Below are 230,686 nucleotides of genomic sequence, written 5' to 3' on the forward strand. Positions count from 1 at the left end.
TTCAGTTTTGGGAACGAAATAAGACTTAGTAAATTAACATTATTTTCTTTTCCCTTTGAACGAACCTTATTAAAAAAAGTACCTAAAAATTCTTCCCAAATCTTACCGATTGATTTTTTTGAACTTGGATTTTCTTTTAGTGAATCTATCGTTAAACTAAGGGCAGCATCTAAATGAGAGATTGCTTGCCGTAAATGACTTATCACATTTTCATTTTGTTCCATTACTTTCCCCCTCTTATTGAAAAATTCTTTCTGATACTTCCGCTTCTGAATCTACATATTCAATAGACATATCTTTATCTAATTGCTTCTTCATCCGTTCAAACTTGACTTCTGCTACCATATCTTCAAGTCCTTCCTTTGCTGAAACAATAAAATACTTCATTTGCCTCGATAAATCTCCCATAACTGGGCGAAGTGTTTTTCTTGCAATTGGTATAATCGCTGTTGATGCTATTAATAGTGCCGAACCAACAATCACTCTTTGAACGTTTCTTTGAATCATCATAAACCTCCTGATTGCTTTATTTTTAATTTAAATCAATATTGGAATTTTTATACTATGCAGCTATTAATCCTTGATTTTGGAACGTTAATGATCTTGGTTTTACAGTTTGAATCTTAACGATATATTTTGCAATAATAGCAGAGCAACTTGCGACTCCTATTATCGGTAACCAACTTAATAAAGGTAAGGTAGTTGTTCTAAAAATTCCTCCTAAACCTGGAATGTAAATAGTCGCCATTAAAGTTAACCAAGAAGTTCCTAATGCGCCAACGAGAAATTTATCCTTTGACCAATCCTTAACGTTTTGAGAAGTTCCCTGTTGTCTCCAAGAAAAAGTTTGAATTAATTGACCTGCAACTAATGTAGCAAACGCAGTTGTTTGAGCTACCGCTAACGATGCTCCTGATGCTAAACTTGTTGCAAATAAGCCTAAAGCGCCTATTCCAAGAATAAACCCACGAGTAATAACTTGTTTATACAAAGATTTATCTGCAATTTCTTGACGTTCAGTTTGGTTGGATTTATTACCTGGATTAATCGCTAACACCATTGCAGGTAATGCGTCTGTTAACAAATTCATTAATAGGATTTGAATTGGAATCACCGGTAATGGTAAACCTGCAATTACCGCAGAGCTTGTAACAATAATTTCAGCAAGGTTCCCGCTTAATAAACACCCTAAAGCTTTCCTGATGTTACTGATAATTGTCCTACCCTCTTTAACCCCTTCAACAATCGAGCCAAAATGATCTTCCTTCAAAACGATATCTGCAATTTCTTTTGTGACCTGAGTACCAGTTTGTCCCATTGCTATTCCTATTTGGGCTTTTTTAATTGCAGGTGAATCATTAACACCATCACCTGTCATCGCGACAATATGCCCTTTATTTTGTAAAATTGTCACAATCCTTAATTTATGCTCCGGTGTTACCCTTGCAAAAACAGCAACATCATCAATCATACGACCAAGGTCTTCATCATTCATATTTTCCAAATCGTGACCTGTAATAACTTTTTTACTTCCATCACAGATGCCCACCTTTTTAGCAATGGCTAATGCAGTTATTGGATGATCACCAGTAATCATAATTGGCTTAATACCAAGTTTTTGTGCTTCAAGAATACTATTCTTAACATCCACTTTAGGAGGATCAATCATACCAACCATTCCTACATAAATAAGTTGGTCTTCAATATCCTCCATACAATGATCAGGTTTAATAGGTCGATATGCAAAAGCGATTACACGAAGAGATTGGTTTGCAAACTCTTCATTTTGATTCAAAATTAAACCTTTTATTTCTTGAGTTAAAGGATATCTTCTTCCATTTTTTTGATAATGAGTACAATGCACTAAAATCTTTTCAACTGAACCTTTTGACATAACAAAACATTGCTTATCTGAATTTTCATTTTTACATACTACAGTCATTTTCCCACTAGAGGAATCAAACGGAATTTCATGTAAACGCTTCCAATCATCGTGGTTTTCTTTTTTAATTCCCCTCTTAGCTGCTAGAGTAACGATTGCTCCTTCAGTAGGATCTCCCTTTATACTCCATTGATTGTCTATGTTTTCAAGCGTTGTATTACTACATAACAATCCAATTTTTAATAATTTTTCTAAATCTTTTGATTCACTTTCAGCACCTTGTAGATTAACTATTGTTCCTTCTGGTTTGTATCCATCTCCTGTAACTTTAAATTGCTCTACAATGGTAGCAACTCTCTTAACTGTCATTTCATTTTTGGTTAACGTTCCAGTTTTATCAGAACAAATAACTGTTGCTCTTCCTAATGTTTCTAAAGCAGATAATTTTCTTATCAAGGAATTTTTTTTAGCCATACGGAAAATTCCAGCTGTTAACGCAATTGTGATTGTAACTGGAAGCCCCTCAGGAATTGCAGATGCGGTTAAAGCCAATGAGGTTGTAACCATTTGTGTCATCGGAACACCTCTTAACAAGCCTGCAATAAACACAATTCCCCCTGCCATTAAGGCACCTTTCATGAATTTTTTACTAATTGAGGTAACTTGTTTTTGTAAAGGGGTTTCTTTATCTTCTTCTTCAGATAATAGCGTCATTATATGACCCATTTCAGTGGCATTTCCTGTATGTACAACAATTCCTCTTACTTTTCCTCTTGTTACATGTGTTCCCATATACAACATATTTAAACGATCAGATAGTGGCTGCTCTTTAGCAACTACAATATCTTTTTTCTCAACAGGTAATGACTCCCCTGTTAGTGATGACTCATTAGCCTGCAAGTTCCAAGCTTGAATAATTCTCAAGTCAGCAGGAACTAGTTCACCTGCTTCTAAGTCAACGATATCCCCAGGAACTAACTCTTGTGCAGGGATTTCCTTTTTATTTCCATCTCTGATGACATTACAATTAGGTGGAACAAACTTTGTTAATGTTTCGACAGCCTGCTCAGCCTTTCGTTCCTGCATTGTACCGATTCCAGCATTTAGTAATAAAATTGTAGACATCGCCAAACCATCGAACAAATGACCTGTGAAAATACTAATCAAAGCTGTTGAACCTAAAATAATCGTTGTAAATTCTTTAAATTGTCCTAAATAGCTTTTTATCCAATGTGGCTTAGCTTTTGGTTTTAGTTGATTTTCACCATATATTTTGTAGGAATCTTTGACTTGTTCTGTATTTAAACCCGTCTTAGTACTACTTTTTAATTGATTTATAATTTCAAAAGTACTCAATGCATGCCACGGCGTTTGCTTTTTTTGATCCATTGAAGTTGATGATGGACTATCGTTTTCATTATGAAACAATTTTTCTGATACACGTTTTGACTTCGTTAAAAAGCTTAAAGTAAGTGCGTCTCCTATTAGACTGATTAAAGGTGCACTAATCATTAATGGCACTGCAATGATTGAACCAATAAAATTCCATAAAGAAGTTAATCGCAGATTTCGATGTACCAAGTGATTTATTGCTTTAGCCTGTTGATATGTTTTATCTAATTTAGTTAGATTTGAAAGGGATACAGTTGGATAATAAGATACAATCCTACTATCAAGACTTCCTGTATCAGATGTTACAAATAAAACCTCTTCTTTTTGCATTGAAATGGTATTTAAATCTTCAAGTAATATAATTTGATACTTTTCATCTAATAGTTGAGATAAATGCTGTACATCAATATGATGTTTGTTAAATAAAAACGCCACTTTTGAATCCTTATTTAATCCAGAAAGGAATTGATGATTTTCTATTCGAATACCGTTTTCATTTAAAAGAAGGGATACATCTTCATAAACAACTGTATTTAAGTGTGACAATTGATAAATTGAACCATTTTTAGGTATAAAATTTTTATTTTCCTTCGCAAGCATTTCTGCTTGTTTCCACGTATATTCCGTAGAAGTTAAAACTGGTCTTGGATTTGCAGCTAAGAGAATGGCTAATGATGAAATAGGATTTCGGGTTAATGCATAATTAATTCCAGCTGTAGCAAACCCAAATCTACTCATCCTTCGACTATATGTCTGTATTTTAGGAGGTACATATGGTTGATCGAGTATTTCATTATTAAAGCAATTCTTACGTTTCCAATTTAAATATTGTAAAATGCTCAAACCAGCTAGAACAATAAGGTTTTCTCTAGCTAATGCTAAGGCAAAGGAACTAACCCCCAAAATTAGGTCCGTATTGATTTTTTTGTGACTACCTAATGACTGAATACCTCTCCTCAGAAAGGGATAACCTGTCCCAATAGCCAGTGCTCCACTTAAATAAAATGGAAATGGATGCCTCGCTAGAGCAGACCTTCCAAAAAATAATTGTTTTATGCCTAATACGCCAAGTCCAGTTATACCTAATGTTAATGAGAGTGGTGGCTTTTCTAACTTACCATTAGTTAGTTTTATTTGTGGGATGGTATTTAAATAAGATTCACTTGAAGCCAAAGGTGATTCAATAGTAACAGCGACTTCTTTTTGAGCTATCTCAGATTGATCGTCATTATCCTTTATTTCATCAAATTCTGTTTTTAAATATTTCTTTTTAAATACTGCTTCTTCAAACCTTTTTATATATAATTCTAAAACGGTTCTAGAGAGCTTTTCTTCATCAAAGATTAGAAGGACTTTACCAGTATTAACATTTGCATGGACGATTGAAATGCCATCAATTGAGGAAAAAATCTTCTCAAATTTATAAGAAACTTCCATATCATTTAGTAGTCCAAATAGTTCAATCCTTAATCTACCAGGAATCCCCCGTGAAAACCGATGTTTAAATGATATCTCTCCCATTTACCGATTTTCTCCTTTACATTAAATTTACATTTACCTATTGTTAACAAAATTCAATTCTTTATTCACATTAGGTTTTTATATTGGAAGATTAAAAAATATAAAATATGGATAAAATTTTAAAATTAAACTTAAGTATAAGGAGAATAAATATGTTAAAAAAACTATTTTCATTTAGTAACCCAGTGGGACTTATTCTTACAACTGCAACTATTATCCTTACTCTTTCACCTGAAGCTAGAAGAGGTACAAGAAAATTGCTAGTAAAAGGAGCTGGGGCTGCTTTAGCTTTAGGAGATCAAATGAAAGGGTTAACAACACAAGCACGTCTGCAATTAGACTCAGTTATGAATGAAGCTAAAGAGGAAAAAGAAGCAATGGTGCTTCCTGATTTTGTTGGTATGGCTAAAAATACAGGTAGTAAAATTAAGAACAGTTTTAGTGCAGGAACTGAAATTAGTAAAGATGGAATTGAAAAAGCTGGTGAAAGCATAGAAAAAGCAAATGACTCTTACGAAAAAACTCAAGGTTTATTTGATGATATCGAACCAGCTAAAACAAATGAACAATTCGCATATAACGTTTTAAATGACAATGTAATTATTGACAAATTAAATGAAATAGACCAACAATTCCAATAAAAAGAGCCAAACGGGCTCTTTTTATTGTGGTTGATTCTTTAATAAAAATGGATCATTATACTCTAGTTGTCTAATGTCGTTTTTATTTGGAAATAGTATATTACTTGCACCGTTTCCGACTGTTTGTCCGACACGTGAACCAACTACATAACCTACAAAGCCTCCCACTATGGTTCCTACACCTGGAAGCAAAGAAGTTCCTAACATTGCACCGTATTCAATCCCAGCTACAGCACCAACTGTTTCTGTTACATTTCTCGTAGTATGCACACCTAATTCTCGATTATTGATTTTACCATTTTTTAACAAGATAAGATCTTGGATTAAAGTTAATCCTCCCGAAAAGGCTGCTGACCAAACGATAAATCCTTTATGCATAATCATATTCCTCCTAAACAAATAATAAATAATGTTCCCAAGTTAGAAAAAAATAAACTTATCTTTTAGATAACTAATTTAAAATCAGTTCTTTGTTTACATCTTATTTATCTATTTTTTGATTAGGTAAACATTGAAGGATTTCTTAAAAAAATAAAAGGCTGTTTTCATATACTTTGTTGCTAACAAGGAGATTAGTGTTCCACTCCAGGATGCTCGCTTTCCGTGGGGCGAGCGGTGAGCCTCCTCGGCGCTATCGCTGAGGCCACTGAAAAAGTATCTTTTGAACAAAAAATTCAATTTCCAGAAAAATCGTTTCCCAAAACACCTCGACTTTTTCTAGCTATAGTGGGGACGAAAGTTAATTTCCAAGTCAGTTTAGCATCAAAAGTGGGGGTGGTAATTTTTAGGGATTTTGTTTTTTTAAAATGATGGACTTTTTCAGTTCCCTCGCTATCGCGCCTGCGGGGTCTCACCTGTCCCACTGCTACAGCAGTCTCGCAACTTCCGCTCAAATCAACTTCTTTATCAACAGTTTCCTCATCAAAATCTTTTTAAAACAACAATGTTTTAGAAAAGAACCAAATAAAAACTAGTTATGAGGAGTGAAATGTTCCCTATAAAGTGGACTCTTTAAATAAGAGACCCGCACATTATGCACATAGAATTTGGCTCCAGTATTGAACCGGAGTCATTTTATTTAATGTCCATTGTGGACGGTAGTAATTATATTCTTCGATATAATTATAGATACACTCTTTTAATTCAACGAGTGTTTGACAACTTCTATAATCAACTTCATCTTTCATATGACCAAAGAATGATTCAATAGGTGCATTATCCCAACAATTTCCTTTTCTCGACATTGACTGAATAAAGCCCATTTCCTTTATTCTTCTTTGATATTCTGGATTGGTATAATGAAAGCCTTGATCGGAATGTAGTATTGCTCCTGGATAGATAGAGTCATCAAGTATTTAACTTAATTTATCTAGAGTTGAATAGACTAAGTCCATTGTTAGAGACGATGATACATGGGCTGCTAGAATTTCTCTAGTAGCACAGTCTTTCACACAAGATAAATACGCTTTTTGTCCTTTACCGTAGTAAAGATATGTAATATCGGTTAATAAAGCTTTTTGTGGTATATCTTGTTTAAACTCACGATTTAGAATGTTTTTACACGTTTTATGTTCCTGAGTAGCTTTCGCTATTTTTTTATATGGATTAGCCCTTCGAATTTTTGTATATAGGGAATATTTTTTCATAATACGATAAATACGTTTTAGGTTCATTGTTACCCCGAACCCTGCCAGACTCAACTTTATTTGACGAATACCTTTCTTTTGTTTTGATTTATCGAAGATATTCTTTATTAGTTGGTAGTCTATTTCATCTTGTTCTTCACGTTCATGTCGTGTTTTTTCTGCTTTTAAAAATGCGTAATAGCCACTTCTACTGACGCCTGCAAGCACGCATAAATAAGAAACCGAATGTAGGATATTATGGTTTCTTATCGTTTGTTCAATCAATTCAAACTTCTCTGTTTTAGTTAACGTTTCTTTTTCAGCGACGCCTACATTTCTAGTTCGTCGAGCTTTTTTAGAAACGCTACTTCTGCCTCTAGAAACGCTATTCTAGCTTCTGCTTTTTTAAGTTTCTGCTCAGATGTTAAATTCCTTGAAGAAGGTCTTCCAGTATTGCCTTTCCCACGTCTTTCATTATAAAATCCTTCTTCTCCATAGATTTTATATATATTACGCCAACGGTCTAAACAATGTTTAGGCTTATCTTTACCAATGATTTCTAAGTCAAATCCATTTTCAATAAAGATTTGAATAGGACTTTTTCCATTCTTATTATCTAACACAGCTTTTAATTTGAATTCTGGTTTATAGCTGATCGAACGATCTGATACTTTTTGAACATTACTATTTTTTTCAAGTTGTTTCATCTGAAAACTATTAAAGATTATTTTACTCATTTCCCCGACCTCATATATATATCTTATTTTTATTATAAACGGGATATAAATGTCGTGGACATAAAAATCCCCGAATAATAGACCTCTTTTAAAGTGTCTATTATTCGGGGAACATTTCAGGAGATGGTGGTAGTTTTTATCAAGGATTCAGCAATTCTCACCTGCTTCTCAATAATCCTAACTTCACTAACCTTTCGAATAATGACTATTTCATATAAAAACACTCCTATATTATTAAATGTACATCATTTTATAAACACAAAAACCACCTATCTCTAGGTGGCTAAAATTACGGTGGTACTTTCGTACTGAAATGTAAATAAACTATGAAATATACTATCAATTAATATGCACTGTTTTAGGTTTTGTACTATTAATACCTTCTATTCTGTGGAGAATTTAGTGGGGTACATTATTTTCACCTTCAAAAAAACTACCAGTTGGCATTACTTTCTCTAATCATGAACTGCTTCCCAGCCTTTGTTCTCTCAAAGATCTTCAATCAGTAACTTAAACGAGCGTATGATTTAGTTCATTAAGTAATTGGATATATTCCGTTTCTCAGTATTTTTTATTTAGGATCTTAACTTTAATTTGTGTTCTTTGAATCATCCTTTTTTTTAGAACCTTTGCTTACATAAGGTTTCGCATTCTTAGCTTTTTTGGCTTTTGCTTGCCAACGATTCCAGCCCTTTTTATCTGTTCCTCTACCTGTTCCGCCTTTACCCTTAGCTTTACTCATATTATCCTACCTTTATAATTCTATTTCGAGCTACCTGCCCTTGGTTAGCTTTTCCATTTCACTTGTTTTTTAGATATGCTTTAAGTAATAAACAATATCATAACAGTCTGATATTGTATAGAAATTATAAGCAAATACTAAGATGCTCTTTTATTCAATTAAATTGATTACTTTCGAAAACTTGATTATCTTTACGTTTACTGTTAAAGTGATACTATTAGTGAGTGTGTAAACCACTCTAGGAGGTAATAATAATGGAACAAGGTAAAGTTAAATGGTTTAATGCAGAAAAAGGTTTTGGATTCATCGAACGTGACAATGGCGAGGATGTATTCGTTCACTTTTCAGCTATTCAAAGTGAAGGATTCAAATCTTTAGATGAAGGCCAAGCAGTTACATTTGAAGTTGAACAAGGCCAACGTGGTCCACAAGCGACTAATGTTCGTAAAGCATAATTGATTAAAAATAGACTCTATATCAGAGTCTATTTTTATTTTTATTAAATACAATCCCCCGCTATTCACAGAAGAATATAGGATATAATTAAGTAAAGAAAATGGTTTAAAGTAATATAACATACAGCATTAGTATGCAAAAGGAAAATCATGAAAAGCATTTTATTAACACCAAAGCAATAATCTCCACGGATAAACCTCCAATTAATAAATTAATCCATATTAACTTCTACTCTGTCACCATTCTTACCTACTTCAATCCAACTCCCCTTTCTTACTTTTCCAAACAAAAACCACCTATCCAGGTAGCTTTCAAAGAAATATGAATTAACAAACAATATCTTACTTAGATAACATCTTAAAATTCTACAAATACTTAATAAACTATATTGCTATTCCAACTTTCTTTATCGTAAAAATGAGAAAACGCTAATTCTTTTACTTTTTTGTTTTTTTATCAATGAAACATACTCCTTTACAAGGAGTATTAACTATTATAGCGAATATATATCACTTTAAAGATATCAAACGGAGGAAAACAATGAAGATTAATACCTACCTTATTCAATTCGCTCTAACACTTATTATTATATTCGGTGGTACACTGCTGCTAAAGTATATCAAAACAAGCGAGATTTACATTGATCAATTAATTGGGACTATTATCGGTATTATCATTTTAATTTCATCGACCTTGTGGAGGATACGTGCGAAACATTCATGAAAAAGTAATGAAAGATAAAAACTTACTAATCTTTTGGAACTGGAGAATTAATATGAATAAAAATAACGATGAAAAAAAGCCACTCACGGAGACAGAAGTTTTAGATGGTTGCTCAGGTTGTTTGTTAGTTGGTTGTTTACCATTTACAATACTTATTTCCATCGTTTTAGGTACAGTTTTTTTCTACAAAGATCCCCTTCAAAATTTATTGTATATGGTTTATGACTTTATCTTCTAACCAAAATATTTCAGTTGGACATTCCCTATCATCAAGACTAACTATTTCTTGTGATTAGCTTTCAAACAATTACTCCTGAATAATTGGTCTACCATCTTTATCAAAATACATATATTCAAAACTATAGCTATTGTCTTTCGATTTAGGAATATTGATCATTGAAACATATTTTTGACCTATACTGATTTCTTTTACTATTTTTTGGCTATTAACCTTTATAATGATTTTGGCAATATTATTTTCTTGATTAGTAATGAGTAATATTCTATATTTAGAATCTATATGATTTTCTAATAAAATATGGAATAGTCCTAATGATTCACCTGAGCCATTTTCAGCATTTGTCCATCTATAATTACCTTGTTCGTTTTTTACAAATTGAATATAAGCAGGTCTATTATTATATAGAAAAGCAACAAATCTATCATTCTTTATATCTACAATTTTTAATACTTCGATTAACTCTTTATTTTTATATGAATCAATTGATTGAATCACTTTTATAATGGACTTCTTATCATTTCCATATATTTGTGAATTTGATCTGTAATAAAAATAACAAATGAATATTATTAATATAATCGTGATAACAGTTCCTTTTTTGTTCATTATCATTCCAAAACCTCCTTATAGTAATTCATCAGTGAATGCTTTAAAAGTCTTCAGAGGCTATTTATGCTAGATCAAGTTAAAATATAAATTCATTTTATTTTGTTAAAAGTAAATAATAGTATTTTGCTGAATTTATTGATGAATCCAAGTCAACAAAAGTCACAATACTTTTAAAGAAAGCAAATCCTCCTAGTAAAATAATAAATATTAAAGCTCCCTTTGGAATTCTTACTTTCTTTTTCTTTAAGAATAGGAAACTGCCGACAATGATAAGTAAATAAAGAAGACTTGAAATTAGTTTGACTTTTTGCAAGCTTATCTGATTAACATCTCTTCTAAATCTGTCTAAACTCGTACCATTATTATTATTTTCTTTAAAATATGCAACTGAATCATTATGTCCAATTTTCCATTTAAATGGTTGTTGCTCTACATTTACTGAATAGTAATATCCTCCTGCGGTCCTCTCAAAATTCTTTCCTGAACTCCTATTAGCCAAACCACTAATTATTATGACAATTAAAATCACAAAAATAATTAATACACTCAAAAGAAACTTTTCTAACGTTTTTATATTTTTTTCTTCTTTGCTAAGAATTGTGTTCATCATTTTTCTACTCCAATCCGTTTAATAAAAAAGAGCAACTCGGCCTTTCCACTTTAAATACTATTTTATCGGCATTAGACTCTCCCATAAAAAGTCTTCTCGAATCACTATACAAACTTTCAACTTTTAAAATATTTTCCATATAACACCAGCTCCATGTACTATTCCAAAATAACATTTAACTCTACTTTGAATGCAAATCCTCTATCTAGATATTCTATTCATAATTCAAAGAGTCCTTTACTTTTTGAAACAAAAAAGTTCAGTGATTTTATATTTTCTCACAAGGACTCCTTTTAAAATTCAATCTAGATATTCCTCAGTTAATACTGGATTTAAATACCTTGCCATTCCTGTTTTAGTTTTTTTTAATCCAAATTTTCGGTAAAATTCTTCATTTCCTGTTGTAGAAATTAGATGAATGCATGAAACATTTTTCAGTTTCTCTAGTAAATATTCCATTATTCTTTTTCCGATTCCTTGCTTTTGATAATCATTGTGAACAACAACATCATAAATAGCAGCGTTAAAAACACCATCTGACATTGCTCGACCAATACCGACTACCCGATCATCAACTGTTACAATTGCAATGACATTACTTGATTCGAAAATTTGTTTAATAATCTCATTTGTATGCTTAGTCCAGCCAACAGAATGATAGACTTCCTTAATGTCATTCAGATTTAGATTTGAAACATTATTGTGTATTTGAAATTTCATATTTCCTCTACAATTTCCCCGTTGTATTTACTAATCTTTTCTACACTATATTATTTAATCCTTTGAAAATGATTTAGAGGTTCAAAAAAAATAGGACCGTTGAAACGGCCCCATTTTCCTATTAACCTTTTTTATATTTGCTTCTTTTCTTAAAGATTATTGCTTTGAGATTATTAATTTTAAAGACAGAAGTTGATTACAATGGAAGGTTCGAGACTCCTGTGGGAATAGCGGGAAGGCTGAGACCCCGCAGGAGCGTATGCGACGAGGAGGCTCAGCTCACGCCCCACGGAAAGCGCGCATCATGGAGTTGTAATCAACTAACGTATTCTAAAATAGCTACAATGGATTCGAAAGCAGCCTTATATTTTTAGAAAATATCAATGCTTTAAATAATATCCCCAAAGTAATAAAGGGGTGATAAGAAACGTATAAAGCACTATCTGAACAACAATTATAGGTTTTAGTTCTTTATAATCTTCTGACCAATACCGTGAAAAAAATGCGTAAATAACGATTTCAAATACAGGTCCAAACATGATTAACCATTTCATCTTAAAATCTCATTCTCCCCTTTGTATTTCTTAGCTGTCTAATTTCTTTCAATACTAATAGTTTAATAATTTATTATAGCATAACTTTTCCAACTAATCTGCATCCTCTTAAATAAGCCTTTAAACAAAAAATAAAAACTAAAATAAACTCCCTAAATTATTATTCAAAAATAATTCCCCAACGTTAATACATCAATTTTCAACATAGTTCAAACACACTTTTACAAAAATTAAAAAATTTTAACAAAATTCTAAATATTGTTACACCAAAATAAATTATGTTATAATTTTTCTAATTTTTAACCATTTTTTAAGGAGATGACCATCATCATGGACAAAGAATCACATTTAAAGAAAAATATTGGCTTTTTCGTTTCAACTTCTTTGGTTATCGGAACTGTTATTGGTTCTGGGATTTTTATGAAACCTGGTATAGTGCTATCATCAACAGCTAATTCTACTATGGCTCTCCTAGCCTGGTTTATCGGTGGAATTATTACGCTAGCAAGTGGTTTAACCATTGCTGAAGTAAGCGTAAAAATTCCAAAAACAGGCGGACTTTATGTTTATTTAGAAGAAGTTTACGGTAAAATATGGGGATTCATATGCGGTTGGGTTCAAACACTTGTTTATGGACCAGCTATCATGGGGGCACTTAGTTTATATTTTGGGTCATTAGTGTCCAATTTTTTTGGTTTTCCTCAAAGCAGTAAACTGATGATTGGGGTAATCACTATTATCCTACTTGGAATTTTGAATTTACTAGGAACACAATTCGGAGGATTCATTCAAACTATAACAACAATTGGAAAACTGATTCCTATTATTCTCATCGCAGTTTTTGGTATCTTTAAAGGTGATGTCTCAGTTTTTAATGCAGCGAGCGGAAGTTCACAAGCTACATTAAGCATGGGGGCTGCAGTTTTAGCAACGCTCTTTGCTTACGATGGCTGGATGAATGTAGGTTTTATGGCAGGAGAAATGAAAAATCCTTCAAAAACTCTTCCAAGAGCCATCATTTCTGGAATTGTAATTGTTATGATCGCTTATTTATCTGTCAATATTGCAATGTTTCATGTATTGCCTGCAAAAGAAATTGTTAAATTGGGTCCTAATGCAGCAGCTACAGCAGCTTCTTCACTATTTGGTGCATTTGGTGGGAAAATTCTTGCAATCGGAATATTAATTTCAATCTTTGGATGCTTAAATGGAAAGCTTCTTACTTTCCCAAGAGTTACTTTTGCTATGGCTGAAAGAGGTTTTCTACCTGGTGCAAAGATTCTATCTAGTATTCACCCAAAATTTAAGACACCTGTAGCATCTACTATTCTTCAAATCTTACTTGCCATAATAATGATGATCTTTTGGAATCCTGACCGCCTTTCTGACATTGCAATGGTTGCTGTATTTTTATTTTATGGATTAGCTTTTAATGCAGTATTCTTGCTTCGAAGAAAAGAAAAGGGTCAAAGCTCTTTATATAAAGTACCGTTATATCCACTAACTCCTATTATTGCTATAATCGGTACAATCTACATTATTGGAAGCACATTAATTAATGCTCCCGTTGATGCTCTAATTTCAGTAGGTATTGCATTAATTGGTCTACCTATATATTGGAAACTTAAGGGGAAAATTAAAAGTGACCAAGAGGTTAAAGCTAGCTAATTCTTGTAGATATTAATCCTATTATTCTGTTACTTTCCAACCATAGTCTTTTCGGGCGTGGAATAGATTTATTATTCGACATTATCCTTCCTGCATTTACACAGTAAAATAGTAATACTGTCTATCTCAGGAAGGATTTTTTGTATCTAACTATGCTATTTTTCATAGTATTCATCTAGTTTTTTACTAATATTATGAAATATTTACCTTTTTAAAAAAAATGTCGAAAATTATTTGAATAATTCTAAAACGTGTGATAACATAAAACCACTTAATCAATAACGATTAACGCAATTAATTGTCAGAATTTTCACTTTTTTATACAAAAACATGAAATTATCTACAATGAGAATATTTCAGAGGTGGTATTTATGAATTTATTTCGAAAAAAATCAGTCACTGGGGGTTCAACCAGTTCGCTTAATAAAGTTTTAGGTGCATTTGACCTAACAATGTTAGGAATTGGAGCAATTATTGGTACGGGGATTTTCGTTCTTACCGGTGTTGCTGCAGCAGATTACGCTGGTCCGGCACTTGTTTTATCGTTTATTATTGCGGGATTAGCTTGTACATTCGCTGCATTATGTTACTCAGAATTCGCTTCAATGATCCCAGAAGCTGGTAGTGCATACACTTATAGCTATGTTGCTTTTGGAGAAATCATTGCTTGGATATTAGGTTGGGATATGGTACTAGAATATGGACTAGCTTCTTCCGCAGTAGCGAGTGGATGGTCTGGTTACTTCCAAAGTTTATTAGCAGGATTTGGGATACATTTTCCAACTGCATTAACTAGTGCATTTGATCCTTCAAAAGGTACATTTATCGATTTACCAGCCGTATTAATTGTTTTAGTCGTTACATTCATCCTAACTAGAGGTGTAAAAGAATCAGCAAAGCTAAACACAGTAATGGTAATTGTTAAACTAGCTGTTGTACTTCTTTTCATCGCAATTGGCGTTGGATATGTTAAGCCATCAAACTGGACACCATTTATGCCAATGGGATTCTCAGGTGTAGCATCTGGAGCTGCAGTTGTAGTATTTGCTTACTTTGGTTTTGATGCTGTATCAACTGCTGCTGAGGAAGTAAAAAATCCTCAACGAAATTTACCAATCGGTCTGATTTCAGCATTAACAATTTGTACAATCCTATATATTGTCGTTTCACTAATTCTGACTGGGATCGTACCATTCAACAAACTTGGTGTTAAAGACCCTGTTGCATTTGCTTTAAGTTTTATCCACCAAGATTGGGCAGCTGGATTTATCTCACTTGGGGCAATCATTGGTATTACAACTGTATTAATCGTAATGATGTTTGGACAAACTCGCTTATTCTACTCGATTAGTCGAGATGGACTTCTTCCAAAAAAACTATCTAAGGTTAATGCAAAAACTCAAGTTCCAACTTTCAGTACATGGGTAACAGGTGGACTAGTTGCAGTATTTGCTGGATTAATTCCATTAAATAAATTAGCTGAATTAACAAATATCGGTACATTATTTGCTTTCTCATCTGTATCACTAGGTATTTTAGTATTAAGAAAAACTCGCCCAGATATTAAACGAGGTTTCAAAACTCCTTGGGTTCCAGTTATTCCAGTATTAGCGGTAATATTTTGTGTATATTTAATGCTTCAACTTTCAGCGTTTACTTGGGAAGGATTCCTTGTTTGGTTAGTAATCGGTTTAGTGGTTTACTTTACTTACGGTTATAAACACAGCCGATTAAATCAAAGTAGCAGTCCGGAAAACAAAACAAATAAACCTGCATAAATAAGGCAGATTAACTTCACACCGCTGTTCAAGTTAATTTGAGTAGATTTCTAACTTATAAGTTTAAGCCCTTGGTTTTGCTAAACAGCTATGCCAAGGGTTTTCTGTAAATTCAGATTATGAACCATTAAAGATTGATCTCAATCATCGAACTAATCATACTAGCACTTTTTTTGCAAAAAAAAATCAAATAAAAAGTTATAAAAAATGGGGGGATTAACTTGGAGACACAAGTACTTATTTCAATCTCAATTTATTTTATTTTTATGTTAGCTATCGGTGTATACGCTTATAAAAAGTCTACTGATAGTTTATCTGATTACATGCTTGGAGACCGTGGACTTGGTCCAGCTGTTACTGCACTTTCTGCTGGTGCAGCAGATATGAGTGGATGGATGCTGATGGGCTTACCTGGAGCGATGTATTCGACAGGGGTCTCTTCTGTCTGGCTTGCAGTTGGGCTCTCGATTGGGGCGTATTTAAACTACTTACTTTTAGCACCTAGGCTTCGTGTTTTTACAGAAGTTGCAGACAACTCAATTACAATTCCAAATTTCTTTGAAAAAAGATTCCAAGATACATCTAGAATTTTAAGGATCGTTTCAGCCATTGTTATTATTATTTTCTTTACGTTATATTGCTCTGCAGGTATGGTATCTGGAGGAACATTATTCAAATCTGCATTCGGAGTAGATTATAAAATTGGACTATTTGTTACAGCAGGAGTTGTTATTGCTTATACATTATTTGGTGGCTTCTTGGCTGTTAGTTTAACAGACTTTGTTCAAGGATTAATTATGTTTATTGCTCTAATTTTAGTTCCACTCGTTGCCTTTACAAATATTGGAGGTATTACACCTGCATTTAACGAAATTCATCATATTAATCCTAAGCTATTAAATGTCTTCACTGGAACTTCCGTTATTGGAATTATTTCTTTACTTGCTTGGGGATTAGGTTATTTTGGACAACCTCATATCATTGTTCGCTTTATGGCGATTTCAAGTGTAAAAGAATTAAAACCTGCTCGCCGCATTGGAATGAGTTGGATGATTTTCTCTATTGTTGGTGCAATGCTTACAGGACTAACAGGTATTGCCTACATTTCAGTACACCATTTAACGTTAAAGGATCCTGAAACCATCTTTATCTACTTCTCTAAGGTGTTATTTAACCCTTTAATTACAGGCTTCTTGTTATCTGCAATTTTAGCAGCTATTATGAGTACAATTTCTTCTCAACTTTTAGTAACATCAAGTGCATTAACTGAAGATTTATATCGTGTTTTTGGCAAACGAAATGCAACAGAGAAAGAGCTTGTCCGAGTTGGTCGATTAGCAGTCTTTATTGTTGCGATCATTGCACTTCTATTATCATTAACACCTAGTGACACGATTCTAAACCTTGTTGGAAACGCTTGGGCAGGATTCGGATCAGCATTCGGACCAGCCATTCTATTAAGCTTGTTCTGGAAACGCATGACTCGTTGGGGTGCGCTTGCGGGGATGATTGTTGGAGCCCTAACCGTTATCCTTTGGATCAATGTCGATATTATTAAGCAAACCATTAATCTATACGAAATGGTACCAGGCTTCTTTTTTAGCTTAATTGCTATTATCGTAGTTAGTCTACTAACTTCAAATCAAAGTCAAAAAATAGAAGAAATGTTTGACGAAATGGAAAAAATACTTTCAGAGGAACAGTTTGAAGAAACTGAAAAACAACTAGCATAAACGGAATATGTAAATAAAAAATCGGGGTTACTTAGTACACCCCGATTTTTTATATTCTAAAATGTCTTTATAGAATGCAGATTTAAGAGTGGACTCTGATCTATCTTTTCATATATTTCATCTATACTTTAAAACCACCTAAATGTTTTAAAGCTATTTTGACCAAAATTTTAATTAATATTAGCAGCATTTTTTAAGAAACACTTTGATTTTACTTCAAACAAAAACCTTCTCTCCATAACTGATGAAGATGACTTCTTAACCATCTTTTAGTTTTCATAAGATACTTCTTTTAATTCAAGGCTATTTTGTGTGTTTAAAGGAAAATATATTTTGTCTGTCGAATGATAAAGAAAATAGGGGGGATTCAAATGAATTATAAAAATGAAAACCATATAAATAACCATAATGAATCATTCGATACAAAAATGATTCTAGATCAATTAACAGCTACCTTTTTTGATGCGTTTACCAATCAAAATGGAATTAAACCTAAAGTACGTGTATTGTACGAATTATTTGTTCCAGAAGCTGTGATCATTAAAAATACAGATTCCTCTCCTGCCATTTACGATCTTCAGCAGTTTATCGATCCTCGTGAAAAGCTATTGGGAGAAGGAAATTTGATTGACTTTAAGGAAGAAGAAACGTACGAGATCACAGAGATTTTCGGCAATATCGCTCATCGATTCAGTCTATATCGAAAATCTGGAGTGTTATCTGGCGAGGCTTTTGTTACATTGGGCATGAAAACCATACAATTTATTCACACCCCTAATGGTTGGAAAATTAGTTCAGTGGCTTGGGATGATGAAAGAAGTGGCTTAACTATTCCAGAGAAATATCGAAAATAACCACTCATACAGAAGACTCTCCGTTTGGGAGAGCCTTCTTCTTTCGATTTGCTGTTAACTTTGTATCAAAGGTGCTTTCATCAAGAAAATGAATGTATCCTTAACCCAAATGAAGATCATTATCTTCCTTTAAATGAAGATTTCGTCTTTTTTACGAATTATCTTGAAATTTTTAAAAAACCACCACAATGAAATATTGGATGAAACTCGCATTTAGATTTGACTTATTCTATAGATGGAAAAACGTTAGAGGAATTAAAAAAATAGAGATTAATAAAGGGGTAACATTTACTTTATAGAAAAAATCCTGATTACAAAATGGATAGATACATTTTGTAATCAGGATTTTTCGATTCTTACTATATTCAATAAGAATTAATCATTTTTAGAAAATAACTTCATTAAAATCTGTGAAGTTTTTAGACAAGTGATTTCTGAAGGCGATTAACTTCTGCAATGACTTTTTCTTCATCAATCGTTAAGCATTTTCTGTCTTTCACAATTGTCTTTCCATCAATAAATACATCACATACATCACTTCCGCGTGCAGCATACAATAAATGTGAATATGCGGCACTTACTGGTTGTAGATGCTCTTTATCGTAAGGATAAATTGTAATAAAATCTGCTTTTTTGTTTGCTTCAAGAGAACCAGTATGTCCCATTCCAATTGCTTCAGCCCCAACTCGTGTTGCTAAAGCTAACGCTGTTTGTGCAGGTAATTTAGTAGCGTCTTTATACATTCCTTTTTGTAGTAATGCCGCAGTTCTTACCTCTTCGAACATATCAAGGTTGTTATTAGAAGCTGTACTATCAGTTGCAATCCCTACTATAATTCCAGCATCTAATAGACTAACGACATCCGCAACACCTGAACCAAGCTTTAGATTACTAATTGGATTGTGGGCAACTCGTACATCATATTGTTTTAAAATTGCTCTCTCTTCATCGTTAAGAACAACACCATGTGCCATTACCGTTGGTTGATCAAATACTCCTAATTTACGAAGATGTTCAACAGGTCGATTTCCATAACGTGTTAGGATATCTTGGATTTCATAATCTGTTTCTGAAACATGGATGTGCATCATTAAATCATTTTCCTTTGCAATTCGAACACATTCCATTAGTGCTTCTGGTGTACATGCATAAGGACTATGAGGTGCTACCATAGTTGTTAGACGGCCATCTGCAAACATTTTGTATTTTTTAGAGAACTCCTCAGCACCTTTTATATTCGCTTTCTGCTGTTCTTCTGTTCCGAAGCTAAAAATCGAGTATGAAAATGCTCCACGAATTCCTGTTTCTCCAATCGTCTCCATCACAACATTCGAATCAATTCCATTTGGATTAAACATATCTGAGAATGTAGTTGTTCCCGATTTTACCATCTCTAAAATGCCAAGTTGTGCACTTACAGAAGCAATTTCCGTAGTATATTGACTCTCAATTGGCCAGATTTTCGTTTCAAGCCAAGGTTTTAGCAGCATATCATCACCGATGCCACGTAAAAGAGTCATTAATATGTGAGAATGTGTATTTACAAGACCAGGCATAACCCATTTTCCAGCAAGATCCACTACTTGATCTGCACCCACCATTAGCTCATCAGATCGTTCACCAATATAAGAAATTAGTTGATCTTCTACAACCATCATACCGTTTTCAAAGATATGATTCTCTTTATCCATAGTAAAAAAAGTAGCGTTAACATAAATTGTTTTCATCATTATTCCCTCCACAATCATTTCACAAAAATAGAAAAACTTATCTATATAAATCATTTTAGATACAATAATGTTTTATTGATAAAATTTACTGTCTGAATAAAACGAAATACAAATTCCTCTCCTCATTTTCTTCTCCTTACTCATTAATCATTCATAAATCTCTTGGAAACTGATCACTCGAAAAGAATCTGAATTGTTAAAATAAGTCGATTTTTGAAAATAAAAAAAAATCCTGATTACAAAGAAAAATGTAATAAATACATCTTTTTCTTCGTAATCAGGATTTTACGGTTCCTGGTAGAGACCCTCATACCATATTAATGAGGTTATACTGTACTGTTATTTAATTTATTTATACTATAAATCATTAATTAGTAAAGTTCAACATTTCCCATAATTTGTCATTCTTATAAAATTACTCTGTTGATTCATAAATTTCTTAAAGAATGAATCCATTTTATTATTTCTTATCTTCATTGTAAATACCTAAATTTTCAACACTGGACATTTACAAAAACCAAAAATATTAACAAAATTCTAAATATCTTTACAATAAAATTATTATGGTATAATTTTCTTAACTTCTTAACCAATATTTATACAAGGGGAGATGGGGAAATATGGACAAAGAAGTACAGTTAAAGAAAAATATTGGTTTTTTTGTATCAACATCTTTGGTAATAGGTACTGTTATTGGTTCTGGGATCTTTATGAAACCTGGAATCGTGTTGTCTTCATCTGGTAATTCTACAATGGCTCTTTTAGCTTGGATTATTGGTGGAATTATTACACTAGCAAGTGGATTAACCATTGCTGAAGTAAGTGTAAAAATTCCAAAAACAGGTGGACTATATGCTTATTTAGAAGAAGTTTACGGAAAAATGTGGGGATTCTTATGCGGTTGGGTCCAAACATTGATCTATGGACCAGCTGTTATGGGGGCACTTGGTTTATATTTTGGATCATTACTGGCAAACTTTTTTGGTTTCTCTGAAAATAGTAAAATTATAATTGGGATTTCAACTATTATTCTACTTGGAACTTTGAATTTACTAGGAACACAATTTGGCGGATTAATACAAGCCATATCAACAATTGGAAAACTGATTCCTATTATTCTCATCGCAGTATTTGGTATCTTTCAAGGCAAAGAAGCAATTTTTAATGCAGCGAGTGGAAGTTCCCACGCTACTGTAAGTATGGGTGCAGCTGTTTTAGCAACTCTATGGGCTTACGACGGCTGGATGAATGTAGGTTATATGGCGGGAGAAATGAAGAATCCTTCAAAAACTCTTCCGAGGGCAATTATTTCTGGAATTGTAATCGTTATCATAGCTTATTTATCTGTAAATATTGCAATGTTTCATGTATTACCTGCCGAACAAGTCGTTAAACTAGGACCTAATGCAGCAGCTACAGCAGCTACTTCATTATTTGGTGGAATTGGTGGAAAAATTCTTGCAATCGGCATTTTAATTTCAATCTTTGGATGCCTGAATGGAAAAATTCTTACTTTCCCAAGAATTACTCTTGCAATGGCGGAAAGAGGATTTCTTCCTGGAGCAAAAACTCTATCAAGTATTCACCCTAAATTTAAAACACCTGTAGCAGCTACTATTCTTGAACTTGTTATTGCAGTAGCAATGATGATTTTTGGAAATCCTGACCGTCTTACTGATATTGCAGTTTTCGCAGTATTTCTCTGTTATGGTTTGGCTTTCTTTGCAGTTTTCAAACTTCGAAAAAGAGATATTGGTGATAAATCTTTATATAAAGTACCTTTATATCCAATAACTCCTATTATTGCAATTATCGGTACAATCTACATTATTGTTAGTACTTTAATGAACTCTCCAATGGATGCAGTAATTTCTATCGGTATCGCTCTAATTGGTTTACCAGTATATTGGAAACTTAAAGAAAACATGAAAGATGAAGAAGATGTTAAAGCAAGCTAATTTTGTAGTAAAAGCAAAAGACTACTTTTCATTTTGAATTTGATCTAATCCTTCCTGGCAAAGACAGTAAAGTTGTTAAACTGTCTTTGATAAGAAGGATTTTCTTTATCTAAATTTGTAAATCCTTTCTAATCATATCTCTCCATTTACTGATGTTATTTATTGCATTTTTCTCTCCGTTAATATAAATGTCCTCAATTGTCATTGACCATTTTCTATATATACGTTTTCTTTTATGGTTTGGCAGTGGATTGGTTATTTTACCGATTTTTAAAACGAGTTCCCTATTTTTCCTAAGAATGTAATCAGTACCCCACTTATTATCATAAGCATGAGTGAATAATTTTATCAAAAGATTATATCCGTCCTCGGTATAGTTTGAAGGGTGTTGAATCATATAACATGAAACAAGCCAAAAATGTAAATCATATAATTTTGGGTCGTTATGCTCCCAAACAAGTGGGAATTGAAACATTTCGTAGCAGGAAAGTCCATCTATTCCCTTTGCCCCACATTCAATACAAATACCAGATTCCATTATTGTATTATTATCAACCATTGTAGATTCCTCCACATAATAATAACTATTTTTATTTATTTTACTCTTTAACGTAACGTAAAAGTCTAGTTCAAAACCGCAAACTCTTATACTTTTCTGAAGGCAGACACTGAAAAATTTGAATGAAGATTTTAAATTCGTGAAAACTAACATCAGAAAAGAACATTTACCACTTTCTTTCCAACAAAAAATGGAGGTCACTTTAATGAAAAAAGATAAAAACCTCATTAGCAAAGAACAAATGACGATTACTGCGAACTTAAACAACTTAGAGCCAGGTGATTCTGTGGACAAACATCGAGCAATCGAAGCTGGAAATATTATTTTAGCAGCTGAAGAAATAAAACAACAAAATAACAATCTTTAAACAAGAAGCCTCCAACGGAAAGTTTGGGGGATTCTTTCATTTTTCACATTATAAAAATACAGAAATTAAAAATTGGTTAAGTATAACAATTAACTTAAGAATGGACTGCCTAAAAGCAGTTCTTTTTCTTATTATGTTTGTGCTTCCCCATCACCATCAAGTTAAGAAATTTATTGTTCCCCAAAACGAAAAAAACGAGCTGAATTTACATAAATAACTGTAGAGAGAAAAAATTTCGTTTGGGAGGTACTTCAAAAAATTAGCTTGATGGACATGTATGGTGACTCCTATTACTTATTACTGTTTTGGAAGCAGTTATTATGGATTCAGTTGATTTTAGTAGGGGTGCTCGCTGTATATAGCTTTGTATTAGTTTAAATTTTAATAATTGACAAAGATTTATCACTTCGATACAATGATTTCAATAGGAAACACCGTTTCTGTAATTGCATGTAAGATTTATTTTTTAAATTTTTTTAAGGAAGTGCATTGAATTATGTCTAAGTTATCGCATTCCTATAAAAGCTATTCAGAAGTGAAGCTTGAGCAACAACAATTGCTTCGTAAAAATGTCATTGATGCCGCATGTCTCCTTCTTTTAGAGGAAGGCCCTGAGTCAGTGACAGTACGACGAGTCGCTCAGAAATTAAATTGTTCAACAAAAATTATTTACAGTCTTTTTGGTAATAAAGATGGTCTTGTTAATGAAATGTACATGGATGGATGTCGGCTATTAGCTGAAACTTTTCAACAAGTACCGGTCACAGAAAAAGTCCTTGATGATTTGGTTGCTATAAGCTGGGCTTATTGGCAATTTGCACAACATCATTCTGGTTATTACAAAATGATGTTTGGCGGAGAGTTATCTGATTTTAAGCCGGATGAACAAAGTCTTGAAGGCACAATTACTGCATTATCCCGAATCCAGCAAACCATAATACGTGCTATTGAACAAGGCGAATTTGAAGATAATGATCCGCTACTGGTTGTCAGAATGCTTTGGTCTGCTTTACATGGAGTCATACATCTTCAGTTTGCTGGTCATTTTTCTAATTTAAGCATGGCTCAAGAGGTCTATGAATTCACATTAAACAAGACGCTTTCTTCATTTAAGACATCCTCATTTCAATCATAGAATATTGAGCATACTGAAGTCCTTGTAACAAGGGACTTCAGTTGATTATTGCTCATCGGTAACAGTGTTACCAAATTAAAATATTGTTTCTAAGGAGGTTAATTATTATGTTTATTTATTCAAACAAAACGGCTCTCATCACAGGTGCATCATCTGGTATTGGTGAAGCGTTTGCCTATTCACTAGCAGCAAAAAAATGCAATCTCATTTTGGTTGCACGTAATGAAGCGAAATTGAAGACGTTAGCTACAGAGCTTTCAGTTACACACAAAGTTAAGGTAATAGTAATTGCACAGGATCTTTCCGTACCAGGTGCGTCACAAGCTTTACTGCATGAGGTTCAAAAACAGCATTTGAAGGTTGATCTTTTAATTAACAATGCAGGCTTTGCTACCTATGGGTACTTTGAGCAAGTCTCAGGAAAACGGCAGCATGAGGAAGTGATGCTTAATATAGCTGCTTTAGTGGATATCACACATGCATTCATGCCTGATTTATTACGTAATCGGGATGGCGGGATAATTAATGTTTCTTCCACCGCCGCCTTTCAGCCCGATCCTTATATGGCTGTTTATGGAGCAACAAAAGCGTTCGTGCTCTCCTTTAGTGAAGCGCTTTGGGCTGAAAACCGTAAACGGGGGCTTAAAGTCCTTGCGCTCTGTCCAGGTGCAACAGAAACCTCATTTTTTGATGTTGTTGGCTCGAGCGAAGCCTCCGTTGGCTCTAGACAATCCCCAAACACTGTTGTAAATAACGCTCTACGAGCACTTGAGAAAGGGCGTAGCCATATTATATCTGGTTGCCAAAATTATTTAGTGGCCCAAGTCTCAAGATTTTTCTCTCGTCGCTTTATACTAGGAATTGTTGAACGTACTCTCCGACCACGTAATTAAATGTAATTTACAAATTATGGTTTTGCAACACTACTCTTTTATCCAGATCTAGTGCAGTAAATTTATATTTTTGATGCTACCTTATGTAGAAAACAATACCCTAAACATATGAAAATATCATTATCATATGAGAGCTTTTCTGTTGTAATTAATTTACCTAGATAGAATCACAATTTTCTATTTTTGATACGATGAGCCCATCGCTATCAAACTAAGGTTTTACACTACCCATAAAGCAAAAAAGACGTTATCCTTTCTGTAGAATTATAAGAAAGGATGGCGTTTCTTTATGAATCTTTCGATACTTGATGAACTTCAACCGATTGCTGAAGAATTACAACGACACATGTCTATGAAGGATTACAAAAGGACATCCATGAATTATTAAAAATTTTTTTACGTTTGTTTTATCTTTTAGAGAAAAACGGACGAAAATCCCACCGTTACGAAAAGAAAACAGTCTTTGACATCTTAGACGTTGTATATGATTATACTTTGTCACAGAGTTTCAAAGTTGCATAATATTTTTTAAAACACCTATTTAATAGGTTTATTTGTTATGCACATCTTTAATGTAGTCGTAGAAATTTTTTTAAAAAAACTCACATATACCTTCTTGGCACCCTTAGGTTGATCGTGATGTTGTGCTACCCCCATATGGAAATTTAGTTGAATTAGGAATGTGTTAAGTAATAATTCCAATGAGTAAAATATACTATCGAGAACTGTCTGTTAATTTAAGATAGAAACAAAATTATTGATTTCCAATTAAAGTTTTTGTAATATAGTTGATACATCAATAATTGATATATCAACTATTTTGTTTTAAAAGACTAAAAGGAGGGATAAATTGACCTATTCATGTTCAAAGGAAGCGATTATTTTATATAAACTACATTTCCTCAATAAAGACATCAGTTCGAAATTTGAAGGTTGTACGGGGATCAGTCAGTCTAGACTTGAACTTTTACATCAACTTTATCAAGTAGATGAAATAAGTCAAAAAGAACTTCAAAAAGAAGTCAACATCGACAATGCAGCAATTACTCGGCATTTAAAGCAACTTGAAGTTAACGAAATGATAACAAGGCGTAAAAGTCCGAATGATAATCGGGTAACTCTTGTTAGTTTAACAGATGCTGGTCGGAATAAAATTCATACCTTTCAAGAGGAAAAAGAGAGCTTTGCCGCTTCTGTGTTAAAGGATTTTAATGAAGGAGAACGGGATGAACTTCTAAATATGTTAAATCGCATTCAAAAAAATATAAAAGAATTCTAGATGACAGAAAGAAGGAGTTTTCAACTATGATTAACACACAAAAAACAAATGATTTTACAGAAATTATAACAGGTCGTCGTTCTATTCGAGCTTACGATCCTACTGTAAAAATTAGTAAAGAAGAAATGACAGAGATCCTTACAGAAGCAACTCTTGCACCATCTTCTGTAAATATGCAACCATGGCGCTTCTTAGTAATTGATAGTGCTGAAGGAAAAGCAAAGCTTGCACCACTTGCTAAATTTAATCAACGTCAAGTAGAAACGTCAGCAGCAATGATTGCTGTTTTTGGTGATTTGAATAATTTTGAAAATGGTGAAGAAATTTACGGTAAAGCAGTTGAACTAGGATATATGCCTTTAGACGTAAAAGAAAGTCAAATGGAGAAACTTACAGCTTATTTTTCAACAGTTACTCGAGAAGAAATGAAAGACGTAGTTTTAATTGATGGAGGACTTGCAGCGATGCAACTTATGCTTTCAGCTCGGGCTCACGGATACGATACATGTCCAATCGGTGGATATGAAAAAGACAAAATTGCAGAGGCATTTGGTTTAGATAAGGATCGCTATGTACCAGTTATGTTAATTTCAATTGGAAAAGCAGCTTACAGTAGCCACCAATCAGTTCGCCTTCCAATTGATAAAATCGCTCAGTGGAAGTAATTATAAAAAAAAATCACAGGGTTTCATGATTTTGTTTGATTAACTTTTCATTGATATAAATAGAAGTGATAGGAGACCGTACCATGATTATTATCCATGCTAGATTTCATGTAGATTCAACAAAACAACAAACATTTTTAAATGAGATTCAGCCGCTAATTAGTGGTTCAAGAAAAGAAAATGGAAATATATCTTATGATTTGTATAAGGATATCGAAAAAGAAAATGTCTATACAATGGTAGAGGTGTGGGAAAATGCAGAATCAGTTGCTAACCACAATACGAGTGAGCATTTCACGTCTTTCGTTGCCAAAGCAAAACAATTTTTAACTGCACCACTAGATATAAAAGCTTTTGATGGACAACCATTAAAAGGGTAATAAAAAATTAGAGATCCTAATTTTTCCACCTAGAAAACTTTGATGACTCTAGTAGGAGCCATCGAGGTTTTTGGATAGATAGAGATTCAAACATAAAATTCGCAATATCACATTTATAAGGGATTGATATTGCGAATTTTATAATTTTACGTGTTAAATTACAGTTCTGGTGAAAGTTTACAAGTTACATTCCCTTCTCCATCTAAAAATTCCATTCGCGGCACATCATTTTCATCAACTACCATTCGTATTCGGGGATTACCTTTGCTATCAGATAGTTGAATCGTAACTTCTCCTTTTGGATTTTTCCCCATAAAGGCACGTTGAGTATTTCTTTCCCATACTTTTTCTAACTCTCTACCCTTCTCTTCTTCGGAGAGTTCGGAATTTATAATTTTATGATGTTTATCCAATAATTCTGGTAACGGTGTATTTGGTTTATCATAAACTGAAAATCCGTAATTCATTTGACTATTTTCATCTGTATAATGCATTTGTACAACTTGGTCTTGTTTATATTGGTCCAATGTTATACTTCCACCTGATTCATAATTTCCATTTTCATCTTTTTTGCTTCCCAAAATAAGCCCTCCACACTCATCGCCTTCTCCGTTGTAAAACATTAACCCAGCGATCGGATCGTCCTGCCTATGGCCTGGAAGAATGTCTTTCCCATCCATAATATCTGGCATTCTAGTTCCCCCTATTTTTCAATATTATAGGGTTTCTATAATCACTTGCGATTTTCCTTTTTAAATTTCAATATTTCATGTCAAATCCTATTTAATACAGTTCTAGATTTTGTGCTACCTTACAGTTCAGTTGAATAAAAATAAATGATTAGATAATGCAGAATAAGTCTATTCTTCTTGTCATTCATGACTATAATAATGCTGAAACAAAAAGGAGTGAAGTTGTTGAACTTTAGAACAATAGAACAAATCTTAACTGAACAACCGTCGATTGATCGAAAGATAAAGTACAGAGGAAAAATCTTCAAGCTTACAAAAACAGCCCATGATATTTCACATGGGGGCTATTCGGATCTCACTCGTTACACATATCAAAATGAAGAAGAGCACCAAAACCTCTTATTCTTTTGCTATAAAGGAAAGATCGTCTTCGTTGAAACAGAATTGGGTTGATGTAAATCACGATATCCCTACTCTCCCTTTAGAACTAACTTTTATATTACTCAAACTTAATTGCAAATAAAAAATAATAATTTTATGAACGAACTAATTATCGATATAATTTAGTCGGATTATTCATAATAGTTAATTATTTTTCGTTTAAAATGTTAACCATCCGCGAATAGTCAAATATAATTCGGAAGAGGGGATATTAATGAGCAATACAAAAGCAGTATCAGCATTTGAAGCAAATCATGTAAGTACAGAAGATTTACCTTGGTTTCCTTACTTTGGAGAGGCAAAATTGAAATTAATTAAAGCCAACCCTGTAACAGGACAATTTATTACTTTGTTAAAAGTCCCAGCTAATATGCAACTCCCTTCACATTTTCATCCTGGACCAGTTACCGTTTATACGATTCAAGGAACTTGGAGATATATTGAGAATGATTGGGTTTCTAAAGCCGGTGATGTAGTTTGTGAACCTGCTGGATCCAAACATACACCTGAAGGTTTAGGGGATGAAGATGTTATTACGTTTAATATCGTTGACGGAACATTAGACTATTTAGGTGAGAATGACGAAATTATTGCAAGAGATAATTGGGAATCGGTACTGAATAAATATCATGCCTATTGTGAGGCTGAAGGAATAGAAGCTGTAGATTTAACAAAATATTAAAAGTACATAAAAAGAGAAGCTTATCTTTTATAACAACTAAGAGATGCTTCTCTTTTTTCTTTTTAACAAGTAATAGTTTCGGATTTTAAATAATCAATATACTTTTTAGCAAGAGTCGATAAATTTTTATCCTCTGGTAGCACTAATCCAATAGAAAAATTTACAGGTTCATGATTTACTAAATCAATTGGAAGAATATCACCTTTTATAATAGGTTGATAATTTTTCATAATGAAATCTGGAGAAAATGTAATAGCCGAATTTTCAATAATAGCTTGGAGAACTCCCTCAATATTATTTGATGTAAATAGAATTCTTAAAGGCTTGTACTTGTTAAAGAATTCTTTAATAAAATACTGCATAAATTCACCTTTGTACGTAACAAGAGTTTGATTTAGAAGTTCCTGCGGCGTTACGGAACTAAGATTGGCTAATGGAGAATGTTTAGAAACATATACCTTCTGTTTCCCTTCAAATAGTACTTCAAAAGATACTCCTTCCAAGTTTATGTTCCAATCAGATGAATAAGTAATGAGTCCAATATCAGTCTTATGCTGGCGAACATCTTCAAGGACAGCTGAAACATTTTTTTCGGCATACTCCATATGTACATCTTGAAACTCATGGTTAAAAGTAGACACTGCTTTTACTAGAAATGTCGTCAATCCAGGAGATGAAGATATTTTTAGTTCCTCAGCTTCTGTTGAAAGAAACGAGTTAGCTGTCTCTTTTATTTCTTCAACCTTCCTAATCACTTCGTAGGCTTGTTTCAGAATAATTTTACCTTCATCGGTCGGAACAGCACCTTGTCCACGAGATCGATAGAAAATTTTAAGTCCTAATTCTTTTTCTAAGTTGGTAATAGCTTGGCTAATACCGGATTGGGTTACATGGAGATTCTGTGCTGCAACAGATAAAGACCTATGCTTTGCAACTTCAACAATATATAAAATTTGTTCAAAGGTCATGCCTTTTCCCCTATTAATTATTCTTAGTTTAAGTATCTATATTCTTTCTTAAACTGAATAATCCTTTATTATCTATCTTCACTTCACTAAAATGCTCTGTTTTTACTAAATCTATCATTCTTTTCTCTCCGCATACAAAAACCACATATATTAGGTGGCTTAAATATCCTTTGGTATCCCAAAGCCTTATTAAATCCACTTTGCAAACCAAGCAACATAATATGCAGCTGGAATAAATAGTAACTGAGACAAAATTGTACCCAAAAATTTCGAACTAATCATCGTCAAAGAGTAACTCTTTAAGTAAATATAATCACATTGTTTTTTCATTACTCTATCAGCTAACACAGATGCCTTAGGATCAATAAATAAAGTTAATAAGATTGTAGAAATACCATTAATAATTCCTGATGACATTAATGCAGCCTGAGAAAGATCTTTAGGAACTAACATTGATGCATAGATCGCCGAAAATATCGCAATCGTATACACAGAAGAAATAATAACATTCACAACAAAGAGACGTTTTGGGATTGTTTTAATCAAGCTTAATTTTTGAAAACTCCCTATAACGAAAATTTTACCTTTTCACAATTATTTATGAGAGTTCGGCTCATTTTTTTCGTTTTGAGTGTACTTATATATCTAGATTTTATCTTTTTGCACATCTCTCTAATCATTAGTAAGATGTACTAATAGCAGTAGCATCCATCCTTTATTATTTGATAATATTGACGAAAGGAGTGATTTTTTATGAAGTATTCAGAACAATATTTTATTGAAAAATTGAATTTAGCAGAGCATCCCGAAGGAGGTTATTATATTTCCTCGTTTAGAGCATCTGAGGATATGGCTGTAAGGGATGTGCAAAGACCGATTTATACGAGTATTTATTTCTTACTACGTTCCCAGGATATATCGCATTTGCATCGTTTGAAATCGGACGAGCTTTGGTATTATCATGCTGGTAGTCCGTTAACAGTCCATATGATTTTCCCGGATGGTACATATGAGGCGAAGAAACTTGGATTAAATGTAGAGGCAGGAGAAGTACCTCAAATAGCAGTACCTAAAAACACTATATTTGGCTCGTCCGTAGAGGATGCAAATACATTTAGTTTAGTAGGCTGTATGGTTGCACCAGGCTTTGATTTTGAGGACTTTGAATTATTTACACAAGATGAGCTGATAGCTGATTATCCACAGCACGAGACAGTTATTCGAAAAATGGCTTACAAGACAATTTAAGAAAAGTGAGGCTGGGACATAAGTATATTTTCAAAGCAAAATTGAAAAATTTCACATCAGAAAAACGCGAGAAATCAACGTTTCTAAAATTGATTTCTCACGCTTTTAACCAACAGTGGCTATACTGATCTCACCCGTTACACATATCACAACGATCAGAGTCTCATATTCTTTTGCTATAAAGGAAAGATTGTTTTCGTTGAATCAGAATCGGAATCGAAATAAATCCAGTTATCTAATTGCATTCCTTCTATCACTATTACCAGCACAAAAACCACCTAACTATAGTAGGTGGCTATGAAATTTATATCTATTAAAAACTGAAAGATTCTACCCTTTCATTTCCTGATACCATGTCCTTCACTTTATACTGATTATTTCTTACTTCATCTTCACCAATGATTACAACGTAACGAACATTCTCTTTATTTGCCCGTTCCAATGCTTTACTTAATTTTTTATTCCCCATTTCAAATTCGACATTATTACCTGCTTGTCTCAAATAGCTTGCAACTAATAGACTTTCTCTTTGCGTATTAATTGGTACAACATAATAATCAATTTCGCTTTCAACTAAATTTCCCTTTCCTATTAAATTCATAGCAGTATAAATGACATCTAAACCAAAAGAAATACCAACTGTTGAAAAAACTTGATTCGTTCCAATTAATCCTCCAATCGCATTATCATATCGTCCACCACTACCAATACTAGATTTAACACTTTGATTTGTAAGGAAAATCTCATAGATTGTGCCTGTATAAATTTCTAATCCTCTTGCTAAAAACGGATTAAAAATACAGTTATTTTCTAAATTTAAGTACTTTATATAAGACATTAATTCTTTCAATTCTTCAATTCCTTGTATAAGGGTTTCATTATCCTTCGCATACTGTTCAAAATATTGTAAGTCCTTGTTTTGAGAATCTACTATTAACTCTTTTATCATCGTTACTGTTTTGATTGATAAATCTTTTTCCAACAGTTCCGCCTCTACACCTTCAACTCCAATTTTCTCAAGTTTGTCTAAAGTTAAAACAACTTCATTTATTTTTTCACTTGGAGTATTCAGTAGTTCTAACATCCCCATAAGTAATTTTCGATTATTAAAATGGATCATGACATCTAATTCAAGTTTTTTAAATACTTCCACTGCCATTTCCATTAATTCTGCTTCAGCAATTTGAGATTCAACTCCTACAATATCTACATCACATTGTGTAAACTCTCTAAATCTACCTGTTTTAATAGGGCCATCACGAAATACTTTTCCAATTTCATACCTTTTAAAAGGCATTCTTAAGTTTGGATTCATTGCTACTACCTTTGCGAAAGGTATCGTCAGATCATAACGTAATGCTAATTCTCTTTCACCTCTATCAGATAAACAATACATTTCTTCTAGAATCTCGGCTCCTCCACCATATTTTGAAGATAGTAGTTCCGAATAATTTAAAATAGGTGTTTCTAAAGGTTTACATCCATATTGAATAAAAACATCTTCTAACGTTCTCCTTACTTTTCTTCTAATTACTTCTGCTTCAGGTAAATAATCCTGTGTACCTTTTACATTTTGATAATCCATTTTTTTCATAAACAAAACCTCCATTTTTTATAAAATAAAAAAACCGCTATAGACTAAGTTTTATACTCAATCAATGCGGTTTTAATGATGAATAGCCTTCCTATATACGATTTTTAAAATCGAAATAGCAAGACTAGTTTTTATGATGATGAAGTTGATTTACAGTAAGTTTTTTAATAAAAAACATAATGATCACCTCTTATTTTTAAACACTTTATCATTCTTTATCTGAACATTCAATGTTTTTTAAGGTAAATTTCTATATAGTTAGTTAATTACTAATTGTGGTCCCCAAGGTGCTGGAGCAATAGAAGGATCATTTACTTTTTGTCTCTTTAAACCTAATTCCTTAGCATAATAATCGAGTATTTCAAAAACCGTAAAACGATGAAAATCTCCGTTACTAAATAGTGGTTCATTTCTTCTATTCGGATCTATCTTCCAAAGAGACATAGATACTCTTCCTTTTTTATCGAAATATTCATTAATAGGAACACTAAAGTTTATATATTCATTGTACCCTTCTGCAACAGAAATAACGGTTACTTCCCCCATATTTTTCATCGGAAACCTATTATCTCTAAGAACAGTAACAGGAATATTCACTTCTCCCTTAGAATCAGTTAAAGATGTGGCAATGATTTTTCCTAATGAATTGATGACAATAACTCGACTATTTTTGATTGGAAAAGTTTTTTCCTCTAATTCATTAACGATAGTTGTCACTTGAACAGTTAATATACCAGATACAGTTTTTTCGATGGCTGTTGCTAAAACTGATTTTATAGGAATAAAATTGAGGAGGATAAGGAGCAAAACAATTTTTTTGACCAAGATATCACGGCTTTCTAATTAACTTTATCCTTAGTATTTTTTGATTACTTATATTTATACAAAGTTCCTGTTCGTCGATTCGTAATGTAAAAAAGGAACCCCAAATTAATTGAAGTTCCTTAAGAATAATTTTTATAGTTTTTCTCCATTTGAAGCAATTACGTCTTTATACCAGAAGAATGACATTTTCTTTTTACGCTCTAAAGTTCCGCTGCCATCATCCTGTTTATCCACATAAATAAAACCATAACGTTTAGAAAACTCTCCAGATGAGGCACTAACTAAATCAATGCAGCCCCAACTTGTATACCCCATTAAATCAACGCCATCTTCTATTGATTCACTCATTGCTTTAATATGTTCACGAAGATAATTAATTCGATAATCATCAGCGATTGAACCATCTTCTTCTACTTTGTCATATGCCCCTAAGCCATTTTCTACAACAAATAATGGAACTTGGTAACGATCATATAATTGGTTTAAGCTAATTCGTAAACCTTCCGGGTCGATTTCCCAACCCCAATCACTTGCTTTTAAGAAAGGATTTTTTACGCCGCCAATGAGATTACCTTGTGAATTTTCTAAATCAGATTTATCTTTTTTCTCTGTTCGAGACATATAATAACTAAATCCAATATAATCTACAGTTCCTTCTTTAATTAAATCTAAGTCCCCATCCTGCATTTGGATTTCAATATTATGTTCTTTAAAGAAACGTTTAATAAATGCAGGATATTCACCTCTAACCTGAACATCTGCACAAAAGTAATTAAAAAAGCGTTCTTCTTGCAGTGCATACATGACATTTTTAGGATTGGAATCATAAGAGTAAACTGGTGCATACAAAATCATACAACCAATCTTTGCATCTGGTATGATGTCATGGCAGGCCTTTACTGCAATGCTACTCGCAACAAATTGATGATGGAAAGCTTGGTATGTCGGTTGGTATTTGTCTTCTTCTTTTTGAATTGCAAAGCCAAGACCCATTATTGGCATAATTAACCCACTATTAATTTCATTAAATGTCATCCAATATTTTACTTTATTTTTATATCGATTGAAGAGCGCATTAACGTATCTTTCAAAGAACGTAACAACTTCTCTATTTCTCCAACCACCATATTGTTTTACAAGATTTAGTGGCATTTCATAGTGAGAAATTGTCACCACAGGTTCGATTCCATACTTGTGTAACTCATCGAATACACGGTCATAGAAAACCAGACCTTCTTCATTTGCTTCTAACTCATTACCATTCGGAAAAATTCTTGTCCAAGCAATAGACATACGGAAAACTTTAAAACCCATTTCTGCAAATAGCGCAATATCTTCCTTGAAACGATGATAGAAATCGATTGCCTCATGGTTTGGATAACTGTATTTCTCTCGATCGATTTCAAAATTAAAGCCAGGAGATTGTAAAATGCTAAGTCTTTCTTTCCCTCCAGGAAGGACATCAGCAATATTTAATCCTTTATTCCCTTCATAAAAACCGCCCTCTATTTGATTCGCAGCTGTAGCACCACCCCATAAAAAACCTTCTGGGAATCTATACTGTTTCATTACATTACCTCCCCATTTTTTCATAGTATTAACGAATTGTTTTCATTCAATTTAAAGCTGAGTTATTAGTCTACAAGGGAATAATAACGACAATTAGAAAGATAGTAAATAAACGAAGAGAATCTAGTTTTTTATTACAACGGAAAACACTTGTTACGCAAATGTAACACTATGTTTCATATAGTGAAATGGTAAAATAAATGGTATAAATCACTTTATTTAGTATAGAAGGAGAAACATACAGTAATGTTTTCAAACGATATAATTGCTTCTTTCAATGAATTAGAAACTTCTTTATACAATTATATTTCTCAAAACATGGAAAAAGTCTCTTATATGCGAATTCGAGAACTAGCAGATGAAACACATGTGTCAACGGCAACGATATTACGTTTTTGTAGAAAACTAAATTGTGAGGGTTTTTCCGAATTTAAAGTAAAACTTAAAATGGATATGGAAAAGAATAAACGGACGATTATAAAAAGCTCCCAACATTCGATTGTTGAGTTTTTTGAAAGGACACTAAAAGGTGATCTCGAAGAAAAAATCAAAGAGGCTGCTATTCAAATAAATAATGCTGAAAATGTTATTTTTATTGGAATAGGAAGCTCAGGCATTCTTGCTGAATATGGAGCGAGGTATTTCTCAAGCTTAGGCAAACTTTCACTATACATCAAAGACCCTCATTTTCCGATTCATTCCAAACTCCGGAATAATAGTGTAACGATAGCTTTATCAGTCTCAGGAGAAAATAATTTCACTGTTAATCATCTTAATTTACTAAAACAAGAAGGCAGTAAAATTATTAGTATTACGAACAACAAGCTATCAACAATTGCAAAAATTTCTGATATAAATATTCCGTATTATGTGACAGAGGAATACATTGAAGAAGCTAATATTACAACTCAAGTTCCAGTAGTTTATATTCTTGAGTCTTTAGCTCGTGAAATATATAAGCTTAATCAATAGATTGTTTATTCTATTCATATTATGACATCATAAAGAATCACATTAAAATATACTCTCTTGTTCATACTAATCTAGGGAGGTTTACTAATTTATGATACATACATGGATTGCTGGACTTTTATTATTAGCCCAACCAATTGATCTTCCTGACAGCTTAACGGTTACTCAGCAAGGGCAAACAATTGCAATTGTTAACCGGATGAACTTTACATTACCTATTCCTGGAACTCCAATGATGGACGATAAAAAATACGATCAATTTATCGAAAAACTTGATCAGCAAATATACCGTGAGCCCATTAACGCCAAAATTAACGAGCAAGGAAAAATCCTATCAGGACAGGTTGGTTATAGACTTTATCGAAAAGAATTTAAAGATCGATTTTATGCCTATTTTTTTGGAAATGGTCCTTCCAAGATAGAAGTACCGGAGCTAGACATTTATCCGAAAGTTGACAGTGAGTTACTTGCTCACATACGAACTCAACAGATTGGTCATTACGTGACTTTTTTTAATTCTAGTAATCAAAGTCGATCACACAATATCTCACTAGCTGCAAAAGCAATTGACAATCATGTTGTTTTCCCTAATGAGATTTTCTCATTTAACAAAGTTGTAGGAATGAGAAGTGAAGAAAAAGGGTATAAACGTGCTCCCATTATTGTTAGAGGGGAATTGTCTGAAGGAGTTGGCGGAGGAATTTGCCAAGTTTCATCAACATTGTTTAATGCTGTCGATCGTGCAGGGCTACAAATCATCGAACGCTATTCCCATAGTAGACATGTATCTTATGTTCCATCTGGACGAGATGCTACTGTGAGCTGGTACGGACCTGACTTTCGTTTTCAAAATAAATATAACCAACCAATTTTGATTCGGGCTAAACAATATGGAGGAAGTATGGTTATTACGATTTATTCTTCTGATATGATTAATTACTCGGCAAGAAAAGTTCCTAATGCTCCACCAGGGTTGCCTAAAGAAATCAATAAGGAGCCAGAAATAAATATTTCTAGTCCATCTAGAAAAGGTAAATCATTGTTCCCATAATGGATGGATATTACCGTTTACTAAAAAAGTTCGGCAAATGTCGAACTTTTTTTATAAAAGAGTGATTCAATTATTCTTCACGTACCCCACACTCATAAACAAGTTCAGTTTGTCATCTTCATCACGAAAAAGTCTTCCAATCTTTTTGGGAGGTAAAAATTAGTGTCCCTGTAGGTGGTTCTGGATGTGTTGCATGAACTATAACCCCTTGAAAATAGATTTCATATGATATTTCACTCTTAAAGGATGATTTTTTACGGCCACTTGAGTAGAACAAGCTGACATCACCAAACCTAGTAATAGTAGTAACATCAAAAATTTAATTTTGTTTTTCATTTTTCATCTCCTTAAGTTTCATAGTCAATTTATTTCTATTTCCACTCATTAACCATTTCATGAAATTAAATACTATCCTATTAATTCATCTACCTTACTTGCTATTTCTAAATACTTCTCACTCCAACCATGATTTTTTAAAATCAGTTAAACGACATGGACAATCGAAAGTGATGAAGGAGAATCCATCAATATTGAAAGCAAAGTAACAGTTTTAAATTGAAATACAATAGTACATTTTTTGAAACTTTCATATTGAATAAAGGAGCTTTCATTGAGTCTATAATAGAGAGGTTAAGCAGTAAAATTAATTCCATTTTATTAAAGGCATAAAAAGTCTAAACCACACAAAGATAAGGATTTCTTTATTCATACAGAGATACTTTACTTAAATACTCTTTTGACGCCTGTTTTTATGAAGACTTAAACATTTTTATAAAAGGAAATATTCACTAAATTATTGAATAGGTATTTATATAGACCTAAAGGAGGCGTTAAAGATGAAACAACGTCATGAAATTTTCTTTAATCAGTTAGAAAAGATTAGAGGCTATCTACTAAAAGTGGCTGATGTAGCGAAGGAAGAAGCTGAGGTTATTCCTAAAGGCTTTAAAAATAACATTCGGTGGAATCTAGGTCATGTTTACTTAGAACAATATATGTGGATTAAGAATGTAACTAGAGAAGAAGTTGATGTACCTAATGAATATGACAAATGGTTTGGATGGGGCAGTTCTCCAGAAAACTTTACAGCTGAAACTCCTTCACTTGAAGAGTTAAAGATTTTATTGAAAGACCAACTTCCTAAAATTAAAGAAACATATGGTGATAAATTAGAAGAAGAATTCGAACCAACTGAAATGTGGGGAATGACTACGATTGAGCAAGTTCTTATTTGGACGAATTTTCACGAGGGTATGCATCTCCAAGCAATTTTAGATATTAAAAAATGTATGAATGCTTAAAATAAAAAGTGAAAACTATTGAGGGGTATATTTTATATCCCTTTTTTACACCCAATATAAAAACCACCTATCTCTAGGTGGTTCAAAGATACTTCTAAATTAAGACATATTTCTTAACAGTTGCACTTCATTATTCAATTCAAAATCAAATACTTTTTCCACATGTACTTGATGCCATAACATAAACATAAGAATTGTCCATATTTTTCTACTATTGTCTCGCTCACCTTTACAATGTGCATCCAATAATTTTAAAATTTCATCCTTATTAAATATATGATCTGTTTGACTTGTTGTTATTAATGTTACCGCCCAATCATGTAACTCATTCTTTAACCAATGACGAATTGGTACTGGAAATCCTAATTTTTTTCGATTTAGTACATGATCAGGAACAATTCCCTTAACTGCTTGTCTCAAAGCAAATTTAGTTGTACCTTCTCTAGTTTTTAATGAAGGTTCTAATGTAGATGCAACTCGAAATACTTCTTTATCTAAAAATGGTACACGTAACTCTAATGAATTTGCCATTGTCATCTTATCTGCTTTAAGTAAAATATCCCCTCTTAACCAGGTATGAATATCAATAAATTGCATTTTATTAATTTCAGGATAAGACGATGTTTTTTCATATAATGGATTTGTTATATTTGTATATTCATTCCCACTTATAAAACCTTTGAGAATTTGTTTCTTCTCTATCTCTTCAAACATCTTTGCATTCCCTATATATCTTTCCTCTAAAGGTGTACAACCTCTTATTAAGAAATTCTTACCTCTTATTACTTCAGGTAGATTCATTGCAAAATGTTTTATCATTTTTTTGATAGTCGATGGAATATGATTAAATACATTTAAAGAAAGAGGCTCTCGATAAATATTATATCCCCCAAATAATTCATCTGCTCCTTCACCTGATAAAACAACAGTAACATGTTTTCTTGCCTCGCGAGCAACAAAATATAAAGCTATTGCAGCAGGGTCTGCAAGTGGATCATCTAAATGCCATACAATTTTAGGTAATTCTTTCATAAATTCATCAGGAGTAATAATATGACTAATATTTTCCAATCCTAAGGCATCTGCAGTCTCTTTCGCAACATCTATCTCACTAAATCCTTCACGCTCAAATCCTACAGAAAAAGTTTTTAAACTTGGATGAAACTCTTTAGCTATTGAAACAATTACTGAAGAATCAATTCCACCTGACAAGAAAGATCCTACAGGAACATCGCTTCGCATATGCATTTGTACGGAATCATACAATACATTTCTAATATTACTGTAAACATCTTCTTCAGACTGTACTTTAACTGGTAGACTACTTGTCCAGTATTTTGTAATTTTTAAGTCTTTATTCATCTCTTTTATAAAATAATGGCCAGGCTCGATCTTTTGAATAGAATCAAACATCGTTGCTGGTTCAGGTACATATTGGAAAGATAAATAGTGTTGTAATGACTCTTGACTAATATTACCTATATTTTCTGAGCCTAGCATATTTAAAATGATTTTTTCTTCAGAAGCAAACATAGTCATTTCTTTATTTTCATAAAAATATAATGGCTTTATACCAAAATGATCTCTTGCTCCGAATAAGCGTTTTTTCTGTGTATCCCATATTGTAAATGCAAACATACCTCTTAATTTTGATAAGATACCTTCGCTCCAAGCACTATATCCAGCAAGAATGACTTCTGTATCAGTATGCGTTTTAAACTCATAACCAATATCTGTTAACTCTTTTCTTAATTCCAAATAGTTATAAATTTCACCATTAAATATAATCCAGTAACGTCCATCTTCATAAGATAAAGGTTGATGACCAGCTTCAACATCTATAATGCTAAGTCTTTTAAAAAATAATGATACATATTCATCATCATAAAACCCTTCATCATCAGGACCACGATGCGTAATTAAATTATTTATTTGTTTTAGTTTATCTAACTCTAATTTTGTATTTTTCTTTGGTGTATTCCTTACTATTCCATAAAATCCACACATGTTGTATTCCACCTTCTTTTAAAACTTAAAAACTCATAGTAGCAAAGAAAAGTGAAAAACAAATGAAGAAATGTAGGTATTTTATCATTCTTCTTTTAAAACCTACTACCTTTTTCTCATTTCTCTTTTGTTTCACCTTTAATTGCAATTTTTTAAACACATACGTTATTTCAAACTGTTTATTTTTCTTACTAATACATAACTTAGAGTACCTGCAATATTCATACAATAAGTATAAAAATCACTATTCAAACACTTCTCATCTGTTAGATTTAAAAGTTTGAACGAAAGTCTTCTCTAATTGCAACTTAATATGGAAATGGATGCTCAATTTGCTTTAATTTTAGTTATTATTTGCAAATGATATTTATCACTTCACCCTTTTCCAGAAAACAACGTTTCTATTTTACCATGAAGTCTCTCCATATTAATCAGTAAATTTACTAAATTAATAAGTTTTAATAAGTTTTTTATACCTTGCTTATTATTTCACTGGATAATACTGGGCATATATGTTGAGTAGACCTAGATTAAATGCTAATCTTACATAACAGTATTTATTAAAGGAGCTTATGCCATGTCTAAGATTTCTCTTGCTGAAGCTGTCAAACTAAAAAGCTTATTATCTAAAAGAATACATGAATTAGAAGAAGAAATGGATCGCGTAGCTTTTATTGAGATCGAAAAAGGAAGTAAAGTTCCAAAACAGGTTCGTACAATTTTGGATGTTGAACAGGAATTAGAAGAGGTCCGAAAAGATTTTCGTTTACTTGACAAACTTATGTATCAAGCAAATATCGAAAATGAAATTACTTTTAATGATGAATCTTTGACAATTGTTGAAGCAATTGAACTTGCTACACAATTACGAGCAAAAGCTCGAAAATTTAAGGAGTATGGTTCAGCGCAAAAAGAAGAGTATTCATACTCTTATGGTGAGGGTGTATCTCTTATTAAAGTAGCAATGTTCGAGCCAGAAACATACCGATTAAAAGGTTTAGAAATTGAACGTCAAGCAAATAGACTGTCTAATTTAATCAATGCAAAAAACTACGCAATAGAGTTAGATTTTGATAGTGAAAAATATTTCTAAACCTTGAAGAGGTGAGACTCCACTTCAAGGCATAGAAGGAGAAACATTTGAGTACACTAGTATCCTAGTAATGGCAAACGATAAAACCAATCATCCAATGACCAGTTACAATTTTACCTGTTACCAATAACCAACTATAGCAATAGAGGTCGATGACCAAGCATTCGTTTATATTTTTCACTCCTTCTATGAATCCCCCGCCTATAAAGGATGGGGGATTTTTTTATTTTAATACTTATTCTCTTTATGACATATCGGCATGAAGACGGTGTTGTTTACAACAATTACACTGAAACAATTAACCTTGAAAATGTCCATCTTTAACTAGCGTATTTTTAAATTCTTCATTTGATAGCTGATATTCTTTACAAATTCTACTATATCATCACTTAATTCGTTTTCTAGATGCTTTATCTCTTCCCATCCAACATACTCAATAATTGAACAGAAATCTCCACAATGACTATGCCAATATTCTTGTTGCTATCCTGTAAACCCTGGAGTTTTATAAATTAATTCAACTAAAAATTCTTCTTTATCAACGTCATCACAAGAATATGCATCTTGAAATTCACCATCATATTTTTTTGCTGCTGAACCATCTGCTATACACCAAGGACAAATCCCTTCAACCTCATCTTCTGAAAAAAATGGTCCTTCATAGACATAATTTTGTTCCTTCTCACAAACAGGACATTTTGTTTCTTCTTCAAATATTACTCCTAATTTAATTGGATCTGGATTGTATTTAAAAGCTGGTAGTTTCATTATTTTTCCCACCTATTCTATGTAGTTTTGAAAAATAGTTTATTATTGCTTCTTTTTGAACTGTCACCTATGTGTTAGACACAACCAACTTTCATTTCTAGGTGGTTCCAAGTATCGTATGAGTTTAATAAGTGAAAACATTAATTAAATCAGCATCATTTCAAAAATAACGACTTTTCCAGCGTTTCTATTTTGCCTACATGGTAGAGCATTTGAATAAAAATAATCTAATTTGGATAACGTAAAATAAGACTACTTTCATCAGGACCAAATTAATGATGGAACAAAAAGGAGCGAACTTGATGGATTTTATATCGATAGAAGAAATTTTGACAGGACAACCGCCAATCTATCGAAAGATAAAGTACCAAGGAAATATTTTCAAAATGATTAATACAACCCACAACATCATACATGGTGACATTAAGGACCTTACTTGTTATACATACCGAAACGAAGCAAAGAACAAGAATCTCTTAATTTTTTGCCAAAAAGGAAAAATAGTCTTCGTTGAAACAAATTTGGAATAGACATAAATTAGAATATGTGCCCTAAGCTTAGTCTTTTACGACTTTTTATGCTTCCACTATAAGAACCTTCCATGCCTTTATTTAAATGTATTTTGGATTCATTAGCATGTTCATTCTTTCATAAACCTCGTTTGATATTAATTGTCCCTTTGTTAACGATAGCATGAGAAAATCAATAAAAAATTCATTATCTTTTACATCAGATTAATCCACACTTAAAAAACTGTTTATATAATTAAATTGCATTGAGGCATTACTCATACTAGGAGGAACTATGTTGCTTATAAATCTTTTAACCGAATTCAAAAACTGGTGGTTTGGTGAGTTTAAAGTAGAATTTGAAGAAATTGAACGCCTTGAATCCAAACATACTAGAGTTCGTTTTGATTTTGACGTTCATGAACTAATCCGTATCCATTAGCAACAGCAGCCTTCCTAATTACAGGAGGCTTTTTACTTTAAAGCTTGTCATTTGTTACTATTTGTACCAAAAAAGACATAACCATAAAAATTGATAAAATAATTTATTTATGCTATAATTTACATTTATATACTTCGATTATATAATAGGATTCTCCTGGCCAGGGGAATCCTATTTTTTTGTTCTAAAATGAAGGAGTGTGTTTGAATGAAAAAAGATGAGTTCAGTTTAACTTCATTAGTATCAGCTTTTGGCAGAGCATATCATAGCCAATTCGATACACCTAAAATCTTTAATGACTATTTAGCCAAGGATTTAATTTCACAAAAAGAATTAAATGACATCAAAGAGAATATTGTTCAAGGTATCCATTTCTTCAACAAAGACATAGCGCAAAAATTTAAGGAAGATACAGATGAAATATTAAAGTGGATTACACAGATTCAACTTTCTCCAACACCCTTGGCTCGTGCTGCGTTTTGCGAACAAGTATTACTTCATGAAGTTATGCTAGGATTAAAACAATATGTCATACTCGGAGCTGGGTTAGATACTTTTTGTTTCCGACATCCAGAATTAAACAACTCCCTAGAAATATTTGAAATTGATTACCCTGCTACACAAGAATTTAAGAAGAAAATGCTGGAAATAGCTGATTTTAAGATCCCTAGTAATCTTCATTTTGTTTCTATGGACTTCGCTAAAAAGTTTTCCTATCAAAATCTACTAGATGAAAGGTTTGATAACAAAAAAACTTTTTTTAGTCTTCTAGGTGTTTCTTATTATCTAACAAAAGAGGAAATTTCAAGCTTGATTGATCATTTGTTTGCAATAGTACCTCCTGGAAGTTCCATCGTTTTTGACTATGCCGACGAAAACCTATTTAAAGAAAAAGGGGTCTCTAATAGAGTTGAAAACATGGTAAAAATGGCTTCAGCTAGCGGAGAACCAATGAAATCATGTTTTTCTTATGTTGAAATTGAGAAAATGTTAGAAAAATTAGGTTTACTAATTTATGAACATTTAACACCGGCTAATATTAATGAACTTTATTTTAAAAATAGAAATGATTACCTATCAGCTTTTGAAACCATTCATTATGTTCATGCTGTAAAAAATTAAAACACATTATAAATAAAACGAAATAAAGCAAAATGACCGAACAATCTCTTGCTAGAGTTTGATCGGTCATTATTTATTAAAGCCAAATCACTTAACTAATTTGTACATAAGGATATCATCCATATATTCATTATCATTAAATTTAAATTCATTAATTTTACGACCTTCTTCTAAAAAACCCATCTTCTTATATAACGATATTGCCCTATGATTAGTTGAGAAAACTCCTAAACTAACTTTTTCAATGTAAGGATTCTCCTCTGCCCAGCCTAACAATGCTTCCAAAAGCATTGTTCCAATTCCCAAACCTCTGTAATTTTTACGAATCAACATTGTTATAGAACCAGTATGTAATAATCTCTTTTTATTATTTGAGCGAAAAACAATCCACCCAACAACTACACCATTCATTTCGGCAACAATTAAAGTTTCTCTTTCATTTTCTAGATTACTTTGTACCCAGTCTCTTTGCTTTTGTATTGGTGTTTGTTCTAACTCGTCGGACTCTGCAATGAAATATTCCCCTTCAGATATAACATCATTCTCTATATCTAAAATTGCTTCTGCGTCTTCAACCGTTCCAGTCCGAATTTTATATGTAACATTATTTTTGGATTCTAACATTTAAATCCACCTCCCGAATGTTACTTTTTATTAAAATTCTATCTCTTCAAAAATTCCCCTTCTCAAACCACACATAAACCCACCTATTTCTAGGAAGACAAATATAATCTTAATTTTGAATAAAGATGTACTCATAAAAGGTAAGTTGTTTATCGTACTAAACAAAGGTGGAATAAATTATGTAAATAATTTGGTATTTTCTGTAGAATATACACTATAGTCATCATTTAAGATAGGAGATTCTTTATGGATAAAAGGCAGCTGCATTTATTTGCAGGTATCATGTTTTACATAAGTTCATTATGTTTTTTATTAAGTGGAATGTTTGGACATAGGTTTCCCGGTTCCGGATTGTTTTTAGGATTTTTTTCACTCGGAACACTCAACATAATCCTTTATAAAAAGAATAAAGATTCATTCGATAAAAATTAAATTTACTCATCTTTTTAAAGACCTAGTTCAATATAATGCAACTTTTGGGTGGTTTTCTTCGAACATTTATAATGCCAACGAACAAAAAAAGAGCCTGTATTCAATTACAAATTATTGTCGATATAGGCTTTTAATGATATTTAAATAGTCTTATCATTATTCATTTTCTCTTCATACTTTATATTGTGCTTAGTATCATCTATCAGGATATCTTGCTTAATTTCAATCTTACTCCCAATCGTAATTTCATCATATGGTGTATATCTATTGGGTGGTACTGATTTCTTATTAATCAAACGATAACAAATTAGCCCAATAATTAATAAAACTAGGAAAGTATAAATATATGCCATTTCTTATATCACTTCTTAAAAAGAAAATATAAGTAACTTCTATTTTTCTCTTACACTTTTTTTGAGCTCTGACATATGCGCATTCAAAAGATTACGTAACTCACGCACTTCCTTTTTTGTTGTAATCACTATATAAAAAAGCCATATCCAAACTAAGAGAATAATAATTGTATAAACAAAAGATTCACCAAACATCCTAATCCCTCCCTTTATATATAATTCTTCTATGATATTTCTATTACCTTCATAAACTAAAGTGCCAAATTTGAGCTGATCAACATTCAGCTTATAATCCTTGTTCAACGAATACTTGCGTAACCTATACTTTATTTCATCACTTATCTATAATAGAAAATTCCCTATTTATTCATAAACTTTTCTATACAAGATTTACAAATACAAACCTTTCCCATCTTATCCTCAGGAACTAGCTCTAATAAATGTCTTGAAACTTTTACTGTTTCACACCAGCATCCCCCCTGACCATGTTGACAATTATTATCCTGACCACAATTTGGACAAATTCTCTGTAATCCTTCTACGCTCATATATTTCACTTCTTTCCTTTAATGAGTATTTCCTTATATCCTTCTGTTCTACTTGCTCGAATCCTATGTTACTTCCTTTATAAAAGCTTTGTAACTTATGATAAGTTTCACAGAAGCGTACTCACATAAGACGACTTTCTAAACATCATCATTTGTTATTTCAGCTCATATGAATGTCTGTTCCATACTGAACTAATTGTAGTTTCCTTGCCACAGATTGGGATGCGAAATTGTCCATAGAAGTGCTATATAGAGCAATTCGTCCTTGTTTTTGCACCTCTGCCGCCCAGGCATTTGCAACTTCTATACCATACGCTCTTCCACGGTATTCTTCATGTGTAAATACACTTGCTTCATCTGCTTTTGAGGTCTGCCTTGCACTACAACAAATTGAAACAGGTATGTTATCTTCAACTATTACATAACAAGGTTGCTTATACTCAAAATCCTCATATGTATATGGGAAATGAGACTTTAAAATTTCTTTATTTTTATGAGTTACTTTAATTGCTTTTGTATAAGTCCTGTCCCTAACGTCAGGAAACACATACGCTGGTCCAATCCATAAATTATTTACTAGTCGGTCTAAACTTAAAACCTTTATTACTTCACCAAGATGAGCACTAGGATTTGTCCATATAACCTTTTCTAACTTTTCTACAATGCTCCCATCTAGCGAATTTGAAAACCTTACTATACTACCCACTCTAGTGACACCCATGAAAATTCTTGGTGCCACATCGTAAGGTGATTCATTCACGACTGTCATTCTTTTTTCAGTATCGTGTCTAAATAACACATTAATATGAAGTTCCATCAATTCTATATGTGATAACATTCGTATACCTCCGAAATAACTTCTTCACTCCAATATCCAAGATACTTCTGGTATTTCCCTGCTTAATAAACCGCTGTTTCCTTCAAATAAAAAAACGAGTTGCTGCGTGACAACTCGTGATCTTCCTCATTTTCCGTTCAATTAACAAAATAGAGAATGATTGCTCACCCTCTAAATAATCTTCATTTTAACCCATAAGTTAGTTCAATTTGGCTTTATTGTTTAACCTTTAACCCGATCAACGTTGCAAAGCCAATTGCTTGTTCAGATGAAACTTCACAGCCATTTAAACTTTCCAAAGTCACATTAAGTCTATCAAATGTACATGTGCTAATATCGATTCCTTTTAGTAAAGTATGAGTAAAATCAACATCATTAATATCACTTTGATAAAATTTCACTTTACTAAGTTTACAATCGAAATAGTTAGCACTCTGTAACGATGAACTATCGAATATCACTTGTTTTAATCGAGCGTCTGAAAAACTACTTAAATTTGCAATACAATTTTCAAAAGAAACATTCCCCAGACTACCTTCTGAAAAATCTACGCCCAATAATTTACAGTCTTTAAAAGTGGCTCTATGTATCATACCTTCACTTAATCTGGCATTGGACAGGTCACAGTTTTCAAAAATCACATCAGTCATATCAATCTTCTTAAAAGAAACATTTATAAATGATACATTTTTAAAAATAACTTTTGAGAAAACTGCCTTATTAATATCTTCGTCATCAATTATTGCGTTTGTAATCATACAATTTGATAAATATGGTTCTTCTTCATAAAAAATATCTTGAAAATTTGCTCTTTCTAGATTTGACGGGATTTTTGGAAGTTCAATTTTGAATCCTTTTATCATATATACACCTTCTATTGAGTTACTTAATTAATAAAAATATTACATAAAATTACTCTACATAAAAAAACTTAAATTTATAAGTCTTTAATTATTCACGTAATTATGTCCAAATCAAATGTATCAAACCAAAGAATTTATACCACATCATATAATTGATAAAAATCCTTTTTACGGTCAAGTAAATCATTCATAAATCTTCAACTAACACATTCTTTAGTTGAACAATTCCTAATCCACTATTACATATATGGTTAGTCTTTGGCAATTGTGGATTTTCAACGATAATGGATTCCAAATAAAAAAGCCTAGCTTCTTATGGCAAAACAAGAAATTAGGCTTTATTTTTTAATTTTAATATCCTTATCATACATAAAACTCTTCGAACAGTACCTATTTCATTCAAAAAGAGGAACAAAAAGGCCTTGTGAACAATTATATTAAGTTAACTATTTATCTCATCCACTATACTATTAATTAGTGCAACAAGAGATTGCTTTGTGTTCTCATCGGATACTTTAGCATCATTAGTAAATTTGGTTCCGACAGTTGGGACTAGTAACGAACCATTTTTAACAATAGTAACATCCAACATACCGAGCGTAAGCAGTAAAGATTCATGCGCTTTGTCTCCACCAGCAATCGATGGTGAAGCCGTTATAACAGCCACTGGTTTTTTATAAAGTTCAGCAGATGAGACAAGCCAATCTAACGCATTTTTTAAGACTCCTGGTACACCTTTTGCATACTCTGGTGTACAGATAATAAGCGCATGCGATTCATCTAACGTCTTTCGAAAATCCTCAACAACAGCTGGCGGCTTCATTCGATCTATATCTGGGTTGAAATGAGGAAGATCTTGTATTCCATTATAAATAATATAATCAATACCCTCGGGAATAAAAGCTGATAAAGCTTTTAATATATTTGTGTTGGATGAACCTTCTCGGATGCTTCCTGAAATAGCTACTATCTTCTTTTGTTTGGTCATATTATCACCTCTACAAATAGGATACTTCATCGACTACAGAAGAATCAAAAATATTGAACTATTAAAAAAAATCCAATGATTTTCCCTCAAGTTAAGTTAAGTAATCTATGTACCTCACAAAATATCTACCCCTGATACTTCTTATAATTTAGTTTTAATAGACTTTTAAAGTCTAGTTCAGCAATAAGTACACTTAATAATAAGAGTAAAGCCCCTAAATAACCTCTAGAGGTAAGAGTTTCACCAGTGAAAAAGAAAGCAAAAACAGATGAAAAAACAGGTTCTAATGAAAAAATAAGACCTGTGTGGGTTGAGCTTGTATGTTGCTGGGCAATGATTTGAACAATGAAAGTGATTCCCGTACAAAATATACTTAACACAAGGACTGCAATCCATGATTCATAATTGTTAGGAAGCTTTGGTTTTTCCATAAAAATAGAGAAAATAATACTAAACAATCCAACAAAGCCAAGTTGTAAAACTCCAAGGGAAATGGGATTAACATGCTTAGCCACTGCTCCTGTAACCATTACATGAACGGCATAGAATAAAGCGCTAAGAATACAAAATAGATCGCCAAAACCTATCTTTAATTGGTTATGTAAGGTTAATAGACCTATTCCCACCATCGATAAAACAATTCCGAAAACAACTTTCTTTTCAGGCTTCTGTTTTAAAAATATCGATGATAATACTGGAATAAATATGACCGTCAGACTAAATAAGAACCCCGCATTAGAGACGGATGTATACTTAGTTCCGAAAGTCGCAAACACATAAACAATAAACAAAATAAATGCTAATATAAAAGCATATTTTACTGTTTTAAAATCTGTCTTAATTAAGTTCTTGTAAAATACAATCCCCGATAAAAGAAATGCAATACTGAAACGTAATGTGATTAAATTATATTCTTGCAGATAGACGAGACCAATTTTGGTAAGTAAAATCGATCCACCCCAAAAAAATGTAATCATTAGTAGCATTAAATCAGCTCTAAGTTGTGATTTCATCTGTTTTCCCCTCGTTATATATCTTGAGCTAAATGTCTGATTTGGTTCAAACCGATTTCTCAAAATTGAATTATTTTAGATATATTCTATATTATTTTTCAATTAACCTGCAACCTTACTTCAATAAGAAAAACAGCATCTGTTGATGAGATGCATGCGATAGTTTTATATAATTTTAATTATTAACTACTTCAGTCCATTCCTGTTCCAAAATACTATATAAAAGTGAATCACGCCAACCTTCTTTTAATAACAAATCTTCACGCAATCTACCTTCTTTAGTCATACAGATTTTTTCTAATACTTTTGATGAAGCAATGTTCCTAGGGTCACAGGTAGCATAGATACGATGGAGATTAAAGTGTTGAAAACCAAATGCAAGTATAAGGTTCGCTGCTTCTGTTGCGAATCCTTTCCCCCAATAGTCTGGATTTACAATGTATCCAATTTCTCCAGTTCTATTTCTAACATCTCGTATATTAAACTCTACTGAACCAATCATTATTTCATTTTTCTTTTCAATAATGGCAAAAACAAATCGAGTTCTCGGTTCCTTTTCAGCATCTTCAATAGCTTCTTTTACAAATGTTTTAGATTCAATCTCGGTGTTTGGTCCCCACGGTTGGAATTGGCATACAATTTCATTTGAAGCATACTTATGCACATCTACCCAATCTTTTTCTTTAATTTCTCGTAAAACCACTCTTTTGCTTACTAGATTTCTAGTCATTCAGACATCTCCCAGCCTTGTTTCTCTTAAAAGGTCTTAGTTAGGTACTCTTCAATTTAATCAAACCAATTAAATAAGATTCTATGATATGTTCTTTATATAAAAATCATAAATACTTTTATCAATATTGAAACCATTTCGGTGCTGAACCATACAGTTGTTCAATATCATTTACTAAACTATTCTCTAAATATCTAATCACTACACTAAAGTTTTCAACTACTTTCTCAAGGGTATCAAGATCTGATATTGGAAAAAAGTCACCACGAGAATTTTTAGTACACGGCAATTCAATTATCCTATGTTCCCAACCAGGTCCTTGAATAGTAATGTTACAACGCAAATTATAAAATGTAGAGCCAGAATCAAGTTCGATTATTATTCTATTATTTTTCTCAGTTAACTTTCCAAAAACAATAATACCTGAGCTTCCTTCAACCGTAAGGAAACATAACTTTGTTTGAAATTGCCACCATGTTTTTTATATAATTATTCTCTATTATCTTTCTTCCTTTTTTATTCAGTTCTTCTAGAATACTTTGTTCCTCTAAACTAAAAGAAAATTGAAGAGAATTCTTCTTAATTTTACCAAGGCTACTCAAAGATTTCTTTACTTGTTCAGATAGTGATTTCACCCCTGCCCCCTCCACAACAGGAATTAAACTTGAAACTTCCGCCCTTAAAAATCTAGCTCTTTTAGGCATCCACCAATCATTAATCAACATTATGGAATCACTATCTAATGAAAATTCATTATAAGTATTATCTGCCCAACCAATTTCACCAAATAAGAACAAGGCTTTATGACAAGGATAAGACCTTGGTATTCCTTCAGCTATTTTGTTCAATACATCAAAGCTTACATTTTCAAATACGTTTCACATAGTATAATCACCATAATTTAACGGTAAATTAGAAAGTGCTTTATACTTTAACTTTTCATCTCCAATTTGCTCTTCTATTTCTATTTCAAACTTCGATAATTCAGGAAATTTCTTAACTATGCGTTGAACAGCAGATACCCGCCCTTCCGTTCTATAATCTGAGAAATAAAAATAATTAGGTGCATCCTGTTTTCTATATTCAGTTAATATTTTTTCTATTCTCTCAAAGATAACTTTCATAGTGTCTTTTTTTTCCAAAGTATAATCAAACCTGTGAAACAGTCTCAACGAAAATCACTCCTTATCATTATTGGTTTATATGCAGAGTTTCTAGTAACTGTATTCTTTTAAAATCATAATAATCCTTTATGATGTATTTAGACTTTTCAATATTGATCTGCATTCACTTAGTTTTATTCTACATTTTCTGTTCCCACACAAAAAACCACATATCTCTAGGTGGCTTCAAGAATTGTTTAATTTTAAACTACTAAATTTATCAGATGTTATATGTTAACTTTTTTTAAAAATTTAGTTGATATATAATTTAAAGATTCACTATTATGATAGTTATTAGTACATATTGAATATTAGGAGAGTAAATAATGAAAGTAATAGGTTCGATCGATAACCATACACGCTGTAAACATTACCATACAGATATTGATATTATTACCATCAAATTTAAATGTTGTGATTCCTATTATGGATGTTATTTTTGCCATGAGGAAGAAGCTGACCATCAACCAATAGTCTGGAGTAAAGAGGAATGGGGAACAAAAGCAATTCTTTGCGGTAACTGTCATAAGGAATTAACAATTCGAGAATATCAAGATTGCAACTACAAATGCCCAAATTGCCAGTCACACTTTAATCCTAGGTGTAAAAATCACTATCACTTGTATTTTGAGTGAGTATGAGCTATTGAAGCTAAAATACAGCCTTCCAAAAGTTGATTTCTTTCCCATCTATAGGGCTTGACCTTCTCAACATACTTAATATCAAGCTTCATCGACACATAATAATGCTTCAAATAAAGCTCTCCATTTTTTAAATAACCTCTGCCTTTAACAATAATATACGAAAATTCTCCATTTTCCCTGCTAACAATCAACTGATCAAGTAAAAAACCGGCAACGTCATTTCGATCACGTTACCGGTTTTTAAGATTAGGTTATTACTAGTGAATCTAATCTTAGATTTTAGTGCTATTATTCATTACTTCATTCCCGCATCGTTAAGAACATAATCTAATGGCTCAAATATTCTTCCCATCATAACTAAACAGCTTTTGTTTCAATCTGTGTCTGAATACCAACGCACGTGTTAGTTGAAAATACAATATTTCACAATCTCCCTAATTTAACCGTGTAGCAAAGGAATGATCCCATCAATTAATATCCATAAGCCTAATAATCCAAGGACAATACCCGCCAATTTCTCAGCCCATTCGCCGAGAAATGGTTTTAATTTCGAACCAAAAGTAAGACCTAAAAATGTAAAAATAAAAGCCTGTAACGCAATTAAACTAATTGTTAATACGATAGGAACACCGATAAGACCAATAGAAAAGCCAACAGCCATTTCATCTAAACTAATGCCCAGTGCCGTAAGTATTAATGTCCATCCGACAAGATTTCTTTCCAGTTTTTCTTCCTGATCGTCTTCATCTTCAAAGAAAATGAGCCATACAGCGACAGATAATAATGCAAGCCCACCAATTAAAGAAGCCCAACTCCCAATAAGATGACCAGCACCTTTTCCAATGAATAAACCAATTAAGGGCATTAATGCTTCTGCTGTGGCAAATGTTAGAGCAATCTTTACTTTCCCTTTAGTCTTAATAAACCCAAGTGATATGGATAACATTAATGTATCTATACCGAGTGATAGAATTAGTGCGATCATTTTTAATAAAATCAAATCTTCTCCCCCCAATTACTTATTAAATGTTTAATCCTTTATCTAATAATTGAAATGACTCCATTAAGAAATCTTTCTTTTACTAAACCATTATGAAAAGAGCTACTCCAACAACTCACTATTTGATACAATCACCTGTTAGTTCAAGTAGATATTTTCATTAAAGATTCCCCAAATCTCTAATAACTTTTTTCTTTTTTCGATACCATGCAAATAACCCTGCACGGAAAGCGTTATCAGCAGCAATTGAAATCCATACAGCAGGTAAACCAAACCCAAGCTTCCATGCAAATAGATAAACTCCAAAAGTTCGGATAACCCATATACCAATCATCGTGACTATCATCGAAAATTTACTATTTCCGCCTGCTTGTACTACGGAAGTATCGATTGTAACAGAAGCTAAGAACGGCTGGGAGATCGTATCAATAAATAAAATTATCATTAATAAGTGAAGTACCTTTTCATCATGTGTAAACAAGATACCTATCCATGGACTAGTGAATGCTAATATACCCGTTATTGAAGTCATAGCTATTGCTGATAGAATATAACTCCATCTACGATATTCTTTAAACCACCCATCCACAGGCGGCTTAAATATACTTCCTATGAATATTCTTTACCTTAATGACTTTCAGCAATGTGAACAATTTTTTGAACAACTGAATTAACCTCTTCACTATCTTTTATTACAAATAAATGGTCCGCTTCACCTTCTATTGGGTTAACTACATCTTCCTTAAATGATTCACCCTGTTGCCTAACAAGCACTTCCTCAAAATTTGATGCACTTCTAAATATTTTCGTACTTCTTTGACTTTGTGCAACTCGTTCTTGAAGAACATCATCAGGAATATCAAAATGAACCAATATACGGACAAACTGATCAGTATTAAACAACTCTTCAAGCAAATACAATCGTCCTTTTCGACTTCTATTTGAGTTACAAATAATAAAGTGAAAATCAGTGTTTTCTTTGGCATAATCGACAATTAGCTTTGAGAGAGAATGTTTAAGTGTATTAGGTCCTTGTTTTGGTTGTAAGATCTTATAATAAGTACTAATAAATTCAGCGTGGTTATCTTGGTCCATAACAAAAGAGTTATTTAACTGTTTTTCTAAAGCATTTGCAAATGTAGTTTTTCCAGAATGGGTTTTACCTACTGTAATAATTACTAACCTTTTCATACTTCAACTCCTTCTAGAAAAAGTTCTAGAAATAACCAAAATATCCTTTTATTTGCGTTCTTGTTAAACTAATCTGCATTTTTTCCAATAAAAAAGAGCCACAAAGTGACTCGAAATCTTCAACTAATGCAGGTTAGTTGCATTTGATATTTGATGTATAATTGTGTTTAATGATTTTTTTCTTCCCAAGTTTTCATTAAACTTTTGTGTAATTCTGTTGGCTTTTCAATTAATAACCAATCGATAGAATGAGCAGTTGTTGGCATCCATTTCTTACGACGGATTCTAATCTTTTCATGATTTGTATAATGAGGATAAATCACAGTAGACTTCATACCTTTTACATTCGAATATTTAATACTTTCAATTTCATTCCAATAAACTTTATTCCCATTTCGAGCAAAAAAGAAAGAGCTTGTTTTGAAAAAAAATTGTTCAAAACAAGCTCTTAATTTATTTAATTGAATCATTCTTTTATAAAAAAGTCTGATTATTTATGTACTCCTTTTTTCATTAAAGCACCCTTTAATGAAAAAACTGTAGCAATATGCCTCATTCTTAAAATCACTTTATCCTTCTCAACTAACACATCCGTTACGTTACTTCAATAAAATTTTGGACAGATGTCTTAATAAACACGTGCTATATATTTCTTTACTTCTGCTGGAAGTGGAGAAACATACTCCTCACCGTCACGACGTTCAACTAGCTCTGCTTTTGCTTTCTCAATAATATCTGGACAATTAATCGCTTCTATCGCTGTAGCTGCCATCACTTTCCCTGCATGAAGCATTCCTTTATGAGCAATAGAAGTTGTTCCAGTTGCAACGATCTGCCAAGTATGAAGTGGTGTTCCAAGTGGTTCACATGCAGTCATACATTGCGCTGTCGGTACTACCCAGCTTACATCCCCAACATCTGTAGAACCTGGCAGAACTTCATTTGCAGGAGAAAATGGCTCGATAAGGTCTGATAGCACTTTCCCTGCCAATTCTTTATTTATTTTTACTTCTAAGTTTTTATCAGCATCCGAGAGTGTTTCACGAATATTTTTTGCAAATTGTAATTCATCTTCATTATGCATTGGTACACCCAATGAAATGAAGTTATCATGTATAATTTTTTCTAGCGTTGTATTCGGTATTACATTAGAAAGACCTGATGCGAAGTCAATTTCTACTTCAGTTCCTGTCATTAATGCGGCCCCTCTTGCAATGTCACAAACACGCTGGTAAATTTCTTCTGTTTGTGACACACGAGGTGCTCTTATAAAATATAACGTTTCTGCATTTGCTTGTACCACATTTGGTGAAAAGCCACCTGAATTCGTCACTGCATAGTGAACCCTTGCCTCTGGAATAATATGTTCACGTAAATAGTTCACTCCAACATTCATGAGTTCAACAGCATCCAATGCACTTCTTCCTAAATGAGGAGTAGCAGCTGCATGTGAACTTTTCCCTGTAAATTTAAAGTATACTTCGTAACATGCAAGTGAAGCCATAGACATTACACCATTACGTGTTCCCGGATGCCATGTTAATGCCAGATCCACATCATCAAACAATCCTTCCCTTACCATAAACGTCTTTCCACCGCCAATTTCTTCTCCAGGGCAACCATAATAACGAACTGTTCCTTCTATATTGTTTTCCTCCATGTAGTAACGAAGCGCAATTGCTGCTGCAAGCGAACCTGTTCCGAGTAAATTATGCCCGCAACCATGACCATTTCCACCCATTTCCACTGGATTATAATGCGATTCTCCACCTGATTGACTTAACCCTGAAAGAGCGTCAAACTCTCCTAAAAACGCTATAATAGGGTTTCCGCTTCCAAAACTACCTATAAACGCAGTATCAATGTTTCCAACACCTTCTTGAACGATAAATCCTTCATCCTCTAATGTTTTACATAACAATTGTGCAGATTTATCCTCTTGAAACCCAAGTTCTGCATAACCCCAAATTTTATCACTCACTTGAATAAGCTTTTGACGCTTTGCTTCTATTATTTCTGATAGTCGATCGCGAAAATCCATATCTCTCACCTCTGTATAATTTGTAATAATATTCACAGTATCTTTGATAAAGCGTAATAAATGAATGTAGCTTACGCATCCTTAGATGAAGCTCTTTCAAAAATACCATTATTATTTTTCTCAATTTTTAACATTAAAGAACAAACACTCGTTATAACTAATGCTACCTCATTTGTACTTTTTCCATGGGTGTCTCCCTTAATAAGCATCTTTTAAAGAACATTCATGTACCCTATAAAAGATTTGCTCTCCTTTAATTTGATTTTAGGTCTATTTTAGGTTATGTCATTAATCATAGCACATATTTTGCATTTTAATAATTTATTATGAATAAATATTCATTTTCTTTTTCAAGGTTCTAATACTCAATTTCTTTTAAACTATATAAGGGAAGGAGCGAAGAACATTGAGTATATTAATTACTAGGTTTACTTGGACCAAGTGATTCCATTGAAGTATTACAAGAATATTTGAAGAAATACAACGACATAACTTGTATTCCAATAGAGTGCTTAACCGAAGAGGAATTAGATAAACGTGTTTTTACCGCATAAAAATGATATAACAATGCGGACCATGGTATATGACCTCAACACAAAAAAACCACCTATCCCTAGGTGGCTCAAATATACTTCCGATGAATATTCTTCCCATCATAAGTAAACAAAACAGCTTTACTCTCAATCTGCGTCTCAAGATGTACCCCTCTACCCCACAGCTGATGGATATACGGCATAACCTTCTCCACATACTTAACATCAAGCTCCATTGTTTCATAGGAATGCTTCAAATATAGCTCTCCGTTTTTCAAATAATCTCCGTCCTGTACGACAATGTATGGAAATCCTCCGTTAACTCGACTAACAATCAACTGATCACGAACTGCTTCCCAACCTTTATCAATGACCTTATATTCCTTACCTTGGCGTTGGAAAAGATACATATCTTCTCGCATCACAAGCTCTTTTGTCAGGTAGTTTCGTAGGAATGAGCTATCAGACTCTAACTCTCGTACTTCAAACATTTTTTCTCTTCCCGAACCTGGTTTGACACCGATTTTCTTCATATCTTCAGTCGGATTGTTGTAGCGTTCTTCGATGTCTTCAAAAATACGGACTCCAAGGTAGTATGGGTTGATGCTTGTTTTGGATGGTTGGACGACTCCTGCGTTTAGTTTGGCGTATTCGATTGCTTCGCTTGAGCTTAAATTTAGTTCTCGCATGATGCGCATATGCCAGTAACTTGCCCAGCCTTCGTTCATAATTTTCGTTTCAAGTTGTGGCCAGAAATATAGCATTTCTTCGCGAAGCATGGTCAGTATGTCTCGTTGCCATTCTTCTAATTCTCTTGAATATTCTTCGATAAATAATAAAATATCTTTTTCTGGTTGTGGTGGGAATTGTCTTTTTTTGATTGGGATTACATTGTTTTCTTTAGTAGATTGTTTATTTTGGTCAATGTTCCAGAGATCATCATATGGGGATGTTGGTTTTCGTGTCTTAGAACGTGTTTCGTTTTCAATGTCATATGCTAATTTTGGACGTACTAACGATGGATCGATGTGTTCTTGTATCGAGAGTACTGCGTCTAAAAATGTTTCTACTTCTTGTTTTCCGTAAATATGTTCATATTCTTTTATTCGTTCAGCTGTTGCTGCCATACTTTCAACCATATCTCGCTTTGTGTTTGAGAATCTTACGTTATTTTTAAAGAAATCACAGTGTGCAAGTACATGAGCCACAATTAACTTATTTTGTACGAGTGAATTTGTATCAAGTAAAAATGCATAGCAAGGGTTTGAGTTAATCACTAGTTCGTAAATTTTACTCAGGCCTAAATCATAATGAATTTTCATTTTATAAAATTGCTTTCCAAAGCTCCAATGTGAGAAACGTGTAGGCATGCCGTAAGCTCCAAATGTATAAATGATATCGGCTGGACAAATTTCATACCTCATTGGGTAGTAATCTAATCCAAACCCCTTAGCAATCTCCGTAATTTCTTCAATTGCATATTCCAGTTCTATATGTTCACTAGCTCTCATAAATCTCCCTCCCCTATCCTCTAGTATATTAGTTTATGAAAAGGTTGTTAAAATAATGAAGAGAGAAATATATCAATTTCTTTTGACACATATGAATGATTGTGCATATAATAATAGCAACAAATATATGAATACTTGTTCATACGTTCTTATAAGAAAGGATGCAGACGATGATTAAAGATAAAAAACAACTAAATGAAGTGTGTGATGAACAATGCACACAAACTGTTATACATGAACATGTCATAAAGCACGTGAAACAGCAAATGCCTGATGAAGAAGTACTTGCTAGTGTAGCTGATCTTTTTAAAATTTTAGGTGATAAAACGAGAACACGAATCCTTCAAGCATTAGTTCAATCTGAAATGTGCGTATGTGATCTAGCTTATTTACTTGGAATGACACAGTCTTCTATTTCTCACCAGCTACGTGTCTTAAAACAAGCAAAATTGGTCAAAAATCGTAAAGATGGAAAAGTTGTTTATTACTCGATTGCAGATGATCATGTCATGCAGATCTTTAACCAAGCATTTGAGCATGTAATTGAATAATGGTTTGAATGGGGGAAGAGTTATGGGAGCTCAATCACAAAGCCAAGTAAAACGTGAATTTTTACTTGAAGGATTAGATTGCTCAAATTGCGCAATGAAAATAGAAAACAGAGTAAAACGAGTAGATGGTATTTCTACATGTTCTGTAAATTTCGCGACAAAAACAATGACGCTTACAACTGATTCTAAAAACGAAGAATCAGTTATAGAAAATGCTAGTCAAACAGTGAAAAAACTTGAACCGAAAATTCACATCATTGATAAAAATAAACCAAACGATCATGTCCATTCTCACGATCATCAACAAAATGAAACGAAGAAAATTGTTCTTCAATTAGGAACAAGTGGACTATTACTTCTTCTTTCTATATTTGGTTCTTTTGGTGAAAGTATTTCGATTGGATTATTTATTATTGCCTACTTGATTGCTGGTTATGAAGTCGTGATGAAAGCGATTCGAAACATTTTTAGAGGTCAAGTTTTTGATGAAAACTTTCTTATGGCTCTTGCGACAGTTGGCGCATTTCTAATTGGTCAATATCCAGAAGCTGTTTCAGTTATGCTGTTTTATCAATTAGGAGAGCTTTTCCAAAGTATTGCAGTTAATAAATCTCGTAAATCCATCACTGATTTAATGGACATTCGACCTGAATTTGCCAATGTAAAAGTTGATGGTCAAGTGAAACAAGTACAACCTGAAGAAGTATCCATTGGAGAGATTATTCTTGTTAAACCTGGTGAAAAGGTTCCATTGGATGGCATATTAATAGCAGGGAATTCCTCTCTTGATACATCAGCACTTACTGGAGAATCTATACCACGTGAAGTAAATGTAGGCGATGAAATCTTAAGTGGAATGATTAACAAGCAAGGTGTTATTGAGGTAAAAGTAACAAAACGATACAATGAATCAACTGTTTCAAAAATTATTGAATTAGTTCAAAATGCAAGTAATCGGAAAGCAAATACAGAAAACTTTATTACAAAGTTCGCTCGTATTTATACGCCAATTGTCGTAATCAGTGCACTTCTTGTGGCTGTTATCCCTCCATTACTTCTATCTGGAGCAACTTTTCATGAGTGGATCTATCGTGCACTTATTTTTCTAGTTATTTCTTGCCCTTGTGCACTTGTTGTATCGATTCCACTTGGCTTCTTTGGGGGAATTGGCGCAGCATCACGTAATGGTATTCTTGTAAAAGGAAGTAATTTTTTAGAAGCTTTAAATGATCTTCAAACAATTGTATTTGATAAAACAGGGACATTAACAAAAGGTGAATTTAATGTCGTTTCGATTCATCCTTCTTCCAGCTATTCAGAAGAAGAGTTACTAAAAACCGCTGCTTACGCTGAGAAACTATCAAATCATCCAATTGCTCAATCGATTGTAAAACAATTTGATGACAACATTGATGACAACATTCTACATGAGTATGAAGAAATTGTGGGGCATGGCATATCAGTGAAACTCAATACTGAACATGTATTAGCTGGTAATGAAAAGTTGATGAATAAATTCAAAATCCCATTCATCCAAACAACTGAAGTTGGAACAGTTGTCCACATTGCAAAGGAAAATGACTATTTAGGGTATCTTGTCATTGCAGATGAGCTAAAGGTTGATTCTCAAAAAGCAATTAAGTCATTAAAACAATTAGGCATACAGAAAACAGTTATGTTAACTGGGGATGCTAATAAAGTGGCAACCTCAATTGCCAATAAACTTCAATTAGATGAGACTTATGCTGAATTGCTACCACATCAAAAGGTAGAAAAATTTGAAGAGATTGAGAAGATGAATAGCAATCACGCTAAAATTGCGTTTGTTGGTGATGGCATGAATGATGCACCTGTACTTGCTAGAGCAGATGTCGGAATTGCGATGGGCGGTTTAGGTTCAGATGCAGCCATTGAAGCTGCTGATATTGTTATTATGACAGATGAACCTTCAAAAATTGCGGATGCCATTAAGATTGCAAAAAGTACTAGACGAATTGTCTGGCAAAATATCTGTTTTGCACTTCTTGTTAAAGGTTTCTTCTTATTATTAGGTTTATTTGGTATTGCTACTATGTGGGAAGCTGTCATTTCAGACGTTGGTGTAACTGTATTAGCAGTACTTAATGCAATGCGTATTCTACGTGTTAAAATAGTATAAGGAGTATCCACTCATGAAAATGGGTGGATTTTTCATGTATCTTAAACTGTGCTTTTGAATTAACTATAATAATTGAACAAACAATAGGAGATTTTGTATGAAAGCAGTATTCTTGTTTATTTTGGCTGGACTTGCAGAAATTGGCGGAGGCTACTTAATTTGGTTATGGTTAAGAGAATCTCTGTCTGTTTGGTACGGAATTTTTGGAGGTATAATTTTAGTTGTGTATGGCATTATCCCTACCTTCCAGCAGTTTCCTAGTTTTGGAAGAGTTTATGCTGCATATGGTGGAGTCTTTATTGTTTTATCCATCTTATGGGGCTGGTGGATAGACGGAAAAACTCCTGATTTATATGATTGGATCGGTGCATTTATTTGTCTGATAGGGGTTACAATCATAATTTGGGCACCTAGACAGTAAATTTTAAACGAATCTAACGTGTTTTTTTCCTAAAAAATGTCAAGGCTAATGACTGAATTGATTATGGAGGTTAAGAAATGAAAGCATCAAAAACTGCTGCATTATCAGTTTTCAGTAATTCATTTATTGTGATATTAAAATTAGTCATTGGCATCGTAACTGGATCAGTTGCTATCATTTCAGAAGCAATCCATTCTTCATTGGACCTCATGGCTTCCATGATTGCTTTCTTTTCTGTTCAAATTGCAAATCGACCTGCAGATGAAAAGCACGCATATGGACATGGAAAAGTCGAAAACATTTCAGGAACTATTGAAACGATTTTGATATTTGTTGCTGGAATTTGGATTATTTATGAATGCATTCAAAAAATTCTTCATCCTGAACCAATTCAGTTGCCATTTTTAGGAATTATCATTATGTTAATTGGTGCTTCATTAAATTTCATAGTCTCAAGAAGAGTAAAAAGAATAGCAGAAGAAACAAAATCTGTAGCAATGCAATCAAACGCATTCCATTTACTCACAGATGTTTTCACCTCTTTAGGCGTTGCAATCAGTTTAGCCCTAGTTACAGTTACAGGTTGGACAATACTTGATCCTATTATAGGGATTGCCCTGGCAATTTATATTATGAAAGAAGCACTTGAGATGTGGAAGGTTTCTTTTTCCCCTCTTTTAGATGAACGTCTGTCAGAAGAGGAAGAAGATAAAATTCGAAAAATCATTGAATCTTATCGTGATCAATATATTGAGTACCATGATTTTCGAACTCGCCGATCAGGAGCAGAAGAACACGTTGATTTTCATTTAATTGTTCCTTCAAATATAAGCATTGGGATTGCTCATAGACTATGCGATAAAATTGAAGCAGACATAAAAAAAGTTCTTTATAAGCCTCAAATTTTAATTCACATTGAGCCAGAAGATGAACAGAAAGGTGATGTCACTTAAGACGTCACCTTTTCTATTTTCTCTGTTTTATTTTGATGTTGTTTTTAAAAGACTGTTTTCTTAAACTTTGTTTTATCTAAGAGGGTGATAAGTTGATTTCCACTCCAGGACGCTCGCTTTCCGTGGGGCGGGCGTTGAGCCTCCTCGTCGCTATCCCTCCTGCGGGGTCTCACCTATCTCGCTGTTCCCACAGGAGTCTCGCACCTTCCGTTCCAATCAACTTCTTTATCAACAGTTTCTTTAAACAAAAGCTTTTTAATATCAACACTTTTAGTTCATTTTATTTAAATGCGTAATAATTTTATGCAATTTGTTTTGAATTGAAGCTTTTAACGTGATCGGACTGATCGAAACAATAGACTTCCCATAACGTAAAAAATATTCTGAGATAAAATCTACTTCGTCCAAATTGTAATAACCCGATACTATATAATTATCATCTGTTTTTTGAATTGACATTGATGGGTAATGTTCCTTATCAAATAAATCCTTTCCTCTATCTGTTACAACTACAGAGAACTGAATAGCAATATCTTGTTTGTGATAATTCTCTAAAAGGGATAATAAATACTCTAATTTCATTGAATTCTTATCTTCAACCACTTCTAATGATACGATTTTATCACAACGTAGATTTTGGACTTTTTGTTTATCAACATTGTAAATTTTAGAATACCATTGCCCGAATTTAGAGTTAATCTTAATAAACTGACCTATTATTTGTATTTTTTCTTTATTTTTCAAATAGGTTACTTGATAAATTTTTTCGTCAATAATACCTTGAATCAGATCTTTTAAATAAGGATTAAAATTACTGTGATTAGTCATTTCCAGGTTTATTAATTCCTTCATCTTCTCAATATTGTCTTTAACTTGACTTGGTAATACTTGTTTAAACTTATCCTCTAATTTACTTATTTCATATTCAAATGGTTTTGCTTTATATCCTTTTAAAGTCAGCATAGCAAAATAAATTGCATACATTTCATCAACAGTAAAGATAATTGGAGATAATATACGATTATCTAATACCAAATACTTCCCATTTCTACCTTGTTCAGCGTAAATTGGCATTCCCAATAATTCTAATGATTGAACGTCTCTAATCGCTGTACTTCTAGATATGTTATACTTTTCCATCAAGTCCTTTAGGTTAAAAGTCTTTTTACCATTTATAAACTGCAACATGTCATTTAATCTTTCAGACTTATTCATAAAAAAACTCCTTAAAGGGTGTCATGATTTGATACCTTTTAAGTGTATTCTAAAAGTGAAAAAAATAATAGGAGGTCTTTACAATGACATTAGAGATTGCCGTTTTTTTATCTATGAATGGAAAAGCAAGTGAGGCAATTAGTTTTTATAAGAAACATTTAAATGCTAAGGAGTTATTACTTGTGACATATTCAGATTTGACAAAACGTGATAGTTCATTTGTATTAACTGAAGAAAATAAAGATTATATTACTCATTCGGTACTTCAAATTGGAAAAACGAAACTTATGATTGCTGAAAATACAATGAAACCTAGTGAGATTTACAATGTAGGTAATAATTTCTCGCTTTGTATTCAAAGTGCAAACTTAGAAGAAATACAAAGCTTTTATACTAATTTAACAAGTGATGAAAGGGTTCAAATTATTGTCCCTCTTTCTAAGAATATTTTTAGCGAAGCTTATGGTATTGTTCAAGATCCCTTTGGTATTCAAATTCAACTTATGTATGACCGTCGTTTAAAATAATGAGTGTTTTAAGAAAGTTATTAAACTTACTATAATAAATGAACGTAATCTTAGTATTAATGGCTTTTGTGAAAGAATTTTTGATTGAAGGTATGGATTATGCAAAAATGATTTATTTTGGTTCGATTGTTGTTTTTGAGGTTATAAATTTTAAAGATAGAAGTTGATTACAATGGAAGGTGCGGGACTCCTGTGGGAATAGCGGGAAGGCTGAGACCCCGCAGGAGCGTATGAGACGAGGAGGCTCAGCTCACACCCCACGGAAAGGGAGCATCCTGGAATTGTAATCAACTAACGCATTCTTCCCCCCGTTCTATCTAACGATGGTATACATAATTGAATAACTTTATTTTCATTATGATTTAGAATAAAGTTCACCCCAATGTAAAGTATTGCGAATAAAATGAAACAATCAATTATAAGATAAATTGTATTTCTGTTTTTGTTAGAGGAATTTCTATTGTTTTAGAGAATTGGTTATACATAATACTTAAGGAGGGTTAATATGTTCCAAACAATTGAAGGCTTTTTAAAGATGTGGGAGCACGAATCAAAATTAACACAGAAAGTATTTGCTCAACTAACTGATGAATCACTAAAACAAGAAGTCGTTGCTGAAAATTGGACGTTAGGAAGTCTTGCATGGCATATAACTACTGCAATTACAGGACTTTGTCCAATGGCAAACTTAAACTTTGAGGCAACAGCAGCAAACGCTCCCGTGCCTTCATCAGCTCAATTTATTGCGGAGAGCTATCGTAAAACATGTGATGCTTTCGTAGAGGCACTTCAAACGCAGTGGACTGATAGTGAATTAAACACTGAAGTGGACTTTTTCGGTTTTAACATTTCAAAAGGTCAATTCCTAACGTTTTTAATCCAACATCAAACTCACCATCGTGGCCAAATGACTGTACTTATGAGGCAAGCAGGCTTAAAAGTTCCAGGAGTTTACGGTCCATCAAAAGAAGAAATGGCTGAATTTCAAGCTTCAAAAAACTAGTAATGAAAAAGAGTGTAGAAACTTTTATAGTTTTTACACTCTTCTTAATGATTCCTCTATTGGTTCTCCGATTAAAGTGGAAGATCAATTTCAACAGTTGTACCTTTTCCATACACACTATGAATGGTTAGATTTCCATCGTATTTCTCGACCAATTCTTTTGCAATGGATAAGCCTAAACCATTACCACCTTTTTCTCTGCTTCTTGCTTTATCAACTCGATAAAAACGATCAAAAATATGTGGTAAGTCTTCTTCTTGAATACCAATTCCATTGTCACGAATTTTGATTTTCAGGTAGGAATCTATTTTTAATACAGACAACTGAATTTTTTTATTTTCAGCGCTATATTTTATTGCATTATCCAGAATGATAATTAATATTTGAATAAAATGCTCTTTTGAAATTAAAACTTTATATTCTTTTTGTTCTAGGTCATCAAGTGTAATTGCGACATCGTTATAAAGAAGACGATAGTTCGTTATGACTTCTTTTAATGCCTCCACTATATTTGTTTGCTTAATGACTGCGGTCTCTTCATTCGATTTCTCCATTTTTGACAACTGTAGTAATTCTTTTGTTAAAACAATCATACGATTTGTTTCATTTAAACAAGCATCAATTGAATTTTCTAGTACTTGTTTGTCATCCTTACCCCATCTTTTTATAAGTGATAAGTGACCATGAATAATTGAAAGAGGTGTTTTTAATTCATGAGATGCATCTTCAACAAATCGTTGCTGTATTCGAATCGATAATTCCAATTCATCCATCATGTTATTGAAAATTTCACCGAGCTCGGAAAATTCATCTTTTGTGTTATAGATTGTAACACGTTCTTGCAATTCATTATTCTTAATTTTTGTCATCGTTTGATTCATATCTTTTAACGGAAAAAGCATTTTTTTCGATAAATAAATACCACTTAATCCACTTAAAATCAATGAAAAAATCGTTCCAAAAAGTAATACTAATGATACTTGTTCTTCCAAATGTGAAAAAAGTTCCATATTCATACTAAACTGAAGCATGAAATTCTTATTTCCTAATTGAACTGGCGTATTTAATACAAGGATTTCATCATCATGTATTACTGTTTTATAAAATCCCTCTTTATAGGAATTAAAATGCAATTCATTTTGCAAATCTTTTGAAATGGTAAAGATGGCAGTCCCATTTTCATCAACTATTTTTATCTTTTCATTAGGCTGAATGATACTTTTATAATATTGTTCTGCGTCTGCAAATGCTTTTTTCTCATTTGAATGCTTTTCATATGACTGTTCAATATACGTAGTCATCATTTGAGCCTTTTTTCCTAATGTATCTTGTTGTTGATTAAACGTAACTGTCTTTATTAATACTAATTGTATAATATTGCATGTAATAAAAATAAGAAACATAAACAATGCCGATAAGATGGTCATTTTCCATCGAATTGTAAGGTTGTTAAACCACTTCATTATTAGCACACCTTTACTTTCTTAACACATATCCAGCTCCTCTGACCGTGTTAATATATAAATTGTTCTCTTTATCATCTAATTTTGTACGTAAATAACTAATATACACATCGACTACATTTGTCTCAACTGATGTATCATAACCCCAAACTGCTTCTAACAACATCTCTCTCGTTAAAACTCGATTCACATTTTTCATAAATAAAAATAACATATCAAATTCTTTTTTCGTTAAATCAATAATCTCGTCACCTTTTTTTACAATTCGTGCAGCTGGGTCAAGTGACAAATCTTTATATACTAAATAATTATTTTTTTCGATTTTATTAATTCGTCTAAAAATCGCACGCATATGGGCTAGAAGCTCTTCAATCACAAATGGCTTAGAAATATAATCATCTGCCCCACTATCTAAGCCCGATATTCGATCAAAAACGGTATCTCGTGCAGTAATCATTATAATAGGCGTGTCTTTATTCATCCTTACTCTTCTGCATATTTCTGTTCCACTAAGACTTGGTAACATTAAATCAAGTAAGATTAAGTCAAAATCTTCCCCTAAAGCTTTATTTAAGCCATCTCTACCATCATTTTCAACAGTTACTTGATAGCCTTCGTATTCTAACTCTAATTGAATAAATTTTGCTAGCTCTTTTTCATCTTCTATAACAAGGATTTTATTCATATTTTCTCCTCCCGATCACTCTACTCATACAGGAATATCTAATAGTTGCTTTGTATACTTGATTTCACTCTATTTATTTTTACATACTTATTCAATCTATACAACCAATCATACTTGCTCGATTTAAACACTATCTTAACCAATATTTAAAGAATTCTTTTCTTTATGTTAATTTTTTTTAATCGATATTTTCAATAAATTTATCGGCGAGATAGCAATCAATGTGAATTTAAACTGGAATAATGCGTCAAATATTTGATTTCCCTACTTTTTAGATACTGTTAATTTCTCTCAAGGCTAATTCGATTTATTTCACATACAATAAAAGTACCCCCTAAAAGGAGGTACAGCATGCAATATCAATCTGATTACGATTTAGCGCTATATTATACGTATTGTTGTCAGTGGGATAAACTCCTTACTTTAATGGTGAATACTAAGGATGAAGTATTTTCAAAACGAATTGAACATTTTTTACACGCTTTTAAATATGAAAGAAATATATCAGTTATCGATGAGAAATTAAAATCCATGTTTCAACATATAGACCATGCAACAAAAAATGAAATGATTTCAGAAGATGAATATGTTACTTCAGAAATCTAAATAATGTGCGATTCCTATTTAGGGATCGCATTTTATATGACATTTTGTCCCATGAATGATTCTACAAACAATGTGAAAACTATCGTTAAAGGAGTGGATACAATGCCAGAAATACGTTGTAGTGTATCAAATTGTACACACTGGGGACATGGTAACTTTTGCCAAGCAAGTTCAATTATCGTTCAATCAGATGCTCATGAATATTCTAATGATTATAATCAGTCATTTGAAAATGCTGTTTTAGATGGTGAACTAACAAGTACTGCTGGTAATAGTGGAGAAACTTGTTGTCATACTTTCGAACCAAAATACTAGGACATAGGAAGATATTAGGAAGAACACAGGTCTTAGGAAGTTCTAAACAATTGAAGGGCACTTTTTTTAGTGCCCTTTTTCTTATCCATTTACGATTTCTCCACCATTAACATGAATCACTTGGCCTGATACATAGGAAGATTCTTCACTTGCTAAATACAAATAGGCAGGTGCAACTTCAACAGGCTGTCCAGCACGCTTCATTGCAGTTGTTGTTCCAAAAGTTGCGACCTGCAATGCATCAAAGCTAGATGGGATAAGCGGTGTCCAGATTGGTCCTGGAGCTACTGCATTCACACGAATTCCCTTTGTACTTAAATTTAGTGATAATGATCGAGTAAAAGAAACGATTGCCCCTTTTGTTGAGGCATAGTCAATTAATTGTTCATTTCCTTTGTATGCGGTAATCGATGCAGTATTAATAATGGCATCCCCAGCTTTCATATGTGATAAACAGGCCTTTGATAAGTAAAACATCGGAAAAATATTTGTCGCAAACGTTTTATGTAATTGTTCGGCAGTAATATCTTCAATTCCTTTTTGCGGATATTGGACGGCAGCATTATTAATCAAAATGTTAACACCATTAAAAGTGGACATTGTTTGCTGTACAATTTGCTGACAAAAGTCTTCATTTGATAGATCTCCTTTAATACAAAGACATTTCCCACCATATGATTCAACATTCTTTTTCGTTTCTAGTGCATCTTTATCTTCATTAAAATAAACAATGACAACGTTTGCTCCCTCTTTTGCAAAAAGAATGGCTACTGCTTTTCCAATTCCACTATCTCCACCAGTAATAATGGCAGTCTTACCTATAAGTTTATTCGCACCAATATAACTTGGATTATCTGTTACTGGAATTGGATTCATTTCATGTTCTATTCCTGGTTGATTTGCTTGATGTTGAGCTGGAAAAGACGTTGGATAGTTAGTTTGGCTCATCATAATCCTCCTAATAATAAAGTACATCCATAGGATACCCATTCCAGCAGTTGGGAAACACTATGGTAAAAAACAAAAAAGAATGATTAAAACACTTGTCTTTTCACTTAAAAACGAATATTATTAATAACTGTTGGTAAAATTATTCGTAATTACAAGGAGATTTAGTATGTTTGGATTAAACAAAGCAAACACATCAATTAAAACTGAAGTTACAGCAGGGTTAACAACGTTTCTTACAATGGCTTATATTATTATTGTAAACCCGATTATTTTATCTTCAGCTGGTGTACCTTTCCAACAAGCATTTACAGCAACAATTATTGCGACAATAGTTGGAACACTTTGTATGGCATTTTTAGGAAATTATCCGATTGCTATCGCACCAGGAATGGGATTGAATGCGTATTTCGCGTATTCTGTTGTCTCAAAAACACATGGAATTACTTATCAGTTAGGTTTCGCAGCAGTATTCGTTACGGGTATTATTTTCTTGCTTTTATCATTAACATCTTTCCGTACGAAACTAATTGAAGCAATACCTGACACGTTAAAATATGCGATTTCATCTGGGATTGGCTTATTTATCGCATTTCTAGGTTTACGCCTATCACATATCATCGTTGCAAATAAAGACAATTTAGTAGGTTTAGGAAATCTTCATTCACAAGATGTTATCTTAACATTAGTTGGTTTAGGAATTACAATAGTGCTCTTTGCTTTAAATGTAAATGGCGCACTGTTTATCGGAATGGCAGTTACGGCAATTATCGCCTATTTTACTGGTCAACTACACTTTAATGGTGTTATTTCAGCTCCATCACTACCAGATAAAATGATCATTTCTAATCCAATTACTGCTTTTTCAGATGTAATCAGTCATAACTTATACTCCGTTGTATTTTCATTTTTACTTGTAACAATTTTCGATACAACAGGTACATTTTTAGGAGTAGCCTCTCAGATTGGATTATTAAAAAATAAACAAGAATCTCGTATGGGGAAAGCAATGATTTCAGATTCCCTAGCTACTACAATCGGTTCAATGTTTGGTACATCACCAACTACTGCATACGTCGAATCAACAGCTGGTGTTGCAGCAGGTGGACGTACTGGTTTAACAGCTCTAACAGTTGTCGTTTTATTTGCATTCGCAGCTTTCTTTAGCCCATTAGTAAATGCTATTTCCGGGGTTGAAGCGATAACTAGTCCATCATTAATTATCGTCGGAAGTTTAATGATTGGTAACGTAAGACACATTGAGTGGGAGCAATTCGAGGAAGCATTCCCTGCTTTTATGGTTCTTATTACAATGCCACTTACATCAAGTATTTCGACTGGTATTGCACTTGGATTTATTTCTTATCCATTGCTTAAAATTGTTAAAGGAAAAGCAAAACAAGTAAAACCAATTATTTATGTATTTGCTATTCTTTTCTTAATTAATTTGATCTTTTTTACACATTAAAATAATAAATAGTTTAATCTTAACGTTTCGCAAAATTTATTGCGGAACGTTTTTTTATTTTGGTAGGACAGACAGTAGCCTGTACCTTATCCCTATTAGACGAATATAAGTAATATGTAGGTAATTCAAGGAGGTGTTCCTGAATGTGTAATTGTAATCGTAGTTCTCGTAATGAATGGTCAAATGTTCGTAGCTCTTCTTCACGTAATCGTCGAAGAGAATTTAAAAATTTTGACAACGACTTTGATGAAGATGATCGTCGTTTCGATCGTGACTGTGACTTTGATTGTGACTTTGATTGTGATTTTGATCGTGATCGTTGCCACCGCAATCGTTTTGAAGACTGTGACTTTGATGATTGCCGATGTCATAGATGTTGTTGTCGTAGGCGGAGAAGATGTTGTTGTAGATTTAGAAGACGTCACTGCTTTGGTTGTATGAAGCCATTTCTTGATTTTGATTTCACGTTTGCACAACATAATCAACGAGAAGATAATAATAAAAAATCTGAAAATAAAGATAATGATGATTAAACATTAAATAAAAATAGACTCAGTTAACCATTATTGTTGATATTCATGCAAGTCCGCCATTTTGCGGATAAATAAAACAGAGTCAAAACAAAAAATCGACTTCAGCAAGTCGATTTTTCTATTTGAAGAAATTCTTGTAGAGCTTCTATTTGTTTTTTTGCGTCTTCATAGCCTTGTTCATACAAATTAACCAAACGATCACGATTTCGTTCAATTCGACCAACAACTAGCTTTTGCATAGGACGGATAACAAACACATTTCCTTTTTTCTCTTGTTCTTCAATATATGCAATTTGTTCATTATACATACTATGGCGATTGGCTACTGCTTTTGCCAAATTTGGATACTCTTTAAATTGACGATTCAATAGCCAAGAAGATTTTGATTTCTTTTTTACATATCCTGCATTTCTAGTCAGCACAACAACATTTTTATGATTTCCATCCATTTCAGATTTCTTCAATGGAATTGGGTCTGCAATGCCACCATCCAATAATTGATAAGTATCGAATTCAACGATTGGTGCCATTAAAGGAAGTGAGCTTGATGCACGGACTACCTTTAGTAAATCATCTTTTTCACGAATATCATTTTTATCAAAATACACTGGTTGTCCTGAAATGACGTCTGTCGCTCCAATCATAAACCGTTGTTTACTCTCAAAAAACGATTCAAAATCAAATGGATCCAATTCATTCGGAATGATATCAAATAATAAATCCATTCCAAACAATTGTTTTTTTCGGACTAAATTTTTAAATGAAATATAATCAGGGTGCGATAAGTATTCTGTATTTACTCTCTTATTTCTTCCAATTTGATTCGAAATATACGAAGTACCATTACATGCACCCGCAGATACTCCAATTACATATGGAAAGAAGAGATTATTTTCCATAAAAAAATCTAAGACACCAGCTGTATAAACGCCTCTCATACCGCCGCCTTCTAGAACTAATCCTATATTATTCATCTTATCGCCTCCTTTTTCTATTAACTATTTTAGTACATCAAAAAAATAAACTCTAGTAATTGAACTTTAGACTAAGTTAAAAAAAGGCAGACACGAAAAGCCAATGTCTAGCCTCATCTATTCATCTTTTATTTACTTCTTGTTAGGGACTAAAATTTCCTCTATGCCACTAACATTATTTCTTGTCGTATGATATGTTCCATAAGCCCAATCTTCCATTTGATCACTATACCATTTACTGCCTAAATTTCCTGCCTGACCCGGACCAACAATATTCTCTGACTTCGTTAAATCAGTAAAATCAACTACTGTTCTCCAAGAAGCGCCGTGATCCACAATCCCATTTTCGTCATATCCTGCAGCTTTAACAGTTGTAGTACTGCCACCTACTGGTATCGGAGATTTTGCATTAAAGAAATAACTCAATACTTTGATACTTGAAAGTGGATGTTTGAATGCAATTTTATGATGGTCTCCCCATTTCCATGATGCTACATTTTGCCCATCAGTTTTCTCGATGTTTTTCATTGTTTTATGGTATGCATCAAATAGAAACCGATCAATTCCACCTTTTTCATTTATCCAAATCACTTTTTTACCTGCTATTGCATCGCGAAGTAACTGGTCAACAATTACTGTTCGATCCTTAAACAACTCTAACATTTTTTCAGAAATTTGCTTTGAAAAAAGCTTCGTATTCATTTCGCTCATCCAAACTTGAAAAATAAGTGGAGCTGAGGCATCTTTATCATCAACATAATCCCATTTCTCAAGTTCCTTTAATCCTTGCTTTTCTTCTTTATCTAATTGTTTTTCATTTTTCTTTAATGACGCAATAAATCCTGGAACAAGCTCTTTTGCTTGTAAATTTTTTTCATCCATCTGAAGTTCTTTCATATCGTTAACGGTTAGTTGATTGCTTTGATTTAACACTTCACGAATACGCATTTGCCTGTAAGGTAGTGCCCATGAGTTAGAAATATGATAAGGATAAGAATTATCTACTACCTTATTATTCGCTGTTGAAATAAACCCTTCTTTTGGATTCACTAAAGTTGGTAGTTTTTCAAAAGGAATATAACTCTTCCAAGCATATTCACTAGTCCAACCTGGAACAGGTACTAGTCCGTTTCCTTTTTTCCGAATAGGTATCTTTCCATTTGCCCGGTACGCAATTGTTCCATCCTCTGATGCAAATACAAAGTTCTGTGCAGGAGCTTCAAATAAACTTAATCCTTTTTTAAAAGAATCCCAATCAGTTGCACTGTTTAATAATAAGATGGCTTCGAGCTCCCTAGTAGGCTGAAGAGCTGTCCACTCTAATGAGAAAGCAGTGGATTTCCCTGTATCTCCAGCAAATTCAGAGATGATTGGTCCATGCCTAGTAATGGTAACTGGCAACACTTTATCCTTTTGACCTTTCACTTTGATGCGTTCATTGATTACATGTGCATTTTCCCATTTCCCATCATATAAAAATTCATTCTTGTCAGCAGGATTGCGTTTTTCAATGTATAAATCCTGCACATCTGGACCAACATTCGTTACTCCCCACGCAATGTGCTCATTATGACCAAGAATGATTCCTGGGACGCCAGCAAAAATTACTCCAGACACATTCATATCATTCGCTCTTAAATGCGTTTCGTACCAAATGGCAGGTGTTGCTAAACCTAAATGTGGATCATTTGCCAATAACGGTTTACCCGACTTAGTTTTTTTACCGCTAACAACCCAGTTGTTGCTTCCATTCCATTCAGGTGGTGTAACAACGTCAGCAAAGCTTTTTTCTACATCAATTTTCGCAATTCCACTCGGGATAATATACGGGTCCAAATCATTATCTTTTGGAAATAATTCCAAAGCCTTCTCTTTCGGAAACTTATTCATTACATAATATCGAAACGCCTGTTCCTCCCAATGTCCTCCTAAATCAAATGCCATATACTTACCGATCGATAAAGAATCAATTGGAGTCCATTTCGTAGGCTGATATCGTAAAATTTTAAACTCAAGAGGCAGCTTTCCATTTTTAATAGCCTGATTACGAAATGCATTTACTCCATCTGCATACCATTCGAGAACATTTTTAGCTTTTTGAGAGTACCCGCTATATGATGCTTCAGCTGCACGACGTAATCCTAATGTACGAAAGTATGCATCGCGATCAACTGTCGCTTTACCAATTACCTCACTTAATTGACCCGAAGCTTGTCTTCTACTTAAATCCATTTGAAACAAGCGATCTTGTGCAGTTACAAATCCTTGAGCCATGTACAAGTCATGTAAATTCTTCGCCGTAATATGGGGCACACCTTTTGTATCACGAACTACTGTAACTTCTTCACTTAATCCTGGTAACACTAGTTTTCCTTCAATCGTAGGTAATGATTTATTTGCTACATAAAAACCAGTTATCGACAAAATTAGTACAATACTAACTAAAACAGATAGTGTGATTTTTAACCACCTAGGAAATCCTCTTCTTTTCGGTTGAAGCTCAATGTTTGTATTCATTTATTCCCTCCTTAACATGATTCTCATATTTGCTATCACTACTTAGCTGACTTTTTACGTATATAACTGGTTTATATTTTATTTTTATGCTCAAAATATATTCGAATTTTCTTAGTTGTAGTCCAAAATAATTGGAATCTATTTACAAGTAAATGAGTAAGAATTGAATTATAATGATAGTAAGTAAAATGATATGGAGGAAATAGAATGACATTACTTCAATGGTTTGAAAAAGGAATGACTTTTCAGCTATATGTGGATTCAATGAATGTAAATAAAGAAGAATTACAGTACATATTTGATCAAGTTAAAGTAGAAGAACAATTAGCTCAAAAATTGGAAGACTTAAAAACTAAAAACTGGAAAGTTGTAACTCTAACTGCTGATTGGTGCGGAGATGCACTATTATGTGTACCGATTGTCCAAAAGATGATGGAAATTGCTCAAATTGAAACACGTTTTTTAAACAGAGATGACAATCTTGAACTAATGGATCAATATTTAACTAATGGCACTTCTCGTTCAATTCCTATTTTTATTTTTATGGACCAAGATGGAAATGAAATGAAAGTATGGGGACCTCGCTCTTCTGAAGTAGAAGCATTTGTAGCTGAAAAGAAAAAAGATATTCCTCATAAAGAAGATCCTGACTTTCAAGCGAAGCAAATTGTAGTATTTAAAGAAATCCGTTCTACATTTATGAAGGAAAGTTTATTTTGGGATTCTGTTATGAAAAGCGTTGAAGAGAAGTTATTTTCGTAATGCAGTTAGACAAATATTCATTATACGAAAGGCTATCCATTTAACACATTGGATAGCCTTTTCGGTTCTTGCTTTTTACTTTGAACAATCTTGATACATTACTGGATTTGTTCTTTTCTCACAGGATTTAGGTAAATCGATTGTAGGGTCTTGTAATGATAATTCCTTTAATGAAGGATCATAAAATGTCTTTATCACAATATTTGCTACAGATTTAACTGGAGCACTTGTTAAAGAAGACTGATCATTTTTTCCTGTGAAATTTACACTTTCGACTTGGATAATTCGAGTCGATTTTTCTATTTCCTGCAAAAAATCGTGAAGTTGTTCATAATACATATACTTCACTTGAAGAGAAAACGTTAAATCTTTCACAGCAGTGTTTGTCTGTTTATTGGTTATTCCATTTTGCTTAGGTTGAATTGGAACTGTATTTTCTTGAATAACATTTTCTAATTGTCCGGAATTTTTGTCCCCAATACTAGCTGAACTTATTGATGAAATCAGTACACCAGAAAGATCCTCCGCTTTTTCAATAGTTAATAAAAACTGAGCCTCTAACGGTTTTACAGGTAATTGATGTTGTAACAACGCCGTACTAATCTTTATCCCTTTGTTTTGATTAGGAGCTGTGACAGATTGATTTTGTGTTAATAGTCTTTGCTGTAATTGAAGTTGACTTGCTAAATTTTCACGTTCGTTTTTAAGAGGTTGAAGAACAATGAAATAACAATAACAAACTAATCCTACAATAAAGATTATACCTAAAAGTGAAAAAGCAAGATGCTTTCTAGTAAATTCGATTGTCATTTAGCATCCCCCTCTAGTTTTCTCACTTTTTCTTTATTTACTTGTATTTGATAGTTTGCTATATAGCCAGAAACCTCTTGAACTTTTGATGTTTGTTCTATATTTGATACTTCTACTGCTTCAATTGAGGAGATGTTGACTTCCTCTATCCAGCTTTGTTTTTGTAATCTAGCAAAATAATAAATAGATTCACGTTTATCATTAAATTGAACCTGTAAAGTAATAGTGCCTCCGCTCTCATAATTCAAAGACTGAAATACACCATACATCGGTAGCAGTTTTGTTAATTGATCAATAATGGTAGTAGTTGAAACTGTTGATTCTTTTAATTGATTTACTTCATTCTGCAATTTCATTTCATCTGAAGGATTTTCTGACAATTGCTGATTCTTTTTTTGCTGAATTAACGCAGCCTGTGTTGCAGCTAACTGTTGCTCCAAACTTCCTTTCTTTTGCTCTTCATTTTTTTTCATCATATAAAATGAGAGACACGTTACAAAAATGCACACAAAAACTGTAAGCAATAGTATGTACATTACAACATTTCTTTTTTCTCGTTGAGGTAATAAGTTCACATTTACAATCATGAATTACACCTCTTTAAGTCCAAGTCCAATACAAGCATAATACTTCATTGGAATTTTTTCGTCTTCATTTCCTTTATCGAATCCATAATCCATCTCAACAACTTCATATGTATACTGAGACTCAAGCTTTTTACGAGCTAATTCTATTAATGAGTGATCTCCTGATAAAATAATCTTATGCAAATCCGTTGTTCCACCCATCATATTATATTTATAGAAATGGATAACACGACCAATACTTTCTATCAATTCATCAAGCGGTTCAATAAGATTAAATTGGTTAGTCTGTAAATGATCAGATTCTTCATAATGGGAAAGAATTTCATTTTGAATAAATAAAGGCAATCCATTTTGATAGATTCCAATATTTGCACCAAACTGGTCCAACTTTAAAATCATGACATTTTCTTCCTCATTCACATTATCCATTAGTTGATATAAACGAAATAACGATAAGGAAGAGATATCTGCTGTTAAAGGATGCAATGAGCATGATTCAAAAATGTTTTTGTACTCATTCATTACATTTTCTGGTGCAGCATAAAGTAATATTTCATGAAATTCTTCCGTTGATCGTAATACAGTAAAATCAAGAATTGGATCTTCGAACGGTAAGTGAATAGTATTTCCAAGTTCAATATATAGATAGCCCTTTATCTCTTCATAAGGTAAGTAAGCTGGCACTTGAAGTTTACGAACAACAATTAATGGATCTGGAACTAGAAACTGCATAGCTTTTCGTTTAATTCCCCATTCCTGAACCGCCTCTTCCATTAATAGCTGAAATGTAAGCTGATCTTGAATTTCCCCATTTTTTAGCACTCCCTCTGGAACTACTATTTCTCCATATTTTTCAGGTTTCGGAGGCATGCTATTTTTCATTTCAGTAAATCGAATGACGTGGTCTTTTATTTCTAAATTAGCTAATCTTTTTTTTCTGTTTAGTTGAAATAACAAAATTCATAACCTCCCTTTATGCGATTAATGAAAAATACCAATTTAATAGAGAACTCCCATAAAAATAACTCACGAGTGCTCCAAAAGCTATAAATGGACCGAATGGAATAGGATTCCGTTTTTGCACTTTTCCTGCCAACATAAAAGCTAAACCAACAATCGTACCACTAAAACAAGCAATCATAAAGGTAAGTAGAATTAACTTCCATCCTAAAACGTAACCTAGTACCCCAAATAACTTAACGTCTCCACCACCCATTCCTCCCTTACTAACAACTGCAATAAGGAATAGAAGTAAAAATGCACCTAATGCACCTACTAGGCTACTCCACCAAGGGGTTAATGGGTTGAAAAAACGTTCCACTAGAAACAAAGGTAGAAAAAATAACAAAACTCGATTCGGAATAATCATATAAGTTAAGTCAGAAACAACAACAATCACAAGTAATGAAATAAACGTAAGTGCTACAAGCAACTCAGCGTTTATCCCTATTCGATAAACTGCATAAACAAATAAACAACCAGTTAACAGTTCAAAGAATGGATAAACAGGAGAAATTCGAACACTACACTTACGACATTTCCCTCTTTGAATGACATATGATAAAACTGGAATTAGCTCTCCAGTCCGTAAAGTATGACCACAATAAGGACATGCTGATCGCGGAGAAATAATAGATTGCCCTACAGGAATGCGTAAGCCCACAACATTAAAAAAAGAGCCAAACACGAGGCCTAATAGAAAAAAATAAAGGTAGATGAAAACCATGATACCCAAATCCTTCTTTGTAGATTAGTAGATCCGAAGATCAGTAGATAGGAAGAAAGGGTATGAGGTTGTAGAGCTCATACCCTAGGAACATTACTTAACAATACTTATAGTATCACTATTAGTTTTATCATCAGAAATATCAGTTGATGTGGCATTTTTTATGTTAAAAGAAATACCATCGATACTTTTAGCTCCTTGAGTAAATGGAGATGAATTAGTACCTGAATCAAATTTAAAAGTCTTTCCAGCAGCATCTACTTCGACCTGATAATTATCGCCCCATTTATTATCACTAACAAAATCAGCTAACTGAGCCGACGTAATTACACCCGTACTAGGTACACCATTTGCAGCAACATAAGTTTTCGCAGAACTCAATATTTGTACTGCATCTGCTTTAACTGCATCAACTTTACTTTTATGTATAATATTCCCTACTGCAGGAATCGCAATAGCCGCCACAATCCCCAAAATAACAATAACTGCTAATAACTCAATTAACGTCAAACCTTTTTCATTCTTTAAAAACCTTTTTAACATTTTCAATCTCTCCCTTTTCAGACTTTTTTTGTTTGAATTACTAGAAAGAATTGTAAAGCTTGAATAACGGAATAATAATTGCTAAAACGATAACACCAACTATTGATGTTAAAAAAATGATCATAACTGGCTCAATTAGTGCCTTTAAACGATCGGATGTGTATTCCACTTCAGACTCATAAAATTCCGATACTTTTATAAGCATATGGTCTAGTGAACCTGTTTCCTCTCCTACCGAAATCATTTGAGAAACAAGTGGTGGAAATACCCAATGTTCCTTTAATGGTTCAGAAAGAGCTTGTCCCATCTTTAATGACGTCCGGGACTTTTGGAGTGCACGACCAACTACTTCGTTCTCGACAACATCTTCTACAAGTGGCATTGCCTCTAAGATTGGGACACCACTCGACAATAAAGAACTCAATGTTCTAGTTAGTCGAGCAATGACGCTTTGTCGAAATAAACTACCAATTATTGGTAGTTTTAGTATAGCATAATCTAGATAATATTTACTATTCTTATTATTCTTAATTAACAATAAAGCCACGTGTAACACAGCATACAGTACAAATATTGACCACCAGTAGGACTTCATCCAATTACTAGAATGAATAATAACCTTCGTAATGGTCGGCAAATCTTGATGTAAATCAGCAAACATTTTTACAAATGTCGGCACAACCTTTACTAACAGAAAGGTGACAACAAGTATTGATAATATCCCAACTGCGACAGGATACATCATTGCTGCTTGTATTTTTTGTCGTAACCGTAATTGTTTTTCATAATAATCTGCCATACTATCTAAAGCTTCATCTAATTGGCCTGTGCTTTCTCCAGCTTTTACCATATTAATAAATAATTTATTAAATAGTTTTGGATGTTTTTGATAAGCAACTGACAATGGTTGACCAGAACGCAAGTCTTCTTCTATATTTTGAAGTGCCTGTTTTAATCCTTTTGCATCTACTTGAGAAGCTAAAATCTTTGTTGCATCAACGATTGTAACACCCGCTTTTATTAAAGTTGCAAACTGCCTTAAATACATCACAAAATCTTTTAACTTAAGTGGCTTACCAAAAGTTATATCGCGAGTAAGTACGGTTTCTGGGATTTCTTTTAATTCTAAAATACCAAGCTTTTTCTCTCGCAATTGTTCATATACTTCTCTTTTTGAAGATCCTTTTATTTTTCCAGATTGCTTCTTTCCAGACTGGTTCCGTACGACATATTCAAATTGTGGCATTTTACATAATCCTTTCTTCTACGTACGGTGCGACACTACTTTTCGATAAGATTCCTTTTCTAACTAGATCAGTTAAAGATGTTTGAAACGTATGCATTCCTTGCGCCTTGGAAGTTTGCATAACGGATGGAAGCTGATGGATTTTATCCGTTCGGATCATATTTGCAACAGCAGCATTATTCAGCAAAATTTCTGTCGCTACAATTCTCCCTTTTGTATCAATACGGGGAAATAATTTTTGTGAAATGGCTCCTACTAACACATTTGCAAACTGTAACCGAATTTTCCCTTGCTGTTCAGCAGGGAATACATCAACAATTCGCTCCACTGTTGCAACGGCACTCGATGTATGTAAAGTAGCCAAGACTAGATGTCCAGTTTCTGCAGCTGTAATTGCAGTACTAATTGTCTCTAAATCTCTTAACTCACCAACTAAGATAATATCTGGATCCTGTCGTAATGAAGCGCGAAGACCGTTCGCAAAGCTTTCCGTATCAGTACCAACCTCTCTCTGTTGAATGACACTATTTTTATGCGTATGGATATATTCAATTGGATCTTCCAGCGTAATGATATGCTTTCGTTTTGTTTGATTAATAAAGTCCACCATTGACGCAAGTGTCGTAGATTTCCCACTCCCTGTAGGACCTGTTACAAGAATCAAGCCATGTGGCGCTTCTACAATTTGTGAGATGACATTTGGTAAACTAAGATCTTGTAATGATGGAATGCTCGTAGAAATTGGACGAATTGCTAACGAAGTCTTTCCACTCTGTAAAAATAGATTCACACGAAAACGTTGCTGTTCTTCATTACTGAATGAAAAATCCACTTCTCCTTTTTCTTGGAAACTTTTCCATTGCGTTTCAGTTGTTAAATTCTTTCCAAATTCTATAATCTCATCATTCGTAATAATCTCTTCGTTCTGCCTACGAAGTTCCCCATCTATTCGTAAGATTGGAGGTAATCCTACTGAGAGATGTAGATCAGAAGCGTTTAGATTGATTGCAGATTGAACTACTTGTTTTAATTTCTCCATTACCCGAACTCACCTCTTATTAAGACATTGTTACACGTAATATTTCTTCAGTTGTTGTAATCCCTTGCTTGACCTTTAACAATCCATCCTCTAAAAGAAAGATTGTCTTATTGTTATGTGCAATTTTATATAGAGTTGAGAAATCAGCACCATTTGCAATTTCACGTCGTAATTCATCATTAATGAGTAGTAATTCATGAATTGCAACCCTACCTTTATACCCCGAATAATCACAAGTAGAACATCCTTTGCCCCGATGGATCTTATCGACTGTCATTCCACTTTCTGCAAAAATATCAATCTCTCTTTTCGTAGGTTCTATCTCTTCACTACAATCCCGACATACACGTCTAATTAGACGTTGTGAAACAACCCCATTTAGTGATGTTGCTACCATGAATGGTTCAATTCCCATATCAATTAAACGTGTAACTGTACCGATTGAATCATTTGTATGTAAAGTACTTAATACTAAGTGGCCAGTTAAACTTGCTCGTATCGCAATTTCAGCCGTCTCACGATCACGAATCTCTCCGATCATGATAATATTTGGATCTTGTCGCAAAATAGCCCGCAATCCAGTTGCAAACGTCATACCAGTTTGTGGGTTTACTTGAATTTGACCAATACCTTCTATTTGATATTCAACCGGATCTTCAATAGTAATAATATTTACTTCTTCCGTATTTAATTGGTTTAATGCTGAATAAAGTGTTGATGACTTCCCACTTCCAGTTGGTCCTGTAATCAACATGATGCCATGTGGCTTTTGAATCAATTGCATAAATCGTTCCATATTCAACGTATTAAACCCTAGCTTTGTTACATCATTCAAGGCATTCCCTAAATCTAGTAGCCTTAAAACAATCTTTTCTCCATAAATCGTAGGTAACGTAGAAACACGTACATCAACTTCATGAAAATCGATTGTATATTTTAATCTTCCATCCTGTGGTATACGAGATTCTGTAATATCCATTTGACTCATAATTTTAATACGAGCATTTACCATCCCTTGCATATGTTTCGGAAAAGATCGTTCAGTTTGTAGCTTTCCATCAACACGATATCTTACAATTACTTTTGATTCATATGGGTCGATATGGATATCACTTGCCTTTTGATGAATGGCATGCTGCAGAATCTGATTTACAATTTTGACCGCAGGTGAATCTTCTTCATTTAAGGATCCTTCTTTTAACAAAACATTCATTTCATTCGACCATTCTTCAAAGGAATCACTATCCAAAAAGCGATTGATTGTACGAAGCAAATCATCCTTTAAAGCAAAAAGCGGAACAATTTGAAAACCTGTCATCATTCGTAAATCATTGATGACAAAGTAATCTAACGGATCATTCATTGCAACATATAATTTGTCCCCCTGTTTTTTTAATGGATAAACAAGATGACGCTTAGCCACATCTTTCGGGATGACATTTGTTAACGTTTCATCAAACGGATATCGATACAAACTAACATGAGGAATTCCAAGCTGAAACTCTAAAACTTCGATTAATTGTAATTCAGTTACTAAGCCTTGCTGAACTAAATAATCTCCAAGCTTTTGAGAAGGTCCTTTTTCATTTAAGGCATTTTGAAGTTGATCATCTGTAATAAAACCTGCTGTAACCATTAAATCTCCAAGTCTTTTTCTAGTTTCCTTCATAAAAAATCCTCCTTTACTTGATGCTATTTAGTCGATTTCCCATTTGTTTTATCTTGTTTTGTTCCATCCAATCCACTGTTTTGACTAGGTGATTGCGCTTTAGAAATTTCATTTTGTGGACTAGAAGTTTGGTTACTTACATCTCCTGTTAAATTTGTCTCTTCTTTGCTCAAAACAAGTTCATTAGTAGGTAAATATGTATCTTCACTAATGAATTCTTTCTTGATAAAGTTTCCATTTAGATCATACACATTTCGGTAAACATCTACCGTTTGACCAGCAAGTCCAGCTTGAATAGTCCCGTTATTCTGATTCGACTCGTTCGTAAATTCATTCTTCACATTTATCGTTTTAGGATTAATTGTTTTCTGCTCACTTGTATCAATTGAGTAAGAATTAATAAAAGGTAACCCTTTTAACGAAACAGAAACTATATTCCCATTATTTTTAAACAAAAGCTGATACTCCGAATTGTTCCCATTATAAAACTTAAAATCATTTACACCCTTTTCTACACGAACTTCTTTTCCTAATTGTGCATATGTAGGTAACGTTGTACTGATATCACGTTGAATTAGTTGAAAATTAGATTGCAATAGTAATTGGTAAATAGAAGATGCAATGATACTCAGTGATTGATTATCTATTTGAATATTTTTTTCAGAAATAAACTGATTTAAAGAAAAGAGACTATTTTCCTTTATTAAAATTTCACTTCCCTTTACAAGAAATTCATTGAGATTTTGTTCATTATTTTTCATTGGAATAGTAGTAGACGCAATGATCTTATCTTGATTTTGATTACTTATAAACTGAGATAAATCTATACTATGATATACAGAATCTAATGAAGAAGCTGTTCGTTCTACTTCTTTTTGAAGCCCCGATACATTAATTAGTTTACTAACTTGAAAGCCTAATCCCTGCTCAAGTATTCGATTTATCTCTCTATTATCACTGGACACCTCAATCGTATTATTTTTACCATTTTTTAAATGTAGTACACTATCTTCCACATCAAACGAAAGAGTAGTTTTTGGTAACTCAATTTGATTATCTTGATAAAACAACATTATTTTATTTTGCTGTTTCCATCGCGCTATGGTTTTCTCTAAAACCTGAATTGCTTGCTCTTTCACTTTCCCTTGTAAAGGAATTCCTGCAATATATGTACCCTTTATGTATCCATCTGTCGTTTCAAACACTTTTAAAGAAACAGCTTTTATACCAGTTTGAACTAAAAGTAAAATGGAAGTACAAATAAGAACGATTAGAAATAATCGTAATGATTTCATCTTTTTCATAGGACCGTCTCTTTTCTTATTTGTTGATTATCTTTTTCGAATAGTTCTTCAATATTCCTTACATCATTCATATCCTTTTCAAAGAATCCGTTTGTTTGGTTCTTCAAATTCTTTTGGTTTGTATTTTTTATTGATCTGCTAGTTTCTATAATAAGTTTACTAACTTGTTGTTTTTGTAGAAAAATAAGATGGTTTAGTTTATTTTGTAATAGATAAGAAGTGGCTAACATAAGAATGAAACAAATTGCAAGACTTTCATATAAATTGTAGGTTGATGATAAAAAATGGCATAACTCACTGAAACCGATGGAAATACAGAAGACAATGATTTTCCCAACTTTTGTCAGCTGTAAATTTGTAAAAAATAAGAGGAAGAATAAGACAAAAGATGCACAAATTACATAAAAAAATTCACTCATTTTTACACCTCTCCACAATTTTCGTTTATACTATTATTTATCAAGCATAAATATTGGAAATATTATTTATATTTTACCATTATTTAGTAGAAATGAGTGAAAAAATGAAGAAAAATGATGAATTAGGCCTAACGTTGATCGAAATACTAGCTTCAATTACTATCTTTTCGATTATTGCAATTAGCCTTTTTTCCTTTTTTCCACAAGCATATAAATATACAACTAAAAATCAGTCCAGAACTCTTGAAATAAATGTTGCTCGCGGTGTAATTCACTATGTTGAGCAGCAAGATTATGATGTGATGAAAAATATGGTTGAAAGAAATCCAGAAAAATTGGTCTCTTTTGATTCAAATACTATTTGCAATACACCATATAATGAATCACTTTCTCTATTTCCTGACCAAACTAGTTGTTCATCTCTTTTTAACCCTATATTGAATAACCATACATACACGAATCACAACATTCAGCTTTTTATTGTTCCTTACACTTGGACTAAAGAGAATGACGACACAATTATGAATACGCTAAAGAACACCTTTCCTTCTAAAAAATTTGATATCACTAGCAAAAAATTAACTAGTTTAAGAGAGAAACGAGATCAAGAGGCGAGTTCAGCTTATCCAGTTTTAACAACTCTTGTATATGTTGATTTTAATCCTACAGATCAAATACCTGGTGTGTTGTTAGAGGGGAGTATTACGAGTGAAATTACTAATTAAGAGGATTTCAAATCAGAATGGATTAACAATTATAGAATTACTCGCTGCACTATCCCTTCTTTCTATGGTTCTATTATCTATGAATGGTTTATTTAATCTCGGTTTAAAAACTTATAACAAGGTTACAGTTGAAGCAAGTTTAAGAGATGAAGCAGATTATGTCGTAGCAATGGTATTAAATCAACTATACTCTACTCATTATGATGATATTAAACCCAGCAATGATGGAAGCTTAACCTTCTCTGCTTTCAAACAACCTATCATTAATCAATACGATGATTTCGCAAATACGAACGAAGATATTTCGAATTTAGCTCAAATTGGCACTTTAAAAATTGAAAATGGTACTATTCAATACACCACTTTGTCTGATAAGAATGAACAACAAGCCCAAAAATATCAAACAGATAGTAGTATTCATTTAACTGAAAAATCATCTATTTCTATGACTTGTACGAAACAAGAGAGTACAATTCTTATATCTAACGGAACGAAGACAAGTGTAGCAACTTGTAAAAGTGGAATTTTAGATTTGAATCTAGTATTTGAATCGAACCACTCGGACATTAAGCCTTATACAGTCAAGACAGAAATAGGTTTTTAAGGAGAATTAGAAATGAAGAATGAGCGAGGCTCTACTCTTATATTAGTCATGTTAATTAGCTTAATATTTGTTGCCTTAGGCTTAACGATCTTATCTGTTTCGATAGAAGGTACAAAGAGAACAACTGTAAGAGAAAACGATGTTGTAACATCTCAAGATGCAATTCTCGAGATGTCTAAGATTCTTTCTGACTTTCATACTAAAATAAAAAATGTTTCTATTAAAAATAAGGATAATTTAAAAAGTGGTCTCTATCAAACGAATTTACAACAAATAATAGATAGTCTTCCAACTGCTTTATCAAATCGCAATGCAGATACTTCAAAAACTAAACCCGTCTTAACAGTTACCGATGAAACAAGAAATTTTTTGAGTGATCCAGATTATACAACAAATTATTATACGAGGGTATATTTATTTAAGCTTGATTATTTCGGTAAATTATACTCAAATACACCTGAATTAAAAAAATCGATTTCTAAAAGAGTCTATCTCTCTCCTACACCTAGCTTTTTGCAATACGCTGTTGGATCAAAAGAACTTTTATTAAACGGCGCTTCTAATATAACAGGAAATTTATATGGTAGTGATGTCAGTATACGTAATCAAGCAAATTACGTTGATGCAAGTACGAAAACAGAAGCAGAAACACCCTATCCAACAATTACAGGTAGTTTAACTGTTCAACATCAGCTTCAACTATGGAGTCTATTAACAAATCAACCAGAACATATTTATAATTCAGATGAAATTCCATTAATTAACCAAACCAAGTTTGCTAATTATTTTTATCAAAAGCTTCCTCCAATCATCAAGAAACCAGATGAAGAGTTTGTTAATATGGACTTCGAACAAACATTATTCGATAAATTGAATGTAGCTATGTCACCAATTATATTAGATCCAAACCTGCCACTAGATTCAACTTTAGGTGATACGATTGTCAATTCAATCTTTAAAACGAATAACATTGAAAAAAAACAAGAAAATGTATCATTATTTAATTCTAATCCTGATTTTAAACAGTACATTGTCGATAAAAATATGAATCCCGATGATATAGCTAATGATATTCCTTCATCTAAAAAAGTAATTGTGATGACGGATTTATCAGATCAAAAAACACAAGGAAAGAATAGTCCTCCTTTTATCATTAAGGACAATCTCCATCTACAAAAAGATCAATGGTTAATTGTAAATGGTGATTTAGAAATCTATAATGACTATAATACTTCAAAAGCTCCATTAGAAATCCAAGGAAACATCATCGTTTTAGGAAAAGTTACCATTCATGGTTTTAACGATGATTCAGCCACAGAGCATGATGAGATAAAGTTTGATACTACGATGTACGTAACGGGTGATTCCAGTATTTATAGTACAAACATTACAGGGTTAAATGAAAAGCAATTAGTCTTGTTGTCAAAAGGTAATCTTTTAGTGAATCGGACAAATGAGTTTGCAACAATAACTGACAACGTTATTCCTTTGAAAGCTTTTCTATACACTGATAAAAGTGCCACGCTTTATGGTGTTGGATCTGCCATTTCGATCAATGGAGGCATTTTTGCAAATGAATCATTAATAATTAATGCAATCAGACAAAATACTGTACAAACTTCAACACCAAATATTTTAATTATACAACCTGAGGATTTTCAAAAAAATCAATCTTCTCGATTTACAGTAACTTATGATAAATCAATTTTATTAAGCCAGCTCGATGGATTGCCAACTGTGGATTCATTAAGGATGATTGTAGACCATTACACTTTTTCTAAATAAAAAGACTGCTATATCAAGTTATGATCTTGTTATAGCAGTCTCTTTTTTTACCATTTTAAATTAGAACTCGCACTTCCATTATTTGATCCATTTGGATCAGAAGGATCATACACATTGATGATGATTGAAGCCTGGTACTTTCCATATTCAGATATAGCTGTAACCGTTGCATATCCTTTTGAAATTGCATGGATAGTGCCGTTCTGGTCTACCGTTACAAAACGCTTATCATTACTTATCCACTTAGAAATTCCTTTTTGGGTTGTGTTTATCGGTTGATATTCTAATTTTTGATTTAAATCATATTTTTCCCCTGCTTTAATATCTAAGCTAGCAGGTAATTTAATTCCTGTTATTGGATTTACTATTTGAACTTCAAATTGATTCGTTATTTTACTTCCATCTAAAGCTCCTACTAGAATCTTAATCATATGGCCATCCGGTGTTGGAGCATTCGCTGTTAACATTCCAGAATTAGTTAAATCAACATAATTTGTATCACTATTATTGATAAGCGAATAACTAACTTCCTTATTATTTGCATCTGAAGGAAGTACAGTCGTTTTACCTAGAAGGTTTAAATTCTGACCGACTGTCATGGTAATTGGTGATTCAACAGTAATCGATTTAACAGGTTGATTCACGGTAACAGTCGCTGTACGAACAATTTCATTATTTTGCGCGTCGGTTCCTTTAACCGTTATGTTAGCAACACCTTTTTTTAGGCCAACAATTTCCCCTGTTAATTTGTCATTAATATCAATTATTCCTGGTTGATCGACAGTCCAAATTAATTTACTTGCTGCACTAATTGGTGTAACTTTTAAATTCAAGGTGCCCGTATCTCCTACATTTAGAGTTAATTTGTCATCCATTGAAAATGCTTGGAGTGGGTTTGCAATATTTACGATTGTTGTAGATTCTTTACTATTTCCAAATATATCTGTAACTGTAACTTTTACTGCAGCAGTCTTTGCTTCTTCATTCGTAGCAGCTCCTGGTTTAATTCTTACTTCCCCATTTTGATTGACTTCAATAAGATCCGTTCCAGCCGTTACTTGCCAATTAGTTTGCTTGATTATTCCTTGATTTAATGCATCAATTGGATTATATTCTACTAAAATCTTCTGAGGGGTCACACTATTAATATTCATCGTAATCGAATCAGGAGTTTTAATCCCTCTTAATTCATCCCTTGCATTAATATTTATATTATTAAATGCCATTGATTTTTGAGTGTTATCGACTGCTATAAAAGATAAAGTTGAATTACTCAAAGTGTTATCTCCAGAAACGGTTGGTGTAAAATCAATTGAAAAATTAATTGGATCTGCAACATATTGATTATTACTGTTTTTCGTATAATTAATCCTCCCTAAATCAATTGAAATAGTTTTAAGTTTTTTAGCACTATCTGTGTCAACAACTACATTTGATTGTGAAGAACTAACACCAAAGCTACTAGGTACTGTTTCATTAAACTTGATTTGTTGGACTTTTAAATTTTGACTGGTTCCAAGATTACTTCCATCAATTGGATTTGGAGTAATCGTGTAATTTACACGGGCAGTTTCTCCTACCTTTAACATACCTGTTTTGTTTATTGTCCTAGAAACTGATAGATTTTCGTTCAGCTTTTTAACTTTTATCACTAAATCTTTTTGCTGAGCTTGGGCACCAGACAAGTCCCAAGCTTTAATGGAAATTTTAACACTTCCATCATTAACTAAACCATGTGGAATATCCATACTGATCGTTTGTCCATTTATTACGCTACCAGAATTGTAGGGCACATCATTTACAAGAATACTATAATTTAAATTTTTATCATTAACGTCAATATCATCTACTTTAAATGATAAAGGAATTGATTGAGTCGTTGGTATTTCTTTCGTAGTATCTGGTGAATATACCGTAATCACTGGCGCTTGGTTTGCACCGATAAATGAAGATAACATCGTATTTACAAATAATTGTTGCTCATCAACACTAAATGTTGAATTTGTATGTCCTGCCCCTGAATACGTAATATTTTTTCGTTTATAAATATAGTACATATTGTAACTATCATTCAAATCAATTGTACCGTCATATAAGTTATACAAAGGAACAACTTCTGGATCTTCCAAATTTAAAGCAAAGTACTGTGAATGGGTAGTAGCTAATGAGATTGTATTTCCTAACGAATATGGAAAAGAAGTTAGTAAATTATCATTCACTTTTTTAGCTTTTGTAACAGTGTAGGTTGCATGATACCCTATATTTGTTTCCATATAATACTTACCTGGCGTAGCTAGCTTATCTGCAACAATCTTTTGTTGCCAATCCTTTGTTACACCTAGTTCATACGTTTGGCCAGTATCTGGTAAAAAATTGGTGATCCATGAGTTAGTGGATTCATAATTATTATTTCCACTCGCAGAAATTCGTTGTATCGTATCATGTGTAAAAAATACACTCTGCCCAGATGCAATAAAATCCTTCACAGCTTTTTGTGCATTTGTATTTGTAATTCGAACATTACCATATGAATCTTCAAAACCAAAAATAATCATATTATACTGACCACTATTAATATTTTTATAGGTAGTATTGTTAAAATCATCCATACTAACTACATCGATTGTTATATTATAATCATCTGTGTCAATGACATTATTTTTAAGCCCTACTGAAGTTAATACCTTTTTCAAACTTCCATTTTGTGCTGTTGTTTTTGTTACTTGTAATACACGAATATTTACTTTTGCATCTCTGAAACGAAAAGTTCCTGTTTTATAATCCTTTAATCCATTTTCCCCAACAATTTCAAGCTTCCACATTCGGATTCCAGAATAACCTTTTGGAAGAGTATAATTCAATGTATATACATTTTGTTGTTTTCCTAATTCTGAAACGTAGTTTTGCTTTACTAGTTCACTTGGTTCATATTTCCCATTAAAATTTGAATCAATATAAAGATTCGCCATTAAACCATCTAAGTTTCCGCTATCAATTGAAAATGAAAAGGAAACAGTATTACCTGTTGTATAATATGGTGGTTGGGCAATCGAGCTTTCTGTTGGTTTAGAGGTTAATGTAAATCTTGGTCTACTAGATATCATATTTGTAATATTATTAGGATCATCTACTAAACTTACATTCGGATATTGAGTTGTTTTGTACGTAGTAGCTAAATCTTTTAAAACACATTGGTAAGTTGGTTTCAAATTCACATTACATGTTTGATTTTTTACAGATGAATGAAAGATAACAGGTAAATTGCGTTTAATATAGTAATTAATTATTTCATTTGCTTTTAAAAGAGTTAAATCATTCATTTTTGTACTAGTCTTATTACTATCTTTCCGATCGGTATCATTTTTGACCAATAAATCTGGATTTGCACTGGTTGGATCAGGATCAAGTCGAACTAAATCTGTAGAATAAGTACCTTTTGCAAAGTATATAGCATCATATTTCCCATCTAAATCAGAACGATCAGAAACAAATCTCTTAATTGGCATCGTTGTAACAACATAAGTTGATTGCTGTGCTTGCGTAAGTGTAGAAGTTTCAGATCCATCAGTTATTTCAAGTAATTGTATTTTAGGCGTCGCAGCTTGTACATGTGTATGAATTGGGAATAATATCGGACAAAGTAAACAAAACAGTAACAGCAATGAATTGATTTTCTTTTTCATTCCGTACATCTCCTCTAATAAAGTTTTATGTAAGCTAGTCCTTAGAAGTCATATTTTTACTTTACTCAAATAAAGCTTCAATCTCAGTTAAATGATAATCTTTTGCATACATTTTCGCAGTTTTACCATGAGAGTCTTTTATCGATGGATTGCTCCCTCCGTTCAATAACTCTTTAACAGAATTCACATTTCCACTTTGAACTGCAATCATTAATGGAGTTCTTCCTTCATGATCTTTTGCATTTATAATTTGTTTGTTTGAAAGTAAAAAGTTGATTACAGCTGGTTGATTTTGAAGAGCTGCTACATGTAAGACTGTGGATCCATCCATTGAATGATCTAATGGATTTGCTCCATTTTTAATGAGCCATTTTACGATTTCTAATCGGTCTGGTTCAGAAGAAGTAGGAGCTATTGAAAGTAATAAAGGAGTCATTCCTAAGTCATTTTTCATATTAATATTTACTTTCTTCTGTTTAAGCAAATAGTGAATCAAATTTTTATTTCCATTGATTGCTGCAATTTGCAAGATATTATCCTCGTTAACATCTTTACTTTTCCAGGATGCACCAGCCTTTAATAAAGCTAACGTAATATTCTCTTCATTTAAAGTCGCTGCTAATACTTCTGGTTTTGTTTTCTCTTGTGTCGGTAGCTTTCTATAATTAGTCGAGTCTAAGATTTGTTTTACTGTTTTATAGTCATTTTGATGAATGGCCGTATATAATTGTTCACTTAATTTTTCCTTAGTGGAACATCCTGATAATAGCATTGATAAAATTAATATGCTTATTACCAAATTTCTACTATATTTCATAGAACACCTCAAATTCCCCTATATCTCTACAAATCTATTATAGCATTTAGACCCTGTTATTGTTTAACAATTTTAAAATTTCTATGTATTTATACCTATAAAAAAACAACCTAATCCTACAAAGTAAGGAAAAGGTTGTTTATCATTTACTATTCTTTATTATAATACACTAAACGTACCAGCATATTTACTATTCCAATATGTATTTTCTAAACTTACAACTGCAACACCTTTACTGCTAGTTGCTGAAATAAATTTATTATCTCCTAGGAAAATGCCTACATGGCTAATTCCAACTTTATATGTATTTTTAAAGAATACTAGATCGCCAGCTACAGGTTTTTTTACTACACTTCTCATTTGATACATTGACTCAGCTGTTCTTGGTAACTTAACTCCTGCTTGTTTATATACATAGTTAACGTATCCCGAACAATCAAATCCTCTTGTAGTTGTACCACCAAATTGATAAGGTACACCTTCATATTTTGTGGCAATTGTTGAAATTTGTCTTTTTACAAATTCGTCGTCTTTTACAAATAGTTTTCCATTTTTTATGGCAGTAGAGAATTCTGTTAATGAAACATTAAATAATTTTCTCGATGTTTCATCATTAAAAATTCCTGTTACATGTAATTTTTTCTGTGCTTGATAGTTTTTCAAATATTTTTCAGTATCTTTACCGAAAAGTCCATCAGTCTCTGCATTAAAAAAGCCTTGCTCTTTTAGCTTCAATTGTAATTGCATAACCGCTACACCAGATGAACCTTTTGAAAGTTCATTTGTTGCAGCACCTGCTCCGGATTGCTGTCCAAATAAGAACATGAATCCAAAAATTAATGTTAGCCCGATCAAAAGTTGCCTTTTCATTTCTGTACGCCCCTTTTCTTTGTTACTAATAGTCTACCAAAGGGACTTGTCGAAAACCATTACAGGCATGTTACAAATTGTCGAAAACTTTGTTAACAACTTGGAAATAATTTCTAGGTAGGGGCTTTTCTCCTTCAATTGCTTTTTTTGAAATGACCAAGGAGGTAGTGACTGAATGTAACCACTAAGAAAAACAGCCTAGTATTTAGAACTAGACTGGATTTTTCTTATATATACCGGTAAACCCTTGCTTCGAATTGGCTAAATGACATATTTTGAATTAATTGATTTGCTGGCACATCGTCATTTGATAATAAAAGTTCTGTGTTTTTTCCAACGTACTCTTCTGGTAAAGTAAATGATTGTTCTTCTTTTGACATATTTACTATGATTAAATACATTTCATTTTCATCTTTTCGTGTGTAGGCAAAAATAGGTTCACTATCAACTTCGACTAATTGATATCGTGCATAAACAAGTCCTTTATGTTCTTTTCGTAATTTAATCATTTTTTTATAAAAATGGAAGATCGATGATTCATCCTTTTTCTGTCTTTCCACATTAATGCTTTCATAGTTTGGATTCGTCTTCATCCAAGGAGTTCCTTCTGTGAATCCCGCATTTTTTTCACTGTTCCATTGCATTGGTGTACGTGAGTTATCACGCCCATTTTTCCAAATAATATCCAAGATTTCTTGCTCAGTCGAACCTTCTTCTTTCATAATTTGGAACATATTTTTTGCTCTCACATCATTGTAGTCATCAATCGATGTATAGTGAACATTTGTCATCCCGATTTCTTGACCTTGGTAAATAAATGGAGTCCCCTTCATAAAGAAATACATCGTTGCTATTGCCTTCGCAGATTTATTCCAATACTGAACATCATCACTACCTAATATACTAACCGCCCGCGGAATATCATGGTTTTCAATATAGAGCGCATTCCAACCTTGGCCTTCTAAACCAGCCTGCCATTTCGTTAATACTGTTTTTAAATCAGCGATTGAAGTACTTGAATCATCTGTTTTATTCCATAAATCCATGCTTTCAAATTGGAAAATCATATTAAATTTGCCCTTTTCTTCTCCTACCCAAAGATCTGCATCTTCCATTTTTACACCATTTGCTTCACCAACTGTCATGATGTCATATTTTGAAAAAGTTTCACATTTTAATTCTTCAAGAAACTCGTGAATTCCATTCTGATTCATATGCATGTCAAAGGATGCAACGTATTTTTCCTTCTTTGGATTAGGTAGATCTGGGAATCCTGGACGTTTTTTAATGTGGCTAATTGCATCAACACGGAATCCATCAATCCCTTTATCTAACCACCAATTAATCATCTTATAGATCTCTTGGCGAACCTCTTTGTTTTCCCAGTTTAAGTCAGGCTGTTTTTTAGAAAATAAATGAAGGTAATATTGATCAGTTGTTTCATCATATTCCCAAGCAGAACCCCCAAATATACTTTCCCAATTGCTAGGTTCATGTCCTTCTTTTCCATCATGCCAAATATAATAATCACGATATGGATTGTCTTTTGATTTTCTCGACTCTAAGAACCAAGGATGCTCGTCACTAGTATGATTAACAACTAAATCTAAGATTAGTTTCATTCCACGATTATGAACCTCATTTAATAGTTGATCAAAATCTTCCATCGTACCAAATTCATCCATAATATCTTGATAATCTGAGATATCATATCCATTGTCATCATTTGGAGACTTATAAAATGGACAAATCCAAATTACGTCAATTCCTAAATCCTTTAAGTAATCTAGTTTAGATATAACTCCTATTAAATCACCTATTCCATCTCCATTGCTATCCATAAAACTTCGAGGGTAAATTTGATATGCAACCGCTTCTTTCCACCAACTCTGATTTACCATTTTTATACTCCTCTCGCTAATAAAAAGCGCTTTCATTTCTTTCTATAACTACGTTCAATCAAACACGAAATACATTTATTTATAAAAAATTAATTGCAATCGTTTGCACAAAATTATCATATCATTAATAGAATACACATTCAATCACAAGTTTTCTTACTATTTAGACTCAAATTATGGATTTTCTTCTATAAATTGATTTATAATTGAGTATATTCCGTCAATTGTGTACAAAATAAATTGTCTAAAAATAATAATATAAAACTTTATAAATAGAACTAGATAAAAATGTAATCGCTTTCTTCGAAGACTTGGTGCAGATTCTGCTAAATGATGATTTAAACATACTAATTATTGTTGGAATCGGAGGAATTGAAATGAAAAAGAGTAAATTATTTATAGTAATTAGTCTCCTTAGTCTTGGTGTAGCATTGTGGTTATTAATTACCGGTAAAAATGAGTGGGGAATGTTTATTGTTTTTACGATTCTCGCATTTCAACAATCTAATTTTTATTTCGAATATAAAAAAAGTGAAGATCAGAAATTAAGAGCAAAAGCAGCACAGACAAGATTCGTAGCTATTTTAATGGGATCTGTCAGTTTAATGATTTTAGTAGTGAATTTAATTTTTCTCTAAACATAAAAAAGGCTGACTTTTTAAGTTAGCCTTTTTTATGTAAGAAGAGAGTTAATCTCTATCTTCTATTCTTACTTTTCTATTCTCTTATATTCTTTAACTTTTGCAGAAGAATGTATTTGTACGTCTTCTGTATATTCTACTAAACCAATCGTACAATTCTTTCCAATTGTAACAGTATCTCCTCTGACCACGTCAGCATTTGTATGGTCTAATTTAATAGCACTTCCTTCTATGGATTTTGTTTTAAATCTTACTTTACCTAAGAACAGTGCCGAAAATAAATTTCTAAAAAAGTTTCTAGGTGAATACAAACTAATTTCGATTGTTTCTCCACCTAACTCTGGCACAAAGCTAAATCCGCTGTGAGTAATTTGAATACTCTCAGCATTTAGAAGCCCATCCATATTTAATTGGCCGTTTACTGTAAATAACTCACATTCGCACCCTTTTTTTGCCGAAAATGATCCAGAAATTGAAACAGTTTCCGCTTTTACCGAACCTTCCGTTTTCATTGAACCAGAAACCTTCAATCTCTCTACTAAAACATCATCTTTCGTTTTAAAGCTTCCACTAATATCAACATTATCACTTTTAAGTTTTCCTTCTACAAATGATGAACCACTGATACTAAACTTATTGGTTTCTACATCACTTAAACATTTCGTTGAACCGCTGCAATCAAATCGGTTACTTTTAATCCGTCCATTAAATTTCGCTGAACCACTAACTTTTATATCTTCACATTCAATGTCCCCTAATACTGTACCACTTCCACTAATTTTCAAATCATTATATACTCCTGCAGAAATAGTACCTGAACCACTAATTTTAACATCTTGTTGTTGCATAGTACTTGTCATCATTCTTTCTCCTCTTTCATTATTTTTGTATGCTTTGTAAATAAGATAATACGGCAACACGTATTAGTACTGCGTCTTGGTCGTCGATAAACGTAGCTTGTTTCCGTCCTAAAATCCATGTTCCGATACCAAATTTTCTAACGTAAATGAATTCTGTCTCATTTACTTCCAATTTATCTTTATAGGTCTCAACAAATAAGAAAAATTGTTTTATTTCTTCTAATGTCAACGTTCCTTTTTGTAGCCAATCATTAGCAAATAGTAGTGCTATTACTTGATATTGTTCGTACTGATTTTCTTTCACTAACGGAAATAATTTATGAAAAATTGTTTTTGTATGGGAAGAAACTTCTACCGAATCCAATTTCAACTGAACATTTCCTTCAGGTGTTTCAACAATGTCCGAAAAAGCTCTTGCTATATCGTCCAATGATTGATCATCTTTTAATTCTTTAATTTTTTCAATGCGGTCCAAAATTAATTTTTTAGGAAAAAACGTTTCTTGCCCAGTAAAGCTTGATTTCTTCATAAACCAATCTTCTGGAATGATATTTTTTCTCTTCCATCGATACAACTGTCCATAAGAAATACCTGTTAACGTTAATAAATCCTTCTTAGATATTAATTCTTCATTCATAAATTCAATCCTCCTAAAACGAAAGGTGAAGCAGACTTGTTTTGCTCCGGCAGACATTGGAGCAAATAACAAATGAAGTGTGCAGTTTCACTTCATTTGTTATTTGTGAAATGGCCGAGGAGCTAGTCTGCGTAACTAGACAACAATAAAAGCGGAAGCAACCCGTTTATCTCCGAAAGGCGTTGGAGAATATTTTATACTTGATAAACACAATATAACAAAACAATGTTTTGTTGTAAAGTTTCAAAAGAAAAAAATCATTGGTTTTTTGATTTCATTTTACTAATCTTATTCAAAGAACGTAACATTGTTACATAAAAATTGTGCAAGTAAGAAATCTTTTAAGTACTATATAAAGAACGTTTTTAAAGATTTTTTGTAATACTGATTCAACTTTTGAATCATTTGTTATACTCCACTATTTTTTTATAAGGCTACCCTGAAAATAACATCTTAAAAGATAATTATTATAGGATGAAGGAACATCCTGGAGTTGTAATCAACTAACGCATTCTAAAATAGCAACAATGTATACGAAAACAGCCTTTTATAAAAAACGAAATTTAACCAAAATTGTATAAGTAAAATTCTCTTTTAATAGAAATACTATGTCTTGTCATAATACATAAATCTTTAAATGACTTCATTACATTAGTTGATTTCTTGAACAAAAGAACAATTAATGGCTATAATAACTATAAAAATTCGCAACATGAAAGGACTGTTTATATGAATATTAATATCGATAACAAAGCTTTGGATTGGTTTTCTTCTGAAATGAATGTACAACCTGGTGATACTATTCGTTTTTTTGCACGTTATGGAGGAGATAGTTCAATTCACTCTGGTTACTCTTTAGGTGTAACGAAAGAAAATCCAATTCAAATTGGTGCTTCTGTTCAATTAAATAATGCAACTTTTTACGTAAATGAAAATGATTTATGGTATTTCGCTAATCATGATTTAGCTGTTTCAGTAAATCAAAATGGTGAATTACAATTTGACTATAACGAAAACCGTTGATTTTATAAAAGTAATATTTTAAAAAGGTCACTGATGAATTTTTTTATCATCAGTGACCTTTTTAATTAGGTTCTAACTACATTATAAAGAGAATCTTCTACCTAGAAATATAATGTTGTTCTATATTCATCCATAAGCCTTCTCTCAAAAAAGGTAAAATTCTCTTTTTACAAACAGCCCATCAATCCGCGCATCATAAGACCACGTGATCTCCTTACTCTCCAATCAGTTAATCCAGTCGTTCCAATCTCATAATCCACTATAGACCGCAATGTTTGCAGCGTCCTTGTCTTCGATAATAATAAAAAATCGTAGCGATTCCCAGTGCGATCCCCCAAACCGGATACAGCAGGAGTGGCGTCGTCGCTCCCCAGTTAGTGAAAATTTCATTACTGAAAGCTTGCCGGACAACTTGGATGCCCGTCACTGTGCTCATGATCGAGACAAACGTAGCAGGAACTACGGCCAACGAAGGGGGTACTCGCTTTCCGGATAACAATGGAATCCATCGTGGGAAGTTCTCGCCCCATGGCTTAATGAGCCCATGCGTCAGACAGGCACCGGCAATCGATACCAGGGCAAGGCCCGCTCCCGCCCATACCGCTCCCGTATCCTGAAGGCTATACATCAATTCATCCGTAATCCCTAAAGGAATTCCCAGCAACCATGCGATGCGAGTTACTTCATAATAAGCAGGGGCGAATATCGCAACGTAAGTGATTCTTCTTCCCCAGCGCAATGCCGACTCGGAATCAATCCAGCGGTCCACAGCGCTCTTGCGTCCGCAATAGCAGCATTCCTCACGGGATTGGCGCTGGAAGGATAAGGCCGTCGCTGCCCATAGAAGCCCGCCGGCAATGCAAATGAATTGGTTAATCACCGGCCAAGTGATGGTATCGAAATAATGGACCGGCCACCCGAAGATAGCCATAATCAGACAAATGGGAGCATAAGCCACGACAATAAGCGCGCGGGCATCCGCAATAGCGAAACAGAGGATTGCCGCGATGCTCCAGGCATAAAACAGTAAAACTTTATGTGCAAATCCTCGAGATTCGCTTTTGCACTTGAGGAGTACCCATACACCTATGAAGCAAAGAATCGTCATGATTGGCGCTCCGACTGAAGCTTTGCTAAACATCGTACCCGCTGCCGACTGGTCATTCCCCGGACCTACGTGAAAACTTGAGTTTAGTGGATATCCTAGGCCTCCCAGCGACCAATACAGCCCTAGCCCACCATAGAGAAGTGTCCAAACGATAGCCACCTTGTGTACCCATTCAGGCCATCGTCTCCACCAGCGAATAGAAGATTTCGTTTTAACCATCTCGTGTTGCGAGTCCCCATTCCTTTTTATCATTACCATATCTATCACAACTCCTTATACTATGTTTCTTTTAGTATATGGAGCGCAGGTAAACAGAAGGTAAACAGAAGATCAACTTCACCCTAACTTTGCGCTAGCGGCAACTTGATCGATAAAGAAGTTCCTTCATCCCTCTTACTGGTAATGACCAGATCTCCGCCATGCGCAGCAACTAGCTGCTTGGCAATAGACAGCCCCAGACCGGAATGCTGGGAGGATGCTGCGGCATCGTCCTTAACGATCGCTTCGTTAAACCCGATCCCATTATCCTCTATCCGGATTTCCGCCGTCTGATTATTGAGAAGTGAAACACACACCTTAATCTCAGTACCTCCCGGATTATGCACGACAGCGTTAACGAGCAAATTGCGGGTAGCCCTAGTCAATAGCTTTGAATCATACAACCCAAGAATGGCATGTGGCGCTGGCTCCATCGTGAACTGATGGCCTGTCGCCCAAGGCGCACTTCCAACATCTGCAACCGCTCTACGTACAAGTTCCACCAGATCCTCTTTTTCTTTTTTTAGGGGGATCTGTCCCTGAATCGTTTCATTAAGATCCTGTACCAATTCTTGCAAATGAACCGCTTTTTGTTGAATAATTGCCAGAAACTCCATCTCTTCAGTTTTACTCCACCGGTACTCCTTATTAATCAGCATCGTGGAATAGCCGGATATGTATGTTAACGGTGTTTTTAAATCGTGAGATATTCCACGAATCCATTCTTGTTTCGCTTGTTCGGACTTCTGCAGGTCGTTTTCATTTTTTTTGAGTGTACCTGCCAACATCCGTAAATGCTCAAACAACTCCTTATAGACCGCATAAGGTATTGTCAGCGCTCCGCTTTTTCGGGAGTGAATTTTATCCCAGCGCGGGGGAAGTTCATAGTTGCCGCCGGCCAGCCGTCTGATCCAAATCATCATAAAGTAAATCGGTTTACCTAAATACCATCCGATCAGGAACAGGGTCAGAAGAAAGAGAACAGAGCAAAGGATAAACACAAAGAGGCCAATACTCTGTGTATTTGTTTCCCCCTGTGGCCAAAGATAGCGAAGCGTTACAATTAGGATCGCTTGAACAAACGCAAACAAACCAACAAAAGCCAGCAGCAGTTGCAGGACGATACGAAGTGTAAAGTTCATTCCGTTACACCTCCCAAAGAGGGGACGAACTTGTATCCGATCCCTCTCACCGTCACAATTAACTTAGGGTCGGACGGATCGGCCTCCAGTTTTTTACGAAGTCTGGATATATGTATAACGACCGTTTTCTCATCCCCTAGTACCATGGTCCCCCATACTTGCTCGTACAATTGCTGGGCGGTGAATATCCAGTTCGGATGTTTGCAAAAGTATAGCAATAATTCTAGCTCTTTGGCTGGACAAGGCGTAACTACATTGTGGACGGTAAGTTGTCCAGCAGATCGGCTTACCGTAAAAGTATCATACTGATACAACTCCTCTGTGCTTAAAGCATCTGACGCATATTGAGAGCTCCGTCTCAAATGGGCTTGTATCCGCGCGACAACTTCCATTGGATTGAACGGTTTTGTTACATAGTCATCTCCTCCTATGTACAACCCCTGCAGCTTATCCAAATCACTGGAACGGGCAGTCAGGAACAGAATCGGGGCACTTGTGGTTTTGCGCAATTCCACGCACAAGGAGAATCCGTCCATATCCGGGAGCATAACATCAAGTACGATCATATCAAAACGTGTCGTACGCACAGCCGTGAGCGCCTCAGCAGCGGATTCCGCTTTTGTAATACGGGTATACCCTTCTTTCCGAAGAAGGTTCTCAAGCATGATGAGAATCCCTTTCTCGTCATCGACCAGTAGTATCCATTCATTCCTCACGATATCGACCACCTTAACGAACATATTCAGAGCCAACTTAGTCCACTACAATCGTTCCTTATTGGAACTTTCTACTTTTATTAATATTCCATTCTTTTAATATCTTTTTGTTTTATGAATGTCCATTAGCTAAACTAACCGTGCCTCAGTAAAAATGCAGCGGTCACTCCATCATCTCCATAATTTCATACTATTCTATATTGAGAAATATATTTCCTTCTGGGGTGTTTTAGCCAAAAACGCAAATAATAAAAGTTGGCTATTTTAACCAACTCTTGTTTTTTTTTGAAACTCTTCGAACCTAGGGATTTCATTCAATGGATAACAAATAGCTTTTTCTTAAATAATGCACCTTTGTTCTTGTGCTTTAAATCCTCACATTCTTTTAGATGGGTTCTTCAAGTAAAACAAAAACACTCAATATATAAAATTACAGTTTAAAAAAATTTTTTTGGATAAAATGGATAATATGATTTGATATTTTCAGTAAGAATAGAAGTGTGTACTGCCTATTATTCGAATGAATTGGTAAATTTAAAGCTTTTAAATTAATAGGCATCTAGTGATTGTTCTTTAAATTTCATTATTACTTCTTATAATAGTTAGGAGCATCTTATGAACAGATTTACAATTCACAAAGCAAGCTTATTGAAATTATTAGTTGTTTCATTATTATTCATTGTTTTTATTTATGTTGGTAGACATTTTTTAGTAAACTTTGATTTTAAGACTTTTTTTAGTCATCTAAACGATCTAACGCTTTTGCAATATTTACTACTTTTTGTTGTAGGTATGTTTTCAATTTCACCTATGCTTTTATATGATTTTGTCATGGCCAAGCTATTAGAGTTGGAGTATTCGAAAAAAGATTTGATTATTTTTTCATGGATCGCTAATACGAGTTCTACTTTAATCGGTTTTGGAGGAGTAGCTGGAACTTCAATACGGACGTTTTATTTTTCTAAAAACCGATCAAAAAAAGAAGTTATCAAAACAATTAGTGGTGTCAGTGTTTTTATGCTTTCAGGAGTGTCTGCATTAAGTTTATTATTATTTTTACCCGTATTTAATACATCTTTATTACATACCTATCATACTTTAATGGTCAGTTGGATTGTTGCTGTTTGTTATTTTCCAATCATGTTTGTCATTGTATATTTTAAACGATCATTTTTCTCAGAAAATTTCACACGAAGAATTATGTTCTCTTTAGTTGGTATCTCAATCATTGAGTGGATGTGTGCATTTCTTCTGATCTTTTTTATTTGCAATCTTCTTTCGATCAATATTCCATTTACACATCTATTACCGATCTTCATCGTATCCGCAGTTGCAGGAGTTATAAGTATGATCCCAGGAGGATTGGGATCATTTGATTTTGTTTTTATTGTCGGACTATCCTACTTTAATATCAGTCAAGAAACTGCTTTAATTGCTATGTTATTTTACCGAATTAGCTACTACATTGTTCCGTTTGTTGTTGGACTTATTTTTTCATTAAAAATTTTATGGAATCGCTTGAATAAATCGTTTAACAATCTTCCTAATCAAATGCTTAGTTTCGTTAGCCATAAAGCATTGGCAATATTAGTCTTTTTATCAGGCGTTATTTTATTACTATCTGCTGCCGTTCCTGGTATTTTAGTTCGTATAAAATTTTTAAAACACATTTTGCCTTTAACATTTATTGATTTATCTCATGTTCTTTCGATTAGTATTGGGTTTGTTCTTTTGGCTTTATCGAGAGGGATAGACTACAAAATAAAACGAGGTTGGAATGTAACAGTTGTGATGTTAGTGCTAGGGGCTTTAGCAACATTCTCAAAAGGTCTTGACTATGAAGAAGCCATTTTTGTTTTAATAGTAGCATTTATGCTTTTTCAATCAAGAAAACAATTTTATCGAGAAAATTTCATCTTAACTTGGGGAAAAATAGTAGTTGATAATTTCATTTTATTCATTTTCTTAATTGGTTATCTTTTTATTGGTTATATTAACTTACCTAACACAAAGATTGTTATTCCAAATAAATATCAGCAATATATTGTAGCTGATCCAAGAGATTTATTATTAAGTGCGTCTATTGGTTTTGCTATCGCTTTAATTTTTATCTACTTATATTTCTTTAAAAATCGGTACAATAAATTTCCTTTTGTAGAATCTAAGAATCAATCAGAGAAAATTAGAGAGCACTTAAATAATTACTCTGGTAATGAATTATCACATCTAATTTTCTTACATGATAAATATATTTATTGGGCTCAAGATGAAACAGTTTTATTCGCTTTTCAACATTTTGCAGATAAACTAGTTATTTTAGGTGATCCTGTTGGCGATAAAGATCGAATTTTTGAGGCCATTGAGGAGCTAATGATTACTGCTGATTTATATGGTTACTCTTTAGTATTTTACCAAGTTAATTCAACAATGCTGTCTTATCTACACGAAAATGGCTTTGATTTTTTCAAGCTAGGTGAAGAAGGTTTTACAATCGTTCAATCTTTTTCACTTACCGGTAAAAAGAAAAAAAGTTTACGCGCTTTAATCAATAAATTAGAAAGGGAAGGCTATACATTCGAAATAGCCGAAGAACCCCATTCTTCCCAGTTTTTAGATACCTTAAATGAAATATCTGATGAATGGCTAAATGGCAGAAAAGAAAAGGGGTATTCTCTTGGGTACTTTGATGAAGATTATCTAAATTTAACTTCAATAGCCATTGTTAAAAATAGCGATAATCAAATTATTGCTTTTGCTAATATCATGCCATTATACAATAATAAAACTCTCTCAGTTGATTTAATGCGCTACAGTAAATTAGCACCTAGTGGAATTATGGATTTTATGTTTTACCATTTAATTGAAAAAACAAAAGATCAATCTTATACAAGTTTTAATATGGGGATGTCTCCACTTTCAAATGTGGGCGGATCAAAGTTTTCATTTGCTAGTGAAAAAATTGCTGCACAAATCTATACCTATGGCCAGTATTTTTATTCCTTTCAAGGGTTACGTCACTTTAAAGAAAAATTTGTAGACCATTGGACGCCTAAGTTTTTAGCTTATCGTAAAAAAACATCTATTCTCATTACGATGCTTCAAGTTACTGCATTAATATCAAAAGGGAAAGATGAGGATGAATAATAAATTTCATTTCTTGCTGGCTCAATTTATGAGTCAGCAATTTTTTTGAATCAAAATAGTTGTCTATTTAAATTTCAAATTATATAATTGTATCAAATTTAATTGTGCACAATATAATTTTATTGAGGTGTTTTATGAAACAAGAAGAAATTTTATTACTAGAAAACCAACTCTGTTTTTCGGTCTATGCTTGTTCAAGAGAAATCATTCGTTTATATCGTCCTTATCTAGACGAACTTGGCATTACTTACCCACAATATCTTGTTCTACTAGTATTGTGGGAGCATGAAACATGTTCAGTTAACGAACTTGGTCAAATCTTATTCTTAGATTCAGGCACATTAACGCCAATGCTAAAACGAATGGAAACTGCTGGACTTTTAATAAGAAAACGATCTATTGAAGATGAAAGAAAAGTGCTAATCACTTTAACTCGAATGGGCATAGAACTAAAAGAAAAAGCATTTTGTATTCCTACTTCTTTATTCGAAGGAACTGGAACAACTGAAAAAGAGTTTCTGCAACTATTAAAACAAAATAAAGATTTACTTCAAAAAATACAAAAAATTAATCAAGGGAGAGAATAAAATGGAAAAATTATACACAGCAACAGCAACTGCAATTGGAGGACGTAATGGAAAGGTTGTTTCTTCAGATGAAATGATTAATCTAGCTGTTAAACCTCCAGTGGAATTAGGTGGTCAAGGCGGTGCAACGAATCCAGAGCAACTATTCGCAGCTGGATATGCAGCTTGTTTTGACAGTGCATTAAATTTAGTAGCACGTAATCAAAAAATCAAATTAGAGTCTACTGCAGTAACGGCTAATGTAACCATCGGAAAAGACCCAGCAGATGGAGGATTCAAACTAGAAGTAGAATTAACCGCTAAAGTAACAGGTGTCTCAACAGAAGTCGCAGTTGAACTAGTAAAAGCAGCACATAAAGTATGTCCATACTCAAAAGCAACTAAGGGGAATATGGACGTTAAATTAAAAGTTATTGGATAATTAGAAAAGTGAATTCGAAAGACATTGGGGGTATAAACAAAACTAAAAAATAGTCACATATACAGCTTGTACATGTGACTATTTTTTAATGATCTTTTTTTAAAGATTGTTGTTTTTGAGATTTTTAATTTTAAAGACAGAAGTTGATTACAACGGAAGGTGCGAGACTCCTGTGGGAATAGCGGGAAGGCTGAGACCCCGCAGGCTTGCCGAGGAGGCTCAGCTCACGCCCCACGGAAAGCGAGTATCCTGGAGTTGTAATCAACTAACACATTCTAAATAGCAACAATGTATCGAAAAACAGCCTTTTAAATTAATTATTAACTTTTAACTACTAACTATATTTTTATACTTCCATTTGCTACCATCACAAAGCTGCCTCTATTTGTGATGTAGTCTATTTATTTTTTGAACGTAGAAATCTTTCTGCATATATTATGTTTCATTTCTTTAAATACATAATCATATGATCTTGATCCCAGTATTGATCGTTATATTTAAGATCATTTGGGCTTTTCGCAAATGTTTCAAACCCTATTTTTTCATATAATTTTATAGCTGGTTCATTTCCTGATACAACATCTAACATTATTTGTTCTAATCCAAGCTCTTTTGCTAAGTGAATAATTTCGTCAATTAATTTCCTTCCAGCTCCAAGACCTCGTGACTTTGGAGAAACATATACTGCAACAATTTTCCCTTTATGCACTGATTTTTCTTTATCACTTGTTTTTAGGGTAGCAACCCCAACTAGGTCGCCCTCATCAGTAAAAGCTCCTATAGTATAATCTGATTCTTTATCTAAGAAATTTGCCTTATATTCAATCGGATCATCTTTCTCCATAATGTCATCTAAAGTTGTGCTGAATACTTCCGGATTTTCTTTTATACCTTCTAAACGTACAGCTAAATAAATCTCAGCATCTTCCTTAGTTAACAAACGAATTTTCATGTAAATCCCTCCGTAGTTTTGTGCTACCATCAAAGTGTAACCAATGAAAATCGAAGTTTCAAGCCGTCTAATCGGATATCCTTTATGTAATGTTTTTGTAAAATAGTTAATTCCATTCAGTCCTATCAACGGATTGACCTAACTTTCCAATAATTAACTTCCAGATGAAATATCATTAAAATGTAATCTTTGAAACATATATCTTTCTTTATTTTTTACGATATTTTAGGTAAAAATAAGTAAAGATTTATTTTGAGAACAATTTTTTTTTGAGAGGTGGTTTATTTAATGATCATCCCGCTATCGAAAGACTTTTACCAAACTTCTGCATTAGAGTTAGCTAAAAAACTTTTAGGTTGTCAGCTTATAAAAGAATCATCTGAAGGTGTTACTTCAGGAATCATTGTAGAAACAGAAGCCTATATGGGACCCATCGACCGTGCAGCCCACAGTTATAATAATCGTAGAACGAAGCGAACAGAAATTATGTTCCATGAAGCTGGCCATATTTATACATATGTAATGCACACTCATTGCTTAGTCAATATCGTTTGTAGTGAAGTAGACAAACCTGAGGCAGTTTTAATTCGAGCTGTTGAACCTGCCCATGGAATTGAACTTATGAAGAAAAGAAGAAACCAAACGAGTTTAACGAACTTAACAAATGGCCCAGGTAAATTAACGAAAGCACTCGGCATCTCAATGGAAGACTATGGTCATGTCTGTTGGCTTCCCCCTTTATCTATTGCAGAAGGTAGCAAACCAACAAACATCGCTATTGGACCTAGAATCGGCATAGATAATAGCGGTGAAGCAAAAGATTACCCTTGGAGATTTTGGATAGAAGATAATCCTTATGTTTCAAGGAAAAATAAAAGAGCTAAGTCGTAGGTTTTTAACAACTAGCTCTTCCATTTTCTTTATTTGTATAAATATAATTTTGAACTGCAAACAACACTGCTCTTACTTCTTTACAACCAAGCTATTTAATAAGTCGCTCCCGAGATAAACTTGAAAGCGTAGTTTGTACCATCACGTTTTCCCCATAAACACGTAAAAAGAGACCTCTACAAACACAACAATAGCAATTGTCTTGTGTTTGCATGGTCTCTCCAATCCCTATAACCTATTAAAGAATTATCCTATGATTCCATTTTATCTTATAGCTATATAACTCCCACCCAAGGAAGCCCGAACTTTATTTAAAAGCCATTGTTGCATGAACTGCTTTTTTCCACCCACTATATAGTTGTTCAGTTTGTTCCTTTTCCATAGTAGGTTCATAGCATTTGTCTAAATTCCACTGCGCAGCAATTTCATCTTGCCCATTCCAATATCCAACAGCTAATCCTGCAAGATAAGCAGCACCAAGAGCTGTCGTTTCATTTACAACTGGTCGATCGACTGGAACATTCAACAAATCACTTTGGAATTGCATTAAGAAGTCATTTTTAACTGCTCCACCATCAACTCGTAAGGTTGTTAATGATATGCCAGAATCTGCTTCCATTGCTGTTAAAACATCTTTCGTTTGATATGCTAATGATTCAAGCGTTGCACGAACAAAATGCTCTTTCGTTGTTCCTCTTGTTAATCCAAAAACAGCTCCTCTAACATCACTGTCCCAATAAGGTGTACCTAACCCAACAAATGCAGGTACTACATATACCCCATCAGTAGATGATACACTCGTAGCATATTTTTCACTCTCCGCAGCATCTTTAAACATACGTAGACCATCTCTTAGCCACTGGATTGCAGAACCTGCAACGAAAATACTTCCTTCAAGCGCATATTCGACTTTTCCATCAATCCCCCATGCAATTGTCGTTAATAATCCGTGATTAGATTTTACAGCTTTTTCACCAGTATTCATTAACATGAAGCATCCAGTACCATACGTATTTTTCGCCATTCCTTGTTCAAAACAAGCCTGACCAAATAGTGCTGCTTGCTGATCACCAGCAATCCCTGCAATCGGAATTTCATGACCGAAGAAATGATAATCAACCGTATGTGCAAAAACTTCTGATGACGGCTTAACTGTAGGGAGCATTGATTTCGGTACAGTCAAAATATCGAGTAACTGATCATCCCATTTCAAATCATAAATATTGTACATTAACGTACGTGAAGCATTAGAGTAGTCTGTCACATGGGCTTTTCCACCAGAAAGCTTCCATACTAACCAAGTATCAATTGTACCAAATAGAAGATTACCATCCTCAGCTTTCTCTCTTGCACCTTCTACATTGTCTAAAATCCATTTTACTTTTGTACCTGAAAAATACGCATCAATTAATAAACCTGTTTTCTCACGGAATAGTGCATCATGCCCCTGCCCTTTTAATTCATCACAAATTCCAGCAGTTTGACGTGATTGCCAAACAATCGCATTATAAACAGGCAACCCTGTTGTTTTATCCCAAACGACTGTCGTTTCACGTTGGTTTGTAATCCCAATCCCTGCAACTTGCTCTGGTTTAACATTTGCTTCTGCTAAACACCCTGCAATAACTGCTAAAATTGATCCCCAAATTTCATTTGCATTATGCTCTACCCAACCTGGTTTAGGAAAAATTTGAGTGAATTCTTTCTGCGCTGAATGTACAGCTTCACCTTTTTGATTAAACAAAATTGCACGTGAACTAGTAGTCCCTTGATCTAGTGATAAGATAAATTTCTCCATTTTATTTCTCCCCCTATATTCTTATAAACTTTTCCCTTTATTTACTGATGCAGAACTTGATTTTGGACTAGCTAAATAGGCTAACAATAATACAACGATATTCGCTGCTAATACCCACCATAAATGACTAGATGACTTTTCTAAAAAAGCTGCTTGATAAACTACAGCTCCTAAACTACCTCCCAATAATGGGCCAATTACTGGAATCCAAGCATATCCCCAATTCGATTTTCCTTTTCCAGCAATAGGTAAAATAAAGTGTGCAATACGCGGTCCTAAATCACGAGCAGGATTGATGGCATAACCAGTTGTTCCTCCTAGAGACATACCGATTGCTACAACTAAGAATCCAACAATAAGAGGATTAATTCCATCTGCAAATTTATTGGCACCAATCGCTAAAATTCCTAATACTAAAACAAACGTACCAATAATTTCACTGATTAAATTACCAAATGTATTTTTAATAGCTGGTGAAGTAGAGAAAACTCCTAATTTAGCTCCTGGATCTTCTGTTGCTTTCCAGTGTGGTAAATAATGTAAGAATACTACAATCCCTCCAATAATTCCTCCTAATAATTGTCCAGACATATATTCAAATACTTTATCCCATGCAAGATCTCCATTAAGAGCTAAAGCAAGCGTTACTGCTGGGTTCAAATGAGCACCACTGAACTTTCCAACTGCATAAACAGCTAATGCAACCCCAAGCCCCCAAGCGAAAGTAATTACCACCCAACCAGCATTATTTGAAAAAGTCTTCTTTAATGAAACACCTGCTACAACACCACAACCAAAAATGATTAAAAGAGCCGTTCCAATTAACTCTCCCCAAAAAGCTGACATGTACTACTTCCCCCTTTAGTTTTAGTAGTCAATCATACCTGAGGTTAGACAAAAAAAGAAACCCACACAAATACTCTAAAGAATATTGTGCGGGTCTCCATTTTCTCTTCCCAGTATATTAACTTAATATTAAGAATAATCCGAATTGTAAGGGTTGTCAATAGGGCTGTCAATTTTTTTTATTGATTATAAAGTTTCCAAAGCTCAATGTAAGATGTTGTAATTGCAGAAGCACCAGCTTCTATTGCCTGTTCTACTTCATCACTTGTTTTAATTAAACCACCTGCAAAAATTTGTTTCCCGGTACTATTTTTAATTTCTTTAATAATTTTTGGTACAACTCCTGGAAGGATTTCTATATAATCTGGATTTATCTTATTTATCATTGAATAACTCTTTTCTATGGAGCTAGAATCGATTGCAAATACTCTTTGAATTGCTTTTACTTTTTTTTGTTTTGCTTTTAAAATCACATTTCCTTTTGTTGAAATAATTCCGAAGGGCTCAATTTCTTGACAGATATATTCTGTAGCATATTCATCACTTTTTAACCCTTGTACTAAATCAATATGCAAAAACATTTGTTTTCCATTCTCTCTAGCTAAAGAATACAAGCTTCTTAACCTTGAAATATGAATGTCCAAAAATACTCCATACCTATATGAGAAATCAAACATTTTTTCTAAATCTTGTACACTTCGAATTGATGGAATAATCTTCTGATCGATGATTTCCATATGTACTGATCTTCCTCCTATTAAGAAAATGAAAGTAAACTTTATTCTGAGCTAGAGCTTGTTCGACCTAATCTTGATTCTATTTTATGAGTCAAAATATCTATGTAGAATAGATTTATATTAAAAGGCTGTTTTCGTAAACATTGTTTGATATTTTAGAATACGTTAGTTGATTACAACCCCAGGATGCTCCCTTTCCATAGGGCGGGTGGTGAGCCTGTTCCCTGTTCCCTTCTTCCTATTCCCTGTTTATTTAGGAATAAAAAAAGCTATTCAACAAAGAATAGCTTAGATGGAAATCTATTAATTTATAATTTTATTTGATTAATAAGAGAAACTTTCCAAATAATAGTATCAATATTGCTACAAAATCACGACAATATTTCCCAAGAAATATCAGATTTTGTCTTTCCTTAACATCTACTAAAAAGACTTATTATTGATATTTCCGAATATCCGCACCTTTTCTAAGGATGAACTGCTTAATCTAGTAGGGTTATAGAGAAAACATAATCTCAAAAGTAGATCCTTCCCCTTTTTTACTACTTACTTTCATTTTCCCATTATGTTTACTTACAATCCAGCTTGCTATTGAGAGACCTAATCCTAGTCCTTCAGCTTCTGTTCTAGCATTATTTACTTGATAAAAGCGATCAAAAATTCGGGATAAATCTTCTTTTTCCATTCCAATACCAGTATCCGAAACTCTTATTACAATATGATTTTTCATTTGAGTGCAAGTGAGTTGAATTTCTCCGCCCTCGTCTGTATACTTCAATGCATTGTCCAATAAAATGACAATTAACTGATGAATACGTTCTTCATCACCTTGAAAAAACATTGGAGAATCAGTTTTGAGCGATAAGGTTTTCCCTTGGAAAGTAGCGATTTCAGTAAATTGTTCCGTAATTTTATTAAGCAACTCATCTAAATAAAAGGTGGTTATATTAAGTTCAATTTGATTTGAATCTGATCTCGCTAAAGTAAGCAAGCTATTTACAAGCTTTATCAGTCGTCTACTTTCTCCCATGACGATTGAAATTTCCCCTGCACTTTCTTCTATTGTCCTGTCAGGCTTTTGTAACATTAATTCTAGCCTTGATTGAATAACAGTCAAAGGAGTACGCAATTCATGTGAAGCATCTGAAACGAAATCCTGCTGTTTTTTCCATGATTTTTGAATTGGGATCAATGCCCTCCCTGCTAAAATAAAACCAGCTACAACAGCCAAAACAACACCTGCTATACTTCCTAATAGGAGAATTGTTAGTAGGTGATCAAGTAATTCAATTTCTGAATCCACATTTCGAATTAATTGGATTGTCACTTTTCCAATTTCAGTTTCTTGTGAATATGCAATCGAACGATAATGATAATTTCCAATCGATACATCGAATAAATTATTCAATGTTGACGGATATTTAATTTCATTGTTATACGTCGAGAAAGTAACTTCATTTAATAAGTGATGTTGACTATCCCAAATTAAAACACCTATTCTTGGATCATGATTATTAAAGGGTGTATGTCCTAATGGTACACGGATTGGTCCATTAAATGTTTCCATTCGTTTTTCCATGCGAAGTAAGTTTTCATCAATTCCTTGGTACAATAATTTTGAAGTAGATGTATAAATAATGAATGCTAAACCAATTAATATTACAATAATAATCACTGCATTTAGAGCTGATAATTGCCTCCTAGTTTTTTCAAACATCTGCTTCTCCTTTTATTTCTCCTTAAGAATATATCCGATTCCTCTTACTGTTTTAATACATTGATCATAGCCAAATTGCTCGAACTTTTTACGTAATTGATGGACATATACTTCAACAATACCGATCGTTGTATCTGAATCATATCCCCATATCCGATCAAAAATTTGTTCACGTGTTAAGATTTTCCCATTATTATGAATTAAATATTCCATCAACTCATATTGTTTACTTGTCAGTTTTACCTCTTCTCTATTTACACAAATAGGGTTCTCTTTTCCTAACAGTTCGATTCCAAGAAATTTTACAGTTTTCTCGTTTGTTAAACTTCCACTTCTCCTAAGTAATGCATGTACTCTTGCAGTCAATTCTGCCGCTTGAAATGGTTTTACTAAATAATCATCTGCACCTAAAATTAAACCGTGAACACGATCTTCAAGTGAATCTTTTGCAGTTAATAATAATACAGGTGTCTTGATTTGAGCATTTCTTAATTCCTTTACAATGTCAAACCCATTTATTTCAGGTAGCATAACATCAAGTACAATGCAGTCATAAATATTTTGTTGCGCTAAAAATAACCCTTCATCTCCTTGGGTAGTAGAATCTACTTCGTAATCTTCTGATAAAATAGCTACAATCGTATCTAAAACTGTTTTATGGTCTTCTACAACTAAAATTTTCATAAAGTCCACTCCTTTTTAAAAGTAGAAAAGAAGCGTCATTTCAACGCTTCAGTATTTATTATTCAAAACGTAATGCTTGGATTGGTCTCATATTCGAAGCTTTATAAGCTGGGAATACGCCAAAGACTACTCCAATCACAAATGAGAATAAGAATGACATAAGTAATACGGATAACGAAAATGTTACCGTTGTACTCATAAAGACAGCAAAGACTTTCGTCAATAACATTCCAAGACCTACGCCAATTATACCACCTAATGAACTTAGAACGACCGATTCAATTAAAAACTGTGTTAATATATCTCCTCTTTTAGCACCAATTGCTTTTCGTATTCCAATCTCTTTCGTACGCTCTGAAACCGAAACAAGCATAATATTCATAATACCGATTCCTCCAACTAATAGGGAAATACTTGCAATACCACCTAATAATAGAGTCATCGTATTCGTAACAGAATTCATTGTTTGCATTAAATCTTCTTGAGTTGAAACGTTAAACCCATCAGTTTTCCCACCAAAATGAGTGGCTAAATTACTTTCGATGCTGTTTTTAACAAAGTTCACATCACTTGTAGATTTTGCAGAGATGTACACTGAACCAATATTTGTATCTTGAATAACTCTTTGAGCAATGCTTAATGGTAATATAACCAAATCATCTCCACTACTACCTAACGAACTACCACTTGATTTTAAAACGCCAATTATTGTAAAGGATGTACCATTGATTTGGACTGATTGTCCAACAGGATTACCAATTCCAAACAACGTCTCGGCTGTATTTGCTCCTAAAACAACCACTTTACTTCTATTTTCATCATCAATATCTGAAATAAACCTTCCAGCCGTTACATTCGTATTTTTTACTGTTTCATAAGCCGCATTTGTTCCAATTAATGAAACATTACTTGAGGTCCGATCTTTTTTGATTGTAACACTACTAGAAACTACAGGTGCTATTTCCTTTACGCCAGCTATTTTTGATAATTCTTGTGCATCTTCAAGTGTATAGTTGGAAGAATTAGAATTACTACCAAAAAAATTAACTGATATTAAATTCGTTCCTAAAGCCCCAATTTGACTTGAAATTTGATTGCTTGATGCTTTACTAATCGAAACAAGAACGATTACTGATGATACACCAATAATAATTCCAAGCATCGTCAGAAAAGAGCGTATTTTATTGCCCCTGATACTCCTCAATGCCATTATGACTAACTGAAAAATGTTCAACTGCCTCACCTCTTGTTTCATATAATTGCCCATCTTCAATTCGTACAACCCTATTTGCCTCTGAAGCAACTTTTTCATCATGAGTTATTAAAATAATCGTATGGCCTTTACGATTTAACTCCTTCATTAATGCTAGTATTTCTCTTCCTGTTTTCTGATCTAATGCTCCTGTAGGTTCATCCGCTAGTAAAATTTCCGGATGTCCAGCTAATGCACGTGCAATTGCTACACGCTGTTGTTGACCACCTGAAAGTTGATTAGGGTATTGATTTAAACGATTTTCTAAACCTACTTCTTTCATGTAAGCAGTTGCTACTAATCTACGTTGTTTTTTCATCATTCCACGATAGATTAATGGCAATTCTACATTCTCAATAGCAGTAAGCTTTGTTAATAGGTTAAAATTTTGAAAGATGAACCCTATTTTTTCGTTTCGAATACTCGCTAGTTGGCTATCATTTAGAGAATTCACATCTCTTTCATTTAATAAATATTTACCTTCATCTGCTTTATCTAAGCAACCGATCATATTCATGAAAGTCGATTTTCCAGATCCAGAAGGACCTATTATTGCGATAAAATCTCCTTTGTTGATTGTTAACGAAACGTCTTTTAATGCATACAATACTTCGCCACCAATTTTATATTGTTTACTCATATTTGAAATTTGTATAAGTGCGTTACCCATATTTAGTTACCACCTCCATTTTTTGACATTCCGCGATGTTGAAGTCCGTTTCCTTTTCCACCGAACATCATACGGCCTCCTCCACCGCCACCGCCAAATCCAAATCTAAATGAATTAGTGGAAGACTGTATTTGTGGAAGAATTACTTGATCTCCTACTTGTAAACCACTTTTAATTTCAACATAAGAATCCGTTGAAGAACCAGTTGTTACCTCTCTCTTCTCTGGTGAAGTATTATTAGGATTATTTGAACCCGTTAAAACATAGACAAACTTCTTATTATTTTGAGTATGTACAGCTTCTATTGGTACATAAAGAACATTCTTTTTCGTTTCTACATTAATAGTAGATTCTGTCGTCATACCAACTTTTGCATTTTTCACTTGATCTAACAGGACTGTCACGCTAAAAGTCGAAACTCCATTGTTTACTGTCCCTTCGTTTGCGATTGATGTGACTTTACCTGTATAGATTCCATCAGGATCAGCATTTAATTTTATACTTACTTTTTGTCCTACTTTTACTTTTGTAATATCTAATTCATCTACATCAATTTTTGTTTCTAAGTTATTATTATTTGTGATATGTGCAACTACCGTTCCTCTATTTACTTGATCTCCTACAGCTACTGGTAAAGAACTAACCACTCCTGAAAACGGTGCGGTGATAGGATCACTTCCATCCGCAAATGTAATTAGCTTTTCTCCTTTATTAACTTGTTGATTTAAACTAACTTTAATTTGATCAATTGTAGAATTTGTCGATGTCATTAAATCCTTACTATCAATTGCATCAATTGCTCCAGAACCACTAACGTTTACTTGTAAATCTCCCTGTCTCACTGCATCAGTACGCATTGTTACATTATTTGTTTGTGTTTGTGCTTTTGACTTTATGACATAAAAGGCTCCACCACCAAATACCACTATTATCAAAATCCCAATAATTAGCCATTTTTTCATTTAGTTCATACCTCTTTCTTATTAGTTTGAAATAATTATTGATTACTAGAATTACCATTCTGTGGAGCCCACGACCCATTAAATCTTGGGAAATTTTGCATCATTTGACCTCTACTTACCTGTTTATAAACTAGATAACCAACACCAGTTATAGAAATAATCGTAAAAATCAAATTACAAACTAATAAACTAATAACTAACTTCTGTTTTAGTTCATCCACATTTTTTCCTCCCTGCTTTGTGATAACGCTATTATGAGTTATCTATCTTAAGATTTTCTTAATAAAATTTAAGGTTAGACCTACTCAGTTTGTAGTTTTCAAATTTAGAATAAAAAAAAGCTGCTTATTCAAATGAATAAACAGCTGTTAGATTTGATAATTTATAAAAAAGCTATTAAATAAGAAAGAAATCTAGCAAATAATATTAGTCAAAATTATATTTTTCTTTATCTATGTAATTAATTACAATTTTACCGCTCGCACAAGTTGGAGCTTTACATATTTAGGTATATCACCTTTGATTACAATTCTTCCATTTTGTAAAGGCACTTTTGCACCCCAACCATTTTTAAACTTCTTAATTTTAACTTGTAATAATCTAATATCGATTAAGCCCAACCCAGCCTTATTTTTTATTTCAAGTTCAGGTGTTTGACTGTTCCCAAGCCCAGAAAGTACTAATTTTAATTTCAATTCAGGTTCACTATCACTTTTTACTACAACAAAAATATTTCCCTCTTCATCTTCTCTAAACCGATCATATGACACAGAAAAGCTTTTTGTACTTAATAATATTTCTCCTTTATCAGTAACACGATAAACTGGTGTAAACATTGCCTCTTCTCCTTGTCATACCATTTTAAAAATAAATGGATAAATTCTTTTTTAACACGAAAGTTTTATTATACTCCATTTAACCAGTACTTTTAAATTTTTTAACATTTTTTAATAAAACCTTTTACTAGTTTGTCTATAAATGATCGAAAAGTACTTTCCAATATTTAAAATGGATAGAACGAAAGGCGGAAACGACCCGCTTATCCTCGAAAGGCATTGGAGCAAATACAAAAGGAAGGGCGTACTTTCCCTTCATTTTGTTTTTGTGAAATGACCGAGAGGATGGTCGTTGGAGCTAGATCATACGAAAGGCGGAAGTGGCTTGCTTACCTTCGACAGACGTTGGAGCAAATACAAAAGGAAGTGTGCTTTTTCACTTCATTTTGTATTTGTGAAATGGCCGAGAAGGTAGGCGCTGTAGCTGGACAACACGAAAGGCGGAAACGACCTGCTTATCCTCGAAAGGCATTGGAGCAAAAACAAAAAGAAGGGCGTACTTTCCCTTCATTTTGTTTTTGTGAAATGACCGAGAGGATGGTCGTTGGAGCTAGATCACACGAAAGGTGAAAGTGGCCTGCTCACATACTAATTATTCCTACCTAAAATAGTGTGGCTTAAATTTTGCTTAGTATTACAAAAAAAGAGCAACCTATTAATATAAGGTTACTCAACATTTCATATTATTTTGAAGGGGTTACATTAATAAAAGGTGTCGCACCACTTGTAACTTGTGGTAACTTTCCATCCCATTTTTCAATTGCTTTCTCTTGATTTTCAATTTCTTTTAATCTTACTAGTTCAGGTGTAATTTCCTGTTTTTTCAAATGAAGTGCCTCTGCCTCCGCTTTTGCTTGTGAGATTTTTTGCTGTGCTTCTATATTAACACGATCTAAGTCACGCTTCGCTTTTAAAGCTTGTTGTTCAGCAGCAGTTTTTGCTTCGATTGCATTGTTAAACGTTTCACTAAATTTAAAGTCCTTAATATTTATTTCTTCTAATTTCATGTAATAAGTATTCAGACGTTTCCCTAACATATCTTTTATTTCTGAGCTAACTTCAGGTCGCTTTGTTATTAACTCTTCCGCAGTATATTTTGCCATTACAGCTTTAATTGATTCAGCAACAGCTGGGTCAATTATTCGAGTTCGGTAATCTAATCCTACTTGCTGATACAATTTATTTACAGACTCGGGTGATACACTGAAGTTTACTGCTACAACTGTAGAAACTGTTTGTAAATCCTTTGATGAAGCTGATTGATTAGTTTCTTCTTTTTGTACACGTACTTCCATTTTTTCTACTGAAGTGATAAATGGTAATTTAAAATTAAATCCTTCGCTTAGTACTCCTTCAACTTTTCCTAACTGAACTAAAACCCCACGATATCCAGCAGGAATAATTGTAAATGATGAGCTTAAAACAACGATCACAATAATTGCAAGTGCAATAAACCCTAACCATTTTTTTAAATTGCTACCAATGTTTTGATTATCCATTTCTTCTCTCCTTTTTTCCCCTTGTCATTATTATATATGAAAATTCAATTAAATTTAACTATTCTAAATTTAATTTATTCCCCTGAATATTTGTTAGGATGGTTCTTTTTCAAAGTTGTTGAATTAAAAAGAATTTATATAGGAATCTGTTGACACAGAAGTTGATTGGAACGGAAGGTGCGAGACTCCTGTGGGACAGCTGGACAGGTGAGACCCCGCTGGAGCGATAGTAGGAGGCTCAACGCCCGCCCTACAGAAAGCGCTTCTTGCGATCAAATTTACAAACAGTCGAAAAAAATAAAGAAGTGCAGAAGCACTTCTTTCAGATTGAAGATCCTTTTTCATCGTTTAACCCAAACATAGTCTGAACCAAGCTTGATTCGGTTCCAGTTCCCAAATGATGCAACGCTTGAATACTTTCCAGGTTTTAATGTGCCAATTGCTTTGTTACTTACTGGTGTCATGTAATAAGGTTTCTTCGCAAGTTTAAGAGAAATGGTTTTAATCACAAGTTTTCCATTTTGAACATCGCTTTCCCTTACCCAGCGAATGCCTTTTGAGGATTTTACTTGATAAAAATGATTCACTACAGATAAGACCGTTAAATTTTCAGGCGAAAGCCATTCATTTCGCTTTGCTCCATTCATCGGTTTGTTGTAGGGATAAATCGGTCTAAACATAATCACGTTTCCGCTACGCGGCTTTACCAACTCACCATTCTTTTCAGATATATAAACCGTCCCGTTTTGTCCCGCTAATTCAATATACCCATTTGCACGTCCTCTGACTGGGTAAATGCCTTCTGGTAGTAATCCTTCATCTGTCTCTTCATTCACTGGTGATGATTTGTATTTCGCTTCATTCACATAGAGTGTGCCAGATGATTTTACTACTTCACCAACAATGTAAGGAGGAAGTGTGATTGGTGTATACTGTTCTCCGTTTTTCTCGTATGTCTGATTTTTTTCATCCATATAGATCGTGTGAACACCTTTTTTAAACGATCCTTGATCTTTAAAAGTTGTAATCTTAAGCGGACGATAAGTGACAACTGGTGGTTTAACTGGCGGATCAATTGGATCCGGTGGATAAACTAATGTTTCAATCGTTGCGCCAGGATAATAAAACGACAGGATCTCACGGTACGAATTATTTTCTTTACTCATTTGGTACGCTCCCCACTGGCTCATCCCAATTCCATGTCCCCATCCAGCCCCATTTATCGTAATCGATGAAATGTCATCGGCAATTGATGTAATAGTTGGTGATTTAAAGGTATTCACACCAATCGCTGAGCGAAGCTTGTCATTTCCAATTGTGTACGTACCAGTAAATAACGTCGTGTTCCCATTTCCATCACTAACGATGCTATTGTCTGCTGCTTTTTTTACATAAGAGAACGTAAACGTTGTCGTTAAGTACGTTGTATCGGATATTACTTTTGGTGAAGTAATACTGGTTAGACCAATAATTTTCGTATCTGGACCACTGGCATTTTTCATCCCTGTTAGTAATGCTTGGTAAGGGAATGTTTCATTCGTATTTTGCCACCACATTGCTTTTGTATCTGGTGTATACGTCGCTAAATCGATGATCATTTTTTGGAATTTAACACTCCAGTTTTTGTTGGTAGCACCGCTTCTAGCGTCATATGGGTCTGATTTGTATACAAGATACGGAAGACGCGTAGTGTTCCAAATATTCGTATTACTATACACATATCCGCCGTTTGATGAAGAGAATAACGCATCGGCATAGTCTTTTCCGCTTTTTAACACTTCTCCGCTTGTTTCGTCGACCGCCGCATTACTTGCGGTATATTTTTCACTGTATCCGCCGTACACTTGGTAAGAAACGGTATCATTGATCACTTTTCCGCCTTTTGATTGACGTAAGGCATATGTACGAGCTGCAACTGCTTGAGCTTTTAACGCATTTTTCCCGCCATTTGCACTGCTTCCCCATGAATCGCTCATTTCGTTTGGTACAACGCCTTTTACATAAGTTTCAAGGTCAATCGTATTTACTAGTCGAAGCACGTTAGCTTCAGGTGTTAATCGAATCGTTCCCCTATACAAATGGTTGCTATATGTAATGCTCCCCTTTTGATCTACTGGAGTAAGCGTTGGTGAATCGCTAATGCCTATCAACCCACCATTCACAATGAGAGAAACGCCTAAACTTGTCGCTTCTCCAATCACAGTTGATCCGGCCGGAATCACACTTCCTGTAATATTTTCACGGTAATCTCCATTTGTCATAAATGTCTGCGTATTACTAGATGTGGCATAATTCTTTAGGGACACCGAAATATCTTCAGCTTGCACGTGGGCTATCGTAATTCCAAGTGTCAATAGACTAATTATGGCTACTTTCTTCCAACTATTCATTCTTCTCTCCTCCTCTTTTAACCTTACTTGACTATCAAAAAACCTCTATTCCTTTGCATTCGGCAAAAGTGGAGAGGTTCCTTTCTTATTTCGTTTTGATCCACGAATGGAAATCTAGCAAAAAGCGTTCATGCTGCTCATTTTTGAGCATGCAATTCATTTGTGTATTTATAAAGTACATCGACACGTTTTTGAATGAATTCAAGGGTGTAAGACCAACATCTTGCATCCTGGAGCGGAAATCAATTAAACACACTGACAATAGCATCAAGGTATCCAACCCCAAAAACACCTATCAACTTATATAAAGTAATTAGGTGTGGAAAAATAACTTACTTTCTAATTAAGCGATTTTTAGGTTATAATGGATTTAATGAGGTGAATAATAATGAAAGAAAGCAAAATAAATTTATGCCCTCTTGTTCAAAAAGGGATGGACTTAATCAGTAAAAGATGGAATGGTCTTATCATCCAGACACTTTTAACAGGATCACATCGTTTTTCTGAAATAGAAGCAGCTATTCCGATTAGCGGTAGACTACTTTCTGAAAGATTAAAGGAATTAGAAAAAGAAGGAATTGTAAATCGAGCGGTTTTTACAGAAGTTCCAATTCGAGTAGAATACTCCTTAACTGAAAAAGGATTAGCACTTACTCCGATTATAAGAGAAGTCGAAAACTGGTCAAAAAAATGGGTTTCATTAGAAGAAGCAGAATAATACTTTTAAGTTGTTTGTTTAGTTAAATCAAAAATACTAACAGACAACTTTTTTTTATTTGGCTAACAATCCTAAAAATAAATTTTTTGAGAATAGTCTTTATGACTTATTGAATGCATTTTATTTTCGTTATATTCTAAAAATTGTTTATAATCTACTTAGTTAAACATTTATGGAAAGAAGGAGAATAATTTGCCTTACACAAGTACGACCGTTAAATACAATGAGATTCAGAGTATTCGCAATGGTGCAGCATCAACTGTTGCGTTAAGCTTAACAAACAATTTTTTTACCGTTTTTGCAATTCTGGTACTCGGAGCAACGGACTATCAAATTAGTTTAATTTCTTCTCTTCCTTCAATTATAGGAATGTGTGCTATGCTTCCTGCAGCAATTTACATAAACCGATTAGAAAGGAAGAAGGAATTTACTGTTTATACACTTTTTCTTACCCGTATCTTTCTATTGTTTATGGTATTTATTCCTTTTATTAAGCCTAGCCTCTCTTCTTGGATCTTTGTTGCTTTAATTGGACTCATGAATTTACCTGGTACATTCTTAAATTTAGGTTGGCAAGCACTAATTGGAGACTTGATTCCTGATAATAGACGAAATACGTTTTTTGGAAAACGAAACAAATACTTAACGTTTATTGGAATGGTCGTTACTTTACTGGTTGGATTTTGTATGCGTGGTGTCAATTCTAAATCAGCATTTCCTTACCAAGCATTATTTTTCATTGCCTTTTTATTTAGTTTAGTAGAGTTGTACTATTTAAAATTACACAAAGAAAAGCCTGTTAAGACTGAGAAAAGTAACTACCAATCACCTTTTTCAAAGAGAATTTTTAAAAACAAACCATATGCTGCTTTTTTAATTTGTGGTTTATTTTTTAATTTTGGATGGCAAATGGCTTGGTCTCTTTTTTCGATTTACCAAATTCGTTATGCTCATGCAACTGCTTTCTGGATTAGTTTATTCACGGTGAGTAACCAAATCTCTCAAATCGTTAGTTATCCTTGGTGGGCTAAAATGGCAGATAAGTGGAGTAATCGAACATTGCTTGTCTGGATTTCAATTGGTATGGCTTTAGCACCAGTTTTAAATATCTTATCAATCAATTATGGTTATTTATTATTTATTAACTTCTTCTCAGGATTTTTCGTATCAGGTACTGTCCTTATTTTATTTAATAGTTTACTAGAAGTTTCTGAGGAAGAACATCGAACATCCTATATTGCAAATTACAATTTTTTATTATCAATCGTTGCATTCATTGCCCCACAAGTAGGTGTCTATTTACTAGAAACGTTTAGTATGAATACATCCATGGTTCTTTCAACAATTTGTAGAGGATTATCCGCTCTATTCTTTATTTGGATGGGATGGTATTTGAAAACTAGTAAAGAGCAAATGAAAGAGTATAATCAGCAAATTAATAATATGTGATTATAATACGAAATGAAAAAAGGAAGTCAATTAACTTCCTTTTTTCATTCAGCCAGAGAAATATTACCTTGAAGGATTGACATATGTATTATTAACTTTTACACCAATGCCATCTTCGTAAACCATTTTCCCACCGTAATACCCTACTGAAAAAATAAATACGACTGCGACAACTGAAATAATTAAATACAAATATTTAAGCTTTTGAAACAATACTTTTCTGTTAGTAATAGTAAGCCATAATCGATAAGCTGCAATCACAGAAACAATGATGGCCGTAATATCAGCAAGAGTAGAATGAATTCCTAGATAAATTGTATTACCGTGGGCATGTTCCTCAGGACCAGTTCCAACTGATATCCACGCTCCAATTACTGCTATGATCCAAAGTGCTAACCCTCTTTCAGGTAAAAATGCTCCTTCTCTAAATGCATTGAACACATCGTATAGAAAAGCAATTGTAATGATTGCTATTGGAAAATGGACAATAATTGGATGAATATGTTGTATAACTTCAGTTAACATTATTTTTCTCCTTTTTATAACATAAGCTTTATTGTCATTATCGTTAAATCTCATTTAATTAATACATTCATGAGATGATAAAAAAAAACTAACCTCATTAAAGAAGTTAGTTTTTCTTAAAACTTACATATTCTCTTTTAAAATTTCTAAAATTGCTTCTTTCGGTCTGTACCCTGTGATACTCCCTAGTGGTTCACCATCTTTAAATAAAACCATCATTGGTATACTCATAATCTCATATTTGCGGGCAGTAATTGGATGTTCGTCTACATTTAATTTTACAATTTTTAATTTATCACCCATTTCTTGATCAATTTCCTCTAAAACTGGACCAAGCATTTTACAAGGACCACACCAAGGTGCCCAAAAATCCACTAATACCGCTCCATTTGCTATTTCTTCTAAAAAAGTATGATCTGTTGATTGTACAATTGCCATTTGAAATTCCTCCCTATTATTCAATATCCCCAAGCTAAGCTGACATTCCACCTAGCAAGTTCCAATCTTATATCCTCATTTTTCGTTTCCTATTAAATTACTTTTTATACCGTATATTGTTTCGTATAATTTATAGCCACCATCCAAATTAATCGCTTTGAAACCATTCTCTGTTAACGTACGACTTGCTAAGTAGCCCCGCATACCTAGCTGACATGTAATATAGATCGGTTTGTCTTTTGGTAATTCATTTAAACGATGTCTTAGATCATCTAATGGAATATGAATTGATCCAGGAATCATCCCTTGTTTTAGCTCATTAGATTCACGAACATCAATTAAATACCCACCATTTTTTACGATTTCATCGATCTCATGCCATTGAACTGTCTCAACCAAACCTTCAACAATATTTGTTGCTACATACCCTGCTAAGTTTACTGGATCTTTTGCCGAAGCAAATGGAGGAGCATATGCAATTTCTAATTCAGGTAAATTAGTTACTTTTGCCCCTAATTTCATAGCTGTAGCAATGATATCTAAACGTTTGTCTACCCCTTCTTTACCTACAACTTGCGCCCCGTACATTTTGCCAGTTTCTTTATCAAAAATTAATTTAATTAATACAGGGAAAGCACCTGGGTAATAACCTGCATGAGAGTTTGCTTGTACATGAACTACCTCATATGAAGTACCTTGCTTTTGAAGTGTTTTCTCATTAGCTCCAGTCGATGCAACCGCCAAATCAAAAACTTTTACAATTGATGTCCCCATTGTACTTGTATATTTTGCATTTCTTCCATTAATAACATCAGCTACTAATCTACCTTGTCGGTTAGCTGGCCATGCTAATGGAATCATTGTTTCAGCCCCTGTAGCAAAGTCAGTAACTTGGATTACATCCCCTACTGCAAAAATTGACGGATCAGATGTCTGCATTTTTTCATTTACTTTAATCGTTCCTCTAACACCAAGCTCTAAACCTGCCTGTTTTGCAAGTTCATTTTGAGGCTGAACACCAATTGATAAAATAATCATATCTGTTTTAATTGATTTTCCACTTTTCAATTGAACGAGTGTCCCCTGTTGTTCAAAAGATGCTACTCCATTACCTAGTATTAACTCAACTCCGTGATCTTTCATATGATTCTGCGCAACTGTAGCCATTTCTTTATCAATAATTGGTAGGATTTGATCAGCCATCTCAACAAGCGTTACTTCTATTCCACGTTCTCGTAAAGTTTCAACCATTTCAATTCCAATAAATCCTCCACCGATAACTGTCGCATGCTGAGGTTTTTGATGATCAACATATAACTTTATTCGATCTGTATCTGGAACATTTCTTAAAGTAAATAATGACTTAGCTTCTTCAATTCCAGGAATTTCTGGTTTCATTGGTCGTGAACCAGGTGAAAGGACAAGAATATCATATAATTCAGTATATGTTTCACCCGATTGATGGTTCAAAACTGTTATCGTTTTTTCTTCACGATTAATTGCAATTACTTCATTATTTACTCGTACATCTATATTAAATCGCTTTGCCATTCGATCAGCTGTTTGCACTAGCAATTTTTGACGCTCTTTAATTACCTCTCCAATATAATAAGGTAATCCACAGTTAGCGAAGGAAATGTACTCCCCTTTTTCAAATAAGATAATTTCATCTTTTTCATTCAATCGGCGTAAACGAGCTACAGCAGAAGCCCCACCTGCCACGCCTCCTACGACAAGAATTTTTTTACTCATATATTAATGAGCCTCCTTTGATTTATATACTTTCAACTGAAATGATATACCCTTAAGGGTATATTGTAAACTAGATTGTTTGATTGTTTTTTTATATTTGGTGGTTCTCTTGGTGGTTCGGCAGAGTGTTTCGTAATTCGTGTGATTTGCTTGGTTATTCGGCCGGTTTGCTCCGAAATTCGGCCGGTTTGCTCCGAAATTCGGCTGGTTTCCAATTATTCGGCCATTTCACCAGATAATTCGACCGGTTTGTTATATTATTCAGCCGTTTTTCCAGTTAATTCAACCATTTTTCACATTGTTCAACCGTTTTTCCAATTAATTCAACCATTTTCCTCATTGATTCTGTATACCCCAACATTATATCAGTCGGTAATCCAAATTTATCGGTCATTTCCTTCAATATATCAGTCATTTCATGTTTATATCAGTCATGTTCTAACTTTTATCAGTCGATTTACCAATTTTATCGGTCAAAAGGAATTATTTAAGTCATCTATGAAAAATTTCAAACTATCTTTCATCCCAAGTAACTAACAGATCAGTTTTTATTTCAAAAGAATGATATAATAATTTAATAGTCGCAAAATTCTTTCTATTAAAAAGGAGTAAGTATGGTTACAGAAAAACTATTAAAAGAAAAATTAATGAAACTAAAAGAGAACAATTATATTTTAACAGAAGAAGAAAATGCATATGATCTTGCTATTGAAATGCTAAAAAATATCGGCTCTGTTGATCCCGTTTTACGTGACGATTTGATTTATTCAATCCTATCAAAATGGATGATTAATGATGTATTTACAACTGAACAGTTACAGCATCTATTATTTATCTGTATTGATGAAAATCACCTCCACTATAAATTAGGTGAGATAAATACTGATTCCATCTTTACTAGATCGTTTTCTATATTAATAACAGCTGTTATTTTATATAAAGAAAATGAAACATCATTTTTAACCTCAAAAGACATAGAAAATGTGAAGGAGAAAATTTTTCAATATGCTATTCAAGAAAATGATATACGTGGATATGATGAAGAAAAAGGTTGGGCTCATTCAATCGCACATCTTGCAGACTGTTTAGATGAACTTGCAAAAAATCATCAATTGAATCAAACAGACCTACAAATGATGTTAGAAATTATTTGCACACGTATCATGGAAAGTAAAAATGTATTTACCTGTGAAGAAGACGAGAGAATGGTAACTGCTGTTTGTGCAATTATAGAACGGAATCTACTATCTGAAGAAGATATTAAGAATTGGATAGTAAGATTTAAAGATTATAAAAAAACTGATGACTATAATAAGAACTATAATATTAAAATTAACTCCAAACACTTTTTAAGAAGTTTGTATTTTAGATTAAAACCAGTTGAAAAAGAGAAATATTCCATGATTTTAAAAGCATTAGATGAATTGAATACATACTAACCACCGGAACACAATTTTTCTTAATCTAAATTAAACAAAAAAGAGACACAAACCCATATGCTTTTGTGTCTCTTTTCTCGTGCTCTACTTCTTCAACATTATTAAGCTAAATCGTATCCTTGATCTTCAATAGCCTCTTTTACAGTTTCAATCGAAGTAGCTTCTCTATGGTTAATTTTCACTTCTTTACTTTCTAAATTTACATCAACTGATTCAACACCACTTACTCCCTCAACTGCTTTTGTAACTGCAGCTTTACAGTGATTACAAGTCATTCCTTCTACTACTAAAACTGTTACCATGATTATTCCTCCCATATTCTTTTATTTCACAAATCTTTTCACAACGTCCATTAACTCTTTTACTGATTCTTCACCATTTCCACTATCTACGGCTTTTATCATGCAATGATTCGCATGACGCTCCAGCAAGGAAAATCCTACTCTTTTCAGCGCAGCTTCAACTGCTAAGATTTGGGTTAAAATATCTATACAATAACGGTCTTCTTCAACCATTTTTTGAATTCCACGTACTTGGCCTTCGACTTTTCGAAGACGTTTTACTAAATCTTGTATTTCTTCCTCAGACCGAGGAACCATCTTTTCGTCATGACAATTTTCCATATTGTCACCTCCTTATTTCATTGTACTAATAGGGGGTATAGGTGTCAATTTTAGTAAGTATTTTTATATTTAAAATCTATTTAAAAATTCACAATTATTTTTTTATACCAAACCAATTCGGTTAAATTAACCTTTTAAACTATTTTAATTAAATTTTAAAAATTCAGCTATATAATAACAAGAAGATTCAATACACAAACTATCAAATAATGACAATCAGAACGGAGAAGCTTTTATGTTAACAGATTGGATTAAAAATTCTAAAGAGAGGAAATTAGTCTATCTTGCAACAGTTATTGCACTAGTCATTTTTGGACTTGGCTTTTGGACGATCGCGCATCGACATTCTTTGGAATCAACTGTTCCTAATCATTTTAAAGATCCAAGAAATTTATTAACTTCCTATGCTCGGAACAAGGCATCCCTTGGACGACTTTGTGTTTTTGCAGCTTTTGCAATGTTCCCTCTTTACTTTTTATTACGAACAAAAAAAATAAATTTAACGAAAGAACTAAAAAAATTCATTTCACTATTGCTTAAATGGGTTAAATTGTTCCATGTACCGATTTCAGTTATTGCTTTTGCTTTAATTACGGTTCATTCAATTATCATGGTTTTTTATGATTGGCATACTGACGCAGTAGATCTTACTGGGGTACTTTCTTATCTTTTACTTCTTCCATTAGGAGTATTTGGTTTTTTACGATATAAACGTAAAGACAAAAACTGGCATTATTATTTATCATTTGCTTTTGTTTTCTCTATGCTACTTCATACTTTCGTTTGATGATCACACTCATTATTCTTTCTACAAAAAAGACTACATTCCTCTCGAATGTAGTCTTTCTTTTGATCTATATTACTGAATTGTATTTAATAAATTTGCCATTTCAATTGCTGCAACAGCACAGTCATATCCTTTGTTTCCAGCTTTTGTACCTGCACGTTCAATTGCCTGTTCAATATTCTCAGTTGTCAGAACACCAAAAATAACAGGAATTTCAGTTTCTAAAGAAATACTTGCAACCCCTTTAGCTACTTCATTACAAACATAATCATAATGAGTTGTTGCACCGCGAATTACTGCGCCAAGTGTGATTACTGCATCATATTTTTTTGACTTCGCTAATTTTTTTGCTATTAATGAAATTTCAAAAGCTCCAGGTACCCATGCAACATCGATTTGATCTTCATCTACTCCGTGACGTTTTAATCCATCAATTGCTCCGCCTAATAATTTACTTGTAATAAATTCATTAAATCGACCAGCTACAATCGCAATTTTTAATCCACTTCCAACAACATTTGCTTCAAAATTCATTTTAATAGCCTCCTATAATTTGACAGAAAATAAATGTCCCATTTTTTCTTGTTTTGTTTTTAAATAATTTACGTTACCTTCAACTGGTGTAATTTCAAGTGGTACACGCTCGACTATATTAATTCCTAACTCTTCTAGACTACTAATCTTTTGTGGATTATTTGTTAATAATTTAACGTTTTGAATCCCTAAGTCTTTCAAAATTTGGACACTCACAGTGTAGTCTCTAAGATCCTCTGCAAATCCAAGATGTAGATTTGCATCAACTGTATCCAACCCTTGCTCTTGAAGTTTATACGCCTTTAATTTATTTAATAATCCAATTCCACGACCTTCTTGGCGTAAATAAAGGATAATCCCTCGACCTTCTTGTTCAATTTTTTGAAGTGCTAATTCAAGCTGAGGACCACAATCACAACGACGTGATCCAAGTACGTCCCCAGTTAAACATTCTGAATGCAATCGAACTAAGATCGGTTCTTCCGTTGACAGATCTCCTTTATAAATGGCGATATGCTCTTTATCATCAAGAAAATTTTTATACCCAACTACTTTAAAGTCTCCATAAGAAGTGGGTAAGCTAATTTCAACTTCTCTTTGCACAAGCATTTCATTTTTCTTACGATAGTTAATTAACTCTTCAATTGTAATCATTTTTAAATTGTGTTCTTTTGCAATGACTTTTAAATCTGGTACTCTCGCCATTGTTCCATCGTCATTGATAATTTCACAAATTACACCAGCAGGCTTGCTATCACAAAGTAATGCTAAATCAACTGCTGCTTCAGTATGCCCTGGACGTTTTAAGACTCCACCATTTTTAGCGATTAACGGGAATACGTGACCTGGATAACGAAAATCTTCGTGTGAGCTTTCACCGTTAATAATCGCTAACATCGTCGTCGATCTTTCAAACGCACTAATTCCAGTGGTTGTATTCATATGATCTATACTTACAGTGAAATTTGTATGATGGTTATCCGTATTTCGTTCAACCATCGGATTTAAGGCTAAACGTTCTGCAATGTCTTCATGAATCGGAGTACATACTAATCCTTTTCCATACTTAATCATAAAATTAATATTTTCAGGGGTAGCATGTTCGGCTAAACAAACAAAATCGCCTTCGTTCTCTCGATCTTCGTCATCGCAAACGATAATGATTTTTCCGTTTTTTAATTCTTCTAAAGCTTCTTCTATTTTATTAAACATATGACCGTCCCCCAAAACTAGAAAAATCCATTTGATTTCAAGAAATCTTCAGAAAGTGATTTCCCGCTATTTTTGTTCAAATGATGCTTCACGTATTTTCCTAACATGTCTGTTTCAATATTGACGACATCCCCAATGTTTTTTAGACCAATAACAGTCTGTTCAAGGGTATGAGGAATAATTGAAACAGTTAAGATGTTATTTTTTATACCGAAAACTGTTAGACTCGTGCCATCGATTGAAATTGATCCTCTAAAAATAATGTCATCAGCAAGATGATCAGAAAGTTTAAAATCCACATACACAGCATTATCTTTTCTAGTTTTTCGCATGATGGTAGCTGTACCATCAACGTGACCAGATACAATATGTCCGCCAAATCGTCCATCTGCTTTCATCGCTCGTTCAAGATTTACTTTGCTACCAGCCTTAACAGTTTTTAAACTTGTTGCATAAACCGTTTCAGGCATCACATCGACTGAAAAATAATTTGGAAAAAGACCAGTAACAGTTAAACAAACTCCATTCACACTGATGCTATCTCCAATTTGAGTTTGTTCTAACACTTTTTTTCCTTGTATGTGTAAAACATAACTATCATTCTGTCTAGTAATATTCTGTACTGTTCCAATTTCTTCGACGATTCCAGTGAACATTTAGCATGACTCCTTTTCTATTAGCTTTGCAGTAATCTTCAAATCTGGTCCTATTTGTTGGACTGATTGTAAATCTAGTTTCATGGCGGATTGCATATTTGTTATGCCTAGCTCACCAAACGAACTAAAATTACCTCCTACAATTTTCGGAGCCAAATATAGATGTAATTCATTTACACAATTAGCTTTTAGAAAACTTTCATGAACTCCACGTCCACCTTCCACATATAAAGAAGTGATTCCAAGTCCACCTAGTACACTTAGAACTTCCTCTACTTCTGGACGATCTGTTTTCAATCTAATCACTTTGACAAAATCTGATTCAACTTGCCCTATTCTTTCATCTGCTACATTCTTTCCGACTAAAAGAATCGTCTCAGCCTTTTTGTCATGTAAAAGAGCAGCACTTTCAGGAATACGTAAATTTGAATCGAGAATAATTCGTTTTGGTGAAAGTCCTTCACCATTTGTTAAACGGGTTGTTAATAAAGGGTTATCTGCAATAACTGTATTTACACCAACCAATATGGCGTCGTAAATAGTACGGTTTTGATGAACATCTTCGCGAGCTTCCGAACTAGTAATCCACTTACTATCTCCACTTGTAGTCGCTATCCGTCCATCCATTGTCATCGCACACTTAATAGTCACATACGGGGTCTTATGCTTAATAAAATGTAAGAAAAATTTATTTAAATCAATTGCTTCTTGCTCTAACAATCCAACTTCCACAGTGATACCAGCATCTTCAAGCTGCTTTATACCATTCCCACTAACTAAAGGATTTGGGTCGAGGGTAGCTACTACTACACGCTTTACTTTATGCTTTATAATCGCATGTACACATGGAGGTGTTTTACCAAAATGGCTACATGGCTCTAATGTCACATATAAAGTACCATTTTCGGCTTCTCCTTTTTTTGCCATCTTAAAAGCTTGCACTTCTGCATGATCTTCCCCAGCCTTTAGATGCGCTCCCATTCCAATGATTCTGCCTTCTTTTACAAGAACAGCACCTACCACTGGATTTGGAGATGTTTGCCCAAGTGTATTTTGTGCAAGTTGAATTGCTAATTTCATATAATCTTGATCTTTCATACTTTCACCTACCTTCTCTCGAAATGTGCAGCAGACTCGTTTAGCTTCGACCGACATTGGAGCAATAACCAATTGAAGTGCGCTTTTCACTTCACTTGGTTATTGTGAAATGGCCGAGAAGCTAGTCTGCGGAACTAGACAAATAGAAAATAAAAACCCGTTAGAAATAATTCCTAACGGGTCGTGTAAGTGAGTAGTAAAAATGATATCTCATATACTTTTATAGAATAATAGGTACACCTAAATAGAGGTACGAAAATTGTATTTTTCCGACCAAAAATAGGTTGCACATTTTATAAAAGCAATATGAAACTAAGCCTATACAAAAGTATAAACTGTCCATGTTCACTCTCATCCTTCTCCCATCCAGACTATACTGTCGGCTCTAGACTCTCACTAGATCAGCAAGTTAACTAATGCTAACAAGCTCACAGGCTTTGAAAGTATATACTCTCATTTACTGCCGGTTAGGAATTTCACCTGACCCCGAAGGACAAAATGTGTCGATATATGATTTTAGTTAACTAATGTCTCCATTAGTTGAGTTAAGACTAACATATAAAAATTCGTGTGTAAAGGAATACATATGGTAAAAAATTAAATCCTTTTTTCTATATTCATATAGTAAATTTCTATATTTATGATTATTTCAAGAGGATTTTTTATCATAAATTGCATTTTTAGGGTGAAATCAAATTTATGGGCGGTTTTCTAAATTATATGGTCCTTTTTCCAACTTTATTGAGCCATTTTCTAGCTTTTATGGTCCTTTTCTTAATTATTTATGAGCCTTCTGCCATAATTCTAATAAAAACTTTTTTATTTTTTGATAATTCAAATATAATAGATTCATACTGACAATTATTGCTATCAAAAAAAGTGAACAAGAAAGATAAGGTGAAAACATGGGATTTAGTGCGATATTTCTATTAGGAATAGCTTGCGTAATCATAATCACTCTATTAAAAAATCGTATTCTACCGAATATAAACACAGAAAATAAATTAACAAAAAAACTTCAACATACTAAGTGGTATCAAAACCATTATTTAAGTGGTGGGTTTGTTTTTATTATGAATGCTATCCTTTTTAGCTTAGCAGTATTAATTATTTTTCTAGTAAGCATGTTACATATACCCTTTCTACATCTCTTTGTGATGGGTGCTGCGACGTTTATTAGTATTTGGTTTTGGGCCCTTATTAATGTCTCTTGGAAAGGCAGGAAAGGAAATCGAATTAAGATGGGAAGCATTGGAAGTAGCTTTTACTTGTTATTAGGGATATTTTTCCTTTATAAATTAATGACTTTAAAACCTTCCTATCCAGGTGAAGATACCTTTATGGCCGGAATTGGTCTTTTATTCGGTATTATCGTTACCTTAGTAGCTTGGATTACTTGTTTTATTTTTACAGCTTTAGTGAAAAAGATAAGGGAAGTCTGATGAATTTCTCTTCAGAAATATACAGTATAAAAGGCTAATTCATTTAAAAATTAGCCTTTTAGTCATGTCATTTACTTTTTTATAGGTGATTTTCTAGCTTCTATGGTCCGTTTCTTACTTTTTATGGGCCATTTTCCAAAATTCCAGACTAAACTGCCTATTCTTTTATTTTTTTACCAAATTCAACTATAATAGAGCAATATTGACTAATTATTGCTTTCAAAAAATAGTTTTGTGAAATAGAAAGGTAAGTGAAGAAGTTGATTTTTTTTCCAATTTTATTATTAGGTGTGGTATACGTAATCATTATGCTTCTCATTAAAAATAGTATCCTAGCCAATATAAGCACTAAGAGCAATTTATCATTAAAGTTCCAAAGCACTGAATGGTTTCAAAATCCTATTTATAGTGGTGGGTTTATATTTTTCATGAATGCTATCTATTTTAGTATAGCTTTACTATTAATTTTCCTACTAAATAAAACAGGATTACATTTTCTCTATTTCTTAATTGTGTTTGCTGTAATGTTCTTGAGTATTTGGTTATGGTGTCTAATTAATGTCTCTTGGAAAGGACGTATTGGCGATCGAATCAAGATGGCGAGTTTAGGTAGCAGCTTTTACTTATTTGTAGGGTTATTTTTCCTTTATAAATTTATGAATTTGAAGTCTTCCCATCCAAGTAATGGATTTGGTCTTTTGCTAGGTGTTATTGTTTCCTTCATAGCCTGTATTACTTGTTTTCTCTTTACTGCTTTAGAGAAAAAAGAAAAAAAGGTCTAATCAACTAAAAATTATTAAAGGCTAATTTCTCTAAATGAACAATTAGCCTTTTTACTTAATCATTTATGTGAATAGCTCAATCATACAGACATCTCCAAAGATAAAAAGCAACGTACGCTTCCCATCCTTTCCAGTTTTGAGCTAATTGCTCAATCTCTTGAATACTTGGCTTTTTACTTAATCCTAAAATGCTTTTTAACGAATTGTGTATGCCAACATCAGCGATTGGGAAGGCAGAATAGAAATCAAAACATTTCATAATGACATAATCTGCTGTCCAATTTCCAATCCCTCTAATTGAAGTTAGTTTATTCTTTAGCTTTTCATAGTCTTTCTTTAAAGCCAATTCTTCTTTTTTTATTGCCCCTCTATCTATAAGTTGAGCTATTCCGATCACATATTCAGCCTTTCTAGAAGAAAATTGAAGCTCTTTTAAATCTTCAATTGTTAGGTGCGCAATGACTTGAGGAGTCGGAAATAAAAAATACTCTTCCCCATCGTATGTTATTTTTTCTCCGTATTTTTCTACAAGTCTCTTTTTTAACGTATAGGCAAATTTCAAGTTAATTTGTTGCCCAATAATTGCCCAGCTAATTACTTCAAATAAGTCGTCAATTTTTATAATTCGTAATCCTCTATATTTCTCAGTTACTAATTGTATAATCTCATCCTTATCTGCCATTTCATAAAATGCCGTTAAATCGGTACCTAAATCAAATAATTCCCACACGAACTTCGCTACTTGTGCTCGAACCCATTTAGGAGGTACCCCAGTTAAAAACTCAACCCTTAAGTTATTATGTGATTCCCCTATTTTTAATAGTAATTTATAATCTTCAATTTTGATTAATTTATAGACTTCATGATCTTTTACTTTATGGAGGCATTCTTCGTTAGACCGATTTAAGTAGACTAGACACTCTGCAAAACTAAATTCGTTCGGTGGAATAACCTCTATCGCACTTTTATCGTCATGCCAATGGACTTCGAGGACATTCGGATAACATTTCTTACACGGTCTATAACCAGCTAACTCGACCTCATGGATATCATAAAAAAATTCAACGTTCTCTTTTGCAGGCTTTTTACCATAACAAGAGGGAAGGCAATATATACCTGTTGTTTTGACAGCTGTAAAAAAATGACCGTCGTAATTAGTTAATTGACGGGTCAAAATGTCATACATTTGTTCATGAGTTAACATTTGTATTATTTCTCCTAATTTATTTTTTTTACTAAATTTACACACACTCAGTATATGCGCACTTTGTTATTATTCAAACCTAGAAAAAATGAAGATACAAAAAATGTTTTTAAAAACAACACTCTTTTAAAAAAGATGTTTTCAAATACATTGTTGCTTTTCAGTATGTGTAAGTTGATTTCCACTCCAGGATGCTCGCTTTCCTAGGGGCGTGAGCTGAGCCTCCTCGTCGCTATCGCTCCTGCGGGGTCTCAGCCTTCCCGCATCTCCCACAGGAGTCGAGCATCCTTCCATTCCAATCAACTTCTGTCTTTTACTAAAACCAACAATCTTAAAAAAGAGCCTTTAAAAAAGATTATTATAAAATTCACTATTCTTTTCTCAAACATAATATTCCTTCATTACGAAGAAGAGAGCATGTATAAAAAAGAACGGAGAATATCCGTCCTTTTTATGTTCATTTATAATTTTGTTTCACGATTAATAACAGTGAGAATCGGTTATTCCACACGTTTTCATAATGATTTATTTTTTTACCACAGAACACTATCGTTTTACTTTCTCTTCATTTGTTTTGGTAAATCTCGTTCTTCTGTTCACGAAAAACTCCCCAATTGCAAAAAGCATGAAGTAATACACTATATACCACAACACTTCGTCTAATTTTTGTCCAACGAAAATGAATCCTGATATAAAACCTACTATGAAATACAGTACGAACCTGATTATTCCTTTAATTTTAAAGGCATCAAAAATATATGAGAAAACAATGGCCAAGGGTGCCTGAGTGAACATTAACACGAGTAAAGCGATCATAAACATAATATCTGGGCTTAAAAGACCACCTTCTGGTAATGCTGCTCGTTCTTGTGGAGTATAATCCAAATAAGAAGAGAGACCTGATATAAGAGCCAGTACAAGTGCTGACCCTAACGCGATGAATACTCTTTTCTTAAACATGATTTTTCCTCCTCGAACACATCCCTCTTTTCATTGTATTTAAGGAGGAACGCATTAAGTATGGGTATTAATGAGCCATGTGCTTGGTTTTACTCATTAATTCTACTACCTTGTATATCCTTGCCCCTTTTTACCTTGTCACTTCCTAATTCCTTGCCCCTTTTATCCTTCCAAAATTCGTTTATAATTTTGTATCGCGATCAATAATAGTTAGGAAACGATTATACCAGATGGCTTCATGATGTTTTATGATGCCATTAGCATTCAAAACTGCTCCGTCTATTGTACTTTGTGTATCTTTTACTAGAAGATTTTTTTGAAATCCTAAACTATAAGCTGCTCTAATTGTTGTATCAAGACAAAACTCAGTTTGAGCTCCGGCAAAAATAAGTTGTTCGATTTTGTTTTGTTGCAAGTAATCTAAAAGTTCAGTTTGATAGAACGCATCCCATTTTGTTTTTTGGATAATTTTATCAGTAGCTGCTCTTTCTAACCCTTTATGTAACTGCCAATCTTCTTTCCCTTCAAAAAGTAAATCCTGTTCATCTTGATCTGTATGTTGAATAAAGATGACCGGAATACTTTTTTCACGAGCCTGTTTAATTAACTCGTTAATATTACTAACCAATTGTTTGTAATTAAATAAATTGTACTCGGGATGATTAAAGAACACTTCTTGAACATCAATAACAATTAGAGCTTGTTTCATTTAAATAGCACTTCCTTTAGTTTCTTTTAAATTATAGCAAATGAAACAGAAGCTGTATTTGAAATTTTCCAACAAATAATCTTTTATCATAAAAAATAATTTAAAAATTTCCTTTTATGAAGGATAATCAATCAGTTAAAATTAAATAAAAATATGTCCAAAATAATGAGGTATTCAATGGAAACAATTTACTTAGTTTATGGAAAACGTTACAAAGATGAAGAATTAGTATATGTTGGTACTAATAAAATTGCTGCAATCAATTTCTATTATGCTTGTCACCAATTGGATTTAGATACAGATCAAGATATTAGTTTAAGTCTTAATCATCATGATGGATGGATTCAAGTTTGGGTAGATGGAAAACTAGAAGAAAACGAGTGGAGACCAAGTTTAGAAGGTATTGAGTAATTGAAAATGCATTAATCTATTACTAGCAAATTAGTTGAAGACTAAAAAGTAAAATATTTATTGTAAAAGGACACTTTTTCAAGTGTCCTTTTACATGTTGATTAGTTTGAATTAGCCAACTTTAAAAGTTGCTCTTTCACGTTTTCTTTGATTACTCCACCATGGTAGCAAATCACTGTTTCAATATCGTATTCTGTTAATTTCTTAATTGATTGTAGAGCTTTTTCCATATCAGGGGTTACATGTGGTCTTGGCCCCATTAGGATGCCATTTTCTGCTACTAATGCATCACCCACAATAAGCGTTTTGCTCTGATGATGATATAAACTAATGTGACCTGGAGTATGTCCTGGAGTAAAAATAACAGTAATTCCCCCGCAGTAAGGCAACACGTCTCCATCACTAATTGTCTGATCAACTTTTGCAGCTAATGATATTTCAAACATAGCTTTTACCTTTTGACGTTGTTCTTCAGGAAGAGATTCTACCATTTTAGCTACTCGTTCTGGGTTCATCTTAATGAATGGCTTGTCACCTTCGATATACGGCTTATCTTCTTCATGTGCAAAAACTTCAATTTTATGGCCACTAGCCTTTAGAATTTCTGAAAGACTGCCAATATGATCAATATCTTGGTGTGTAAGAATAATTTTGCTCAGCTTGTCAAAAGAAACGCCAGCCTTTTCAACCGCTTCACGAATCTCTCCTAATTGACCAGGAATTCCAGTATCCACTAAAATAACTTCATTTTCATTCCAAATAAGTGTTGGATGAATCACACTTTGTTGCCCCATCATGTTCATTACTAGTTCAATTGATTCGATGCCATTTGCTATTTTCATTTTACGGTAAAGCTCAGAAAGCTTTACCCCACCTCCCTTTTATCACTTTTAACTTCAATTAAATTCTTGAAATGGAAAATATAAAATCATCTAACATAAATTGAAAACTATCTTCTAAACTAACTGGATTTTGAAAATATCCATTGAAGCATAACGAGACATGGCCATGTAATAAACTTCTTAATGCTCGTCCTTTATGGATCAAAGGCGTTTCATCCTTAGTATAAAAACCTAATATTTGATGAAGAATGCTACCGAATTCTTTCAATAAACGATTTACTTCCTCATCTTCTATACTCGGTATATTCATAAAAAGCCCATAAGCAGTTTTGTTTTCAAAAGCAAATTCTCGGTATCCGTAGGCAAATTCTCTAACAGCATCCTCACCACTTTTACCAATTAATCTTTGCATTAGTTTCGAATTTAATTGATTTAAAAGGTACTGCGTCATTTTTATTTTTAAATCATCCATATTCGTGAAATGATTATATAAAGATGGATATTTTATATCTAGTTTTACGGCGATTTTTTGGAAAGTAACTTGATTAAGCCCAATTTCATCGGCCAATAAAAAAGCAGATTGAATAATTTTTTCCTTCGTTAAATTACGTTTTCGTACCATTCCATCACCTCCGAAGCATTCAACTTTGTAACATAGTTTAACATGATAAAACATAATAAGTAAACTACAAGTTATAGTTTACAAACTACAAATTATAGTTTAAGTTATTAAGTATCATATTACTTCTTACAACAATTGAGATCTAACAAAAGGAAATGAGTACGCTATGAAACTATGGAAAAGAAATTTAATCGTATGCTGGTTTGGAATGTTTGTAACGAGCATAGGTATGAGTCAACTTGCTCCAGTATTACCTCTTTTCATCAAAGATCTTGGTGTTCATGATCCAGGTTTAATTGCTCAATTTTCAGGTATTGCATTTGGTGTGACCTTTATCATTTCAGCAATTTTTTCACCTATTTGGGGGTTAGCTGCTGATAAATTTGGTCGAAAGCCAATGCTTTTGCGAGCAAGTCTTGGTATGGCAATCATTATAGGGTGCACAGGTTTCGCACAAAATGTGTATGAACTGATCGGATTAAGGTTATTACTAGGCGTCATTGCAGGTTATACGACAGCTTGTACTACGTTAATTGCAACTCAAACAGATAAGGAACATGTGGGAAGGGCTTTAGGTACACTTTCAACAGCAAGTATTGCAGGTTCATTGCTAGGACCTATGATCGGCGGTTTTATCGAAGAAAACTTTGGTTTACAAAATGTATTTTTTATAACAGGTGCACTACTGTTGATTGCATTTTTTGCAACTGCCCTTTTTGTAAAGGAATCTTTTACTCGTGAAGATAAAAAAGTGCTTAGTGCAAAAGAAATATGGAGAACACTTCCTAACAAAAATATTATTATTACACTGTTTACAACCTTTTTTGTCATAACATTGGCATTATATACGATTGAACCAATCATCACTGTATATATTTCCCATCTGTCTCATGATACAACGCATGTTGCCCTTTTAGCCGGACTAGCATTTTCAGCCTCAGGATTAGCAAATATAATTGCTGCACCTATACTTGGAAAAACATCTGATAAAATCGGTGCACATAAAGTTATTTTAGTCGCTCTTATAGTAGCAGGAATCATTTTTATCCCACAGGCCTTTGTAAGTAATACTTGGCAACTAATAGGTCTCCGCTTTTTATTAGGATTAGTGGCAGCAGGATTGTCCCCATCTGTTAACATCTTAGTCAAAAGATTGACACCAGATTCTCTTACAGGTAGAGTTTTTGGTTTTAACATGGCAGCTGGTTATTTGGGGGCTTTTGGAGGATCAATCTTAGGTGGTCAAATAGCTGGCTGGTTCGGTATTCAATACGTATTTCTTGTTACTAGTGGGCTTTTATTGATTAATGCAGTATGGGTTTATTTTAAGGTGTATAAAAAATTAAATCATTCAAAATGAAAAATTTATGAGTAAAACAGCCTTGCAAAAAAGGATAGGAAAAGCAGATAATACTTCTGCCTACCTATCCTATTTCATCTTTATTGCCTTCTATAGTAAATATCTAAAATAAATATAAATTTGAGAAATGACTAGAGAAAGAATTGTAAATGGTAATCCAATTTTTAAGAAATCCCAATAGCCAAATTTATATCCGTCACGCTTTGCAATCCCTGCTGCAACAACATTTGCAGAAGCTCCAATTAATGTACCATTTCCACCAAGACACGCACCAAGTGATAGAGACCACCACAATACTTCAACTTGCGGTGAATGTGGTGATAACCCCATTCCTACTGCCATATCCTGAATTAATGGAATCATTGTCGCCACAAACGGAATATTATCAATTGTCGCTGACGCAATACCAGAAACCCATAATATTAGTGAGGCTGCGGAATTTATATTGCCTCCTGTTACCTCTAATGTTTTTTTCGCAAATGTAGATATTAAACCAATATCAACTAGCCCTCCCACAAGTACAAATAAACCTGCAAAGAAAAAGATCGTTACCCATTCAACATTCGCAAAAACGTCTTCTAAATCTTTTTCTTTTACCCCAATCATCATCAAGATGGTAGCACCTAACATTGCTACAAGTGCAGCATCAAGGTTAAGAACTGAGTGAAGCATAAATCCAAGTAGAGTAATCCCTAATACAATAATTGATTTAATCATCAAAGGACGATTTTTAATGTATTCTTTCTCGTTGATTGACATCAATTTCTTTATTTGAGTAGGTGTAGTGACTAACTTTTTTCGATAAATAAAATAAATACTCACTGTCATAACAGCTAAAATGATCAATATGACAGGGCCTAAATTGAGTAGAAAATCATTAAAAGATAATTGTTTATTTGCAGAGCCAATCATGATATTTGGAGGATCACCAATTAAAGTAGCAGTTCCTCCAATGTTACAGTATAGGACTTCTAATATTAAATAAGGAATTGGATCAACTTTTAATACTCTCGTTATAGATAATGTGATTGGGACAATTAATAGAATAGTAGTGACATTATCCAGTAATGCTGAGCCTAAAGCAGTTAATAGGGATAATGTGATTAATATTCGTATTGGTTCTCCCTTTGATATCTTCGCCGCTTTAATTGCAACAAATTCAAATAGACCTGACGTACTTGTTATATATACGAGTATCATCATACCAATAAGAAGAGTGATTGTTTCCCATTCAATGTGATGGGTAAACGCATAGTGAATATCGACAACCCCTATTATGATCATAGCTGCTGCACCTAATAAGGCAATTAGTGCTCGATTAAATTTTTCTGTAATAATAAATGCATATGTAATTAAAAATATTGCAATAGCTCCGTAATATTTCCAATCAGAAATGTGATGTGTATGTTCCATGTTACCTCCTATCTTTGCCATTCCCGAATTCAATTTTTACTATGTTTCTCTGTTTTAATTATACCCCATTCAATCAAATAATGTATTTTATATCCAAATACTCACATCTATTACTTTAATACCTTTTGTTAACCAAAGTAACATTTCTAGTTGACATATATTTCGGAAGAGTGATAAATTATCTTTAATTAAAGATTTAGTAAATAATAGTATGGAGGGAAAGAGGATGAACTGGACTACGTTAGCAAATGAAGTCATTCTAGGAAAAACACTAACAGACGAAGAAGCAATGGCTATATTAACTTGTGATGATGATGAGCTTTTGCCACTATTACAAGGAGCTTTCATCATTCGCAAACATTACTACGGTAAAAAAGTAAAATTAAATATGATTATTAACGCTAAAAGTGGTTATTGTCCTGAAGACTGTGGTTATTGTTCTCAATCATCTATTTCAAGTGCTCCAATTGAAAAATATCCATTTTTATCAAAAGAAGAAATTTTACAAGGGGCTAAAAAAGCGTTCGATTTAAAAGTTGGTACATATTGTATTGTGGCAAGTGGTAGAGGTCCTACAAATCGTGATGTAAACACTGTTTCAGAGGCAGTTAAGGAAATAAAAGATCAATACGGCTTAAAAGTATGTGCATGTTTAGGACTATTAAAAGAACAACAAGCAGAAGAACTAAAAGCAGCTGGTGTTGACCGATACAATCATAATGTAAATACATCAGAAGCCCATCATGACTATATAACTTCATCTCATTCTTACCAAGACCGAATTGACACGATTGAAAAAGTAAAAGCAGCTGGCATTTCTCCTTGTTCAGGGGCAATTATTGGTATGAAAGAAACAAAAGAAGATGTTATTTCAATTGCTCGTGCAATTAAAGCATTGGACATTGATTCAATTCCAGTAAATTTCTTAAATGCTATTCCTGGTACAAAATTAGAAGATGCGAATGAACTTAATCCTCGTTACTGTCTAAAAGTACTTGCTCTTTTACGTTTTATTAATCCAACAAAGGAAATTCGTATTGCAGGTGGTCGTGAAGTTAATCTTCGCAGCTTACAACCTCTTGGATTATTTGCTGCAAATAGTATTTTCCTAGGTGACTATTTAACAACTGAGGGTCAAGAAACAAATGCCGATCATCTCATGTTAGAGGATTTAGGGTTTGAGGTTGAGTTAGTAGAAAAACAAGAAGAATTACTTTCAGTAGAATAAGATTATATTTGATCTGATGAGCCGATCAAATACTATCGGCTCATTTATTGTTTAATCGTCCTGATTCTAGTTTATACGGACAGGTTCTCACTTTTTTCGGCCGGCTCTGGAAAAAATATCGGTCGAAACTACAATTTTATAAGTCATTTTTTTGAAAATATCAGTCATTTTCAAAATATATCAGTCATTTTGTAATTTTATCAGTCAAAATCCATAATATATCGGTCATTCTGCAAAATTCGACACCGTCAATAACACGCAATAATCTCTCAATGAACTCCTTTTCCGAAGAAACTGAGACTCAACATAGATGAATCCAAAACCGTTTTACAACATTTCCATCTTCCTCTATGAAGCTTTCATCTTGAATTCCGCCATTTTTTAAGATCGTTTTTTCAGAACCGATATTATCTTCATCACAAACAACTAGAACTTTTTGTATATTAAACTCTCTTACCTTTTCTAAGGATAAAGATAAAATTTTAGTAGCATACCCTTTTTGTCTCTCAGATGGTCTTATTCCATACCCTATATGTCCTCCACAATTTAATAGTTTTTCAGTTAATCTATGACGAATATTAACAGCTCCAACAATTGTTTTGTTTTCATCAACTAACCAAAATGTAGAATCTGGTACCCAACCTTCTGGAACATTAATCCCTTTTTCTGCATTTAAAAGATCTTGAACCATAATTTGAAAGTCTGATGGATCTTTACTGATTACCCATGGAATCATTGACTCTCCGCTGTCTTTCCACTCTTGATAAAATGACAAATATTCCTTCTGTAAATCCATTGTTGGTTTTGTCAAAAATAGATTATTCTCCATAAATAAATACTCCTTACAATACTTTTTCAATTGCCATTTTCCAAGCAGAATAGAATTCTTCAACTGACGTATATCGCTTACTTCTATCCTTTTCTACTGCTTTTATTACGACTTCATACAATTCTCGTCCTACATCCCATTTAGAATATGAATGATCAAGTTCTCCACCTAACAGACTAAAAGCCATTGAACCCAGATTAAATACATTTGTTTTTTCATCAATAATCGCTCCAAGTTCAAATTCCTCAGGTGACATAAATCGAGAGGAACCCCAAAGTCTTCCCATTGTATTTACAAAAGGCTTTTTTTGATAGTAATCAATATCACAAATCTTCGTTATGTGATTAGTGAAATCGTATAAGATACTCCCGTCATAAAAATCAACAGCAACATAATTTTTACTTTCTACATAAACGTGAAAATTCAAAATTAAATCCATAGAAGTTAGCCGCAGCTCAACTGGAAGTTGTTTAAACCGAAAATATGGTGAATTTGGATGAATATACTTAGCTGGTGGCGGAAAAGCCCAATGAGGATGAAGACATTCTCCTTCAAACCAATCAAATACAACAGCATAACCTTGTTCAATGTCAAAATGATCTATTAATCTGACCAAGTGTTGATGGGTTAATTCTTCATAACGTAAAATCGATTGTTTTAGACGTAAAACTGCCTCTTGTGGATCACCTGAATAATTTAGCGTTTTAGCCCCCGCAAATTTTATAAACTTTCTTTGTCCATTTTTCTCGAGCCCAAATGATATATTTCCTGAATCCTGTTGATCAAAGACGCAAAATACTTTCCCAAGACTACAAAGCCAATCAAAATTATGCAATTTTTTTAGTTTGAATGAAATATTATCTACATTATGTATTACTGGTGATTCACTCATTAAATTCCTCCGATTTCAAAACTACTTGAACGTTATGTAATCAGATATTTTATTCTCTATCCCTGTGAAATAATCCTTTATTAGAGAACTTATTCATATATCGTAATCTCCTTCTATTAACAAGAAAATTGACAGAATTTGAGAAAATTAACATATCTTTATATTGGAAAAAAAAGGGTTTTTGTTCACTCTGTCAAACTTTAGTATAGTGACCATTTTCAAGTAGCTCGTCGAAAGAAGGGAAAATATGAATCAAGCCGTAGCATTAATTGGTGAAAAAATAAAAAAGTGTAGTCAACTTTTGAAAATGAAATTATCAGAATTTTCAATACAAACTGATTCTCACTCCTTATGTAAAACCGGTATAAATTATCAAGATAAAAACTACTGTTGGGAAAAATTTTTTTCCTATCTTGGTGAAGCTTTATCTGGCGACTACGCCGTAGCTTATAATAGTTTAATCAAATGGACTGATTCATATGGACAGAAAGCTGTTCAGATTGAAATACCCTTTGAACAATTTATGAATACTTTTCATTTATCTCGATCTATCTTATTGGAGTTTCTTGAAGAAGTAGTAGATAGTTCACACATTTCAGCAAAAACCTTGCTTGAAGTAATAAAATTGACAGACCCTCTTATTGATCAAGTTGGAATTTTATTTACTAATCAATATATTAAATACTCATTAAATTCAAAATTTACTTTAACAGAGAATGAAGATTTAAAAATCACATTAAAAGAGCTTAATGCATTAAAAATTGCTTTAAATGAAGCAACAATTTTTGCCGTAACAGACACGAATGATAACATCATATATGCTAATGATAGATTTTGTAACATATCAAAATATACAAAAGAAGAGTTAATTGGAAAAAATCATCATGATATTTCTTTTTCTGGATATCATTCTAAAGAATTCTTTCAAAACATTTGGGCTTGCATTCAACAAGGGTTAGTATGGAAGGGAGAAATTCGAAATAAAGCGAAAGATGGCACTTATTATTGGGTAGATACAACTATTGTTCCATTTGTCGACCATGAAGGTAAAACTTATCAGCATATCTCAATCCAAAATGATGTGACTGAACAAAAAAGAACAGAAGAAATGCTCATTAAATCAGAAAAATTATCATTAGTAGGTGAATTAGCTGCAGGTATTGCACATGAAATTCGAAATCCTCTCACTACGATTAAAGGTTTTGTACAATTATTGGATCAAGATTCAGAAGATAAGAAACACCTTTACACAGATACTATTTTAAATGAGATTGACCGAATTAACTTTATCGTGAATGAATTTATGGTTTTAGCTAAACCTCATGCAGTATTTTTTAGCAAATGTAATATTGTTGAAATTATAAAAAGTTTAAAATATCTATTAGAAGCAGAAGCCATTTTAAAAAATGTGATTATCATAGATGCATATGAATCAGATGAAATGTTTCTCTTTGGTGAAAAAAATCAATTGAAACAAGTATTTTTAAATTTAATAAAAAATGCAATAGAAGCTATGCCATTTGGCGGAATTATTACTATTTCAATAACAAAAACTGCCCAAGACATATTAATCTCAATTCAAGATAATGGTGTTGGAATGTCTGATGAACAAGTTAAAAGAATTGGAGAACCATTTTATACTACTAAAGAAACTGGAAATGGTCTAGGGCTAATGATGTGCTATAAAATCATTCGAGATCACAATGGAAAAATGTCTGTCCAAAGCCAACTTAATAAAGGAACAAATTTTCTCATAACATTCCCAATTTTAATGGATAACAAAATTGAATTTTAATAGTAGGTTACGGTCTTATACTAGTTTATTATTATTTTTACCAATTTCATGTTTTGTCAATGAACAAAGCATTATTAATACATAATAGAAAAAGCTGAATACACATTACATAGACAAACAGCTTTTTCTATCAAAAAAGATAATTTACCTTGGATGAATAAATTAAAGATAGTTACAAAATTATTTTGAGGAAATAGCCCGTTGTAATCTCTTAATTGTTTCAATATGTGAAGCTTCATGATAGAAGCTAAATAAAAACATCTCACCGACTGTGTTAAATGTTATTCCTCCTTTATTTGTGTAAGGAGTAGGTAACTTTTCTTCCAAACGGCCTTGAAGAAATTCTTTTATTCTTCCTTTTTGTTCTGATAAGACTTGGGAAATCTCCTCAAATGATGGTGGCGTTTTATCCCATTCTGCTGGTTTTGTACCAGGACTAAAAAATTGCTCGTATTCTTTCGGAATCCCCATTGATTCTCCTAATAATGCAAATACAATCTTTTCCTGTACGTATGCAATATGACCGAAGTTCCATCGAATATTGTTATTAAAGCCATAAGGAATAAAATCCCATATTTCTTCTGGAATTTTATTCATATTCACTTCAGTTACACCTCGTACTAATTCCATATGGTTCATAATCATTTTTTCCAAGAAAATTCCTCCTTTATTAAAATGAATACCTAAACCATCATCCAAGTTGCTAAAACAAAGTTCTTTATATTAAGACTGTTTTCGTAAAGAAAAGAGCCCATAATTATGATAACAATCTTTCTATTGTATCTTCAACAAAATCGATTTATCACCAAGAAAAGTGCAGCTGGCTTGGTTTACTCCGACAGACATTGGAGCAAATAAGCAAGGAAGTGTGCAGTTTCACTTCATTTCTTATTTGTGAAATGGCCGAGGAGTTAGCCTGCGGAACTAGACAATCGAAAAGTGCAGTGGGCTTGGCTTACTCCGACAGACATTGGAGCAAATAACAAAGGAAGTGTGCAGTTTCACTTCATTTGTTATTTGTGAAATGGCCGAGGAGTTAGCCTACGGAACTAGACAATCGAAAAGTGCAGCTGGCTTGGTTTACTCCGACAGACATTGGAGCAAATAAGCAAGGAAGTGTGCAGTTTCACTTCATTTGTTATTTGTGAAATGGCCGAGGAGTTAACCATTTGTAAAAGTCACACAAAAATATCATTATATTAATATTAATTTAATAATATTTTGATAAAATTTATTTTAGAATAAATTAATTAAATTTTTATATTGGAATTGATGGTGAATACATGGAAATTATTGATAATACACAGTTACCTATTGAACTAAAAGACAATACACTTATAGGTAACCCTAAATTAACAAATTCAAAGATAATCTTTAAGGGCAAAGGAAATATATTGTATTGTGATAAAGACGTTCATTTAGTAAATAGCACTCTGTCATTTAATGGAGATAATTCGATTGTTTTTCTATCTCAAAATAGACATAATTATGTACTAAATGTAGCAATTAATAACGATTCCGTACTATATTTTGGTAAAAATAATTACATAAACGGTAGGTTAAATTTAATTATTTCAGAACAAAAGAATATTATTGTTGGAAATGAATGTTTATTTTCTTTTGACTGTTGGTTGAGGACCGCGGATGTTCATTTAATCTACGACTCTAATACAAAAGGTAGAATTAACCCAAGCAAAAGTATTTACCTTGGAGACCACATTTGGATTGGTCAACACACGTTTATCTTAAAGGGAACCCAAATCGGATCAGGAAGTATTTTGGGCGGACTATCTGTAGCTTCAGGTAAAAAAATTGAATCAAATTCATCTTACGCAGGAAATCCAGTAAGAAAAATTAGAGATTCTATATTTTTTTCTAATGAAAGTGTTCATACATACAGAGAAACAGAAACAAAAGAACATTTATTTTATGAAGACGATCGATATGTTTATTCTTATATTGAAAAGGAAATGCTTCCGTTTTCAGTAATTGAGAAATCAATTGAGAACTTAAATTCATCCAAGGAAAGACTAGATTATTTAATAAAAAATCTTCAAAATAACAATAATAAAAATCGTTTTTTTATTGGGAATTCTTCAGAAAAACATGGTTTTTTAAAAAAGGTTAAGCATTATTTAAAACTTTAGTGGAAATTGGTTTTATTTAAAGGCAGTTTTCGAATACATTGTTGCTATTTTAGAATGCGTTAGTTGATTACAACTCCAGGATGCTCCCTTTCCGCGTGGCGTGAGCTAGCCTCCTCGGCAAGCCTGCGGGGTCTCAGCCTTCCCGCTATTCCCACAGGAGTCTAGCACCTTCCATTGTAATCAACTTCTGACTTTAAAATTTATAATCTCAAAAACAAAAATCTTTTAGAAAAGAGCCTATTTAAAAGAAGTCAGCAAAATGTTGGCTTCTTTTAAACATTAGGTCGAAAATGCGAAACAACAAACCACGAGCAAAGGGGGGAGATTTTGCTCATTATTACAGATAGGAAGTATGTACTTTCACTTCATTTGTTATTTATGAAAACCTCACTCTAGCTATACAAAAAATACACCTCCAATTGCTAGATTGTGTCTAACAATTGAGGTGTATCTCACTATTACAAAACTGGTTTCGTATAGATATTACTCGCCTAAGTCAACATTGTGGTAAACTCGTTGAACATCGTCTAAGTCTTCTAATGCATCAATCATTTTTTCGAATTTTACTTGTGCATCTTCTGGTATTGTTACTTCATTTTGTGCAAGCATTGTTAGTTCTGCAACTGTAAATTCAGTAACACCAGCATTTTTAAATGCTTCTTGAACTGCATGAAATTGATCAGGTTCTGCATAAACGATAACTGAATCGTCTTCTTCTAAGATGTCACGTACATCTACATCTGCTTCCATTAGAATTTCAAGAGCGTCATCTGCTGTTTTACCTTCAAGACCAATAACAGCTGTTGCATCAAACATATACGCAACAGATCCGCTTACTCCCATGTTACCAGCATTCTTACTAAATGCAGCACGCACATCTGCAGCAGTACGGTTTACATTATTTGTTAGTGTATCTACGATTACCATTGATCCATTTGGTCCGAAGCCTTCATAACGAAGTTCAGTATAGCTTTCTTCTGAACCACCTTTTGCTTTTTCAATCGCACGGTCAATAATATGTTTCGGTACATTGTATGTTTTTGCACGCTCAAGTACAAATCTTAAAGCCTGGTTTGATTCTGGATTTGGTTCACCCTGTTTTGCTGCTACATAAATTTCAACACCAAATTTTGCATAGATACGACTTGTATTTGCATCTTTTGAAGCTTTTTTCTCTTTAATATTGTTCCACTTACGACCCATACTGTTCCACTCTCTTTCAATTTTCTATCTACATTAAATTATTAAAATGAAAAAACTACTTTGCAACACCTTTTTAAAATCGATCTAAATAGTATGTTAAGATTGCTGACCAAACAATACTAATTAACATGTTGCATTTATTTACTAGAATATTATACATCAACTGTATAATTTTTTTCGAGTTTATTACTAAAAGATTGTTGTTTTTAAAAGATATTGTTATAGATAACTGTTGATATAGGAGTTAATTGGAGTGGAAATCAACTAATCATATTGTTAAATGAAACAAAGTTGACGAAAACATCCAATATTTTAAAGTACTAAAGGAACTCTATCCATGCTTTGCAATTTCAAACCAATTCTTGTCGATTTGTTTTACTTTCTCCTTCTCTTTCTTTTCAACTTTAACTTTTATCTTTGTTTCTCCCATTAACTCTTCCATTTGTTTATAAATCATATTCATCATAAAAATTGAAATGGCAAACATGAAGAGTGGAGCTAGTACAATCCATGGAGCTATAAACAATTCAATACGATTTGCCCCCATTAATCCAGCCCATTCATTTGAAAAGGAATAAACAGAATTTGTGCCCATTAGTGGATCATTGGTTATTCTTCCACCACCAATAAAAATATTGAAAATTCCTAACTGAGTTAACAGAATCATCACTTGGCTACATTGTTGAAAGAATAGGAGAAAAACTTTTCCTTTTATATTTGGCCAAACATGTTTCCGAAAAATGAAAAACTTACTCCCACCTAATATACTCGCACTAACAATAAATTCCTTCTTCATAATCACATCAATTTCATTTGCAACGTATAAAGATAGCGCCGGGATTGCTACACCAATTAAAATAATGAGTTGCTTTTCTATAATGGCTAAAAATTGGTGTACACCTCCCCATTCATAACTTGCCATTGGCAAAAACGAGATTATTAGGACAGTCGGGATATAATAGAAGATTTGTGCGAAATTGGCAAACGTCTTCCGTATTAATACGAAAGAATTGGAAAGAGCCACCCCTAGTATGGTCGAAAATAATATTTGGAAGACACTAACAATTAATACAACTCCAATTGTATATTTAGCACCTTCAATGACCTTCCAAAATAAATTTACACCACCTCGATCTGTTCCAAACGGTGGAAATTGCGTAGGTGAATATGGGACGGAATGAAGTACCCCTAAAGAATCTCTATAAAATCTTTTGATAGGAGGTATATGGTCTTTTAAATAGAAGGAATAGAAAAAGCTTAATAAAATTAATGAAATAAAATATAAAATTCCTAAAATAAGACGTTTTTTAGTTAGTATAAATTTAATCAATGACCTCACCTCCAGACCATTTACTAGCAATGAATAGAAACACTGTATTAATTATGTAAAATGGTGTAACTAATAAAAAGAACCAAATTAGGCAAATATCAAATGTGAAAAAATAATAATTTCTAATTGCGTTCATATAGCCTTGAATATTAAATAAAATTTCAATAATGATTAAGTTCGATAACATGAATAGAAAAATCGACCTTGAATAGTTTAGTAAATTGATAATGATATTAGGAAACATATGGCGAAACAAAATGTATGTTTTACTAAAACCTTTAGAAATCGCAAATTCCACATATGGTTGTATCCGTTGATTTTCAGTTTCAAGAACCATCATACGAAATAAATAAATTGTTGGAACAATTGATAAACAAATGATAGGAAGCAAATACGTTCGTTCCTCTCCAAAAACAACAATGTCCGCAACTAAATATCCTGTTGCCATAAAAATGGATGCAATTCCTATTTGAAGAAGCATGACTAGCATGACCTCTGGAACTGATTCAAATACATCTAATAGACTTCGAATAAATTTCCTAATTCTGCTAGATGAAATCTCAAATAAATAATTTAAGAATGTTGCACATATAATTGCGATTATAAAAGATACAAACAAGAGAGTCATAGAATAAGAATACTTATCAAGTAAGAGTGGCAATACAAATATTTTTCTCTTAGTATTAAAATCAACATAATTGATTGAAAACGGATGTAAAAGATTCGTTAAATTTAATGGAGGAATACCCTTAAATCCAGAGAAATAAAATGGTACTAACAAAAGTAAAAATATCGAAACATAAATACAAAGTAACGAAACAAACTTCTTCAAAACAAATTTCACTTTTTTCACCAACTTGTATACTTTTTTAATTTTGTATATATTTCGACATTAACCTTTAGATTTCCTTTTAACTCTGTTTTCTATATCTAATATAAGAAGGACCTTTTTTGATTTTAGGCTGTTTTCGTATACATTATTGCTATTTTAGAATGCGTTAGTTGATTACAACTCCAGGTTGATCCCTTTCCGCGGGGCGTGAGCTGAGCCTCCTCGGCAAGCCTGCGGGGTCTTAGCCTTCCCGCTATTCCCACAGGAGTCTCGCACCTTCCGCTGTAATCAACTTCTGTCTTTAAAATTAAAAATCTCTAAACAACAATTTTTTAGAAAAGAGACATCCATGCTAATAAAATTCGCACCATTGCCTATGAAAATAAGGAATTCATTCTATAAGGATTGTCTTTTAAGATGTTATTTTCAGGATAGCCTAAATTTATTAAGTACGAACTAACCCCCATTCATTGTGAATGGGGGTTACCAAGTCTATTAGCAATTAGATATTTTGAAAACTCAATTTTATAAGAAGATGTCAATCGTTGTTCCATGTCCAACTAAACTATTAACTTTTATCTCTCCACCATGTGCAAGGATAATATCATGAGCAATCGCCATTCCGAGTCCAGAACCTTTATGTGACTCTCCAGTATTTGTTCCTCTGTAGTAGCGGTCAAAAATTCTTTCAAGTTCTTCCTTCTTAATTCCTTTTCCATTATCTTGTATCTTAATATGTGTTCTCTCATTAATTTTCTCTACAAATACAATGATTTTTACATTTTTATCATTATGAACAATTGCGTTGTATATCAAATTATTTATCGTTCTTCGCAATAAAGTTTCATCTACATCCATCTTAATATTCTCGATTTCATACTGGAATTCAATATCTCGATTTGAATATTTCGTATCATTTAACATATCAATTATGATATTTCTTAACAGTGCCACAATATTAATTGTTTTTTTATTTAATGATAAGTCTTTATTTTTTAATCTTGTTGATAGATTTAAATCTTCAATAACATCTTTAATATATAATGATTTTCTTTCAATAATTTCAGCATATTCCCTTAATTCTTCTTGTGAGAATTGATATTCTGGATCTTTCATTAGTTCGGCGTAGCCTTGAATAGAGGCTAACGGTGTTTTTATATCATGAGAAATGTTTCCAATCCACTCCTCTTTCAACTTATCTAATTTTTTTCGTTCAATTTCATTTGCTTTCAGCTGGTAGGATAAATTGTTAACATTATAAAAAACATCTTTGTATACTCCATTAGGCTTTAAGACTACATTGTATTCTTTATTTGCCAAACCTTTAATACGATTAATTAATTTATTGATTGGCAGAGTAAGTCTTCTGCTAAATAAATAGCCAATCAGTAATGCAATAGCTCCATCTACAATTAATAAAATTAAACTTCCAATTTTAAATGCATGAACGATTTGCCTGGAATCGTAGGAGAATACAACTTTATTAATATTAGGATTCGTATATCCAATAAAATAACTATAATGTTTTTTATTTATTATTTTTTCACTAGCAAAAACAGTGGAAAATACGTTTGCTTCTTTATATTTATATAAATTGATACTTTCGACTGGAGTATACTTTTTCTTTACTCCTTTTGGTGTCAGGTAACCATACATCTCTTTACCATTTTCATCCACTATTTGAATCCAGGCTTTCTTTTCAGCAAGCTCTTTTTTTCCTTTTTCAGTAATTGTCACTTTATTATTTGAAACAATTATTTGATCTTGGAATCGTCTTGTGAATATTTCTGCAGATATTTCCTTATTCTGAAAGATTGGTATATCTAATGTAGTTCGACCAATTGCTAAACCTATTAACAAAATAATATTACTAATAATAACTAAAATAACAACTAAAACGATTGATAGAAGATACCTTCCTGTTATCCTCCATTTCATACGTTACTCATCCTTTACTACAAGTTTATAACCTAAACCTTTTACTGTAATTAAGTGGATTGGATTTGATGGCTGGTCTTCTATCTTCTCTCTAAGCCTTCTGATGTGAACCATAATTGTATTATCAAAGCCAATAAAATCTTCACCCCACACCATATCACAGAGCTTTTCTTTACTCAAAATTTGATTCGGGTTTTTCAGTAAATAAGTTATTATTCCGAGCTCTTTTGGTTTTAAATCAATGATATTACCCTTCTTTTTTAATTCCATTCTTTGTTCATTAAATTCAAATGGACCAGCCTTTATTACTGGATCGATCTTTTCATCCATTTGAAGATAATCCGCTCTTCTTAATTGCGCTTTTACACGGTAAGCTACTTCTTTAGGGCTAAATGGTTTCGTAATATAATCATCGCCACCAATAGCAAATCCTAGAATTTTATCTATTTCTTCAGCTTTTGCGGACAAAAATAAAATAGGCACTTTGGAAGTGTTTCTTATTTGTTTACACACGTCATATCCTTCACCATCTGGTAACATAATATCTAATAAGACAATATCAGGTTGTTTTTGTTGAAATTGAATGATTCCATCACTTGCAGTTGTGGCCGTATAAACATGATCTATTCCTTCTTTTGATAAAACCGTTTTAAGAAGTCTTAGTATATCTTCTTCATCATCTACGATTAATACTTTTTTGTTTTTAAATGACATGAATTAACTACCTCCAATAATTCGAACAATTCATTCCTTCATTATAGTAAAAGAACACCTTAAATTAAACTGATCTTGTTTTCTATACAAAAAGGCTTTTTTATGATTAAAGAATGAGGCTCGTAGATTTCCACTCCAGGATACTCGCTTTTTTCCGTGGGGCGGGCGGTGAGCCTCCTCGTCGCTATCGCTCCTGCGGGGTCTCACCTGTCCCGCTGCTCCCACAGGAGTCTCGCACCTTCCGTTCCAATCAATATCATTTTTATAAGATTGCATTAACAAAATCTTTTCAAAAAGCAACAATCTTTTATCTTACAAAAAAGAACCCTTTAAAAGGATTCTTTTTCTAAGTTAAGATTACTTATTTAATTTTCCAGTTACTTTTTCAGGTAATTCATCTTTTTTGACTTCATTATAAGATGTTACTTTTGTTTCATCTTTAACGTATAGGCATAGATATGCTTCTTCGCGAAGTTGTTTGCTAGCTGTAAAAGTTAGCTTTTGTTCTTTTTCATCTTTATTAAATGCTGACAAAGTGTATTCATAATATACATATTTCTCACCGTTATCTGCTTTATCTATATGCTGGTGACCTTTACCTTTAATCTGAACATAATATTGATCTGCACCGATTCTGTTAATATTAATATTTTTCATAAAACTTAAAAATCCAGCTCCTAGTACTAGTAAAAATATAATTGCTATGATTAATTTCTTCATTATTCTTCCCCTCTTATACTATATTATTTTCTATTTGTCACAATTTTGTAGTAAGCATTAACTGTTAAGAAATAATACACAATATAAATACATGCATACACTCCTATGCAAATGACTACTGGAGTGACTAAACTTGTTTGCAGTAAGTTTGATAAGGCACTTAAAGCAACTGCACAATGAGCAATGCCTACAAGTAATGGTAAAGCAAAAACAAATAAAACTTGTTTTGCGATTGTTTTTCGCATTTCTTTTTTATTAACACCAATTTTGTGTAAGATTTCATAGCGCCCTTTATCTGAATGCGCTTCGGTTAGTTGTTTGAAATAAATGATGCTACCAGTTGCTACTAGGAAGACTAAACCAAGGAATCCACCCATGAAAATCAATAAGCCTGATGATTCTATACCAGCAGAGTAATCAGCATAAAAACTTGAGAACGCTGCTTTTTCAGGCATAATTGATTTAATTTCTTTTGTTAACTGTTTTGCGTCATCCTCATTCGAAATGTTGTACACTTCCATATTGACTGGTCTTAGTTCTTTTTCTACCTTTTTAAATAACTCATCACTAACAACAATTGGTGAGTAGGCAGTATAAAGATTAAGCACACTATATTTTTTCATCTCATTAATCTTGAGCTTTTCATCATGATTTTTCACTTTTAAAACAGTTGAATCAGAATATTTTGGTGAAATACCTTCCATATAAAATGGATCTAATACAACTGCTTCATTCGTTTTTAAAGAAAGTGATTCATTTCTATCTTGTATTTTTGCTAACTTATTAAAGTCACTGTTTGATAAAAGGGTATATTCCTTTTGATAATTATCAGTAGCAGCTTCATCTACTATTAGAGTTTGTAATGAAAAATGATTTGAAATATCATGGTTTTTATCTTTTAAAATGATTTCTTTTACTTTTTTCGTTACATTCTCGTTTGGAGAAATAAACGTCATACTATTTGGATCTACTTTCTTTACTGTGCTTTTGTTGTTGTAATATAAACTGTACGCAGTCCCAACAGCTGTTAATGTTGTCGCACTAAGAACAGCAATGATCGTTAATGTACGAGCATTTCCTTTAATACGATATAAAAGCTGGGATGTTCCGATTAAGTTAATCCCTTTCCAATAGCTCTTTTTATGATTTCTTGAAATTTTCAAGAGATAAACAGTCAATGTACTAAATAAGAGATACGTACCTAGAATTACTGATCCTAAGATAACTAATGGGGCAATCATAAAACCTAAGGTATGCCAAACTTGTGAAGTCAGTAAGTTTTGAGTTGCAATCCAATATCCAAGCCCAATCAACAGAACTGAAAATAAAGCAATGATAAAAGATGCTTTTGGCTCTTTTTCACCTTCTTTATCAGCTCTGAATAAATCAATTAATTTAAAGCGGTAAATTAGTCTATACCCTTGAAATGATGTAATAAGTGTAATCACTCCAAAAACAATAACCGTGTTAATGATGGCTGAATTAGAAACCGAAAAATGAACTAGTGCTTCATACCCCATAACCTTCATTAAAATTGAAACAAAAACCTTTGATAAGACAGATCCTAGTGCTATTCCAATAATCAGTGCTACAATCCCCATAATAAAGTTCTCATAGAAAAGCATACGACCAATTTGTCTTTTACGTACTCCTAATAAGGAATATAGTCCAACTTCTTTTTTTCTTTTTCTTGTAAAAAATGAATTAGAATACCAAATGAATATTGCTACGAAAATCATTAATACGAATGCTGCGCCACTAAAAGCAGAACTAATTTTAGGTGAGCCTTCAGAGGTAGCTTGAATCGTATGATCATATTTTAATGAAACGAAAGTAAAGTAAATGACAATACTAAAAATCATCGAAGCAAAATATAAGAAATAGTTATTTAGGTTTTGTACGATATTTTTTTTAGCAATACTAAATAACGTCACTATTTTCACCTCCAAGAGATGCTAAGACACTTAATATTTTTTGGAAGAATTCCTTACGAGATTGTTTTCCTTTTAAAATCTCTGTAAAAAGCCTGCCATCTTTTATAAAAATAACTCGTTTACAGAAACTCGCTGCATACGCATCATGAGTAACCATCATAATGGTTGAGTTATTTTGTTCATTAAGTTCGCTTAAACTAGTCAATAAACTTATAGCAGATTTTGAATCCAATGCACCTGTAGGCTCGTCCGCTAAAATTAAGCTTGGATTTGCTACAATCGCACGTGATGCAGCAGTACGTTGTTTTTGACCTCCTGAAATGTGATATGGATATTTATCTAAAATTTCACGAATACCAAATGTATCAGCAATTTCATTCACTCTTCTTTCAATTTCTTTTACTGGAACCTTTGATAAAGCTAATGGAAGTAAGATATTTTCCTTTACCGTTAAACTATCCAAAAGATTATAGTCTTGAAAAATAAAACCAAGCTGATTTCGACGAAAATCAGATAATTGTTTCTCCTTCATTTCAACGATGTTTTTCCCCGCTATCGTAATTTCTCCTGATGTTGGGGTATCAATTGTAGAGAAAATATTTAAGAGTGTAGATTTACCTGCACCCGACGGTCCCATGATTCCGATAAATTCCCCTTCTTGAATTTCCAGATTAATATCCTCAAGTGCTGTATATACGTTCCCTTTAGAGCCGAATACTTTTTGCACATTCTTTGCTTGTAAAATTGTTTTCATCTATTTATCTCCTATCCTTTCAATCAAAATTTCACCAAATCTTTAACGAGCAATTTCTTATTACAAAAACAGTATAAGCCTCTAACCTTACACCATTTTTTTTCTAACCTTACATAAACCTTAAACTTGAGAAAAAGAATTCAGTATAAGTTTTCATTAAAAGGTCTGTCCTAAGAATGTTTAATTATTTGAACTCTACATTTAAAAAAATGGTTATTTCTTACAGACAAGGAAATAATAATCGTACCATTGATGTTTTCTTAGGTTTTCAAATAAAATTGAGGCACTGTATTTAGGTGATGAAATATGTTAAAAAAGCTTCTTTCACTAATACCAGACTATATCGTTTTTATACAAGCAGGAATAACCTTTATCGTTCCTTTTGCATTATCAAAGTTTTTTAAATGGCTTCATTATATTGAGAAAGAGTGATTAAAGTGAAATGGTGGAGATTCAGGGGCAAAAAGAAGAATAAAAAAGAAAATCAGAATAATTCTAAACAACAGTCTCAAGAATCTTTCGATAAAATGACTAACAATTTCAACAAAAATATAGAACAAATTCGTAACGAAATTGGTCATAATTCAGATGTGAAGTTTCGCGGATTTAAAATGGGGCAAACAAATATCCAACTAGCTATCATCTATGTAGAAGGATTTGCAGATATCGACCTTATTCAAAATCATATTATGACAGATTTATTGTTGGCTACACCATTAGAAACAGGAAGTGGTTCTTCTTTAAAAGATTTTATTAAAAACAAAACCCTATCAGTTAGTAGCTTCAAGGAAGTCCATACTTTCCAAGACTTAATTTCTGGTATTATGTTTGGTTCGGTTGCTTTATTAGTCGAAGGGCTATCAGAAAGTTTCTTATTAGGGATTGGAAAAGCAAAGACTAGGGATGTTAGCGAACCTCCTACTGAATCATTAGTTCGTGGTCCTAGACTTGGGTTTATCGAGAATTTGAGTGATAATACTGCTCTTTTACGCCGACATGGTAAAGATCAAAATTTAACAATTGTTAGTTATCAAGTAGGAGAACGTTCAAAAAAAGATTTAATCATTGCATATATGAAGGATATTGTCGACCAAAAATTAGTCGATGAGGTCACACAAAGAATTAGGCGAATTAAAATTGATGATATACATGACTCAGGGTATATTGAACAATTAATCGAAGATAACTACCTCAGTCCATTTCCACAAATTCAAAGTACAGAGCGTCCAGACCGTGTTATGGCTGCTCTAATGGATGGGAGGGTAGCAATTCTTGTTGACGGCTCCCCCTTTGCATTGATTGCACCTGTTACTTTTAACATGTTATTACAGTCACCTGAAGATTATTATGAACGCTGGTTAGCTGCAACATTAATACGATTATTGCGTTATTTCGCATCCTTTATCGCTTTGTTTGTTCCTTCCTTATATATTGCGTTTATTTCTTTTCATCCTGGTTTAATTCCAACGAAGCTCGTTTTTTCGATTGCTGCAACGAGGGAAGGTGTTCCATTTCCACCTCTTATTGAGGCATTGATTATGGAAGTTTCAATTGAAGTATTAAGGGAAGCAGGATTACGTTTACCCAAACCAATTGGCCAGTCTCTTGGGATCGTAGGTGGTTTAATTATTGGCGAAGCAGCAGTACAAGCTGGAATTGTTAGTCCAATCATGGTTATCGTTGTTGCGGTTACAGCTATTTCATCCTTCACCCTTCCTCAATATAGTGCTGGAGTTCCTTTAAGGATGCTCCGTTTTGCTTCTATGTTATTTGCAAGTGTCTTTGGATTATATGGAGTCGTTTTATTTTTCCTTTTAACGACGACTCATTTAGTAAAGCTTAAAAGTTTTGGAATACCATACGTTAGTCCAGCTGTTCCATATCGATTGAGCGATTGGAAGGATTTCCTGGTTCGTTTACCCATGTTATTTATGAAACGCCGTCCGCAAATGTTAAAGCCAAAAGATTCATTTAGAAAAAAGTGAAGGTACGAAAGGAGTTGGCTGATTATTAATACCAGTCCTATAGATCGTATAACAACTTCTCAAGCAACTATATTTTTAATAAATTTTATACTTGGTGCAGGAATTTTAACATTACCAAGATCGATAACTGAAAAAGTCAAAACACCTGATGGGTGGATTTCTGTTATTATAGGTGGAATTATCATTATGATAATGGCAATCGTTATATTAAAACTATGTCAGCGATATCCAGACGATACATTCTTCCAATTTAATAAAAAAATCCTTGGAAAATGGATCGGTTTTATATTAAGTATCATTATTGTTATTTATTACATTACACTTTCTGCATATGAAGTTCGAACAATGTCAGAAACAATCCGACTATTTGCGTTACAAGGAACTCCGACATGGGCAATTATGATGCCATTTTTATGGATAGGTCTTTACTTAGTTCTTGGTGGCATCAATCCTATGGCAAGACTGCTTGAAATAATCTTTCCGATAACGGTTTTATTCTTTCTTTTAGTTATGTTTCTTGGGATTGAATTATTTGAAATCGACAATTTACGACCAATATTAGGAAATGGCATAAAACCTGTCTTAAAGGGGTTAACGACTTCTTCACTTTCTTATGCTGGTTTTGAAATTCTTCTATTTATTTTTATGTTTATGAAAGAAAAACAAAAAGTACTAAAGGTTCCTGTTCTTGGCGTTGTTGTCCCATTTATTTTCTATACGATAACAATCGTTATCATAGTAGGTTCATTTTCAATTAAAGGGGTCGTTTCAGAAACATGGCCAGTCTTTTCATTTATTCGAAGCTATGAAATAAAAGGCTTATTGTTTGAACGATTCGATTCTCTTCTTTTAGTCATATGGATAATGCAGTTATTTTCTACTTTTGCCATTTCTTACTTTATTGCTGTTTTAGGACTAAATCAGCTTTTTGCTAAAAGTACGCATCCATTTATTTATACGGTTTTACCAATCATTTATATCGTTGCAATGATTCCTAAAAATCTTAATGATGTATTTACCATGTCAAATATCATTGGTAATTTCGCTCTTTATACTTTTTTCATTATGCCACTGATACTTTTAATTGTTTCAATTGTGAAGGAAAGAATACATGAAAAAATTTAACAAAACTCACAAACTTTATCTACTTTCAATGTTAGTGTTTTTACTAATATTTCTAACAGGTTGCTGGAGTTCTACCCCAATTGAAGATCTTAACATAGTCGTAGGCTCTGCTCTGGATAAGGCAAAGGATGGAAAAATTAGCTCTACTCTTCAATACGTCATTCCAAAAGCTATGAGTGGAAATACACCTAGTGGATCGTCACAACAAAAACCTTATATTAATGTCTCAGCCACGGGAAATTCGATTGAACCAATTGGATGGGAAATAACTTTAACTAGAGAAGGACCTATTTCTGGAGCACATGAAAAAGCTGTGGTAATTTCACAAGAGCTTGCTAGAGAAATACCGCTTCAACAAGTTACAGATTTGTATTATCGAGATATTGATATTAGAGGCAGTACTCTCATATTTATTGCTAAAGGTAGAGCCGATAAAATTTTAGAGACAAAAGAGCAAAATGTTATACCAGCAATTCGCTTAACAGAAATTGCTGAACAAGGTTTAACAACAAGAGAATTGAGACAACAATCTCTAATGAAAAGCTGGAGTAAATTTAATTCGAAAGCAAGCTTGCTTATACAAGTTGTTGAGTCCAAAAAAGGCGGAATTGAGTTTAATGGAGCAGCAGTCATAGACGGAAAAACAAACAAAATGATTGGGATATTAAATAAGAGTGAGATTGAAGGAATTAACTGGATAACTGGTGAAGGTAAAAGTGGAGCATTAAAGGCCTACACAAAAGAGTCAGAAAAACCAACCTATTTTCAGATAGGAAAGATAAAAAGTAAAATTAAACCTCATGTGAAAGGTGACAAAATTTCTTTTGATGTTCATATTGAATCTCAAGGAAGACTCGCTGAGTACTGGAATCCCCATTTCAAGCCAGCTTTTAAGAATTCTACACTGAAAAAAATACAAAAAGCAGCTGAAATCGAAGTAATGCGGAAAGTTAAGAAAACAACTAACGTAATGCAAAAAAAATACAAAGTAGATGTCGGGGGATTTGGTACTCAATTAAGTATTAAATACCCGAAAGTATGGAAAAAAGTACAGAGTGATTGGGATAACAAGTTTAGTCAGGTTCCTATTAAATATCACGTGAAAATTTTAATTACAGACTATGGAATGATTGGTTCGAAGAAAGTTAAGTAAATAAAGAACTTTCATAAGTGGGGGGTCTTTCTGCCCGTTAATCGGGATAAATGTTTCTTCAAGCAAAAAATAAAGGGCTGAACTGAATGTTCATCCCTTCATTTTTTGCTTTATTTTGTATTTGATTTCTTCGCTAAATCTTGTAATTTGCTATGTGGTTCTGTTGAGATTTCAACATCTTTTCCATATCCCTGTGGATTAACGCTTGGAGCTTTTTGTCCTCTTCCAGTTGATTTTTTGCTCATATCCTTCACCTCCAAGGATAGTATTACCTAACATAATTGATTTATGTAGTACATACTTGGAGTAAAAATCATAAAAAAGTCCCCTTCACAAGTTGGAAGGGGACTTCAATTTCTATTAACTTATTGCTTGCTCTGAAAGCTTACCATCTTCAATATATACGACACGGTCACATAAATCTAACATACGTTTATCATGAGTTACCATAATCGCAGCTTTATTACTTTTCTTCACTTCATCAGCAATCATTTGAACAACTAAACGGCCACGTTCAGAATCAAGACTTGCTGTTGGTTCATCGGCAAAAATAACTTCTGGATCGTTCATCCACGCTCTAGCAATTGCTACACGTTGACGTTCTCCGCCTGATAATTTTTCTGGATAATTATTTTTACGATGAGCTAACCCTAGACGTTCTAGTAGTTCATCAGCTCTCTTTTCTGCTGCTTTGTTACGATGTCCAGCTAGCTCAGCAATTAACATTAGCTGATCTTTAACTGTTAAATATGGGATTAAATTAGAAGCTTGGAATACAAAACCAATTTTTTCTAATCTAATTTTATTTAATTTATTTGCTGGGAGGCTATTTATTTCCTGATCATCTATTAAAATACGTCCACTAGATGGAGATAACAATGCTCCTGCAATTGAAAGAAATGTACTTTTTCCTGATCCAGAAGGACCTACAACAGCTACAAATTCTCCTGCTTTAACTTCTAATGAAATCCCATCAAGTACTTTTACTGAAGAATCTCCATCACCATATACTTTACTTACATTATCTAAAACAAGTTTATTATTCATTAGAATGCCCTCCCAATCGCTTCAATAGCATCTATTTTTGCAACACGGTATAAGGATAATAAGGAGCCTAACACAGCTACTAATAAGAATAATCCTGAGCATCCCAATACAAGTTGTGTATTCAATATGAAAGGCATACTACTTGGTAATATTTTTGATATTCCATAAGTTAGTGCAACACTGATAACCAAACTTCCCAAAGTAAGTGTAATGACTTGAGAGATAATATTTTTTGCTAGATAGCTTGTTTTTGAACCAATCGCTTTTAATACACCAAACTGATTGATTTTTTGGATTGTAATAACGTAGAAGAATACAGCTAATACAAATGCTCCAATTACAAATAGAAATGCAATCATCATAATTAAAGAGCCTTGTTCTTCTTGATAACCTGGAATTCCTTTTAAAGCATCTGTTTTACTGATAGCTTGAACACCTGAAACATTTTTCTCAATCTTTTGAGCATTATCAGCATTTGCTTTAATAGCAATTGCATTGTAAGTTTTGTTATTTTGGTTTGATTGAATAATAGAAGACCATTCTTTATAGTTCATATGAATTACTGGAGCGTGACTGAAAGATTGGTTTTCTGTAAAGCCTACAATTTTGAACTCTTTTCCCGAAATTTGATCTTTAATAAGATCTCCAATTTTTAAACCATTATTTTTTAACGCATTATCAACAACTACTTCATTCGTCGTATTGTTGTTAATCATTTTACCTTCAACAACTTTTGGAGCAATGAAACTATCCGCATTAATACCAAAAATTGTTGTATCAATTTTATTAGAAGTTCCTACTTTTAATATTGAAGTCATTTGAACGCTTAATGGAGTTGAATCTTTTTTATCAACATATTGTCCGATTTTATTCATTTGATCTTCAGTTATTACTGAGTGACTTATTCTTTTATCTGCGTCCTTTTGTAGAACTAAATAATCCGTATTCATGTATTGGATTGATGATGCATTAGCTGAAGATAGTCCTTTCGCTAACCCTGAAACAAAAAGAACAAGCAAAGAAATTAATATCATAATCGATGCGATTAATGTATAGCGTAATTTAGCATGTTTAAATTCACGTAGTGATAGAAACATTTTCCGTTCATCTCCTTATTTTTAATCCATGTTTATATTCATAAGAAAAGAATGATCTAAATTAAATCATTCTCTTACTTTCTAAACACAGTATAAAATTGAAAAGTGAACGGAAGATGAACAACTAATTACATTTGAGGAAGATCAATAATAAATTCTGTTCCTTCTCCAAATTTGCTTTCTACACGAATTTTTCCATTATGGAGTTCAACAATTTGCTTTGTAATGGATAAACCTAATCCAGTACTTGATTCTTTACGAATTCTTGCTTTATCTGCAATATAAAAACGATTAAATATTTGTGGAAGATCCTCTTCTGATATTCCTATTCCTGTGTCTTTGATTGTAATATGACACATGTTTTCACTTGAAGAAACATTAATAGAGATTGAACCTCCATCATGATTAAACTTAATACTATTTGTGATAAGGTTCGTCCACACTTGATGAAGTAAATGTTTGTCACCATATATAAAGGTTGAAGGTAATTCTAAATCAATGGCAAGGTTTTTTTCTCGCCAACTAAATTCAGTTGATAAAAATACTTGTTTTAATTGATCTGCAACATCAAATTTAGTTTTATGTAAAATATCTTCTTCCTTATCTAAAGATGCAAGTGTTAATAATTGTTTACTTAGCAATGACATCCGGCGACTCTCATCTTCAATAATTGAAAGATAATGTTGCCTTTGATCCTCTGTTAAATTTTTGGATTTAAGCGTTTGGGAAAAACCTTGAATAGATGCAATTGGCGATTGAATTTCGTGTGAAACGTTTGAGACAAACTCTTGTCGCATCTGTTCAATTTGTTCTAATTTCTTTGCCATTTCAGAAAAATGATTTGCAAGTTTTCCAATTTCATCTTGTCTGTTTATATTTAATTGAACATTATATTTCCCTTCAGCAATTACTTTTGTGGCATCAGTTAACTTAACGACAGGATTTACAATATACCTTGTACTAACTAAAACAAACAGTATACTTAGTATAATGATTAAAACAATCAATATCGAAAGGAATATATGAAATTCACCAAATTGAAGCTCAATATTTGGACGGAAAAAAAGTGCATAATGATTATCACCAACGTTAATTGGAACACCGATTGTATTAATTAGAACATTATCAAAAAAACCTGTTACAAATATTGATGTTTTGAATTTAGAAACACCATGATAAACTTTTCCATCTAGTACAGATTGAATAACGTTATTAGACAGTTTACGTTCTCTAAACTTTCCTCCGTAAAATGATTGATTTCCATTTTTATCAACTAAAAAAATCTGATAACCTAAGTCCCCTACATCCTTTAAATAGTTATTTAAATTAACCTCTGGATTTTCTTCATAAAAAGACTTAATATTTGTCGCCATTTTCGTCAATTTTTGATCATTATAAGATTTGAGTTTGTAATGATAAAATATATTCGATCCAATAAAAGCAAGAAAGCTACTTAAAGTCATTACAAAGATAGTAGTTAATACGATTCGTAAATATAATGTCTTCACTTCTTAGTGACCTCCAACTTATATCCAACACCACGTACAGTTTTAATACTAAAATCATCTGTTAAACTAGTGAAACGTTCACGTAATCGTTTAATATGAACGTTGACTGTACGATCATCACCATCGAAGTCTGCTCCCCAAATAAGGTTAATTAGTTCTTCACGTGTGAAAATTCTATCAGGGTAACTAGCTAATTGAGAAAGTAACTCAAATTCTTTCATAGGTAACATAAGTAACTTTCCGTTGCAGTACACCTCATAGCTTTTACGGTCAATTACCGTATCGTTTAGATGAATTTTCTTCGCACTTACCATTTGATAACGACGAAGTAATGCTTGAATACGGAACAGCACTTCTTTTGGCTCAAATGGCTTCGTTATATAATCATCCGTTCCAACAGAATATCCTTTTTCTTTATCGATCAGTTGATCTTTCGCAGTTAATAATATTACTGGGAAATCATAATAGCTTCTGATTTCTTCACAAAGCTGATAGCCATCTTTATTAGGCATCATGACATCAACAATTGCTAATTGGATTTGTTGTTCTGTAAGAAGGTCAGAAGCTTCTTCTCCATCAGATGCTTCAAATGTTGCGAATCCTTCTGATTGAAGATAGTGTTTTAATAATTCACGGATGTGAGCATCATCATCTACAATTAAAATATTGATCATATTAAACTTTCAACTCCTTGAAAATAAATACTTGTTTTCAAAAAATATATCATATTTTATATTTGAATACTGCTCATTTAGCTAAAACTTAATTCAGTAAATACTGATATTGTTTAGAATAAGAAAATAGTCATACTATTGCTTTCGAAATAATATACTCATTTTCATAATAATTGCCTGGCCATCGACTGATTTTCTTAACAAGAAAAAAGACTTCAGGATTTTCCTGAAGTCAAAAGTTTATTTTATATAAACGTAAACATTGTTGCTATTTTAGAATGCGTTAGTTGATACAACTCCAGGATGCTCGCTTTCCGTGGGGCGTGCGGTGAGCCTCCTCGTCGCTATCGCTCCTGCGGGGTCTCACCTGTCCCGCTGTTCCCACAGGAGTCTCGCACCTTCCGCTCAAACTAACCTCATTTTTAGCAGTTTCTCAACAATCTAAAAAAAGATTCTTTATATAAAATCATATACTATCTAATCATTTAAGCCGATTGATCCTGTTGCTTGTTTGCTTTTTTATTTGTTAGATAGCGAGCACCGTAATATGAGCCTACTACGTAAACGACAGCAATGACTTGAGCCGATAATGTTTGTACTGTTGGGAATATACAGAACCAGACACCCATCCAATCAGGAATATGTACATTAATTGTCGTTGTTCCGATCCATCCAGCTAATTGCATCTCTTGTACTGTCTCTCCGACCATAACTGCTAATACTACTACTAAAAGTGCACCTGTAAATACTAACATCTTTTTAAAAGGAAGACGTTTATGAGCAATAAATGTAAGAACTCCAACTATCATCGTCAATGCTACTCCAATGATTGCTCCTTGTAAAATCACATCAGATCCTAATTTCAAACGTAAATTTTGAAGAAATAGAACTACTTCAAATCCTTCGCGATAAACTGATGTAAGACCAAGTAAAAATAGAGACCAAAACGTGCTTTTTGCTACACTCTCACTTGAATTGGTAGTTATTTTTTGTTTTTTTCGATTATGAAGGTTAATCCAGCCTGTCCAATATAATTTATGGAAGAACCAGTTCATAATAATACATAAAACAATGACAGCAAGAATACCAGTTGCAGCTTGAATATGTAGCTCTGATGCATTAACCGAAGAAATAATCGCTACTACAATAAACCATGTCGCAATAGTTGCTAAGAAAGATACTCCCGCTCCAGCAGTGATTGGTTTCCAAAAGTTATCTTGTTTCTTTTTTACTAAACCAGAAATAATTGCAGATAAAACTAAAACTGCCTCTAACCCTTCACGAAAAACTAGGATAGCTGTATTTAACACAGCAGCACCTGGAGTTAAATCTTTAGCAGTAGGATCAGGATTTCCTTGAAAATTAACTCCTTGCCAAACTATAACACCTATTAATAAAAGCAATGAGATTGATATAAGAATTGTTTTGAGATTAAAGAATTTCTTTAACAATGTACTTCCCCCTAAAACAAACGATTTTATGATAATGATAATCTTTATCAATTATTAACTTAACCAAGTTTAATTTAATATTTCTTAAGTGTCAAGATGCGTTTTAATATTAATAAAAAAACTGTTTTCGTATACATTGTTGCTATTTTAGAATGTGTTAGTTGATTACAACTCCAGGATGCTCCCTTTCCGTGGGGCGTGAGCTGAGCCTCCTCGTCGCTATCGCTCCTGCGGGGTCTCAGTCTTCCCGCTATTCCCACAGGAGTCTCGCACCTTCCGCCCGAATCAACTTCTGTTTTAAAATAAAAAATCTCAAATGCAACAAAAAAAGATCTCCAATATGAAGACCTTTCAAAATACTTATTCATTTAATAATTGTAATTTTAAAGTTTTCACGTCAAAAGAAAGGCATTAATATTCACGAAACAATTAGCTTAAGCCTTAGCATAACGTTCAGATAGTTTCTTCTTATGAGAATTAAACACTTCTTCTAAAGGAATATCATACTTATTGGCAATCACAATTAAATTCCCTAAAACATCGCCTAATTCTTCTGTTAACTCTTGTTTGTTTTCTTCGTATGTAGTACTTATTTCATCTGGTCTATCCCTGCCAATTTCTAGAGCTCTTATAGCACGTGCAACTTCACCTGTTTCTTCTGCTAAAAACCCTATACGAATAAAAATGTCTAGATCAGACCAGCCTCTACTATCATAATAGTCTTTTACAAATTGTTGAAATTCTGTTACGTTCATTTATTTCCCCTCCACGTTAATAGTTTATCAAAATAAAAGGCTGTTTTCGTATACATTTTTGCTATTTTAGAATGCGTTAGTTGATTACAACTCCAGGATGCTCCCTTTCCGTGGGGCGCGAGCTGAGCCTCCTCGCTATTCCCACAGGAGTCTCGCACCTTCCGCCCGAATCAACTTTTGTCTTTGCAGTTACAAAACTCAAAATAACAATCTTTTAGAAAAGAGCCAAATAAAAAGAGGTCTAAATCATCTTTTACAATGATTTCTTTAGAAAATGAACTTATCCAGAAGTAACGTTTCATACTAAAAATTCACTCCGCTACAAAGGCAAATACGGACAAAGGCTTAATTTCACTATTATTTATAAAATCTTCTAACATTGTAACTTCAGATTGAATCAGTCTTTTTAATTTTTGGGGCATATTACTAATTTCGCTAAGCTCAACATCTAAATCAGTTAATACTTTATTAACTTCCCATTTACCATCTTGTAGGTCTGGAGAAAAAATTGTCTTTTCACTCATAATGTTCCAACCCGCACTTTCAGCTATTAATTTTATATCACTTGGAGTAAATAGCGTTCGTACATTTGAATCACTCTTTTGCTTAAATGATTCATATTGAGCCTGTATTAAGATAGATAATAAATGAGGGTACTGCTCAATCGAATTCAATCTCGTATCCCATTCAGCAAAGCATAATTTTTTTCCCCATTTTCTAACCTTCTTCAATACTTCATTAAATTCTTCAATAGATTTTAAGTACCAGGAACAATGAGATAATATGATATAGTCAAAGAAATTCTCAGGAAATTCTACATTTGGAGATAATAAATTCATTTCAAATTCTATTTTTATTTGCTTTCCTACCTTTGATTTCTTCAAAAACTTAGCAGAATCACCTAATGATATTGGACTTCCATAATCTGGAGAACCTATATCTATCCCATGAACTAATCCTTTTTCACCTACAAAATATGCCAAAACGGCTGTTGTATCTCCTTGTCCACAGCCTATTTCAAGCACCCTTTTTCCTTCTTTTATATTCCAGAATTCAGCTAGTTTAAAACGGTGTTCTGTTTGTACTCTTTGAATATCGGACATTTCTATATTTGAAGCCATGCATTCTATAATAAAATCTATTGTTTCGTTATTCATTAAATCCCTCCAAAAATAATAAAGTGAAACTTCCATCAGTGGAGTTTTTTTTCATTCCCCTATGATGCAGCCCGCTCAATCTGGCTTTTATAGGCAGTTATCCCCCACTTATCTTCTCCCTCTCTCAATCTATAGGTGGGGCTCTTACTATCCGTTAATGCGGGATAAAAAAACAGAAAAACCAAATCCTCAGTTTCTCTGTTTCTCGGTTCTACTTATTCCAATTTTTATTTCCTTTTAGTGTGTTATGCTTTTATCCACTGCCTGTTCTCTTAAGCGGAATTTCTGAATTTTCCCTGAAGCAGTCATTGGATAAGCATCAATAAACTCGATATAACGCGGTATTTTATGTTTGGAAATTTTCCCGTTACAGAACGCTCGAATTTCATCTGTGCTTGCTGTCGCTCCTTCTTTCAAAATGACCCAGGCCATAACTTCTTCTCCATACACATGATCTGGCACCCCGACAACTTGAACATCCAAAATTTTAGGATGAGTGTATAAGAATTCTTCAATTTCTCGAGGATAAATATTTTCGCCACCACGGATAATCATATCCTTAAGTCGACCTGTAATTTTTACATAGCCATTATCATCCATAATTGCAAGGTCTCCAGTATGTAGCCACCTTTCTTCATCAATGGCCTCTCGGGTTGCCTCTTCATTTTTATAATAGCCCTTCATAACATGATATCCTCTTGTACATAGCTCTCCTTGAACTCCCCTTGCTACTTCAATTGATGTTCCAGGTTCGACGATTTTCACCTCTACATTAGGTAGTGCTTTTCCTACAGATTCTACCTTTAACTCGATTGGATCGTCCGTCCGAGTTTGAGTGATAACTGGAGAAGATTCCGTTTGTCCATAAGCAATTGTAATTTCTCTTGCACCCATTTTTTCTATAACTGCTTTCATTACCTCAATAGGGCAATTTGATCCTGCCATAATGCCTGTCCTTAAACTAGATAAGTCATAATTCTCAAATTCGGGATCATTTAACTCCGCAATAAACATCGTAGGAACACCATGAAGCCCCGTACATTTTTCATCTTGAACAGTTTGCAAAACTCTTTTTGGACTAAATTCTTGTACTGGTATCATAGTTGCTCCAACCGTTACACAAGCCATCGTTCCAAGCACACAACCAAAACAATGGAAGAACGGAACTGGAATGCAAAGTCGATCATCCTTTGTTAACTCCATACAATTAGCAATATTGAACCCGTTGTTAACAATATTCGAATGGGTTAGCATGACCCCTTTCGGAAATCCAGTAGTTCCTGATGTATATTGCATGTTTATTACATCGTGAGGATTAGTTGATTGAATCCGTGCGTCTAATTCATCATCTGACACATCCTCAGCTTTTTCGATAAGGTCACTCCATAAAAAAGTACCTGGATACTTTTTATCTCCTAAAACGATAACATTTTTAAGTTTTGGAAGACGGCTACTATTCAGTTCTCCAGGTGTGGAATCTTTAAGCTCGGGAACAATATCATATAGCATTTCGATATAAGAGGAATCTTTAAATTGATCCATTAAAATAATGGTTGTAGAGTCGGATTGCTTTAGAAGATATTCAAGTTCAGAAGTACGATAATTGGTATTAACTGTCACGAGGACAGCTCCCATTTTTCCAGTAGCAAATTGTGTCGTTAACCACTCAGGGGTATTACTCGACCATATTGATATATGCTCGCCTTTTTGAATTTTAAGACTCATTAATCCCCTAGCGATTGTTCGGCACTGGTTATCAAATTGCTCATAGGTCATCCTTAAGCCTCGATCGGCATAAACAACAGCTTCATGCTCTGGATGTAATTTCGCTTTTTCTTCTAACAGTTTCCCAATCGTTACATCTAATAGCTTCATTATCTTAGCCTCCCTTAAATGAAAGCAACAAAGACTTTCATTTAAAATTGTTTATTTATGAATATTCTATATTTTCAAATTATAACCTTTTTTCTCTATAAAAAAAGCTCTTCTAAATTGAAGAACTTTTTTAGATGAATATATTTATTCTGCTTTTTGTTGTTTTAGCAATTCTTTAATCTCTGATAATTGGTTTTCAATATTTTGAAGACGAACTTGTGTCTCATTTATTTCTTCCTCTGCTTGATAATTAATCGCAAAATCGATAATGGATTCATGTTTATCACGTGCAGCTTGTCGGTTTTGGCTCATCATAATAATTGGTGCTTGAAACGCTGCTATAAAAGAAAGGACTAAATTTAGTAAAATAAATGGTGGTGAATCAAAATGCATGCTTTTTGTGATCAACAGACTGTTCCAAATCGTCCATGCACTTAAAAATAATCCAAAACAAATGATGAACCTCCAGCTACCTCCAAATTGAGCAATTTTATCTGCTAACCGATCTGACCATTTAGTATGGTGTGAATAATCGTTATCCAATTGGCGAATGATTTCAGCTTGATAATGACCTACTAACTGGTCTATCCGCTTTAATCTTTCTGGATGTAGTTTATTATCATCATTTTCAACTTCCGTTAATTCTTCTTTTTCTACGATTTCCTGTTGGTTACCATTATTTTGATCCACTCAACAATCCTCCTATGTTTAGCACATTTACCCTAGTTGTACTTACTATAAATTAAACTTTTCTTTAATAATAGTAGCAACTTCTATTGCACTCAAATTTGTATTGTTTATTCTTATATAGTTATCTCTTGTAATTTCACCCTCAATTGAATTTAATCTAAATTCTTCCATAGTCTTTAATAAATTTTGTTCAGACCATTCAACGTTTCGCTTAGTAGGCTTGTGTTCTAGTCTATGGGGACTTTTGTTCCGATCCAATCTCTCTTCTAAATCAGCCTCTAGCTCAACAAAATAAACTGTTCCACCTTTTGATTCAAAAAGATTACAAACATTATTTATATAATCCCAATCTGCTTGATAATCAAATGCCCAAACATATGTGAAAATTAATCCATTTAAATCACTTTTTGATACTTCCTCAAATATTTCTTGGCGAAATAAATTTACTAATCTTTTTCCTTCTTTTGTACCGTAATCGAAAAAAGGACTGACCAATTCAATCGTCATATGATTGTGAAAAAGTTTTAAGTCTGTTATTTTTTCAAGTTCTTGCCCTACTGTCATTTTTCCAACTGCCTGTGGTCCAAACACTAATACAAATTTCATTTTATTTCGCCTCACTTAATCAATAAATATTCCGAATATTATATCATAAGTTTTATTTTACAAACCATATTAAGAAAAAATCTCTTCTTTTTACTCCTATATCAAAAATATTATGGCAAAAATAAAAAACAGGAAAACCATCTTTTTTGGCTTTCCTGTTTTTTAGCTTCCAATCTATTCACACTTATTAATTAGTCATACATAAAGTACTATTCTAATATCAACCACTAATTACTCGTCTTATCTTCTTTCTTTTTTTGCTACTCTTTTCATAAATTCAGTTTAGTAGATTGTTTAAAGTTTATTCGTTATTGTGGTTTTTCACTAAAAAAGCTGAAGCATGATTAACCGATTTGTCTTCTCCAATTTTAACTTCATTTAAGTCCCTTACCATAATCCCCTTACATGAAATACACAATGAGACACCATCTGTTAAATTCTCTCCACATTTAGGACAAGGTATACCCATGTTCGGGAAATGCCTTTGTAAAATTTTCCCTTGTCTTACCCACTCATAAATCCAATCTTCATTTACTGCAGTTGCATTTAAAACTTGAACGATTGTAGCCATACGATTTTCTCTTTTTCGTAGATAATTTAGTACGACTTCTAACCATGCATTATCGATTTTTGTACACTTTTGACAAAGCTTTGATTTACCGTTTTGTACAGTAAGGCTATAACATCTAGCACAATTAATGACATTATCCATACGTATTTTTTCATCCCCATAAAGATTTTAAATGTTATGTATTTCTAAAAAACGCATTTGAATGCATCTCATCCTTCTGAGAAAAAGATTGATGATCGAATAACTTTTAAAAGATTTAATACATAACTTTTTCATTTTCCATGTATGTGCACTTCTATGATGAAATAATAATTACTAAATATTGCCAAATTTCATCCTGTCCAATGAATGATTATATAGATTTTCACAAAATTTATCAATATTCAATTAATAAAGAATCTATTTTTTCGCTAATTTAATTAGCGAAAATAAATGCAAATGAGCAATATCGTGATTTTATATCCATTACATGACCCATTTCATTTTTTATATTGATGCAATCTTTTTATTAGTTGCGGAATGCTTGTTACATTAATCAGCATCTTGCTCGACAATCGTTTTCCAACCTACAGCTGTGATACCAGCTTCTAAACTTAACCGGCTAACAATTTTTTCAATAAGTGCAACTTTTTTTGTATCACAATTTAAAAATGCTCGTACAATAACTTTTCTTCCTTCTTCAATGTCTTCACTAAACAGTTCTTTTATCCCAATTCCTTCTGTATGGACCATATGCATAAGCAAGACCCTAATATGTGATTCATCTTTATCTAAGCAAGTTGCAGATATCATATAGAGTAAATTTTCCGATGTCTGTTCTCTTGCTTTTTTACTCATAAACACTGCCATTGGACGAAGTAAAATGTTTACTAAAACAACCCCAACAGAACCAATAATGCCTGCTTTTAAAAACCCTGCCCCAACAAGAGTACCAACAGCAGCAGCGCACCATAATGTTGCAGCTGTATTTAATCCACGAATACTAAATCCTTCTCTTATAATAACTCCACCACCCAGGAAACCAATTCCGCTTACAACCTGAGCAGCTATACGAGTCGGACTTCCTTCTCCAGGAGTCAAAACAGATAATAATACAAACAAACAAGCTCCTAGTGAAACTAGTGCGTTAGTCCGTAATCCTGCCATTCGGTGACGCCATTGACGTTCTGCTCCAATACAGGCTCCTCCAAGGGTAGCAACAATTAGGCGTATTACAATATCTTGCCATGCCATATTTTTCACCTCTATTTATTTCATACATAGAGAAAGGAGGATTACAGAAGTAAATCTCCTACATTTATTCCTAATGATTTTTATTAAAAATAGAATATTATTATAATGTCCATTATTTATCTTTTGACTTTAACAAATACTTTATTCCTAACAAATAGTAAAGAGGAGAACATCATGTTCTCCTCTTTCTACTAACGTTAAGAATATTCACTTACTAATAATCATCTTTTCTCTTTGTCACAAACTTATTATTCTTCCTCGTTAATCTGAAATGCAGAAATCTCTTCTTTCAACTCCGTCGCTAATATTGCTAGTTCTCCAATATTCATACTAATTTGGTCTGTCATTTTTATTTGATCTTTTGTACCTTCGCTTGTAGCCTTTGTTGCAGTAAATGAGCTAGTAGCAATATTGCTTACTTCATTGAATGACGCGGAAATCTCTTCCGTTGATGCGGAAATCTCTTCAGATGTAGCCGATACTTCTTGAATTTGTTTATTTACTTCAGTAATTGAATGCAATATTTTATTGAATTTCTCACCAGTTTGAGCAATTGCATCTAAGCCTTTGGCTGTTTGTTTTTCTTCAAGTTTCATTGCATTAATTAATTTAGTCGTTTCTTCTTGAATAGAAGATAGAATCTCCGAAATTTTGCTTGTTGATGTTTTAGATGCCTCTGCCAGCTTACGTATTTCTTGAGCAACAACTGAGAAACCTTTACCGTATTCACCAGCTCTAGCAGCTTCAATTGAAGCATTTAAAGCAAGTAAGTTTGTTTGTTCTGAAATACCTTTAATCACATCTATAATCACATTAATCTCGGATGATTTTTGACCTAATTGTTGAACTAAAATTGAATTCTCTTCCACTGTTTTACTGATGTTTTCCATTTCTGAAATACCTTGTTGTAAATAGATATTTCCTTCTTCAGCATTATTTGTTGCTTCAGTTGAAGATTCACTTGCCTCAGATAATTTTTCAGCTACATATTGAATGCCAGATGCTATTTCATCAGTTGCAATAGACGACTCATTAATACTGGTCATTTGTATTTCAGCACCTGCAGCCATCTCTTCCATTGATTTATTAACATTGTTTGTAATGTCACTTACTTGAGTAATATTAATAGCAAGGTTCTCTGATGATTGTGCTAGTTTATTCGAAGTCAAATTCAATTTTGAAATAAGTTGAATTAATGATTCGATCATTTCATTAAATGCTTTTCCTAATATACCTAATTCATCATTAGATTTGATAGGAACTTTTACGCTTAAATTACCTTTACTTACTTCTTCAGTCACATCGATTAATGAATTAATTGGCTTCATAATCATTCGAATAATATAGTAACTAATCAGTGCCCCAAGTACTAAGAACACAGCAACTATGATTCCAGTCGTCATTAAAATTGGCATAGACTCGTCCGTAAATTCTTGTTGCTGAATCGTACCAACAACTTTCCAACCTGTTAATTTATTCGTTACATACACCAATTCTTTTGCAGAATTATTAAATGTATAAGAAAATAAACCTTTGTCATCTTTCAAATTAGACGTAATTTCTTTCGGAAGAGAATCACCTGGTTTAATTGTTGGATGAATGACACTTTTGTAATTTTCATCTATTAATGCTGGGTAGCCTGTTTTTCCAATTTTTACATTTAGTACCATTTTCTTTAAATTATCTAATGTAATATCTATCGCAACAACTCCACTGTTATCTGGTAATACCTTTGCAATTGTTACAATAATTGATTTTGATGCCTTATCCTCATAAGGGCTAGTAATAATTATTTCTCCTCTATGGGCTTCAGCTTTTTTGTACCAACCTCTAGCTCTCGGATCATAATCTGCTGGAAAATCTGCATGAGGGTAAGTAAAAATCTTCCCATCTTCTGTACCGACGTAGGCTAGTCCAACTTCATTATTAATATCCACAATATTTTTGAAATTATCTAGTAATGTAGGTAAATTTGCCCCATTATAACTAGTTTTATTAATTGTTCTAGAAAGTAAATCAATCATCTTAAAATGATTTGAAATGGTTTCAGTAACATTATTATTAATCAGCGTTACGTTTCCAGAAGCACTTTCAATCATAGTTTGTTGGAGCTTGTTTTTTGCACTAATAAAAGAAGAAATGCCAATTACCGCACTCGGTAATACGATTAGAATAGCTAAAAATACTAATAATTTTGTTTTAATTTTTATGTTCTTCATCACACTTTGCCTTCCTTTTTGCTTTGAAATAGCATGGTTTTCATTTTTATTTCGGTAAATAGATGAATGAAATTAATGAATTTTAATAAAAATAAGTCTTTCTAGGTACATTTTGTATATAATTGGTAGTTTAAATTGGTGAATTAGTTGGTAGAAGTATTTTGTAATGTGATTAGGTGAATTAATTCGAGTTTTTTTATTAAGTCATAAAAATCATCATCAGTTAGATCAAGGCGCTGTAACATTAATAGAATAGATCCCTTTTCATTCTCAAGTGAACTAAGGCTCATTCCGTTTAATAAATCTACATAGCTTTTGGAAATCCCCATATATCTATGTTCCTCCATTTAATTAAATTAAACACACAATTTCATATAATACACCTTAATTTTTGGAAAATCTTGCTAAATTAAAAATTAAATCTATTAAAATTATTCAGTATTTTTTAAGGATAGTATTTTATTAAAGAAATGTATTAATTAATGGCTGTTTTCTTAAACTTTTATGCTATTAAATATGGTGATAAGTTGATTTCCACTTCAGGTTGCTCGCTTTCCGTGGGGCGGGCGCTGAGCCTCCTCGTCGCTATCGCTCCTGCGGGGTCTCACCTGTCCCGCTGCTCCCACAGGAGTCTCGCACCTTCCGCTCCAATCAACTTCATTATCAACATTTTGTTTTAACAAAATCTAAAAAAACAGCAATCTAATTAAAAAAAGAGCTCTTTTAAGAAAAATATAACTTGAATAAATCAGTTAATAGATTGTTTTACAAATGCCGTCTTCTTAATATTTGTTACTATTTTATCTATTTAAAACAAATATCTTTTAGAAAAGAACCTTAACAAAAAATAAATTTTTAGGATAATAATTTTTTATATAATCAACATCCACAATTCAATTTTATTCATCATAAAAAATGGATAATAAAAAAAAACAGAGAAATCACTATTCTGATTTCTCTGTCTATCATTTCCTATTCTATTTACAATCTATCTATCTTTCAATTATTATCTGAGAGGCAAATTCTAACCTAAATTAATTACTTATCATAATATCATCAAAATTGATTCTCTGCCCAGTTGTACCTGAAACGACAATCCTGAATCTTACAGGAGTCGTTTGAGTAAGGTTAAATGTTTTAACTGTTAATGTGGATGAACTAGTATTAGTGCTGCCTACGTTTGTCCATGTGGATCCACCATTAGTAGACATTTGAAGCTGCCAATTCGCACCGCTATCTGTATTGAAATTTGCATGAGATACTTGAACACTTTTTGCTCCGCTAACATCAAAGTTCATTGTAATTGCACCATTTGAACGCACGCGTGCAGACTGTGTACCATTTTTCTTATCTCCTGCTAAATTTCCAATAAGGGCATTGTCAAAATACCATGAACCACTTGAAAGTGTTACATTTCCTGAAGTATAAGCCGCTTTTGTGCCTGACTCGAAATTTTCGTTCAACGTTGCAGATTGAACAGGTCCACCTGAACCATTGCCATATGAACCTGGCTTAAACGTTGAAGGATCGTACCATTTATACCCTGCACTAGGTGTTGCCCAAGGCTCCGCTACTGGTTCAGTAGACGTTTGTGGATCCTCCATAGCAAGCAAAGTAGTTGGCTGGTCAAGCTGTAATCCGCTTACTTGGGATAATGACGTATAGCTCTCTTGATTAGATAACCAATCTATCATGTTTACAAGTAAAGTACCATCATTTTGTTCTTTAAAACCATCATAAGTTGTCTTTGCTGTTCCAGTTTCCTCACGTAAATATTTAGGAGTTGCATCCTCCACTGGAGATGAATCACCAATAAACCCTGCCTTCCCTAAACCTAGTTTGGAGACCGCCACGAATGGACCTTCAGCTCTCCCTCCGCCATCGTAAACTCCTTGGTCAACAGCACTAGCCCAAGACACAGATGTTTTAGGAAGATAGACAATTCCCTTTGCCTTATTTGGATCTGTAATTGCTAATGTTGATCCTGCATGCATTGCAACAGTAGAGACCCCACTTGTAATCCCGAAAGATTGACTTGGCGCTACGATATCATTAGCTGTAACATCACCAATCGCATTATAACGGAATCTAATTCCAAAGTTGGTTGATAACCAGTCAGACCCAGTTACGCCTTGCATCGCTGCAGACGCAGCCTCCTCTGTTCCCATTCCTTTTGTAGGATTGGAATATGCTCCCCTACGGTAGCCGTTAAAGACCTCAGAAGCATCAAATCGGTTTTTATTGCGGTCAGCATTATAATGATCAGCTATAAAAAAGAGACTTCCACCATTTTGGACATATTGTATCATCGCATCTTGTTCAGAAGTCTTGTAAGGTATATTTGCTTCACCAATAATTAATACATCGTATCCTTTTAAATCATCGTATGTAATTGGCGTAGTTTTTCTTAATTCTTTTGCATAATACCCTTTATTAGCTAAGGCATTTGCATAATCAGAAAATCCACCATCCAAAACCCAATCCGCTGCTCCAGCTGTTTGTCCATGAGTATTATCAAATAAAATCTTTTTCCCATTCGCAATTCCTATTGGCTGTAACTCAGGAGCAGGATCAAGTGCATTTTCGGCTGAAACATGAGGTGTAACATAATAAAAAACTGGAGATAAAAGCAAAATCATTAATGCAAAAATTGATACTTTTTTACGAATCATTTGTTTCACTCCTTTTTAATGTATTCTTTTAAAAAATAACATACTATTATTAACCAAATGTTGGGAATATTGTAAATTTAAGGTTAATGTCTTATGTATTCAATTAAGTAGATCTTAATTCTAGACAACTTAGTAAAAATTAGAGATTAGTAGACCAGATAAAAAAGGCAGTTTTCTTAAATCTTGTTGCTATTTAACAATGCGATAAGTTGATTTCCACTCCAGGACGCTCGCTTTCCTTTGGGCGGGCGGTGAGCCTCCTCGTCGCTATCGCTCCTGCAGGGTCTCACCTGTCCCGCTGCTCCCACAGGAGTCTCGCACCTTCCGCTCCAATCAACTTCATAATCAACAATTTACCTTTGAAATAACAATAATCTGTTAGAAAAATGTCAAAACAAAAATTACTTATTAATTAATAAAAAAACAGAAAAACCAGCAATTTAGTTTCTCTGTTTTTGCATTTTCTATCCTATTCATACTCTATTTGCTTTCCCTTTAATTTCTGTAAGAAGGGTTACATATCCAGTTCATGTTTACTATTTTTATTACCACTTCGAGACCAGATAACAACCGGAATGAGTAATAAGGACATAATTGCTCCAGAAAATCCTAAAGTAGCATAACTTGAGTTTGCAACAACCATTCCAGATAGCGCTCCACCAGAAGCTCCTGCTAAGGCAACAAAAACATCCACAGTACCTTGCGTCTTAGCGCGTGTTGACGGGTCTGTTGAATCAACTATTTGAGCAGTTCCACTTATTAATCCAAAATTCCATCCTAATCCAAGTAAAGAAAGGGCAATGACTAAAAACGTCATAGAATCACTTGGAGCAACAGCTGCCAATATACCTGCAAGAAGTAATGTAGCTCCTGAAGCAATTGACATGGCTGTTCGACCAATTTTATCAACAAGAATTCCCGTAATAAGGGAAGGGAGATACATAGAGCCTATATGAAAGCCAATCACTAGACCAACTTCACCTAAACTGTGACCATGATGTTTCATATGTACAGGTGTCATTGTCATGATCGCAACCATCACAATTTGAGTAAGTACCATAACAGTGGCACCAACTACAATACCCCTTTTGTTGTTTATTCGGTCAATAGTTGTTAAATTTTCTTTATGATCAAGTCCTTGTTTGTTCGCTTCGATCATTTTAGCAATAATTAATGGGTCTGGACGAAGCATGATGAAAAGTACAAGACCTGCTAAAATAAATGCTGCTGCTGATAAAATGAATGGACCTGCTAGTGCTGGAACGCCAATCGAAAGAGCAAAACTGCCCATTACTCCTACTAAATTGGGACCTGCAACTGCACCGAATGTTGTTGAAACCATCGCAATACTAATCGCAGTAGCTCTCTGGCTCTCATTTGCTAAATCTGTACCAGCATAACGAACTTGCAAATTGGTCGCAGTACCTGCACCATAAATAAGTAGAGAAGCAAACAACAAAATAACACTATTTGTTGCAGCTGCAATCATAACACCAATTGCTCCAATTCCTCCAGTCATAAAACCCGCTGTGAGGCCTAAACGACGTCCAAAACGCTGTGAAAGTCTACCAACTATAAAAGCTGCTCCAGCTGATCCTAACGTTAATAATGCTGCTGGAAGTCCTGAAAATGCTTCCGTTCCGAGCATTTGCTGTGCAAGAAGTGCGCCCACAGTAACCCCAGCAGCCAATCCAGCCCCACCAAAAATTTGCGAAAGACAAACAATCAAAAGTGTTCGTTTGTATAGTACTTTTTGTCTTTCATGAGAATCCGTATATCCTTTGTCCAAACCGTACGCTTTACTCGACATTTATAAACTCCTTCACTTAAAAATTTCTCTAAGAAGTCTGATTATTTTTCATATATATATTATTTCTAAAACAACTTCCAAATGTTATTTTCTCAAAACATGATTTATCCTGTCCAGAAATTGAACTTACAAAATTTTCAATCATTAAAGTTTATTCCCTTAGATAAAAAAACAGAAAAACTATCAATATGGTCTTTCCTGTTTTCTTGATTTCTTGTTTTCCTTTCCACTTGCATATAATGCTTTAATTTGATAACATAACTTACGAACGGTCGTCAGGTACATTTATTACGAGGTGAGTTTATTGAAAAGCAATGAAATAAAAGAAGCCGCTCTAAAGTTTTTCGCCATTCATGGATATGAAGGAGCGTCTCTTTCTCAAATAGCAGAAGAAGTTGGCATGAAAAAGCAATCCATTTACGCACATTTTAAAGGTAAGGATGATCTTTTTCTAAAAGTATTGCAAGATGCAAAAGAGGCTGATCTATCTTCAAAACTAAACTATTTCAATCAGATTGATTCACAAAATCCAGAAAAGGATTTATATAGATTTCTACAATTAATTATCGATACTTTCCAAAAAAGTGAGCAGTTAAAGTTTTGGTTACGTATGACGTTTTTTCCACCTGCACATCTAGGAGAAGCAATTGAAAAGGAAGTAAACGATATTGAGGAGAAAGTTCAAGCGATACTCGAAAATAAATTTCAAGATTGGATCGATACGAAAGTAATTGTCGCTGATGTAGCAAAAACACCGACCCTTGCTTTCTTAGGTATAGTCGATTCCCTTTTGGTGGAGCTTGTATACGTTAATGATGAGAAAAAGCTAAAAGATAAATTCGAAGCATCTTGGAAAGTGTTTTGGAGAGGTATTTCACATCAATGATTCTTTCAGAAAGAGGTGTTGATACATGAAAAAAACAATAAAAGAACAAAAGACTATATTAATTATTCTTCTAAGTAATCTATTTATTCCGTTCCTTGGAATTGGTCTCATTGTGCCTGTTATGCCATCTTTTATGAGTATGATGAATTTATCAGGAGAAACGATGGGTTATCTTATGGCTGTCTTTGCGGTAGCGCAACTACTTATATCACCAATTGCAGGTCGCTGGGTTGACCTTTACGGTAGAAAAAAAATCATCATTATCGGTTTATTCCTTTTTGGAATTTCAGAACTGATCTTTGGTTTAGGTACGAATGTATCCATGCTTTATCTAGCAAGAATTTTAGGTGGAATTAGTGCAGCCTTTATTATGCCCGGTGTTACTGCATATGTTTCAGATATCACATCAGTTCAGGAACGTCCAAAAGTGATGGGATATGTTTCAGCCTCTATCAGTACTGGCTTTATTATCGGACCTGGGATAGGTGGTTTTATTGCAGAATATGGTGTACGCATGCCATTTTTCTTTGCAGCCGCTATTGCGTTACTAGCTTGCATTTCATCGATATTTATTTTAAAAGAGCCACTAACAAAAACACAGCTCGCAGAAATATCTGCTAACACTAAGCAAACAAGCTTTATTGGTGATTTAAAAAGATCGCTAAATCCCCGTTACTTTATTGCTTTTGTGATTGTTTTTGTACTCGCTTTTGGTTTATCAGCATATGAAACTGTTTTTAGTCTATTTACTGATCATAAATTCGGTTTCACTCCTCAGGACATTGCAACTATTATTACGATCAGTGGAATCTTCGGTGTGGTTGTACAAGTATTTATGTTTGGTAAATTAGTTGAAATACTTGGTGAAAAGAAATTGATTCAATTTTGTTTAATTGTAGGTGTAATATTTGCGGTAGCATCTACCTTCATCTCTAGCTATCTAGCAGTACTGGTAGTAACTTGCTTCATCTTCCTTGCATTTGACTTACTTCGTCCAGCATTAACGACATTTTTATCAAAATCTGCTGGAAATGAGCAAGGATTTGTTGCAGGAATGAATTCTACCTATACGAGCTTAGGGACTATCGTCGGCCCAACAATTGGCGGAGTATTATTTGATATAAACATAGATTACCCTTATCTTTTTGCTGCCATCATTATGATCATTGGCCTCGGTATCACAACAATATGGAGAGAAAAACAATTAGTAGAAAGTATAGCGGGATAATTAAACCAACCAAAAACTTATTTGGTTGGTTTTTTGTCCACTCAAAAAGGACAAGTAATATAAACACATTACTTGTTCTAAAAACTTTCTATTAGACTAGTACTAGCATTTGAAGAGATCCTTTTCCTAGGCTTTTACTCTTCTTTTTTATAGAAACGTTCTCCTGTATCAGGATTATAATAAACTCTTGTTTTCTCACCTGTAACTGGATCAAGATTTACCTCTTCTGTTCGCTCAAATCCTTTTGGAATGTCCACACCGTGATTCCGGTTAAACCGTTTATCATAGATAAAGTATCCAAGTAAAATGAAGATTAAAGCTGCTAAAGCTTCGATAGCAAAAATTATCACGATAATTTCTCAACAACAACTGCTGTTCCATATGCTACAATTTCACTCATGTTTTGGCCAATTTCACCTGAGTCATATCGCATCATGATAATCGCATTTGCATTCATTTCACTTGCGTTTTTGATCATTCGATCCAATGCTTCTTTCCTTGCGTCCTCTAGCATAGCTGTGTATTGTTTAATTTCTCCACCTACAAGGCTCTTTAAACCAGCTAGGATATCCCCACCTAGTCCTCTACTTCTTACAATTACCCCAAAAACAGGTCCTTTTACCTCAACAACTTTATAACCTTCAATTTTTTCTGTAGTTACCGCTAACATATTCATCCCCCTGACTTTACTTTTTAATTTTTAATTTCCCTCAAATTAAACTCTTAAAAATACTAACTATAAATATATATTACATTAAATAGTAAAGAATCCTTCTTTTTATGAACTATCCTGATATAAAAAAACTTCCTTTTCATTATTTACTTAAATGCTGGAATTACATACTTTCCAAATAACTCCATGGATGATAGTACTTTATGATGCTCTAATCCTCCAAAATTCAATACTGCCATCAAGTTCGTAACACCTATTTCTTGGTAGGATTGAATTTGTTTAATAACTTCATCAGGACTTCCGATTATTGGATTAAGATTCTTTTTAAGGACTTCATATGAAATATTTTTCCCACTCACTGTATTCATAAATAATTGATATGGACCTTTTGCATTTGCTTCCGCTTCTGCCAGTGTTTCACCAACATGAACATGGAAGGCAACAGGAATATCTAATTGTTCTGGATTACCATGACCAGCTTTCTGATATTCATTTTTATATGTCTCAATCAGTTTAGCTAACTCATCTTTTGATTTACCAAATCCAAGTGCCATGATATTACTCCCCATATTCGCTAGATGGGTTGCACCTTTTTCACTAGAGGTTGCAATCCAGTTAGGAGGAAATGGAGTTTGAATTGGTTGAACACTTAGCTTGATATCTTCATATTGAAAAAAGTTCCCTTGATGAGAAAAGTGCTTTCCTGACCATGCCTTACGTAACACTTCTAAAGACTCATTAAATCGTTGCGCTTTATCCTCTAATGAAATATGATAACCTTCAAATTCCTTCTGACTATATCCACTACCTAATCCCAAATCTAATCTCCCATTTGATAATAGATCTACAACCGCATAATCCTCAGCAATTCGTAAAGGATTATGTAGTGGAAGTACTGAGACACCTACCCCTAGTCGAATTCTATTTGTCCTTTGAGATAAAGCTGATAACAAAACTGCTGGGGAAGGACAAATCCCAAAATCTGCGAAATGATGCTCTGTAAACCAAACTCCATCAAAATTCATTTCTTCAGCCCGAACAGTTTGTTCCATTACCTCATCATAGAATTGTTTAGGCGTTCGAGATAATTGATTTGGATAGTTGTCAAATATCGTTAATGTACTAAATTTCATATAATCTCACTCCAAGAAAATTTATTTAACTGCTTTGCTTTACTTATAGACTACAAAAAATCATAATAATAACTTGGTTAAAAAATCTATTTTTCATACTCTACCAAAAAATTAGTGATTTCTAAATCATAATTCATTCCATAAACTTCTTTTATTGCTTTAATCTTTTCAAGACTCTCCTGATCAAAAACAGCTTTGTTTTCAAATGCACGCAGAACAATTATTTCAATAAGATTTCCTAGTGAAATATCATGATACTCTGCCATTGCTTTTAAAACTTTTACCATCCTTTTTTCCATCCTCATGCCAGTTTGCACGCGCTCAAGTTTAATATTTTTATCTTTCTCAGTAATTTGATCGTTTTGTTGTTTCATAAGATACCATCCTTTATATAGAAACTTTAAAATTGTTATCTTTATAACATTGTACCAATATAACATTACAACATTTTTATTTCAATTATTTTTACTATGAATTGAATAGTCAGACATCTTTGGAAACCTCACTATGGAAATTAAACTTACTAAAAATGTCATGTTAATATAAAATGTCTAATTGTTTCAGTTTTATAAAAGTAACTAGCTTTAAGGATTCCCAAAAACAAAAAAAACAGAAAAACCAACATTCTGGTTTCTCTGTTTCTCAATTTATACTTTATTCACCATTTATTTCTCTAGCTTAAATACTATACGATTTAAATATAATGCCAGAAGATTAATTCATATCACGAATTAAGTTATAAACATCAGGTGTACCAATACCTGAAGCCATATCATAACCAGCTGTTGCTGGATAGTACAAGTTAGTTCCAGTCGTTACGTCATGATACGCTGGATATAGTTGTGTCGTATTAAAAGCTTTATACAAGGTTGGATTCGCTTGACCAAGGTTAGCTTTGCCAGTCGCTGCCGCATATTGATTATTAAGTGCAGCAATTCCCGCCCATAATGGTGCAGCAGCTGATGTACCTCCAACTACAGTCCAAGAACCTTGGCTATAGATTGAGTAACCAGTGCTTGGATCAGCATCTGCGGATACATCCGGAACTTGACGTTTACCGTTCGAATAACTATTTTGTACACCAGGGCCTGACTGCCACGAAGGCATTGCATATACTTTAGATAAACCTCCGCCCCCGCCTGTTCTGTTTGTTTTGTTGCTCCAAATTGATTCAGAGCTATAAGTAGAATTGCTAAGAGTTAGGTGAGTACCTCCAACTCCAGTCACGTATGGATCATTTGCAGGACTGTCTACTTCTAATGTTCTACCGCCAGAATCGTAGGCACCATTGTCACCAGCCGCAGCAAAAATACTTTGTCCTTGTGCAGCAAATTGTTGGAAAATCGTATGCAAGCTATTCATAGTTGCACTTGAACTATGTTGCTCACCTATTCCCCAGCTTACGGAAATTGATTTTGCTGTATTATCCGTAGCGATTTTTTGATAAGTATCGATTAATCCTTGATCCGTATTTGGTCCCTCATATACGACCACTTGGGCTTTTGGAGCAATCGCATTGATTACTTCAATATCCAGTTCTACTTCTACTTCGCCGCTACCAGCAGCACCGCTATAACCATCAACATATATATTCGTTGGTGCAGGGCTTCCAAGGCCATAGTTATTGCTATAAGTAGTAATGTTCGAAGCTTTATAACCATCTAGCTCCATGACTGCTACGGTTTGACCAGCTCCCGTGTAGCCTGAACTTGCCAGTGGATTGATATCATAAGCACCTTTCAATTCAGCTGGTGTATATCCACCTGCAGGACCGCTACCCACATTTGGTGTAACAGCTGCAGGGTTAGTTAATGGTTTACTGATTCTTGGATGAGTATAATGTCCTTCATTATTCAAACCTTCAATATCAGTGATTACTCCAGAAAATTCTGCAGGGATGCTAGGTGCTGTGTCATTTGAATAGTAGACTTCGCCCTTTGCATTTTTATAATTATTAATTGTTATACCAAATGTATCTTCCATCTGACCAATTGTACCGCTAATGGTAACAAACGCATTATTCGGTGAAATATTTTGCACTTCAAAGCCTTTACTTGTTAAAAAGTTCTTAACGTTGTCTACTGTTTCATCAGTTGCTCCGTATTGGCTTTTGAATTCCTCAGGAGTTATATAATGCTTATAGTTCGGGGATGAAGGGTCGTTTAGACTAGCAATAAAATTGTCTAGTTTATCACTGTTTCTTAATTGAAGAGCAACCGTTAATGAAGCAACTGTATTACGACTTGTATGGCCAACTAAGGTGCCGTGCTTTGCAGCCATTGGATCCGCTTTAGTAAGTTGAACTTTGCTAGGCGACGCGGCAAAGCTTGAACCTCCAGACATATACACCGTCAAACTTATCAATGAAGCAACTGTTGGTACTAATAATTTTCTTTTAGCTTTTTTCATCCTTTTCCTCTCCCATTTCCCCAAACAAAAAATTCTTTCACCATTGTAGAATCTTATTACCGTTTGTGGCGGCCCGACTACCGCGGAACTGGTGCATGCTGACAGTTCTTAAGGCACGTAGCTTTGCGTACCATCTTTCCAATGATTTTACTTTTTTATTTGGTATAATTTTCTGAAAACTCAGTTTTCTACCAAATCTTACTAAGTGGATTTAAAGGCGTAAATATGCTTTTTGATTTATTACATTTGTGATATACATAGGGAAATAGACCTATAAGTGTTCTTTCAAAACTATCAATTTATTTGAAAGTAGTTGCTAGAATAATGTTTTTACTTCTAATCTAAATTTAATGAAACCTTTTTACATAAGATACAGAGTTGTATATTAAAATTTTTTAATTGATTGGTTCATCCGTCATTTCTGGTATTTTCTGAAAAATAATGAAAAGCCTGTATTTTTAATCACAGTGTAATTAAAAATACAGGCTTACTTATCAGGTTAAAAGATGATGTTTTTCTTTAATTTGATATTACGTTTTTTCCGTCTCTGCAAAGTAATTTTGTTCACTATCTGCAAAGTTAATCTCTTTGTTATACAAGGTGTTCAATAATGTAAAGATTTATCCTTCTAATATAAATCGACCTTTAAACTAAATAGAACGATTAAATTTTACCTAATCGTTCTCGAAATCAATGTTTTCAACTCACTCGATAGACTTTAAAGCTTTTCTCACTTTCTTTGCAAAAACTAATGGATCCTCAACAGCTTCAATGTTAACGTAAATTAAATTCGGATTATCGAAAAGCCACTCATTGTGTATCGATGAAACAATTATTCCATGTTTAACAATAGAAGCGACAAAATTCTCAACTTCTGTTTGTAAGAGTGCTACCCTACCTAGACACAATGCTTGTTTAGTCAAACTGTCTCTTGATTCAAATGAAAAAGATGAGGTTACACTGAAACGTTTTCCTAAAATTGTTGCATGTATTTCATTTCGAGTTATGGTTGCCACACATTTTCCACCAGCAAATCCCTCTTGTCCGCCGATTATTCTAGCAAACTCTTTACAAATTAATTCCTCATTAGACACCATCTATTCATCTCCCCCTAGTATTATTAGGATATGAATAGATGGATAGATTTGAAATGGATATGCATCTATTTTGGGATTAAAACGATGAATGCATGTGTTATTTTGCCACTACAAAAAAAGAAAAACCTAAAATGAACCTTCCCCCAGGTTTTTCTGCTTCTCTTTTTAAAATTGAAAAAACTAAATTTTTTTAACCCTAATCGGACTTACCATTAAGAAAGCAAGGATTAAGGTAATCCATGCATTGCTATATGAAAACATTCCCATACCAGCCAATGTTAATCCAGCAGCTGGAATAGGTAATCCTTTAAAATAGCCAATCGTTGGTTTAACACTAAACTTAGCTAATCTTAATGCCCCCATCGTAGGGAAAAGGATAAATGCCAAAGAAGTTAAAATTGATGGTGTTGCAATTGTATGAAATAGAAGTGCCGGAGCAACTCCGAAACTAACAATATCAGCTAAGGAATCTAATTCTACCCCAAATTCACTGTTCACTTTTAATTTTCTCGCAATCCTTCCGTCAAGAAGATCTAAAATAGCCGAAAGGAAAATAAAAATGGAGGCTGTATCTAAAAACCCACTCATATTAAAGGTAATTGAAAGAATACCGCATAATAAATTTCCGATCGTAAATAAATTGGGTATAGTTTTTACTATCTGACTGTACAAAGTAGCCCCCCTGACTATTCCAATCCTATTCATTTTTCGTAGTATTTTCTTTTTATTCTTCCTTTATTCTTAAAAAGAACTTCTATTATTGGATAAAAATTTCTCTACGGTTTTTTGAAGACTCAATGAATTAAACCAGTTCCTTGTATTTCAACATTTGATTTAATATTAAAACTAAGATTTGTATACATTTTGCTCCATGAAACCTCTTTTCTATCACCACTACCCCTAGACAAAAATCTCAATCCAAATCCAATAGGATCTATGTTTTGGTTCTTTATTTTAGTAAGCAAAACTTCAGTCTCAGCATTAATTTTATCTTCAACTTGTTTTCTAATTACTGCAATCTCATTATCTTTAATTTCTCCAATCCCATTTATTTTTTCTTCAATGATAGCTTTAATCTTAATAGTATAAAAAGCCCCAAGGGTTTTATTTTTAACGATAAGTTTGTATTTTGCTTTAGCTCTTTTTAAGTCAATTGCATATAAACCATTCTTATTTCTTACTTTTAGACTTCCATTATAAATACCAGTTGTTAATAGGCGAAAGGTTTCTGATTCTTTTGGGTTTAACTCCAATAGCATTTTATTTTTGTTAAAAAGAGCCATTTGATTTACTTTTATTTTCTTTTTAGTCGCTTCAATTATTGGCATGGCTATATTTATTCCATCTTCAGTTTCTCTTCTGTAGGCATCAAAAAGACATAAAGTATTTATGTAAGGTGATTCCATCTTACTGTATTCAAAAATTGAATTTAAGAAACTTCCCGCTACGTTTTCTTTTTGAGGTTTAAAATTAAGCACTTCAAGGATATTCGGTTTTGCAACACTAATATATGATGTCTTTTGAAAATCGGGTCTTCTTACAAAATATTCTAATATTGGTTGGATATCACTTTTGGCTATTTTTTCTCCAATTAATATTGTTTTATTATGTCCATATACTAATTCCTTATCTATTTGAGACTTCATTTGTCTAAGGCCATCGGTAATTGAATCTGTATTTGTTGAAAGAATGATAAAATTGGATTCCGGTGATTTTGGATCACCACTAGGAATTGCAACTTTTATCATAACATTATATTTTTTATCAGATTTCTCAGATTGATCAATACCTATTGACGTTACAAATGCTCTCTTGTCAATATCTTTAAAAGTGCAACCTGATAATAATAAAGTAACACCAGTGATAGAAAAACTTAATATTACGAGACCTGCTTTTTTTTTATTAGTACATACATCAATAAAATAACTAAGAAAAAATCTGAGATTGCACGAAAATTGAAAAATACAATAAAATATTTTATTAAATCTATTTCCCTTATAAGTTGTAGGAAGACTGTTGTTACACAAATGAAGAAGGAAATTAATAACCATTTAAACTTTCCTCCAAAATATATATTTAATGTTTTGAATAGTGCTAATGATGTATGCCAACTAAGTATTATATAAATTAAGGAAATGACAATATGAACAAAAAGAATAATATAACTAACTCTTTCAACAAATGAGTACTCAAATCGCATACTGTCTATTGTTGTTAGCCAAACAAAAATTGCTTTATGAACTCCTTTTAAGCCTAGATATCCGATAGGTATAAAATATAGACATAAGAGTATAAAAATACCCAGGAAAAATATTCCTATTATATAGCTCTTTCTTATAAAGTTAATATTAATTTGCTCATTAAAAATAATTAAATTTGAAAAACCAGTAAACAAAAATAGTGCAGAAGTAAATGCACTGAATTTTGGAAAATGGGAAATGTACTTAATTGATTGATAGATAGAATCTCCTAAAACAAAATGATCAGTTAAAAATCTAATTATTATAAATAAAAAAATGGGGATATGTAATAAAACCACTATTTCTGTAACATATAATAAAGATTCTGTTTTAAGTGATATTGCAAAAGTTATTAATAATAGAAATATAAAATAGGTTACAATTATAGGCGTATCAGGATTTATATATATATTAACAACATGAATCAGTGCAATAATAAATAAAGCACCGGTCAAATACCATAAAATAAAACTATAAATTACAAAACACTTTCTAAACCACTTGGGAACTAAATTTTTTAATATTTGATTAATATTTTGTTTTGGAAATTGAACAATTACTTTTTGTATTATATAAATAAAAAAACCACCTACTATAGCAGCTAAACACATACTCAAAATACTACCGTTTACACTATTCTTGTACAATATTTGAGGAACAAATGCTGTTACGCCTAAAACAGCATTTAAATAAAATAGATATGTAATATATCGCTTTCCTAGCAAACGGATACACCTCTTTATTCAATTATTATTAAAAAGTGTCAAATATGGCTTACCCAAACTTCTCAAATTACATAAATAACAAAGTATAGCCAATACACTTACTATGACACCCAACATCCCAAAGAGTGAGGCAAGAATAATAATTGGATATCTAACAACTCTAATCGCTTGATGCATAGCATTAATTGGAATTATAAAAAGAGATAAAGCTACGAGTGAAACTACAATAATCATTACATCTGCTACTAACCCTGCCTGTGAAGCTGTTTGCCCCAGTATTAATCCACCTACAGTTGTCGCTGATGAACTTATTGATTTAGGCAGTCTTATACTTGCTTCAGTTAAAAATTCTGCCATTAACATTAAAAAAAGAATTTCAATGTATGAAGGAAATGGCACTGATATTCTACTTCCGGCAATGAGTAATGCAAATTGTACTTGTAAAATTTCTGGAGAATAGGAGATGATAGCCACATAAATTGCGGGTAATAATAAAGTATTTAATAAAGCTATAAAACGGATAAAAACTAAAAATTTCGCAACTAAAGATAGCTCTACAGAATCATCCATAGATTTAAAAAAATCAAAAAAAGATGCAGGACCTATTAGTGCCCAAGGAGAACCTTCAACAAGCATAATAATTTTTCCAGATGATATGTTTTTTACAATTCGATCAGGACGCTCCGTTGTTAGAAAAAGTGGAAATAAGGTCCATTTTTTATTGATTAATAATTTCTGGAGCTGTCCACAAGATTGCAAAACCTCTACACTTAACCCTTTAATTTTGCCTTTGAGATTGTTATAAACTTTACTATCTATAAGATCCCTATCATATAAAAAAACTACTTTTGTCTTTGATAAATTACCTACAATATAATTTTCTACCTTTAAAGTGCTTTTTCTATATCGATTACGGATTAAATTTATTGATGTGTCAATTTTCTCATTTAAGCCATCCTTAGGACCTTGCAGCACATTTTCTTCAATAGATTCAGCTACAGCACTTGTACTGAAATTACTTACTGAAACAGAATAATTTTTTTCATCTAAATTTATAATAATGCTTCCATCCAGTATCTTCTCAACCATAATAGACTCTTCAGTAACAATTTCCCAGCCCTGTAAAGTTTCTAGGTAATTTTTATATATATTAAATTGTTCAAATTCATAAAAAGGCTTAATAATTAGTTTATTAATTTTATCCTCGTCACAAACTGAACTTAAATAGTAAAAAGTTATAATTTTTTCATACTTTCTCAGGCTACGATTTTGAAAATCACTATTATTTTGTAGAGTTCTAAACTCCATATGATCCACCTCATTATTAATTTGTCCTTATTCCTTTTTGATATTCAAAGTACATCCATAATTGACTATCAAAACATTTATGAATCTTATTGAGCTATATTGCCAGTTTGCATAATAAAAAGGACTGCTTTTTTTAACAGCCCTTTACTTCTTTTGCAATAGGTAGATATTTTCTTGCTTCCTCTAATGCTCCATCTAAAAATGGAATAGTAATATATTCAAATTCATTTGGAATAAATACCTTTCTATTGGAATCACGAATATACCTCAAATTCTTAGTATATTGACAAAAAAAAGCAGAAAAACCTTCCCCCAGGTTTTTCTGCTTCTCTTTTTAAAATTGACTAATACCATTAAGTGAGCCAGAATTAAGGTAATCCATGCATTGCTATATGAAAACATTCCCATACCAGTCAATTCTACTCCAGCAGCTGGTTATATTTATTTAGAGATGGTATCATTTTTTTTAGGAAATAATACTGTTAATATCATTCCGACAGCAATACCTGCAAAAGCTATCAAAGTGCAAATTCCCACCCCCATGCCTTCCCAGCCACCTATTCCAAAAATGCTATACAATAAAACAATGAAGCATATTGCAGAAATCGATAAAGAAACTATGCGAAAAGTTTTTTTACTGGCAAGAATATTTAAAAGATAAATAAAAAGCGCGATTATTACTATAATAACGATAATAAACAGCATTTAATTACCCCCTTAAAAAAATATAACTCTTACTATTTATTCTTTTTGTTTTTAAAACAGTCCTTTGTCTTGTTAAAAAAATTACTGTTCACATCAATCTCATTTTCCATTGTTATTACCTTAGTATTTATGACAAAAAAACAGAAAAACCGATACTCTGGCTTCTCTGCTTCTCACTGGTAATCAAACTTTATAATATTCTTCATATCCAACAACTCTACTTCGCAACCTTTTCCTTCTCCGCACTGAAAAAACTCTTCATCGCATAAAAGACATCGGATTTTTGTTTTAAAATATAATAGCGAAATTTCTCGTCATTTATGTTTTTATAGGCGGACATTAGTGTACTGTGCCTATTGTATTGGTACACCTGTTAATGATATAACCAATAAGGAATTTAGTAACAATGCCTATAATATAAATGGATTCCAATGATTTTCACTCTTTTTAAATTATACCAAACAGACTTTCATCACCGAACTTTTCATCCAAATTGACTTGATATTCAATTTTCACTTCATTAGGTAATGTATTGAGCTTAATTTTATTTCCTTCGTTTTTATGTTGAGATTCTTTAAAGATTATATTTTCTCGCTGTTCAATTTCATGTTCTTCTATTGTTGCTTCTTTTTTATTATTATAATATGTTTCATAATCATTTTGTAAAAGCCTTTTTAAGTGTGCACTCATATTCGTAAATGTACATAGATAATCATATAACTTTTTTTGATACGGATCTTCTAAATTTAGAGCGCAAGCTGGACGTACAATGATTTTTGATTTACTTACCATATACCTTCTCACCTACTTCGTACATTCCCCAAGCATTCGCAAATTCAGGATGAGCAATAAGTGTTTTACCTTTTTCATCCGTAAATCCAGGGCGAACAATATCAGCATTAATATAATACTTTTTCAGAATCGATATAATATCTTTTGTGCATCCGCCCCCAACAATGACATTATCGTTTTTATTCCACTTTTTAGACATATTAGAATAGATACCTCTTGCTAATGATTCAAGGTTAGCATCTTCATCGTCTAGCCGTGTTTCAGTTCCAAAGTTTAAAGTGGTTGATTGATCTTTAAGACAAACTCCATCTTTAAAAGTTAAACAGTTAACTGTACCACTACCTATATCAATATAACGAACTATCCCTTTCTTAATTGGATTGATAAAGAATAGTCCTGCTCCCTCTGCTAAAACTGAAACATTCTCTATAGTAAACGTTTTTGCTATTGGTCCATCTCCATAATCTACAGTTACTAAATGGGTACCTTTTAATGAACTTATAATTTCTTCTTTCTCCAAAGAATGAAACTTGTAAGGTTGGGCTACTACAATATTTAATCTATCGCTCTTTGCATAACGATAAACAGCTAACAAGACTCTTACTTTACCTTCATCATGATTCTTTGTGTTACCATAAACTCTTCCACTTCCATATTCTCCTTCCATGTCAGCGATATTTCCAGCTACTCCATAAAGGATATCTCCCTGCATTGTTTCTATCCTAAATCTCATATCATCAGGACCATACCTTTGATCAAGTTGACGACCATCATATAGCAATACTGCTGAACAAAACTTTTCTAAGTTAAATCCAAATCGGACTTTTACATTGTAGTTACCTGCATCAATTGCCATTAGCTCAGTTTTATTTGATAAAACATTAAGTGGTTTTTTCTTTACCTTAGAAATCAAATTGACCGAAGTATTCATACCAATCTGTCCTCCCATTCAACTAGTATATAATCAACGATATCCTTGGCCATTCCTTTTCCATCAGATTGAACTTTTCTAATGTAATCGCACATTAAAGAAGCTATGACAACCTCAACTGTATACCCATGTTTTTTGTAAATGTAATTCATATCATCAAGTAAAACTTCTAAACGTAATACGACATTATAATCAAAACTAACTGTTATTGGCCTAAAATCATTTTTGTGATTACCAGAAATTATTAGGTGCTTTTTTTCTTTTTCGTTAGGAAAAGATGTAATTATATATCGATTGATTTCTTGTAATCGACTATATACATCTTTTGGATCACTTTGTTCTCTCATCCACTTAATAAAATTTGAAACAAGAATTTCAAATAAATCACTCAATTCATACTCCCAGTACTCATTCATTTCAGTTACATCCTCACAAAATGCTCTAGCACGTTGAAGGACTTTATGAGGAATATCTAAAGTTAAATATTGTTTATTTTTATAGTACTTCGCATATTGTTTTTGTTCCCTCCGAGTGCCGTTACGTAATTCTTCAATTTCTAGTAAATTTAAAGCACTATACATTAGATCACCCCTAGTACATATCCATACTGAAACATTCTATGTGTAGCTTCTCTTATACTGCATCTCCATTCTGCAGCACGTCTTACTATTTTTTGATAAAGTATGGGATTTACACAAACATGAACCATGTATGCAGTTTTTATATAATCTACTTTTGGATAGTCATGTAAACGATTGGTTATTGTTTCAAGTACATTCGTGCAATATTTAGTTAAACTTACTTTTTGTTTTCTAGAACATTCTCTTAAATAAAAGTCTTCTTCTTCAGTAACGTAAAACTTTATATCTACTAAACAATCAATATGTTTTTTCGATTTCACTTTATGTTCATAACTTCTTTTTATATTTGAGATTGGATTTAAGTACTTCTCCACCACTTCCTTACCCCTTTCGTATTTTGTAATTTTTACATGGTCGGTCGGTCAGTTGGTCAAAATTCACCTCTCCCCCATTAAATGGTTATGAACTAATTACTAACTACCTCATATCTAGTTCACAACTCTATTTTTGTTATGAACTAGTTACTAACCACCCTCAACACTAATTTATTTAAGTTAATAACCTTTTATTACTTTTTTTAAAATTTATTAAAAAGAAGGATTTTTAATGAGATTGTAGAATGTTTAATTCTGAGGTGAATAAAATGAAACTACGTTGCAAACTTAAGTCTATATTTGCAGACAGAGGAATTAGGCAAAAAGAATTTGCACCTAAAATTGGACTAAGTGAATCAGGATTAAGTGATCTTGTTCGAAATATTAGTATCCCTAAATTAGATACAGCTTTGCTAATTGCGAACGAATTGGATATGGATGTTAAAGAAATTTGGGTTGAAATAGATGATATCAGTTAAAGAAATGAGGGGATTAAAATGAAATTAGGTATGAGGAAACCAAGTATAAGAAAACGTATTTCAGCTAGAACTAGTATAAAAAGACAGGTTATTCATCGTATGGGATTAAAAATGCCAAGAGGGTATGGTTGGATGAGAAATCCTAAAAAATACGCATATAATAAAGTTTATAATCGAACTACATTTGACATATTTAAGTTGATTAAGAAAATGTTCCGTTAGAATTTGAAAGGACAAAAGTATGTTACCACTTAAAAACTACTATGAACGTTTCATCAAGGATGATGTTATCGGCAGAAAACGAGAGGTTGTACTAGATCGCCTTAATCATTTACTTGCTTGTGCTGTAATCAGCAAGAACACTAGAGATGTCGTTCATATCAGATACTTTACATGTACCATAAATGATGAACCTACAGATATTTATTTAGGCACCATTGCCATAAGATTTGAAAATGGTTATGTAGTTGAAACTGCTATTTCTGTTCCAGAAAATAAAAAAAGCCCTAATAAGAAATAATTAGGGCTTAATAACCTATAATTCAATTACTGAATCTTGATTTACGATTACAATAGATTTATTAACGGTACTACAGAATTTATTAATAGCAATTAAATTAAAATTGTTCTTAAAAGTAACGGCATCTAATTCACCATTAGAATTTAAATAGTTTAAAATTAAATAGGTATTTGATGGACCTTTTTTAGTTTTTGTACCGACCCCACTCATACCACCAACGATCGTTCCAAGTCCAGGTACAATTAAAGAACCAATAAGTGCTCTACCTACAACACTTTTATTCTTCTCAATCAGTTCTTTTTCAGTTTTAACAACAGCAGCTCTTAATTTTTCTAATTTAATTTCAAACTTCATTTTCTTAAACTGGGATTCGATGAGAATGCGATCCTTAAAAGTGTATAATTCACAAGGTTCATTGTTGCTTATTCCCAATCCTTCAATATGCAACGCGGTAACTACACTTTCTGCTCCGAGTTGTTTTCCTTTTTCATTTATTTGCTTCTGTTTTTTAAACCCTAAATAAGCCATATAAAATGCTCCTACGGCAATACATAAAAACAGAATAAATAATACAAACTCCACCTATAACACCTCCTTTTATAAGAAAATTATAATAAATCACTCTAATTATATATATAAAATCATTAAATAGCCATATTGCATAAACTTCTACTCATTTTATCGTTCACAGATTATACATTTTTTTTAATAGGTTGAGAAGTTTAATTATCGAAATTTTAAAAAGAGGTGATTAAGAATGAAATGTAATTTAAAAAGAATTTTACTTGAGGAAAATATAAACAAAGAAAAGTTTTTAGAAGAACTTGAACGGTCGCGGATAAATAGTTTTCGACGAAGGAAATTTTTGAAATCACATATTGCTAGAATTCTTAATAACGGTCAATTATCACTAGAAGATGCCTTAATTATTAGTAAATCTTTAAATAAAACTGTAGATGAAATTTGGTATATAGAGGAATTTGATTTTAAAAAAGCCCCTACCAAAAGGTAAGGGCAAATCACTTAAAACATTTTACCCCAAGTTAACTTACCAACAACAGAATCAGGCACTAAACCGTTTTTTGTTTGAAAAGATTTTACAGCTTTAACTGTATTCGAATCAAAAATACCTGTTTCATTAATCCCCAACCGTCTTTGTAGTAACTTAACTAATCCACCTTTATCTCCACTTTTAACAATTCCTGGATACTCAGGCTTGTCCGTTTTTACATCAATTTCATTTGGCCTTAATAACGCTCCAATAGATTTTTTAAAGTCTTCAAATAACTTACCGTTATTAACAAATGGCGAAGGACAATCTTTATGAGTAACATCGTAGTGACGTACAATGTCATTTTCTGTTAACTTATACATTTTACATAGTTCAACAAACACATCTACTGTACGGTTAATAGTCGCTTGCGAAATAGTTCCATCTTTTTGTACACACATTTCTACACCTATTGATTTAAGATTCGCATTAGGTGCAATTTCTGGAACTCCACGATATGGAACCCCATTTACCATTTCATTATTTCCATTTGCATGATAAGCAACTTCATTTAATGGGACAATACAAACTGCTTCATTATCGTCTACAAAGATATGAGCTGATGCAGCACGTTGTTCATGAATACATGTACCGTTAAAATACTTTTGGTGATTAGCTGCACTTGATCCAGGATTGGCGGTCCAATGAAGTACAATTTTTTTTACTGAATTTAATAATGTACCTGGTCTAGTATATTTGTTTTTTTGTACGAAATCATTTCTCCAATTACTCATTAGTATCATTATCCCCTTTTACAAAAATTTTTAATTTATCCATAATGATTCCTGGAAGATTAACATCAATTAGTTTTAAATTTTCGTCGATGCTCCCACCTTCTTTATAAATGAATAATCCTAAAGTAAAACCCGTTAAATAAAAGTTGAGACCTAAAAATAAATCGATGGCTAGTACAAATATAATGCCAACTAGCTCTCCTATCCAACGAATAATACCATCCCGCATTACCCTTGATTTATATTGTGAAACACCTTTCCATGTTTTTAATAAACCAGTGATAAAATCTAGTAATTTAAAAAGGAAATATAAGATAAACTCTCCTTGAATTAAGCTTGGTAACAACGAAATTAAATTAATTCCCATATACAACCTTCTTTCAATTAAAATAGCCACGCTTTTAAACGTGGCCTTGTTTTAGATATAAAAAATACACCTATGAGTCAGTGGTGTTTAAGGTAATTGTTTAATTTTGCTAGTATCTGAATCTATTAGCCATTTAAACCCATCAGATTCCCATGCTCTGCATCGATCCCCGTGATTAACAGATAACAAACAAGTTCGCTCTCTTCCTTTTGGAATACTGCCATTGTCAACAAAGCACTTTTGAGAGCAGCTGCAGTTCATTACAATTCCTTCTGCAGTCTGTCTAACTACTCCATCAATAGCCATAATTGTACCTCCTAGATGTTGCACATAATTGTCCTAAGTTGCAATTTAAAAAGAGTAATCAAATGATATGATTACTCTTAATTCTCATAATTATTTAACCAAGTTACATTCCAAAAAAGTATCATTCCATCTCTTTCGGGACTATAATCGACTACTTTAACATCGAATCCTTTAATACCATTACTATCTCTAATATCAAGACTATGATACTCGCAAACTCTACCATGTTTATTTACTATAGTTAAGCTGACAAAATTTTGTTTATTAAAATTTAATAATCCATAGACTTGCACTAAATTTCCGTGAGCACTTGACACTGATGTAGAACCATTGGCATAGAGGAACTCCTTATTTTCATCAATGATATTTTGTATTCTCCCATTAACCTTTTCGATTCCTTTTTCTACGCCCATGCTAACTGCATTCTTTACTAGAAAATACAGTGCAACTAATAGTACCGTAACAATAATTGTCAATACCATATAAAACCATGTGATATTATTGTTAATATTTTGTTGAAAACTAGTCATATTATCTTTCAAAGAATCAAATTTTAATTGTAACTCATTTATTTTTCCTAATATGTCCTCTGTCTTCATGATTTCCCCTTCCTCGTAGGTTGTTACAAGGAAAGTATATCATTTTCAGAAGATAATAAAAAGTTGGACTAATGCCAATGACAATGAAAATTCCAAACATTATGGGTAAAAAAGGAGGGTGGTTGATAGCCCATTCCATAAACGACATTGATTAATCCCCTTTCTCAAACATAAAAAATAACACTTTTTCAGTGTTTACTTTATGCTTTATTCTTAAACTTTATTAGTATTATTTTGTCCTAAGTTGTCACATAGGTATCCCTCTATCCTTTTCAATCGACTTAACGCAATGATCTTTCTCGAATAAATTTAAAAACTTACAAATAATATTACAAAATGGACAATCATGCTTAGCAAGATGTTTCCCCATTCTAGATGACATTGTTTCGTCTGGATTTCCACCTAAGACAGTATTGAAGAATTGGTCAATCGAAATTAAGATATTCCAAATGTACCGTTTCATTTTTCTCACCACAAGATAGTTTCTACTTGTTCTTTTGTTTTACAGGCATTTACTTGTTGTCGTAGTTGTTCGTAATGGAATAATTTTTGTTCCTTTGCTGTCAAAGCTTCGTTATAAATCGATAACCAATCGGATCTAGTGTGTTCAATATAGCCGACATCTTCAGTCTTCCACATTACAGTTTTGATTGAAGTATCACTCATAAGTTGGTTGTATTTCCCTAAAAAGTTAAGCTGGTCATCATTATTGGTTCTATAAGTATGGTTGTTTAATTTAGACACAAATCCATTATAAATATCTTCTTGACATTTCTTTTTCAATTCTTCTATTTTAAAAGTTTTGTATTGTTCAAGATTAAATGACGGATCATGATTAAACTCAATTTCTTTTGTTGTTGGATTCACTCTGTAACTAGTACATTCGGCAAATTCTTTTGAGAACTCTCCATATTCAAATTGAATATAATCAAAAGTTTCTCTGTTTCTTTCAGATAACACTTTAAAAACCTCTATATCCTGCTCAACAGTTGTTTCAATAACAGAACCTTGCATTTCACCTTTATCTAAGATGACGTTTCCAGTGGCTATATCGAAAAAAATTCTACGTCCGATTTGCATAATACCCCTCCTTTATTCAATTGCTAACCATGTATAAGTGGCTACACTAGCTACTGGAATAGTAAAACTTCCATTAACAACACTGGCAGGAGATACATCTCCTTTGTAGTTAACATTATTCTGTGCCCCGAACATACCACCATTAAAAGCTGTTACTTTAACTGTTTTTGGATAAAAAGAATCACTAATTTCTGAATATATGGATATATCTCCGTATTGTGAATCTACTGCTATAATTATACTTGGTTTAAATGTTAAACCACTTACAGTCAGTTTAGTAGATCCCAAAGTAGAGGTAGAGCTTGCGTATTGAAAATTTCCAGATCCTCCACTTCCCATTGCTCCAGTAGCCCATCTTTTTCCAGATATGGCACTTCCTGCTATACCAAAAATACTAACTCCGCTTAATATGTTTGCTGCAGTTAAGTTGACATCTCCAGCAACTATGCCACTTCCGTTATGGTATCCGGTAGGAATTGCTTTTGCAGTTGTTCCTGGTGTTATACCAACTGCTCCGTTATTCGGCATTGTACCAACAATATCTCCAGCATCCGTACTTGCGGTTTTACCAGAGAGAAGGTCGGATGCTATTGCGTTACCTGACGCTCCTTCACCCTGTACAATAAAAGCCCCTATACCACCATCAGCAGACGGATTATAACGTACTGTATAAACTCCATTTGCTTTAAGGTTAGATACTTGAGTACCGTTTGCTTTAAGTATTTTCTTAGCACCTAAACTATTAACATTTAATGTGGATGCCCCAGTTGAGTCAATGTTAATCGTCATAACTACTCCCATATTGCTTACATAAGAAGCAGGAGCAGGGTTTAGAGATATTGAATATGCATTAGTAGAATTGGTTGTCGTGCCAACTCCAGGATGCTTTACATAATCAGCCAAATGTGCACCAACTGAAGTGTCAATTTGATCTAAAATATTATTAAAATTTGCTCTGTTAAAGTTTTCTGTACCTAATGGTTTAGGTATCCCTAAATTGGGTGTATTTGTTGGCATATACTCACCTCGTTAAAGTGTTTCAAATTGATCCCATGTTTTTGCAAGTGTATCAATTGCATTCCAAGTGTATGATTTTTTATCAACAGAATCCCATGTACTATATGCATAAACATAGGTTACATTCAAATGTGCAGGTATTAATTGATTAATAGCATTCTGTAAGTCACTTAAATTAGGTGGGATTCCTTTGACTGCTGTAAATTTAATTTGAATTTCATAATTACTTGGTATTTCAATTACCTGTACGTCTCCATTAGTAAATGCATCTGCAGTTCGCTTTATTTGGTCAATATTTACTACTCCGATACCACGAAGTTTTGCCATAATAGTAGATTGTCTGTCAGACGTTAAAATTCCAGGGCGGTTAGGTAAACCAACGATTTTTTCCCAACGATCTAATTTAATATCAGAAGTTTGGACAAAAATTTGATTTATAAAAGTGTCTAAAGTATTTTGCAGATATCCAAGTTCGATGTCTTCTGTATTCCAAAGTGAAATCATAATTTTGTTATTTTCATATATTTTGGGATATTGATCACGTAACATTTACTGTTCCCACCACCGCTACTTGTGTATTAGTAATAGCAATATTTGATGTACCTCCATTTATTGTTAAATTTTGATAATCAATTACACCATCTACCTTTAGTATTTGTGAGCCAATTAAAGCATAAGAAATTGTGTTTGTTGTTAAAGCGATTGATTGTAGATAACTAGTTAAAATATTTGTGATATTTGATGTTACTTGTTGATTTGTAAAACCTGGAGCTAATGTAATCTTGACTGAAATATTAAGAGGTAATTCTGTAGCTGATACATACGTAACAGTAGCGCCGATTGGTCTTTTTGCTTCAACGTTATTTTGTAACGCAGTTAAAAGACTTGTATCGGCTGCTCTCATAGATGAATTTACGATTACACATTTAATAGTACCATTACCATTCCAAAGAGGTAGGATAGTAACACCGCCAACACCAGGAACTTCTAGACACCATCTTCTATAGTCATTAATATTGCCACTTGAAGGTGGTTGTTGAATTTGTACATATGCTCTTGACCTTAATAAATCATCTGTTTCTATATCTGTACCATTATTTACTGCTGATGAGTTAGTAATGTTTATCACACCGGTAATTGGATTTACAATGTTAACTATTGAATTTGCCGGAATGTTTCCTTGTGTGCCTGCAACTTCACATGTAACTGCTACACTAGCTACTCCACCACTTATTGTAGCTCCTGTAGTCGAACTAAAATAAATATCATTAGCGTAAAATCTAGATCCTGTTGGGATCATTGTCCCGTCTACTCCACTTATTGTAAGAATTGTAGTAGATTGTGTGGCTGATTTACGATAAATTCCAAACATTCCAACTAGCCTTTCTAAATAACTATCATAAGAAGTATCTAAGAATGCTTTGTCCAAAAATGAATCTAATTGAAAATAAGTGTCTTCTAATGCAGTCGCTACAGCTGAAATTGCATCAAATAAAAAAGACCCTTGGGAAGTATCATAATTAGGTCCTATTGCTGATATCATCCTTTGCATTATTTCTAATTTAGTTGCCATTTACTGTCACCACCCCATAGAGTGTGTTTATTGTAATATTTGCTGTTACTTTATCATTTATTGAAGTAACTTCAACATTATCAATACTAATAATATAAGCATTGATTAATAGTGCTTCCTCTGAAAGCCGTTTTACTTCTGACTCTATAACATCTAAAGTGAACCCACTTCCTATTAATCCTTCATATTCAACACCATACTCGTCATCATATGAACTAAATCGAAAACGTTCAGTCTTTAATGCCTTATAAGCCCATACTTTTACTGCTTCTAATCCTTCTACAATGTACATTTTTCCATTTTTTAAATCAAAAGTATTATTAATGTAATTCCAAGCCCACTCACGGGCTAACGGTAATGTTAATGAGTCATCTTGTTGAATATCTTCTGTAAAGGGAAAAATGCTCATTCTACCACCTTCATTACAACGAATTTTCCTTTATCAATTGTAGGAAATAAAATAACCGTTTGCCCTTTAGCGAACGGTTTTACTAAATTTGCTATATTATTAGTAGTAGTAGGATTTGATAATGATATTTGTTCATTTGGTAAAAAGGAATAGACTTTAAATAACTGATCATCTTCAATTGTCATTCCTTTTACATCTACACTTAAGGGATTTTCATTTGAAACTATACCGATCATTGGTAATGGTGTATTCATTTTTTCTCCTTCTTGACGTACAATTTGTATTATTCGATCATAAGGCATTATGAAGCACCGTCCATTATATTTTTAAAATTTAATGTTAAATTCATTGTATATACACCATTTTCCCAATTGTGTTCATCCTCTTCAATATAAAACAATCCAATTAGCCCTGTATAAGGTTCTTTTATTCTTACTCCATATCCACTTATACAACGAGTATCTCCCATTGCTGAAATTGTTGCTTGTAAATCAGCTCCATGGAAAAGTTTCTTTGCTTCTATTTCGACATTCTTTTTTTCTTCTTTTTGATAAACACATTGAAATATTCCCCATTTATTTTGATTACTACCGTTGTAAACTCCGATACGTTTACCTTTATCATCTACAGCGATTACTCTATTAATCACATTTTCAATCGTTTCAGTATATGTGCTATCTGATATATTCTTATAGTTTTCTAGAGAAAAATTTTTGATTTCTTTCCCAGCATTTAATGCATTTAATTTCCCACGATTTATTGATAAAAAATACTTTTCTTTCGTTATAGCACTAACTTTTTTGTAAACATCCATAATAATGTCATAGTAAGAATAATCAATGTAAACATCAGTCTTAACTGTAATATATGCATCTGCAATTGTCCCAACAGAAATTCCTGATTCATTTGAAATCTTCTTTAACATTTGAGATGGTGTTGTTGTTTTTAAATTATATGCTGTTTTACTTTTTAACAAATAAATCAAGTAGTCATAGGCAGTTATTGAAATTGTGTTTCCGTGAAAACTTTTCTCCTTATAAAACACAACTCCTCTAAAAATTTCATTTCCAAGCTCGTCTATATATATAACCGAGTCTCCTGCAGAAATTGTATATTTAGGTACATTCACGTCTTTTGGAGAACTAGGTAACACAATACTTAGCGAACGTGCTGCACCATATTTAGAACCTTTCCATGAAACTGAGATAAAATGCATTTCTTTTTTGTTTATAAGAAGTTTCATAACATTAGTACCTTACCAGCCTTTAAATTTTTAGGATCTTTTATATTATTTTTACTTGCTAATGATCTCCACTTACTTCCATCTCCATAAACTTTTCTAGCTATTACAAACAATGTATCACCACTTTTAACTGTGTATGATTTACTTGTTTTTCTTGGCTGGCTATTCCGTTTTTTAGTTGTACTTGAACTTACATTACTAGGTTTAGTAATATAACGAAATTCGATTAAGTTTAAAGTGAATTCTACATCTCTTGAACCAGCTCTTTCTCCATACTCGAATGATTCAATTAAAAATAACCGATTTATGTTTGTTTCTGTTACAAGTAATTGGATTGGGTAATTTGATTCTTTCCACTTCTCAATTTTACTTACACAATCATATGGTTTTGGGACAGGTCGATACTGACAGAAATAATAATCTTGAGAAGGTAATATTGAGGTAATTGAAATTGAAATTGGTTTCCTATCTGCTTTAATTGGAAAATCCCCAATTTCGTTTAAATTAACAGTTTGTATATCATGACTATTGTTTAATTTAAAGTCTCCAGGAGGTACTGGAAGTTGAAACTTTTCTTTTCCTTGATTACCAATTAACCACCATTTCATTACAATACCTCCTATATTGCTGATCTAGCACGATCTAATTTTATTGCTAGTGCATGTGCTATTTTATCAATATCTGCTTCTTCTCGTACATGAAATGTGTTTCCTGTAATAATAACATTTGATTTTTGTTTATTTTGTTGTGCCTCTTGTTTTGTTAATACTTTTTCTCCCTCGTGTAACATAGCAGGATAATTATCGTAGGGAACACGACTTAATCCAAATGCATGTTTGTGCTGAATTACACCATTTCCGCCTAAAAACTTAGGTAGTCCAATTTTAAAACCAGTTAATTTTGAAAATGAATTTATTAATTTGCCAACTGCTGCCACTACTAATCCGATTGGTCCCGTTAATGCTAATAAAATTGGGATAATGTGTTTCTTTATTGTTGCCCATAGACTCATAGCTTTTGCTTTTATCGTATCCCAATTTTTCCAAAGTAATATTCCTATAGCAACAACTGCTGCTATACCTGCCGCTATTAAACCTAATGGATTTGCTAACATTACTGCGTTCATTAATGTTTGAGCTACGGTTGCAGCTCTTATTACGGTAATAAACAACCGAACTGATTTTACTACTGTAGCGATTACAGTTAGCGTTGTAAAAGCTACTCTAAAAGATACTATAGCTGCTGTTACTGTAATAATGGTTGTTGATAGTGGTCCCCAATTGTTTTTAATAACTGTTGCTACTTTTTTAGCTACTTTCCAAACGTCCTCTATTGATTTTGCTATTTTCTTTAAAGCAGGCATAGATTTATTAACAAAGTTAACTGCTTTCGTTCCAGCATCAGCAAGAGCATCTCCAAATTTTCCTGATTTAACGACTAATTTATCTAAGACACCACTTTTATTTAAATTTTGCAGTAACTTAAATCCGGCTTCTTGTAATCCACTTTGTAAATTTCCTGTAATTGTCGAATATTTACCACTTGAAGATCTAGATAATTCATCCGCACCACCTTTAAAATATGGTGATAATTTACTGCTTACTAGAGTTCCATATGCTTTATCTGTTTGAGCCGATGTTAAGTTATCATTTTTACCCTTTCCAACAAAACCTTTAAATTGCTGAGCAGTGACTTTAAATCCAAACTCTTTCAATCTCTCAAATTCGCCAGTCTTTGCATCGGCTAGGGCTTCTAATGCATCCATAATACTTTTTCCTGGTGTTAATGATGCCATATCTCCTGCTAGTTTAACTAATTGATCAGCCATTTTAGTATTTCCGCCAGAAATACCTATAGCTCTATTAGCCCCTTCTAATACATCGCCTGTCTCGAAAGGAGTTAAATTAGCATAGTCTTTCATTTTAGAAATATACGAATTCGTAGTTTGCTGCACTTGTTGTTTATTTAAATTTTTGTTATTTACTCCAATGAAATGATTCATAGATATTTGGTACTTTTCTAATTCAGCTCCACTTTTTAAAGCCATTGCACCTAAAGCTGTTCCTGCTGCACCGACTGATAATGCAATCCCTTTAAAAGCCTCTTTAATTTTCCCAGCAACTTTAGAAGCAGTATCTCCTAATCTTTCAAAAGAACTTCTTAGATGGTCGTTACTATTTGTATTGTATCGCCTATTCACTTGATTTCTAGCTTGTTCCATATTATTTCTTAATCGAATTAATTCATTGTTCATTCGTTGTTGATTTCGTGTAATTCGCTCTAAATTAGCTGATGCACTATCCCTAACAACTATCTCTGCACCTAATTGTTCTAGATTCGACATAGCTTCACCATCCTAGCATACCAGGGCATATTGAACCTTCTGACATTGCTTTTCTTTTTTCAACTTCTTCTTTTAATTCCTCTTCAAAAAATGCGCTTATAATTGCCATTTCTCCTCTAGGTAACTCAAAAAAGAATGATGGCCTAATCCCTTTTTTCTTCCAATACCAATACATCATTTGGGTTAGGCCATCATTTCTTATTGCTTTTTTACTTCTTCTACTACATTCTCTCCATATCCATTTAAAACTGAGATTTCGTTGTAAATAGCATCACGTTCTCCTGAATTAAAAAGTTTTTTAATTAAGTCATATGGTGTAGCAGCACCATAATGCTTTATTAAATTTTCATCTTTAAAATTTGGCTCTATTACACCATTAAGTACAGTTGCTAATTTTAATTCAGTTAAATCAAGATCCAATTCCTTAGTTGTTGGATTTATTTTCATAGCCATATCTTGAATTTCGTCCATTATTGGTTGTGGTATAGCTTGTACCTTAAAAATGATTGGTTCTCCTGCTGCTTGACTTAATCTTTTAATCTCAATTTCTTTTGTTTGTAATTCAAGTTTGTTCTTATCCATTTTTAATAATAAATCAACTACGCTCATTTTATTTCCTCCTAATTAAATGTGGTAATCCACCTTTTTATGAAATTAAGTCCAGTAATTCAAAATCATCAAATGTAAAAGGCTTTTGTTCTGTAATAATCTTATTAGCCGACCAATCTGCTAAACTAATATCATCAAAAGTTACATTTTTTAAAGCAATACGTTCAGCTCCATTAGAAGCAGGATCTGCTAATTTACTAACAATAGTAACAACAAGAGATTTTCCAGATTGTAGTGCTTCTACTTGTTTTTTTAATAATCGAGAATTAACTTTTGTTAATTCGATACTCCCTTTTCCTTCCCAACCCATTTGTTTTTTACCTTTACCATTTTTTGCTCCACAAATAGGTACATCTTCTTTTAAAATATCAATTTTTGCTTGTAATCCAGTTGCTTCTGCAAACTTTTCACCATCAATCCAAACTTCTCCAAATGTACCACTAATGGCCTTATCTGCAATCATTTTCTCCATCTACCGCACCTCCTACATGTAAATATTGAGTGTAAAGTCTTCCATTGCATCCAATGGTGACACCGTTAGCTTTAGGAATACTTTATCATTTGTGTTGTATTCTTTTATTTGTTGATCAGTTAAATTTGAAATATCAATTCCAATAGAAGTTAAATACGTTTTTGTAGCTTTGATATCTATTTCAGCGAAATTTTTTCCTTTTTCTAATAGTCCTTGAGACTCTAAACTTTCGAAGTACCCTTTAATCACGGTACATAAAATAACTTTGTTATCGTATGAATTGTTAATATCTCCTATCCAATTATCTTCTAATGTTTTTCGAACATCTGAAGATATTAAATCTAGAATTTCTACAATTTTTATTTTTTGGAATGGAGCACCTTTTGAAGTTGTTAATGTTTTTAATGAAGTTACTCCACGAGCAATTTTCACCTTTTCACCATCATTAATTAGAATCACTTCGCCATTATCAATACGAGTTCCAGCAGCTGTATTAGATAAACTTTCAACACTAGCTACTTCAGGTAATACAACGTAAGTGATAGCTTGTGTTAACGGTGTTCCTGCAATAATTCCAGCAATCCTAGCGCAATAATCTCCAATCGTTGGTGTTGTATTATCCTTTAAAGTAATATTTGCAGCAGTGAAATTGTAAATATATTCTTTATCAGCTGCATTTTGTGGTGAAACGAATCTAAAAAACTTGTAATTCTGACGTTGAGTAGTTACCCAAGGATTTACAGTTGATAGATCGCCTGCAACTATCTCTGGAATAACAAATAAATCAAATTTAACTGTTTCAGCCCATGTTAAACCAGCATTCCAGTTTGCTTCATTTCCAACTCGAATTAATATTTTTGAAGGAGTTGTTACATTTCCTATCAAGGCATTTTTAATACGATTTTGGTTTGCTGATGATATTGTACTAGGTATATCTGTGGGACTTTGAATGATATATGTTCCTAGCCCAGCTGTATCTTTTAATAACATACAAATAATTCCGCGATTTCCTCTTTGAATAGCGCTCGCAGCTAACTGTTGAAATTGTATATTAACTTGTGGTAATCCCATTGCTCTACCTCCCCTAAATAGAAATCTGAATATCTGACATTGAATTTCCAGTTTGCTCTGGCTTTAATATGATCATAAAGTTTACTTCGAATTGGTAATGAAGCAATCCATCTACAATAGATGATTTATTATTTAAGAATGAAGCTTCATGACCATCTACTAAACAAGAAACTAAATTACGTCCTAAATTTTCTAATACATTATATAAGTTGTTTTTAATGTCTTTTTCTTGATAAAAAGTCACATTCACCATATGATGATGTTCCTCTAAGTTTTTAGCTGGACGATCAATCGATATAGGCTCTATTTCTACAAAGAAAGCTGTTTTACTAATTCCGTGTGTTCTGTTTTCTGTGTACACTTTGATTGTTGGATAAAGTTCATTTAATCTCGCAACAACACCATCTTTTAAACTGTTAATCATATGCCATCAGCCAATCTATTGAATATTTTTCGTAGTCTTCTTGGAATTTGTTTATTGATTTTTCTTTTAGGAACTGCAAACATGTGGACACCTCTTACTCTTCCGACTACTATTCCGTTTTTGACAATCTTGTGACCAAGTTCTAAATGCATCGCAACATGTTCTTCGTTCCAAACACGTATCTTAAATACCCCATTTTCCCTAACAACTTCTGATTTTCTCCAACTCTTTTTGATATGATTTGTTTCAACAGGAGTACGTTGTTGCGACATTTTAAGAAGTGATTTTCCTGTATCATCTAAAATCGATTCAACTTCATGTGGGAAGTTTCTTGTAAGAAATTCCATTTGTTCTTGAAATCTATCGAAATTCTTCAGTTTCATTTCATACATTATTAACACATCCCCATGAACCTATGGGGTCCTAAAATTGCGCTAATTCCAAATGGCATCTCTCTTGTACGTTCAGTTAAAATGTCCCTATTTTTATACCAATGATGAATCAACATCATTTGTGCTATTTGAATTTGACTTGGGACTGTCCATTTATTTTCATCCGTCATATTATTAGGATCTATTGGTCTATTTAAATGTGACTCGATAAAATCTTTTGTAGCCGTTATTAATGTATTTAGAAGAACGTCATCATTATCAAAATCGATTTCTAAATAGGATTTAACGTCACTCAGTTGTAGCATTATTATTCACTACCTCAACTGAAGGAGCAGTTTCTACTACTTCAGAATTTAAAGTTTGTGAAGATTCTTGCTGTTCATTTTCAAGAATGTTTGTATTTTCTTCTGTTGTTGTATTGTGATTTTGAATGTCTTCTGATAGTTGTTTAATTTTTCTTTTATCCGTAAATGCTTCTGCAATTCCGTTTTCAATCCATGCTTCAGATACATCATCTGTAACAAGTATTAGATCACCAGCAACATAAGAAAAATCTTCACTAACCATTGCAGTTTTCATTTTTACAATCGGCATAATATATTTCCCCCCTAAAAATAAATAAAGGAAGCCATTGATTAAATGACTTCCTTTTAATAGATTAAGTTGCTGAGTTTTGGTAATAAGCAACTGGATTAGAACCAGCATTAACTAATTTTCCATCAGCTCTAGAAAATGCTGTAAAACCAATTTGCCCTGAATCCATGTATTTTTCGTTAAAACGTACAACAGTAATTCCTAGTACATCACGAATATAATAATTTGAAAAATCTCCAAATAAAAGGGATTTAGTGTTTGCAGCCATTGTAGGCATATCATTATTGATTGTAAATTTAAAATTATTAATTGTATCTGGTTCACCATAAGCGAGTCCAGGTAAGAATAATGGACGACCTTGCGAATCTTTTAACTTTTTCAATGCTCTTAATGAATTATCATGTAACATGAATTGAGAATTATTTCGATAAGCAGGATCAACTGCATGGATTAAATCGATTAAATCATCAAAAGTTAAAGAAGTAGTTTGGCCTGTTGCTCCAACTTTCCCTTGAGTTGCTCCTGTAACCACACCTTGGGGTTGACCTGTTCCAGTACCAATTGTGAAATGGTTGTTATGAATTCTTCCAATACGAGTTCCTAATGCTTTTGCTAAATAGTCTTCAATATTAAATGCAGAATCCTGAAGTAACTCAAGTGAAACTAAAACTAAGTTTGATGTATATTTATATGCATTTAATGTGACTTGGTTAAATGCTACATCTTGTGTAGAAATTGCAGTATTTTCAGCTATGATTGAACCCATTTGAGCTGTATCATTAACAGTAGGAATTGGCAATGCGTTCCCCATATCTGTTTGAATTACATTTGCAACTGATCTCATACCACCGTAGAATTTAAACGCTTCAACTAATTTGTTATAAAACCCTTGAGGAACAGTAAACCCACCACCTGCACCAGTACCAACACCTAATGCACGAGTTTCGTCATCAGAGGAACGATTTGATAAGAGAATATTTCTTTCTTCTCCATTTAAAAATTCCATTCCACCTTTTACCCATTTAGCGAAAACATCTCGGTATTCTTGACCTTTTTTCTCTTCTTTTTCTTTGTTATGAGCTTGGAAACGGTTTTCATGGCCAGAAAGTGATTTGTTCTGTTCTTCTAAATACTCTTCACGTTCAATTTTTTTTCGCAATTGCACTTCTTGATCGTGAAGCTTATTTAATTGAATTTCTTCTTCTGCAGTAAGTTCACGTTTTTCTTCCTTAGAACGATTTAATACTTCCTCATATTGATTAACTAATTTTGCACGGTCTTGGCGCATTTCTAAAATCGAATAAATATTTGCCATTTTAATAATCCCCCATCTTCATAAGTTTTAATTGGTAATCAAAAAAACGTTTTGGCTCTAACGGTTTCTTCCGTTGCTCAAAACGTTTTTTTATACTTTCTTCTTCAATTTCTTCTGTAGAACGTGCTGAAACAGTAGTTGCTTGATAAGCTGGAAAAGTAACCACTGATACTTCAAAAAGATTTACATCTAGTAATTCCCTTAAATCTGTTCCATCAGCAAGAGTTTCCCATTTATCATCATTTACAGTAAATCCAAACGACATTTGGTTAATATCTCCACGTTTGATGGATTCAAGTAAGTCTTCGGCCCAAACTGCATCTGGAGGAGTAACTTCAAAATAAAGACCTTTTGCATCACTTGTTAGTTTCAATGTATTGCTCACTGTTCTTCCAAGAACTTTGGAACTATCATGGTTAAACAAACATCTCACGTCGTTATTTATTGAATTGTCAAAAGCTCCTGGGCGTATAACCTCTTTAAAAAATCCGTAAAGTAGTTCAGATTCAGAATTATAAACAGCAGCGTAACCACTTATTTTAGGAGCTGACTTTCCTTCATCTCCATCATTCTGTGATTGTCGAATCTGTAGGTCCTGAAATGTTAGAGTTCGCTTTTCCACTTTCACTACCATCACCCCCTTCCATTAACGTTTTAATAGGTACCATCGCGCTATTCACCATGTAAACATCTCCCCCCTCTTCTTTAGGTATAGGGTCCTGATTCTCTTGAAATCGAATATCATTTCCACTTAACCAACCGTTTTGTCTACCAATCTGATAAGATTCATATCTACTTTTTAAATCTCCACGCAATAATGCATCTACATTGAATTCGCTATAATACTTTTTCTTATCTCTAGGTGTTAGCATTTTCATATTTATTGCTTGTTCGATTTTTACAACCCATGGCCTAATAGTATGTTTTACAAAATCAATTGATTGGTGTTCTATGTTATTATTTGTTGAACGATCTAATTCACCCAGCATATGAAGTGGCACTCGATATATACGTGAAATCTCAGCAATTTGAAATTTCCTAGTTTCTAAGAATTGTGAATCCTCTGGTGGCAAACCGATTTGCTTATAGGTTAATCCTTCTTCAAGGATTGCGATTCTATGAGAATTTTCAAGACCAACATGTGTCTGGTTCCATCCGTCTCTTAAATTATCTTTTGCAGTTTTAGATAATGTACCAGGATGTTCTAAAATTCCACTAGGCTTTCCACCATTACCAAAGTATTCAGCACCGAACTTTTCGATTGCCATTGATAACCCAATAGACTCTGCATGAATTTTTATTGGTGAATAGCCTCTTAAACCATCAAAACCTAATCCGTATATATGTAATACTTGATAAGGTTTTAGAACCTTAATTTCACCATTAAAACTAACTCTATATTCTAATGAATTATTTTCATAGTTAACATAAGGGAAACATGTATCTGGTCTTAATGGCCATAAAGCTTTAGGATATCCATCAGCCCCCCATTCAATTTCAGCGAAACAATTTCCCCACAAAAGAATATGAGATATCATCAATTCCCAAAACACCATACTAGTCATGAATGGATTAGGACTATCATGAATAAGTGGATAAACAGGATGGTTAACTGCTAATTTTCTTCCTTTGCTTTCCCTTTGATAAAGGTTAAACGGTAGAGAACTAATACTTTCAGCAATAATTCTTACTGCAGCACTAACACCTGTATTTTGAATGGCTGTATTTTCGTTAACAATCATTCCAGTACTAGAGGTTGGTGGACTCATACTTAGAACATCTACATTGCCTGTCAATCCACTATATGAAGTGTTAATTAAGAAGCGATTTTCTATAAACTTTTTGATCCGCTCAAATGCCATATCTTCACCAACTTTCTATAACAAAAATAAACTACTATCTTCGTAAATACTTTTAGTATTAATATTTAACATTGCTCTAACATGAGCGTTTAGTATTGAGGCGATAGGATCAATTCTGTCACTAGCTTTACTTTTATCTAGCATAATGTTTTCATTTGGGTCTTGTCTTGTAACAGCATTTCCTATTGCCCAGGTTAAAACTGGATTATTATTGTGTTTTACCCTTTGTAAATAAACTTTTTCTCTAAAATCTTTCGTAGGTGATCCAAGTGTTTGAATCCCTTGACGAATTTCAACAACTGTATATCCTTCACTTTCTAAATCCTGCATAAATTGAGTAGCATTCCATGGATCAGCACATACTTCAGTAATATTGATGTTGTATTTTACTTTGATATTTTCTAAATAAGATTTAATAAATGTATAATCAACTACGGCTCCTGGAGTTGTAGTGATCCACCCTTGTTTAACCCATAAATCATATGGTACTTTATCTGTTTTCATTTTGTATTCAAGAGTATCTTCAGGCATAAATGAGTGGCTGAGCACATGATATTCATCATTAGACTTGAAAATAAATGAAATTGATGTTAAGTCTATTTTGGCTGATAAATCTACACCTACTACACATTCACAACCATTAAACCTTTCAAAATCGAACTCATCAGCACATAAATTCCATTTTTCCATATTCATATAACCATTTTCACGCTGATTTACCCATATGTTCATATTTTTAGTAAGGAAATTACGCATTTTTTCAGGTACATCAAGAGCAGCTTTAAGCTCTCCACGTAAAAAAGCTAATCCTTCTTCATAACTACAAAGAATTGGATTAGCTTTTTCCCATACAGATTCATCTTTTATATCATCGTCTTTATCTAACTCGTTAACCATAATGAAATATTCATCATTTTCAATAGGATTATTAGGATTTAGTATATTACTAACATACTTGTATTCGACTGAATAACAAGGGTTATTTAATTCAAAACCAGCTGTTGTAATAATCATCATTAAAGGTTGAGGTCTTGCACCACTTCCAGAAATTAGAACATCATAAATCTCAGATGTTTTATGAGCATGGTATTCGTCAATAATTCCGCATTGTACGTTTAAACCATCACCATTTTGACCATCTTCTTTTGATAGTGCTCTAATAAATCCTTCGCTTTTATAATGTGTAATACGTCCGTTTGCAATCTTAAATTTATCCTTAAGAAATTTACTACCATTTATTTGAGCTTTTGTTTCGTTCCAAACAATTTTTGCTTGTTCTGTTTTAGTTGCCCCGATATATACTTCACTCATTGGTTCACCAATGCCACTTGATTCATAGGATCCAACACATGAAAGAGATTGTGATTTAGCATTTTTACGACCAACTTGCCAGTACGATTTCTTAAATCTTCTTAAATTTTTTTCTTTATGAATCCAGCCGTATATATTACTAAATATAAATATTTGTATAGCCTCTGGTTCGATTCTTTTCCCTGCTAATTTACCTTTTGTGTGCTTGAACAATGCCATCCAGTTCAAGAAACGAAGTGCTTTTTCTTCGTCAAATATATATGGAAAATCCTCTGTTCCTTCACGTTCAATATCATTTAAAAAACGAAGACATGACCACTTATGTTTTTCGCACGCGATCACATCTCCGTTGAGAACATCATGACAATATTCAATTAACCATTGTTTTAACATTAGACATCACCAAACATTTTTTCTTCATCAGATTCTTCTTTTTCATTCAGTTTAGGAATTGCAATTTTAGCTCTTGCTGCAGGTGTTAGACCAAACTCAGTCGATAAAGATTTCATCTGTTCAAATAATGCTTTTTGTTTTGTTAATAATGGATGAGGGACTTTATTTGTTTCTGCTGCTTTATTTGTGTATTCAACCATCAAACCCTCTTCTTGAATAACTTTCGTACATTCAACGTAGTTGCCATAGGCATCACAGTAAAGAGCAAGTGCATTCACATCTACATTTGTAACTAGATCTACTTCTTTTAATTCATTAACCATCCGCTTAAATTCTTTTTTCGCAAAAGAAGATAGCCAAGAAGGCGGTTTTAATTTATCTGTTTTTGGTTGAATTAATTTTTCTCGTTCAAGACGTTCTTGCAATTGTGCTTTTGAATATTTTCCTTTATTTCCTTCTAATAATTGAAGAACTACAGGCTTTGCAGATCTACCCAAATCAGCTACCCCCTTTTACGTTTTTTTTCGGACTTTTTTTACAGAAAGCTGGGCGGCGGTCTAGAGCCGATAGGTCTGAGGGATTTTGATACCCCCTACCTATTAATTACCTATTACCAAACCCACCATCTTCGGTAACGGTCTTCACATCATGATGATGCTTACATAACGGTTGCCAATTTTTCTTATCCCAAAACAAATTCATATCACCTTTATGTGGTTTTATGTGGTCAACAACAGTAGCAGAAGTATATTTATTCTCATTTAGACACCGCACACACAACGGGTTCTTCTGTAAGAAAGACAGCCTAGCCTTCTGCCATCTATAATTATATCCACGTTTATTAGCATTTCCACGTTCATTATCATGTTGTTTGTTTAACTGTTTATGTTCTTCACAAAAACCTTCATTAGTTAAATTGATACAACCTAACTTCCTACAAGGTTTCATTGGTTTGCTCGGCATGATTAATCCCGCTCCACCTTATAAATTTTAATTAAACTAAAAAAATCACCTATCGTTTGATAGATGACTAAAAAGGGATGAACGCTAGATGAACTAACTTCATACTATTACTATAACACTCTATTAGTGAAATGCTCTGCCAACATTCTGCCAAAAGTCTGCCTTTTATTTTATTGTCTAATAATGAATTGACCTTCGCTATTAATTTTAATCAAATTTATAATATTATCCATTGATTCATTTATAGGTATTGTTATTTTTACAATAGCATCAACAGACTGCTTCTTTGTTTTTTTAATGTCAAAATCCATTTCTAAATTATTTATCTTCATCAACCTACCAAAAAATAACCATAAGTCAATTTCAGGATCAAGTAGTTCCACTTCAAGAGAAAAACTTTTATGAGTTCCCTCGTCATAAACAGGGACTGCTCGATAACCTTTAAGGTTAGGTTGTGGAATACTTTGTTCATATTTATTAACAGGGACTATTCGATAACCTTTAAGATTAGGTTGGGAAATGTTTGGTTCAAACGTTCTCATTATTCTCGCTTCTAATTCATCCATTCGTTTTAATATATTAAATGCTTCAGGATTTTGTTTTTCAACTTCTTGTAGGATTGTTGTTTCGGTAGATGCTCTATATATTGGATTATCAGGTTGGCTATCTTTCATTGCTTCAATAACCATACTTTCAAATCTGTTTTTCACTTCAACAACACCAGCCATATCATTGGTGTAAAAAATTGTTCTTTCTTCATTTATATCGAATGGTAATTTTGTTCCATATTCACAAATTTGAACTAATGGTTTTCTTACTGCGTGTCTAACTGCAAGTTCGTACATTACATTTGGATTTAGTCCTGTTAGATTCGCAATTACCAAATCATCTGTAAGTATTTTTGATAAAACCTGTTTTGTTATTGAACCTGTATTGTACATTCTATGTGCAACAAATACATCAAATCCTAATTCGTCAAGAACTGGCTGTAATACCGAATCAATGATTCCTTCAGCAGCACGCCTTATTTCAGTATTTTCTCCTCCTATTGGAGTGATAATAAAACATTTTTTATTCTCTGACATTTGATTCTCTCCCTATCTATTCAATTACCCATATCTTATATTTTGTGTAACTGCCCCTATCGTTGAATACCTTGTTATTATTGAAGTTATCGTGCTTGTCTTTTTGAGTTACACATTCACTTTTTTATGTATAACTGAATTATAGCAAATAAAAAAAGCGCTTGAAATGAATTCAGCGCAGTTTTCAGATTATACTTTATATTTTATATTTCATCATTGCTTTGTCCATGCCATCTTGATTTACTCCAATGTATTTCAAGGTAATATCTGGTGAACTATGATTAAATATTTCTTGTAGCATAGCAACATCTTTAGTTTGTTGATAGAAATGATATCCAAATGTTTTCCGTAGAGTGTGAGTTCCTATATCTCTTAGTTTAAATTCTCCTGCTGCTTTCTGAAGAATTTTGTAAGCCATACTTCTTCCGATTGGCTTATTATTACCTTGCCGACTTTTAAATAGAAATTCTTGATCATCTCTTTCATCAATCAATTTCTTTAATTCTCTTTTAAGAGATGGAGTAATCCTTATCCATTTTTGTTTACCTGTCTTTTGTTCCCTTAGTATAATGTGAGTGTTTTTTACATCGCCAACTTTTAACTTTAAAATGTCAGAAATCCGAAGACCTGTATTAATTCCCATTATGAATAGTAAATAGTTCCGTTCTGAATCATTTTTAAAATACTGTTTTAATCCTTCTACCTTTTCCTGGTCTCTAATAGGTTGTACGAAATTCATAGATTACTCACTTCCTTGCTCTCTTCATACACTTCTATTTTTAGGATTAATGCTAACTTGTAAAATGCTCTTGCTTTTACTCTGTAATACTTTCGCTCCGACAAGTTTAATTCATTATATACTTCATAATCAAAAACATCATCTTGATTTAAATAACGTTTGATTATAATCGCACGCTCCGGCATACTTAATCGATTTACTGCAGAAAATGCTCTTTTCATGAAATTTTTTCTTTTGTTTTCTAGGTCAATATTATTTATAGCAACTGCTTCTGTGGAAGAATGAATGGTATTTGTATTTGAAGGTGGTACTAATGTGTAGGTAGCTGTTGTTTTTGGAAGCATGAACAAATCTTCTGTTAAAACTATAACTCTATATCTCTCCAAAAATGCTTCCACTGCTTCTTTAGTTTTCTCCTTATCGATTGTTGGTAATGTAAATTGTAATTGATTCATCTAACTTCTTCCCCCTTTTTATTTTTGACGAATTGCTCCACGTCTACGAGAATAACGTGGTCCGTATACACCCATTAGTTCTTTTATCTCTCTTTCGCTTAAAGATCTATTTTTATTTTTCTTTATTGGTTTTAAATTAGGTCGAGAATCTTTCCATTTAATAATTTCATTTTGAAGTGTTCCCATTATTTAACCTCCTGAAAATAGAAAAGAGGACACTAACTACAAAGCAAATAAATGCTTGTAATTAGTGTCCTCACGCTCTCGGTCTTGGACGATTATTGAATTATACTTCCAACCCATCCACCTGGATTTAAATGATAGTGGCCGATTCCACCTGGGTCTTGTCGGAATCCGCCCCCGCCAGGGTCTGATATGTGACCACCAGTACCAGGATCATAATTAGGATTACCAACTCCACCTCCTGGATCAGAGATTAACTGTTTAGTTCCAACTGAACCTATCGAATCTTTATGTAGTTTCATAGAAGCTTACCTCCTATCTTATTTTAATTATATTTTACATTAATTTTAGTGAAATTTCATAGTTTTTCATAAATTCTTTCTCCAAACTGCGACACTATTCTTTTTCTTTTCCTGCTATTCCGATCTCGCTAACATCCGCAACAAAGTAATTTTCAATCACAACATCTGTACTGGATAATGGAGTTATCATATCTGCTCCAATCCCTTCTAATGTACTAATGCACGTTTCGATTTTAATGTTTTCAACTATACAAATTTCTTGATAGTGTTGTTCTTGTACTGCTTTAATAAATTTGTCAGCGTTGATAAATTCACTTACTTTACCGTATGCTACGTCTCCATCTTCTGAAAAAATAATATTATTTAATTTCATACTCTTCGTTCCTCCTCTAATTACCGTAATGTTCATCAGTCCATTAATACTTTTTTGACTTTCTCATACCATTGATTACCTTCGTACTTTGAGTAACTTACAATTTCTTTTAATATCTTTTCGTACCTTTCAACCATAGCCTTTTCTCGTTGAAGTTCTGTAAAATGTACCGCGTGTAATTTTTCTACAAATGCCTCTAAACGTTGGTTTTCTTTTAACAAATTATCAATATCTCTTCCATATCGATTGACTTTTTCTTCCAACTGTTCCGCTTTCTTTCCCAATTTATCGCATTCAATTTTATAAAATTGATAATCTCCATCTAAACCAGAATTCACTTCTTCTAAAAGTTCCACTTTACTTGCTTCTTGAATTACCCATGTCTTATCTTCTATTGATAAATCTTTATCTAAATCTGTATGTTTAGAAATGATTTCATCTAATCTTTCTTTATCAGTCATTCTACTCTCTCCTTTCATGAACATTATTAATCTGTAATCAATCTCTGAACTGTGCAATTAGTCTTTATAAGGAATTACTTGCAAAATTTCACATCCAACAAAATTTGGATAATCAATTTTGAATCTATCTTTTGCTTCATTTTCATTTTTTGCAGAAACAAAAGCCATTAGAACAATCTCTGGCTGTTCTGGAAAACAAAATTTTAATTTATAAGACATTTGTATCATCCTTTTGTTATTGATTTACATACTGGGATTCACCGTAATATGACATATACCTTATTTTGTTTCTTCCACAATAATAGATTTAACAAACAATAATAATTCTTCAATCTTAATATCCTTTCGATCATCATATCTAATTTGAGATTCTAAAAATCCACTCATAGCTGGATAGAGATATCGTTTTTTATCGGATGGCATACTTTGATACATTTTAAAAACTTCTTTTGACATCAACAATAAATCTTCTTTATTCATTCCAGACACCCCTTATTTGTTGTACTTTATTAACTGAATGATAAAATCCCTCGCTTATCCCAAAATAATTTCTTTGATAATCATGAAAAATATTTGTAATTGGTAATAAGTCTTTTAAATTTATATCCTTGCGATATTTTGAAACAGAAGAAATAAGAATGGCATAACTTATACAAACTTCATCATATTTATTGGATTTTGATAAATTAAATTTTTGATCTATATTTTTAATTTGTTTGTTAAAGTATTCCGTCATTGTTTGAACAAATTCCACGGTATTTTCACTCCTAAAAATCAATTTTCATATATTAAAAAAGCTCACTCTCTTCAAATTTAACTCTTGCAACTTTCCCTTTAGCAGTTTCTATAATTGTATGTCCATGCTCTACAGCTTCAGTAACTTTAACTTTACCTTGAATTCCATCCAGTACTAGGACGATTACTTTACCAGGTTCTAATTTATGTTGTACTGTCATATCATTACTTAATTCTAATTCTATCGTTCTCAAAGAGATCGCCCCCAATAATTTAATATGTTATAATATTAGTAAGTTGTTTTTTTATTGGCAGGGAGCGATCTCCTTGCTTTTTTTATTTTTCTCTATTTAAATAATTTATTTAATGCGGATACCTGCGGTTCTTCTCCGTAATGTTCAACTAACCTTCTATGCTTGAAGATATAGCAGATATTCTATCGTCATGTTCTTTACATTCCCTACAAATCTCTAAATCACCATATATTTCTTGTGTTTGTTTCAATTTACTACAGAAATCACATTGCTTTCTTTTCTTCTTCTTAATACGTTTATTCATAATTTCACTCCTTCACAGTTTTAACCTTTTGCGCACTTATAATTCGTTTACCCCCAGGTAATCCACAACATTTTGTGGATAGATACCTTGTTTAGATACCCTCATTTTCTCCGGTATATTTGAATCTATAGCATTTTTAAGTTTGACCAGTGCTTCTGCCCAACTAAACCCCTTAATAATTGATCTATAATACTTCCAAATCATATAAGCATAGTGCTCAAATAACTCGTACTCATTGCTTCGATTACTCTGCTTAGCTTTATTTGGTACGTATGCAATAACATCCACGCTTCTAGCCTTTATTAGTTTTTTACTATCAAAGTCTTGTGTTTGCGATTCAGTGTCAAAAATCGTGAATTGCTTTGGCACATTAGATCACCAAGCCATTCTTTACTGTTGGGTACCAACCATTTATAAATTTTGCAGCAGTTTCAAATTCTTTTCTTGGAATTTTATCGTACTTTGCTACACCAAAATGTCTTTTTAGAGCACCATAGATTGCCTGGAAACTAGATTCATATCCTTCATTCCTTAGACCGTAAACTCTTTTTCCTACCATATCTTTAATTTGTTGCTTTTGATGTTCTGTAATCCAAACTTCATTGTCTACAACTAACTTTAATTGAATCACTTCTTGTTCTTGTTTTTGTTGCCATTGCTTTATTTGTTTCAATTCATTCATGCTATAAATTACAGCATCTTCAATAGTGACAGGTTGCCTATTCATAAATGCCTGTGCTAAAGTGTCTTTGGCTTTTAATTGATATTCAACTAATTTGGTTTGAACATCTTTATTTTCTATTATGCTTACATTGATTTTCGCTAACCATAAAGGTAAGTAATCCAAATCGATACATAAAATATTTTGAATACCACTGTTTGTTGGGAGTTGCATTTTTGCAATACCTTGTTGAAGGACCATATCTTCATTCAACTTTCTAGTTTGATTTTGGTATTGCCCATCTGTTAAACCCATTCCAGCACAAATCCATTTAACAGCAGCATAGATTTTATTATCATTAGCCTTTACAGTAACAATTTCAGAACCGTTAAAATCAACTACTTTCTGTTCAACTGGTAATAAGTTCATGCTCTCACCTTTTTCTTTTTATTTTTTTCTAGTAAACTAATACCTTCATTCACTAACCCTTCCAACTCGGTAAGAGAAAGTTCATAAAGTTGTCTACCGTCTGGCATTTTTGTAAATCCTAATTTTAGTAATTTATCAATAATGATATTTTTACGAAACTCAACTGCTTCGTACAAGATTACCATACTCTAAAGAACCTCCCTTTTTTGAAGCAGCGTATACTTCATCAAATTTTTCACACCATTCTACAAATGCTTTTTTTCTATTTTCACGAGCCAATTTTGATTGTTCACAGTTACATACTTTTATTTCCCAAGCTCCGTGAAATACTTCAATTAATATTTTTCCTGTGTTATTGCAGTTAGGGCACATACAATCACCTCATTTAGCGTTTATAGAGTAACTCTTGCAAATCTTCATTTTCTGAACGTGCTAGTTTCTTCCGAATTGATTCTTCTGGCATCGCTACTGGAAATGACATTTTTTCAATACGGCTGCTTACACGCCCTTGTTGATACTTCATGTCCAATTGTTCGATTGTAAGATTACTAGTGAAGATTGTTACCTTTTTATTTTGGAGTCGATAATCTAGTACTCTTGTGAAAGTTTCTTCAACCCAATCTGTTACTTTTTCTACTCCGATATCATCTAGCACCAATAGGTCAGCAGTCTTTACTGCTTCTAATATTTGCTCCGATTTCACTTTTGAATCTGAATTAAATGTCTTTTTAATTTCTTCTAGTAGATCTGATGTGGATGTGTAGTAAAACCTTAGAGGCTTGTCCAACTTATCACTAGTTTTGACAACTGCATTTAAGACACTTGCAGCCAACCTTGTTTTTCCACTACCTTTAATTTTGCTATAAAAATAAAGTCCTTTACCTTGATTCATCATTTCTTTGAAGTTTTTCACAAAGTTTACAGTTACAATTTTTGCAGTTTCAGCAACTTTCTTAGCTTGAGGAGTTTGATAAATATCAATCTTAAAAGAATTGATATTAGCTTTTTTAAACTCTTCCGGGATTTGAGCCGATTTTAATTTCCGTTCAATCTGCTTAACTGCCTTACATTTGCATTCCCTCATGAATTCACGTTTTTCTTCATGATCCTTTACAAAAATTAATCCAGTTCCATCGCACTCTTTATACATACAGTCATCAGAAATCGCACTCAATATCTCGAACCTCTCCGTCGATAAGTCCCTTTGATTCTGCAACCTTTTCGAGTCTTCTAAGTTCTGTTTGATCATTGGATTCTGTTCTGCTATCGCCTGAATGATTAGATTTAGGTCTTGCATTTTTAGCCTCCTCTCTACTTTGCTTTTCAGTGAATCGGTCTAAGATGTATGGTACACAATAACTAAAAGTGCTGATATAATCGCGATTATGTTTCGGTTTATATGTTTTAAAACGTTCTTCAAGCCAATTAAGGATATCGTCTGTTGAAATACCAGCATTCATTACCTCTTTAATTCCGTTGTAATCATCTGGCTTTAGGTGAAATCCTCTTGCCCGAAGCATTATAAATTTATCTGCAATAAGATCAACATTATCGAAATTAGATGTGTGTGCAATTTCGTTACTAGGTAACTTTCCAATTAGGTCGGTCGTAGGCACCCCGGCACTTTCATCATTTTCGTTTATGCGCGTTTCAGTAGAGGAAATATCTGAAGAACTCTCTGAAGTATTCTCTGTAATAATAGATGTGGTCACTTTGTCCAAGCCATCTGGACAATCAGTCCTTGTGGACTGGTCATTCTGTCCAGATGGACTGGTCACTATCGAAAGTTTCTCATAATCAATGGTGTACCATTTTGTTTTATCACTTTTCTTCTGATTGAAATTCTTTGAAATAATAATTCCATCAGTTTCTAATGCTGTGATAGTCCTTCTAATTGTTTTATTTGACCAAAAAGGAAATTGTGGTTCCCATTCCTCATATGTGTTATAAATCCATTTTCGGCCATTTTTTATATGTTTACTTTTCTTTAACCAATAATGTAATTGTTGTAGAATAATAGATTTATTTAATCCTATACAAGTAGCTAATGATGGGATGATCACGAGTGGATTTTCATCCAGTAACAAATTACTCAATGAGATTCTCCCCTTTTTATTTATTTTTTTTATGAACAGCTTGTCCACTCTTAAAATTTTTTGTATAATTAAATTAGGTTATTAGCCGTTTGCGATTATGCAACGGTTATTTTTTTGTCTATTTTTAAGTGCTGCTAAAATTATTATTTGACGGATACGAATACTTCTTTTCATTAATTGATAGATTTCCAAAAGTGTTTTTTCTTGAGTGCAGTTAATTCTTTGTTCAATTTGCTTTTCAATTTTCACTAATTTTTTATAATCAGAATGATTCGGATTGTTATAATCAACGTACATTCCCACGCTAATTCACCTCACATATCCATTACTTTTTAATTTCATGTATTGTTTTTTCCACATGGTGGACCATGAGAAATTATATTCATCGCAATAAACTGCTACATAGTGATTAAGTGCGATAATTGCATCGATTGCTTCTAACAGTGATTTTTCTATTTCTTGAATTTCTTCATCTTTTAGGAATCCAGGCTTCTTAAGTGATGATATTTTTTGAATAGCTTCAATAGCTTCTTTAGCTTCTTCTATAGTTTTGTGTTGTACTGTTGTTCTGTGTAAATCAACAGCCTCGCCATCCAAAACTGGGACCCAAGCTCCGTTAGCATCTTCCCTTGCGATTTGCATTGCTAACCATGGGTCATCTAATGTTTCCATTGACCGTTTTTTTATGTCGTTTGGAACAGTCCTCTTATCTTTTTCATATTTTGCAACTGATTCACGGCTCACCAAAAGTTCTTCTGATAATTCTTGTTGTGTTAATTCCTTTTTCACTCGAGCCTTTGCTAATTCTCTACCGAGTGTCATTTCCGCATTCCTTTCTTGTACCATTTAGTTACTTATTTGGTACATTGCTATTTTGTATAATTTATTTAGATTCATTACTAACTGTGTAACATGCATCAATTGCATCAATCATGTTTAGAATAATTGGATTATTATCTTCATATTGTTCCTGGAACCAATCTTTTTGTTCTTGATCAGTCATGTTAGCAAGTGGAGAATGAATAATTACAGATGTATTACCAAATTTGTATTCTTTCATGTCTATCTTCCCCCTCATAACATGTTTATGAGGTTCAGAAGGTAGGACAACCTGATTTAAAAGTGACAAATTTTACACCTCTTTTCCTTTTGAAATCAATTTGCTATTTTAGCAAATGATGGGTATAAAAATAACTCATTTAGAGTACAATTTAACTTAGAACAGATAATTGGTAATTGATTTGCTTTAAAATCACATACACCTTTTTCATAATTAAAATAGGTAGATGCATTTTTATATCCTAGTTCATCAGCCATTTCTTCTAAAGTAAAGCCTAATCTAAGCCTTCTTTCTTTGATGAACTCAAGATTTAATTTGTTTTCCAATGTGTCACCCCTTTTCTATTTGCTAAATTAGCAAACCTTATATATTTATAATAATTTGCAGATTTAGCAAAGTCAATATTTTTTTGTTGATTTAGCAAAAATATTTTTCTGTTTTAGAAAAAATGGTAATATAAACTTAAGAAACTATGTGAAGGTGAGTGCCTTGGATATTGTTGGAAAAAAAGTTAAAGAATTAAGAGAAAAAAGAGGTTTATCTCAACTTGACTTAGCAGAGACTTTGGAGATTAATAACAGTGTACTATCACGTATAGAATCGGGAAAAAGACCCGTTGAAGATGTCTTAGTTATAAAATTTGCGGACTTCTTTAATGTTACTTCAGATTATTTATTAGGTAGATCTACTCACCCAGAATTAACTAGAGAGCAAGATATTATAATAAGTAAAAAAACTTATGAACTAATTGATGCTATAGAGAAATTGCCTCAAGAAGTTAGAGAAACAATCGAAAAATCTGTATATCTATATTCAGAACTTTCAAAGAAACACAAAAATTAGAACCCCTTTATCATCATGATATAAAGGGGTTTTCTTTTATTTCATTTTCAAATGTGGAAAGTCGTTGGATAACAAGAAGAACATTCGTATCATCATTTATATTTTCTTTACCTACCATATCGATTAGTAACTGTTTATATTCTTCGTACCCCACCTCAATACCCCCTTGCACTATCTATGTTTAATATTACCAAATATGTATTAAAGATATCAAGTCAATACAGGAACAAATGTTCTGTTTTTTCTCATGTATTTTTAATAAAAGAAAAGAATCATATCAAAATCTAAGATATTGGAAATTCTTTTAGCTACTTTCCAACTTGGAATTTTTTCTCCTCTTTCTATTTCTCCATAGTAACTAACGGAAATTTCTGCTAACCTTGAAATTTCCTCTCTAGTGTATCCGAATTTTAGACGTTTTTCTTTTAACCAGTCTTTCATAAGCCCACCGCCAATGAATATGTTCGTTTTATATTCATTATATTACTCAATTCACGTCATGAATAGACACTTTTCGGGGAATATATCGAATTTTCTTTTTGACGCTCCTAGCGTCATTTATAATATATGTATATTTCATTTATGAAAGAGGTGTGTGTCTTGTTTAGGATTAGAATTGTAGAATTAAGGAATGCTAATAATCTTACTCAACAAGATGTAGCCGATGCGCTAAATATGCCACGCACTACTTATGCTGGATATGAAAATACTGATAAAGAGCCTGATTATGATACATTAGTGAAGATTGCTAATTTTTATAAAGTAACGACTGACTACCTATTAGGAAACGAAGACAATACTAATTTTATTCCACCTGAACTACTAGTTTATGTCAACGATGTTCATCCATCTTTGCAGAGAAAGTTTTGGGATGAAGTTACCGAATTTGCAAAATACATAAGCAATAAATATTCAAGTAAATAATATTGTAAAAGACTTGTCATAAAGACAGGTCTTTTTTTGTACCAATTTACATTTGAACTTTTTTTTAACATAGTGTATATTCAACTCAACTTATTAATAGGAGATGATATAACCGTGAGTTACAGACCACTTAATCTAGATGTCTATATTTACTTACGTAAGTCACGTAAAGATCAAGAACAAGAACGAAAAGCAATATCTCTAGGTGAAAATTATGACACTTTAGAAAGACATAGAAAGCGATTATTAGAAATTGCAAAAAATGAATCTCATAATATTATTGAAATTTTTGAAGAGGTAACAACTGGAGAGAATATAATAGAACGTCCTATGATGCAGCAGTTGTTACGAAACGTTGAGTCAGGAAAAGTGGATGCTGTATTGGTTATAGATATTGACCGTCTTGGCCGTGGTGATATGTTAGATTCTGGATTAATTGATAGATCATTCAGAGAATCAGATACATTGATAATTACTCAAACTGAAGTTTTTGATCCATCAGAAGAAAGCTGGGAACTTATTTTTGGAGTAAAATCATTGCTATCAAGACAAGAATTAAAAGCGATAACAAGACGTATGCAAAATGGTAGGGTCGACTCTATTAAAGAGGGTAAACATATTGGTAAAAAGCCTCCATTTGGATATATACGAACTAATGAATTAAAATTAGTTAAGGATCCTGAAACATATTGGGTAGTTGAAAGAATTTTTGAAATGATGGTCAATGGTTTTGGAAGGGTAAGAATTGCTAAAGAATTAGAAAAACTCGGTATTAATCCACCGGATCCTAATCAACCAAAGAGGAAAGTCTCAACTGGTTGGCGTCCATCGACTATTTCGGAAATC

253 protein-coding genes, 7 pseudogenes and 3 riboswitches (2 of these 263 cut by a window edge) are annotated in these 230,686 nt (G+C 33.0%); of the genes and pseudogenes, 71 read left to right on the forward strand and 189 right to left on the reverse strand.

Annotated elements, in window-relative coordinates:
- The 3 genes in view from J5Y03_RS08985 to J5Y03_RS08995 are tightly spaced (at most 55 nt apart) and all read right to left on the reverse strand, a layout consistent with a single transcriptional unit that may run on beyond the window.
- Positions 1 to 224, reverse strand: the 5' portion of a protein-coding gene (locus tag J5Y03_RS08985) for a hypothetical protein (RefSeq protein ID WP_209404768.1). The gene continues 10 nt to the left of window position 1, outside the view; the window shows 224 of its 234 coding nt (coding positions 1-224); its start codon is at positions 222 to 224; its stop codon lies off the left edge, out of view.
- Between the two features lie 13 nt (positions 225 to 237).
- On the reverse strand, positions 238 to 507 hold the full coding sequence (locus J5Y03_RS08990; protein ID WP_209404769.1) for a hypothetical protein: 270 nt from the start codon (positions 505 to 507) through the stop codon (positions 238 to 240).
- Between the two features lie 55 nt (positions 508 to 562).
- The gene (locus J5Y03_RS08995; protein WP_209404771.1) at positions 563 to 4,795 is read right to left on the reverse strand and encodes a cation-translocating P-type ATPase; all 4,233 of its coding nucleotides are present in this window, start codon (positions 4,793 to 4,795) and stop codon (positions 563 to 565) included.
- 152 nt (positions 4,796 to 4,947) lie between these two features.
- On the opposite strand from J5Y03_RS08995, the gene J5Y03_RS09000 reads away from it, so the two are divergent.
- Positions 4,948 to 5,436, forward strand: coding sequence for a hypothetical protein (locus tag J5Y03_RS09000; RefSeq protein ID WP_209404773.1), 489 nt, complete (start codon positions 4,948 to 4,950; stop codon positions 5,434 to 5,436).
- A 21-nt stretch (positions 5,437 to 5,457) separates the two neighbouring features.
- Here the strand turns inward: J5Y03_RS09000 and J5Y03_RS09005 are convergent, their stop codons facing one another.
- From J5Y03_RS09005 to J5Y03_RS09015, 3 genes and pseudogenes are all read right to left on the reverse strand, one after another.
- Complete coding sequence (locus J5Y03_RS09005; RefSeq protein WP_209404776.1) at positions 5,458 to 5,814, reverse strand: hypothetical protein; 357 nt, start codon at positions 5,812 to 5,814, stop codon at positions 5,458 to 5,460.
- 653 nt (positions 5,815 to 6,467) lie between these two features.
- Positions 6,468 to 7,798, reverse strand: a pseudogene (locus J5Y03_RS09010) (IS3 family transposase).
- A gap of 589 nt (positions 7,799 to 8,387) precedes the next feature.
- Positions 8,388 to 8,540: a DUF3934 family protein gene (locus J5Y03_RS09015; RefSeq protein ID WP_209404778.1), complete on the reverse strand. Its 153-nt coding sequence runs from the start codon at positions 8,538 to 8,540 to the stop codon at positions 8,388 to 8,390.
- A 254-nt stretch (positions 8,541 to 8,794) separates the two neighbouring features.
- Here J5Y03_RS09015 and J5Y03_RS09020 point away from each other — a divergent pair, with 254 nt between their 5' ends.
- The 3 genes from J5Y03_RS09020 (at position 8,795) to J5Y03_RS09030 (ending at position 9,957) form a co-directional block, all read left to right on the forward strand.
- Entirely contained in the window at positions 8,795 to 8,995 is a 201-nt protein-coding gene (locus J5Y03_RS09020) for a cold-shock protein (RefSeq protein ID WP_209404781.1), read from the forward strand.
- A 541-nt stretch (positions 8,996 to 9,536) separates the two neighbouring features.
- Positions 9,537 to 9,719: a hypothetical protein gene (locus tag J5Y03_RS09025; RefSeq protein ID WP_209404784.1), complete on the forward strand. Its 183-nt coding sequence runs from the start codon at positions 9,537 to 9,539 to the stop codon at positions 9,717 to 9,719.
- Positions 9,703 to 9,957 carry a hypothetical protein gene (locus tag J5Y03_RS09030; protein ID WP_209404787.1) on the forward strand — a complete coding sequence of 85 codons (255 nt, stop codon included), beginning with the start codon at positions 9,703 to 9,705 and terminating at the stop codon, positions 9,955 to 9,957. The genes J5Y03_RS09025 and J5Y03_RS09030 overlap by 17 nt, the downstream gene beginning before the upstream one ends.
- A 69-nt stretch (positions 9,958 to 10,026) precedes the next feature.
- On the opposite strand, the gene J5Y03_RS09035 is transcribed toward J5Y03_RS09030, so the two are convergent.
- From J5Y03_RS09035 to J5Y03_RS09050, 4 genes are all read right to left on the reverse strand, one after another.
- On the reverse strand, positions 10,027 to 10,572 hold the full coding sequence (locus J5Y03_RS09035; protein ID WP_209404788.1) for a hypothetical protein: 546 nt from the start codon (positions 10,570 to 10,572) through the stop codon (positions 10,027 to 10,029).
- Between the two features lie 91 nt (positions 10,573 to 10,663).
- On the reverse strand, positions 10,664 to 11,179 hold the full coding sequence (locus J5Y03_RS09040) for a hypothetical protein (RefSeq protein ID WP_209404790.1): 516 nt from the start codon (positions 11,177 to 11,179) through the stop codon (positions 10,664 to 10,666).
- A gap of 300 nt (positions 11,180 to 11,479) precedes the next feature.
- Positions 11,480 to 11,899: a GNAT family N-acetyltransferase gene (locus J5Y03_RS09045; RefSeq protein ID WP_209404792.1), complete on the reverse strand. Its 420-nt coding sequence runs from the start codon at positions 11,897 to 11,899 to the stop codon at positions 11,480 to 11,482.
- 380 nt (positions 11,900 to 12,279) lie between these two features.
- Positions 12,280 to 12,453, reverse strand: a complete 174-nt coding sequence (locus J5Y03_RS09050) for a hypothetical protein (protein ID WP_209404794.1) — start codon at positions 12,451 to 12,453, stop codon at positions 12,280 to 12,282.
- 330 nt (positions 12,454 to 12,783) lie between these two features.
- Between J5Y03_RS09050 and J5Y03_RS09055 the strand changes: the two genes are divergently transcribed.
- The 4 genes from J5Y03_RS09055 to J5Y03_RS09070 all read left to right on the forward strand — a co-directional run bounded on the left by J5Y03_RS09055 (position 12,784) and on the right by J5Y03_RS09070 (position 18,486).
- Entirely contained in the window at positions 12,784 to 14,121 is a 1,338-nt protein-coding gene (locus J5Y03_RS09055) for an APC family permease (RefSeq protein ID WP_245208833.1), read from the forward strand.
- A 371-nt stretch (positions 14,122 to 14,492) separates the two neighbouring features.
- A complete protein-coding gene (locus tag J5Y03_RS09060) occupies positions 14,493 to 15,899 on the forward strand; it encodes an amino acid permease (RefSeq protein ID WP_209404796.1) in 1,407 nt (468 codons plus the stop codon).
- Positions 15,900 to 16,120: 221 nt separating this feature from the next.
- Positions 16,121 to 17,632, forward strand: a complete 1,512-nt coding sequence (putP, locus tag J5Y03_RS09065; RefSeq protein WP_209404798.1) for a sodium/proline symporter PutP — start codon at positions 16,121 to 16,123, stop codon at positions 17,630 to 17,632.
- A gap of 371 nt (positions 17,633 to 18,003) precedes the next feature.
- Entirely contained in the window at positions 18,004 to 18,486 is a 483-nt protein-coding gene (locus tag J5Y03_RS09070) for a hypothetical protein (protein WP_245208834.1), read from the forward strand.
- A gap of 419 nt (positions 18,487 to 18,905) precedes the next feature.
- Here the strand turns inward: J5Y03_RS09070 and J5Y03_RS09075 are convergent, their stop codons facing one another.
- On the reverse strand, positions 18,906 to 20,213 hold the full coding sequence (locus tag J5Y03_RS09075; RefSeq protein ID WP_245208835.1) for an amidohydrolase family protein: 1,308 nt from the start codon (positions 20,211 to 20,213) through the stop codon (positions 18,906 to 18,908).
- A 258-nt stretch (positions 20,214 to 20,471) separates the two neighbouring features.
- A riboswitch (purine riboswitch) is annotated at positions 20,472 to 20,570 on the reverse strand.
- 266 nt (positions 20,571 to 20,836) lie between these two features.
- On the opposite strand from J5Y03_RS09075, the gene J5Y03_RS09080 reads away from it, so the two are divergent.
- A complete protein-coding gene (locus J5Y03_RS09080; RefSeq protein ID WP_209404802.1) occupies positions 20,837 to 22,174 on the forward strand; it encodes an APC family permease in 1,338 nt (445 codons plus the stop codon).
- A gap of 109 nt (positions 22,175 to 22,283) precedes the next feature.
- Here the strand turns inward: J5Y03_RS09080 and J5Y03_RS09085 are convergent, their stop codons facing one another.
- On the reverse strand, positions 22,284 to 22,733 hold the full coding sequence (locus tag J5Y03_RS09085) for a DUF5946 family protein (protein ID WP_209404804.1): 450 nt from the start codon (positions 22,731 to 22,733) through the stop codon (positions 22,284 to 22,286).
- Positions 22,734 to 22,872: 139 nt separating this feature from the next.
- On the opposite strand from J5Y03_RS09085, the gene J5Y03_RS09090 reads away from it, so the two are divergent.
- The 7 genes and pseudogenes from J5Y03_RS09090 to J5Y03_RS09120 all read left to right on the forward strand — a co-directional run bounded on the left by J5Y03_RS09090 (position 22,873) and on the right by J5Y03_RS09120 (position 27,452).
- Positions 22,873 to 23,100, forward strand: a complete 228-nt coding sequence (locus J5Y03_RS09090) for a hypothetical protein (RefSeq protein ID WP_209405311.1) — start codon at positions 22,873 to 22,875, stop codon at positions 23,098 to 23,100.
- Between the two features lie 496 nt (positions 23,101 to 23,596).
- A complete protein-coding gene (locus J5Y03_RS09095; RefSeq protein ID WP_209404806.1) occupies positions 23,597 to 24,235 on the forward strand; it encodes a TetR/AcrR family transcriptional regulator in 639 nt (212 codons plus the stop codon).
- Positions 24,236 to 24,342: 107 nt separating this feature from the next.
- The gene (locus J5Y03_RS09100; RefSeq protein WP_209404808.1) at positions 24,343 to 25,128 is read left to right on the forward strand and encodes an SDR family NAD(P)-dependent oxidoreductase; all 786 of its coding nucleotides are present in this window, start codon (positions 24,343 to 24,345) and stop codon (positions 25,126 to 25,128) included.
- Positions 25,129 to 25,476: 348 nt separating this feature from the next.
- Positions 25,477 to 25,650 (forward strand): annotated as a pseudogene (locus J5Y03_RS09105) (IS4 family transposase); the annotation flags it as partial.
- 328 nt (positions 25,651 to 25,978) lie between these two features.
- Complete coding sequence (locus J5Y03_RS09110) at positions 25,979 to 26,407, forward strand: MarR family winged helix-turn-helix transcriptional regulator (RefSeq protein WP_209404810.1); 429 nt, start codon at positions 25,979 to 25,981, stop codon at positions 26,405 to 26,407.
- A 26-nt stretch (positions 26,408 to 26,433) separates the two neighbouring features.
- Positions 26,434 to 27,072, forward strand: a complete 639-nt coding sequence (locus J5Y03_RS09115; RefSeq protein WP_209404812.1) for a nitroreductase family protein — start codon at positions 26,434 to 26,436, stop codon at positions 27,070 to 27,072.
- 83 nt (positions 27,073 to 27,155) lie between these two features.
- The gene (locus J5Y03_RS09120) at positions 27,156 to 27,452 is read left to right on the forward strand and encodes a putative quinol monooxygenase (protein ID WP_209404814.1); all 297 of its coding nucleotides are present in this window, start codon (positions 27,156 to 27,158) and stop codon (positions 27,450 to 27,452) included.
- 158 nt (positions 27,453 to 27,610) lie between these two features.
- On the opposite strand, the gene J5Y03_RS09125 is transcribed toward J5Y03_RS09120, so the two are convergent.
- Positions 27,611 to 28,144, reverse strand: a complete 534-nt coding sequence (locus J5Y03_RS09125; protein WP_209404816.1) for a hypothetical protein — start codon at positions 28,142 to 28,144, stop codon at positions 27,611 to 27,613.
- A gap of 225 nt (positions 28,145 to 28,369) precedes the next feature.
- On the opposite strand from J5Y03_RS09125, the gene J5Y03_RS09130 reads away from it, so the two are divergent.
- The gene (locus tag J5Y03_RS09130) at positions 28,370 to 28,597 is read left to right on the forward strand and encodes a hypothetical protein (protein ID WP_209404818.1); all 228 of its coding nucleotides are present in this window, start codon (positions 28,370 to 28,372) and stop codon (positions 28,595 to 28,597) included.
- Between the two features lie 202 nt (positions 28,598 to 28,799).
- A complete protein-coding gene (locus J5Y03_RS09135; protein ID WP_209404820.1) occupies positions 28,800 to 29,267 on the forward strand; it encodes a 2,4'-dihydroxyacetophenone dioxygenase family protein in 468 nt (155 codons plus the stop codon).
- A 62-nt stretch (positions 29,268 to 29,329) separates the two neighbouring features.
- On the opposite strand, the gene J5Y03_RS09140 is transcribed toward J5Y03_RS09135, so the two are convergent.
- Both J5Y03_RS09140 and J5Y03_RS09145 read right to left on the reverse strand, forming a co-directional pair.
- A complete protein-coding gene (locus tag J5Y03_RS09140; RefSeq protein WP_209404823.1) occupies positions 29,330 to 30,235 on the reverse strand; it encodes a LysR family transcriptional regulator in 906 nt (301 codons plus the stop codon).
- A 189-nt stretch (positions 30,236 to 30,424) separates the two neighbouring features.
- Positions 30,425 to 30,781 (reverse strand): lipid II flippase family protein, encoded by a 357-nt coding sequence (locus J5Y03_RS09145; RefSeq protein WP_322099568.1) that lies wholly within the window; start codon positions 30,779 to 30,781, stop codon positions 30,425 to 30,427.
- Positions 30,782 to 30,988: 207 nt separating this feature from the next.
- Between J5Y03_RS09145 and J5Y03_RS09150 the strand changes: the two genes are divergently transcribed.
- The gene (locus tag J5Y03_RS09150) at positions 30,989 to 31,483 is read left to right on the forward strand and encodes a cupin domain-containing protein (protein WP_209404825.1); all 495 of its coding nucleotides are present in this window, start codon (positions 30,989 to 30,991) and stop codon (positions 31,481 to 31,483) included.
- A gap of 313 nt (positions 31,484 to 31,796) precedes the next feature.
- Here the strand turns inward: J5Y03_RS09150 and J5Y03_RS09155 are convergent, their stop codons facing one another.
- From J5Y03_RS09155 to J5Y03_RS09165, 3 genes are all read right to left on the reverse strand, one after another.
- On the reverse strand, positions 31,797 to 33,077 hold the full coding sequence (locus J5Y03_RS09155; protein WP_209404827.1) for a histidine--tRNA ligase: 1,281 nt from the start codon (positions 33,075 to 33,077) through the stop codon (positions 31,797 to 31,799).
- A gap of 258 nt (positions 33,078 to 33,335) precedes the next feature.
- Complete coding sequence (locus tag J5Y03_RS09160; RefSeq protein WP_209404829.1) at positions 33,336 to 33,902, reverse strand: hypothetical protein; 567 nt, start codon at positions 33,900 to 33,902, stop codon at positions 33,336 to 33,338.
- Positions 33,903 to 34,034: 132 nt separating this feature from the next.
- Positions 34,035 to 35,471 (reverse strand): glycoside hydrolase family 1 protein, encoded by a 1,437-nt coding sequence (locus tag J5Y03_RS09165; protein ID WP_209404831.1) that lies wholly within the window; start codon positions 35,469 to 35,471, stop codon positions 34,035 to 34,037.
- A gap of 246 nt (positions 35,472 to 35,717) precedes the next feature.
- Between J5Y03_RS09165 and J5Y03_RS09170 the strand changes: the two genes are divergently transcribed.
- The 3 genes from J5Y03_RS09170 (at position 35,718) to J5Y03_RS09180 (ending at position 38,795) form a co-directional block, all read left to right on the forward strand.
- Positions 35,718 to 36,443 (forward strand): MurR/RpiR family transcriptional regulator, encoded by a 726-nt coding sequence (locus J5Y03_RS09170; RefSeq protein WP_209404833.1) that lies wholly within the window; start codon positions 35,718 to 35,720, stop codon positions 36,441 to 36,443.
- Between the two features lie 91 nt (positions 36,444 to 36,534).
- Positions 36,535 to 37,494, forward strand: coding sequence for a VanW family protein (locus tag J5Y03_RS09175; protein WP_209404835.1), 960 nt, complete (start codon positions 36,535 to 36,537; stop codon positions 37,492 to 37,494).
- 836 nt (positions 37,495 to 38,330) lie between these two features.
- Positions 38,331 to 38,795, forward strand: a complete 465-nt coding sequence (locus tag J5Y03_RS09180; protein ID WP_209404837.1) for a DinB family protein — start codon at positions 38,331 to 38,333, stop codon at positions 38,793 to 38,795.
- A 99-nt stretch (positions 38,796 to 38,894) separates the two neighbouring features.
- Here J5Y03_RS09180 and asnB read toward each other — a convergent pair whose 3' ends face one another.
- Positions 38,895 to 40,802, reverse strand: a complete 1,908-nt coding sequence (asnB, locus tag J5Y03_RS09185; protein ID WP_209404839.1) for an asparagine synthase (glutamine-hydrolyzing) — start codon at positions 40,800 to 40,802, stop codon at positions 38,895 to 38,897.
- Positions 40,803 to 40,967: 165 nt separating this feature from the next.
- Positions 40,968 to 41,072 (reverse strand): annotated as a pseudogene (locus J5Y03_RS20180) (YxiJ family protein); the annotation flags it as partial.
- Positions 41,073 to 41,379: 307 nt separating this feature from the next.
- On the opposite strand from J5Y03_RS20180, the gene J5Y03_RS09195 reads away from it, so the two are divergent.
- A complete protein-coding gene (locus J5Y03_RS09195) occupies positions 41,380 to 41,895 on the forward strand; it encodes a hypothetical protein (protein WP_209404841.1) in 516 nt (171 codons plus the stop codon).
- 324 nt (positions 41,896 to 42,219) lie between these two features.
- Here J5Y03_RS09195 and J5Y03_RS09200 read toward each other — a convergent pair.
- Positions 42,220 to 42,663 (reverse strand): annotated as a pseudogene (locus J5Y03_RS09200) (CbrC family protein).
- A 302-nt stretch (positions 42,664 to 42,965) separates the two neighbouring features.
- Between J5Y03_RS09200 and J5Y03_RS09205 the strand changes: the two are divergent.
- From J5Y03_RS09205 to J5Y03_RS09215, 3 genes are all read left to right on the forward strand, one after another.
- Positions 42,966 to 43,193: a hypothetical protein gene (locus J5Y03_RS09205; RefSeq protein WP_209404843.1), complete on the forward strand. Its 228-nt coding sequence runs from the start codon at positions 42,966 to 42,968 to the stop codon at positions 43,191 to 43,193.
- Between the two features lie 277 nt (positions 43,194 to 43,470).
- On the forward strand, positions 43,471 to 43,614 hold the full coding sequence (locus tag J5Y03_RS09210) for a hypothetical protein (protein ID WP_209404845.1): 144 nt from the start codon (positions 43,471 to 43,473) through the stop codon (positions 43,612 to 43,614).
- Between the two features lie 207 nt (positions 43,615 to 43,821).
- Entirely contained in the window at positions 43,822 to 44,736 is a 915-nt protein-coding gene (locus tag J5Y03_RS09215) for a class I SAM-dependent methyltransferase (protein ID WP_209404847.1), read from the forward strand.
- An 87-nt stretch (positions 44,737 to 44,823) separates the two neighbouring features.
- Here the strand turns inward: J5Y03_RS09215 and J5Y03_RS09220 are convergent, their stop codons facing one another.
- The 12 genes from J5Y03_RS09220 to J5Y03_RS09275 all read right to left on the reverse strand — a co-directional run bounded on the left by J5Y03_RS09220 (position 44,824) and on the right by J5Y03_RS09275 (position 52,297).
- Positions 44,824 to 45,360 carry a GNAT family N-acetyltransferase gene (locus tag J5Y03_RS09220; RefSeq protein WP_209404850.1) on the reverse strand — a complete coding sequence of 179 codons (537 nt, stop codon included), beginning with the start codon at positions 45,358 to 45,360 and terminating at the stop codon, positions 44,824 to 44,826.
- Between the two features lie 572 nt (positions 45,361 to 45,932).
- On the reverse strand, positions 45,933 to 46,145 hold the full coding sequence (locus tag J5Y03_RS20185) for a DUF3951 domain-containing protein (RefSeq protein WP_209404852.1): 213 nt from the start codon (positions 46,143 to 46,145) through the stop codon (positions 45,933 to 45,935).
- A gap of 39 nt (positions 46,146 to 46,184) precedes the next feature.
- Positions 46,185 to 46,340: a hypothetical protein gene (locus J5Y03_RS09230; protein ID WP_209404854.1), complete on the reverse strand. Its 156-nt coding sequence runs from the start codon at positions 46,338 to 46,340 to the stop codon at positions 46,185 to 46,187.
- 164 nt (positions 46,341 to 46,504) lie between these two features.
- A complete protein-coding gene (locus J5Y03_RS20190; protein ID WP_209404856.1) occupies positions 46,505 to 46,693 on the reverse strand; it encodes a cysteine-rich CWC family protein in 189 nt (62 codons plus the stop codon).
- Positions 46,694 to 46,853: 160 nt separating this feature from the next.
- Entirely contained in the window at positions 46,854 to 47,531 is a 678-nt protein-coding gene (locus tag J5Y03_RS09240; RefSeq protein ID WP_209404858.1) for a GNAT family N-acetyltransferase, read from the reverse strand.
- A 215-nt stretch (positions 47,532 to 47,746) separates the two neighbouring features.
- Positions 47,747 to 48,394: a pentapeptide repeat-containing protein gene (locus tag J5Y03_RS09245; RefSeq protein ID WP_209404860.1), complete on the reverse strand. Its 648-nt coding sequence runs from the start codon at positions 48,392 to 48,394 to the stop codon at positions 47,747 to 47,749.
- 442 nt (positions 48,395 to 48,836) lie between these two features.
- Entirely contained in the window at positions 48,837 to 49,382 is a 546-nt protein-coding gene (locus J5Y03_RS09250; protein WP_209404862.1) for an NADPH-dependent FMN reductase, read from the reverse strand.
- A gap of 125 nt (positions 49,383 to 49,507) precedes the next feature.
- On the reverse strand, positions 49,508 to 50,395 hold the full coding sequence (locus J5Y03_RS09255; protein ID WP_209404864.1) for a DMT family transporter: 888 nt from the start codon (positions 50,393 to 50,395) through the stop codon (positions 49,508 to 49,510).
- A 175-nt stretch (positions 50,396 to 50,570) separates the two neighbouring features.
- Positions 50,571 to 51,125 carry a GNAT family N-acetyltransferase gene (locus tag J5Y03_RS09260; protein ID WP_209404866.1) on the reverse strand — a complete coding sequence of 185 codons (555 nt, stop codon included), beginning with the start codon at positions 51,123 to 51,125 and terminating at the stop codon, positions 50,571 to 50,573.
- Between the two features lie 121 nt (positions 51,126 to 51,246).
- On the reverse strand, positions 51,247 to 51,414 hold the full coding sequence (locus J5Y03_RS09265) for a hypothetical protein (protein ID WP_209404868.1): 168 nt from the start codon (positions 51,412 to 51,414) through the stop codon (positions 51,247 to 51,249).
- Positions 51,415 to 51,559: 145 nt separating this feature from the next.
- Positions 51,560 to 51,973 (reverse strand): hypothetical protein, encoded by a 414-nt coding sequence (locus J5Y03_RS09270; RefSeq protein ID WP_209404870.1) that lies wholly within the window; start codon positions 51,971 to 51,973, stop codon positions 51,560 to 51,562.
- A gap of 30 nt (positions 51,974 to 52,003) precedes the next feature.
- Positions 52,004 to 52,297, reverse strand: a complete 294-nt coding sequence (locus tag J5Y03_RS09275; RefSeq protein ID WP_209404872.1) for a hypothetical protein — start codon at positions 52,295 to 52,297, stop codon at positions 52,004 to 52,006.
- A gap of 317 nt (positions 52,298 to 52,614) precedes the next feature.
- Here J5Y03_RS09275 and J5Y03_RS09280 point away from each other — a divergent pair, with 317 nt between their 5' ends.
- Positions 52,615 to 52,923, forward strand: coding sequence for a CHY zinc finger protein (locus tag J5Y03_RS09280; protein ID WP_245208836.1), 309 nt, complete (start codon positions 52,615 to 52,617; stop codon positions 52,921 to 52,923).
- A 448-nt stretch (positions 52,924 to 53,371) separates the two neighbouring features.
- Here J5Y03_RS09280 and J5Y03_RS09285 read toward each other — a convergent pair whose 3' ends face one another.
- The 6 genes from J5Y03_RS09285 to J5Y03_RS09310 form a co-directional block, all read right to left on the reverse strand.
- Entirely contained in the window at positions 53,372 to 53,932 is a 561-nt protein-coding gene (locus J5Y03_RS09285) for a manganese efflux pump MntP (protein WP_209404874.1), read from the reverse strand.
- Between the two features lie 160 nt (positions 53,933 to 54,092).
- Positions 54,093 to 54,521, reverse strand: a complete 429-nt coding sequence (locus J5Y03_RS09290; RefSeq protein ID WP_209404876.1) for an MATE family efflux transporter — start codon at positions 54,519 to 54,521, stop codon at positions 54,093 to 54,095.
- Between the two features lie 38 nt (positions 54,522 to 54,559).
- Positions 54,560 to 55,123 carry an ATP-binding protein gene (locus J5Y03_RS09295; RefSeq protein WP_209404878.1) on the reverse strand — a complete coding sequence of 188 codons (564 nt, stop codon included), beginning with the start codon at positions 55,121 to 55,123 and terminating at the stop codon, positions 54,560 to 54,562.
- 167 nt (positions 55,124 to 55,290) lie between these two features.
- Entirely contained in the window at positions 55,291 to 55,593 is a 303-nt protein-coding gene (locus tag J5Y03_RS09300) for a hypothetical protein (protein ID WP_209405313.1), read from the reverse strand.
- Positions 55,594 to 55,751: 158 nt separating this feature from the next.
- On the reverse strand, positions 55,752 to 57,164 hold the full coding sequence (locus J5Y03_RS09305; protein ID WP_209404880.1) for a M20 family metallopeptidase: 1,413 nt from the start codon (positions 57,162 to 57,164) through the stop codon (positions 55,752 to 55,754).
- A 622-nt stretch (positions 57,165 to 57,786) separates the two neighbouring features.
- Positions 57,787 to 59,208, reverse strand: coding sequence for a SpoVR family protein (locus J5Y03_RS09310; RefSeq protein WP_209404883.1), 1,422 nt, complete (start codon positions 59,206 to 59,208; stop codon positions 57,787 to 57,789).
- A 170-nt stretch (positions 59,209 to 59,378) separates the two neighbouring features.
- Between J5Y03_RS09310 and J5Y03_RS09315 the strand changes: the two genes are divergently transcribed.
- From J5Y03_RS09315 to J5Y03_RS09330, 4 genes and pseudogenes are all read left to right on the forward strand, one after another.
- The gene (locus J5Y03_RS09315) at positions 59,379 to 59,759 is read left to right on the forward strand and encodes an ArsR/SmtB family transcription factor (protein WP_209404885.1); all 381 of its coding nucleotides are present in this window, start codon (positions 59,379 to 59,381) and stop codon (positions 59,757 to 59,759) included.
- A gap of 16 nt (positions 59,760 to 59,775) precedes the next feature.
- A pseudogene (locus tag J5Y03_RS09320) lies at positions 59,776 to 61,917 on the forward strand (heavy metal translocating P-type ATPase); the annotation flags it as partial.
- Positions 61,918 to 62,014: 97 nt separating this feature from the next.
- On the forward strand, positions 62,015 to 62,338 hold the full coding sequence (locus J5Y03_RS09325; RefSeq protein ID WP_209404890.1) for a YnfA family protein: 324 nt from the start codon (positions 62,015 to 62,017) through the stop codon (positions 62,336 to 62,338).
- Between the two features lie 77 nt (positions 62,339 to 62,415).
- Positions 62,416 to 63,291, forward strand: a complete 876-nt coding sequence (locus J5Y03_RS09330) for a cation diffusion facilitator family transporter (protein WP_209404892.1) — start codon at positions 62,416 to 62,418, stop codon at positions 63,289 to 63,291.
- 270 nt (positions 63,292 to 63,561) lie between these two features.
- Here J5Y03_RS09330 and J5Y03_RS09335 read toward each other — a convergent pair whose 3' ends face one another.
- Positions 63,562 to 64,506: a helix-turn-helix transcriptional regulator gene (locus J5Y03_RS09335; protein ID WP_209404895.1), complete on the reverse strand. Its 945-nt coding sequence runs from the start codon at positions 64,504 to 64,506 to the stop codon at positions 63,562 to 63,564.
- 83 nt (positions 64,507 to 64,589) lie between these two features.
- On the opposite strand from J5Y03_RS09335, the gene J5Y03_RS09340 reads away from it, so the two are divergent.
- Positions 64,590 to 65,033: a VOC family protein gene (locus tag J5Y03_RS09340; protein WP_209404897.1), complete on the forward strand. Its 444-nt coding sequence runs from the start codon at positions 64,590 to 64,592 to the stop codon at positions 65,031 to 65,033.
- A 505-nt stretch (positions 65,034 to 65,538) separates the two neighbouring features.
- Complete coding sequence (locus J5Y03_RS09345; protein WP_209404899.1) at positions 65,539 to 66,036, forward strand: DinB family protein; 498 nt, start codon at positions 65,539 to 65,541, stop codon at positions 66,034 to 66,036.
- A 71-nt stretch (positions 66,037 to 66,107) separates the two neighbouring features.
- Here the strand turns inward: J5Y03_RS09345 and J5Y03_RS09350 are convergent, their stop codons facing one another.
- Complete coding sequence (locus tag J5Y03_RS09350; RefSeq protein ID WP_209404901.1) at positions 66,108 to 67,499, reverse strand: sensor histidine kinase; 1,392 nt, start codon at positions 67,497 to 67,499, stop codon at positions 66,108 to 66,110.
- A 13-nt stretch (positions 67,500 to 67,512) separates the two neighbouring features.
- Positions 67,513 to 68,184: a response regulator transcription factor gene (locus tag J5Y03_RS09355; RefSeq protein WP_209404903.1), complete on the reverse strand. Its 672-nt coding sequence runs from the start codon at positions 68,182 to 68,184 to the stop codon at positions 67,513 to 67,515.
- Positions 68,185 to 68,535: 351 nt separating this feature from the next.
- Here J5Y03_RS09355 and J5Y03_RS09360 point away from each other — a divergent pair, with 351 nt between their 5' ends.
- Together J5Y03_RS09360 and J5Y03_RS09365 are read left to right on the forward strand one after the other, a co-directional pair.
- The gene (locus J5Y03_RS09360) at positions 68,536 to 68,790 is read left to right on the forward strand and encodes a YhdB family protein (RefSeq protein ID WP_209404905.1); all 255 of its coding nucleotides are present in this window, start codon (positions 68,536 to 68,538) and stop codon (positions 68,788 to 68,790) included.
- Between the two features lie 102 nt (positions 68,791 to 68,892).
- Entirely contained in the window at positions 68,893 to 69,105 is a 213-nt protein-coding gene (locus J5Y03_RS09365; RefSeq protein WP_209404907.1) for a DUF1540 domain-containing protein, read from the forward strand.
- An 81-nt stretch (positions 69,106 to 69,186) separates the two neighbouring features.
- On the opposite strand, the gene J5Y03_RS09370 is transcribed toward J5Y03_RS09365, so the two are convergent.
- The gene (locus J5Y03_RS09370; RefSeq protein ID WP_209404909.1) at positions 69,187 to 70,053 is read right to left on the reverse strand and encodes an SDR family oxidoreductase; all 867 of its coding nucleotides are present in this window, start codon (positions 70,051 to 70,053) and stop codon (positions 69,187 to 69,189) included.
- A gap of 169 nt (positions 70,054 to 70,222) precedes the next feature.
- Here J5Y03_RS09370 and J5Y03_RS09375 point away from each other — a divergent pair, with 169 nt between their 5' ends.
- A complete protein-coding gene (locus J5Y03_RS09375) occupies positions 70,223 to 71,521 on the forward strand; it encodes an NCS2 family permease (protein WP_209404911.1) in 1,299 nt (432 codons plus the stop codon).
- 143 nt (positions 71,522 to 71,664) lie between these two features.
- Positions 71,665 to 72,054 (forward strand): hypothetical protein, encoded by a 390-nt coding sequence (locus J5Y03_RS09380; RefSeq protein WP_209404913.1) that lies wholly within the window; start codon positions 71,665 to 71,667, stop codon positions 72,052 to 72,054.
- A 101-nt stretch (positions 72,055 to 72,155) separates the two neighbouring features.
- Here J5Y03_RS09380 and J5Y03_RS09385 read toward each other — a convergent pair whose 3' ends face one another.
- Both J5Y03_RS09385 and J5Y03_RS09390 read right to left on the reverse strand, forming a co-directional pair.
- On the reverse strand, positions 72,156 to 73,028 hold the full coding sequence (locus tag J5Y03_RS09385; RefSeq protein WP_209404915.1) for a patatin-like phospholipase family protein: 873 nt from the start codon (positions 73,026 to 73,028) through the stop codon (positions 72,156 to 72,158).
- 132 nt (positions 73,029 to 73,160) lie between these two features.
- Positions 73,161 to 75,545, reverse strand: a complete 2,385-nt coding sequence (locus J5Y03_RS09390) for a penicillin acylase family protein (protein ID WP_209404917.1) — start codon at positions 75,543 to 75,545, stop codon at positions 73,161 to 73,163.
- A gap of 207 nt (positions 75,546 to 75,752) precedes the next feature.
- Between J5Y03_RS09390 and J5Y03_RS09395 the strand changes: the two genes are divergently transcribed.
- Positions 75,753 to 76,307 (forward strand): thioredoxin family protein, encoded by a 555-nt coding sequence (locus J5Y03_RS09395; protein ID WP_209404919.1) that lies wholly within the window; start codon positions 75,753 to 75,755, stop codon positions 76,305 to 76,307.
- Positions 76,308 to 76,382: 75 nt separating this feature from the next.
- Here the strand turns inward: J5Y03_RS09395 and J5Y03_RS09400 are convergent, their stop codons facing one another.
- The 10 genes from J5Y03_RS09400 to J5Y03_RS09445 form a co-directional block, all read right to left on the reverse strand.
- Entirely contained in the window at positions 76,383 to 77,117 is a 735-nt protein-coding gene (locus tag J5Y03_RS09400; RefSeq protein WP_209404920.1) for a hypothetical protein, read from the reverse strand.
- Positions 77,114 to 77,704, reverse strand: a complete 591-nt coding sequence (locus J5Y03_RS09405; protein ID WP_209404922.1) for a PilN domain-containing protein — start codon at positions 77,702 to 77,704, stop codon at positions 77,114 to 77,116. Before J5Y03_RS09405 ends, J5Y03_RS09400 begins: the two co-directional genes overlap by 4 nt.
- Before the next feature lie 3 nt (positions 77,705 to 77,707).
- Positions 77,708 to 78,661: a type IV pilus biogenesis protein PilM gene (gene pilM / locus J5Y03_RS09410; RefSeq protein ID WP_209404924.1), complete on the reverse strand. Its 954-nt coding sequence runs from the start codon at positions 78,659 to 78,661 to the stop codon at positions 77,708 to 77,710.
- Between the two features lie 16 nt (positions 78,662 to 78,677).
- Entirely contained in the window at positions 78,678 to 79,430 is a 753-nt protein-coding gene (locus J5Y03_RS09415; RefSeq protein WP_209404926.1) for a prepilin peptidase, read from the reverse strand.
- A gap of 93 nt (positions 79,431 to 79,523) precedes the next feature.
- The gene (locus J5Y03_RS09420; protein ID WP_209404928.1) at positions 79,524 to 79,973 is read right to left on the reverse strand and encodes a type IV pilin protein; all 450 of its coding nucleotides are present in this window, start codon (positions 79,971 to 79,973) and stop codon (positions 79,524 to 79,526) included.
- A 40-nt stretch (positions 79,974 to 80,013) separates the two neighbouring features.
- Entirely contained in the window at positions 80,014 to 81,219 is a 1,206-nt protein-coding gene (locus J5Y03_RS09425; protein ID WP_209404931.1) for a type II secretion system F family protein, read from the reverse strand.
- 1 nt (position 81,220) lies between these two features.
- Entirely contained in the window at positions 81,221 to 82,258 is a 1,038-nt protein-coding gene (locus tag J5Y03_RS09430; RefSeq protein ID WP_209404933.1) for a type IV pilus twitching motility protein PilT, read from the reverse strand.
- Between the two features lie 19 nt (positions 82,259 to 82,277).
- On the reverse strand, positions 82,278 to 83,927 hold the full coding sequence (locus J5Y03_RS09435) for a GspE/PulE family protein (RefSeq protein ID WP_209404935.1): 1,650 nt from the start codon (positions 83,925 to 83,927) through the stop codon (positions 82,278 to 82,280).
- A gap of 23 nt (positions 83,928 to 83,950) precedes the next feature.
- Complete coding sequence (locus J5Y03_RS09440) at positions 83,951 to 85,231, reverse strand: VanW family protein (protein WP_209404937.1); 1,281 nt, start codon at positions 85,229 to 85,231, stop codon at positions 83,951 to 83,953.
- Complete coding sequence (locus J5Y03_RS09445) at positions 85,228 to 85,650, reverse strand: hypothetical protein (RefSeq protein ID WP_209404939.1); 423 nt, start codon at positions 85,648 to 85,650, stop codon at positions 85,228 to 85,230. Before J5Y03_RS09445 ends, J5Y03_RS09440 begins: the two co-directional genes overlap by 4 nt.
- Positions 85,651 to 85,754: 104 nt before the next feature.
- Here J5Y03_RS09445 and J5Y03_RS09450 point away from each other — a divergent pair, with 104 nt between their 5' ends.
- Genes J5Y03_RS09450 through J5Y03_RS09460 form a run of 3 tightly spaced genes read left to right on the forward strand, consistent with a single transcriptional unit; the run spans position 85,755 to position 88,764 of the window.
- Entirely contained in the window at positions 85,755 to 86,375 is a 621-nt protein-coding gene (locus J5Y03_RS09450) for a PulJ/GspJ family protein (RefSeq protein ID WP_209404941.1), read from the forward strand.
- Entirely contained in the window at positions 86,359 to 86,979 is a 621-nt protein-coding gene (locus J5Y03_RS09455; RefSeq protein ID WP_209404943.1) for a prepilin-type N-terminal cleavage/methylation domain-containing protein, read from the forward strand. The genes J5Y03_RS09450 and J5Y03_RS09455 overlap by 17 nt, the downstream gene beginning before the upstream one ends.
- 12 nt (positions 86,980 to 86,991) lie before the next feature.
- Positions 86,992 to 88,764, forward strand: a complete 1,773-nt coding sequence (locus tag J5Y03_RS09460) for a hypothetical protein (RefSeq protein WP_209404945.1) — start codon at positions 86,992 to 86,994, stop codon at positions 88,762 to 88,764.
- A 47-nt stretch (positions 88,765 to 88,811) separates the two neighbouring features.
- Here the strand turns inward: J5Y03_RS09460 and J5Y03_RS09465 are convergent, their stop codons facing one another.
- From J5Y03_RS09465 to J5Y03_RS09480, 4 genes are all read right to left on the reverse strand, one after another.
- Positions 88,812 to 92,447, reverse strand: coding sequence for a DUF5057 domain-containing protein (locus J5Y03_RS09465; protein ID WP_209404947.1), 3,636 nt, complete (start codon positions 92,445 to 92,447; stop codon positions 88,812 to 88,814).
- 61 nt (positions 92,448 to 92,508) lie between these two features.
- Complete coding sequence (locus tag J5Y03_RS09470; protein ID WP_209404949.1) at positions 92,509 to 93,264, reverse strand: ankyrin repeat domain-containing protein; 756 nt, start codon at positions 93,262 to 93,264, stop codon at positions 92,509 to 92,511.
- Between the two features lie 159 nt (positions 93,265 to 93,423).
- On the reverse strand, positions 93,424 to 94,134 hold the full coding sequence (locus tag J5Y03_RS09475) for a C40 family peptidase (RefSeq protein ID WP_209404951.1): 711 nt from the start codon (positions 94,132 to 94,134) through the stop codon (positions 93,424 to 93,426).
- Positions 94,135 to 94,361: 227 nt separating this feature from the next.
- Entirely contained in the window at positions 94,362 to 96,035 is a 1,674-nt protein-coding gene (locus J5Y03_RS09480; protein WP_209404952.1) for a glycoside hydrolase family 13 protein, read from the reverse strand.
- 377 nt (positions 96,036 to 96,412) lie between these two features.
- Between J5Y03_RS09480 and J5Y03_RS09485 the strand changes: the two genes are divergently transcribed.
- Positions 96,413 to 96,673: a hypothetical protein gene (locus J5Y03_RS09485; RefSeq protein WP_209404954.1), complete on the forward strand. Its 261-nt coding sequence runs from the start codon at positions 96,413 to 96,415 to the stop codon at positions 96,671 to 96,673.
- A gap of 71 nt (positions 96,674 to 96,744) precedes the next feature.
- On the opposite strand, the gene J5Y03_RS09490 is transcribed toward J5Y03_RS09485, so the two are convergent.
- Positions 96,745 to 97,536, reverse strand: a complete 792-nt coding sequence (locus tag J5Y03_RS09490; RefSeq protein ID WP_209404956.1) for a polymer-forming cytoskeletal protein — start codon at positions 97,534 to 97,536, stop codon at positions 96,745 to 96,747.
- Positions 97,537 to 97,555: 19 nt separating this feature from the next.
- Positions 97,556 to 98,173, reverse strand: coding sequence for a DUF4004 family protein (locus J5Y03_RS09495; RefSeq protein ID WP_209404958.1), 618 nt, complete (start codon positions 98,171 to 98,173; stop codon positions 97,556 to 97,558).
- Positions 98,174 to 98,902: 729 nt separating this feature from the next.
- Here J5Y03_RS09495 and J5Y03_RS09500 point away from each other — a divergent pair.
- Positions 98,903 to 99,196 carry a HesB/YadR/YfhF family protein gene (locus J5Y03_RS09500; RefSeq protein ID WP_209404960.1) on the forward strand — a complete coding sequence of 98 codons (294 nt, stop codon included), beginning with the start codon at positions 98,903 to 98,905 and terminating at the stop codon, positions 99,194 to 99,196.
- Positions 99,197 to 99,455: 259 nt separating this feature from the next.
- Here the strand turns inward: J5Y03_RS09500 and J5Y03_RS09505 are convergent, their stop codons facing one another.
- From J5Y03_RS09505 to J5Y03_RS09515, 3 genes are all read right to left on the reverse strand, one after another.
- Positions 99,456 to 100,304: a hypothetical protein gene (locus J5Y03_RS09505; RefSeq protein ID WP_245208837.1), complete on the reverse strand. Its 849-nt coding sequence runs from the start codon at positions 100,302 to 100,304 to the stop codon at positions 99,456 to 99,458.
- A gap of 341 nt (positions 100,305 to 100,645) precedes the next feature.
- Positions 100,646 to 101,704: a sensor histidine kinase gene (locus J5Y03_RS09510; RefSeq protein ID WP_209404962.1), complete on the reverse strand. Its 1,059-nt coding sequence runs from the start codon at positions 101,702 to 101,704 to the stop codon at positions 100,646 to 100,648.
- A complete protein-coding gene (locus J5Y03_RS09515) occupies positions 101,701 to 102,420 on the reverse strand; it encodes a response regulator transcription factor (RefSeq protein ID WP_209404965.1) in 720 nt (239 codons plus the stop codon). The genes J5Y03_RS09510 and J5Y03_RS09515 overlap by 4 nt, the downstream gene beginning before the upstream one ends.
- Before the next feature lie 615 nt (positions 102,421 to 103,035).
- On the opposite strand from J5Y03_RS09515, the gene mprF reads away from it, so the two are divergent.
- The 3 genes from mprF to J5Y03_RS09530 all read left to right on the forward strand — a co-directional run bounded on the left by mprF (position 103,036) and on the right by J5Y03_RS09530 (position 106,572).
- Positions 103,036 to 105,564, forward strand: a complete 2,529-nt coding sequence (gene mprF, locus J5Y03_RS09520; RefSeq protein WP_209404967.1) for a bifunctional lysylphosphatidylglycerol flippase/synthetase MprF — start codon at positions 103,036 to 103,038, stop codon at positions 105,562 to 105,564.
- Positions 105,565 to 105,698: 134 nt separating this feature from the next.
- Positions 105,699 to 106,151 carry a MarR family winged helix-turn-helix transcriptional regulator gene (locus J5Y03_RS09525; RefSeq protein ID WP_209404969.1) on the forward strand — a complete coding sequence of 151 codons (453 nt, stop codon included), beginning with the start codon at positions 105,699 to 105,701 and terminating at the stop codon, positions 106,149 to 106,151.
- A 1-nt stretch (position 106,152) separates the two neighbouring features.
- Positions 106,153 to 106,572, forward strand: a complete 420-nt coding sequence (locus tag J5Y03_RS09530) for an organic hydroperoxide resistance protein (protein WP_209404971.1) — start codon at positions 106,153 to 106,155, stop codon at positions 106,570 to 106,572.
- A gap of 442 nt (positions 106,573 to 107,014) precedes the next feature.
- On the opposite strand, the gene J5Y03_RS09535 is transcribed toward J5Y03_RS09530, so the two are convergent.
- On the reverse strand, positions 107,015 to 107,524 hold the full coding sequence (locus J5Y03_RS09535; RefSeq protein ID WP_209404973.1) for a GNAT family N-acetyltransferase: 510 nt from the start codon (positions 107,522 to 107,524) through the stop codon (positions 107,015 to 107,017).
- A gap of 288 nt (positions 107,525 to 107,812) precedes the next feature.
- On the opposite strand from J5Y03_RS09535, the gene J5Y03_RS09540 reads away from it, so the two are divergent.
- Positions 107,813 to 108,415 (forward strand): DNA-3-methyladenine glycosylase, encoded by a 603-nt coding sequence (locus J5Y03_RS09540; protein WP_209404975.1) that lies wholly within the window; start codon positions 107,813 to 107,815, stop codon positions 108,413 to 108,415.
- A 307-nt stretch (positions 108,416 to 108,722) separates the two neighbouring features.
- Here the strand turns inward: J5Y03_RS09540 and glpK are convergent, their stop codons facing one another.
- The 12 genes from glpK to J5Y03_RS09600 all read right to left on the reverse strand — a co-directional run bounded on the left by glpK (position 108,723) and on the right by J5Y03_RS09600 (position 121,806).
- Positions 108,723 to 110,213: a glycerol kinase GlpK gene (glpK, locus tag J5Y03_RS09545; RefSeq protein WP_209404977.1), complete on the reverse strand. Its 1,491-nt coding sequence runs from the start codon at positions 110,211 to 110,213 to the stop codon at positions 108,723 to 108,725.
- A gap of 21 nt (positions 110,214 to 110,234) precedes the next feature.
- A complete protein-coding gene (locus J5Y03_RS09550) occupies positions 110,235 to 111,059 on the reverse strand; it encodes an MIP/aquaporin family protein (RefSeq protein WP_209404979.1) in 825 nt (274 codons plus the stop codon).
- A gap of 179 nt (positions 111,060 to 111,238) precedes the next feature.
- On the reverse strand, positions 111,239 to 111,796 hold the full coding sequence (locus J5Y03_RS09555) for a glycerol-3-phosphate responsive antiterminator (protein WP_209404981.1): 558 nt from the start codon (positions 111,794 to 111,796) through the stop codon (positions 111,239 to 111,241).
- Positions 111,797 to 112,292: 496 nt separating this feature from the next.
- Entirely contained in the window at positions 112,293 to 113,513 is a 1,221-nt protein-coding gene (locus tag J5Y03_RS09560; protein WP_209404983.1) for a sensor histidine kinase, read from the reverse strand.
- Between the two features lie 12 nt (positions 113,514 to 113,525).
- Complete coding sequence (locus J5Y03_RS09565; protein ID WP_209404985.1) at positions 113,526 to 114,197, reverse strand: response regulator transcription factor; 672 nt, start codon at positions 114,195 to 114,197, stop codon at positions 113,526 to 113,528.
- Positions 114,198 to 114,255: 58 nt separating this feature from the next.
- Complete coding sequence (locus J5Y03_RS09570) at positions 114,256 to 115,431, reverse strand: ABC transporter permease (RefSeq protein ID WP_245208838.1); 1,176 nt, start codon at positions 115,429 to 115,431, stop codon at positions 114,256 to 114,258.
- On the reverse strand, positions 115,379 to 116,119 hold the full coding sequence (locus tag J5Y03_RS09575; RefSeq protein ID WP_209404987.1) for an ABC transporter ATP-binding protein: 741 nt from the start codon (positions 116,117 to 116,119) through the stop codon (positions 115,379 to 115,381). The genes J5Y03_RS09570 and J5Y03_RS09575 overlap by 53 nt, the downstream gene beginning before the upstream one ends.
- Before the next feature lie 2 nt (positions 116,120 to 116,121).
- Positions 116,122 to 117,081, reverse strand: a complete 960-nt coding sequence (locus J5Y03_RS09580) for an efflux RND transporter periplasmic adaptor subunit (protein ID WP_209404989.1) — start codon at positions 117,079 to 117,081, stop codon at positions 116,122 to 116,124.
- 35 nt (positions 117,082 to 117,116) lie between these two features.
- On the reverse strand, positions 117,117 to 117,302 hold the full coding sequence (locus J5Y03_RS09585; RefSeq protein WP_209404992.1) for a hypothetical protein: 186 nt from the start codon (positions 117,300 to 117,302) through the stop codon (positions 117,117 to 117,119).
- Positions 117,303 to 117,545: 243 nt separating this feature from the next.
- Positions 117,546 to 117,917 (reverse strand): hypothetical protein, encoded by a 372-nt coding sequence (locus J5Y03_RS09590; protein WP_209404995.1) that lies wholly within the window; start codon positions 117,915 to 117,917, stop codon positions 117,546 to 117,548.
- A 683-nt stretch (positions 117,918 to 118,600) separates the two neighbouring features.
- Entirely contained in the window at positions 118,601 to 119,416 is an 816-nt protein-coding gene (locus J5Y03_RS09595) for a prohibitin family protein (RefSeq protein ID WP_209404997.1), read from the reverse strand.
- Positions 119,417 to 119,757: 341 nt separating this feature from the next.
- The gene (locus J5Y03_RS09600; protein WP_209404999.1) at positions 119,758 to 121,806 is read right to left on the reverse strand and encodes a SpoIID/LytB domain-containing protein; all 2,049 of its coding nucleotides are present in this window, start codon (positions 121,804 to 121,806) and stop codon (positions 119,758 to 119,760) included.
- Between the two features lie 388 nt (positions 121,807 to 122,194).
- On the opposite strand from J5Y03_RS09600, the gene J5Y03_RS09605 reads away from it, so the two are divergent.
- The gene (locus J5Y03_RS09605; protein ID WP_209405001.1) at positions 122,195 to 122,524 is read left to right on the forward strand and encodes a winged helix-turn-helix transcriptional regulator; all 330 of its coding nucleotides are present in this window, start codon (positions 122,195 to 122,197) and stop codon (positions 122,522 to 122,524) included.
- A gap of 192 nt (positions 122,525 to 122,716) precedes the next feature.
- Positions 122,717 to 123,973, forward strand: coding sequence for an MFS transporter (locus tag J5Y03_RS09610; RefSeq protein WP_245208839.1), 1,257 nt, complete (start codon positions 122,717 to 122,719; stop codon positions 123,971 to 123,973).
- A 63-nt stretch (positions 123,974 to 124,036) separates the two neighbouring features.
- Here the strand turns inward: J5Y03_RS09610 and J5Y03_RS09615 are convergent, their stop codons facing one another.
- The 3 genes from J5Y03_RS09615 to J5Y03_RS09625 all read right to left on the reverse strand — a co-directional run bounded on the left by J5Y03_RS09615 (position 124,037) and on the right by J5Y03_RS09625 (position 126,688).
- On the reverse strand, positions 124,037 to 124,498 hold the full coding sequence (locus tag J5Y03_RS09615) for a DUF2231 domain-containing protein (RefSeq protein WP_209405003.1): 462 nt from the start codon (positions 124,496 to 124,498) through the stop codon (positions 124,037 to 124,039).
- A 123-nt stretch (positions 124,499 to 124,621) separates the two neighbouring features.
- On the reverse strand, positions 124,622 to 124,936 hold the full coding sequence (gene trxA / locus J5Y03_RS09620) for a thioredoxin (RefSeq protein ID WP_209405005.1): 315 nt from the start codon (positions 124,934 to 124,936) through the stop codon (positions 124,622 to 124,624).
- Between the two features lie 75 nt (positions 124,937 to 125,011).
- A complete protein-coding gene (locus J5Y03_RS09625; RefSeq protein ID WP_209405007.1) occupies positions 125,012 to 126,688 on the reverse strand; it encodes a CoA-disulfide reductase in 1,677 nt (558 codons plus the stop codon).
- Positions 126,689 to 127,302: 614 nt separating this feature from the next.
- Here J5Y03_RS09625 and J5Y03_RS09630 point away from each other — a divergent pair.
- Entirely contained in the window at positions 127,303 to 128,127 is an 825-nt protein-coding gene (locus J5Y03_RS09630; protein WP_209405009.1) for a DUF2785 domain-containing protein, read from the forward strand.
- A 101-nt stretch (positions 128,128 to 128,228) separates the two neighbouring features.
- On the opposite strand, the gene J5Y03_RS09635 is transcribed toward J5Y03_RS09630, so the two are convergent.
- Positions 128,229 to 128,429: a copper ion binding protein gene (locus J5Y03_RS09635; RefSeq protein ID WP_209405011.1), complete on the reverse strand. Its 201-nt coding sequence runs from the start codon at positions 128,427 to 128,429 to the stop codon at positions 128,229 to 128,231.
- 21 nt (positions 128,430 to 128,450) lie between these two features.
- Positions 128,451 to 128,750 (reverse strand): metal-sensing transcriptional repressor, encoded by a 300-nt coding sequence (locus J5Y03_RS09640; protein WP_209405013.1) that lies wholly within the window; start codon positions 128,748 to 128,750, stop codon positions 128,451 to 128,453.
- Between the two features lie 235 nt (positions 128,751 to 128,985).
- On the opposite strand from J5Y03_RS09640, the gene J5Y03_RS09645 reads away from it, so the two are divergent.
- Positions 128,986 to 129,537, forward strand: coding sequence for a hypothetical protein (locus tag J5Y03_RS09645; protein ID WP_209405015.1), 552 nt, complete (start codon positions 128,986 to 128,988; stop codon positions 129,535 to 129,537).
- 72 nt (positions 129,538 to 129,609) lie between these two features.
- Here the strand turns inward: J5Y03_RS09645 and ribH are convergent, their stop codons facing one another.
- The 4 genes from ribH to ribD are packed head-to-tail and all read right to left on the reverse strand — an operon-like array spanning position 129,610 to position 133,037.
- A complete protein-coding gene (gene ribH, locus J5Y03_RS09650) occupies positions 129,610 to 130,071 on the reverse strand; it encodes a 6,7-dimethyl-8-ribityllumazine synthase (protein ID WP_209405017.1) in 462 nt (153 codons plus the stop codon).
- Positions 130,072 to 130,083: 12 nt separating this feature from the next.
- Complete coding sequence (locus J5Y03_RS09655; protein ID WP_209405019.1) at positions 130,084 to 131,283, reverse strand: bifunctional 3,4-dihydroxy-2-butanone-4-phosphate synthase/GTP cyclohydrolase II; 1,200 nt, start codon at positions 131,281 to 131,283, stop codon at positions 130,084 to 130,086.
- 17 nt (positions 131,284 to 131,300) lie between these two features.
- Positions 131,301 to 131,939 carry a riboflavin synthase gene (gene ribE, locus J5Y03_RS09660; protein WP_209405021.1) on the reverse strand — a complete coding sequence of 213 codons (639 nt, stop codon included), beginning with the start codon at positions 131,937 to 131,939 and terminating at the stop codon, positions 131,301 to 131,303.
- Complete coding sequence (ribD, locus tag J5Y03_RS09665; protein ID WP_209405023.1) at positions 131,940 to 133,037, reverse strand: bifunctional diaminohydroxyphosphoribosylaminopyrimidine deaminase/5-amino-6-(5-phosphoribosylamino)uracil reductase RibD; 1,098 nt, start codon at positions 133,035 to 133,037, stop codon at positions 131,940 to 131,942.
- A gap of 350 nt (positions 133,038 to 133,387) precedes the next feature.
- Positions 133,388 to 133,535, reverse strand: a riboswitch (FMN riboswitch).
- 407 nt (positions 133,536 to 133,942) lie between these two features.
- Here ribD and J5Y03_RS09670 point away from each other — a divergent pair.
- Together J5Y03_RS09670 and J5Y03_RS09675 are read left to right on the forward strand one after the other, a co-directional pair.
- Complete coding sequence (locus J5Y03_RS09670) at positions 133,943 to 134,479, forward strand: hypothetical protein (RefSeq protein ID WP_209405025.1); 537 nt, start codon at positions 133,943 to 133,945, stop codon at positions 134,477 to 134,479.
- Between the two features lie 428 nt (positions 134,480 to 134,907).
- Positions 134,908 to 135,261, forward strand: coding sequence for a hypothetical protein (locus J5Y03_RS09675; protein WP_209405027.1), 354 nt, complete (start codon positions 134,908 to 134,910; stop codon positions 135,259 to 135,261).
- Positions 135,262 to 135,337: 76 nt separating this feature from the next.
- Here J5Y03_RS09675 and J5Y03_RS09680 read toward each other — a convergent pair whose 3' ends face one another.
- From J5Y03_RS09680 to J5Y03_RS09690, 3 genes are all read right to left on the reverse strand, one after another.
- On the reverse strand, positions 135,338 to 136,465 hold the full coding sequence (locus J5Y03_RS09680; RefSeq protein ID WP_209405029.1) for a DNA-3-methyladenine glycosylase family protein: 1,128 nt from the start codon (positions 136,463 to 136,465) through the stop codon (positions 135,338 to 135,340).
- Positions 136,466 to 137,011: 546 nt separating this feature from the next.
- Positions 137,012 to 137,425: a hypothetical protein gene (locus J5Y03_RS09685; RefSeq protein ID WP_209405031.1), complete on the reverse strand. Its 414-nt coding sequence runs from the start codon at positions 137,423 to 137,425 to the stop codon at positions 137,012 to 137,014.
- Positions 137,426 to 137,606: 181 nt separating this feature from the next.
- On the reverse strand, positions 137,607 to 138,134 hold the full coding sequence (locus tag J5Y03_RS09690; protein WP_209405033.1) for a cysteine hydrolase family protein: 528 nt from the start codon (positions 138,132 to 138,134) through the stop codon (positions 137,607 to 137,609).
- 177 nt (positions 138,135 to 138,311) lie between these two features.
- On the opposite strand from J5Y03_RS09690, the gene J5Y03_RS09695 reads away from it, so the two are divergent.
- Positions 138,312 to 138,545 carry a hypothetical protein gene (locus J5Y03_RS09695; protein ID WP_209405035.1) on the forward strand — a complete coding sequence of 78 codons (234 nt, stop codon included), beginning with the start codon at positions 138,312 to 138,314 and terminating at the stop codon, positions 138,543 to 138,545.
- A 101-nt stretch (positions 138,546 to 138,646) separates the two neighbouring features.
- Here the strand turns inward: J5Y03_RS09695 and J5Y03_RS09700 are convergent, their stop codons facing one another.
- Together J5Y03_RS09700 and J5Y03_RS09705 are read right to left on the reverse strand one after the other, a co-directional pair.
- Complete coding sequence (locus J5Y03_RS09700; RefSeq protein ID WP_209405037.1) at positions 138,647 to 139,387, reverse strand: MBL fold metallo-hydrolase; 741 nt, start codon at positions 139,385 to 139,387, stop codon at positions 138,647 to 138,649.
- 58 nt (positions 139,388 to 139,445) lie between these two features.
- A complete protein-coding gene (locus J5Y03_RS09705) occupies positions 139,446 to 140,009 on the reverse strand; it encodes a TetR/AcrR family transcriptional regulator (RefSeq protein WP_209405039.1) in 564 nt (187 codons plus the stop codon).
- Between the two features lie 166 nt (positions 140,010 to 140,175).
- Between J5Y03_RS09705 and J5Y03_RS09710 the strand changes: the two genes are divergently transcribed.
- On the forward strand, positions 140,176 to 141,369 hold the full coding sequence (locus J5Y03_RS09710) for a multidrug efflux MFS transporter (protein ID WP_209405041.1): 1,194 nt from the start codon (positions 140,176 to 140,178) through the stop codon (positions 141,367 to 141,369).
- Positions 141,370 to 141,459: 90 nt separating this feature from the next.
- Here the strand turns inward: J5Y03_RS09710 and J5Y03_RS09715 are convergent, their stop codons facing one another.
- A complete protein-coding gene (locus J5Y03_RS09715) occupies positions 141,460 to 142,782 on the reverse strand; it encodes an ArsB/NhaD family transporter (RefSeq protein WP_209405043.1) in 1,323 nt (440 codons plus the stop codon).
- A 226-nt stretch (positions 142,783 to 143,008) separates the two neighbouring features.
- Between J5Y03_RS09715 and bioB the strand changes: the two genes are divergently transcribed.
- Positions 143,009 to 144,010, forward strand: a complete 1,002-nt coding sequence (bioB, locus tag J5Y03_RS09720) for a biotin synthase BioB (protein WP_209405046.1) — start codon at positions 143,009 to 143,011, stop codon at positions 144,008 to 144,010.
- Between the two features lie 301 nt (positions 144,011 to 144,311).
- Here the strand turns inward: bioB and J5Y03_RS09725 are convergent, their stop codons facing one another.
- Positions 144,312 to 144,839, reverse strand: coding sequence for a GNAT family N-acetyltransferase (locus tag J5Y03_RS09725; protein WP_209405048.1), 528 nt, complete (start codon positions 144,837 to 144,839; stop codon positions 144,312 to 144,314).
- Positions 144,840 to 144,852: 13 nt separating this feature from the next.
- Entirely contained in the window at positions 144,853 to 145,731 is an 879-nt protein-coding gene (locus J5Y03_RS09730) for a serine/threonine protein kinase (RefSeq protein WP_209405050.1), read from the reverse strand.
- Between the two features lie 247 nt (positions 145,732 to 145,978).
- Here J5Y03_RS09730 and J5Y03_RS09735 point away from each other — a divergent pair, with 247 nt between their 5' ends.
- Positions 145,979 to 147,526 (forward strand): ATP-binding protein, encoded by a 1,548-nt coding sequence (locus tag J5Y03_RS09735; protein ID WP_209405052.1) that lies wholly within the window; start codon positions 145,979 to 145,981, stop codon positions 147,524 to 147,526.
- 180 nt (positions 147,527 to 147,706) lie between these two features.
- Here the strand turns inward: J5Y03_RS09735 and J5Y03_RS09740 are convergent, their stop codons facing one another.
- Positions 147,707 to 148,171, reverse strand: a complete 465-nt coding sequence (locus J5Y03_RS09740) for a DinB family protein (protein WP_245208849.1) — start codon at positions 148,169 to 148,171, stop codon at positions 147,707 to 147,709.
- 638 nt (positions 148,172 to 148,809) lie between these two features.
- Between J5Y03_RS09740 and J5Y03_RS09745 the strand changes: the two genes are divergently transcribed.
- Complete coding sequence (locus J5Y03_RS09745) at positions 148,810 to 149,673, forward strand: acyltransferase (RefSeq protein WP_209405056.1); 864 nt, start codon at positions 148,810 to 148,812, stop codon at positions 149,671 to 149,673.
- 483 nt (positions 149,674 to 150,156) lie between these two features.
- Here the strand turns inward: J5Y03_RS09745 and J5Y03_RS09750 are convergent, their stop codons facing one another.
- The 8 genes from J5Y03_RS09750 to J5Y03_RS09785 all read right to left on the reverse strand — a co-directional run bounded on the left by J5Y03_RS09750 (position 150,157) and on the right by J5Y03_RS09785 (position 159,098).
- Entirely contained in the window at positions 150,157 to 150,876 is a 720-nt protein-coding gene (locus J5Y03_RS09750) for a YebC/PmpR family DNA-binding transcriptional regulator (RefSeq protein WP_209405058.1), read from the reverse strand.
- Positions 150,877 to 151,207: 331 nt separating this feature from the next.
- Positions 151,208 to 152,206 carry a hypothetical protein gene (locus J5Y03_RS09755; RefSeq protein ID WP_209405060.1) on the reverse strand — a complete coding sequence of 333 codons (999 nt, stop codon included), beginning with the start codon at positions 152,204 to 152,206 and terminating at the stop codon, positions 151,208 to 151,210.
- Positions 152,199 to 153,050: an ABC transporter permease subunit gene (locus tag J5Y03_RS09760; protein ID WP_209405062.1), complete on the reverse strand. Its 852-nt coding sequence runs from the start codon at positions 153,048 to 153,050 to the stop codon at positions 152,199 to 152,201. The genes J5Y03_RS09755 and J5Y03_RS09760 overlap by 8 nt, the downstream gene beginning before the upstream one ends.
- 513 nt (positions 153,051 to 153,563) lie before the next feature.
- Entirely contained in the window at positions 153,564 to 154,976 is a 1,413-nt protein-coding gene (locus J5Y03_RS09765; protein WP_209405064.1) for a sensor histidine kinase, read from the reverse strand.
- A gap of 3 nt (positions 154,977 to 154,979) precedes the next feature.
- Positions 154,980 to 155,690 carry a response regulator transcription factor gene (locus tag J5Y03_RS09770; RefSeq protein WP_209405066.1) on the reverse strand — a complete coding sequence of 237 codons (711 nt, stop codon included), beginning with the start codon at positions 155,688 to 155,690 and terminating at the stop codon, positions 154,980 to 154,982.
- Positions 155,691 to 156,047: 357 nt separating this feature from the next.
- Positions 156,048 to 156,410 carry a YxeA family protein gene (locus J5Y03_RS09775; RefSeq protein WP_209405068.1) on the reverse strand — a complete coding sequence of 121 codons (363 nt, stop codon included), beginning with the start codon at positions 156,408 to 156,410 and terminating at the stop codon, positions 156,048 to 156,050.
- A gap of 23 nt (positions 156,411 to 156,433) precedes the next feature.
- The gene (locus tag J5Y03_RS09780; protein WP_209405070.1) at positions 156,434 to 158,344 is read right to left on the reverse strand and encodes an ABC transporter permease; all 1,911 of its coding nucleotides are present in this window, start codon (positions 158,342 to 158,344) and stop codon (positions 156,434 to 156,436) included.
- Positions 158,331 to 159,098, reverse strand: coding sequence for an ABC transporter ATP-binding protein (locus J5Y03_RS09785; protein ID WP_209405072.1), 768 nt, complete (start codon positions 159,096 to 159,098; stop codon positions 158,331 to 158,333). The genes J5Y03_RS09780 and J5Y03_RS09785 overlap by 14 nt, the downstream gene beginning before the upstream one ends.
- Positions 159,099 to 159,404: 306 nt before the next feature.
- On the opposite strand from J5Y03_RS09785, the gene J5Y03_RS20005 reads away from it, so the two are divergent.
- The 4 genes from J5Y03_RS20005 to J5Y03_RS09800 are packed head-to-tail and all read left to right on the forward strand — an operon-like array spanning position 159,405 to position 163,361.
- Positions 159,405 to 159,530 (forward strand): hypothetical protein, encoded by a 126-nt coding sequence (locus J5Y03_RS20005; RefSeq protein ID WP_280849919.1) that lies wholly within the window; start codon positions 159,405 to 159,407, stop codon positions 159,528 to 159,530.
- A 5-nt stretch (positions 159,531 to 159,535) separates the two neighbouring features.
- Positions 159,536 to 161,083 (forward strand): spore germination protein, encoded by a 1,548-nt coding sequence (locus tag J5Y03_RS09790; protein WP_209405074.1) that lies wholly within the window; start codon positions 159,536 to 159,538, stop codon positions 161,081 to 161,083.
- 24 nt (positions 161,084 to 161,107) lie between these two features.
- Positions 161,108 to 162,208 (forward strand): GerAB/ArcD/ProY family transporter, encoded by a 1,101-nt coding sequence (locus J5Y03_RS09795; protein WP_209405299.1) that lies wholly within the window; start codon positions 161,108 to 161,110, stop codon positions 162,206 to 162,208.
- Positions 162,195 to 163,361: a Ger(x)C family spore germination protein gene (locus tag J5Y03_RS09800; protein ID WP_209405076.1), complete on the forward strand. Its 1,167-nt coding sequence runs from the start codon at positions 162,195 to 162,197 to the stop codon at positions 163,359 to 163,361. Before J5Y03_RS09795 ends, J5Y03_RS09800 begins: the two co-directional genes overlap by 14 nt.
- Positions 163,362 to 163,471: 110 nt before the next feature.
- Here the strand turns inward: J5Y03_RS09800 and J5Y03_RS09805 are convergent, their stop codons facing one another.
- From J5Y03_RS09805 to J5Y03_RS09885, 17 genes and pseudogenes are all read right to left on the reverse strand, one after another.
- Positions 163,472 to 163,606 (reverse strand): small, acid-soluble spore protein L, encoded by a 135-nt coding sequence (locus J5Y03_RS09805; RefSeq protein WP_209405078.1) that lies wholly within the window; start codon positions 163,604 to 163,606, stop codon positions 163,472 to 163,474.
- Between the two features lie 115 nt (positions 163,607 to 163,721).
- Complete coding sequence (locus J5Y03_RS09810; RefSeq protein ID WP_209405080.1) at positions 163,722 to 164,408, reverse strand: ABC transporter ATP-binding protein; 687 nt, start codon at positions 164,406 to 164,408, stop codon at positions 163,722 to 163,724.
- Positions 164,408 to 165,505: an ABC transporter permease gene (locus J5Y03_RS09815; RefSeq protein WP_209405082.1), complete on the reverse strand. Its 1,098-nt coding sequence runs from the start codon at positions 165,503 to 165,505 to the stop codon at positions 164,408 to 164,410. Before J5Y03_RS09815 ends, J5Y03_RS09810 begins: the two co-directional genes overlap by 1 nt.
- Before the next feature lie 128 nt (positions 165,506 to 165,633).
- Positions 165,634 to 167,013, reverse strand: coding sequence for a sensor histidine kinase (locus tag J5Y03_RS09820; RefSeq protein ID WP_209405084.1), 1,380 nt, complete (start codon positions 167,011 to 167,013; stop codon positions 165,634 to 165,636).
- Positions 167,010 to 167,687: a response regulator transcription factor gene (locus tag J5Y03_RS09825; protein ID WP_209405086.1), complete on the reverse strand. Its 678-nt coding sequence runs from the start codon at positions 167,685 to 167,687 to the stop codon at positions 167,010 to 167,012. The genes J5Y03_RS09820 and J5Y03_RS09825 overlap by 4 nt, the downstream gene beginning before the upstream one ends.
- A 485-nt stretch (positions 167,688 to 168,172) precedes the next feature.
- Positions 168,173 to 169,138 (reverse strand): FTR1 family iron permease, encoded by a 966-nt coding sequence (locus J5Y03_RS09830; protein WP_209405088.1) that lies wholly within the window; start codon positions 169,136 to 169,138, stop codon positions 168,173 to 168,175.
- A 434-nt stretch (positions 169,139 to 169,572) separates the two neighbouring features.
- Positions 169,573 to 169,893, reverse strand: a complete 321-nt coding sequence (locus J5Y03_RS09835; protein WP_209405090.1) for a MazG nucleotide pyrophosphohydrolase domain-containing protein — start codon at positions 169,891 to 169,893, stop codon at positions 169,573 to 169,575.
- A gap of 311 nt (positions 169,894 to 170,204) precedes the next feature.
- Positions 170,205 to 171,050 carry a class I SAM-dependent methyltransferase gene (locus tag J5Y03_RS09840; protein ID WP_209405092.1) on the reverse strand — a complete coding sequence of 282 codons (846 nt, stop codon included), beginning with the start codon at positions 171,048 to 171,050 and terminating at the stop codon, positions 170,205 to 170,207.
- A gap of 237 nt (positions 171,051 to 171,287) precedes the next feature.
- Entirely contained in the window at positions 171,288 to 172,925 is a 1,638-nt protein-coding gene (locus J5Y03_RS09845; protein WP_209405094.1) for an AMP-binding protein, read from the reverse strand.
- Positions 172,926 to 173,069: 144 nt separating this feature from the next.
- A complete protein-coding gene (locus tag J5Y03_RS09850; protein WP_322099569.1) occupies positions 173,070 to 173,615 on the reverse strand; it encodes a DUF1003 domain-containing protein in 546 nt (181 codons plus the stop codon).
- A gap of 45 nt (positions 173,616 to 173,660) precedes the next feature.
- Positions 173,661 to 174,221, reverse strand: a complete 561-nt coding sequence (locus J5Y03_RS09855; RefSeq protein ID WP_209405095.1) for an AAA family ATPase — start codon at positions 174,219 to 174,221, stop codon at positions 173,661 to 173,663.
- A 301-nt stretch (positions 174,222 to 174,522) separates the two neighbouring features.
- Positions 174,523 to 174,933 (reverse strand): hypothetical protein, encoded by a 411-nt coding sequence (locus J5Y03_RS09860; RefSeq protein ID WP_209405097.1) that lies wholly within the window; start codon positions 174,931 to 174,933, stop codon positions 174,523 to 174,525.
- Positions 174,934 to 175,323: 390 nt separating this feature from the next.
- Positions 175,324 to 176,025: an MgtC/SapB family protein gene (locus J5Y03_RS09865; protein WP_209405099.1), complete on the reverse strand. Its 702-nt coding sequence runs from the start codon at positions 176,023 to 176,025 to the stop codon at positions 175,324 to 175,326.
- 248 nt (positions 176,026 to 176,273) lie between these two features.
- The gene (locus tag J5Y03_RS09870) at positions 176,274 to 178,244 is read right to left on the reverse strand and encodes a methyl-accepting chemotaxis protein (protein ID WP_245208853.1); all 1,971 of its coding nucleotides are present in this window, start codon (positions 178,242 to 178,244) and stop codon (positions 176,274 to 176,276) included.
- 143 nt (positions 178,245 to 178,387) lie between these two features.
- A complete protein-coding gene (locus J5Y03_RS09875) occupies positions 178,388 to 178,573 on the reverse strand; it encodes a hypothetical protein (protein ID WP_209405103.1) in 186 nt (61 codons plus the stop codon).
- Between the two features lie 1,158 nt (positions 178,574 to 179,731).
- Positions 179,732 to 180,916 (reverse strand): annotated as a pseudogene (locus tag J5Y03_RS09880) (Ig domain protein group 2 domain protein); the annotation flags it as partial.
- A gap of 514 nt (positions 180,917 to 181,430) precedes the next feature.
- Positions 181,431 to 182,726 (reverse strand): MFS transporter, encoded by a 1,296-nt coding sequence (locus J5Y03_RS09885; protein WP_209405105.1) that lies wholly within the window; start codon positions 182,724 to 182,726, stop codon positions 181,431 to 181,433.
- Between the two features lie 295 nt (positions 182,727 to 183,021).
- On the opposite strand from J5Y03_RS09885, the gene J5Y03_RS09890 reads away from it, so the two are divergent.
- Together J5Y03_RS09890 and J5Y03_RS09895 are read left to right on the forward strand one after the other, a co-directional pair.
- Positions 183,022 to 183,612: a TetR/AcrR family transcriptional regulator gene (locus J5Y03_RS09890; RefSeq protein WP_322099570.1), complete on the forward strand. Its 591-nt coding sequence runs from the start codon at positions 183,022 to 183,024 to the stop codon at positions 183,610 to 183,612.
- A 25-nt stretch (positions 183,613 to 183,637) separates the two neighbouring features.
- Positions 183,638 to 184,840: an MFS transporter gene (locus J5Y03_RS09895; protein ID WP_209405109.1), complete on the forward strand. Its 1,203-nt coding sequence runs from the start codon at positions 183,638 to 183,640 to the stop codon at positions 184,838 to 184,840.
- A 134-nt stretch (positions 184,841 to 184,974) separates the two neighbouring features.
- On the opposite strand, the gene J5Y03_RS09900 is transcribed toward J5Y03_RS09895, so the two are convergent.
- From J5Y03_RS09900 to J5Y03_RS09975, 16 genes and pseudogenes are all read right to left on the reverse strand, one after another.
- Positions 184,975 to 185,190, reverse strand: a complete 216-nt coding sequence (locus J5Y03_RS09900; protein WP_245208840.1) for a hypothetical protein — start codon at positions 185,188 to 185,190, stop codon at positions 184,975 to 184,977.
- Positions 185,187 to 185,510, reverse strand: a complete 324-nt coding sequence (locus tag J5Y03_RS09905) for a YbjQ family protein (protein WP_209405110.1) — start codon at positions 185,508 to 185,510, stop codon at positions 185,187 to 185,189. The genes J5Y03_RS09900 and J5Y03_RS09905 overlap by 4 nt, the downstream gene beginning before the upstream one ends.
- 149 nt (positions 185,511 to 185,659) lie before the next feature.
- Positions 185,660 to 186,646 (reverse strand): LLM class flavin-dependent oxidoreductase, encoded by a 987-nt coding sequence (locus J5Y03_RS09910; RefSeq protein WP_209405112.1) that lies wholly within the window; start codon positions 186,644 to 186,646, stop codon positions 185,660 to 185,662.
- Between the two features lie 86 nt (positions 186,647 to 186,732).
- The gene (locus J5Y03_RS09915) at positions 186,733 to 187,020 is read right to left on the reverse strand and encodes a hypothetical protein (RefSeq protein WP_209405114.1); all 288 of its coding nucleotides are present in this window, start codon (positions 187,018 to 187,020) and stop codon (positions 186,733 to 186,735) included.
- Positions 187,021 to 187,360: 340 nt separating this feature from the next.
- Positions 187,361 to 189,055 (reverse strand): S53 family peptidase, encoded by a 1,695-nt coding sequence (locus J5Y03_RS09920; RefSeq protein ID WP_209405116.1) that lies wholly within the window; start codon positions 189,053 to 189,055, stop codon positions 187,361 to 187,363.
- A 64-nt stretch (positions 189,056 to 189,119) separates the two neighbouring features.
- Positions 189,120 to 189,217: riboswitch (cyclic di-GMP riboswitch) on the reverse strand.
- 542 nt (positions 189,218 to 189,759) lie between these two features.
- Entirely contained in the window at positions 189,760 to 190,152 is a 393-nt protein-coding gene (locus J5Y03_RS09925) for a DUF1259 domain-containing protein (protein WP_209405118.1), read from the reverse strand.
- Positions 190,153 to 190,332: 180 nt separating this feature from the next.
- A complete protein-coding gene (gene pssA, locus J5Y03_RS09930; protein ID WP_209405120.1) occupies positions 190,333 to 190,824 on the reverse strand; it encodes a CDP-diacylglycerol--serine O-phosphatidyltransferase in 492 nt (163 codons plus the stop codon).
- Between the two features lie 122 nt (positions 190,825 to 190,946).
- The gene (locus J5Y03_RS09935) at positions 190,947 to 192,128 is read right to left on the reverse strand and encodes a Ger(x)C family spore germination protein (RefSeq protein WP_322099572.1); all 1,182 of its coding nucleotides are present in this window, start codon (positions 192,126 to 192,128) and stop codon (positions 190,947 to 190,949) included.
- Positions 192,032 to 193,117 (reverse strand): GerAB/ArcD/ProY family transporter, encoded by a 1,086-nt coding sequence (locus J5Y03_RS19830; RefSeq protein ID WP_322099571.1) that lies wholly within the window; start codon positions 193,115 to 193,117, stop codon positions 192,032 to 192,034. The genes J5Y03_RS09935 and J5Y03_RS19830 overlap by 97 nt, the downstream gene beginning before the upstream one ends.
- An 18-nt stretch (positions 193,118 to 193,135) precedes the next feature.
- Positions 193,136 to 194,425: a spore germination protein gene (locus tag J5Y03_RS09940; RefSeq protein WP_209405124.1), complete on the reverse strand. Its 1,290-nt coding sequence runs from the start codon at positions 194,423 to 194,425 to the stop codon at positions 193,136 to 193,138.
- Positions 194,426 to 194,866: 441 nt separating this feature from the next.
- Complete coding sequence (locus tag J5Y03_RS09950; protein WP_209405126.1) at positions 194,867 to 195,130, reverse strand: YesK family protein; 264 nt, start codon at positions 195,128 to 195,130, stop codon at positions 194,867 to 194,869.
- Positions 195,131 to 195,347: 217 nt separating this feature from the next.
- Positions 195,348 to 195,503 (reverse strand): annotated as a pseudogene (locus J5Y03_RS09955) (sporulation protein YhbH); the annotation flags it as partial.
- Positions 195,504 to 195,577: 74 nt separating this feature from the next.
- Complete coding sequence (locus J5Y03_RS09960) at positions 195,578 to 195,922, reverse strand: hypothetical protein (protein ID WP_209405128.1); 345 nt, start codon at positions 195,920 to 195,922, stop codon at positions 195,578 to 195,580.
- A complete protein-coding gene (locus tag J5Y03_RS09965; protein ID WP_209405130.1) occupies positions 195,912 to 196,853 on the reverse strand; it encodes a ParM/StbA family protein in 942 nt (313 codons plus the stop codon). Before J5Y03_RS09965 ends, J5Y03_RS09960 begins: the two co-directional genes overlap by 11 nt.
- Positions 196,850 to 197,434 carry a hypothetical protein gene (locus J5Y03_RS09970; protein WP_209405132.1) on the reverse strand — a complete coding sequence of 195 codons (585 nt, stop codon included), beginning with the start codon at positions 197,432 to 197,434 and terminating at the stop codon, positions 196,850 to 196,852. The genes J5Y03_RS09965 and J5Y03_RS09970 overlap by 4 nt, the downstream gene beginning before the upstream one ends.
- The gene (locus J5Y03_RS09975; protein ID WP_209405134.1) at positions 197,434 to 197,808 is read right to left on the reverse strand and encodes a hypothetical protein; all 375 of its coding nucleotides are present in this window, start codon (positions 197,806 to 197,808) and stop codon (positions 197,434 to 197,436) included. The genes J5Y03_RS09970 and J5Y03_RS09975 overlap by 1 nt, the downstream gene beginning before the upstream one ends.
- A gap of 269 nt (positions 197,809 to 198,077) precedes the next feature.
- Here J5Y03_RS09975 and J5Y03_RS09980 point away from each other — a divergent pair, with 269 nt between their 5' ends.
- From J5Y03_RS09980 to J5Y03_RS09990, 3 genes are read left to right on the forward strand one after another with little or no spacing between them, the layout of a single operon-like run.
- The gene (locus J5Y03_RS09980; RefSeq protein ID WP_209405136.1) at positions 198,078 to 198,287 is read left to right on the forward strand and encodes a helix-turn-helix transcriptional regulator; all 210 of its coding nucleotides are present in this window, start codon (positions 198,078 to 198,080) and stop codon (positions 198,285 to 198,287) included.
- An 18-nt stretch (positions 198,288 to 198,305) separates the two neighbouring features.
- Positions 198,306 to 198,509, forward strand: coding sequence for a hypothetical protein (locus J5Y03_RS09985; RefSeq protein ID WP_209405138.1), 204 nt, complete (start codon positions 198,306 to 198,308; stop codon positions 198,507 to 198,509).
- 19 nt (positions 198,510 to 198,528) lie between these two features.
- Positions 198,529 to 198,807: a hypothetical protein gene (locus J5Y03_RS09990; protein WP_209405140.1), complete on the forward strand. Its 279-nt coding sequence runs from the start codon at positions 198,529 to 198,531 to the stop codon at positions 198,805 to 198,807.
- A gap of 15 nt (positions 198,808 to 198,822) precedes the next feature.
- On the opposite strand, the gene J5Y03_RS09995 is transcribed toward J5Y03_RS09990, so the two are convergent.
- On the reverse strand, positions 198,823 to 199,389 hold the full coding sequence (locus J5Y03_RS09995) for a hypothetical protein (RefSeq protein ID WP_209405143.1): 567 nt from the start codon (positions 199,387 to 199,389) through the stop codon (positions 198,823 to 198,825).
- A 175-nt stretch (positions 199,390 to 199,564) separates the two neighbouring features.
- On the opposite strand from J5Y03_RS09995, the gene J5Y03_RS10000 reads away from it, so the two are divergent.
- Positions 199,565 to 199,819, forward strand: a complete 255-nt coding sequence (locus tag J5Y03_RS10000) for a hypothetical protein (protein ID WP_209405145.1) — start codon at positions 199,565 to 199,567, stop codon at positions 199,817 to 199,819.
- 11 nt (positions 199,820 to 199,830) lie between these two features.
- On the opposite strand, the gene J5Y03_RS10005 is transcribed toward J5Y03_RS10000, so the two are convergent.
- The 50 genes from J5Y03_RS10005 to J5Y03_RS10250 form a co-directional block, all read right to left on the reverse strand.
- Positions 199,831 to 200,592: a peptidoglycan recognition protein family protein gene (locus J5Y03_RS10005; protein ID WP_209405147.1), complete on the reverse strand. Its 762-nt coding sequence runs from the start codon at positions 200,590 to 200,592 to the stop codon at positions 199,831 to 199,833.
- Positions 200,585 to 200,959 (reverse strand): phage holin family protein, encoded by a 375-nt coding sequence (locus J5Y03_RS10010; protein ID WP_209405149.1) that lies wholly within the window; start codon positions 200,957 to 200,959, stop codon positions 200,585 to 200,587. The genes J5Y03_RS10005 and J5Y03_RS10010 overlap by 8 nt, the downstream gene beginning before the upstream one ends.
- 87 nt (positions 200,960 to 201,046) lie before the next feature.
- Positions 201,047 to 201,265, reverse strand: coding sequence for a hypothetical protein (locus J5Y03_RS10015; protein WP_209405151.1), 219 nt, complete (start codon positions 201,263 to 201,265; stop codon positions 201,047 to 201,049).
- Positions 201,266 to 201,342: 77 nt separating this feature from the next.
- On the reverse strand, positions 201,343 to 201,864 hold the full coding sequence (locus J5Y03_RS10020; RefSeq protein WP_209405153.1) for a hypothetical protein: 522 nt from the start codon (positions 201,862 to 201,864) through the stop codon (positions 201,343 to 201,345).
- A gap of 247 nt (positions 201,865 to 202,111) precedes the next feature.
- Positions 202,112 to 202,327 (reverse strand): hypothetical protein, encoded by a 216-nt coding sequence (locus tag J5Y03_RS10025; protein ID WP_209405155.1) that lies wholly within the window; start codon positions 202,325 to 202,327, stop codon positions 202,112 to 202,114.
- Between the two features lie 5 nt (positions 202,328 to 202,332).
- On the reverse strand, positions 202,333 to 202,944 hold the full coding sequence (locus J5Y03_RS10030; RefSeq protein ID WP_209405157.1) for a DUF4376 domain-containing protein: 612 nt from the start codon (positions 202,942 to 202,944) through the stop codon (positions 202,333 to 202,335).
- Between the two features lie 12 nt (positions 202,945 to 202,956).
- Positions 202,957 to 203,961, reverse strand: coding sequence for a hypothetical protein (locus J5Y03_RS10035; RefSeq protein ID WP_209405159.1), 1,005 nt, complete (start codon positions 203,959 to 203,961; stop codon positions 202,957 to 202,959).
- A 12-nt stretch (positions 203,962 to 203,973) separates the two neighbouring features.
- Positions 203,974 to 204,510: a putative phage tail protein gene (locus tag J5Y03_RS10040; protein ID WP_209405161.1), complete on the reverse strand. Its 537-nt coding sequence runs from the start codon at positions 204,508 to 204,510 to the stop codon at positions 203,974 to 203,976.
- Positions 204,500 to 205,534, reverse strand: a complete 1,035-nt coding sequence (locus J5Y03_RS10045; RefSeq protein ID WP_209405163.1) for a baseplate J/gp47 family protein — start codon at positions 205,532 to 205,534, stop codon at positions 204,500 to 204,502. The genes J5Y03_RS10040 and J5Y03_RS10045 overlap by 11 nt, the downstream gene beginning before the upstream one ends.
- A complete protein-coding gene (locus J5Y03_RS10050; RefSeq protein ID WP_209405165.1) occupies positions 205,524 to 205,943 on the reverse strand; it encodes a DUF2634 domain-containing protein in 420 nt (139 codons plus the stop codon). Before J5Y03_RS10050 ends, J5Y03_RS10045 begins: the two co-directional genes overlap by 11 nt.
- The gene (locus J5Y03_RS10055) at positions 205,940 to 206,245 is read right to left on the reverse strand and encodes a DUF2577 family protein (protein WP_209405167.1); all 306 of its coding nucleotides are present in this window, start codon (positions 206,243 to 206,245) and stop codon (positions 205,940 to 205,942) included. Before J5Y03_RS10055 ends, J5Y03_RS10050 begins: the two co-directional genes overlap by 4 nt.
- Complete coding sequence (locus J5Y03_RS10060; protein ID WP_209405169.1) at positions 206,245 to 207,186, reverse strand: XkdQ/YqbQ family protein; 942 nt, start codon at positions 207,184 to 207,186, stop codon at positions 206,245 to 206,247. The genes J5Y03_RS10055 and J5Y03_RS10060 overlap by 1 nt, the downstream gene beginning before the upstream one ends.
- A complete protein-coding gene (locus J5Y03_RS10065; protein WP_209405171.1) occupies positions 207,183 to 207,794 on the reverse strand; it encodes a LysM peptidoglycan-binding domain-containing protein in 612 nt (203 codons plus the stop codon). The genes J5Y03_RS10060 and J5Y03_RS10065 overlap by 4 nt, the downstream gene beginning before the upstream one ends.
- A gap of 11 nt (positions 207,795 to 207,805) precedes the next feature.
- Positions 207,806 to 209,530, reverse strand: a complete 1,725-nt coding sequence (locus J5Y03_RS10070) for a phage tail tape measure protein (protein WP_209405173.1) — start codon at positions 209,528 to 209,530, stop codon at positions 207,806 to 207,808.
- A gap of 4 nt (positions 209,531 to 209,534) precedes the next feature.
- Complete coding sequence (locus J5Y03_RS10075) at positions 209,535 to 209,708, reverse strand: hypothetical protein (protein ID WP_209405175.1); 174 nt, start codon at positions 209,706 to 209,708, stop codon at positions 209,535 to 209,537.
- 20 nt (positions 209,709 to 209,728) lie between these two features.
- A complete protein-coding gene (locus tag J5Y03_RS10080; protein WP_209405177.1) occupies positions 209,729 to 210,139 on the reverse strand; it encodes a phage tail assembly chaperone in 411 nt (136 codons plus the stop codon).
- Between the two features lie 37 nt (positions 210,140 to 210,176).
- Positions 210,177 to 210,611: a phage tail tube protein gene (locus tag J5Y03_RS10085; protein ID WP_209405179.1), complete on the reverse strand. Its 435-nt coding sequence runs from the start codon at positions 210,609 to 210,611 to the stop codon at positions 210,177 to 210,179.
- A gap of 12 nt (positions 210,612 to 210,623) precedes the next feature.
- Positions 210,624 to 211,682 carry a phage tail sheath C-terminal domain-containing protein gene (locus J5Y03_RS10090; RefSeq protein WP_209405181.1) on the reverse strand — a complete coding sequence of 353 codons (1,059 nt, stop codon included), beginning with the start codon at positions 211,680 to 211,682 and terminating at the stop codon, positions 210,624 to 210,626.
- 13 nt (positions 211,683 to 211,695) lie between these two features.
- Positions 211,696 to 212,106, reverse strand: coding sequence for a phage tail terminator family protein (locus tag J5Y03_RS10095; protein ID WP_209405183.1), 411 nt, complete (start codon positions 212,104 to 212,106; stop codon positions 211,696 to 211,698).
- On the reverse strand, positions 212,103 to 212,498 hold the full coding sequence (locus J5Y03_RS10100) for an HK97 gp10 family phage protein (protein ID WP_209405185.1): 396 nt from the start codon (positions 212,496 to 212,498) through the stop codon (positions 212,103 to 212,105). Before J5Y03_RS10100 ends, J5Y03_RS10095 begins: the two co-directional genes overlap by 4 nt.
- Before the next feature lie 2 nt (positions 212,499 to 212,500).
- Positions 212,501 to 212,803, reverse strand: a complete 303-nt coding sequence (locus tag J5Y03_RS10105) for a head-tail connector protein (protein ID WP_209405187.1) — start codon at positions 212,801 to 212,803, stop codon at positions 212,501 to 212,503.
- Complete coding sequence (locus tag J5Y03_RS10110; RefSeq protein ID WP_209405189.1) at positions 212,787 to 213,092, reverse strand: hypothetical protein; 306 nt, start codon at positions 213,090 to 213,092, stop codon at positions 212,787 to 212,789. The genes J5Y03_RS10105 and J5Y03_RS10110 overlap by 17 nt, the downstream gene beginning before the upstream one ends.
- A gap of 64 nt (positions 213,093 to 213,156) precedes the next feature.
- On the reverse strand, positions 213,157 to 214,407 hold the full coding sequence (locus tag J5Y03_RS10115; RefSeq protein ID WP_209405191.1) for a phage major capsid protein: 1,251 nt from the start codon (positions 214,405 to 214,407) through the stop codon (positions 213,157 to 213,159).
- A gap of 1 nt (position 214,408) precedes the next feature.
- Entirely contained in the window at positions 214,409 to 215,035 is a 627-nt protein-coding gene (locus J5Y03_RS10120; protein ID WP_209405193.1) for an HK97 family phage prohead protease, read from the reverse strand.
- Positions 214,974 to 216,269 carry a phage portal protein gene (locus J5Y03_RS10125; RefSeq protein ID WP_209405195.1) on the reverse strand — a complete coding sequence of 432 codons (1,296 nt, stop codon included), beginning with the start codon at positions 216,267 to 216,269 and terminating at the stop codon, positions 214,974 to 214,976. The genes J5Y03_RS10120 and J5Y03_RS10125 overlap by 62 nt, the downstream gene beginning before the upstream one ends.
- Positions 216,270 to 216,284: 15 nt before the next feature.
- Positions 216,285 to 217,973 (reverse strand): terminase large subunit, encoded by a 1,689-nt coding sequence (locus J5Y03_RS10130; RefSeq protein WP_209405197.1) that lies wholly within the window; start codon positions 217,971 to 217,973, stop codon positions 216,285 to 216,287.
- On the reverse strand, positions 217,973 to 218,470 hold the full coding sequence (locus J5Y03_RS10135) for a phage terminase small subunit P27 family (protein WP_209405199.1): 498 nt from the start codon (positions 218,468 to 218,470) through the stop codon (positions 217,973 to 217,975). Before J5Y03_RS10135 ends, J5Y03_RS10130 begins: the two co-directional genes overlap by 1 nt.
- A 106-nt stretch (positions 218,471 to 218,576) precedes the next feature.
- The gene (locus J5Y03_RS10140; RefSeq protein ID WP_209405201.1) at positions 218,577 to 218,936 is read right to left on the reverse strand and encodes an HNH endonuclease; all 360 of its coding nucleotides are present in this window, start codon (positions 218,934 to 218,936) and stop codon (positions 218,577 to 218,579) included.
- 170 nt (positions 218,937 to 219,106) lie between these two features.
- Entirely contained in the window at positions 219,107 to 220,021 is a 915-nt protein-coding gene (locus J5Y03_RS10145; RefSeq protein ID WP_209405203.1) for a hypothetical protein, read from the reverse strand.
- A 196-nt stretch (positions 220,022 to 220,217) separates the two neighbouring features.
- Positions 220,218 to 220,760: a site-specific integrase gene (locus J5Y03_RS10150; RefSeq protein ID WP_209405205.1), complete on the reverse strand. Its 543-nt coding sequence runs from the start codon at positions 220,758 to 220,760 to the stop codon at positions 220,218 to 220,220.
- A complete protein-coding gene (locus J5Y03_RS10155; RefSeq protein WP_209405207.1) occupies positions 220,757 to 221,215 on the reverse strand; it encodes an ArpU family phage packaging/lysis transcriptional regulator in 459 nt (152 codons plus the stop codon). The genes J5Y03_RS10150 and J5Y03_RS10155 overlap by 4 nt, the downstream gene beginning before the upstream one ends.
- 18 nt (positions 221,216 to 221,233) lie before the next feature.
- On the reverse strand, positions 221,234 to 221,401 hold the full coding sequence (locus J5Y03_RS10160) for a hypothetical protein (protein ID WP_209405209.1): 168 nt from the start codon (positions 221,399 to 221,401) through the stop codon (positions 221,234 to 221,236).
- A gap of 92 nt (positions 221,402 to 221,493) precedes the next feature.
- On the reverse strand, positions 221,494 to 221,700 hold the full coding sequence (locus J5Y03_RS10165) for a hypothetical protein (protein WP_209405211.1): 207 nt from the start codon (positions 221,698 to 221,700) through the stop codon (positions 221,494 to 221,496).
- A gap of 94 nt (positions 221,701 to 221,794) precedes the next feature.
- A complete protein-coding gene (locus tag J5Y03_RS10170) occupies positions 221,795 to 222,073 on the reverse strand; it encodes a hypothetical protein (RefSeq protein WP_209405213.1) in 279 nt (92 codons plus the stop codon).
- 35 nt (positions 222,074 to 222,108) lie between these two features.
- A complete protein-coding gene (locus J5Y03_RS10175) occupies positions 222,109 to 222,534 on the reverse strand; it encodes a hypothetical protein (protein WP_209405215.1) in 426 nt (141 codons plus the stop codon).
- Positions 222,535 to 222,591: 57 nt separating this feature from the next.
- Entirely contained in the window at positions 222,592 to 222,753 is a 162-nt protein-coding gene (locus J5Y03_RS10180) for a hypothetical protein (protein ID WP_209405217.1), read from the reverse strand.
- 60 nt (positions 222,754 to 222,813) lie between these two features.
- Positions 222,814 to 223,014 carry a hypothetical protein gene (locus J5Y03_RS10185; RefSeq protein WP_209405219.1) on the reverse strand — a complete coding sequence of 67 codons (201 nt, stop codon included), beginning with the start codon at positions 223,012 to 223,014 and terminating at the stop codon, positions 222,814 to 222,816.
- A complete protein-coding gene (locus J5Y03_RS10190; protein ID WP_209405221.1) occupies positions 223,007 to 223,288 on the reverse strand; it encodes a hypothetical protein in 282 nt (93 codons plus the stop codon). Before J5Y03_RS10190 ends, J5Y03_RS10185 begins: the two co-directional genes overlap by 8 nt.
- A gap of 34 nt (positions 223,289 to 223,322) precedes the next feature.
- On the reverse strand, positions 223,323 to 223,523 hold the full coding sequence (locus J5Y03_RS10195; RefSeq protein WP_280849953.1) for an XtrA/YqaO family protein: 201 nt from the start codon (positions 223,521 to 223,523) through the stop codon (positions 223,323 to 223,325).
- A gap of 148 nt (positions 223,524 to 223,671) precedes the next feature.
- Entirely contained in the window at positions 223,672 to 223,827 is a 156-nt protein-coding gene (locus J5Y03_RS10200) for a hypothetical protein (RefSeq protein ID WP_209405223.1), read from the reverse strand.
- 36 nt (positions 223,828 to 223,863) lie between these two features.
- Entirely contained in the window at positions 223,864 to 224,196 is a 333-nt protein-coding gene (locus tag J5Y03_RS10205; RefSeq protein ID WP_209405225.1) for a cell division protein SepF, read from the reverse strand.
- A 1-nt stretch (position 224,197) separates the two neighbouring features.
- A complete protein-coding gene (locus J5Y03_RS10210) occupies positions 224,198 to 224,917 on the reverse strand; it encodes a phage antirepressor N-terminal domain-containing protein (RefSeq protein WP_209405227.1) in 720 nt (239 codons plus the stop codon).
- Positions 224,914 to 225,102 carry a Fur-regulated basic protein FbpA gene (locus J5Y03_RS10215; RefSeq protein ID WP_209405229.1) on the reverse strand — a complete coding sequence of 63 codons (189 nt, stop codon included), beginning with the start codon at positions 225,100 to 225,102 and terminating at the stop codon, positions 224,914 to 224,916. Before J5Y03_RS10215 ends, J5Y03_RS10210 begins: the two co-directional genes overlap by 4 nt.
- The gene (locus tag J5Y03_RS10220) at positions 225,077 to 225,289 is read right to left on the reverse strand and encodes a hypothetical protein (protein ID WP_209405231.1); all 213 of its coding nucleotides are present in this window, start codon (positions 225,287 to 225,289) and stop codon (positions 225,077 to 225,079) included. The genes J5Y03_RS10215 and J5Y03_RS10220 overlap by 26 nt, the downstream gene beginning before the upstream one ends.
- A 13-nt stretch (positions 225,290 to 225,302) precedes the next feature.
- A complete protein-coding gene (locus tag J5Y03_RS10225) occupies positions 225,303 to 226,091 on the reverse strand; it encodes an ATP-binding protein (protein ID WP_209405233.1) in 789 nt (262 codons plus the stop codon).
- Positions 226,075 to 227,013, reverse strand: a complete 939-nt coding sequence (locus J5Y03_RS10230) for a replication protein (protein ID WP_209405234.1) — start codon at positions 227,011 to 227,013, stop codon at positions 226,075 to 226,077. Before J5Y03_RS10230 ends, J5Y03_RS10225 begins: the two co-directional genes overlap by 17 nt.
- A gap of 81 nt (positions 227,014 to 227,094) precedes the next feature.
- Positions 227,095 to 227,316, reverse strand: coding sequence for a hypothetical protein (locus J5Y03_RS10235; RefSeq protein WP_209405236.1), 222 nt, complete (start codon positions 227,314 to 227,316; stop codon positions 227,095 to 227,097).
- 6 nt (positions 227,317 to 227,322) lie between these two features.
- Positions 227,323 to 227,835, reverse strand: a complete 513-nt coding sequence (locus tag J5Y03_RS10240; protein ID WP_209405238.1) for a helix-turn-helix transcriptional regulator — start codon at positions 227,833 to 227,835, stop codon at positions 227,323 to 227,325.
- A 61-nt stretch (positions 227,836 to 227,896) separates the two neighbouring features.
- Positions 227,897 to 228,073: a hypothetical protein gene (locus J5Y03_RS10245; RefSeq protein WP_209405240.1), complete on the reverse strand. Its 177-nt coding sequence runs from the start codon at positions 228,071 to 228,073 to the stop codon at positions 227,897 to 227,899.
- A gap of 95 nt (positions 228,074 to 228,168) precedes the next feature.
- Positions 228,169 to 228,399, reverse strand: coding sequence for a helix-turn-helix domain-containing protein (locus J5Y03_RS10250; RefSeq protein ID WP_245208842.1), 231 nt, complete (start codon positions 228,397 to 228,399; stop codon positions 228,169 to 228,171).
- A 163-nt stretch (positions 228,400 to 228,562) separates the two neighbouring features.
- Here J5Y03_RS10250 and J5Y03_RS10255 point away from each other — a divergent pair, with 163 nt between their 5' ends.
- Positions 228,563 to 228,916, forward strand: a complete 354-nt coding sequence (locus J5Y03_RS10255) for a helix-turn-helix domain-containing protein (RefSeq protein ID WP_209405242.1) — start codon at positions 228,563 to 228,565, stop codon at positions 228,914 to 228,916.
- 13 nt (positions 228,917 to 228,929) lie between these two features.
- On the opposite strand, the gene J5Y03_RS10260 is transcribed toward J5Y03_RS10255, so the two are convergent.
- Together J5Y03_RS10260 and J5Y03_RS10265 are read right to left on the reverse strand one after the other, a co-directional pair.
- Positions 228,930 to 229,070 (reverse strand): hypothetical protein, encoded by a 141-nt coding sequence (locus J5Y03_RS10260; RefSeq protein WP_209405244.1) that lies wholly within the window; start codon positions 229,068 to 229,070, stop codon positions 228,930 to 228,932.
- Positions 229,071 to 229,171: 101 nt separating this feature from the next.
- A complete protein-coding gene (locus tag J5Y03_RS10265; protein WP_209405246.1) occupies positions 229,172 to 229,357 on the reverse strand; it encodes a helix-turn-helix transcriptional regulator in 186 nt (61 codons plus the stop codon).
- 159 nt (positions 229,358 to 229,516) lie between these two features.
- Between J5Y03_RS10265 and J5Y03_RS10270 the strand changes: the two genes are divergently transcribed.
- The gene (locus J5Y03_RS10270; RefSeq protein WP_209405248.1) at positions 229,517 to 229,840 is read left to right on the forward strand and encodes a helix-turn-helix domain-containing protein; all 324 of its coding nucleotides are present in this window, start codon (positions 229,517 to 229,519) and stop codon (positions 229,838 to 229,840) included.
- A gap of 114 nt (positions 229,841 to 229,954) precedes the next feature.
- Positions 229,955 to 230,686 carry the beginning of a recombinase family protein gene (locus tag J5Y03_RS10275; RefSeq protein ID WP_209405250.1) on the forward strand. It continues 843 nt past the right edge of the window, so 732 of the gene's 1,575 nt are visible here — the first part of the coding sequence; it begins with the start codon at positions 229,955 to 229,957; its stop codon lies off the right edge, out of view.

Source organism: Gottfriedia endophytica (assembly GCF_017814275.1).
Classification (GTDB): Bacteria; Bacillota; Bacilli; order Bacillales; family Bacillaceae_G; genus Gottfriedia; species Gottfriedia endophytica.

Excerpts from the sequence above, each read along its gene's own strand:
- J5Y03_RS09165 (WP_209404831.1), bottom strand. The coding sequence starts at position 35,471 with ATGAAACAGTATAGATTCCCAGAAGGTTTTTTATGGGGTGGTGCTACA.
- J5Y03_RS09405 (WP_209404922.1), bottom strand. The coding sequence starts at position 77,704 with ATGATTGTAAATGTGAACTTATTACCTCAACGAGAAAAAAGAAATGTT.
- bioB (WP_209405046.1), top strand. The coding sequence starts at position 143,009 with ATGAACTGGACTACGTTAGCAAATGAAGTCATTCTAGGAAAAACACTA.
- J5Y03_RS10020 (WP_209405153.1), bottom strand. The coding sequence starts at position 201,864 with ATGAAGACAGAGGACATATTAGGAAAAATAAATGAGTTACAATTAAAA.
- J5Y03_RS09940 (WP_209405124.1), bottom strand. The coding sequence starts at position 194,425 with ATGGAGTTTAGAACTCTACAAAATAATAGTGATTTTCAAAATCGTAGC.
- J5Y03_RS09765 (WP_209405064.1), bottom strand. The coding sequence starts at position 154,976 with ATGAAATGGAGGATAACAGGAAGGTATCTTCTATCAATCGTTTTAGTT.
- J5Y03_RS10215 (WP_209405229.1), bottom strand. The coding sequence starts at position 225,102 with ATGGTAATCTTGTACGAAGCAGTTGAGTTTCGTAAAAATATCATTATT.
- J5Y03_RS09230 (WP_209404854.1), bottom strand. The coding sequence starts at position 46,340 with ATGTTTGGTGAATCTTTTGTTTATACAATTATTATTCTCTTAGTTTGG.
- J5Y03_RS09640 (WP_209405013.1), bottom strand. The coding sequence starts at position 128,750 with ATGGAAAATTGTCATGACGAAAAGATGGTTCCTCGGTCTGAGGAAGAA.
- J5Y03_RS09390 (WP_209404917.1), bottom strand. The coding sequence starts at position 75,545 with ATGAATACAAACATTGAGCTTCAACCGAAAAGAAGAGGATTTCCTAGG.
- J5Y03_RS09085 (WP_209404804.1), bottom strand. The coding sequence starts at position 22,733 with ATGGTTGATAATAATACAATAATGGAATCTGGTATTTGTATTGAATGT.
- J5Y03_RS09060 (WP_209404796.1), top strand. The coding sequence starts at position 14,493 with ATGAATTTATTTCGAAAAAAATCAGTCACTGGGGGTTCAACCAGTTCG.
- J5Y03_RS09635 (WP_209405011.1), bottom strand. The coding sequence starts at position 128,429 with ATGGTAACAGTTTTAGTAGTAGAAGGAATGACTTGTAATCACTGTAAA.
- J5Y03_RS09535 (WP_209404973.1), bottom strand. The coding sequence starts at position 107,524 with ATGAAAATTCGTTTGTTAACTAAGGAAGATGCTGAGATTTATTTAGCT.
- J5Y03_RS10165 (WP_209405211.1), bottom strand. The coding sequence starts at position 221,700 with ATGAAACTACATAAAGATTCGATAGGTTCAGTTGGAACTAAACAGTTA.
- J5Y03_RS09135 (WP_209404820.1), top strand. The coding sequence starts at position 28,800 with ATGAGCAATACAAAAGCAGTATCAGCATTTGAAGCAAATCATGTAAGT.
- J5Y03_RS09220 (WP_209404850.1), bottom strand. The coding sequence starts at position 45,360 with ATGTTAGAATCCAAAAATAATGTTACATATAAAATTCGGACTGGAACG.
- J5Y03_RS09385 (WP_209404915.1), bottom strand. The coding sequence starts at position 73,028 with ATGAATAATATAGGATTAGTTCTAGAAGGCGGCGGTATGAGAGGCGTT.
- J5Y03_RS09280 (WP_245208836.1), top strand. The coding sequence starts at position 52,615 with ATGAAAGTAATAGGTTCGATCGATAACCATACACGCTGTAAACATTAC.
- J5Y03_RS09785 (WP_209405072.1), bottom strand. The coding sequence starts at position 159,098 with ATGAAAACAATTTTACAAGCAAAGAATGTGCAAAAAGTATTCGGCTCT.
- J5Y03_RS20185 (WP_209404852.1), bottom strand. The coding sequence starts at position 46,145 with ATGGCATATATTTATACTTTCCTAGTTTTATTAATTATTGGGCTAATT.
- J5Y03_RS09550 (WP_209404979.1), bottom strand. The coding sequence starts at position 111,059 with ATGTCAGCTTTTTGGGGAGAGTTAATTGGAACGGCTCTTTTAATCATT.
- J5Y03_RS09015 (WP_209404778.1), bottom strand. The coding sequence starts at position 8,540 with ATGAGTAAAGCTAAGGGTAAAGGCGGAACAGGTAGAGGAACAGATAAA.
- J5Y03_RS10185 (WP_209405219.1), bottom strand. The coding sequence starts at position 223,014 with ATGAATAAAGAAGATTTATTGTTGATGTCAAAAGAAGTTTTTAAAATG.
- J5Y03_RS09590 (WP_209404995.1), bottom strand. The coding sequence starts at position 117,917 with ATGTTTACACCAGTTTATCGTGTTACTGATAAAGGAGAAATATTATTA.
- J5Y03_RS09770 (WP_209405066.1), bottom strand. The coding sequence starts at position 155,690 with ATGTCATTTAAAAACAAAAAAGTATTAATCGTAGATGATGAAGAAGAT.
- J5Y03_RS09485 (WP_209404954.1), top strand. The coding sequence starts at position 96,413 with ATGAAAAAGAGTAAATTATTTATAGTAATTAGTCTCCTTAGTCTTGGT.
- J5Y03_RS09845 (WP_209405094.1), bottom strand. The coding sequence starts at position 172,925 with ATGAAGCTATTAGATGTAACGATTGGGAAACTGTTAGAAGAAAAAGCG.
- J5Y03_RS09775 (WP_209405068.1), bottom strand. The coding sequence starts at position 156,410 with ATGAAGAAATTAATCATAGCAATTATATTTTTACTAGTACTAGGAGCT.
- J5Y03_RS10070 (WP_209405173.1), bottom strand. The coding sequence starts at position 209,530 with ATGTCGAATCTAGAACAATTAGGTGCAGAGATAGTTGTTAGGGATAGT.
- J5Y03_RS10140 (WP_209405201.1), bottom strand. The coding sequence starts at position 218,936 with ATGCCGAGCAAACCAATGAAACCTTGTAGGAAGTTAGGTTGTATCAAT.
- J5Y03_RS09170 (WP_209404833.1), top strand. The coding sequence starts at position 35,718 with ATGTTTTCAAACGATATAATTGCTTCTTTCAATGAATTAGAAACTTCT.
- J5Y03_RS09180 (WP_209404837.1), top strand. The coding sequence starts at position 38,331 with ATGAAACAACGTCATGAAATTTTCTTTAATCAGTTAGAAAAGATTAGA.
- J5Y03_RS09475 (WP_209404951.1), bottom strand. The coding sequence starts at position 94,134 with ATGAAAAGGCAACTTTTGATCGGGCTAACATTAATTTTTGGATTCATG.
- J5Y03_RS09000 (WP_209404773.1), top strand. The coding sequence starts at position 4,948 with ATGTTAAAAAAACTATTTTCATTTAGTAACCCAGTGGGACTTATTCTT.
- J5Y03_RS09295 (WP_209404878.1), bottom strand. The coding sequence starts at position 55,123 with ATGAAAAGGTTAGTAATTATTACAGTAGGTAAAACCCATTCTGGAAAA.
- J5Y03_RS09155 (WP_209404827.1), bottom strand. The coding sequence starts at position 33,077 with ATGAAAAAAATGGATTATCAAAATGTAAAAGGTACACAGGATTATTTA.
- J5Y03_RS09750 (WP_209405058.1), bottom strand. The coding sequence starts at position 150,876 with ATGGGTCGTAAGTGGAACAATATTAAAGAGAAAAAAGCTTCAAAAGAT.
- J5Y03_RS09445 (WP_209404939.1), bottom strand. The coding sequence starts at position 85,650 with ATGAGTGAATTTTTTTATGTAATTTGTGCATCTTTTGTCTTATTCTTC.
- J5Y03_RS10240 (WP_209405238.1), bottom strand. The coding sequence starts at position 227,835 with ATGACACTCGGTAGAGAATTAGCAAAGGCTCGAGTGAAAAAGGAATTA.
- J5Y03_RS09420 (WP_209404928.1), bottom strand. The coding sequence starts at position 79,973 with ATGTTAAAAAGGTTTTTAAAGAATGAAAAAGGTTTGACGTTAATTGAG.
- J5Y03_RS10150 (WP_209405205.1), bottom strand. The coding sequence starts at position 220,760 with ATGAATTTCGTACAACCTATTAGAGACCAGGAAAAGGTAGAAGGATTA.
- J5Y03_RS09810 (WP_209405080.1), bottom strand. The coding sequence starts at position 164,408 with ATGAATAATAAACTTGTTTTAGATAATGTAAGTAAAGTATATGGTGAT.
- J5Y03_RS09300 (WP_209405313.1), bottom strand. The coding sequence starts at position 55,593 with ATGATTCAATTAAATAAATTAAGAGCTTGTTTTGAACAATTTTTTTTC.
- J5Y03_RS09435 (WP_209404935.1), bottom strand. The coding sequence starts at position 83,927 with ATGAAGGAAACTAGAAAAAGACTTGGAGATTTAATGGTTACAGCAGGT.
- J5Y03_RS09395 (WP_209404919.1), top strand. The coding sequence starts at position 75,753 with ATGACATTACTTCAATGGTTTGAAAAAGGAATGACTTTTCAGCTATAT.
- J5Y03_RS09510 (WP_209404962.1), bottom strand. The coding sequence starts at position 101,704 with ATGAACTTTACACTTCGTATCGTCCTGCAACTGCTGCTGGCTTTTGTT.
- J5Y03_RS09600 (WP_209404999.1), bottom strand. The coding sequence starts at position 121,806 with ATGAATAGTTGGAAGAAAGTAGCCATAATTAGTCTATTGACACTTGGA.
- J5Y03_RS09680 (WP_209405029.1), bottom strand. The coding sequence starts at position 136,465 with ATGTTAACTCATGAACAAATGTATGACATTTTGACCCGTCAATTAACT.
- J5Y03_RS10175 (WP_209405215.1), bottom strand. The coding sequence starts at position 222,534 with ATGACTGATAAAGAAAGATTAGATGAAATCATTTCTAAACATACAGAT.
- J5Y03_RS09315 (WP_209404885.1), top strand. The coding sequence starts at position 59,379 with ATGATTAAAGATAAAAAACAACTAAATGAAGTGTGTGATGAACAATGC.
- J5Y03_RS10000 (WP_209405145.1), top strand. The coding sequence starts at position 199,565 with ATGAAATGTAATTTAAAAAGAATTTTACTTGAGGAAAATATAAACAAA.
- J5Y03_RS09925 (WP_209405118.1), bottom strand. The coding sequence starts at position 190,152 with ATGGTGTCTAATGAGGAATTAATTTGTAAAGAGTTTGCTAGAATAATC.
- J5Y03_RS09450 (WP_209404941.1), top strand. The coding sequence starts at position 85,755 with ATGAAGAAAAATGATGAATTAGGCCTAACGTTGATCGAAATACTAGCT.
- J5Y03_RS09100 (WP_209404808.1), top strand. The coding sequence starts at position 24,343 with ATGTTTATTTATTCAAACAAAACGGCTCTCATCACAGGTGCATCATCT.
- J5Y03_RS09025 (WP_209404784.1), top strand. The coding sequence starts at position 9,537 with ATGAAGATTAATACCTACCTTATTCAATTCGCTCTAACACTTATTATT.
- J5Y03_RS09400 (WP_209404920.1), bottom strand. The coding sequence starts at position 77,117 with ATGACAATCGAATTTACTAGAAAGCATCTTGCTTTTTCACTTTTAGGT.
- J5Y03_RS09490 (WP_209404956.1), bottom strand. The coding sequence starts at position 97,536 with ATGACAAGTACTATGCAACAACAAGATGTTAAAATTAGTGGTTCAGGT.
- J5Y03_RS10045 (WP_209405163.1), bottom strand. The coding sequence starts at position 205,534 with ATGGCAACTAAATTAGAAATAATGCAAAGGATGATATCAGCAATAGGA.
- J5Y03_RS10125 (WP_209405195.1), bottom strand. The coding sequence starts at position 216,269 with ATGGCATTTGAGCGGATCAAAAAGTTTATAGAAAATCGCTTCTTAATT.
- J5Y03_RS09745 (WP_209405056.1), top strand. The coding sequence starts at position 148,810 with ATGGAAATTATTGATAATACACAGTTACCTATTGAACTAAAAGACAAT.
- J5Y03_RS09070 (WP_245208834.1), top strand. The coding sequence starts at position 18,004 with ATGAATTATAAAAATGAAAACCATATAAATAACCATAATGAATCATTC.
- J5Y03_RS09150 (WP_209404825.1), top strand. The coding sequence starts at position 30,989 with ATGAAGTATTCAGAACAATATTTTATTGAAAAATTGAATTTAGCAGAG.
- J5Y03_RS09140 (WP_209404823.1), bottom strand. The coding sequence starts at position 30,235 with ATGACCTTTGAACAAATTTTATATATTGTTGAAGTTGCAAAGCATAGG.
- J5Y03_RS09965 (WP_209405130.1), bottom strand. The coding sequence starts at position 196,853 with ATGAATACTTCGGTCAATTTGATTTCTAAGGTAAAGAAAAAACCACTT.
- J5Y03_RS09970 (WP_209405132.1), bottom strand. The coding sequence starts at position 197,434 with ATGTATAGTGCTTTAAATTTACTAGAAATTGAAGAATTACGTAACGGC.
- J5Y03_RS09460 (WP_209404945.1), top strand. The coding sequence starts at position 86,992 with ATGAAGAATGAGCGAGGCTCTACTCTTATATTAGTCATGTTAATTAGC.
- ribE (WP_209405021.1), bottom strand. The coding sequence starts at position 131,939 with ATGTTCACTGGAATCGTCGAAGAAATTGGAACAGTACAGAATATTACT.
- J5Y03_RS09630 (WP_209405009.1), top strand. The coding sequence starts at position 127,303 with ATGGTTACAGAAAAACTATTAAAAGAAAAATTAATGAAACTAAAAGAG.
- J5Y03_RS09985 (WP_209405138.1), top strand. The coding sequence starts at position 198,306 with ATGAAATTAGGTATGAGGAAACCAAGTATAAGAAAACGTATTTCAGCT.
- J5Y03_RS10015 (WP_209405151.1), bottom strand. The coding sequence starts at position 201,265 with ATGGCTATTGATGGAGTAGTTAGACAGACTGCAGAAGGAATTGTAATG.
- J5Y03_RS09695 (WP_209405035.1), top strand. The coding sequence starts at position 138,312 with ATGGAAACAATTTACTTAGTTTATGGAAAACGTTACAAAGATGAAGAA.
- J5Y03_RS10210 (WP_209405227.1), bottom strand. The coding sequence starts at position 224,917 with ATGAACTTATTACCAGTTGAACAGAAAGTAGTTGATTTTAACGGTTCT.
- J5Y03_RS09815 (WP_209405082.1), bottom strand. The coding sequence starts at position 165,505 with ATGTTTCTATCACTACGTGAATTTAAACATGCTAAATTACGCTATACA.
- J5Y03_RS09505 (WP_245208837.1), bottom strand. The coding sequence starts at position 100,304 with ATGACGATTCTTTGCTTCATAGGTGTATGGGTACTCCTCAAGTGCAAA.
- J5Y03_RS09835 (WP_209405090.1), bottom strand. The coding sequence starts at position 169,893 with ATGAACGTAACAGAATTTCAACAATTTGTAAAAGACTATTATGATAGT.
- J5Y03_RS10090 (WP_209405181.1), bottom strand. The coding sequence starts at position 211,682 with ATGGGATTACCACAAGTTAATATACAATTTCAACAGTTAGCTGCGAGC.
- J5Y03_RS09380 (WP_209404913.1), top strand. The coding sequence starts at position 71,665 with ATGTGTAATTGTAATCGTAGTTCTCGTAATGAATGGTCAAATGTTCGT.
- J5Y03_RS09575 (WP_209404987.1), bottom strand. The coding sequence starts at position 116,119 with ATGGGTAACGCACTTATACAAATTTCAAATATGAGTAAACAATATAAA.
- ribH (WP_209405017.1), bottom strand. The coding sequence starts at position 130,071 with ATGAATTTTGAAGCAAATGTTGTTGGAAGTGGATTAAAAATTGCGATT.
- J5Y03_RS09735 (WP_209405052.1), top strand. The coding sequence starts at position 145,979 with ATGAATCAAGCCGTAGCATTAATTGGTGAAAAAATAAAAAAGTGTAGT.
- J5Y03_RS10145 (WP_209405203.1), bottom strand. The coding sequence starts at position 220,021 with ATGTCAGAGAATAAAAAATGTTTTATTATCACTCCAATAGGAGGAGAA.
- J5Y03_RS09915 (WP_209405114.1), bottom strand. The coding sequence starts at position 187,020 with ATGAAACAACAAAACGATCAAATTACTGAGAAAGATAAAAATATTAAA.
- J5Y03_RS10050 (WP_209405165.1), bottom strand. The coding sequence starts at position 205,943 with ATGAGCATTTTTCCCTTTACAGAAGATATTCAACAAGATGACTCATTA.
- J5Y03_RS09685 (WP_209405031.1), bottom strand. The coding sequence starts at position 137,425 with ATGTTTAAGAAAAGAGTATTCATCGCGTTAGGGTCAGCACTTGTACTG.
- J5Y03_RS09260 (WP_209404866.1), bottom strand. The coding sequence starts at position 51,125 with ATGACTAGAAATCTAGTAAGCAAAAGAGTGGTTTTACGAGAAATTAAA.
- J5Y03_RS09700 (WP_209405037.1), bottom strand. The coding sequence starts at position 139,387 with ATGAAAATAGCAAATGGCATCGAATCAATTGAACTAGTAATGAACATG.
- J5Y03_RS10160 (WP_209405209.1), bottom strand. The coding sequence starts at position 221,401 with ATGGGAACACTTCAAAATGAAATTATTAAATGGAAAGATTCTCGACCT.
- J5Y03_RS09345 (WP_209404899.1), top strand. The coding sequence starts at position 65,539 with ATGTTCCAAACAATTGAAGGCTTTTTAAAGATGTGGGAGCACGAATCA.
- J5Y03_RS09730 (WP_209405050.1), bottom strand. The coding sequence starts at position 145,731 with ATGAGTGAATCACCAGTAATACATAATGTAGATAATATTTCATTCAAA.
- J5Y03_RS09595 (WP_209404997.1), bottom strand. The coding sequence starts at position 119,416 with ATGGATAATCAAAACATTGGTAGCAATTTAAAAAAATGGTTAGGGTTT.
- J5Y03_RS09615 (WP_209405003.1), bottom strand. The coding sequence starts at position 124,498 with ATGTTAACTGAAGTTATACAACATATTCATCCAATTATTGTCCATTTT.
- J5Y03_RS09250 (WP_209404862.1), bottom strand. The coding sequence starts at position 49,382 with ATGACCAAACAAAAGAAGATAGTAGCTATTTCAGGAAGCATCCGAGAA.
- J5Y03_RS09950 (WP_209405126.1), bottom strand. The coding sequence starts at position 195,130 with ATGCTGTTTATTATCGTTATTATAGTAATAATCGCGCTTTTTATTTAT.
- J5Y03_RS10075 (WP_209405175.1), bottom strand. The coding sequence starts at position 209,708 with ATGATGTATTGGTATTGGAAGAAAAAAGGGATTAGGCCATCATTCTTT.
- J5Y03_RS09560 (WP_209404983.1), bottom strand. The coding sequence starts at position 113,513 with ATGTTTGAAAAAACTAGGAGGCAATTATCAGCTCTAAATGCAGTGATT.
- J5Y03_RS10085 (WP_209405179.1), bottom strand. The coding sequence starts at position 210,611 with ATGGAGAAAATGATTGCAGATAAGGCCATTAGTGGTACATTTGGAGAA.
- J5Y03_RS09375 (WP_209404911.1), top strand. The coding sequence starts at position 70,223 with ATGTTTGGATTAAACAAAGCAAACACATCAATTAAAACTGAAGTTACA.
- J5Y03_RS09075 (WP_245208835.1), bottom strand. The coding sequence starts at position 20,213 with ATGAAAACAATTTATGTTAACGCTACTTTTTTTACTATGGATAAAGAG.
- J5Y03_RS09715 (WP_209405043.1), bottom strand. The coding sequence starts at position 142,782 with ATGGAACATACACATCACATTTCTGATTGGAAATATTACGGAGCTATT.
- J5Y03_RS09245 (WP_209404860.1), bottom strand. The coding sequence starts at position 48,394 with ATGATAAAAGGATTCAAAATTGAACTTCCAAAAATCCCGTCAAATCTA.
- J5Y03_RS09440 (WP_209404937.1), bottom strand. The coding sequence starts at position 85,231 with ATGAAAAAGATGAAATCATTACGATTATTTCTAATCGTTCTTATTTGT.
- J5Y03_RS08990 (WP_209404769.1), bottom strand. The coding sequence starts at position 507 with ATGATTCAAAGAAACGTTCAAAGAGTGATTGTTGGTTCGGCACTATTA.
- J5Y03_RS09045 (WP_209404792.1), bottom strand. The coding sequence starts at position 11,899 with ATGAAATTTCAAATACACAATAATGTTTCAAATCTAAATCTGAATGAC.
- J5Y03_RS09195 (WP_209404841.1), top strand. The coding sequence starts at position 41,380 with ATGTCTAAGATTTCTCTTGCTGAAGCTGTCAAACTAAAAAGCTTATTA.
- trxA (WP_209405005.1), bottom strand. The coding sequence starts at position 124,936 with ATGGCAATTGTACAATCAACAGATCATACTTTTTTAGAAGAAATAGCA.
- J5Y03_RS09865 (WP_209405099.1), bottom strand. The coding sequence starts at position 176,025 with ATGGCATGGCAAGATATTGTAATACGCCTAATTGTTGCTACCCTTGGA.
- J5Y03_RS09205 (WP_209404843.1), top strand. The coding sequence starts at position 42,966 with ATGGATTTTATATCGATAGAAGAAATTTTGACAGGACAACCGCCAATC.
- J5Y03_RS10105 (WP_209405187.1), bottom strand. The coding sequence starts at position 212,803 with ATGCTACAACTGAGTGACGTTAAATCCTATTTAGAAATCGATTTTGAT.
- J5Y03_RS09540 (WP_209404975.1), top strand. The coding sequence starts at position 107,813 with ATGATCATCCCGCTATCGAAAGACTTTTACCAAACTTCTGCATTAGAG.
- J5Y03_RS09470 (WP_209404949.1), bottom strand. The coding sequence starts at position 93,264 with ATGAAATATAGTAGAAATTTGGTAATAAGCATATTAATTTTATCAATG.
- J5Y03_RS09310 (WP_209404883.1), bottom strand. The coding sequence starts at position 59,208 with ATGAGAGCTAGTGAACATATAGAACTGGAATATGCAATTGAAGAAATT.
- J5Y03_RS09430 (WP_209404933.1), bottom strand. The coding sequence starts at position 82,258 with ATGGAGAAATTAAAACAAGTAGTTCAATCTGCAATCAATCTAAACGCT.
- J5Y03_RS09080 (WP_209404802.1), top strand. The coding sequence starts at position 20,837 with ATGGACAAAGAAGTACAGTTAAAGAAAAATATTGGTTTTTTTGTATCA.
- J5Y03_RS09480 (WP_209404952.1), bottom strand. The coding sequence starts at position 96,035 with ATGGTAAATCAGAGTTGGTGGAAAGAAGCGGTTGCATATCAAATTTAC.
- J5Y03_RS09725 (WP_209405048.1), bottom strand. The coding sequence starts at position 144,839 with ATGGAGAATAATCTATTTTTGACAAAACCAACAATGGATTTACAGAAG.
- J5Y03_RS10030 (WP_209405157.1), bottom strand. The coding sequence starts at position 202,944 with ATGCAAATCGGACGTAGAATTTTTTTCGATATAGCCACTGGAAACGTC.
- J5Y03_RS09305 (WP_209404880.1), bottom strand. The coding sequence starts at position 57,164 with ATGGATTTTCGCGATCGACTATCAGAAATAATAGAAGCAAAGCGTCAA.
- glpK (WP_209404977.1), bottom strand. The coding sequence starts at position 110,213 with ATGGAGAAATTTATCTTATCACTAGATCAAGGGACTACTAGTTCACGT.
- J5Y03_RS10010 (WP_209405149.1), bottom strand. The coding sequence starts at position 200,959 with ATGGGAATTAATTTAATTTCGTTGTTACCAAGCTTAATTCAAGGAGAG.
- J5Y03_RS09800 (WP_209405076.1), top strand. The coding sequence starts at position 162,195 with ATGAAAAAATTTAACAAAACTCACAAACTTTATCTACTTTCAATGTTA.
- J5Y03_RS09910 (WP_209405112.1), bottom strand. The coding sequence starts at position 186,646 with ATGAAATTTAGTACATTAACGATATTTGACAACTATCCAAATCAATTA.
- J5Y03_RS10095 (WP_209405183.1), bottom strand. The coding sequence starts at position 212,106 with ATGATTAACAGTTTAAAAGATGGTGTTGTTGCGAGATTAAATGAACTT.
- J5Y03_RS10220 (WP_209405231.1), bottom strand. The coding sequence starts at position 225,289 with ATGTGCCCTAACTGCAATAACACAGGAAAAATATTAATTGAAGTATTT.
- J5Y03_RS09125 (WP_209404816.1), bottom strand. The coding sequence starts at position 28,144 with ATGCCAGATATTATGGATGGGAAAGACATTCTTCCAGGCCATAGGCAG.
- J5Y03_RS09330 (WP_209404892.1), top strand. The coding sequence starts at position 62,416 with ATGAAAGCATCAAAAACTGCTGCATTATCAGTTTTCAGTAATTCATTT.
- J5Y03_RS09855 (WP_209405095.1), bottom strand. The coding sequence starts at position 174,221 with ATGAAATTTGTATTAGTGTTTGGACCACAGGCAGTTGGAAAAATGACA.
- J5Y03_RS10025 (WP_209405155.1), bottom strand. The coding sequence starts at position 202,327 with ATGAAACGGTACATTTGGAATATCTTAATTTCGATTGACCAATTCTTC.
- J5Y03_RS09710 (WP_209405041.1), top strand. The coding sequence starts at position 140,176 with ATGAAACTATGGAAAAGAAATTTAATCGTATGCTGGTTTGGAATGTTT.
- J5Y03_RS09040 (WP_209404790.1), bottom strand. The coding sequence starts at position 11,179 with ATGATGAACACAATTCTTAGCAAAGAAGAAAAAAATATAAAAACGTTA.
- J5Y03_RS09340 (WP_209404897.1), top strand. The coding sequence starts at position 64,590 with ATGACATTAGAGATTGCCGTTTTTTTATCTATGAATGGAAAAGCAAGT.
- J5Y03_RS09605 (WP_209405001.1), top strand. The coding sequence starts at position 122,195 with ATGAAAGAAAGCAAAATAAATTTATGCCCTCTTGTTCAAAAAGGGATG.
- J5Y03_RS09675 (WP_209405027.1), top strand. The coding sequence starts at position 134,908 with ATGAATGCTATCTATTTTAGTATAGCTTTACTATTAATTTTCCTACTA.
- J5Y03_RS10155 (WP_209405207.1), bottom strand. The coding sequence starts at position 221,215 with ATGAATCAATTACAATTTACATTACCAACAATCGATAAGGAGAAAACT.
- J5Y03_RS09055 (WP_245208833.1), top strand. The coding sequence starts at position 12,784 with ATGGACAAAGAATCACATTTAAAGAAAAATATTGGCTTTTTCGTTTCA.
- J5Y03_RS09670 (WP_209405025.1), top strand. The coding sequence starts at position 133,943 with ATGGGATTTAGTGCGATATTTCTATTAGGAATAGCTTGCGTAATCATA.
- J5Y03_RS09335 (WP_209404895.1), bottom strand. The coding sequence starts at position 64,506 with ATGAATAAGTCTGAAAGATTAAATGACATGTTGCAGTTTATAAATGGT.
- J5Y03_RS10110 (WP_209405189.1), bottom strand. The coding sequence starts at position 213,092 with ATGCCGATTGTAAAAATGAAAACTGCAATGGTTAGTGAAGATTTTTCT.
- J5Y03_RS09885 (WP_209405105.1), bottom strand. The coding sequence starts at position 182,726 with ATGTCGAGTAAAGCGTACGGTTTGGACAAAGGATATACGGATTCTCAT.
- J5Y03_RS09555 (WP_209404981.1), bottom strand. The coding sequence starts at position 111,796 with ATGGAAATCATCGATCAGAAGATTATTCCATCAATTCGAAGTGTACAA.
- J5Y03_RS10180 (WP_209405217.1), bottom strand. The coding sequence starts at position 222,753 with ATGTCTTATAAATTAAAATTTTGTTTTCCAGAACAGCCAGAGATTGTT.
- J5Y03_RS09530 (WP_209404971.1), top strand. The coding sequence starts at position 106,153 with ATGGAAAAATTATACACAGCAACAGCAACTGCAATTGGAGGACGTAAT.
- J5Y03_RS09990 (WP_209405140.1), top strand. The coding sequence starts at position 198,529 with ATGTTACCACTTAAAAACTACTATGAACGTTTCATCAAGGATGATGTT.
- J5Y03_RS20005 (WP_280849919.1), top strand. The coding sequence starts at position 159,405 with ATGTTAAAAAAGCTTCTTTCACTAATACCAGACTATATCGTTTTTATA.
- J5Y03_RS09740 (WP_245208849.1), bottom strand. The coding sequence starts at position 148,171 with ATGATTATGAACCATATGGAATTAGTACGAGGTGTAACTGAAGTGAAT.
- J5Y03_RS10055 (WP_209405167.1), bottom strand. The coding sequence starts at position 206,245 with ATGCCTTATGATCGAATAATACAAATTGTACGTCAAGAAGGAGAAAAA.
- J5Y03_RS10130 (WP_209405197.1), bottom strand. The coding sequence starts at position 217,973 with ATGTTAAAACAATGGTTAATTGAATATTGTCATGATGTTCTCAACGGA.
- J5Y03_RS09365 (WP_209404907.1), top strand. The coding sequence starts at position 68,893 with ATGCCAGAAATACGTTGTAGTGTATCAAATTGTACACACTGGGGACAT.
- J5Y03_RS09825 (WP_209405086.1), bottom strand. The coding sequence starts at position 167,687 with ATGATCAATATTTTAATTGTAGATGATGATGCTCACATCCGTGAATTA.
- J5Y03_RS09690 (WP_209405033.1), bottom strand. The coding sequence starts at position 138,134 with ATGAAACAAGCTCTAATTGTTATTGATGTTCAAGAAGTGTTCTTTAAT.
- J5Y03_RS09840 (WP_209405092.1), bottom strand. The coding sequence starts at position 171,050 with ATGAATAACGAAACAATAGATTTTATTATAGAATGCATGGCTTCAAAT.
- J5Y03_RS09415 (WP_209404926.1), bottom strand. The coding sequence starts at position 79,430 with ATGGTTTTCATCTACCTTTATTTTTTTCTATTAGGCCTCGTGTTTGGC.
- J5Y03_RS09645 (WP_209405015.1), top strand. The coding sequence starts at position 128,986 with ATGTTAACAGATTGGATTAAAAATTCTAAAGAGAGGAAATTAGTCTAT.
- J5Y03_RS10170 (WP_209405213.1), bottom strand. The coding sequence starts at position 222,073 with ATGAAATTAAATAATATTATTTTTTCAGAAGATGGAGACGTAGCATAC.
- J5Y03_RS09895 (WP_209405109.1), top strand. The coding sequence starts at position 183,638 with ATGAAAAAAACAATAAAAGAACAAAAGACTATATTAATTATTCTTCTA.
- J5Y03_RS09500 (WP_209404960.1), top strand. The coding sequence starts at position 98,903 with ATGAATATTAATATCGATAACAAAGCTTTGGATTGGTTTTCTTCTGAA.
- J5Y03_RS10005 (WP_209405147.1), bottom strand. The coding sequence starts at position 200,592 with ATGAGTAATTGGAGAAATGATTTCGTACAAAAAAACAAATATACTAGA.
- asnB (WP_209404839.1), bottom strand. The coding sequence starts at position 40,802 with ATGTGTGGATTTTATGGAATAGTAAGGAATACACCAAAGAAAAATACA.
- J5Y03_RS09625 (WP_209405007.1), bottom strand. The coding sequence starts at position 126,688 with ATGAGTAAAAAAATTCTTGTCGTAGGAGGCGTGGCAGGTGGGGCTTCT.
- mprF (WP_209404967.1), top strand. The coding sequence starts at position 103,036 with ATGAACAGATTTACAATTCACAAAGCAAGCTTATTGAAATTATTAGTT.
- J5Y03_RS09705 (WP_209405039.1), bottom strand. The coding sequence starts at position 140,009 with ATGGTACGAAAACGTAATTTAACGAAGGAAAAAATTATTCAATCTGCT.
- J5Y03_RS09255 (WP_209404864.1), bottom strand. The coding sequence starts at position 50,395 with ATGAAATCACAACTTAGAGCTGATTTAATGCTACTAATGATTACATTT.
- J5Y03_RS09860 (WP_209405097.1), bottom strand. The coding sequence starts at position 174,933 with ATGGATAATGTCATTAATTGTGCTAGATGTTATAGCCTTACTGTACAA.
- J5Y03_RS10040 (WP_209405161.1), bottom strand. The coding sequence starts at position 204,510 with ATGTTACGTGATCAATATCCCAAAATATATGAAAATAACAAAATTATG.
- J5Y03_RS09465 (WP_209404947.1), bottom strand. The coding sequence starts at position 92,447 with ATGAAAAAGAAAATCAATTCATTGCTGTTACTGTTTTGTTTACTTTGT.
- J5Y03_RS09960 (WP_209405128.1), bottom strand. The coding sequence starts at position 195,922 with ATGGTAAGTAAATCAAAAATCATTGTACGTCCAGCTTGCGCTCTAAAT.
- J5Y03_RS20190 (WP_209404856.1), bottom strand. The coding sequence starts at position 46,693 with ATGAGCGTAGAAGGATTACAGAGAATTTGTCCAAATTGTGGTCAGGAT.
- J5Y03_RS09355 (WP_209404903.1), bottom strand. The coding sequence starts at position 68,184 with ATGAATAAAATCCTTGTTATAGAAGATGAAAAAGAGCTAGCAAAATTT.
- J5Y03_RS10080 (WP_209405177.1), bottom strand. The coding sequence starts at position 210,139 with ATGAGCGTAGTTGATTTATTATTAAAAATGGATAAGAACAAACTTGAA.
- J5Y03_RS09035 (WP_209404788.1), bottom strand. The coding sequence starts at position 10,572 with ATGATAATGAACAAAAAAGGAACTGTTATCACGATTATATTAATAATA.
- J5Y03_RS09005 (WP_209404776.1), bottom strand. The coding sequence starts at position 5,814 with ATGCATAAAGGATTTATCGTTTGGTCAGCAGCCTTTTCGGGAGGATTA.
- J5Y03_RS10245 (WP_209405240.1), bottom strand. The coding sequence starts at position 228,073 with ATGAAAGAATACAAATTTGGTAATACATCTGTAATTATTCATTCTCCA.
- J5Y03_RS09350 (WP_209404901.1), bottom strand. The coding sequence starts at position 67,499 with ATGAAGTGGTTTAACAACCTTACAATTCGATGGAAAATGACCATCTTA.
- J5Y03_RS09580 (WP_209404989.1), bottom strand. The coding sequence starts at position 117,081 with ATGAAAAAATGGCTAATTATTGGGATTTTGATAATAGTGGTATTTGGT.
- J5Y03_RS10115 (WP_209405191.1), bottom strand. The coding sequence starts at position 214,407 with ATGGCAAATATTTATTCGATTTTAGAAATGCGCCAAGACCGTGCAAAA.
- J5Y03_RS09525 (WP_209404969.1), top strand. The coding sequence starts at position 105,699 with ATGAAACAAGAAGAAATTTTATTACTAGAAAACCAACTCTGTTTTTCG.
- J5Y03_RS09805 (WP_209405078.1), bottom strand. The coding sequence starts at position 163,606 with ATGAGCAAAAAATCAACTGGAAGAGGACAAAAAGCTCCAAGCGTTAAT.
- J5Y03_RS08995 (WP_209404771.1), bottom strand. The coding sequence starts at position 4,795 with ATGGGAGAGATATCATTTAAACATCGGTTTTCACGGGGGATTCCTGGT.
- J5Y03_RS09565 (WP_209404985.1), bottom strand. The coding sequence starts at position 114,197 with ATGAAAATTTTAGTTGTAGAAGACCATAAAACAGTTTTAGATACGATT.
- J5Y03_RS10035 (WP_209405159.1), bottom strand. The coding sequence starts at position 203,961 with ATGCCAACAAATACACCCAATTTAGGGATACCTAAACCATTAGGTACA.
- J5Y03_RS09240 (WP_209404858.1), bottom strand. The coding sequence starts at position 47,531 with ATGTTATCACATATAGAATTGATGGAACTTCATATTAATGTGTTATTT.
- J5Y03_RS09095 (WP_209404806.1), top strand. The coding sequence starts at position 23,597 with ATGTCTAAGTTATCGCATTCCTATAAAAGCTATTCAGAAGTGAAGCTT.
- J5Y03_RS09870 (WP_245208853.1), bottom strand. The coding sequence starts at position 178,244 with ATGAAGAACATAAAAATTAAAACAAAATTATTAGTATTTTTAGCTATT.
- J5Y03_RS09215 (WP_209404847.1), top strand. The coding sequence starts at position 43,822 with ATGAAAAAAGATGAGTTCAGTTTAACTTCATTAGTATCAGCTTTTGGC.
- J5Y03_RS09020 (WP_209404781.1), top strand. The coding sequence starts at position 8,795 with ATGGAACAAGGTAAAGTTAAATGGTTTAATGCAGAAAAAGGTTTTGGA.
- J5Y03_RS09980 (WP_209405136.1), top strand. The coding sequence starts at position 198,078 with ATGAAACTACGTTGCAAACTTAAGTCTATATTTGCAGACAGAGGAATT.
- J5Y03_RS10065 (WP_209405171.1), bottom strand. The coding sequence starts at position 207,794 with ATGAAATGGTGGTTAATTGGTAATCAAGGAAAAGAAAAGTTTCAACTT.
- J5Y03_RS09360 (WP_209404905.1), top strand. The coding sequence starts at position 68,536 with ATGCAATATCAATCTGATTACGATTTAGCGCTATATTATACGTATTGT.
- J5Y03_RS09875 (WP_209405103.1), bottom strand. The coding sequence starts at position 178,573 with ATGGGGATTTCCAAAAGCTATGTAGATTTATTAAACGGAATGAGCCTT.
- J5Y03_RS09495 (WP_209404958.1), bottom strand. The coding sequence starts at position 98,173 with ATGAATGAAGAATTAATATCTAAGAAGGATTTATTAACGTTAACAGGT.
- J5Y03_RS09175 (WP_209404835.1), top strand. The coding sequence starts at position 36,535 with ATGATACATACATGGATTGCTGGACTTTTATTATTAGCCCAACCAATT.
- J5Y03_RS09120 (WP_209404814.1), top strand. The coding sequence starts at position 27,156 with ATGATTATTATCCATGCTAGATTTCATGTAGATTCAACAAAACAACAA.
- J5Y03_RS10100 (WP_209405185.1), bottom strand. The coding sequence starts at position 212,498 with ATGTATGAAATGAAACTGAAGAATTTCGATAGATTTCAAGAACAAATG.
- J5Y03_RS10060 (WP_209405169.1), bottom strand. The coding sequence starts at position 207,186 with ATGAAACTTCTTATAAACAAAAAAGAAATGCATTTTATCTCAGTTTCA.
- ribD (WP_209405023.1), bottom strand. The coding sequence starts at position 133,037 with ATGAAAGATCAAGATTATATGAAATTAGCAATTCAACTTGCACAAAAT.
- J5Y03_RS09050 (WP_209404794.1), bottom strand. The coding sequence starts at position 12,453 with ATGAAATGGTTAATCATGTTTGGACCTGTATTTGAAATCGTTATTTAC.
- J5Y03_RS10265 (WP_209405246.1), bottom strand. The coding sequence starts at position 229,357 with ATGAAAGACTGGTTAAAAGAAAAACGTCTAAAATTCGGATACACTAGA.
- J5Y03_RS09325 (WP_209404890.1), top strand. The coding sequence starts at position 62,015 with ATGAAAGCAGTATTCTTGTTTATTTTGGCTGGACTTGCAGAAATTGGC.
- J5Y03_RS09370 (WP_209404909.1), bottom strand. The coding sequence starts at position 70,053 with ATGAGCCAAACTAACTATCCAACGTCTTTTCCAGCTCAACATCAAGCA.
- J5Y03_RS09920 (WP_209405116.1), bottom strand. The coding sequence starts at position 189,055 with ATGAAAAAAGCTAAAAGAAAATTATTAGTACCAACAGTTGCTTCATTG.
- J5Y03_RS09115 (WP_209404812.1), top strand. The coding sequence starts at position 26,434 with ATGATTAACACACAAAAAACAAATGATTTTACAGAAATTATAACAGGT.
- J5Y03_RS10200 (WP_209405223.1), bottom strand. The coding sequence starts at position 223,827 with ATGAATAAACGTATTAAGAAGAAGAAAAGAAAGCAATGTGATTTCTGT.
- J5Y03_RS09905 (WP_209405110.1), bottom strand. The coding sequence starts at position 185,510 with ATGTTAGCGGTAACTACAGAAAAAATTGAAGGTTATAAAGTTGTTGAG.
- J5Y03_RS09425 (WP_209404931.1), bottom strand. The coding sequence starts at position 81,219 with ATGCCACAATTTGAATATGTCGTACGGAACCAGTCTGGAAAGAAGCAA.
- J5Y03_RS09655 (WP_209405019.1), bottom strand. The coding sequence starts at position 131,283 with ATGTTTAATAAAATAGAAGAAGCTTTAGAAGAATTAAAAAACGGAAAA.